This window comes from Nocardia sp. BMG111209, from assembly GCF_000381925.1.
Classification (GTDB): Bacteria; Actinomycetota; Actinomycetes; order Mycobacteriales; family Mycobacteriaceae; genus Nocardia.
In genome coordinates this window covers 57,672-288,357 of record NZ_KB907309.1, presented here as the reverse complement: position 1 = coordinate 288,357, position 230,686 = coordinate 57,672, and the positions used below count along the sequence as shown (strand labels likewise).

Genomic DNA, 230,686 nt, shown 5'->3' with positions numbered 1-230,686 from the left:
TCCACCGGCACGATGCCGAAATCCTCGACGCCGGGCATGAGCAGGGCGCGGCAGCGGCGGTACATGTCGAGCAGGACGTCGTCGGGCGCCGCGCCGAGGAAGGTGGTCTCCGGGCCCGCGACGGATTCGAGGTGGGTGCGGAAACGGCCCTCGCCCAGCACGATCAGGCGGCAGCCCGCGCGCTGGGCGGCGCGGACGGCGAGATCGGCGCGCTTGTAGGGGACCAGGCGGCCGGCGATCAGGAAGAAGTCCTCGCGGGGTACCGCCGGATCGGGGGCGAAGCGGTCGATGCGCACCGGCGGATGCACCACCGTCGAGGGCAGGCCCCACCAGTCGCGGACGCGACCGGCGACGGCCTGGGAATTGGCGACCACGTGCGCGAGCCGCGGCGCGGCGCGCAATTCGCCGTGGCGGGCGAGGCTGCCGAGTGCGGTCAGGGCCGCCCGGCCGGCCCGGCCGCCGGCCTCGCGGGCGCGGAAGGCGCGATCCCAGGCCCAGCGGGCCGGACTGTGGACATAGGCGACGACCGGTGCGTCGGTGGCGAAGACGGCCTGGGTGGCGAAGGCGTGATGGCTGACCACCACGGCGTCGAAGCGGCCGGTCAGCGGCAGCCGGCGCAGGGCGGCGGGTACGAACGGGAGCAGCGGTGCGTGCGAACGCTGTCCGCTCAGTTCGTAGGCGCGGGTCAATCGGCTGGTGTGGAAGGTGTGCGGGGATTCGCTCGCGGCCGTCCGGACCGCGTCCAGGCATTCGGCGGTGGTCAGCGGGGCGAAGACCGGCGATCCGGGCCAGGTCTTCATGAACTCCGCGACGACCGCCTCGGATCCGCCGTATTCGGTGAAGCGCTCGTGGACCAGGGCGATGCGGGGCGGGGTCATCGGCAAGCTTTCGGTCTGTGGATCGGGAAGGTCAGAGCGGCTGTCGCACCGCGGGTTCGAGGTAACGCGGTGCGGCCCGCGCGCGCAGCGCCGGGGCCACCGGGCGACCGCGCAGCAGGCCCTCGACGGTGCCCTGTTCCACTGCGCGGGAATAGATTTCGGCGGCCGGTCGGCACGCCTCGATGGTGCGGTCGATATCCGCGTCGGTATGCGCGGCGGAGGTGACGAAGGACTGGCCGAGCACGCCGCGTTCGAGGATCTCCTGCAGGAACAGCGTCCGGAACGGTTGTGCGGGAAGCCCTTCCGCATCGCGGGTGACGAAGATCAGGCAGGACGGCCGGCCGAGCACCTGGAGGTGATCGGCGATACCGAGCTCCGCGGCGATCGCGTTGACGCCGTCGGCCAACCGGCGACCGGCGGATTCCATCCGGCCGATCGGATCGGTCTCCGCGTAGGCCCGCACGACCGCGCGGAACGCCGCCAGCGAGCCGGTTTCCGGGCCGTGCGTGGTCGACAGCAGGAACACCCGGTCCCGCTGGGTGCGCAGACCACCGAGTTCCATGAGTTCCCGGCGACCGGCCAGCGCGGAGATCGGAAATCCGTTGCCCATCGCCTTACCCCAGCACGACAGGTCCGGGGTCACCCCGTACACCGCTTGTGCGCCGCCGGCCGACCAGCGGAAGCCGGTGATCATCTCGTCGAACACCAGCAGCGTCCCGTAGCGGTCGCACAGTGCCCGCACCCCGGCCAGATAGCCGGGTGCGGGTTCGGCGGTCGCCGTGGCGGCCTCCAGCACCACGCAGGCCACGTCGCGCGAATCCAGCACGGCGGCAAGCGAATCCAGATCGTTGTAGGGGAACCGCACGGTCGCCCCCGACGCCGGGATGCCGGCGGTCATCGCGGTGGTGCCGATGAACCAGTCGTCGACGGAGAAGAACGGCTGATCGCAGATCGCGACCGTCTCGCGGCCGGTGACGGCGCGGGCCAGCCGCACCGCCGCGGTGGTGGCGTCCGAGCCGTTCTTGGCGAACTTCACCATGTCCGCACCGGGCACCAGACTCAGGAAGTCCTCGGCGGCAAGCAGTTCCAGTTCGGTCGGCCGCGAGAAGTTGACCCCGTCGGCGATGGTGCGCGACACCGCCGCCACCACGGGTGCGTACCCGTGCCCCAGCGTGACCGAGCGCAGCCCCATACCGTATTCGACGTATTCGTTACCGTCGCAATCCCATACGCGACAACCGTTGCCGCGCACCAGGACCGGAGCCATGAATTCCGGATACTGATCCGCCCCACGGGCATAGGTGTGCGCACCCCCCGGAACGACCTCGTGCAGACGGTCCTGCACGGCATTGCTGCGATCGAAACGACCCATCAGACCCGCTCCCGCTCCGGCTCCGCCACCGTCAGTGCCCAGAGCGTATGGACAGCGCGCTGCCCGCCGGAGCCGCGATGATTACGCAACAGCCCCTCCGCGAGCATCCCCGCCCCGGCGGCGACCGCGGCGGATCCGGTATCGGCGGCATCGATCTCGATCGCCACCCGGTACAACCCCAGCGAGTCGACGGCATGATCCAGCACCGCGCGCAACGCAGCGGTTCGGACCCCGGCATCGACCCGCCCGGGATCGACCCAGCCGGACAGCCGCGCATTGCGATCGAACATGTCCAGATCGAACACGCGGTACTCACCCGCATATGCGCCGTCGGCCTCCAACACCAGCACCAGCCCACCGTCCGACCGCAAACCACCTCGGCTGCCCGCGAATTCCCGCCACCACGAAGCCCGCCCACCCTCGGCGAGCTGCCCACCCTGGTCGCCGGACCCGTGCGAATCATTGTGTGCGGCCGGGTCGCCGCCGGACCCGTGCGGGTCACCGGATGCCGGCGAGTCGCCGTGTGTCATCGGGTCGCCGGGCATGTACGAGTCGCTGGACACCGGCCGGTCGCCGGGCCCGGGTAGGTCGTCGGAGGTGAGTGGATCACCGTGTGTCAGTGGGTCGCCGGGCAAGTGAAGGCCGCCGGCAGTGGGCAGGTCGCCGTGCGTCAACGGGTCACCGGGCACGTTCGGGTCGCTGGACGTGAGTGGGTCACCGTGTGTCAGTGGGTCGCCGGGCATATACGGGTCGCGGTGCGTAACCGGGTCTCCGTGCGCGAGCGCCGCGGCACGACGGGCACCGTCGGCGAAAGTGCGGTTGCGCAGGACGATTCCGGGGTATCCGGGAACGCTCAACCGCACGGATCGATCACCACTCAGCAGCGACAGCGTCCGGCGAATCCGCCAGGCGGTGTGCCGCGCGGTCAGGACGCCGACGAGTGCGGCCGTGCCGAGCCGGGACCCATGAGGCGCGGCGTCCTCCGTGGGGAGCGGCACGGGCGAGCCCGCCGAACGCCCGTCCTCCATCCGCCGGAGTTGACTGCGCACCAGCCCTTCCGCCGGCAGATCGGCCCGGATCAGTGTCCACAGGTCGTGATCGGTCCGGGCCCCACCGGCGTCGAAATACCGCGCCAGCAACGCCTCCCGCACGAATCCGAGCCGCTGCGCGAACGCGATCGCCACCGTGTTGTCCGGCGCGATCGGGGCGAGGATCCGCTCCAAGCCGAGCGACCCGAAGGCATGGTCCAGAACCAGAGCCGTTGCCACACAAGAGAACCCGTGCCGGGCATACCGGGAATCGATCCAGATGCTCAGTTCCGCGACGCCGTTGCGGGTGTCGAGCCGGCACAGTTCGCACTGCCCGGCGAACCGGCCGTCGACCTCGATCACGCCCGACAGTTGCCGTCCCGCACGCACTTCCGCGCCGCCGGCGACGTACTCGTGGATCCACTGCCGCTCGGTGTGCCGATCCGCCCAGTCGAGTTCCGAACTGTGCCAATACGGTTCGATGAGCTTACGGTCACGCAGCCGCGCCGCCTGCCACGCCGCGTGGTCGGCGGGGCGCGGCGACCGGATGCGCACCGCGCTGCCGTGTAACGGCACCGGGCCCAGCAGAATCCGATCGCTCACAGCCGCGGCCGATCCTTACCCAGCGGCGCGGTGTGCACCACACCGTCGACGCCGACCGACAGCCGCCAGTAACCCCCGGCGGGATCCTTCAACACCACGCCACCCTCCGGCCGATCGGACATCCAAGCGCCGCTGGGCAATACGGCCGCGAGCGGCGCACCGCTCGGGTCCTGGATCTGGAGGATGTCGGTATCCGGCGAACCCGATTGCAGGACTGTGGTGCCGACGAACCGGGTCGCGCGGGCCCGGCCGCGGGCGACCACGAACCAGCTCTCCGGGAAGACCCGCAGGTCCAGATCGTCGTGGGAGCCGGAGATCAGATTGACGGCCGAGCCCTCCGGACATCCGGCGTGGTTGACCCGCACCTCCACGGGCACGCTGTCGCCGTCCGGATCGAACTGCACATTGGCCAGATAGGGCTGCCGGCAATGGATCAGGTCCAGGCATACCGTGCGGGCGGCGACCTTGCAGTTGACCATCCCGAACTGGGCCGGCCCGCCGCTGTCGCTGCCGATCGACAGCGCGGTGTCGGCGCCCTCGAACCACACGTTGGTCAGCCACCAGTCGTTGGCGGCGCCCTCCACGATCAGGTGCCGGTCGGTGGTCCGGGGATCCGCGTCGGAGACGAATTCCACGTTGGACAGCGCCAATCCGGCGTTGTGATCGTTACCGGTGCCCAGGACGCCGATCCGGTTGTTGGTGAATTTGCTGGAGGTGACGTAGTTCTGGATGCACGAGGTGACCAGGCCCAGCCCGAAGTTGTTGATATCGCAGTTGAGAAATGCGGTGCCACCGGTGTTCCCGTCGAGCACCACCCCGCGCTGGCCGACGAACTGGGGGAAGTTGCCGGACAGGTGATTCCCGCGCAGCACCACCGCGTCGAAGCTGCACCGGAAGGACCCGTTCAGCCACACCGCGGTCGAATTCGGCCCGGACAGATAGAAACCCATGCGCTGGAACCGGACCCGTTGCCGGCCCCGCAGCGAGATCAGGGTGCCGTCACCGTCGTAGGTGACGGTGGTGGCGTCGGCCCCGTCGCCGAGCACCGTGGCGTAGTCCGGGAGGTCCGGCCAGCGGGTGACCTTGTACGTGCCCGCGGGCAGATACAGCACCAGCGCGCGGTCACCGGCCGCGGCGGCCGCCGCGATGGCCGCGGTGTCGTCGGCCTTACCGTCGCCGACCGCGCCGAAATCCCGTACGTTACGTGCGGCCGGAGCGTCGGTGACGTGCGGGGAACGGAATCCGGGGCCGGGGTCGGGGGCCGGGGTCGAGCACGCCGCCAGCGACCCGGCGGCCGCCGCACCCAGCGTCACCGCCAGCAGCCGCCGTCGGTGTACCGACTCACTTGCCATCGGTTGCTCCGCCCGGCCGGCGCGGCAGACCGCGCCGCCGCTTGGGATGGGTGTACACGACCACGCCGCCGAGGCGCGGATCGTCGGGCCCGAACGCGGTGAGTGCGTCGGTGACCTGCGGGCTGGTGGTCCGGCCGAGCTCCACCACCCCGAGGGTGGTGTCGCAGTTGCGGGCCAGGGGGACCGCGTCGGCGGCCGTGGCGACCGGCGCGCACTCCAGCACGATGTGATCGAATTCGCTGCGCAGCTTCGCCATGATGTCGCCGAATCGCCTGGACGCCAGCAGATCCGGGGTGTTCTTGTCGATCGCGCCGACCGGCAGGACCCAGATGCCCGCCTCCTCCCAGGGCAGTACGGCATCGTCGAGCGGGGTGGCCAGCCGCAGCAGTTCGCTCAGGCCGGTCGCCGATTGCAGCGTCAGATGCACGGAACTGCCCTGTCCGGTGGTGTCGGCATCGACAAGCACGACCCGGGAGCCGGCATCGCCGAGGGTCTGCGCCAGCCCGATCGCGATCTCGGGCCGCGACTGCGGCGACAGCGGGGCGAGCAGCACACTGCGGATCCGGCGATCGTCGGTGAGCCGGGTACGCAACCGGCGCAGCTCACCCGCGGCGCTCGGCCGACCCTCCTCGATATGGGCCAGCACCGGAACCGTCAGCAGGCTCGCGACGTCGTGCGAGGTGCGCAGCCGCCGGTCCAGCCGGTGGCGGCCGATCGCGGCGAACAGGCCGAGCACCAGACCGGCGAGGATGCCGAGCACCAGGATGCGCTTGGACTGCGGGCCGCTCGGCGCGGACGGGAGCTGCGCCTGATCCACGACCGCCACCCGGGCCGCGGGCGCGGCGTCGGACTGGATGGTCTCGAGCTGATCGACCAGGGCCCGGAACTGCGAGACCACCTCGTTGGTCAGCTGCCGAGCGCCGGTGGCGGTCGGATCGCTCACCGAGATCTGCACGAGAGTGGTTGCGGGCGGCGAGGTCACGGTGATCCGGCTGCGCAGGTCGTCGGTCGAGACGTTCAGTGCGAGTTGATCCCGCACCCGCCGCGCGACGGTCTCGCTGGTGACCAGGTCCACATAGGAGCGCACCCGCTGCTGGGCGGCCAGGCCGCCCTGATAGGAGTCGTTGACCGACGTCCCGGTCGCCATCGTGACGTAGCAGGTGCTCGATGCCGTGTAGGTCACCGGCAGGGTCCGCAGGTAACCGTACGAGGCACCCACGCAGATCACGAAGATCACGGCGATGATCGGCCAGCGGCGCTTGGCCAGATGCCAGAAATCGATCAAACCCATTGTCCTGCTCTCAATTGCGACGTGACGAGGGATGCGTTGGCGCGCTCCTCCAGGAGCGTGGCGATCGCCGGTGGCTCCCGTCGCCTCCGATACTCGCCGACCAGTAGATAGATGATCCAGACCAGCGCCATGGCCTGCAGGTACTTACCGAGCGTTTCGAAGGCGCCCAGGAAACCGCGCTCGAACAACACCGGAACCTCGATCAGAGCCAGCCCGAGGACCGGCAGCGGAATGCGCGTATCGTACATCGCCCATGCCCAGACGAGCAGCACCACGAACGTGAACAGCACATCCAGGGCGACGCCGGGATATCCGCCCAGGACGTAGCCCTCGTTGATATCGCCCTCGGCCAGCGACACCTCGATCCCCGACATGTCCACCGACTGCCCGCGCACGTCGGCGGCCCATTCGGCGCCGGCCTGGAACTTCTCCGCGCCGAGCAGCTGGGTGGGCAGCAGGGTCTCCGCGGCGTGCACCATCGTCTGCTGCGGCGTCAGCCACGAGTTCGGCCCGGCATAGTAGGCGTCGGTGGCCGCCTCCAGACCGTCGAATCGGCGCAGCAGGCTCAGGAACGGGCGCACCGAGGACGGATAGCTCGAATCCGCCAGCACGGATTGTGCTTTCGCCGCGTCGTCGGCCTTGAGCGACTGCAGCGCACCGAATCCGACGATCGCGATGACCGTCATCGTCAGTACCGCAATGACTTTCCCGCGGGTCCAGTCCGTCATCGCGAACCGCACCGCGAGCGCGAGCGCGGCGCCCATGATCGGCGTCTTGGACTGCACGGCGGCGGTCCACAGCAGTTCGCCCGCGGTCAGACCGCCGATGATCACCAGCATGCCGCGCAGGGTGGCGGGACGGGAGTACACGAGCAGTCCGACCGCGCCGATCGTGCCGAGCACCGTGACCAGGTTGAGGAACGGGTTCGGGCTCTCCAATTCGCCTGCGCGACCGGCCGTTCCGGTGGCGTAGGCGGCCAGGCGGCCGAGTGTCCCGAGTACGTACAGGATGACCAGGGTCGATTTGAACTGCGGGTTGTCCGCGAGCCGCGCGAGCGCGCGGCGGCGCAGGAAGGCCTGCCGTTCCACGTGGTCGCCCGGGACCGAACTGCGGCGGCGCCGGGACCAGATCGTGTACAGCACAACCATTCCGGCGTACAGCCACGAGCCGTACACCACCGGCCGCAGCACCGCCGCGATCCCGGGGTCGTAGCCGAGGGCGGCCAGCCGCGCATCCGGCAGGTTGTCACCGTACTGCGGTTGCGGCTGCACCCACAGCAGGACGGCCGGTACCGCGACGTAGGACAGCGCCCAGTACGCGCTCTGCGCGATCAGGAACACCCGGATCGGCCCGGTCAGCAGGAATCCGCAGACCACGAAGGTCACCAGGGCCCCGGCCACGAGGAGTACCTCGGATACGGCCCCGGTCACGGCCTGGCCTCCGTCGGATACGGGCGAACGCCCGGTAGGTCAGGTGATCGCATCGATGATCTCGCGGGCGCGGTCGACGTAACGATGGCCGCCGGAGACGATACGCCGGTATCCGGCCTCGGCGACCTTCGCGGCCTGGCCGGGATGGCGGGCACACCGGTCGAGGATCTCACGCAGTTCGGCGGTATCGGAGAACAGGAAGCATTCGGTGTCCTCGGTCAGCAGCGCGGCGTGTTCGTCGGTCCGTTCACCGACGAAAAGCCCACCGGCGGCGGGTATCTCGAAGCTGCGGCAGGTGTGGGTGTCACGGTTGGCGGAGTTCAGCAGCACCAGGTTGGCGGTGATCGCGGCGACGGCGACCGAGAAGTGCTCGCCGTAGACCGCCGGGCGCACCCCGGCCCCGGTCCGCAGCAGGGCGGGTTCGCGCCGCCAGCCCGGACCGTGGACCACCAGGCCCGGCCCGTGTTCCCGGGCCAGATCGATCAGCAGTCCGGTGCGGTCGGGCCGGCGCGCGCCGATGAATCCGGCCAGGAACCGGTCCCCGCCGCGGCGCGCGCACGGCCGGTGCCAGGCCGGGTCGTAGGCGCTGGCGACGAAGGTCACCGCCCGCGCCCCGCGCTCGCGCAGCTCGGAGACGTTGTGCCGCTTGGTCGTCACGATCAGATCCCAGCCCGCCTCGTGGGCGAGGTAGGCCGGGCTGGTGTTCTCCGGATTCGACACGTCGTCCGGACTGTAGTGGATGCGCACCCGGGCCGGTACCGACAGCAGCCGTTGCTGGTCGAGATGGATGCCCTTGAAGACGAACAGCACGTCCGGCGCGAAATCGGCGGCCAGCCGGTCGATCTCGTCGTGGACCGCGGCGACGTCCCAGCCCGCGCGGCGCCGCGCCACCTTCGAATAGATCCACGGCGGCGAGAACCGTGGCGGCAGTGTGACCGAGGTCGAGTCGACGACCACGACCTCGTGCCCGGCCTCGCGGAACCCGTCGGCCAGCGACCGGGCGTTGCTGCCGATCCAGTCGTCGCCGATGTACAGAATTTTCACGACGTCTCCACCTCGTAGGCCCCGGCCGATCCGGCCGGCTGCCGTATCCGTTGCGCCGCGTCCCGCTCGCGGACGATGAACCACCGCACCCGGGCGATGTACCAGATCATCACGGTGAATTCGGCGGCCACCGTACCGTGCACCAGCGTCCACACCGAATGGGTGTGCAGCGCGATCACGAGCCCGCCGGCCGCGACGCAGGTGCCGATGAACGCGCCGATCAGCACCCCGGTCGTATCCTCGCGGACCGGCAGGATCGCGGTGGTCACGAAGGAGGTGACCGTGGTGGCCGGCAGGATGCACGCCTCGACGCGCAACAGCGGTACGGCGCGGGTGAATTCGTCGCCGAACATCACGTGGATCAGCACCGGCGCCAGCAGCCATACGCTGACCACACCCAGCACCGCGATCACCACGCAGCCCAGCAACGACCGGATCGACGTGCGCCAGAACGACTCCTGCGCGCTGCGCTGCGCCATCCGCGGCAGCAGCGCGAAACCGATGGGGTCCAGTAGTGATTGGATGGCCCGGACCAGCCGGTCGCCCGCGGAGTACAGGCCCAGCGAAACCGAGTCCAGCACCGCGGAATACACGGCCGCGCTGCCCTGTCCGTAACTGGTGACCAGTGCCCGGGAGATCAGGACCGGGGTCCCGATCCGCAGGACCTCCCGCAGCCGGTGCGGGCGGCCCGGCAGCCCGAATTTGCGCAGCGAATCCGACCAGGTGAGTACGACGGTCAGCACCGAGGATCCGAGCAGGCACAGCATGGCCGTGGTGGCGGTGGCGAAGCGCGGCAACAGCAGCAGGAGCAGGATCGGGTAGACGACGCGGCCCGCGCCCTGATACAGCGTGGACGCCCCGAACCGGCCCTGCCCGATCAGCAGCCAGTCCTCGGAGACGGACCAGAATCCCCCGGCGAACAGGCCCAGCAGGATCATGTGCAGTTTGGGCGGCGCGCCGGCCGCGAGTTCGATCAGCAGGGCCAGCCCGATCGTGCCGAGCGTGGTGAGGCGGACGGCGAGGTAGGTGCCGCGCAACTTGTCGATGTCCGGCCGCGCCTCGGGCCGGTCGTGGTCGTGCACCTTCGCGGCGAGAAAGGAGGTGATCCCCAGATCGACCACCAGCGAGCCGATGAAGTAGGCCGACATGCCGACGGCGAGCAGGCCGAGACCTTGCGGGCCGAGCAGCCGGGAGATCAGCGGCAGGGTGACGACCGTGATGAGGTACTGGCCGTACTTGCCGAAGCTGACGAAGCCGATGTCGCGCAGGACCGCGGCGGCACCGTGTCCGTTACGCCGCCGTCCGGGGGCCTCGGTCGCGGCGTCCGGGGTAGCCGTGCCGAAAACCGGGAGCTCGACCGTCGGGGGATCGACCGCCGGGAGTTCGACCGTCGGAGCCTCGGATGCCGAGGTGCCGAATTCAGCCATGCCGCAGCCACTTCCGCCGCCCAGCCACCTCGGCGAGGAACCCGGCCACTGCTCGCGCCGATTCGGTGATGTCGAACCGCCGGGCCCGGACGCGCGCGGCCGCGGCGAGCCGGTCCCGCAGCGCCGGATCGCCGAGCAGCCGATCGAGGGCCGCGGTCAGCTGTGCCTCGTCGCCGGCGTCCACCAGCAGCCCGCTGATCTCGGGCTCGACGATCTCGGTGGGTCCGCCCGGCCGGGTCGCGACGACCGCGCACCCGGCGCGCATCCCCTCGACGACGACCTGCCCGAACGGTTCCGGCAGCACCGAACAGTGCACGAGCACGTCCACGTCCCGCAGGAGGGCCTCCGGATCGTCGACATGCCCGGTGAAGGTCACCGGCAGCGCGAGTTCGGCGGCGAGCCGCTCCAGCTCCGCCCGATACGGTTCCTCGTCGAAGAACGTGCCGCCGACCAGGAGCACTTGTCGCGGAACGTATTTCGCGGCCGCGAGCGCGCGCAGGAAGACATCCTGTCCCTTCCACGGCGCCAGCCGCCCGACGACCGCGACCACCGCGTCCTCGGGTTCGCGCTGCGGCGGCCGGACGGCCTCCGGCGCGGGCTCCAACCCCGGATAGGCGACGATCGCGGGCTGCCGCCAGGTGAACAGCGTGCGCAACGTGCCGCGGCTGTTGGCGATGCAGCCCTGCGCGGCCACCCGGCCCAGCAACCGCAGCACCGGCGCCAGGGCACGGCCGAAATATTGCGCGGTGATCCGGTCGTGCACCTGCCAGACCAGCGGAATTCCGGCGCGCCGGGCCGCCACCGCACCCATCAGCAGGGTCTTGCTACTGCCTGCCACGAGGACCGTGGCCCCGAGTTCGCGAGCGGTCGCGCCGAGCGCCCAGCCCACCCGCAGCAGACCGGCGGCCCCGGCGAGCAGCCGCCGCGGATCCGCCGCACCGGCGATGGTCATCGATCGGCTGTCGAAGGCGTTGGGCAGCAATCGGGTTTCGATACCCCGCTCGCGGGTGCGGTCCACCATCGGGCCGTCGGCGGTGTACACCACGGCGGTGTCCAGATGCGGCTGTAGCGCCGAAACCAGCCGCAGCATGGCCAGTTCGGCGCCGGAGGGGGCGGCGGTGTGCGCGACGAAGACGGCCTTCATGTGCCGACCAGTTCGCGATAGAGGGCCAGATGACGGTCCGTGGCCGCGGTCCAGGAGAACTGCCGGGCATGTTCCCGGCAGCGGGCCGCGTCGGGCCGGTCGCCGTCGAGGGCGGTGGCGAGCCGGGCCGCCAGCGCCTCCCGGTCGCCGATCGGGACGATCAGCGAATCGTCCAGTCCGCGCACGGCATCCGGCAGTCCGCCGCAGTCGGTGACCACCGGCGCTCGCCCGGCGGCCAGTGCCGCGAGCGTGACCAGGCCGAAACCCTCGAGCGCCAGCGACGGCACCACCGCCACCGTGGCCCGGGTGTAGAGCTCGTCGAGCCGGTCGTCGTCGACGAATCCGGTGAACTCGATCGAGGGGAGATGCGCCGCGCGCTCGCGCAATTCGGCGGCGATCGTGCCGGTTCCGACGATGGTCAGCCGGGCCTCGGGATGCCGGTCCAGGACGGCGGGCCAGCAGTCGATGAGGACGTCGATACCCATGCGGCGTTCCAGCCGGCGCACGCACAGCACGCTCGGCGGCGAATCCGCCGGGGGCGGAGCCGGTTCGGCGGCCGTGGGCACGTCGACGCCGGGTGGCACGATCGCGATGCGATGCGACGGTATCCGGTAATCGTTGACGAGCACATCGTGAAAGTACCGGGACAACACGACGAATCGGTCGGCGCGGGTGTACCGGAGCCGTTCCAGCAGGTATTTGGCCCGCACCGCGCGCGGACCTTCGCCGGCCAACCGGCTTTCGGCGGCCCAGGGCCCGTGGAAGTGCACCACCGCCGGCTGGTTGCGCAGCCGTCCGGCGGCCACCGGTCCGTAGAGGCCGAAATGCCTGTCCAGCACGGTGTTCCGGTCCAGGTCGCGCCGATCCAGGAAGGCGGTCCGGGTGCGGTGCAGGGTGCCGCCGCCCACCGGTCCCCAGGAGCGGGCGCCCGCGGGCGCCGGGCCGAAGGCCGCGGCGGTGACCACGACATCGGGCCGGCGCGCCAGCGCACCGTACAGATCGGTGAAGTACCGATTCAGGCCACCGGGGGTGGCGGTGAACCACTCCGACCCGGTCATGTGCACCCGAATCGGTGCTGCCCCAGCGCTGCTCGTCATCAGTAGGCGCCCTCGCCGCGCAGTACCGCGCCGAGGGTCCGGGACACGAGCAGCAGATCCAGCACCATCGACCAGTTCTCCACATAGGACAGGTCCAGGTTCATCGAATCCTCCGGCGACAGGTTCGATCGGCCGCTGACCTGCCACAGCCCGGTCAGGCCCGGCTTCACCAGCAGCCGCCGCCACATGACCCCGTCGTAGGAGTCGACCTCGCGGCGGACCTGCGGCCGCGGGCCGACCACGCTCATCTCGCCGCGCAGCACGTTGAAGAACTGCGGCAGCTCGTCGAGGGAGTACTTGCGGATCACCCTGCCGACCGCGGTGACCCGTGGATCGTCCTTCATCTTGAAGAACACCGGATTACCGCCCTGGGCGGCGATGAGCGCGTCGACGGCGCGATCCGCGTCGACGTACATGCTGCGGAACTTGATCATCCCGAACGGGTGCCCGTTGCGGCCGATCCGTTCGGAGAGATAGAAGACCGGCCCGGGGCTGTTGATCTTGACCGCGATCGCGATCACCAGCAGGACCGGGGCCAGCGCCGTCACCGCGAGCAGCGCGAAGCAGATGTCGAACAGCGCCTTGCGATTCGAGCGCGCGCGGTCGTACTGCGGCTTGCCGACGTGCAGCATCGGCATGCTGGCGACCAGCTGATGGGTGAGCCGGGTGCCGGAGATGTCGACCAGGCCCGGCGTGACGATCAGCTCCACGCCGATCTGGTCCAGCTCCCAGGCCATGTGCCGGAAATCGGCCGGGCCCAGGTCGTCGGTGGCGGTGATCGCGACGGTGTCGGCCTGGGTGTAGCGCACCGCAGCCAGCACCGAACGGTCGTCGCCGACCACGGGAATCGTGCGATTGCCGACGGTCAGGCCGACCAGGCCGATATCCGGCGTGCACATCCCGACCACCTGGTATCCGGAGCCCGGGTCGCGGGAGAACGCGGCGACCATCGCGGCCGCGGCGTCGCGGCTGCCCACCACCAGCACCCGGATCCCGCAGTCCCCGACCAGCCGCCGTTTGGTCAGCCAGTGCCGCCACCACCAGCGCTGCGCGATCAGGCCCGCGAGCCCCAGCGGCAGTGCGATCGCGAGGTAGCCACGGGCGATGTCGAGGTGGAAGACCAGCGACAGGATGGCGATCAGCCCGAACAGTGTGACCGTCGCGGACAGCAGCCGGCGGTACTCCTCGGGGCTGCCGAAGATGCGCGGCGAGCGGGTGCCGGCACCGGCGAGGCAGACCACCCACACCAGCCCGAGCAGGGCCGACACCACCGTGTAGCGCACTTCCAGCGGGAGGGTCGCCGCCAGCGGGGGATTGCCGGAACCGCCGAATCGCATGACGTGCGCCACACCCACGGCTGTGACGATCACCACGAGGTCGCCGATGCGTAGCCAACGTTCGTATTCGCGTTGCCAGCGTTCACGTTCGGAACGCGGCGGTACGACGACTCGCGCATTGGCGCGAGCCCTGGGCTCGAAACGCATGAATTACAAACCTCCCCCATGGTGGAACGCGGCTCCGATCCGCGACCGGTCCACCCGACAAGGGATTCACACCACAAAGACTGACGAGTTCTGCGGCATTTTTGGTGCCGGGAGAGGAATGTACCTTCCGGCGGCGCGAAGCGCATGTCGAGATGTCACGCCGGATAACTGTTTCCGGGGTGGGGCTCCCATTGACCGAACCGACCGGCCGGGTGATCCCCTATTGATCCCCCAATCGCCCCGGAATCGGACATACCTCGGTAGGGTTTCGGGCATATGTCGGCTCTGTACCAGCGCATACGAGCCGTCGGCGCAAGTATTGTTCCCGAAATTTTATGAACTCTTGTCCGAAAAGATACATACGGTGGACGACAAGTCCCAGGATGAAGTACCCGGCGACAGTCGCGCGAAACCCGAATCGGTGTTGTACTGTGGGCCCGCAGGAACGGGCGGCATTGGTTTGTCCGACCGCTGCCGAGATGGTGAAGATCAGAGGGAAACTGCTCGTGCGTTGTCGCTTGTGCCATTCCGGTCAGCTGGCCAGTGTGCTCGATCTGGGTGCCACGCCGCCGTGTGAGAAATTCCTCACCGAGGCCGAGCTGGACGAGGCCGAGACGACCTATCCGCTGCACCTGCGCCTCTGCGAGAATTGCCTCCTGCTGCAGATCCCCGCGCTGATAACACCCGCGGACACCTTTGTCGAATACGCCTATTACTCTTCGTATTCCGACAGCTGGGTGCGGCACGCCCGGACCTTCGTCGAGCGGGCGATCGCCGAACTGGACCTCGGCCCGCGGTCGCTGCTGGTGGAGGTGGCCAGCAACGACGGCTACCTCCTGCAGCACGCGGTCGCCGCCGGCATCCCCTGCCTGGGCATCGAGCCGTCGCACAATGTCGGCGCCGCCGCCCGCGACAAGGGCGTGCCGACCGTCACCGCCTTCCTCGACGAGCAGACCGCGACCCGGATCCGCGCCGAGCACGGGCCCGCGGATCTGCTGGTGGCCAACAACGTCTACGCGCACGTACCCGATCTGCTCGGCTTCACCCGCGCGCTGCGCACCCTGCTGGCCGACGACGGCATGCTGTCGATCGAGGTGCACCACGCGCTGAATCTGGTGCGGCTGGGGCAGTTCGACACCGTCTACCACGAGCATTTCCAGTACTACACGGTCGCCTCCGCGCAGCGCGCGCTCGCCACCGCCGGGCTGACCGTGGTCGACGTCGAGTTGCTGCCGACCCACGGTGGCTCCCTGCGACTGTGGGCCCGGCCGGATCCGGTGGCGCAGCCCGGCCCGCGGGTGGCCGAGGTGCTGGCGATGGAGGCGGCGGCCGGATTGCACACCGCCGCAGGCTATTCCGATCTACAGCGGCGCGCCGAGCAGGTGCGCGCCGAACTGCTCGGCTTCCTGCTGGACTGCCGCGCCGCCGGCCGCCGGGTCGTCGGCTACGGTGCGCCGGGCAAGGGCAACACCCTGCTCAACTACTGCGGGATCCGCCCGGACCTGTTGTCCTACACCGTGGATCGCAATCCCTACAAGCACGGCCGGTTCACCCCGGGCACCCGCATCCCGATCCACCCCCCGGAACGGATCGACGCCGACCGCCCGGACGTGGTGGTGGTGCTGCCGTGGAATCTGGAGACCGAGATCACCGCCCAGTTGCGGCATGTCGGCTCCTGGGGCGGGCAGCTGGTGTATCCGCTGCCGGCCCTGCATCATGCCGATCCGGCAGAGGTCGAGTCCGGGAGTAGATCGTGAAAGTCGTGCTGTTCTGCGGTGGATTCGGCATGCGGATGCGTGGCGGCGCCGACGATCCGGTGCCCAAGCCGATGCAGCTGGTCGGACCGCGACCGCTGATCTGGCACGTCATGCGGTATTACGCGCACTTCGGGCACAAGGACTTCATCCTGTGCCTGGGTTACGGTGCCGCGCATATCAAGAACTTCTTCCTCACCTACCAGGAATCGGTTTCCAACGATTTCGTCATCCGCGACGGACAGGTTCAGCTGCTGGCCTCCGACATCAGCGACTGGACGATCACCTTCGTCGACACCGGCCTGGACTCGGCGATCGGCGAGCGGTTGCGCCGGGTCCGGCACCTGCTCGCGGGGGAGCAGTACTTCCTCGCCAACTACGCGGATGTGCTGACCGACGCACCGCTGGACGAGATGATCTCCAAATGCGTCGCCTCCGGTGCGGCCGCCTCGATGATGATCGTGCCGCCCCAATCCTCGTTCCACTGCGTGGATGTCAACGCCGCCGGTGAGGTCGAGCGGATCATCCCGGTCGCCAAGCTGCCGCTGTGGGAGAACGGCGGCTATTTCGTGCTCACCCAGGAGGTTTTCGACCTGCTGCCGCCGGGCGGGGATCTGGTGGAGGACGCCTGCGGCCGGCTCGCCGAACAGGGGCGGCTGCTGGGTTATCAGCATCTGGGCTTCTGGAAACCGGCCGACACCTTCAAGGAACGCCACGAACTCGACGCCGCCTACCACTCCGGTATGCGGCCGTGGATGGTGTGGGAGCGGAGCGACCGGTGCTGACGCTGCGGGCCGGTGGCGTGCGCGAGGTGGCCCTGCTGGCCGCGCACTGCGACGATCTCGCGATCGGCGCCGGCGGCACGCTGCTCACCCTCGCGGAATCGGTTGCGGGCCTGCGGGTCCGGGCACTGGTGCTGTGCGGCGGCGACACCCCGCGCGCCGCGGAGGAACGGGCCGCGCTGGCCGACTTCTGCCCGGGCGCCGATCTGGAGCTGACCGTGCTGTCGCTGCCGGACGGCCGCACCCCCGCGCACTGGGAGGCGGCGAAGACCGCGGTAGCGGGCCTGCGGGCCGGCGGCGATCCGGATCTGGTCCTCGCGCCGCAACCCGGTGACGCACACCAGGACCACCGGCTGCTGGCCCGTCTCACGCCCACCGAATTCCGGGATCACCTCGTGCTCGGCTACGAGATCGTCAAATGGGAGACCGATACGCCGCGGCCGACGATGTTCTGCCCGCTGTCGTCCCCGATCGCCGCGCGCAAGGCGGAACTGCTGATGAAACACTATCCCTCCCAGCATGATCGGGACTGGTTCGACGAACGGACCTTCCTGGCGCTGGCCCGGCTGCGCGGTGTGCAGTGCCGCAGCGAGTACGCCGAGGCCTTCGTGATCGACAAGGCCACCGTCACTTTCGGAGGTATCTGACCATGCGGGTACTGCTCACCGGCCACCAGGGCTATCTGGGCACCGTCATGGCGCCGGTGCTGCGCGCCGCGGGCCACGACGTGATCGGCCTGGACATCGGCTATTTCGCCGATTGCGTGCTCGGGCCGCTGCCCGGCGATCCGCCCGGGATCGTCGCCGATCTGCGCGAGGTCACCGCCGATCGGCTGGCGGGCTTCGACGCGGTGATCCATCTGGCGGCGCTGTCCAACGATCCGCTGGGCGCGCTGGCGCCGCGGATCACCCACGACATCAACCATCACGCCTCGGTACGGCTGGCCGAACTCGCGAAAGCGGCCGGGGTGCAACGCTTCCTGTACGCCTCGACCTGTTCGGTGTACGGCGCCGCCGGCGACGGGCTGGTGGGCGAGGACACCCCGCTGCACCCGCTGACCCCGTACGCCGTGAGCAAGGTACGGGTCGAGGACGAGGTGGCCGCGCTCGCCGACGACGGCTTCTGCCCCGTATTCCTGCGCAACGCCACCGCATTCGGCTTCTCACCCCGGCTGCGCGCCGACATCGTGCTCAACAACCTGGTCGGCTACGCGGTGCTGACCGGTGAGGTCCGGGTGCTCTCCGACGGCACGCCGTGGCGGCCGCTGGTGCACGCCGCCGATATCGCGACCGCGTTCGCGACCTGCCTCACCGCGCCCGCGGCCCGGATCAGCGCCCGCGCGTACAACATCGGCGACGAGAGCAACAACCTCACCGTGGCCGACATCGCCCGCGCGGTGGTCGACGCCGTCCCCGGATCGCGCCTGGTGATCGCCAACGAGACCGGCCCCGACCCGCGCTCCTATCGGGTCGACTTCACCAGGGCGCGAGCCGAACTGGGATACGGCGCGAAGTGGAGCATCGCCGACGGCGCCGCCGAGCTCTACCGGGAGTACACCGCCCGCGGGCTCACCGCCGACGATTTCGCCACCCGGTTCACCCGCCTCGCGCGGCTGCGCGAACTCACCACCGCGGGCGTGATCGACGATTCGCTGCGCCGCGTCGCGGTCGGGGCCTAGTCCGGTGACCCGCTCGCGCTCACCGCGTGTGGGGCCCGTTCAGCGTGGCACGAAGTTCGGCCCAGCTCCCCGCGGCCCGATCGCGCGCGGAGACCACCGTCACCGGCAGCGGCCAGTCGATGGCCAGCTCCGGATCGTCGTAGGCCACCGCGACATCCTCACGCGGATCGTGCGGGCGATCCATCCGATAACACACGTCGGCCGGGTCGGTGAGAGCCTGGAATCCGTGCAGGATCCCCGGCGGGATGTACAGATGACGGAAGTCGTTGTCGTCCAGGCGAAATGCCTGCTGCCGGCCGAAAGTCGGCGAGTCCGGCCGGATGTCGACCAGGACATCGTAAATCGCCCCGTGCGCGCACCGCACCAACTTGCCCTCGCCGCGCCCCGACCGGCCGTGCATCCCGCGCACCACCCCGCGGATCGACCGGGACTGCGAATCCTGCACGAACGACGCGGCGGCGCCGGGCACCTGGAGATGAGCGTCGAATTCGTCGGCGTCGAAGGTACGGGTGAACAGGCCCCGCTCGTCCCGGAACGGCTCGGGGACCAGCAGCAACACGTCGACGAGGTCGGTCTGCTCGATACGCACCCCGGCATCGTGCCATGGGTCCCGGGTGCTCGCGCGGTGGCTCGGCCCAACGGCCCGACCGAGTTCCGCGCGCCGGTGTGTCGCGGCCGTGCGGCCGGGTCCGCCACCGTGCCGCCGGGTGCCACGATGTCCGGCTGTGCGGCCGGGTCCGCCACCGTGCCGCCGGGTGCCACGATGTCCGGCCGTGCCGCGGCCCGGTCCGGCGCCGGAGCTGCCGCGTGAACCCCCGGCCCGGCGGCCCGGCCCGCACCTGTCGCGCCTGTGCGGCGACCGCCCTGGATCGAGTGCTCGATCTGGGAAAGATGTTCGCGGCGGACCACTTCCCGTTGCTCGGCGTGCCGGTCGCGGACGACACCACCCACGCGCTGGCCATGGACCTGTGCCGCACCTGCGGTCTGGCCCAGCTGGCCGACGACGATACGGTCGTCGCCGAGCCGCGCGCGGTGGAACCGCAGGCCCTGCGCGATCAGGCCGCCGCCGCGGTGTCCGCGGTCGACGCCGCCGGCCTGCTGACCGGCGACCGCGTCCGCGAGTTCGGCAGCCCGCACGGCGGCACCTGGATCCCCCTGCTGGCCGCCCGCGGCTACACCGAAACCCGCACCGAGCCCGCCGATGTCGTGATCGACAGCTTCGGCATGATGCACGAACCCGATCAGCGGGCGGCCGCCGCCGCCCGCGCCGCCGCACTGGGCCCCGGCGGCGTGCTGCTGCTGCAATTCCACGCCCTGGCTGCCATACTCGCGCAGGGGCAGTGGAATGCCCTGCGGCACGGCCACTTCGCCTACTACTCGCTCACCGCGCTCACCACCCTGCTGGGCACGGCGGGCCTGTACCCCGCGACCGCCTGGGAATTCGACCTCTACGGCGGCACGGTCCTGGTGGCGGCCCGGCGCGAACGCACCGAACCCGACGCCACCCTGCGCCGCCTGCTCGCCGCCGACACCGCGAGCACCGACCTCGCCACCGTCCGCACCCTGCAGACCGCCGCCGACCGGCAGGCAACCGAACTGCGCACCTGGCTGGAACACGAAACCGCCGGCGGCCGTGCGGTATTCGCCTACGGTGCGGCCTCCCGCGCGGTGGCGCTGTTCGCCCTCGCCGGCCTGCGCCGCGACCTGCTCCCCGCCGTCGCCGACGCCGCACCCGCCAAACAGGGCCGCCGCATGCCGGGCACCGACATCCCGATCATCACCCCCGCCGAACTGGTTGCCGCCCAACCGGACCGGGTCCTGCTGACCCTGCCCGACCTGCTCACCGAGGTGCGCACGGCACTGCCCGCCCTGCACGACCGCTGGGTGGTGGAGATACCCCGGCCGCTGTGAGCCGTCCTTCACAGCCCGGTGGGCCGCCGCAGTCCCACCGGTACCGGAATCGATGTCCGACCGTGGGAATCAGCCGCGCCGCAGCGTAATTCGGCGCGTCGCCAGATGAGGGAATTGGGAACGATGAGGGAAGACATCCGGCGCGCAGCCGTGCGCGCCGCCACCGTCACGGCCACGACCGTCGCCGCGCTCGTGCTGGGGGCCGGGATCGGCGGCGCGGCGGTGGACAGCACCAGCAGCATCGTCGATCACGACCAGCGCACCATCCAGGCCGTCGAGGCCGACACCAGGATCGACTTCGTGCCACCCCTGGACGGAAATCCACTGACCCGCGAATGGTTCCACTCCGGCCGGGCCGGATTCCGGATCACCGGCGACCATCAGGACGACTGGCACGGTCACCTGACCGTCGGCTACATGGTCGGCTACCCCGCGACCCTCGACGGCAAGCTCCGGCTCCAGTATCAGACCCCCGGCCTCGAGGTCGAGGTCGGCACCGCGACCCAGCTCGACATCTTCGATCTGATTCCCCGTCTGGGCGTGGAGATGTCGGTCGGATTCGGCCCCGGCATCCAGACCGTGGAATGCGCCGGTGGCGACATCTCCGGCGCCGAGGGCTACATCCAGATGTCCGGCTTCCACGGCACGGTCACCGGCGTGGTCGGCCGAGTCACCATCCGCCCGTTCGTGAAGGTCACGAGCAACAGCGGTGACACCGTCATCACCTACGGCTCGACCGCCACCCTCTGACCGATCAGCGCAGCAGATCCGGACGCCGGAACAGAATCGCCATGGTCCGGATCTGCAACCGCTGCAACGCCTGTCGCGCCAGCCGCAGATCACCCGCGATGACATCCGCGCGGGCGATCAGCTCCGGATACTCCCGCCCGAGCCGATGATGGAACCGGGCCAGCTCCGTCAGCTTCGACACCGTGGACGTCCGGCTGCACAGGTTGAACGACGAATTACGCCACGCCGCAGACACATCCGGCATCCCGTAGAAGGCCCCCGACTCGCACACCCGCGCGAACAGGTCCACATCCATCGGGAACACCAGATCCCCGCGGAATCCCCCGACGCGCTGGAAGTCCCGGCGCCGGAACATCGCCGCCGCCGTCGGCCCGAATTCGGCGGGCCCGTGCCGCACGATCGCCCGCATCAACGAGATCACCGACTGCGCACCCACCAGCCCCGGCAACCCCAGCCCCGAATCCTCGACCGCACCCACCTCGTCGATGACATCGAATTTCGTGGAGCTGAGCGCGATCTCGTCGTCCCGCATCAGATCCAGCTGCGCCTGCAACGTCCCCGGCATCAGGATGTCGTCGGCACAGACCACCTTCACCAGCGCACCCGAGGAGATCTCGACGGCCTTGTTCCAGTTGTCCCCGATCCGCAGAACCCGTTCGTTGCGATGCACCCGAACCCGCGGATCGGCGAACCCGGTCGCGATCTCACCGGTCCCGTCGGTACTCGCGTTGTCGAGCACCAGCAGCTCGAAGTCGGCATCCTGATCCAGGATCGACCGCATGGTGGTAGCGAGCGTCCCGGCCGCGTTGTAGGCCGGCACACAGATCGACAGAGAAATTGCTAGCCCTCCTCGACTGCCCCGCCATCCGACGACACAGCACGCCGACCCCCCGGCCACCCGCCGAATTCCCTCATCCCTGCCTCCTACGACGCCGTCAACCACCGGACCATCGTTCGGAGAAGCAGCTGTTCGCCGCAAACCTATCGCATGTGCAAGAGCAGTGCCACAGCTGAGAAGAGTCCCGAAACCCCGCGGGTTTCGGCCCCGCCACGGCTGCCCGTCCCGGGCCGCGGCCGTGGCCCGCCGCCCGGTCTCGGCGCCCCTCCCGGCCCGGGGCCGGAGTGCGGGCCGACACGGCGTTCCCGCATATCCCGTACGACGGAAATCGGCAATACCGGAAAGCTGCGTCGACCGATACGCGAAACGTGCAGGGTGGACCGATATCGGCGGTCAGCGCCGGACTTCCCGAAGTAGAAATACGGCGAACCCGAACGGCTCCGGAATCCCGCCGACCGATTCCGAGCGAACCCGCGCCGGCGTCGGAATCCTTTCGACAATCGCCGGACAGCGGGTGATCTGCTCCCGGGCCCGGCGAATCATCACCACGATCACCGGGCCCTCACAACGGTGCAACCGCCGTGAAGGGTTCCTCACCACCCAGCGGTTCGGTCCAGGTCCCGACCCCACCCACGGCGCGACCGTGCCCGTCCCAGAGCACGGAGAACGTGCCCGGAAAGCATCGAGTCGCCCCGTCGGCGCAACGCACCGGAATATTGAACCGACCGCCGGACGATTCCGACTCACCGGTGTCCATCGCCCGCCGGAAACCGTTCCAGTGTTGCGAGCGGAATTCCTCCGGAACGATCACGTCGAGCGATTCCCCGACAACATCGTGATGCCCGAACAGAGTGACCGCACCGCCACTCCAATACCGAATCGTCCCAGCGGCATCCACGACCACGACAGCAGCCGATTCGTGCGAATTCATGACCCTCATGGTGTCACGAAGGCCATCCCGCTTCGAGCGATTTACGGACCGCCGACTACACCCGGTCGCCGAAGTCCCGGACGAGTTTCGCGAACTCCGCCGGCTGCTCGATCATCACCTGATGCCCGCCGGCGATCTCCGCGTAGGCAGCGCCCGGGATGTCCGCGGCCAGCTCACGCGAATACCGCGCGGAGACCAGCAGGTCGCGAGAACACCCGATCACCAGGGCCGGCACATCGATCCGCGGCAGCAGATCCCGCACATCGAGTCGGAGGGCGAGGTCGATCTGCCGCAACCGCCCCGGCACCGGCCGATACCCCGACGCGAGCTCGGCCACCACCGCCGCCCCGGCGGATTCCAGATGCTCCCGGCTGAACGCGATCAACATGCTGTACCGCGCGAAAGCATCGGCGTCGCAGGCCAGTTGGCGCCACAGACCTAGCGCGTGCCGCAGATACTCGTCACCCCGCCCCGTCCACGCCGTGACCAATACGAGGCTGCGCACCAGCTCGGGCCGCCTCGCGGCGAGCGCCGCCACCACCGAACCACCCATGGAATGCCCCGCCACATCGGCGGCCCCCAGCCCGAGATCGGAGATCACGGCCGCAACCTGCCCGGCGAGCAGCTCGACCGTCAACTCCCCACCGTCGTCCCGCGCCGCATCACTACCCGAAAGATCAGGCAGCACAACAGTTCTGGTCTCCGCGAGCACCTCGGCCGCGGCATCCCACCCCTTCGATCCCGCACTCCCGCCGTGCACCAGCACCAGCGGCCGCCCGCTACCGAGCACCCGATACGGTATCCGCGCCGCACCCACCGTGACTTCCGGCATGATCGTCTCCCTTCCCTCTCCTCCGGCAAAACTCGAGGTGTCACGAATATTGCCCGGGTTCGATGGGGATGAGGAGCGGAGCGCATTCCCTAGGACCGGCGCTCCGGGTCTTGTCATTCGTTCGGATGCATTGTCGCCGAATACGACTGCGCAGGTTCGCCCCGGGACCAGACTGTGCTCGGGAAGTCGTCACGGCCGGTCGCAGAGCAAGGGGAACGACGATGCCGTATCCGAAGCCGACCTGGGTCGCGCCACTGTGGTGGGTGCCGCGCAACGGTGCGAGCCCGACCTCACGTCACGAACTCGTGGTGGCCTGGGTGGCGCGGGCCGAGCCGCCGAAGCCGCGGAAGAAGGAGTTCGTCGACGAGATCAAGGGCTGGTCCGGAATTCTCGGTCGATCCAAGCGATGGGTCGAGCGGAAATACGGCGCGACCACCGCGAAACTCGCCTGCTCCGATCTCGCTGTCGATTCACCGCCGACCTGGCTGACGTTGTCGCAGCTCTATGCCGAATACGTCGACACCTTGGCGCGGTTCACCGCCCAGTTCGCAATGGCCGCACATGATCAGCGACCGCGCGGTGTGCCGCACGTGCTGACCCAGTCCGTCAAGAGTTACGAGCTCGCGGTGCCACGCGCGGTGCGGGCGGTCATGGCCGGCCCGCGGATACCGCCCGGCCTGGGCGAGGTGGTCGATACCGAGCGGGCAGCCGCAGACTTCGTGGCGGATCCGGATGCGCATCATCGGCCCTACCATGCGGTGGCGATGCGCCACTACGCATCGATCCTGCGCGACAAGCTGTCCCTGGTCCGGGACCGGCCGGACGTGTACGCCGCATTCGCCGAGCGAATCGCGGTGCTAGCGGAGTACGGCGAGCCGGAACCACCGCGCCGCGCGGTGACCCCGGCGGAGGAGAGCCGGGTCGACGAGTTGCTGTCGGCCGTGGTGTCTGCCGACCCCACGCTGCGTACCGACCCGGATCTGTCGGTCGCGTATCTGCGAGCCCGCAAGATCATGCTGCGCTGGATCGGTGAGGGGCGGGAGGTGACCGATGCGATGATCGTCTACACCAAGCTCCGATCGGCGCGGCTCGACGCGGGACGGGCCCGGCGGATCGTCGATCGACACGAAATCTCGTTCGACGCAACGGCTCTGCCGCCGGATCCGGTCGCGTCCGACCCCGAACCGATGGCGATCCGGCGGGTCGCCGATGCCGATATCGTCTCTCGGGCAGAGCAATTGCTGATCGACTATCCCGCCCACGTCCCCGGTACCGCCGACGACTGCTGGGAGAAGACGATCGCCCTGCGAGTTCTGACCGATCCGTCGGCGCCGAATTCGTATGCCCGCCTTCGGGCCACCGTGGCCGAGGCCTGGAACGCATCGCGGAAGTCCGGCAAGGACCGACCCGAGCGTGCGGTCAGCGCGACTGCGGCGGCGGCTGCCGACCTGGCCGATGCCCTGTTGTTCCTGGTGATTTCGTCGTCGGCCCACGTCGGCGATCTGCCCCCGGAGAATGCGGCGGCACAGCGGCGGATGGCGGCACGACAAGCAGGATACGACGACGTGCTGCACGCTCGCGGGTATGCCGTGGACGATATCGGTGCGGGGGAATGATGATGGACATGCCGACGGACGGCCCGGGAGTTCTGGTCATCGGGGACACCGGCGCGGTGAGCTGGTGGTCCTCGCGGGTGGCGGCGGTGCCACCGGTCGATCTCGCGGCGGGGCCGGGAATCGTGGTCCGGGTGGACCCGACCCGTCCCGGTGCGCCGCTGGCCTGGGCGATGGAACCGGACGCGCGCACGGAGACCCTGGCGGTGATCTTCGGGGACACCGGGCCGGCGGCCTTTCTCGACGATCGCCGGCACCGCGGCGAGACGGTGCACAGCCTCGAATCCCCGCGCCTCACCGTGCCCTGGACACGCCGCGCGATGGTCGCGGCGGCGGTGCGCTGGACCGTGCGTCCCGTCGACAACGGAGCCCTGCTGCTCGACGAGGCGATGACGGAGCAGGCGGTCGGTCATCGGTCTGCCGCGCGGCAATTGTTCATCCATGCCGAATACGCGCTGCGGGACTTCGTCGACCGCTGCATCGAAGGCGAAATGCCGACCGGCACAGTCACATCGGTGCGGCGCGCACTGGAGGCCGCCGAGTCGGCCGGACTGGGTGGGGAAATCGCCGCGCTGCGCACTCGCCTCGCCGAGGCCGCGCCGATCACGGACGCGGAACTGCGGTCGGTCCTGACCGAATGGGCCGAAGAATCCGGCGTCGGAGGCGAGGTACTGATCGGCGATCCGGTGCCCGACCGTACCGATTCGGCACGAAATCCACTGGACCTCGCCATGATTCCGCCACGGATCCTCGCGTGGCAGGGCAGGCACTTTCCCGAACTGCTGATCGAACATCGTGCCGCCGACGAGACCTTCGTCGTCAGCGCCGCGCTCGCCGCCGGTGTCGATCCGTTCGGTAAGGAGGCCCGGGAGTTTCTGGCCTACTGCGCGGACAACCGAACCGGCACATTGGTCGCGGTGGCGCCGGCCCGAGCGACGGAAGGCACGGTGGTAGCGGAACTTCCGGACCGGGGGCGGGAATTGGGATCCGTCGTCTTCGGTCTGGCCGGCGGCGGCAGTGATCTGTCGGCGCTCCGGTGTGACCCGATCGGGCGCACACTCGCCGACATCGACCGCGGCATGGTCGAGGCCTGGAATCAGCACCGGGCCGCGATCGCGACGCTGTCCGCGGCGGCCGGCATCGACGATGCCGGCACCGCGGCGCAGGCCCGGATCCATTGCGACGAACTGTTGTTGCGTGCGCAGGAAGCGGTCGGCGAGGCACGCCGCCAACTGGCCGAATTGCTCGGCGGCCTGCCCGAGCCGGAGGAGCGGATCACCGGCGCGCTGACCGCTCGGCTGACCGCCGTCGACGAATACGCCGGGCAACTCTGGAATCCCGTGCCGGTAGCCGTCGACGAACTGTTGCTGCTCGAGTCGATCGCGCCGCGGCCCGACGAAGAGTGAACGGGCACAGCCCGATTCGCCGAACCCGGATCGTCGGTTCACTCGAGGTCGAGCACCGCGACACCCTGCTCCGTGGCGACCACGAGGGAACAGTGGTCACCGGCCGCGAGTCCGGTCACCGGAGCATCGAGATGGATCGGTGCGGACCGGTCCGGAGTCATGGGCCACAGCCACACCGTGGCGCTGCGCGCGACGACCAGTCCCAGCATCGGATGCACCAGCGCAGCGGTGATCTCGCCGTCGCCGATCACGCCGCGGCGTGGTTCCGGAGCACCGAGAAGCCGCCGCAGCGGCCGGTGCCGCAGGGCGTCGATCGGCCACTCCGCAATGTCACCGGCCGCGTCGATCACGTACAACACGTCCGTGCCGTCGACCGAACCGACGATCAAACGCGTGATCGCCGCCATGTAGAGGGTGGCACCCACCGGCCGCCCGGTCAGCAGGTCCCACATACGCACCGTGGATCCGACCCGCCCGGCGACGAAGACGATCGGCCGCCCGCGAACGACTCCGGCGGCCAGCACGACTCGCTTCGACACCCCGTCGGCTGCCAGATCGGGAATACCCGGACCGAGGGGAGTGCGGTGTTCCAGATCCGCAGCGGTGAGCCGGTTCTCGTGCGCTGTGACGACGACCACCCGATCGCCGACGACCAGCGTTGCGCTCGTGACGACTTCGCTGTCGTTCCAGTGGGGCAGCGGCTTCATGGTTTCCGCATACCAAGCTCGTACCGCCACACCGGCGCCGAGGACGACGGCCCGACCGCCCGCGGTGAGCGTCTGCAACATGTCGATCGGCAGGGGCGCGGCGATGGCGGCACCGATGCGCTGCCCGGTCCGGAGGTCGCGGCGCACGAGCTTGTTTGTACCGGAGGCGATCACGGCGACCGGTACTCCTTCGTAGTCGGCGACCGTCACCGCGGACGAGTTCACCGGTTCGGTATCTATCAGGGGGACACCGGTTCTGGTGCTCACCAACTCCACCTCGCCGCCGTCGCCCCCGACGAGGAACGCCGTATCGGCGCCGTACCGGGTGGTTGCGACCGAGGCGCCGCGGATGGTGTGTCCGTATCCGACAACTCCCGTGGGGTTCGTCTCGGCGCCGGCTTCGGTGAATGAGCGTAGCCAGACCTGATGATCGGATCCGACTGCCATGAGCGAGCATTCGGAACCGGCGTCGACCAGCTCCGCTATGCGGATGGCCGTCGGAAAGCGAAGCTCCGGTCGCATCGGCCGACGCGTTTCCAGATCGAGCACTCGGACCACACATTCGTCCGGGCCGGTTCCGGATTCGGCGACCAGCACGCAGGGGCGGGACTTCAGTATTCCCAGGCCGATGATGTGATCGTGGCGGAATTCGCCGCCATAGGCTCGATTTTCGATCGTGCCGGTGACCAGATCGATGACGGTGCAGATCTTGCGGGTGGCAGCGAGCGCTACCACTCGCTCCTGCCAGGTGAGCAGTCGAACGGCGTGGACCGTATCGCCACATTCGATCGCGGGGCCGAGCCCCGTGCCCGTGAGCGGATCCCACCCCAGCACCTTGCCGGTGGAATCGCTTGCGACCGCGAGTATTCGGTCACCGAACGCACGACAGTCCAGGCCCACGATCTGATGATCGAGCCATACATCGCCTCGGCCCGGCCGGCCGGCAGGCGGGGACAGTGTGCCGAGTCCACCATCGATGTCACCTGTCACGAGGACGATGTCGTCGCGATGAACAGCGATGGCCAACGCGGTGACCGTACGAGATGTCCGATACAGATCCGGCATACCGTCCGCGCCGGCGCGGCCGCCGGCGTCGAGATCCCACACTCGTACCGTCCTGTCCTGGCTCGCCGTGGTCCCGATGTGCCGGCCGCCGTCCCGGGCGACCGCAATCGAGGTGATCGCCTCGGTATGCCCGGTCAACGCGGCCTCGGGCAGCGCAACATCCGCCAGTTGCCACACTCTGATCGTGTAGTCCGCACCTGCGGTCACCGCCACCAGTTCCCGGCCCAACCGGCCGGTCGTCAGGGCACGAACTCGGTCGGTGTGCCCCACGTAGGCGCTGCCCAGCTGGTCACCGGTCCGGAGATCCCAGGTGATGACCCGGCGGTCCGTTCCGGTCGTGACCGCTATCGGTACACCACCGTCGTCCTCCACCCGTACGGCAGTCACCGCTTGCGAATGGCCCGCCATCGTGCCGATCATCGATCCGGAGTCCAGGTCGATGATATGGACGCTGCCGTACGCGCCACCGGCGATGATCCTCGACACCGATATCGGTACATCGGTCGCGGACTGCGCCCGCGCGGTCGGTATCACATCCATCACGCGGACATCGAACTCGTAGCTGGCGGTCAATTCGAGCCGGTGCAGGTCGAATACGCGTAATCCGTGACGGGTGTCGTGGGCGGTGACCAGCACAGGCCGCCCCGACAGTTCCCCGGCCACCATGGCCTCCGCGCCGTCGGTGAGACCCTCGAATACGGCGGGCAGGGTTGCCAGTCGTGATCCGGTGCATGGATCCCAGAACGATATGGCGTCGCGCCGCTCCGAACTCACCACCTCCAGGGAGCCTCGAATGTCGGTCAGCAGCACGCACATCACGTTGTGCATGAGATCGGTCGATTCCGTGGGTGCGCCCACGTGCGGTCCCAGCCACACACCCGCGCCGTCACCATCGTGCCGCCACACGCGAACGGTCCCGTTGCTCAGCCCGATCGCGACGTGCAGACGCCCGCCGAAGATCCCGGTCGATGCCGCGGTGATCGTCGCGAATGCCGGCTCGATCCCGAACCAGAACTGTCGTCGTTGTCCGGTCGCCGGTTCGTAAACCGCAGCATCGTAGGCGGAGACGGCGAGAATGCCCGGCCGGCCGTCGATGTCGACGATCGCGAGATGGATCTGCGCTCGGACACCGAAAACCTTCGCCGGTCGCTGCGCATTCCACCATGCCCAGCGGGAACGCCATCCGGTGGCGGGTGGCAGCCCGGCCACGATGCGGTCGACATATGCCGCAGGCACCCGGGCCTTCTGGGCGCCCAGACGCAGATATTCGCCCCGTTCGGATTCCGGCCGCAGCGGCAGGGTGCGGCCGATCTCGCGGAAGAAGAACACGGTCCGCTGGATGCCGCGTAACTGGTCCCGCCCCGCGGCAGCCCGGTCGAGGACGATGAGCATGCGGCGAATCTGACTGTCGCTCAATCGAACTTCCTCGTCGACAGCGCCGTCGCCGGGTAGCAGATGGGGCTGGACCAGGGCGACCAGGGCGTCGTTGTCGCCCCAGACGGTGGCGACGAGATACTCACCCAGCCGATCGGGTTCCAGTGGGCCCCAGACGATCCCGGGATCCGGATACAGCTCGGCCAGCCATCGGGTGACCCGGCGCCGATAGCCGAAGTCCTTGCCGCGCAGCACGGGGAGCGTGTCGACCAGATTGTCCGCCTGTTCGACGGTGCCCGCTCCGAACAGCGTCATGGCGGCCACTGTCTCCCGCAGCACCGCTGGGACGAGTTCGAGCCCGTGTACCTCGGCGGTACGCCGCCAATACCTGGACTCGTGTGCCAGCAGGATGTCCTCCGTCGAGGAGATATCCGCTGCGGGAACAGGATTCGGCCCGGACTGGAGCAGGTCCGCGAGCGCCTGCTCGTACAGGGTGAGCGCGTGCGCGTATCGGGTCCGGCCGAGCGCCTCCGGCGGCGCGATCCGCGCCGCGACCTGCCGCCAATCCGGGCCGTGGTAGCCGGGCAGCTCCGGCAGCCGGGCGGCCAACGCGCGCAACGCTTCCCGATACAGCCGAGGCCGGAGCGCGTGGGCCCGCGCCAAGTGCCCGAGCTTCATCTCGTCGAACGACAGGCCGTCGACCTGGTGCCCGAGTTCGGTCCACCAGGTGCCGGGGGAGCGGGCGACGAGCAGGACCCGCACCGGTGCGGCGTCCGCCGGACGAGCCCGGATCAGCCGCAACAGTTTCCGGACCGGATCGTCGGAAAGCTCACTGGCGGTGCGCCACGCCTCGGCGTAGTCGATCATCAGCAACAGCGGAACCACCGAGCGCCGCAGACCCCGCTCGACATCGTCGCGACCCAACGCGGCCGACATGGTGTCGAAATCGGCGCGCATCACCCCGCAGGTCCAGCCCAGCGCCTGCCGGCGGGCGAGCAGTTCCAGGGCCAGCCTGGTCTTGCCCTGGCCGCCCTGCGCATGCAGCAGCAGCACGCTGCTGCCCGTCCCGTCGCACCATTGCGTCAATCTCGCGAGTTCGTCATCGCGACCGTGGAATCCGATCACCTGCGACTCCGCGCGCAGCAACTGGGCCGGCGAGCCGGCCGTACCGGACGCCGACAGCGGCGCGAGCTGAATCAGTTCCACCGCCGCCGTCGGCATCGCACCCCACCCCAGTGCCGCCGTGAATTCCGCTTGTGCCAGCAGCGATTCGATCGGCTGGAACGCGATACGGCCGCCCGCCCAGGCCGTGAGGTCGGCCGAGACGATGCCGACCAGCAGATCACCGGACCAGACCGCCGCACCGGACATTCCCTTCCAGGCCGCACCGGATCCCATCATCGGCGGCGCGCCGTCGACGACGATATGTGACCGCCCCGTCACGGCACCGGCGCCGCACGGGATCCGTCCGGTCAACGGCTCGATCTCCCGGCGGTCCGCCTGTCGCTGCGCGAACGGGAATCCCTGTGCCTCGGCGGGTACGGTGCCGTCGCGAGTGATGAACCGGCCGAATCGAACCGGCTCCGCCCGGCGCACCCGCTCGGGCAGGTCGTGGTCGTCGAGCCGGATGAGCGCCGCGTCCGGCTCGCGGCCGGCGCCGTGGACCGACCAGATCACCGATCCGGCCCGGGGCCGGTCGTCGTCGAGGAACGAGACGGTCACCCGGTGGGCATCGCGCGGCGCCACGTGGCCCGCCGTCAGCACGATGCCCGATCCGATCAGATAGCCCGAACCACAACGACTTTCACCGGGTCGCTCGACGGTGATCGAGACGACCCGGTGCTGGGTGAGACCATGTGCCGACAGCACTGCGTCCTTCGTTTCGAGGGTGGTCGGAAGCCGGGCCCGCTCAGCCGACCGGGGTGAGGACCGCCAGTTTCCGCGCCAGCCGCCACCGCTTGGAGATGACGCGGTCGCACGAGGCCGCGATACCGAAGCGGCTCACCCATTCCGACATCCAGACCTCGATACCGGTGGTGCCGTCGTGGAGATCCTCCAGCGAGACCGACAGCACCGGATTCTCCGCACCGCGCGAACTCAGCCCGATTCCCCGGGATCGGAAATTGAGCTCACCCCGCCCCGGTACCGCCTGCCAGCCGAGCCCGCTGAAATGCCGTTCCACCGCCTCCGCGACGACGTGCGGCGACGCCGGAATCGTCATGGTGAGGTGCCGCCTGGCCAGAATGCTGAGCACCCAGCCGGCGATCACCAAGAACACGAGAAACAGGCCGATGAAGACCACACCGGTGCCGAATCCGATCGAGAATCCGATGCCCATGAAGAGCAGGCCGCCGATCACCATGGCCAAGAACAATTCCATTTGATGCTCCCGAATCGAGTTGCCGTGGGCGGGTCCCGAATTCGCCGTGTTCCACGGGAGCCGCCGAATCCGACGGTAGCCGGGGTGATTCGAACCGGATATCCTGCGAACGATCGACCCGTATCCGGCGCGGCTGTCCTCCATTCGACCGATACCGCGGGTGAATCCGCCGGACTACCTTCGACGAACGAGACTTCGCGTCGATCGGATGGCGGGCACATGGGTATTTTCGACACCGGCGGACGGCGCGGGGCCGCGGCGCCGCGCGCACAGGAGCCGAAACTTCCACTCGGTCCGATTCCGCCGGAGGACGACCCGCGGATACTCATGTACATCGGTATTCGAGACGCCGGATTGAGCGTGCTGGCCCACGGCCCCGGCGACGTCAGCCGTTGTTTCGCGGCGTTGAGCGCGGTCGCCCCGGTGACGAGAACCGCTCGGATATACGAGAATTCGATATACACGGGATGTTTTCCCGGACAGTCGGATATCCTGTGGACGGCGGTTCAGGGTCCGGACGGCTCCGCGATCGCGGTGCACTATTTCGCGGGTGCGGATCGCGATTTCCACATCTCGCAGATCGATATGCGGTTGCGAAATCTGCCCGCCCCGTGGAAATTCGCCGTCTGCACCGGCGAAACCCTGGTGCCGGCATCCTTCGCGCGGAATTTCCAGGCCGGCCGGGCCGTCCCGATCGCCGTATTACCCGGGCTCGAACATCTCCAGGCCGAACTGCCCGAGCGAAACGATCCGGAGATCGTGGATCACCTGCTCGCTGCGGGCTGGGAGAGTTTCCACGGCACTCTGCGCGCATTCGTCTCGATCGAGGACGAGGCGGACCAGGCGGTGCTGTTCCGCTCGGTGGACGACGACTATCTGTTGAGCGCTCCGATCGACGACACCGTGAACGGTGCCGTGCCCGAACGGTTGTCGGCCTCGGACCCCCGGCCGTACCGATTCGGGATCGTCGGTACGGCGGTCGTCCTGGAACAACCACTGCCACCGCCCCTCTCGTCGATCTCGGCGGAGCAGGTACAGGTGGCAGCGATCGCACTGGCCGAGCAGGCGTGTCGATATCGCGTGCCGCTGCCCGAGCCCGAAACACCACCGGGCGCCGCGTCGTCCGACGGCGAAACCTTCCTGACCCGAACGGCTCCCGCGCTGTCGGCCGTCTCCGTCGACCTCGGCTGGCGGCTGCGACCGGGGACGAGCCCGGACTTCGATCTCGACGCGAGCGCGATAGCGGTCGGATCCGGCGACCGAGTCCTGTCCGACGACTGGTTCGTGTTCTACAACAATCCGCGGACCCCCGACGGATCCATCCGGCATTCCGGTGACCGTACGACGGCCGAGTCGATCGAGGTCGATCTCGCCACGCTCCCGGAAACGGTGACAGCCGTGGTCTTTCCGCTGTCGATCTACGATGCCGAGGCGCGGGGACATTCGCTGGACGCCCTCGCCGCGGCATACGTACGGGTCGCCGATCGGCGCGACGGCGCCGAACTCGCCCGCTACGAGGTACCGGCCGGGGCGTGGCACGGAACCGCCCTGGTGGCCGGCGAATTGCGCCGCGAGCAGGACGAGTGGCTGTTCCGCGTGGTCGGCCGCGGCTGTCCGGACGGACTCGCGGAGATAGCCCGAACCTACGGCGTGCACGTCTGATGAGCGGGCCCAAGGGAATTCGATACGAGATAGCCCGTGAACAGCGGCTGGCCCAGTCGGCCGCCCGGCGCTGGCGGGCCCTCGCCGGCCGGGCCCGCGCGCAGGCGGCCCGTTGCGCCGAATGCGGTGTCGAGGCGGTGAAGGTCGCCGCGACCGATGCGCCCGATGGTGATTCGGCCGCGATCACCGCCGAATGCGAGCGGCTGGAGCGGGCCATCGACGCGGCCGGACACCGGCTCGACGCGGTGCTCGCCGAACGGCGCTCGCGGCGGGTGGCGCAGGAGCTGGGCCCCGCGCTCGCGGCCCTCGCGGCCCGGGAAGACACACCGATCGTTTCCGTGGCGCACCCGGTCGCGCCGCGATCCACCGACGTGCCCGCGCGGGTCCGCCGGATGCTGCAGTCGCTGCTCGAACCGTCGGCGGAACTCACCGGGTCCGCGAGCCGGATACTCGGCTGCGATCCGGCCCGCGCCGAGTTGCTGCTCGCGGATCTCGACGTCCGGATCCGGGCGGCCAATGCGCACACCACCGCACTGCTGGCCGATCGGACCGCACTGCACGAGCTGGAAAGTGAGCTCGTGGAGCTGATCGACCCGGCGCCGGTCGCCGCGCTCCTGCGTGCGGCGGCCGGTGCGCTCGACCACAACCGGAGCGCGGCAGCACTTCTGGACACCGCGCGCCGGACTCTCGCCGAGCGGCGCGACCGTGAGCAGCACCTGCGGGATCGGGAGTTCGTCCGGTCCGCGGTGCATGCGACCTTCGATGCGCTCGGCTACCTCGTCGCGGATGTCGAGCTGGCCACCGCGGACGATATCGTGCTGCGCCGCAACGATTCCCGTACTCATGCCGTGCGGGTGACGATCGCGGCGGACGAGATCGGCGTACGCACGGTCCGGACCGCCGCCGCGCCGGACGCCGCCGCCGACACCGCCGCGGACACCGCGTTGTGTGCCGATCTGGACGAGCTGCTCGCGGGCCTGGGTGCGCGGGGCGTGCTCCCCGGTCGCGTCCGCGGCGCGCCGCCCGGGTTGGTGGCGCCGCGTCCGGTCACCGTCCGTGCCGCGAAACCGGCTGGCCGGAAACGTCGTTCGCGAGAGAGCGAGGAACGCGGATGACCGCCGCGCAGGCGTCGCCGATCGACGATCTGCCGGCCTGGCTGCGCGAGGTCGACGTCGCGCTGGCGGCCAACCCGCAGTTGCTGCTCACCGGCAATCTGCGGGACCTCGTCCTGTGGCCGCGGCCGGACGCCGGGCACCCACCGATGATGCCGGTGGTCGACGCGCTGCTCGCGTTGCTGGAGCTGGCGGGTCATACGAACGTCGTCGTCGCCGACCCCGTGGACGGCGCGCGTGCCGCGCTCGATACCGGCGGATTCGCCGGTCGCCTCGTCACCTCGCTCCGGTCCGGCCCGGCGCCCCTGGTCGACGTTCTTCCCGAACTGCTGGCCGCGGTCGTCACCGCGGAGCAACCCTGCTGCCTGATCGTCGACGGTGCGTCCCGGCTGGTGCCCGAGAACGATTTCAGCACACCCGAATTGCACCGGGTGCTGGTGGCCGCCGAGAAACTGATGGCCACGGCGCCACGGGTGGCGGTGCCCGGACCGCACCGAACGTCGTTGTACAACACCGTGTTCTGGCTGCTGGACCGGGAAGGCGACCTGCCGCACTGGCTGATCGGGGAGTACACCCGCGTCGTGTCGATCCCGATGCCCGGATTGGCGCAACGAGCGGATGCGGTGCGCACTCTCGTCGGCTCGCTGCCGGACGCACCCCCGGCGGCGGACGAGCAGGCGCGGGCCGCGATCGTGACCCGCTACGCCGAGCAGACCAGCGGCCTCACCCTGCGTGCGATCCGGGAGATCAACCGGCTGGCGATCGATCGGCGGATCCCGGCCGCCGAGATCGCCGACGCCGTCCGGACCTTCCGGATCGGCGTGCCGGACAACCCGTGGCAGGACGCCGCGCTGAAGGATCGGATCCGCCGCGGCGTCGAACTGCTCGGTCGCGATGTCCTCGGTCAGCCGGCCGCCGTCCGCAAGACCGTCGACATCCTGATCAGATCGGCCATGGGCCTCACCGGCGCGCAGACCAGTGGAAACGGCTCCCGCCCACAAGGTTTGCTGTTCTTCGCCGGACCGACCGGGGTGGGTAAGACCGAATTGGCCAAGGCGATAGCCGAACTGGTCTTCGGCCGGAAGGACGCGTTCCTGCGCTTCGACATGAGCGAGTTCTCCGCGGAGCACACCGAGGCCCGGCTGATCGGCGCGCCACCCGGCTACACCGGGCACAACAGCGGTGGTGAACTGACCAATGCCGTACGGCAGCGCCCGTTCCAGCTCATCCTCTTCGACGAGATCGAGAAGGCGCATCCGCGCATCCTGGACAAGTTCCTGCAGATCCTGGAGGACGGCCGGCTCACCGACGGTACCGGTGCGACGGTGTTCTTCTCCGAGACACTGATCGTGTTCACCTCCAACCTCGGTGTGTACCGCACCGACGAGTCGGGCGAGCGCCGGGCGGTGATCACCCGGGGCAGCGAGTACGGTGCGGTCGAGGCCACGGTGCGCGCTGCGGTGGCCGACCATTTCACCCGCGTCATCGGCCGCCCGGAACTGCTCAATCGGATGGGCGACAACATCGTGGTGTTCGACTTCATCTCCGAGGAGACCGTCCGCGCGCTGGTGCCGAAATTCGTGTGCAATGTGGTCCAGCGGGTCCGCGACGCCACCGGCATCGTCGTGTCGGTGGCGCCACGGGTGCTCGATCAACTCGTCGAGGGCGCCCTCACCAGGCTGGAATTCGGTGGTCGCGGTGTCTCGACGACGGTGGAGACCCTGCTGGTGAACCCACTGGCCCGCTCCCTGTTCGAAACACCGCCGGCGGCGGGCCGATTGGCGGTCACCGAGCTGGTGCCGGGTTCCGAGGGCTGGTCGGTGGTGTGCAAATGACCGAGTTGTCGTTGTCTCGCCTGCACTATCCGGTGCACAATCTCGGATTCGGGCGGCGTGCCGGAATCTGGTTCCAGGGCTGCACGATTCGCTGCCCCGGCTGTATCTCGCGGGACACCTGGTCGTTCCGCGCACCCGGTGCCTGCGACACCGACGATGTGCTGGCCTGGCTGGACGGACTACCCGCAGACGAGGTCGACGGCGTGACCATCAGCGGTGGGGAGCCGACCGACCAGCCCGCAGCGCTGCGCGCACTGCTGGACGGTATCGCCCGCCGGCGAGCGGCCCGTGCCGCACCGGTGGATGTGCTGCTCTACTCCGGACGCGAGTCGCAATCGCTGCTCGGGCAGTACGAATGGCTGTCGGCGACGGTCGACCTGCTGGTCGCCGAGCCCTTCCTGGCGGACCGGGCGGGTGCGCACGCGTTGCGCGGATCCGGGAACCAGGTGGTGCACAGATTCACCGACCTGGCCCGGAAGCGTTATCCCGCAACGACGTTCGAGGCCGATTACGCGAGTCAGCGCCGCAGCGTCGGGGTGCGCGTCGAAGGACAGTCCGTCTGGATGGTGGGCATTCCGCTGCCGGGCGATCTGAACCTGTTGCGCGCCGGCCTGTCCGCACGAGGAGTCGAGGTGATCCGCACATCATGGCCGACCTGACCATCGATCCGGTGAGCTGCCCCCGGTGCGGGCGATCACTGGACCGCTCGAGCTATGTCCAATGCCCGGACGACGGTGAAGACCTGTGGGGCAGCGTTGCTCGTGCCGCGGCGACCGCACGGCCGCCGAATGCGGTGCCGCACACCATCCTCGACGCCGGGAGAAGCGCCGTGGTGATCCGGATCGCGATCTCCGGCAGCGAATTCGTCATCGATACCGGATCCGCGCTGGGCCTGGGCCGCGACGAGCAGTATCCCACCGCCGCGGCCTTCGCCGCGCACGGGAACGTCTCGCGCTACCACGCCGTCCTGCGATTCGACGGAACGGATCTGTTCGTCACCGACACCAGGTCGACGAACGGAACCTTCGTCGACGGGACCCGGCTCGCCGTCGGCGCCGAATACGAGTTGCGTCCCGGGCAGGCCCTGCGGCTGGCCGCCGACGTCGAGGTGGATGTGCGGTGGCAGCGGTGACCCGGATCCGCGTCACCGCCGTCACCCATCGCGGACTCATCCGGGCCGGCAACGAGGATTGTCTCGGCTGGAACGGATGGTCGTGCGCCGGCGGAGCGCCGGCGCCGTTCCGGCTGGACCTGGACATCACCCGGCGCACCGTGATCGTCGTCTGCGACGGTATGGGCGGCCACGCGGGTGGTGTCGAGGCGGGCCGGATGGCCTGTGAGCTGCTCACCGATCCGCTCGCCCCCGAAACCGCCGATCCCGCGGCCGACCCGGCCACGGCGATACGCGCACTGCTGCAACGGGTTTCCGACACCCTCAACGACACCGCCGCCGCCCGACCGGAACTGGCGGGGATGGGCTGCACCGTCGCCGGTCTCGCGATCGAACCCGACGGCACCGCACTGGTTTTCAACGTCGGCGATTCGCGGGCCTACCGCCGCGAGGGCCGCTACCTCGCGCAGCTGACCGTGGACCACCGCCGCCCCGGTTCGAACCGGCTCGTGCAGGCTCTCGGCGGCGGCCGGCGCCTGATCCTCACCCCGGACTTCTTCACCTGTCCGCTGCCCGCCGCCCCCGGAATCCTGTTGTGCACCGACGGACTCGACGACTACGCCGAGCCGGCCGCCGTCGAAGCCGCCGCGCTGACCGAGACCGGTGATCCGGTGCCGCGGCTGCGCGACCTCGCGCTGGCCGCCGGCGGCGGCGACAACGTCACGATCGTGGGGGTCGAAACACTCACGCCCGCAGTGGGTTCCGGCACCGCCGCGGGTGCCCGCCACGACCGGCCCACCGATTCCGGAGTATCCCGATGACAGAGCCGAATTCAGCGACCACCAGACTCGACGGGCCGCGCGCGCACGCCCCGGCCGGCCCACCGCCCACCCGCATCGACGCACCCGGCGTCGCCGCACCCGAAGCCGAATTCCGCCGGGAGAACCTGCCACCCGGCCTGGCGGCCCGGCTCAGCATGGGCGTGGAACTCGGCCGGGGCGCGGAGGCCTCCGTCTACCGATGCCGGGATGCCGAGGGAAACGAGTTCGCGGTCAAGCTGTTCCGGAACGCGCCCCGCTATGCCACCGATTTCGGCTCCGCCGAATATCGCGAGCACTTCCGGCCCGAGTACGCCGTGCAGGTCACCGAGCGCGGGGTGGATCACGAGGTGCACTACGAGGTGATGGAGTACTGCCGCTTCGGCACGCTGGACGCGCTGCTCCACCGCAACGGCGGCTTCGGCGACCACGCCGCCGCCGTCGAGGTGCTGTGGCAGGTCGCGACGGCACTGCACGGTATGCAGCGGGCCGGCAACGCGCGGGTGCTGGTGCACGGCGACGTCAAACCGAGCAATATCCTGGTCCGCGCCGAGCGGCCATTGGACCTGGTACTGAGCGATTTCGGACTCAGCGTCGATCTGGGCGATCGGTCGAAGCTGACGAACTTCGGTGCGGTGACCGCCGCCTACTGCGCTCCCGGCGCGACACAGTACGTGACGCCGGAGGCGGACTGGTGGAGCGTCGGCATGGTCATGTTCCACGTGCTGGCCGGCCGGGCCTACTTCCAACGCGACGACGAGGACGGCGGCTTCATCGACGAACGCACGGTCGAACACGAACTCACCGTCCGGGACGTCTCGCTCGCGGCACTGGATTCCGTCGAACTGGCCGGCGCGGACCGCGAGCGGTGGAAGCTGCTGCTCGCCGGCCTGCTCACCCGGGATCCGCGGCGGCGCTGGGGTATGGCCGAGGTGTCGGCCTGGCACGACGGCGGCAGCCCGCCGGTGCACCGCGCTACCGCGGACGAGGCGGCCGGCGCCGACGTGCCGCCACACCGGCACCGCGCGTCGATCCCGCACCCGCTGCCCGGTGTCGGGCAGTTCTTCCGGGCCGACGAACTCGGCGCGGCGATGGCCGCGCATCCCGAGGCCGCGGCGCGGGCGCTGGCCGGGCGGGGACTGCAACAGCTGCTGAGCTGGCTCACCCACGAGGCGGAATTCGAGGCCGCCTTCACCGATCTGCGCTCGTACGGCGCGGAGTGGGGGCCGGACGAACTCGCCAGCTATTTCGTCGCACAACTCGCCCCCGATGCGCCGGTCGGTTATCGCGGCAGGCCGGTCGGTACGCACGCCGAACTGCGGATGCTGGCCCTCGACGCCGCCGCGGCGGACGATGCCCGCGAGTTGTTCCGCACGAATCTGCTGGGCTGCCTGGCCGGGCCGGACCGGACCGAGCACAAACTGGTCGACGCGAATTGGCACGATATCGAATCGCAGGCACGGGCGATGGCCGATGCCCGCGCGATCGTGCTGGACGACGCGGCGCGGGCGCACATCATCCGTTTCGCGCTGCTGCTCGCGGCGTCGGACGACGCATTCGTCGACGACTATCTGCGCACCGTCCGGCGCGATGTCGCGGCGGCCGTGGCGGCGCACGCCGACGAGATCGAATGGTTCGCCACGCTCCGCAGGGATGTCGACGCATGACCACATCGGATGCCCGCCACGGCAATTCGCGACTGGCCGCCGTGGTGCTGCTGCACGCCGGCGCCGGCCTCGCCCGCACGGAGGTCGAGCGGCGCCACGACGATCGGGACGCGTTGCGCAACGAACGCCGCCTGGCCGAGGCCGACGTGCACCGGCAGGAGCTGGCCGACCGGGAGCAGAGCCGCCGGCGCCGGGCCGGCCCGCTCCGTGAGTCGGACAAGGCCGTCCTGACGCTGGCGATCGCGCTCGCGATCACGGTGCTGGCGCCGTACCTGATCGGCCACTTCCTGATGCGGAAGACCGGGCTCATGGCACCGGATCCCGCGGTGTACGACGGCGCGGTGCGTTCGCTCGGCGACTATTTTCCGGCCGACTATTTCGCCGGGGTCGCCGTCCTGGCCGCCCTCACCGCGATTTTCCTGTTGGTCCGGCCGTGGCACCATAGGGTGCCGTCGGTCGTGACCGGGTGGGTTCTGGTGTTCGCGCTGTTCGCATTCCTGCTGCCGAAGGCAGCCGAGAGCTGGCAGCACGGCGAACGGGTTTCCGCCGGTAAACTCGCGTCGACCGCATTTCCCTTCGGGTCCCGCTATTACCAGTGCGATTCCTACCGGTATTCGATCGACTGGAAGGAAGGCGGCCGGGAAACGTGGCAGATATATCTCACCCAGGAATCCGGTTTCGCCGGTCGCGGCTGCAACCGTGTCGCGGTGTACGCCGGATGGCATCAGGTAGGTGAGTTCACGACCACCGACGGTGACACCTTCGTGCCGAACAGCTGGGACAACACCGACATATCCCGAGGTGGTTTCAACCTGACGACCATTCGAATCTCGGTGCGGACCGCGCGGAACGGGACGCTGGGGTTCTCCCTGGAAGATGCCCGGAACAACCGATTCGCGCTGCGATATTGATGCCGCCGTGGCCGTCCTGTCGGCCGAACGGTGGATACTCCCCGGACATTCCACCGGGCTACCGTGGTTACATTCCCCTCGCACGGTGTTCTCGAAACCCGTTGCGGGCCATCGTATCTCATGAGGTGACTCCGATATGCCGGTCGATCGCGAAACCGACGAACGCCCGGCCGGGGCGCGCGTCGATCTGCGGAAGCGGGCGAAACCCGACCCGGTCCGGCCGCCGGATACCGCGACCGGTGCGCCGGGGCCGCCGGAAACCGCCACTCGGACCGAGGCGACGACGACCGTCGGGGAGCCGCTGCGGTTCCGCCCGCCGATCCGGCGCAGCACCACACCCCCACTGGGCATCGTCGCCGCGACCGTCGGTGTGGTCGCCCTGGTGCTGGTGGCGGTCGTCCTCGGCTCGCACGGCGGTGGCTCGCACGGCGGCGACTCGTACAGTGGCGGTTCGCCCGCCGCCGGTTCGGAGCAGCGGACCGGCGTGGCCGCGGCGGCCGCCGCCACCGCCTGCTCCGCCACCTCGCCCGGCGGCACGGTCACCGGCATCGTGGCCCGGGGTGACGCGCTGGACATCACGGTCGCGATCACCGCCGGATGCGCCGGCGGCGACGCACTGTCGGCGCCACGGGCGCAGCTGACCGTCTCCGTCGGCTCGCTCCCGATCGCGGCCGGCCTCGTCGATCTGCCCGCCACCTCCGGCGCACGCGCGCAGATGGTCCACGTCTTCCGCTTTCCGGCTGGAACCTATTGGCGGACACCGGATCTGATCGGGTCGCCGACTGCGCTGCGGGTCACCTTCGCACGGACGTCGGCTGCCGTGGACCGGACCGCCGCCGCCGGCGGCACCGAGCCGATCCCGGTGACACCGGCAGCCGAGACGGATGCCGAGTCGATCGCGCGCGCGGCCCTGCCCGCGATCGCCGACGCGGACCGGCCCGCGGTGGCCGGTCAGTTGGCGGATCGGTGGGTGCCGCAGCTCAGTTCGAAGGAACACGGCAGGTTCGCGGAGGGCATCACCTGGAACGACGCCGAGATCCTGCGCGAACATCTGCAACTGCGGCTGCGCTATCCGAACGTGCGGCTGGTGTGGTCGGGATCGTGGTCCACGTTCAGCGGCCAGTACTTCTGGATCACCTCCGCCGGCGTGACCTTCGCCGACGCCGGCGGTGCGCTCGACTGGTGCCGATCGAATCAGCTGGACCCCGACCACTGCTACGCCAAGGTGATCAGCACCACGCACCCCGTCGACGGCAGCACCGCGTTCCAGCCGGGCTGAGCGCCAGTACACCGCGAACCATGTGGAACCCGAAAGGCTCACCCGTGCAACCACTTCGAACCAGTGAATCGACCACCGCCGACGAGTCCACCGCGGCCGGCGCCGCCCTCCCGGTGCTGGCGCGGCGCGGCGAACTCGCCGAACGGATCGATCGGCAGCGGGTCGCCGCGGCCGCGGCACTGAGCGGCCTGCTGACCCGGATCAGCGCTCGCACCGACGAACTCATGCCGGCCACCGAGGCGACCGAGCGCCGGATCGACAAGACGCTCGAGATCTCCCGCCGATCGCTGCACGAGGCCCATGAGGCCATCCGTACGGCGATGGTCGAGAAATACCAGTTCGAATACAACTGGAACGCTTATCAGCCGAATTCGTACGAGGTCGTTGCCGGCGATGCGAGCGCCTGGCTGGCCGAGGCGGAGGCGACGCTCGGATCCATCCAGAACGCGGGTTTCCAGTTCACCAGGGTGCGGCGAATGGAGGTGCGGCACCGGCTCGTCACGCTCGCCCAGATCTCGTTCAACGAATTCCCGTCCGCGCTGAGCGGAGTCGAGGCCACTGCCGCGAATTCCATGGCCGCGCTGTACGAGTCGGCGTTCACCGACTTCCGCGGGCGGGTGAATGCCGCTGTGGCACAGAATCTCACGCACTTCACGGCGGTCGAGGCGCCCGGCGTCGCACCGGTCCTGCCGGAGGCAGGCCCGTGCTGGCAGGCCGCCGAGGCCGAGGCGATCGAACCCTCGGTATCCCGGCTGCTGTGCCCGATCGGACTGGTGCGGCCGACCCGGATCCAGCTCGACACCGCACTGGAGATCCCGGATCCGCCCGGCGGTGTGCACACCCACCGATTCGGGTTCGCCCTCGACGGGGTCCCGGAGATCCCCGCGCTGCTGGATCTCGACGAATGCGGCGGCCTGGTCACCGACGACGCCGCGGTGGTGGAGAACCTCACCCTCGATCTGCTGGCCGCCCTGCCCGCGGGCCGGCTCGTCATCGATGTCGTCGATCCGGCGCAGGTCGGCGCGTCACTGAACTTCCTGTACGGCCTGGGCGAGGCGGGCGAGAAGATCTACGGCCAGAAGGTCTGGACCGCACACAATGTCGGTGAACTGCTCGCCGAACTGGAGAACCACGTCGCATTCGTCACCCAGAAGTACCTGCAGGGCACGCACGAAACGCTCACCGACTACAACCGGGCGGCCGGTGAGGTGGCCGAACCCTACCGTCTGTTGCTGCTGTTCGATCATCCGCAGGCGTTCACCCGCGACGGAAAATCCTATGACGACGAGGCTTTCGCCCGGCTGGAGCGGCTCGCGACCGTCGGCCGCCGGGCGGGCGTGCTGATCGCGGCCACCGTGCGGGACCGCAACACCCGCGGCCTCGGCGCGCTCGCCACCGCGTTCACCCGTGGTGAGGACGGTGCCCTGGTCACCCGGCTCGGTCTGCCACGCGGCGTCGCCGCCACCCGGTTCGTCCGAGAGAGCAGCCTGGAGTGGCAGTTGCATCCGTATCCGCGCCCCACGGACCGGACCCGCGCCGCGGTGCTCGCCCACGTCGAGCGGACGCTGGCGAAAGCGGCCGACACCAGGGTCGATCCGGGGCGGGTGGCCGAACTGGCCGACGCGGCGGCACAACGTGCCGCCGCCACGAGCGGCGACGCCGTCGAGACCGTCGCCGACCCGCGGGACCCGCGAACCTGGTGGCGGGGTGCGGTGGAGGATCGCGTCGTGGCCCGCTTCGGCCGGGCGGGAGCCGCCGGGGTGGCCGAACTGCGGCTGGACTCCGTCGGCGCCTCGAGCGCGCTCATCGGCGGGCGCACCGGCTCGGGCAAATCGGTGCTGCTGCACTCGATCATCCTCGGCTTCGCATTGCAGTACGCACCACCGGATCTCGAGTTCTACCTGATCGACTTCAAGGAGGGTGTCGAGTTCAAACCCTATGCCACCGGGGCACTTCCGCATGCCAAGGTGGTCGCGGTGGAGACCAACCGCGATTTCGGCATCAGCGTCCTGGAGAGCCTGGATGCCGAAATCGCCCGTCGTGGAATGCTTTTCAAGAATGCCGCGCAGGGGCAGCTGGAGATCGGGCGCTATCGCCGCGCCACCGGCGACCGGCTGCCGCGGATCGTGCTCGTCATCGACGAGTTCCACATGCTGCTCGAACAGGACGACAGCACCTCGACGCGCGGTGCGGAACTGCTGGACCGGATCATCCGGCAGGGCCGGGCCTTCGGGGTGCACACCCTCCTCGCCTCGCAATCGGTTTCCGGCGGCGGGCAGAAGATCCGTACCGCGCTCAACCAGATTCCGATCCGGCTGGTCCTCGCCAGCTCCACGCAGGACTCCGAACTGCTTCTGGCCGAGGGTAATTCGGACGCGCAGCTGTTGTCGAAACCCGGTGAGGGCATCATCAACACGCACGGCGGACTGCGGGAGGCCAACAACCGCTTCCAGTGCGCCTACTGGTCCACCGAACTGCGCGCGGAGCTGATCGACGAGCTCAGGTCGGCCGACGAGCAGGCGGGCCGTACCGGCAAGCCGGTCGTCTTCGAGGGCGATGTCCCGGTGGCGGTCGAGGACTTCGCCCCCGAGCTGTTCACCGAATCGCAGCCGACCGGGACGCTGCGGTTGCCGATCGGCGCGCCGATGTCGCTGGCACCGCCGGTGACGGTGCAACTGGAGCGGCAACCGGGCAACAATGTGTTGGTGGTCGCGCAATCCGCGCTCGGGGTACTGGCGATCGCCGTGGCCGCGCTGCTGGCCGCCGGAGTCCGGGTCGACTACCTCGATTTCGCAGCCGTCGACGCCCGCTCCGAGGACACCTTCACCCGTCTGCGCGCGGCGGGGGCGCAGGCGAATCATCGCCGCAAGCTGGGCGATGTACTCGACGCCCTGCGTACCGAGATCACCGAGCGCACCGAGCTGGACGACTACGCCGCGCCTGCCCGCGTGCTGGTGCTCATCGGCGTGCATCGGGCGCGCGAGCTGAGTCCGGACAGTTTCGATCCCGACAGCGAGAGCGGCCGGCTCGCCGACGTGTTGCGGCGCGGTCCCGAGGTCGGCGTGCACGTCATCGCGTGGGGTGATCGGAACGCCTCGCTCGAGCGGCGTTTCGATCACGAGGGTTTCCGGCAGTTCGGGCACAAGGTGCTCGGCACCGCGAGCGAGGACGATTCGCGCACGCTCATCGACTCCGAGGTGGCTTCGTCCCTCTCGCCGAATCAGCTCGCGGTCGACGACTACGACAACGCCCGGACCACGATCGTGCGGCGATTCGACGAGCCGTCGCCGGCCTGGTTCGACCGGCTGCTCACGCCCGGGAGCGACGACCGTGGCTGATACCGCACGCAACGATCCGGAGGTCGTGCGGCGGCTCGGCCGGGCGCTGGACCGCTACGCCAAGGATGCCGGGATCGGCTGGGACACGGTGAGTTTCGCGCAGGAGCGGGTGGACCGGGAGATCGCCGCCGAGACCGACGCCCGCCGGCGCCGGGTGGATCACGCCCGGCGGGACTACGAGTACTGCATGCGAGGCGAGGCCGACTGCTCGGCCGAGAGACGCGAATTGGACCGGGCCGAAACGGAACTCGCGGCGGCCCGCCTGGCCCGGCGTCTGTTCGACACGGCCGCGCGGGAATACGGCGTCGCGGCACGCAGTTTCGCCCGGGTCGTCGATGCGGCGACCGGTGACACGAAGCGCGTACTCGGCGCGATCGCCGTGGATCTCGACCGGTATCTGCGCGCCGGCTCGGCCGCTGTGGGCGCCGCGGCGGTCTCCGCGACGGTGGTCGTCCGCGACACCGGCCCGGTCGCTCCCGGCGCCGCGGGACCCGATGTGGCGCCCGTGACGATCGAGCGCCCGCCCGGATTCCCGGACGGTTTCGGCATGGTCCCGCTCGCATTGATCGACACGACCGGCAGCGCGGTACACGGCCCGGCCGATTTCCCGGCGGATGTGAGCCCGGCCGACCTCGAATGGGGTCTGGACGCGTTCTTCCGGATCATCGTGCCGGCGTTGGCGCTCGGCCGGGATCTCGACTATTTCCGGAACCGGGATACCATCGAAAAACGTGTCGGCGCACGCAGTTACGCCGATACCTACACCGGCTTCCTGGGCCGCGACAACGCACCCCGGCTGGTCCGCCGCACCGACGGCCGGTACGGCGTCGAGAACGGCTACCACCGGATCTGGGTCGCGCAACGGATGGGATTGGCGACGATACCCGGAGAGGTGATCGAACCGTGAGCAGGCTGTATGCGGGCATCTCGATCTTCGAGGCGAACTCCCGCGCCCGGGTCCAGGCCGAACGAGAGGCCGGGCAGATCTGGCGGGACACCGTCCTGCGCAGGCTCACCGAGCGGAATCTGGAACCGCTCGCGGATGCGGAACGCCGATTCCTGACCGCATTGGCGGATTTCGACCGGTCGATCGCCGGCGCCCTGCGCGAACTCGGCAAACAGTGAACCGTCGGCAGAAGGAGGACTCATGGGCAACGTACAGGCGAATCCGGACTCGCTGCGCCAGTTGAAGAACGATATCGACCGGTCGCAGCGCGAGATCAACGCCGCCGTCACTCGGCTGCGATCCTCGTTGAAACGAGCGGAGTGGCGCGACAGTGTGAAGGACAAATTCGAGCGCGATCTGGAACAGATCCTGCGCACGGTGTCGGCGTTCGACAACAACGCCAACCAGTTGAAGTCGTATCTGGACAAGAAGATTCAACTTCTGCAGACGTATCAGGGCAGGTGAGCTCCTCCTGTACGGGCCGAACCGCCGTGGTCGGGGGGCCACCGGCGAAGGGCGCGGATCGTGACCGGCGCGACGATCTGTTCGGTAACGGTGGCCGCCGAGGCTTTCGGAGATCTCGTCCTCGCGGTGCACGCGGCGGCCGAGCAACGTGGTATTCCGCCGGCGCAACGCTGGCGGTACGACAACGTGATCGGCCTCGGCACGCCGCGCCTGCGCGATCTTCCGCTCGGGAACATCCCCGCCGCCGCGGGCACGGCCCGGCCGATCGTGGCGCTGACCGCGATCGCCCATCATCGGATCTCGGTCGACGTCGTCTTCGAACTCGACGCCTGCGGCGCGGTCGCGCGATTCCGCTGTGCCACAGCGACTTCGGAAATCAGCGCGGCGCAACGGTCGTGGGCGGAATTCCTCGCGGTCACCACCTCGGCGCTGCTGACCGCGGGTGATGTCGGGGCACGGCTGCACTGCGGGTGCGGCGGTGCCGACGAATGATGCTGTGATACTGCGTGATTCGCTGATTCACAGTTGATCGATGCGGATCAGCCCGTCCTGCAGGGCTCTGGCCACGAGGGCGGCCTTGGTCGGCGCCGGTCGCCCGACGGCGCTGTACTTGTCCCGGATCCGGGACAGATGCGTGTTGACCGTGCCCAGCGAAATGTACAGTCGGCGACCGACTTCCAGCTTCGAGTCACACGCGAACCAAGCCAGCAGGACAGCAACCTCGCGGCGGCTCAACGACGGGCGCTCGCGGTGGATCGTCTCGTCCGAATGATCAGCGGCGACAGGCATGATGTCCGTCCTCCCTGTGCGACAACTACTTAACCATGAAATCGCCGACGAGCCGTTCAGGTCACTCCGCGAGCGGGACCGATCGGGCTCGGCTGAGACTGGATAGTCTCGCCTGGGTGGTAACGGCCGGACCCCCGGACCGGATCACATGATGACAAGGCCGGAAGCACACAACGCCGCGGCCGGAATCACCAGGGGGAGGAGCAGGCGATTTCCACCGATGATCGTGTCGTCCGAGATCTCGTTCAGACCGGTTTGCAGTTGATCGTCGAACAACCGGGCCGGTTGCTCGACGGCGGTCTGCGCAGTGAGGACGTCATCAACTCCGCGAATTCCTCGCACGCCACCTTCTATCGGAAGTTCACGGCGAAGCCGCGATATCTGGCCGCGGTGCTCGATCGGCTGGCCGACACCGCGACGTTGCTACCCGCCGACGTCCGGGGCGAGGCCCACGCGGTGCTGGCGGCCGCCGGCGGTGATCGGCGGCAGGCCCTGCGCGCGCTCATCCAGACTCATTTCGACGCCTTGTTCGAGGAGGCGGTGGGCACTCGGCGACTGCTCGCGTCGATGCTCGGCACCACGGAACCGAGTGCGGCCCGGACCATCCGGGCCGGCTATCAGCACGGTGATCAACTCATCATGCAGATCTTCGAGGTCTTCTTCGCGCACAGCGGCGTGACCCTGCGCAAGCCGTTCACCATGCGCAGCTTCTGTCTGGTGATCACCGCACTGCTGGAGGGCTTCCTGGTCCGCAGCCGCAGCGAACCACAGTCGGTGACACCGGAATTGGTGGCCGACGCGATTCTCGCGGTGCTGGGCATCGCCGTCGACAGCAGGCAACAGCACGGGCACATCGACGACGTGCTCACCTCCATCGCGGCGCCGCGCGGCCTGTCCGTACGCCTGCCCAGCGAGCCGCGGGTGGCCTTGTTGAAGGCGGCCCGCAACGAATTCACCAAACGCGGGTATTTCATGGCGACCGTCGAGGCCATGGCCGAGGAGGCGGGGGTGCCGCTCGACGCCGCACTCCGAATTTTCCCGACGAAACTGCATGTCATCGTCGGCGCCCTGAAATCGCACTACGACAAGCTGGCCGAGGCCATCGCCGACGACGTCGCCCTGGGGCGCGGTGTCGTCACCGTCGTGGAACGCCATTTCCTGCGCTGTGCGCGCCTGGTCGAATCGGAGCGGCCGTTCATGGATGCGCTCCTGGCGGCCGTCGCGCACGACACCTACGCCGAACCGGACGGGCTGCTGTCGATCAAACGCGAACTGAACTTTCCCGGACTCCTGTTGCCCCTGCTGGAGCAGGGGCAACAGGAGCGGATTCTCGTCACCGATCAGTCCGCTGCGGATCTTGCTGCGCTGCTGACCAATACGCTGCTCCTACGCTGCTTCACCCGTCGTAACGCGAGTCCGGAACAGAACGCGGCGTTCGTCTCGCGGCTCGTACTCGACGGATTGCGCGGGAGGTGAGCCGATCATCGCAGGGTGGTCCGCAGCCACTCGATCGAGGCGGTCAGCCATTGCCCGAAATGTTCCATCGCACAATGGTCGTCGTTCGAGTAGAGCCACAGCACGGCATGCCGTGCCCGGGTGGCGAGCCACACCGAGTCCCGCACGTCGGTGACGGTGTCCGCGGCCCCGTTCACCACCAGCAGCGGTATCTCGATGCGCATGCCGGACCGCTTCAGCGACAGTGCGCGCAGTTTCGTGCCCATCGCCGCGGCGCCGCCGGCGCCGAGCGCCCGAATCATGGCCCGCAGCAGCACTTCCGGGACACCGACCACACCGGTGGCGCCGAAGCTGCGATGCACCGGCGGGCCGGCGGCCACCGCGCAGCGCAGGCGTGGATCGGTGGCGGCCATCCGCGCCGACCAGTAACCGCCGAAACTGAGGCCGAACATGCCGATTCGACTGCCGTCGACCCGCGGATGTGCGACCAGCCGATCCAGGACGGCGGCGTAGTCGCGGACCGGGTCGGTGGACGGTCGGCCCACCGCGTACGCGCCGGGCATCTCCATCACCGCGAAGCCGATTCCGGTGTGCCGGTAGCGCAGCAGCGACAGCACCAACTCCTGTGCCGTGCCGTCCAGCCCGTTGGTGACCAGCACTGTCGGACAACGGCTTTCGCCCGACGGGAAGATCGTCCAGATGCGGACCGGCCCGTCGGTACTCGGGATGTCCACCGTCTCCACCGCACACCCCAGACCCGGTGCCGACGCGGTCAGCAGGGCGAGCAGTAACCGCTGCGACCGCAGGTGCGCGGCCATCCGGGCGGGGGTGTGGCCGGGCCAGGCCGCGATCAGGTCGTAGCCGATCGCGGTCAGCAGGGCGTCCGCGGCGCGGGCGGCCCAGATCGCATGTTCGTCGATCGCCGCACCGGCCGTCGCCGAGCGGGCGAAGCGTTCCGTTCGCCGCGGTATCCGCTCGGCGCCGCGATCGGCGACGAATCCGGCCGCGGGGGCCAGCAGCCGCCCGAGGTCCGCGACGGCCGCGGTGTGGTCCGGCGCCAGCAGGGCGGCCACCGTCGGCGCCGCAGTGCCCGTGGCCGTGGCCAACTCGGCGAGCAGACCGTCGGCGGTGGCCATGTGCCGCTCCGCGATCCGGCTCCAGTGCCCGCTCCATCCGGCATCGGTGAACGAGCGGACGCGGTCGAGCTGCCCGGCGAACCGATCCGGTGTGGTGCCGGCCCAGCCCGCGAAGCGCCGGACCGAGACGTCCGGCACCAGCGGCCGGGTGCCGCACCGCCGGGCCACCCACTCGGTCGTGCCGGTGAGCGTGCACAACGTGACGAGTGCGCGTGTTCCTGTGCTCATCGCCGTACCCCCTGCGCGCGCCGGGCCGGTTGCACTACGTTGTGCGCATGACCGAGAGTGCGTCCGGAGTCCGGGAACTTCTCGACCGCGCCGAGCTCACCGAGCTGGTGACGCGGATCGGCCGGTGCCTGGACACCCAGGATTTCGACGGTTTGGCGCGCGTGTACGCGCCCGACGCGGAGTTCACGATGCCGGGTGCGGTGTGCACCGGCGTCGCCGACATCGTGGATGTGGCGCGGCGTGGCCATGAAATGTTCAGTGCGACTCAGCATTTCGTTACTCCTGCGGCGATCGAGCCGGACGCCGACCGGGCCGCGGTGCTCGCGAACGTGCTCATGGCCGGTGTTCCGGCCGACGGCTCGCAGACCCGGATGTTCGGCAGCCGTTACGAATTGACCGCGGTGCGCGGTGCGGACGGCTGGCGGTTCGTGACCCATGTCATCACCCCTGTGTGGGATCGTCGGTCGCCATAGCGGCGAGGAAGTCGGCGCGGTCCAGCTCGTTCCACCGCGTTGCGGTATCGGCGGCCGCTCCCAGCAGTGCTCGGTCCAGATCGACCCGGAACCGACCGGACGGCAACGGATCTCCGCACACGATCAGCCGGGCGGCGTAGGCGGCGGTCGCCCCGGCAACGGTGGCGGCGGTGCCCAGCTGCGGCCAGGACCGCAGCGAGGCGCCCACCTCCGTCAGCGAGAACCGGGTTCGCGGTGTGATGTCGGCACCGACGATGCGCGCGGCCGTCGCGGCGCGCCGGCGTGGATCGGTGCTCGCCTCCGGCGCCGGATCGGGCACGGCCTCCGCCGCCCCGTGCAGCAACGGGTAGGCACGATCCAGGTCGAACCGTTCCACGTCGAGAATCACGTTGTCCCCGTTGTCGGTTGCCATCACCACCGGGATTCCGGCGGCGCGCGCCCGGCGGCGGACGTCGATCTTCGCCGCGGCGTCGTCCATCTCCTCCACCAGCACCGCGAGCGGTTCACCGCCGGGGTTCAGGCCGAGGAACTCGTCCACGGTGTCCGCGGTGATGCCCTCGTCGAAGACGGAAACCTCTGCGTAAGGGTCGAGTTCGAGAACGCGGCGGTACGCGAGCGTCGTCTTGCGCATCCCGATGTCACAGACCGAGGCGGGCAGCCGGTTCAGGTTGGTCAGGCCGAGCCGGTCCGGGTCCGCGATCCGGAACCGGCGCGCACCGGTCAGCGCGCAGACCGACAATGCCGACGCGCCGACGCTCAATCCGGCGACGCCGATCGGCGCGGCGGCCCAGCGGGCCTGTTCCAGGTCGTCGATCAGGTGCCGGTTGCGGGTCGTGCACAGCCGGTAGTGGGTCACCGCGTTCGTCATCTTCACCACGAGGCGGCGGTACTCGTACACCACGTAGCGCACGTCGATCGGACCGGCCGCCGGATCGAGTGCCCGATATTCCTCGACGGCCGGCGTCCAGGCGTCGACGAGCCGATAGCCGGGCCGGGCGAGCACCGCGGCGATGCGGTCGCCGTCACGGGCGGGATCGAGAATCTCCATCATGCGTCGCCTCCGACGTACTTGAATTTGGTGTGGTACCGGAACCGCTTGCCGCCGAAGGGCACCAGGGTGACGATCGGCTCCGCGGCCGAGCCGAGTTCGGCGTGCAGCCGGCGGTATTCGCTGTTGGTCCGATCCAGTTCGGCCACCACGCGTTCCCGGAGCAGGTCGCTGAAAGTGACTGTGGCTTCGACGTTTTCGCACAGCTCGACCTGCAGGTCGAGGGTCTGCGCGAAGTTGCCGTCGGTGCGCGTGGCGAGCGCGAACTTGCCGGTCACCGTGGTGAGTACGCCGGGATCCTGCATCGCGGTCACAATGCTGTCGGGATAGATCTTGACCGCGTAGTAACTCGCCGCGACGTCCGATCGGCCACGCAGCGCCAGGAATGCCGCGTTGCGCGTCGACGTCCGGATCGGGAGCCGATGGCCGCAACGGTGTGCGATATCGGCGACCCGGCCGGGGGTCAGGATGGCGCCCTCGTCACTGATCCGGTACCGGATCAGGGGCATCGCCGAATCGACGGTGAACAGGAACCGGCCGTCCGCGTCCACCTCGGTGTAGCGGCGCTGCGGATCGTATTCGACGAAGGTGGGCAGCAACGGGTCCGAGCCGAACAACGCCGCGGCGAAGGCCGGATCACGGTGTGCCAGTCGGCGGATCGCGATGGTGGCCGGGGTCTCGTGACCCATGACACCCGCGTCCGCGGTGCCGTAGATGAGGCAGATCCGATGCGGCTCTTCGGTTTTGCCGATGCGGTCGAGGATGTGATCGCGCCATTCCTCGGTGATGCGCTCACCGGCGAGCAGAATCGCCAGGTCCAGCTTCAGGACCCGGTGGTCGGCCCGGTCCAGGGCATCCTTGATGAACGGCGGGTACCCGGCGAGCACGACCTGCTCGTAGTCGGGGCCCAGGTCGGAGATGCTGGTCAGGAAGGCCTCGAGGTCGATGCCCGGCGTGACGACCGACAGTTTGTGGCCACGCCGCCGTAGTTCCGGCACAGCCTGCAGGGTGTAGGTGCCGCCGATCCAGTTGCCCATGGCGAAACCGACGACCAGGAGCGTCTCGCGCAGGTGCGAGCCGAAGTTCTGCCGGAAGATCCGGTCGTAGCAGTCGGCACTGTCCTCCAGCGAGAGGTGTTCGCGGGGCCAGTAGGTCGGTGTGCCGGAGGATCCCGAACTCGCGGACCAGGTGCCCGCGGCGACCGGGTCGCCGCCCCACAGGAGCGCGGCGCGGGGATACCGGCGCAGATAGTTGGTCTTGGTGACCGCGGGAATCCGGGCGAAGTGTTCGGCAGTGGTGATCGACTGCGCGTCGATTCCGTTCTCCGCCAAGAACTCCTGATAGGCGGGGACGTCGCGGGCCGCGCGCCGGAAGGTGGCGAGGGCGTGGCCGGTGCCGGGCGGATCGCCGGCGGCCACCGGCAGATGCTCTGTCATCGGGGTGAAACTCCTTCTGTGGGGCGAGGATCCGTCGTCCTCTGCCCGGAACACCGATCCCCCCGGTGGTCGCTGTCGCCTGTTCGTCGGATAGTCGGCGGGCATATCGCTGCCTACGCTGAATCCGTCGGGATTCCACGAATCAGGAGGAACTGTGGCTGATTTCAAGAAAGCGGCCGAGGATTCGATCGTCAAAGCCGCCGGTGCGATGCACATCGCGGAGGCCGCGGCCCGGCAGGCCGGACTCACCGACAAAAAGGGAAAGGTCTCGAAAATTCGCGCGGTGCGCGCCGCGTTCCGGCCGACATCCACAGCGCGGGATCTGCTTTCCGGCGCCGCCGCCGAAATTCAGCGGCAGCGCACACAGGACGAGCCCACCGAGGGGTGATTCGGCTGCGGCATTGCGCCGCAGCCGAATCCGGCAGGCCTGTTTCAGATTTCGTCGAGCGCGATGAGGCCGTCCTGAACGGCTCGTGCGAGCAGTGCCGCCTTCGTGGTGGCGGGGCGGCCCACATCGGCGTACTTGCGTCGAATTCTGGTCAGATGCGTATTTATCGTGCCCAGGGTGACGTAGAGGTCACGGCACGCTTCGGCTTTCGAGTCGGAGAAGATCCAGGCGACGAGCACTTCGCGCTCGCGCTGGGAGAGACAGGGTCGCCGATCGGGACCGACGGTCATGGTAGCCACCAGCTTCGTTTCACGGTATCCGGCGGGGATCCGCCCGCACTCATATTAGCGTCGACTCCAACTTGGATACAAATAAATTTCGGCTTCGGGGGGCCGTGTAGTGTCGAGACCCATGAACGCCCCGCACGACGCCCGCAAGCGCAGCGCGGAGACCAAGCGGCTGCGCACCCGCGCCGCGCTGGTCGCCGCGGCGCGGGCGCATTTCGCGGCCCGGGGCTGGCAGGCGACCCGAGTGGAGGACATCGCGCACGAGGCGGGAGTCAGCGTGGCGACAGCGTTCAACCACTTCAGCAAACAGACGCTGCTCGGCCACGTGTATGCCCCCTTGTTCGAGCCGATGCTCACGGCGGCGCGGTCCGACATCGATACCGGGACCGATCCGGTCGAGGCGCTCGAACGGCACATCCGGGCATTGACCGCGGTGTGCCGCCGGCATCAGACGCTCACGGTCGCACTGCTCGCGGCCGTACAGGAGCAGACCATTGCCGCCGCCGGTGCGGCCGCCGAGGCCGACGACGGCGATGTGCGCAACATCGTGCCGTTCCCGCGGCCGCTGGCGGAACTGATCGATTACGGGCAGCGAGCGGGCCGATTCCGGCCCGAGCCCGCGAGTGCGGATGTGGCCGTTTACCACATCAATGCGCTGATGCTGCGCATCATGACCCGGCCCGGCGAATCGGCCGATGCCACAGCGGAACTCGTGCTGGGCCAGCTGCTGCCGCCGTTGCTGATCGCATCCGGCTGACCGCGCCGTACTCAATCCCGCACGCGGGCAGGCGCGATCGAATGAGTCAGTGCCGCCCACACCAGCGGCGTGTGGGCGATATCGCCGCTCGCCCGCCAGCGGTGCAGTTCCGTGCGCTGCCAGCGGGTCAGCGTGCCCAGCGGATCCGCACCCTCCTGTGCGGTGTCGACCCGCAGTGCCAGCGCGCTGGTCGGGCCGCCGTCGAAATCCGTTCGCGCCGAACGGAACGTCCAATCGGCGGGCAGGGTCCAGCGGGTGGTGGTCACCAGCGATGCGCCGGCGTTCACCATCGCGACCACCAGCCCGAAGGTTTCCGCGGCACGGTAGTCCGCCCCGCCCTCACAGCCGATCACCGCGACCCGCTGCGGCATCGGCCACAGCTCCGGCCCGGTCCGTGCCTCGCCGAACCCGTACCGGCGCCAGATCGCGGGATCCGTCGCGGGGCCGGTGCCCAGCATCATGTCCAGTGCGGCGAACGGACGATGACCGCGCACCGGCGCCGCCAGGCCCCATTCCGCGGCCGTGTCGTTGAGATGTATTGCCGCGGAACCCGGTTCGGCGGCCGACGCGGTGACGTGGCCGAAATAGAAGAACCTGGACCGCGGTAGGCGCAATGCGGCGCTCAACTCGACACGATCCATCCCGGAATGAATGGCGTTGTCGCCGTCCGGTGTGCTCAGCCGTCCCGCCGAGAGGTAGGCATCGATCCGCTCGTCGAAGGGATACGTGTCCACGTCGTCGAGCACCTGACGAAGTTCACCGGCCGAGGTGGGCAGCTGCGGATCGATGACGAGCAACGGCGGCCGGTCGCGGACCGCGTCCCAGGACTCGGCAGGCAGCACCGCACGATCGGCGTGCACCGCGGCCGGCGGCTCCAGCACCACATCCGCCAGTTCGAGCAACCGGACGTCACCGTCGACCGTGAGCAGCTCCCACGGCACACGGGCCAGGCGCGGACTCGGGGTCAACCGCATCCGGATCCGCAGGCCGGCCGCGGACCTCTGCCGGATCTGATCCCGAAGTCGTTCGGGCAGCACGGCTTCGGCGAGCGACCGGGCCAGTTCACGCTCCCGGGCGACATCGGCGAACGCACCCTCGGTCAAGGCCCGCCGGGCCGCCCGATCGCCGCGCTCACCCGGCCGCGGCGAGACCAGCGCGGCATCGAGCGCGGCCAGCGCGGGAGCGGCGACATCCGCCCGCAGCACCTCGAACAGCGGCCGGCGCACATCGTCGAGCCAGCGCCAGGACAGATACGTATCGCCCGCGTCGGCCGCCCGGACCAGCACATCGACCGAATCGCTCATCCGCCCGGCTCCGGCGGTATCAGGTCGGTGAGCAGCGGTGTCCCGCTACCGGTTTCGATGGTGTCGGCATACCGTCCGATCGCCTCCTGCCGCGCCCGCAGCAGAGTCGTGAGCACCTCGGCCGTCCCGTCGTCCGCGGTGAGCGACCGGGCTTCCCGCTCCAGGCGCTTGCGGGCGGCCGCGACGAGGGTCCGGGCGGCCCGCTGCCGGGATCGCCGCTCGGCCGCCACGGTACGCAGGTCGGATTCGGCAGCGTCGGGCGAGACGGCATATGCCGTGGCCGTTGCCGCGCGCTGGTGGGCCCAGGCCTCGATCATCATGCGATCCACCGCCATCAGGCAGCGGCCGACCGAATCGGTCCGCAGCGCCGCCACATCCGTGTCCGCGTCCAGCACGCCGAACGTGAGTTCCTCCGGCGTGCGGTCGTTCGCGGGCAGGCGCGCGATCAGGACCGAACCGTCCAGCCGCATCGGTGCGACCGCCACCAAGGTTCCGTCGGCCCGATCGGCGGCATAGGCCAGGAGCCTGCCGACCTCCCGGCAGTACGGATCGACGCCGGCGGCAACCGGTGCGTCGAGAACGAGGACACCGTCGTCCCGTTCGTGTCGGATCCGCAGTTCGGGCCGGTTGGCGCCGCCCCATGCGATGATCCGCGACGGTACCGCCAGCGGATCCAGGAAGTCGGAATCCTCGGTCGGTTCACCGGTTTCGCCGAGCGTGCCCGCCAGACCGGTGACCGCCGCAGCGTGCCGCCGCCACTCGGCGAGCGTGCTTCGGATCATCGAGTCGTCCAGCACCGCAACATCTTCCAGCTCCGCCGCACTGGCGGCCCAGGTACCCCGGGCGCCGGCCCGCTGTGCGGCACGGATCGCGGCGCGTACGAGATCGACCACCGCCGAGGGCAATTCACCTTCCACGCAGCGCCGGATCAGATCGGGTAAAGCGTCCTCGGCGTAGATGAACAGCGTCGCCGCCTCGGCCATCAGGCCCACCTCGGCCGCGGCGACCGCACGATCGATCAGCAGGCCGGCGTGGTGCACCGGCCGCATCGTCCAGCGCCGCACCGAGGCGACCTCGGCGAATCGGGCCCAGGCGGCAGCGGGCTGTGGACCCGGCACGACCCGCTCGCCGGGCCCGGCGATTCGAGCCTCGGCGACCACCGCGGCCAGCCCCGGATCGCCCACGGGTACCACCAGCGCCGGAATGTCGGCGGTCGCCGACAGTTGCCACGCCAGGATCTCGCCGGGAAACGCGGGATCGAGGTCGACGACGATGCCATGTCCCACTTCGACCCGGACCGCCGCGATCGCCGCGACCCGGCCGGACCGCCAGTCGACCGTGCCGTCCGCGCCGACGAAAAGCAGACCGAGCCGGAGCAATTCGGCGTTCATCCGTCCGGCTCCGACATCCGCTGTTCGCGTGCGGCCGTCACCCGGGCCCGGATCCGGTCGAGACGACGCGCGTACCGCTCGGTACCGCTGCCCGCGGATCGATCCGCACTCGACACCACCATCGACAGCAGGATCTGGATGTAGCGCGCGGCCGTCTCGACGTCCGCGGCATATGCCTGGGCCGGCCGGTCGTCCCCCTCGGCCAAGGTGTCCGCCCATGCTGCCCGCACCAGGTCGGCGAGCGAATCGTAGGCATCGATGACCACCGCGTTGCCCTGTGCCAGCAGTCGCAGTGCGAGCGATTTCTCCCAGCTGTCGGCGGCGGTCGGCGCACCGGGTTCGGCATGCGCGGCCAAGGTCGCGTGCGCACGGGCGAACAGCGCATCGATGTCCATACGCTGTTCTACCCCGGCGAGCGCGTCGACGGCCGCCTCGGGAAATCGATCGGGAGAAAGGCTTTCGCGCGCGTCGAGCAGCGCCTGCTTGCGTAGCGCGTCCATCCGGGCCCAGCGCAGCGCGGCGAAGATGATGCCGGCGTCCAGGTCCTCGCGCCCCTGCACCGTCCAGCGCAGCAAGGTGTCCGCTGCCCGGCGATACGCCTCGGTGAAATAGCGATGATTCGTCAGCGTCGGCTGTTGTTCGAGCACCGCCGCGAGCAATTCGTGTACCCGCTGTTTCTCGTCGCCGGTGGGCTTGCGCAGTGGTTGCTCCGGATCGCCGTGTTTCGCGGCGTGGGCGGCGATCGTCCGTTCCAGGACGCGCATCGTCGTGTCGTCCGGACTGTCCGCATCGCGCAACTGCTCCAGGCGATCCAGCAGGACCGAGAGATATCCGCGCCGGGCGATGCGCTCGTAATCCGGCCGATGTGCGGCGCGTGCGGCGATGAACCGATCGGCGGATGCCGAGGAATCGGCCACTCCGCCCAGCGGTCCGTCGGTCGCGCCCGCCATCACCGTACGGACGATCGGCGGCACCCGGTTCTTGAGCGGTCCCACCCAGCCGTCGTTCGGCAGGCCGCGGGGTCGCATATCGTGTACCACCGCGGCGAATTCGGCACTGAATCGAGCCAGCGGGTCGACATAGCCGGAATACAGCCGGCTCACCGTATTCCAATTGTCGGGCTCATCGATCTCCCGATTCCGCAGCCCCGCCCCGCGGGCCAATTCCGCGGGGCGGGCGCGGAACTCCGCCTGCACCCAGGTCCGGCGGCCGAGCACTCCGGACCACCCGGCCAATTCCGGCACGCACGCGTTCACCGGCGGTTTCGGCGCCGACATCCTCGCGTACCAGCGTCTGATCAGCTGATTACCGGATACGCCGGTGTGGTCGGGGTCGGTCGCCCACCAGAGCGGCACGGCCCATTCGGGCAGGTCGAGCACAGGCACGGCAGTCGCTCCGCGTTATTTCCAGTGCTTACCGTGGGTCGGGCACACCAACCCGCTGTCGCAACTGCCGCAATTCGTCGGGCCCAGCAAGCCACTGCCACCGCCCTTTCCGTTGCAACCCTGGCAATCGACCAGCGGCCGGTGGCATTTACGGCATTTCAAATCAGGCATGAGAACCCCTGCAGGAATCGGAAACTATTGCGCTGGAAGCATATCCGTGTGCTGTGCGCGGGTCTGTCCGACGATCGGCCGACAGCTGCCGGTTCCTTCTCGTGGTCGGCGAAACTCACCACACGCGCAATGGTGGTCCGGATACGTCGATCGGGGCGTATCTGTCGGAAATTCGATCCAGATGCGGAAACAGCGCCTCCCGTAGATCGGGCATGATCAGTCGTGGTGGCGCCGCCATCGGGAGAACCGCCCCGGGAATCAAGCGAATCGCTCCGGCCGGTCGAACACCCGCGGGCGACTTCCCGCTGTGCGGTGATTGCGGGTCCGGTGGCATATCGGCCGTCGTCGTGCGGTCGTACCGGATGATGCCTGCCGATATGTCGGAGACCGGCGAGGTGGTGTGGATCCCCGAGTTGATCGCCGTCTCGACGAGATCCGCGATCAGTTCCGGATCGTCCAGCGCGGCCGCCATCAGGAACAAGCGCGCCAGCGAATCCTGTGCCGACTCACCCCAGGCCACCCGCTCCGCCGCCTGATCGAACTGAAATCGGGTGGCATCCACGAATACCGTCGCGGGAATCATCAGTTCCGTCGCCGCGGCGATCAGCTTCCGGCGTTCCGGCGCATCGCCGGGCAGGGCACGGCCCCGGAAGAACATCGTCGATGCCCGGCCGGCGTCGCATCGGGCCGCCAGTTCCGGCAGGCCCAACCGGATGTACAGCTCCGCTGCGCGCGTGAACTGCTCCTCCGCGGCCTCGTAGCGGCCCGCCGGAGTGTGGACGAAACCCAGGTTCGCGATACACGCGGCGACCCGATGTTCGACTCCCAGTTGCTCGTACAGTCGAAGTGCTTGCCGGACAACCTGTTCCGCCTCGTCGAACCGCCCCAGCGCCATATAGGCCTGACCCAGGTTGGCGCAGCTGTCGGCGATCCCCTCCGGTAACCCCAGCCGCTCCCACTGCTCGCGAGCGGCGAGCAGGACCGACAAGGCGAGTTCGAACTGTTCGGTCGCCGCGTGCACATTGCCGAGATTGGCATCGCACGAGGCGACACCTTTCGACAGGCCGAGTTCCGCGTACAGTCGCCGGGCCTCGAGGTAGCAGATCTCCGCTTCCGGGTATCTGCCCGCGGTCAGATGAACGGTCCCGAGCCCGAGTGTGCAGACTGCCACCTGTTTTCGGACACCGAACTCGCTGAACACGTCCCGCGCACTCGACAACGACTGCTCGGCGTCGTCGTAGCGACCCTGAAGCAGATACACATTTCCGAGACTCGCTGCGGCATAGGCGAATTCCTCCCGCAGAGCGAGGCCCTGATACGCCCGCTGCGCGCTGATCAGCGCCTGCTCGGCAAGTCGTATCCGCCCGGTCGAGCGATAGACCTCCCCCAGTTGGCTCGAACAGTCGGCCAGACCGCGATCCGAGCGTCGTTCGATGTGGAAGTCCACCAGTTCGCGCAGAGCGCTCTCCGCGCTGTCGTAACGACCTTGGTGGCCATGAACATTCGCCAGATTCTGGGTGCAGGTCGCGGCCGCATCGACCTGACCGTGCGCGCGGAAGAACTCCCGGGCCGCCAGGTACTCCTGCTCGGCCTCGGCGAACCGCTCCGTATCGGCGTAGAGGGCTCCCAACCCCATCCGCCCGGTCGCGACTCGCTCGTCCAGTCCCAGCCGCTCGAACGCCGCGATCGACTCCAGCAGCACCGCCTCGGCCTCGGTGAATCGTGCGGTGTGCCGCAACGCCAGGCCCAGGCTCGCAGTGCATTCGTCGGCCTGAACCTGCATCCCCAACTGCCGGAACGAATCCCGAGCCTGTCGATACGCCTGCTCGGCCTCGGAATATCGACCCATCCGCAACATCGCGTTGCCGATCTCGCCCGTACAGCCGGCCACCGCCGCCGAAGCCGACCCCAACTGCTCGAATATGGTTCGCGCCAGCGCGAATTCGGTGGCTGCCGCGTCGTATCGGCCTGCCTCCATATGCGCGACCGCCGCGCGCGCATGCCGCGCCGCCGCGTTCCGATCGGGTCGCTCGCTCACCGCCGCCCTCCCGCTGTCATCGGCCGCCGCCCTCGCGGTGGCGAACTGCGCATGTCCGGCACCAGCCTGCGCTCACCTCCGCCCCCGACGGAATCCGCCGTTCGATCGACATCGTTCGCCGTGGTGGGAACGTCGCCGCCGGTCCGTCCGCCACCGGGCGAGAAGTGGTCGATGGCAGCACGATCACACTATGGTCGAAGCCATGAGTGTCTATGAATACAGCGTGACCACCGCGGACGGCCAGACCAAGTCGCTCGGCGACTACAAGGACCGGGTGGTGTTGATCGTCAACGTCGCCAGCAAGTGCGGCTTCACCCCCCAATATGCCGGGCTCGAGGCGCTGCACCAGGCGACCGAGGACCGTGGCCTGGACATCCTCGGCTTCCCCTGCAACCAGTTCGGCGACCAGGAGCCCGGCACGAACGCCGAGATCCAGGACTTCTGCTCCACCGAATACGGCGTGACCTTCCCGGTCTTCGCGAAGCTCGACGTCAACGGCGCGAACGCCGACCCGCTCTACACCTACCTGCGCGCCGAGGCCCCCGGCGACTTCGGCCCCGACGCCGGCATGCTCTACGAGCACATCGCCAAGAACCGCCCCGAGACGATCGGCACCGACGAGGTGAAGTGGAACTTCACCAAGTTCCTCGTCGGCCGCGACGGCGAGGTCATCCGCCGCTACGAGTCCACCGCGACCCCCGAGGAGATCGGCGCCGATATCGCGCTGCTGCTCGACTGAGCGTCCCTGTGTAACCACCGATACACAACGAACGTCGCCGCGCGAACAGACCTTTCACCCCCGAATCCGAAGAATTGTGTTCACCGACAACGGCAATCACTTCGGAGGACATCATGTCGCGCATCACCACACTGATCAGCACCGCGGCCGCCGCGATCGCTACGGCCGGGGTGCTGGCCCTGTCCGCCGCCCCCGCCGCCACCGCGGACCCGGTGCCGCCGGCCGCCACCGCCCCGGCCCCCGCACTCGCGAAAACCCAAGGCTGGCTGAACATCTACAACGGCCAGGCCCCGCAGGGCACCAACAACGTCGAACTCCGCGTGGTCATCGATCCCACGGTCGGCATGCGAGTCACCGACCGCGACGGCCGCTCGCTGTACCGCTTCGACAAGGACACCGCCAAGCCCTCGGTTTCGAACTGCAACGGTGACTGCGCCACCACCTGGCCCCCGCTGCTGGTCAGCCGCGGCCAGAACCTCTACGTCGACGGCCTCGACCCGCAGCTGACCGGTTTCATCGAGCGCGCGGACGGCTCCTGCCAGATCACCATCGGCGGCTGGCCGGTCTACTACTTCTCCAAGGACCAGAAGCCCGGCGACCTCCTCGGCCAGGGCGTCGGCGGCACCTGGTTCGCGGTCGCCCCCAACGGCGGCAAGGCGCTGGCCAAGTAACCGCCGATTGCCGCCCGAATTAAGTTAATCTCGCTACTCTGTGACGTAGAGCACAAGTCCGCAGTGCCCGGCTGTCCGGGCCGCGCACAGGACAGGAGCGAGAATGACCGCCACCACGGAGTCTGCCAACGAATCGATCACCGAGCCGCTGCACTCGCGACGTAACCACTGGAACAACCAGGTACACCGCCATTCGCTGATGACCCCCGACCGAACGGCCATCCGATACCTGGACGAGTCGACCACCTGGCGCGAACTCGACGACCGATCCCGCGCCTTCGCCGCCGCCCTGCACCGCCGCGGCGTGCGATTCGGCGACCGCATCCTGATGGCCCTCCTGAACCGCACCGAATACCTCGAGGCCGTACTCGGCGCCACCCTGATCGGCGCGATCCCGGTCCCGGTCAACATCCGAATGAGCCCCGCCGAGGTCTCATACCTGGTCACCGACAGCGGCGCCGAGGTAGTAGTCACCGAAAAACTCCTCGCCCCCCTGATGGACGCGGTACGAGCGTCCACCGGCACGATCGAAACCCTGATCGTGGTCGACAACGGAGACGACCCGGCCCACCTCGACTACGAAACCCTCCTCACCGAGGACCCCTCCGACCTGCCCGAGACAGACGTCCCCGAGGACACCGTCGCCCTCATCATGTACACCTCGGGCACCACCGGAAAACCCAAGGGCGCCATGCTCACCCACACCAACCTGCAAGCGCAGGCGGTGATCACCATCAACTCGGTCCAGGGCGGTTCGGACGACGACGTAACCTCCGTGGTACCCCCCATCTTCCACATCGCCGGCCTCGCGGCCTTCGCCCCCGTCCTCTACCGCGGCATCCGCGCGGTGATCCACCCCCTGGGCGCCTTCGACCCCGACGCCATGCTCGACACCATGGAACGCGAAGGCACCACCTCGGTCTTCATGGTCCCCGCCCAATGGCAAGCCGTCTGCGCCGCCCAGAAAGCCAGACCCCGCACCCTCGCCCTCCGCACCATCAGCTGGGGCGCCGCCCCCGCCTCCGACACGGTCCTCACCGCCATGAACGAGACCTTCCCTCGAGCTCTCAACATGACAGCCTTCGGCCAAACCGAAATGTCCCCCGTCACATGCGTTCTCGAAGGCAAGGACGCCCTCCGCAAACTCGGCTCGGTAGGCAAGGTCGTCCCCGCGGTCACCGCCCGCATAGTCGACCCCATGATGAACGACGTAAAGCCCGGCGAGGTAGGCGAAATCGTCTACCGAGGCCCGAATCTCATGAAGGGCTACTGGCGCAACCCCCAAGGCACCGCAGATGCATTCCGCGGCGGCTGGTTCCACTCCGGCGACCTGGTCCGCGAAGACGAAGACGGCTTCCTCTACGTAGTCGACCGAGCCAAAGACATGATCATCTCCGGCGGCGAGAACATCTACTGCGCCGAGGTCGAAAACGCCTTGTACTCCCACCCTTCCATCTCCGAGGCCGCGGTGATCGGCCGCGCCGACGAGAAATGGGGCGAGGTCCCGGTAGCCGTGATCGTCCTCGCCCCCGGCATCGACAACCTGTCGCTGCCCGACCTCGAACCCCACCTCAACGAGAACCTCGCCCGCTTCAAACATCCGAAGGATCTGGTGATCGTCGATGAACTCCCGCGCAACGCCAGCGGAAAGGTCGTGAAGCCGGAACTGCGGAAGGCTTACGGGAGTAAGGATGTGGGGCTGGCCGACTGAGCGCCGCCACCGAGCCGCACCCGCCGCATCGGGTTGTCACACCACGGCGGCGATGCGGCCGGTATGAGTCTCACGGCTCGTCGACGTTGAGCCCAGCCAGAACACGCGACGGGTCGCCGAGGTAGGTGTAATCCTCCGGCGGCGTCGGGAACATCGCCAACAGCGCCGCCACGCTGTCACGCTCGGCCGCCGTCATCGGGATGCGGTCGACAACGAAACTGGCACACAGGTTGTCGATCAACTCACCCCATTCGCCCACATCGCTGAAGGTTCGGTAAGTCGCGAGAGTGTCCGCGGGCAGCCGGTCGGCGAAACGCTCCAGCAGCGCGCGGGAGTCGTTGTGCAGCTTGACCAGGTCCACCGACCTCCTCGATTCCGCTATTTCGGATTACCGTGCTCGTCATTGTGGATCACACCCTGTCCGCCGGTGGGATACCCGGTCCAGACGCGGCCGCCGGGCAGAACCACGACCTCGATGTCGACGCCGTTCCGGCGGCCTTTGACCAGCCACCTGCCGTTCTTCTGCAACTCGGGCGGATGATCCGGATTCCGTGCCACATCCACGATCCGGTCGATGATCTCGTCGTCTTCCCAATCGTCCGGGAACTCGGTCTTGTTCGGCATACCTGTCCCCGGAGCATGACCGCCGTTGATGCCATCGCCATGACCGTCCAGGATATGGATCCGGTCACGCTGGGTGATCGTGATATTCGGCGGGCCACCCGGGACGACACCCCACAGCGTTCCCCCGGTCGAATTCGGGCCACCGGTGGTCGGAGTATCGGCTTGCTCGGTGTCCGGGGTTGCGGTGGTCGGCGGTGCCGCCGAGGCTGTCGGAGCGGTCGAGGATCCGGGGACCGGAGGCGCCGGTGTGCCACCGTCGTTCGCGACAGGGTCGATCAGGTCGACCCCGGTGATGGTGATCGCGGCACCGTCCAGCGTGGTCTCGGCCTGTCCACCACGAGAGATCGAGGCGTCGAATGCCGCCTCGCTCGGATCGACTCCCGAGGATCTGCGTACCACCACCCCGACATAGGTGCCGTCGGCCCGACGTGCCAGAGCATCGAATTCCCGTTGCCCGCCGCCGGTGAGCGCCGCCACCTCCTGTTCGGACATGTGGCTCAGCGTGTCCGCCGTCAGCCGAGAGGTAACCGGTCGTTCGACGAGCTGAATACTCTTGTCCTGCGCATACTTTCGCAACGCAGCGGCCTGCTGCTGTCGGCTGGCCGCATTACCGGAGACCGGGACCGGCGATGTGTCGACACCGGTCGGCGCCTGCCGCTGTGCTTGATTCCCCGGCTGCGGCGCCGTCGGCCGCGGCCGGCTCGCGCGCTGCGCTTCGGCCTCGACGCGTGCCAGCTCCGCGTCGATGGCATCGGCCTCCTGCGACAGCTCCTGTTGCAGGGCGCGCAGAGCGGCAGTTTCGTCGTTGTATCGGCCGACGTCCGCTCGATGATTGTCGACATCGGTGTTGTAGGCGCTGACCTTGCCGTTGAACGCATCGATCTGCGTGTTGAAAGCAGCGATCGCCCCGCTCGATGCGTACGGCGACGGCCGACGCGCCTCGAGCGCATTGCCCTCGGCATCGAGTGCGGCCTTCCGGCCCTGCAGAGCCGATTCCTCGGTCCGAAGCCGAGCTTCCCAGTTACGCAGCGCCTCGGCCCGGCCCAGGAAACCGTTGGCTTTGGCGTCGAAGACCGCGATCCGCTGACTCAACTCGGCGGGATTGCGATTGTTCGGCGCGATCCGGGCGACATCCGATGGCGTCGGCTGCGGAATCGCCGGAGGCTGCGCAGAAACCGATGAGCTGAGCAACAGAACAGCGGCGAGGACCGCGAACAAGACGCGAGCGGTGAGCCGGATCATGATCGCGCCCTTACAGTTTGGCGGCAACTTTATCGGCGATCGCTGTCGCCGCAGGCTGACCGTTGCCCGATTGACAGAGCGCGACCTGCAGCAGCACGGCCTGCTTCAATCGCGCTTCGCGATAACAGCGCCAACCGGTGGCGTCGAGTTGCTCGGCGTTCCACCACACCGTGTCGGCACTCGACGTGTCGATATGGTTGCGCCACTTGGAATCCACGGCACCGGCGCCGCGCAGAACCGCAATCTCCTTGTCCCCACATGTCATCAGAGCCTGAGTCAGCTTCGTGAACGCATCCCGAGCCCGGTCCGCATTCTCGTAACGACCCACCGCCTGCGTGAGGCTGTGATCCCAGGTGTTCGCGTTCTCCTGAAAAGTGCTCAGCCGGAAATCGGTCCAGGAGTTCCCGAATACCAGATCCGATGCCGGGGTTGCCGCCGCCTGACATTCGGCCGGCGTAACCGTTTGCGCCGCACCGGGTTTACCGGCATCGGTCCGAAACCACAGCGCGGCGCCGATCCGCCCACCGGCATCGTGGGTGTTCATCAAGGCCGCATCGATACTGCCGGCCGGGTAGTCCGGAGCAGCGGAACCACCGACCGCCGAACAACCTGTGACGCCGATCAGTACAGCCGACACCACCCCGACCGCGAATCCATTCGGCCGCCAGCCCATTTCCGACCTCCCCCGATCGCGTCCGGTCGTGCCCCCGTGCAACGACAACCGGCTCCCGCTATGGTCCCGCGGCACAGCCGAATCTGTCCAGTGCGAGCATCATCACCCAGGTTGGTCGACGGAGCACCCTGCGGTCATTGCTGCCCGGCGGCCGAGCGCTGGCGACGGCGGAACTCGATCTTGCGCATCGGCATCCGAGTCCCTTACTGTCCCAACAACAACGGTGCGCAATGAGGGATCTGCGCACCGTTCGGGAGGGAGCAGGACATGTCTGCGTGCATCGCTGTGCGCTCAGCCCCATCGAGCCCGCGCACGGTAGCGGTACGGCCCGCGATCCGGCAGGTGTAGACCCCAATCGCACCACCTCCAGCCCACCCGCAGCACCGCAGCCGGCATCGCCGATCCTGAACCGCTACGGGCCGGGCATCATCCCATCGCGTTCGACGCGAGATCCCACGTCCGAAAGAAGCACGCCCCCATGCAATTCCAGAAAATCGTGATGACAGCTGTGCTCACCACCGCTCTCACCGGCATCGCCGAAGGACTCGCCCATGCCGAACCGCAGGTAGCGCCGGAGACAGCTCCGACCGCGCTGCGAGGCGTCGATCACGGTGTGGCCTTCACCATTTCGCACCCCGTCGCGGCGAAGAACGTCACCGTCACCCTCGACCAGGGCCGCTTCACCCCGACCGACACCGGCATTGTCGTCACCGATGCCACCGGCACACGCATCGGCGAAATCCCCTTCACCGTCGCCACCACGCACGGCACCGTAGCCCTGTCCGCCGCCGTGGATCCGAGCGGTACCCGGCTGACCGCCGAACCGATCGACGGCTGGATCTCCCAACGAGACCTCAACGGCGAGATCGGAGCCGGCGTCGGCGGCCTGATCGGCTTCACCGCAGGTGCCGCCCTCGGCTTCCTCGGCCTGATCGGCATGGGCGTGCTCGCAATCATCACCGTTCCCGCCGCCCTACGTGTCAGCCTGAGGTGAGTCCGCTGGTTCACAGCAACTCGGCGTTGTAGGGCGAGAGATGGATCGATTACCACGATGACTACCACCAGCACGACGCGCCGGCGGTCCGGCGAGAATGTCGGGATGGGTAGCAGTGACCCCGCCGCGGGCGGGCGACGGCGGCGGGCGTTCAGCCCGGCGGAGAAGCTGGCGCATCTGGCCGCGTACGAGACCGCGTGCGGGCAGCCCGGCGGCGGCGCAGCCTATCTGCGGGAGCAGGGCCTGTATTCGTCATTGATCACCGAGTGGCGCCGCCAGCGCGATGCTGGTGTGCTGGCGGGTAAGGCGCCGGGTGAGAAGGTCGGCCGCCTGTCGCCGGAGCAGGCCGAGATCGCCCGGTTGAAAGCGGAGCTGGCGAAAGCACAGAAGAAGCAGGCGATGACCGACGCCGCGCTCGAGATCATGGGAAAAGCGCACGCGCTCTTGGCTTGACTCTGTCGGTGATCTTGTGAATTACAAGATCAGCTGCTGACCGCCCGCCAGGACCGTAGCCGGGGAATTCCGTTGTGGTCCAGGTGTTTTTGGAAGGCTGTCGGTGGCCGGGCCGGGGGTGGCTGGTCTGGTGGCAGTCCTGCACTGAGGCGTTCGACGTTCACGGCGATGGCGGTGAGGACGTGCTGGACGTGGGCTTTGGCCTGGCCGTGGTAGCGGCATTGCCGCATGCCGTGCCCGTGCGCGAATTCGCAGACGGTGCCCTCGATTCCCGAACGCACGGCATACCTCTGCTGCCAAGCAGGGCTCTGCTGCTCGGCTCGGGCCCGCACTTGCAGGTCGAGGAGTTCTCGCGGGGGAAAGCCCACGTTGCGGGCGCTCTCACGGGAGGTGGTGCACTTGCTGCGGACCGGACACGGCTGGCACTGGGCTTTGGTGAACCGGGCCACGATCAGCGGGGCCGCGGTGGGTGATGATGTCGGGTAGGGGCCGTGCCATCCCTTGCTGACCTGGCCCTGCGGACAGATCACCTGTCGGCGATCGAAGTCGATGTGGAAGTCGTCTCTGCCGTAGCCCGCGTTCTCGCGGTACTGACGGGTGGGGTTGCCCGGTAGCGGCCCGCTGACCGTGACCTGGTGTTCGCGGGCCGCCTGTGCGACGTGGACCAGGGAGGTGTAGCCGCCGTCGACCAGGTGCTCGGCGGGAAGCAGACCGCGACGCTGGAGACGGGTGTGGATCCCGGGAAGGGCCTGGGCGTCGTTGGTGGTGGCCGGGGTGGTGGCCACGTCGGTGATCACATTGGTGCCCTCGGTCGCGCAGGTCTCGGTCAGGTGGACCAGGAACCCCTTCCACCTGGTGACCTGTCCCCGGCGCGCGTAGCGGGCCTGGACGTCATAGGGAGAAACGATCGTCACCGATGAGGGCGGCAGACCGCCCTCATCGTCGGTACGCCAGCGCAGGCGGCCCTTGTCGTCACGGTAGTAGTTCTGCAAGACGATCTGCCGCAGGGCCTGGATCTGGGGGCCGCGCAGGCGGTCCGGCCCGTGCTGCCACAGATGCTCCAGCAGTCGGCAAGCGTCTTCGCCGGCGGTGAGGATCCTGGTCTTGGGCCGGGTCGGGTTCTTGCCCAGCCTCACCTGGCGGCCATAGCGGCGCCCCCACTCCTCGTCGACCAGACCGGCCAGCGTGTCCGGGGCGGTGCGGGTAAGTTCCTCGAGCGCGGCGCGGACAGCCTCGGTGACCAGCTCGAGCCGGGTCAGGTCGCGCACCGCGGCCAATACATGGGTGGAGTCGGTGCGCTGAGTAGTACGCTCACGCACCAGTCCGGCGTCGGTGAGCCGGGCCAGAGCAAGATCGAGCAAGCGGTCGGCACGGTCGCCTTCTGCGAGCCGGTCACGGAAATCGCTCAACACGCTGTGATGGAAGCCGGGATCGTCCAACTCCAGGCACAGCGCGTACTTGAAATCGATACGACAGCGCACGGCCTCGGCCGCCTGCCGATCGGACAGGTCCAGCACGTACTGCAGCACGCACACGGTGGCCAGCTGCGCCGGGGACAGACCCGGCCGCCCATCGCGCGGATACCAGTCGGCGAAATCCTCGTTGCTCCATAGACTTTCGAGCCGATCACGTATCCACATCGCCGTGGTACCGCGAGGATTACTGGCGCGGGCCACCCGCGCCGTCAGCGGCGGGACCGTCGTGGCCGGTCCGGGTCCGAGTGACATTCACCTGTTCCTTCAAGGGACGCAGTAGTATTCGCGCCCCGCAGTGTGACAGCCCGCCAGCCGCAACATGCCGAATTCCAAGATCACCGACAGAGTCAAGCTTGGAAAGTCTGTCCGAGAGCGCGGGCTCCGACGAGCCGAAGCCGAAGAAGCGCTGATCGTAGCGTGGGAATCGTTGTGCGGCACCGGGATCGGTCAGCGGCGGGCGAGCGCGTTGACCGGGCTGGCGCGGGCGAGGATGAACCGTCGCCCCGCGGTGCGGGCCGCGCCGGTGGTGCGGGCGGCGCCGGGTAACAAACTCACCGTTTCGGAGCGGCGGCGGGTGCTGGCCACGCTCAACAGCGACGAGTTCGTGGACTGCGCGCCGCTCGAGATCTACGCGCGTCTGCTCGATCGCGGTGAATACCTGTGTTCGGTGTCGACGATGTACCGGATCCTGGCGGAGAACTCCCAGGTCAAGGACCGGCGCCGTCAAGCCCGGCACGGCAAGAAGGTGTGCCCGGAACTGGTCGCGACCGGGCCCCGGCAGGTGTATTCGTGGGACATCACCAAGCTCGCCGGCCCGGTCAAGGGCCAGTATTTCGACGCCTACGTGATGCTGGACATCTTCTCCCGCTACATCGTCGGTGTCGTGGTCCATAACAGCGAATCCGGGCAGCTCGCGGTCGAGATGATGCGCACGGTGTTCGGTGTCCACGGCATCCCGGAGGTGGTGCACGCCGACCGCGGCACGTCGATGACCAGCAAGACCGTCGCCGCCCTGCTCGACGAGCTGGGCGTGACCCGATCCCACTCCAGACCGCGGGTGTCCAATGACAACCCGTTCAGCGAATCACTGTTCAAGACAGTGAAATACGGTCCAGAGTTCCCCGAACGGTTCGGATCACTCACCGAGGCAAGACAATTCATGGATTCGTTTACCCAGTGGTACAACCATGAACACCGCCACACCGGCCTGGGGCTGCACACACCGGCCGATGTCCACTACGGCCTCGCCACCGGCAAGGCCGCCGACCGGCGCGCGGTCCTGGACGCCGCCCGCGCCGCACATCCAGGCCGATTCGGCACCGCCACCGTCCCGAAGATCCTGACACTTCCCCAGACCGTCTGGATCAACCAGCCGAAACCAGACAGCGAGGAACAGCAGACAGCAGCCTAAACACACCCAGCGGTCTCATTCAGGTTGACAAATTCCGCCGGGATGCTCGTAGGAGCCCTCGTCGGTGCAGGCCTCGGCAACGCTTTCGGCAGGTCACTGCCCGCTTCCGACGAGCGCAACGTGTACGAATATCACTGCTACTGCTGATCTGCAGCGAGACGGGTTCCCGGACCCGATCCTTGTCGGGCCACCTGCATATTTCGAGCTTGGCGGCTACCGGGCTGTGCGGGGATTCCCGCACCGTCCGCGGCAGAGGCCGCTAAATGGAGGGGATTGACAGGGGCCACGTCCCGCTTGTGCTACGAGAGACGGAGTCTTCCCCGGCGCGGCCGAGCAGTGGCGTCGACTTGTGCTGGCGCGGAACTTGGTTCATGGGGAAGACTTCGGGACTGATCGGTGAGTGCCACCATGGTGAGTCCCAGGACGTGGGCGTGCAGGTCGGTGGCAGACAGTCCGAGGTCATCGGTAATGGCCGAAGGCCGCTGTCCGTCTTCGCGGAGTGCCGCGAAGACCTTGGTGAGCAGCATCGATGTCTCGCGAGGCACTCCATCGGGCTCAGCTCGGCGATAGCCCATCTGCGACAACTGAACACACAGTGACCGGTATCGCCAATCGGTCAGCAAGTCGAGGTCGAAAAGCCGGCGGGTGAGCGCCATCGCCGAGACATTCCAATGACGCTTCGCTTCGAGGACGTGATCGATGGTGGCTTCCCGTAATCGCTGGCTGAGGATTGCTGCGCGCGGCATGAGGAAGGCCGCGGCGAAGCGGTCTGCTTCGGCTTCGGCTCCCGGTTCGTTCGGGATGCGATCACCACTGTGCAGAACCAGGTGGCCGCATTCGTGCGCACAATCGAATCGCGCTCTCTCGCTGGACTTTCCAGTGTTCAAGAAGACATACGGCTGTTTGCGCCAGTGCAGTGCGTAGGCATCCAGTTCTGCGCTCTCCCCGGTCAGGGAGAACACCCGCACTCCATTGGCTTCCAGCAGGTGCACCATGTTCTTGATCGGTGTCTGCCCGACTCCCCAATGCGCTCGGACCATCTCGGCCGCGATTTCCGGATCGGTCCCGGTCAGACTCGGCACGTTGGGCGCGGGAACGGTGAACCTGGCCTCGATCCACTCGTTCAGCTCGATGGCGATCCGGCCTGCTGCCAAGGCTCGATCACGTTGCCGTGCGGTGATCTTGCTCATCGCACGGAAACTGACCGCCTCGGGTGGGATCTCATCGAGATCGGGGCCGGTGAGGAACTTCGGCGCTACGTGCAAAGCGGCGGCCAGGCACGCGAGTGTGTGCTGGGTCGGCTGCTGCTTGCCGTTTTCGTAAGCCGACAAACTACGTCGGCTGAGCTCCGTTTCCCGGGCGAGGTCGGTCAAGGTCAATCCCTGTCGCTTGCGCGCGATCCGCAGTCGGGAAGGCGCCAGCATCACGGAGTTGTCCTTTCATCCCTCTTTGCGCTCGACCTCGACGGTGTAGGCATCGGTATCGCCGCCATCGTCACGCGACGGACCCACCCTACCGATGTGGTCGGGACCGAGGTCGATCGCAGGCAGGATGATCCGTTCGAGCCAGTGACCGATCCGGTCACCTTCGATCTTGTCGGGCAGCGACAGCTCCGCCTGCACCACTCCGTCGATGATCTGATAGAGCAGCACCCACATCGGCGTCTTGCTCAGGCCGGGCAGATCTTCCGCGGTGAACAGCGCGAACTGTCCGTTGTCGTCGACGGCTCGCCTCGTGGCTTCGCCGATGGGGTTCCTGTTCGCCGGCCACAGCCCCGGCATGTCGAACCCGGTTACCTCGTCTCCCGACTTCACCACGATCGCGAGCAGTTTCCGGGGATGAATTGTGCGCGGCTGGTTGGCCGGGTTGTCGTAAGTCCACCCGTCGCTCTCGAGCTCTTCGCGCAGGAACCGCACGATTCGAGCCCAGCGGGTGAAGCCGGGCATTGTCGGTGGGTCGTGTTTCGTGCACATCCGCACATCGGCCTCTGCGCGCTCGAACACCGTCTCCAGCATTTCGACGCTCAACCCCAGCTCGGCCAATCGCCTTGCGGCACGCGGCCCTTCGTAGGTCGGAGGCTGCACCATCGTTGATCCCTCCCTGCGCACGTGACGCTGCCAACTTCTCGAAACGTTACCTCAAATGAGGTGACGAAACGAGAAGTCACATCCGATCATTCCCCCGGGCAGGGTGGAGGTGGCCTGCCGAACCACGACAACGACTCTGCACGTGATCAGGCACCGTTGGCCGTGTGCTCGCAGCGACAGTGCTATGTGGCTCGTCCGGCGAAAGGGATGGCAGACGGCCCATGGCCCGGGTTCGACGAGCTAATGTTTTCCAGGAGGTCGATCGGAATCGGCGAATCGCCCGATTTGCTGGGCACCGCGACAGCTACGGCGGCATCCGGGGCGGACTGTGGGGCAGGGCAAGTCGAACACAGCGAACAACGAGAACAGGACTGCGCGCGTATGGACGAGGGTCGGTGGACAACGGTCACCGAGTCGAACTTCGAGCACGAGCGCCGGGGGCTGGAAGCGATCCGGGCGCAACTGCCGAACGTCGATCCGTGGTACGCGTGGTCCAACTTCACCTTCACCGCCAACACCGGCCATATCCGTGAGGTGGACCTGCTGGTGATCGCCCCGAACGGGGTGTATCTGATCGAGCTCAAGGACTGGAGCGGCCGCCTGACCGCCGAGGGCGGCGACTGGGTGCAGACCCCGGTCCGCGGCAACCGCAGGTATCACAAGAATCCGCTGCATCTGGCGAACCAGAAGAGCAAGGAGCTGGCGGGGCTGCTCGCCGACAACGGTGCCCGGGTGTTCGTCGGCTCGGCGGTCTGCCTGACCAATCCCGGACTGCGCTTCGACGTCTCGACAGGCGACCGGGCGAGCACGCACACGATCAAGGAACTGCTCGCCCGGCTCGACGCACCGGTCCGGGACGTCGGGCACACCATCAGTGTCCAGCGCGCCAAAGCCGTCAAGAAGGCACTGGAACAGATCGGCATCCGGCGCAGCGATGCCGACTTCACCGTCGGCCCGTACCGCTTGGAGCGCAAACCCTTCGACGCCGGACCGACCTGGCAGGACTATCTCGCCTCCCACACCGAGCTGCGCGAACCGGTACGCATCCGGATCTATCTGCGCGAACGCGGCGCGGACGAGGAGATCCGCAAATCGGTGGACGCGGCGGCCCGGCGAGAAGCCGTGGTACTGCGCAGGTTCCGGCATCCCGGTGCCGTGCAGCTGGACCAGTTCGACCCGTCCGGCCATTCGGCGGGTCCCGCCCTGATCTTCCGCTACCACCCCGACACCCTGCACCTGGACGACTACCTCACCCAGCACGGTGACCTGCTGGACCTCGGCGACCGGGTCGAACTGGTCCGGCAGCTGACGGAGACCTTGAAGTCGGCGCATTCGATGCGGCTGTATCACCGGGCGCTGTCTGCTCGCTCGATTCACGTGGTGCCCCGCCGCGGTGACAGTGAGGCGGAGCGGTGGAGCAAGCCACTGTTGCAGATCTCCGATTGGCATGTGGCGACCCAGCAGTCGCCCGGCTCGGCGCACACCATGACCCGCCATGCCCCGACCACCCTGTCGGCGCAGCATCTGCCCACCGCCTCGAATCCCTATCTCGCCCCCGAACTGGGCGCGCTCGCCCCGGACCCGATCGCGCTGGATGTCTACGGGCTGGGATTGCTCACCTACCTGGTGGTGACGGGTAAGGCACCGGCCACCAGCGCGGCGGAGTTACTGGCGCGCTTGGAATCCGGTGCGGAGCTGCGGCCCGGTGCATTGGTCGACAATGTGCCCTTGGAACTGGATCTGCTGGTGGCGCTGGCCACCGATTATCAACCGTCTCAACGGCCTACCTCCATGGGCGAATTCCTCGAGCTGCTCGAAAATGTCGAGGAGAAACTCACCGCGCCCGAGGAGCCTCCCGCCGAACCGGAAAAGGATCCGCTGGAAGCGGTTCCGGAGGATGTGCTGGACGGCCGCTGGTTGGTGCGCCGCCGTCTCGGCACTGGTTCGACGAGCCGTGCGCTGCTGGTACGCGATCTGCAAGCGGAGGAGAAGCGCGGCGCCAAGGCATATGTGGTGCTGAAGGTAGCGCTGTCGGACGACCGCGGTGAGGTGCTCACCCGCGAGGCTGCCGTGCTGCGCACGCTGCGGCATCACTCCGGCGTGATCAACCTGGTCGAGCCCGATGTGCTGACGCTGGGCGGCCGCAGCGCTCTGGTGCTCGAATATGTCGGCGACGAACAGGGATTGGAATCGGGGCCGGGACACCGCACCGAGGAGACCGTCGCGCGCGAACTGCGCGACAACGGCCGATTGCAGGTGGGCCGGCTCGAGACCTACAGCGACTATCTGTTCGCCGCCGTCGATTTCCTCGAGGGCGAGGGCGTCTGGCACCGCGACCTGAAACCGGACAACATCGCGATTCGAGTGCGCCCCAACCGAACTCGCGAGCTGGTGCTCATCGATTTCTCGCTCGCGGGCTACCCGGTGAAGCACACCGAGGCCGGCACCGACGGCTATCTGGATCCGTTCATCGGTACCCTGATCCGCTCGGTGTACGACGCGCACGCCGAGCGCTACGCCCTCGCGGTGACGCTGCACGAGATGGCGTCGGGGGAGCTGCCGCGATGGGGCGACGGCAGCGTGCTGCCCCGTCAGCTGTCCGCCGCGGAATTCCCGTATCCGGAGGTCGCCGCCGACGCATTCGACCCGTCGGTGCGCGACGGCCTGGTGGCGTTCTTCCGCAAGGCCCTGCATCGCGATGTGGCGCAACGATTCTCGGATCTGAAGCCGATGCGCGATGCGTGGCGCAAGGTCTTCCTGGACATGACCCGGTCGGTGCCGTCGCGTCCGCTGAGTGCGCATCCGGCGCCACCGGCCGACGTGGATGTGGTGTCGCCGGAGGATCAGCGGCGGCTGATCGCCGACCAGGCGACCCGCGATACCCACCTGTCGCAGGCCGGGCTGACGGCGGCCACCGAGCAGTTCCTGTACGGGCTCGAGGTCAATACCGTCGGTGAATTCCTGGACTACGGCCGCAACAAGTTGATCAACGCTCCGGGCCTGGGGGCGCGCGCCCGCCGCGAGATCCAGGATCGGCTGCGGGAGTGGGGTCGCCGCCTCGGCAACGCCGAACCCGCTCCCCTCACCCCGGCGTCCCGAAAAGAGGCGCGGGAGGAAATCACCGCTGCCCAAACCGATCTGGGCGCGGGCCTGCTGCGCACGCTGAGCCTGGACACCCTGGCCGCCCGCTTCGTGCCGGAACGCAACAACAACAGCACCAACGCCAGCAAGGTGGACGTGGTCGCGCGACTGCTGCGGATTCCCGGCGCGGGAGATCTTCCGGAGCTGGATGCCTGGCCGACCCAGGCGGCCGTTGCGGACACTCTCGGCCTGACCGGCGGTCGCGTCGCCCAGTTGCTGAAAGCCCAACGGCAGCAATGGAAGAAGGATCCGGCGGTACAGGAGCTGCGCGCGCAGGTGCTGGAGCTGCTGGCCGGTATGGGCCGCATCGCGGCGGCGACCGAACTGGCCGACGCGCTGGTCGCCCGGCGCGGCACCCGCCTGGACGACCGCGCCGACCGCCGCGCCCTGGGTTTGGCGGCGGTGCGGGTCGTGGTGGAAGTGGAACAGCTCGCCCCGGACGAGGCGGAACTGTATGTCGCCCAGAAGCGCGATACTGGCGCCAATCCGGTAGTGCTACTGGCACTCGAAGCCCGCGAGGACGCCGATCCCGGTACCCCGGCCGCCACGGCATTGACGAGTTATGCACTGCGCCTGGGCAAGACGGCCGATGCCCTGGCCGCGCAGGAAACTTTGCCGACGGCGGCGACCGTGCTGGACCGGCTCGGCGCCATCGACCGGCCACTGGGCAACCTCACCTGGGATGACCGCCGGCTGGTGCAGGTTGCCGTCGGCGCGTCCCGGAATGCGGCCGTGACGCCGCGACTCGAGATCTATCCGCGGGATCTGCCGCTGGTGCGGGCGATCCGGCTGACCCAGGCCGGCCTGCTCACCCCGGCCGCGGGCGTGCCGCTCGCCCAGCAACCGGGTTTGCGCGCAGAGCAGGTGTTCGACCGGATCCTGGCGCGGTTCCCGGAGCTGACCATCGCAGGCAGTGACCGGGACCAACCCACGCCGGAGCTGACGAAAGCGTTGCACGAGGCCGGTTTCGCGCTGGTGGTGGCGACGCATCCGCAGACCCGCGTGCAGCGCTACATCCCGGAGCACTCCGATCGGCAGTCCAGCTTCACCGTGCACGCCCGGCGCTGGTCCACGGCTGTCACCTTGCGCGCGGCGAGCACATACTCCGACGACCCCGATCTGGCCCGGGCGGCGCGTGCGGAAGAACTGCTGCTCGGCGCCGCACCGCGCGACGGATTCCGGGTGCTGACATCCCCGGCCTCGGCCGGCATTCGCCCCGTTGTCGAACTGCGTGAGCGTTTTTCGGCGAGGCCGCTGTCGGCGACAGCACTGTTCCTGTCGGTCCTGCACGATCTGGTTCCGCCCGGGAGCAAGCCCACGTGGGACACCATCCTGCGCGCGGACGTCGCCGAGCCGGGTTCCCGTTCCGCGCTGAAGTTCTCGGAATACGTGCGCACGGCCTGGGGACGCATCGAGCCGGAGATCGCCGACAACATCGGCGGCGACGGCCCGCTGCTGCTCACCGAAACCCTGGTGTTCGCTCGTTACGACGCCATGGGGGTACTGGGCCGCCTGGCCGAGCAGGCTCGCCGTGGCCGCGGCGGTCTGTGGCTGTTGTGCCCGCAGGCGGACCCGCTGCGCCAGCCGCATCTGAGCGCGGCGGCGGTGCCGTACCAGTCCGCGCTCAACGAATGGATCTCCTTGCCGGAGTCCTGGATTCGCAACGTCCACCGCGCCGCCCCCTCGACCGATACGGGAGTCACCGCATGATCGTCACTGGTCAGGTTGGGGTGTAACTGCCGGTCGGCTCCTCAGGATGATTTTGCGGCGCTGATAGTGGATTCTGTTGTGGTGCAGACTGATCCGTGTCCATTGCTTTGGCCATCAGCCGACCGAGTGGTCCGGTTTGCGGCCCGATCGAATGTGGTACAGGCCGAGTATCGGGTGATGGCCAGTACCGACTGGCCGAGTGCCATGGTTTGTTCCCCGCACCGCGTGGCCAGTTACGTATGATCCACAGCGCCGCACTGCTTTCGGACCTGAAGAAGCGGGTCGATGCGATCGAGATAGATCTAAACCAGCAACTGCAAAGACTGCCGGAGGTGCGGGCGCGGCTGGGCCAGGAGTGGACCCAGGCGCGCGGACTCAGGCGCACCGCCGCCACCGTGAGCGCTTGGCTGGACGAGCGCATCACCCAGGTCGCGGTGGCATGGGTGCTAGGCACAATACCAGTGACTTAAGTGTTTTCGGTTGGTAGGGTCGGTGTCCGGGAGGTGTTGGGATGCCGCGGCCTGGGCAGGTCAAGCTGGAGACGGATGAGCGGTTGTCGGATCGGATCGCGATCGGGTTGTTGACGCGGACGTTTCCGCCGGAGTTGGTGGATCGTGTGGTGGACGAGTGTGGCCGGTCCGGGCAGCGGATCCGGTTGCTGCCGCCGCGGGTGGTGGTGTATTTCGTGCTGGCGATGTGCTTGTTCTCCGGTCAGGGTTACGAAGAAGTCGCGCGGTTGCTGACGCAGGGTTTGGTGTGGGCGAAACGCTGGTCGGGGTCGTGGCAGGTGCCGACCACGGCGGCTATCTCGCGGGCGCGGGTGAAGTTGGGGCCGGCGCCGTTGAAGGCGTTGTTCGCCGAGGTCGCGCGGCCGATGGCGACGGAGTTGACCGCTGGTGGCTGGTATTGGGACTGGCGTGTGGTCGCGGTGGACGGGACGACCTTCGATGTTCCCGACAGTGCCGGGAATGCCGGGTATTTCGGGCGCCCGAAGACCCATCGCACCCAGCGGTGCGCGTATCCGCAGGTGCGGATGGTGGCGCTGGCCGAGTGCGGCACTCATGCGATCACCGCTGCCGCGTTGGGGCCGTTCACGGTCTCTGAATCGGTGCTGGCCCGCCAGCTTTTCGGGCATCTGGGTGCGGGCGATCTGCTGCTGGCCGACCGGGGGTTCGCCGGTGTCGGGTTGTGGCGGGCTGCCTGTGCCGGCGGTGCGGATCTGTTGTGGCGCATTCGTTCTCACCTGATCCTTCCGGTGATCGAGGAGCTGGGCGACGGTTCGTATCTGTCGGAGATCGTCGAGGCGAAGGATCACCGCACACGCGCCGACCCGACCATCGTCCGGGTCGTCGAATACACCCTCGAGGGTCCCGGTTTCCCGGCCCAGCAAGCCCCGTACCGGCTGATCACCACCATCCTCGATCCCGACGCCGCGCCGGCGGCGGAGCTGGCGGCCCTGTATCACGAAAGGTGGGAGATCGAGACCACACTCGATGAGCTCAAGACCCATCAGCGCGGCCCGGCGCAGGTGCTGCGGTCGCGTTCCCCCGAGGGTGTCGAGCAGGAAATCTGGGGTCACCTGCTGGTCCACTACGCCATCCGCACCCTGATGCACGACACCGCCGATCACGCCCGCGTCGACGCCGACCGGTTATCGTTCACCCGCAGCATCCGCCTCGCGCGCCGGCAGGTGACCGCGCAGGCGGGCTTTTCCCCCTGACCACCTCGCACACGCGCTGGCCGAAGGCGTGCGTGAGATCGCCCGCCACCTGCTACCCACCCGCCGCGGGCGCACCAACCCCCGCGTCGTCAAACGCAAGATGTCCAGCTTCAAGGTCAAACGCGACGAGCACCGCAAACCCGTTCCACGACAACCAGAACCACTCGACGCGGTCACCATCGCCCCGCACTGGCGCACCACCTCGACCACCGCAACGGCCAAGAACGCTACTCGCAGACCAAAACCTTAAATCACTGGTATTGGTGCTAGGCACGGTGTTCGTGCGATTTTGCGAGGACAACCAGCTGATCGCCGAACCGTATCTGACCGGTCCCACCGACGACCGTCGAGAACTCGCCCAGGTGCGGTATGACTCCTACGTGGAATCCGATCCGGATCCCACCTATCGCGGGTGGCTCGAACAGGCGTTTGCGGAACTCGGTGCAGGACAAGCGGGAAAGCTATTATTCGATCCTGCACACAATGCACTGTATCAGATTCCGGTATCGCACGATGGGGCTCGCGAGCTCATCGAGTTCTGGCGAGGGCGGAACGAAAACGGCGTCCTTGTACACGATTTCACCGATCCGTTGGGTGACGACGACGTAACTGGCTGGGACACACGCTTTCTCGGTGACCTCTATCAGGATCTGTCCGAGAACATTAGGAAGAACTACGCTTTGCTGCAGACTCCGGAGTTCGTTGAGGAGTTCATCCTCGACCGCACCCTCAAGCCTGCTATCGGAGAATTCGGCTACGAGCAGATCGAACTCATCGATCCCGCTTGCGGCTCAGGTCATTTCGTACTGGGCGCATTTCGCCGATTGGCCCGCTGTTGGGCCGACGAGCAGCCGACCAGAGACCGACACGAGCGTGTTCGGGCAGCGCTGAACTCGGTGCACGGTGTCGACATGAACCCCTTTGCCATCGCGATTGCCCGCTTCAGGATGCTGATGGCCGCCATGGCCGCCGCGGATGTCCGCACCCTCGCCGAGGCTGCCCGATATGAGTGGCCGATCAAGCTGGCCATCGGCGACTCGCTCATCAGAGCGCGGCAGCTGGAGCTCGCTTTTGACGGGGGGAAAGGGGATCCGCTGGCCGAATTTTCTTATGCCACAGAGGATGTGCATGAGTACCCGCGGATTCTAGAGCCGGAGAGGTACCACGTGGTGGTGGGAAATCCGCCGTATATAAGGGTGAAGGACAAGAACCTCGACGAGCTGTATCGGAAGCTATACAAGGCATGCTCCGGCAAGTATGCACTGTCCGTTCCGTTCGCACAGCGGTTCTTCGAACTCGCGAAGCTTGGCGATCCAGATGGGCGCGGCTTCGGGCGGGTCGGTCAGATCACGGCGAATTCCTTCATGAAGCGTGAATTCGGAACAAGGCTGATCGAGGAATTCTTTGCCCACACGGTGGAACTTACCGAGGTAATCGATACTTCCGGTGCGTTCATTCCAGGGCACGGCACACCAACTGTAATCCTCATCGGCACTCGGCGTTCCGGTAAAAGCCGCAGTTCGACTATCCGTACTGTGCGAGGTGTGCAGGGTGAGCCGAGGGCGCCTAAGGAGCCCGAGAAAGGGTTGGTATGGCGAGCGATAGTCGATCGGATTGATGATGCACCGGGCCCCGGAAAATGGGTTTCTGTTGACAATCTTGAACGCCACCGATACTTCGCTAAGCAGCCGTGGATCATGCTAGATAATGGTTTGGAGATGGTGCAGCAAATTAGCGCGCGAGGAACAGGTAGGCTACGCTCTGTGCTGGCACGCGATATCGGGTTCGCCAGCTTTCCGGGTCAAGATGATGCCTTTATCAGTACGCCCGACGCGCTTCATCGTCAGTGTATCACTGCACCAATTTCTCGCTGGCTGATCATTGGAGAGGTTGTTCGAGATTGGCACTTGCACTGCAGTGAGCAGGCGGTAGTGCCATACGATGCGGAATTCAAGCCACTCCCCTACGACGAAGAAAGCTCATGGGGGAGGAGGCTCTGGAAAGTGCGGAGCCGACTTCGCTCGACAACTGATGTCGGAGGCAAGACGCAAGAAGATTTAGGCAAACCTTGGTGGGCATGGTATCGCTGGGTGCCCGATAGATACGCAACTCCGTTGTCGATCACGTTTGCGGAAGTGGCTACGCACAATCATTTCGTGCTGGACCGGGGTGGAAAAGTGTTCAAACAGACTGCGCCGGTCATCAAACTGCCGGAAGGGGCAGGCGAAGAAGATCACCTAGGCCTGCTCGGTCTACTCAATAGCTCGACCGCGTGCTTTTGGCTGAAAATGTCGTGCCAAGATAAACCTAGTAATGGTATAGGTCGCGGGCTGGAATCCGAGAAATGGACAGTAAGGTATCAATTCAATTCATCCAATGTTGAGGAATTTCCTATCATTGGGAATTTTCCATTGCCATATGTAGGTTTGCTCGACGGCCTGGCCGATAAACTCGAATCCGCTAGCGCTCGGAAGGTGGCGGAACGCTCGCCATTCGATTTGTCGGGAAGTTGTGCGCAGTGGGAATCAATCCGTCGACGGATGATTGCACTGCAGGAGGAATTAGATTGGTACATCTATTCGCTGTATGATCTCTGTGGCAATCTTACTGTGCCGGAACTGGATGTGCCTGACATTAATCTCGGTGAGCGAGCATTCGAGATTGTAATGGCTCGGAAAGTTGAATCCGGCCAACTGGATACCGAATGGTTCCGGCGGCATGGATCTACCCCTGTAACCGAAATCCCCGGACATTGGCCAGAATATTACCGTGAAATAGTCCGGCGGCGCATTGATGCGATTGAATCCAGCCGTGCTGTCAATATGATCGAGCGCCCCGAATATAAACGAAGGTGGTTGACTGATGGCTGGAAAGTCCTACAGGAGAGAGCCCTTCGCTCCTGGCTCCTGGACCGTATGGAATCCCGCGACCTCTGGTTCAACGACAACGACCAGCCCCAGATCGTCACCCTCTCCAGGCTCGCCGATCGCCTGGCGTCAGACGAGGATTTCCTCTCGGTCTCCGTCCTCTATGCCCCCCGTACCGAACTGACGCAGATAGTGGCCGACCTGATCACTGATCAGCACGTCCCATTCTTGGCGGCTTTGCGCTACAGGTCTTCCGGGCTGAAGAAGCGCAAGGACTGGGAGCATGTTTGGGATATGCAGCGCCAAGAGGACGCCATGCCGGACGGGCACGACAAGAACAAGTTCCGCGCTTCTATTCCTAAGCTGCTCGACTACACCTCCGCTGACTTCATGCGCCACTCTTATTGGCAGGCACGAGGCAAGCTGGATGTCCCGAAGGAGCGCTTGATCTCCTACGGATCGACGAACGTCGCCACCCCCGACCTGTACGGCTGGGCAGGCTGGGATCATCGCGAACAAGCCATGGCCATCGCCGTCCATCTTGCAGAGCACAGCTTGTCCACCGAGGAGATCACTCCATTCCTGGCTGGTCTGCTGGAACTGCAACCGTGGCTGGATCAGTGGCACCACGAGGAAGATCCGGATTTCGGCATCTCGCCTGCCGCTTTTCTGTCCGGTGATCGCCGCACCATGCAGGGTGAGCACCACCTGACCGACGACGATCTACGAAATTGGCGGCCGCAGCCTGCAACTCGGGGCGGCCGCCGTGCTGCCCTGCGGAAGAAAAAGCCCGACACTACCGATGCCGGAGGAGATGACTGATGGCTAAGCCTGAATCCACTGACGGGGGTTTCGTGCTGGTCCGCGCGCCTGCGGCGCGCGGACCAGCGGGTTTCGGGCGTGGGGTAGCCGCTGGCCTGGCCAGCTTTTCCACGTGAGTCCTCGGTTCGGGCCCGTCGGGCGGGGATGGTCAGATGCTGTCGGGTTGTGGTGGTGTGTAACCGATTGTGTTGTGCCACAACGTGAGCCATGCGTCCGCCCAGGGCCAGCAGCGGGGCAGGTGCAGGATGGGACGCCGTTGAGGGCGAGCGAGCCGGGCGGGGATGGTGATGATTTTGCGGCGCAGGGTCGATCCGCGGGCCCGGCCGAGTCGGCCACCGGCCAGTATTCCGGCGGTGCGCAGCAGGTTGTGGGCGATCGCGGCGCACAGGACCCAGGCGAAGTTGGCGCCGAATTTCCCGGACGGAATGTGAGCCAGTGGCCCGTCGATCAGGTCGGCGAACACGGTTTCGATGATGGCGTGTTTGCGGTGGGTGATGTCGGCATCGGCGACGGGCTCGGTGGAGTTGGTGAAGAACGGGTGATACCGCCAGACCGGGAACAGGGCATCGGGGTATCGGGCGTCTTTCACCCGGCGCACGATCAGCCTCGCGGTGGTCCGGTCTTTCGTGGAAGCGAAAGCGGTATAAGAGATTTCGGCGACCTCGGCGTCGGAGATCCACTCACCGGTATCGGGATCACGCACGGCACCGGGATACCGCACCGGAGTCCATTGGTCTTCGCCGATCGCGGTGATCGCGGCGTTGACCGCCGAATTCTTGGTCAGTACCAGCGAGAACTGTGCCCCGGCGCGCAACGCGGCGCACACGACTTTGCGGGTGCCGTATGCGGAGTCCCCACGCACCAGCACGATGCCGGTGGCGCGGGCGGCACGAGCGGTGCCGATCGCGGCGGTAACCATCGATGCGGCACCTTTGCCCGAGCCGGTCTTACCTGCGCGTAGCCGTATCCCGGCGATCACCGGTGCCGCCAGGTCGGTGCTGATCGTGGTTGCCAGGGGTGAAAGTCCTTTGCGGAGAACCTTTTTCCCAGCAATCTTCGTGTGCCCGTACGACGCGCCCTGCTTCTGGTGGCCATAGACCGGGCGCAGCAGCGAATCGATATCGACGAAGGTCCGCACAGCCGCACCGGGCAACAGATCCGCGCGCGCGGTCAAGGCCAGCAGATGCTCGCGCATCACCGACTCCAACTGCTTGGCGTGACCGAATGTGAACTCCCGCAACAGAGTCCCGACCGTCGAGGGCGCATACACGCCACTGAACAGCGTCTTGCACCCGCCGCTGCGCAGCAGACCGATATCGTCGATGCTGTCCGCACCCGCACACATCCCGGCGATCAACGTGGCCAGTTTCGGTGCCGGGTTCACCGACCCGGACTTGACTCGTGGCGCGTCGATGGCAATTTTCTCGGTCAACAGCCTGGTCAGACCCGTCTGCTCGGCCAGGGTCATCACCGGAACCAACCCCGCCACCGACACGAGGCCATCATCATCGAACCTCGCCGAGGACTCGGCGAACCTGTGGAACAATCGCACTGAAAGTGTCTTTCGGAACTTGTCTTGGTTGTTGTGTGGTAACTCCAATCATCCCAGGTCAGAAGGCACTTTCTTCATTTCGACACACCCAAATACACCGAATTCATCGGTGGATTCAGGCTAAGCCTCCGCTGCTGCGCGACCTCATCGAGATCAAGGGACACGTCGCGGGCCCCGACTACGTGCTCACCCTCGCCGACGCGGTCACCGAGGAGGGTTCATCCAAGGCCGTCGAGGACTATGTCCTCACCGACCGCCTGCTCGGCAACTTGGATAAGGCGCTCGCACTGATCAAGTCGGCGCTCGACGGCAACACCTCGAAACCGGCCTTCCTGCACGGCTCGTTCGGTGCCGGTAAATCGCACTTCATGGCGGTGCTGTACGCGCTGCTGTCCGGCAATCCGGTGGCCCGCGCGCGCACCGATTTCGATCCGGTGGTCACCAAGCACGAGTGGTTGCTGACCGAAGGTAAGAAGTTCCTCATGGTGCCATATCACATGATCGACGCCAAGGCGATGGAGCAGCGGGTGCTCGGCGGCTACGTCGACTTCGTGCGCCGCAAGCATCCCGACGCGACAATCCCGCCGGTGTATCGCACCGATGCACTGTTCACCGATCTGCGGCAACTGCGGGAAACTATGGGGGAGGACCAATTCCTCGCCGCGCTGAACCGCAATTACGCCACCGACGAGGACGACGACTGGGGCGAGTCGGCGGTGTTCTGGACCACGCAGCGCATCGACACCGCGCTCACCGCGGCAGAGGCCCAGGACGCCAGCGGCTTGGATCTGGTGAACCCGACTATGCCGCGGGAGTTGCGCGCCAAACTGGTGCACGACGCCGGCACCACCCTGCTGCCCGGCTTCGCGCAACGCGCCGCCGAGGACGAGAGTGGCTTCATCTCGCTGGATGCCGGGCTCAGTGTCATTGCCGCGCATGCGAAATCGCTCGGCTACGACGGCATCATCCTGTTCCTGGACGAGCTGATCCTCTGGCTGGCCAGCCTCATCCACGACGAGAAGCGGGTGGCGCGGGAGGCCAGCAAGATCACCAACTTCCGGGAGGGCGGCGATGCCCGCCGTGCGATCCCGATCATCTCGTTCATCGCCCGCCAGCGCGATCTGCGCGAGCTGGTCGGTGAAGAGCTCGCGGGCGCAGCGGAATCCGCGATCCAGGACGCCCTCAACCATGCCTCCGGTCGCTTCGACCTGATCAGCCTCGAGGATCGCAACCTGCCGCAGATCGCGCAGGCCCGACTGCTGAAGCCGCGCGACCCGGCGGCGGCCGCGCAGATCGACACCGCATTCGAGAAGACCAAGCGGCTCGGCCCGCGGGTGTGGGACACGCTGCTCGGCTCGGACGAGAGCACCACCGGCGCCGACGAGGCGTCGTTCCGGTTGAGCTACCCCTTCTCTCCGGCCTTTCTCGACACCCTGGTACATATCTCGGCGGCGCTGCAGCGTTCGCGCACCGGCCTGAAACTGATGGGTCAGCTGCTGGCCGATCATCGCAACGAACTGCGCCTCGGTGATCTGGTTCCGCTTGGCGACCTCTACGAACAGCTCACCCGCGGCGGCGACCGGCCGTTCGTCGCCGACAAGAAGGTGCTGTTCGACGCCGCCGACAAGCTGTACAAGACACGACTGCGTCCCTATCTGCTCAGCACGTGCGAGGTCACCGAGGACGATGTCGAGGCCTACCGGAATCGGCGCGACACCATCACCGATGCGAAACTTGCCGGCAGCTGCAAGAAGTTCCTCGGTCAGAACCGACTGGTCTGCACGGTGCTGCTGGCGGCGCTGGCACCCAGCGTCCCGGCCCTGCGCGATCTGACCATCCGCCGCCTCGCGGCGCTCAACCACGGCTCGATCACGACCATGATTGCCGGCCGGGAAGAGGGCGTGATCAAGGACCTGATCGCCGAGTGGGGATCCCGGTTCCCGGAGATCAAGCCCACCGGCACCGATGCGAATCCCGGTGTGCGCCTGGAACTTTCCGGTGTGGATGTGGAAGCGGTGCTGGCCAATGCGCAGGCCAACGACAACCCCTCCAACCGTGCGGCCCTCGCCCGCGACCTGCTCTGCGAGGAACTGGGACTCGATCGCGCCAACGGCCGCTACGACGCCGACGAGCTACGGTTCGTCTGGCGGGGCTCGAACCGGGTCGTCGAGGTGGTGTTCGGCAATGTCCGCGACGAGGAGGCGCTGCCCAGCCACGATCTGCAACCCGTTATCGAAGGCCGCTGGCGCATTGTCGTCGACCTGCCCTATGACGAGGGCGCCCACCACAACCCCGTCGAGGACCTCGAACGGATCCGGCGCCTGCGTGAACAGCAGGGCGACCACCATCCCCGTACCGTCGCCTGGCTGCCCACGCATATGACCAAGCCGCGGTGGGAGGATTTCCGCCGCCTGCTCGTCGTCACCAAGGCGCTCGCCGACCCGTACCGGTTCGAGACCCAGTACGCCCTGAACCTGAATCCCGACAACCGGGCCAGCGCCAAACAGATGCTCGAATCCCAGCGCGAGACGCTGCGCAAACAGGTGCTCACCACGTTCAAACAGGCCTACGGGCTGGCCGAGCGCAAGCCGAACGACGTGACCGACGAGCTCGACCGGCACTTCTATCCGCTGCCGGAGATCGATGGGCTGACCGTGTCGATCGGCCAGTTGCTGCACGACGCCATCCGTACCGTCGCGGGCAAGCTGCTCGCCCACCAGTTCCCCGACCACCCGAATCTGGACCCGGACAACACCGGGACGGCCGTTAAGACGGCCGATGCGAGAACCGTGTACACCCATGTGCGGGCTGCTGCGGAGGCACGCGACGGCCGGGTGGAGGTGCCGCAGAAGGATCGCGCCCTGATGCGCCGCATCGCCGAACCGCTCGGTCTGGGTCACCAGAAGGAAGCCTATTTCGAGTTGTCGCGGCGCTGGGCCGATCACTTCCGCAGAACCGCGCAGACCGAGGGCGTCACCGGCGACCTGTCGGTGATCTCCCTGGGCGACTGGACCGATCTGCCGCAGCCGAGGGGTCTGGAACCGCACATCACGAACCTGGTGATCGCGGCCTTCGCGGAAATGGACGATCGGGTGTGGGTGCGCGGCAGCGTCCCCATGGATCCTCCGGAACTCACCAAGATCCAGCACGGTGACGGACTGCGCACCCAGCCGCTGCCCAGCGAATCGGATTGGGACACAGCACGACACCGCTTCGAGGTCGTTTTCGGCGAGAAGACGCCCACCCTGCGCCGAGGTGGGCTGGTCCAGCAGTTCGCTCGCCAGATCACCACCACCGCAATCAAATACCAGGATCCGGCGGTGCGGCTGGTGGAACAGCTGGAGAAGCACACCGAGTTCCTCGGCCTCGACGACACCGAACCCGGCGGTCGGCTCGCCCTCGCGCGTCGCGCGGTCGATCTGCTGACCACGCTCGCCACGGCGGGTGGCGGCTCGGCGGGTGCGAAGCGGACCGTCGAAGCGCTCGCGCATTTCGATCTGGCCGACACCAATCCGGACCGCTACGCCACCTCGATCAAATCGGCGGACACGGTGATCACGGCGCTCACCCATGCCGCCTGGGCCACGCTCGAACAGGCCCGCTACCTCGGGCCCGAAGGCGCTGCGCTGCTGGATTCGCTGCGCTCGGTCGCGCGGGCCGATCAGCGCTCCGCCGATCTGGCCGCGGCGTTGCGCCGTACGGATGCCGAAATCACCGCCATCCTCACGCGCAGGCTGCGCGAGGAGGAGGAGGCCCGACGACGACAGCAGGTGACCGAGAAGCCAGCCACCGCAACGGATCACGTGGCCACGGCTCGGGCCGACCAGGTCGATCTGACAACGGCCACGAGTACCCCGCAGATTTCGGACAGGCCGGCGGCGGGTGTTGCCACGCGTACGGTCCGTCGCTCGGGGGAGTCCAGGATCACCGCCCGGGACGCGGTTGCGTCCTTCTCTGCCGAACTCGCGGAACTGGCCGCGCTGGAGCCGGAGGCAACGATCGAAATCTCGTGGCGGGTCGTGGAATGACCGCAACCGTTGGGTCGAGCGCCCTGCGTCTGTCGAGAACCACAGTCGCCCAATATCTTTCGTCGCACAAGCGGCTGGCCGGTGCTCTCGGTACGGCCGGTTCGCCAGAGACGCTGCTGTTGCGCGGGGAACCGGTGTGGGAGGGCGACCCCGTGGTGGCGCTCGCCGACGGCAGCCACGCACGGGTGGTGGCCGCTGCGTCACCGCTGGCTGTACACGAGACGGTGCTCGCACATACTCGCGAGACCGAGCCCGGCCCAAGGGTTCTCGTGATCCTCACCGGCGTCGAGGAGCACGACCTCGATCCGGCGATCCTCGCCCGCACCCACCGCGCCCGTATTCACACCGTCGACCGCTGGGACATCGTGCGGGAGAGCTTCGGCGCCACCGTGGTCGACGAGCGACTCAAACGCGAAACCTGGGCCTGCGAGGCACTCCTCGACGCCGCGGGTGCCCACGGCTGGCCGGCCGAGCTGGCCGGCGGAGTGCTGTCGCGCACCCCGGCGCTGGCCGCGCTGGCCGCCCGCCGACTGGACCTCGGTCCGGTCGGCGACCGCATCGATCCCAACACTCTGCTCGACTGGTCCCAGCACCCCGCGGGCCCCCAGCTGCTCGTCGACCTGCGGGCGCCCGAACGTGCGGGTCTCATCGAATTTCTCAGCGAGAGCGAACAAGCCGGTATGACCGGTCGCATGGTGACGGCGCTGGTGTCGACGGGGCACGCCGCCGAGGCCATCGCCTACGGGCTGGTGTGCGCGGCTCTGTGGCAGCATGCGACCCCGAGTAACACCGTGTATCAGGCGCGCGGACGGGTGGAACGCTGGCTCGGTGACCCACCGCCGGCCGTCGGCGAGGCACTGGACCGGCTGCTCACCGCATTCGGCGGCACCTGCGAGGAATTCGTCCGGGACCTGCTGCACAAAGCGCGTACCGTCACCGATCCGCACGACGAAGCCGATGAGCCGGTGCGCCGGGCCCGTCGGATCGCCGATACCGTTCTGGCCCAAGCGGATCTGCTGGTTCGCCAGTTCGGCGCCGACGAGGCGGCCGCGAGCAGCCCGATTCTCGCCGCGGGTTTGGCGGCACGCTTCACCGCCGCCGGTCACGCCCTCGGTCGTGGTCAGGCCGGTGAGATCGACACGGCGGTCGACCGGCTGCGCGCCCACGATCTCGCCCCCGACCATCAGGTCCGGCTCAGCCGGGTTCGCATGGCGCAGCGCCTCACCCGATGGTTGCGGACCGAACCCGATCCGACCACCGACACCGTCGCGGCGGCGTTGACCCGGCAGATGCGCGACATCGCCTGGGTCGACCGTGCGCTCGACTACGTCGACGCGGGCGGCGATGAGGATGCCGCACTGAAGATCGCGTATCGGGTCCTGGTCTCGCGGACCCGCGAACTGCGCCGGGAATTCGACCGGGAGTTCGCGACAACCCTTGCCGTCTGGACCAATTCGGGCTCGGATCCGGGAGAGATGCTCACCGTCGAGACATTCCTCCGGCGCGTGGTACGCCCCCTGGCCGGCACCCACCGGGTGATGCTGATCGTGCTGGACGGGATGAGTGCCGCCATCGCTACCGAACTGGCCGGCGAATTACGCAGAACCTTTGCGGAATACGACCCGTTGCCGGGGAAAGAACCACGCTGTCGGCGCGCGATGGCGGCGGCCCTGCCCAGCCTGACCGCGGTATCGCGCACGTCGTTGTTCGCCGGCACCCTGATGAAGGGTGACCAGGACACCGAGCGGCGGCTGTTCCCTGCGCACAAGTTCTGGGGCGCGAAGCGTGCCGAGGTCTTCCACAAGAACCATTTGCGCAGTGAGCCCGGCGACCGGTTCGGCAAGGATCTGGACGCGGCCATCGCCGACCCCGACTGTCATGTCGCCATGGTGCTCAACACCATCGACGATCGGCTGGGCAAAGAAGTCAAACTCGACGACTCTGCTTGGGAGACAAGGGAGATCGGTGACTTGCGCGCGCTCGTCGGCGCCGCCGCCGGGCAGGGCATGGCCGTGCTGATCACCAGCGACCACGGCCACGTCATCGATCGGCACGGTGTCGCGGTCGAGGGGGTCGGCGTCGCCTCGGCGCGCCACCGAGTGCCTGCCCCCGCGTACGACCGCCTTGCCGAGACCGAGATCGCGCTACGGGGTCCCCGTGTGGTGTGGCCCGAGTCCGGCGCATCGATCGTCGCGCTCTGGGACAGCGACTCTCGCTATTCCGCGCAGAAGGCCGGGTACCACGGCGGGGCTTCCCTCGCCGAGATCACCATCCCGGTGCTGGCCTTCCTGCCCGCCTATGCCGATCCGCCGGACGGCTGGCAGGAGCTGGGCGAGACACGACCGAAGTGGTGGGCCGGCGAGTCCGAAGCGGACCAGGCCGTCGCCGTGGCGACGCCGACGGTCGCCGAGCGGATCGTCACCCGCAAGGCTCTGGAGAAACTCACCGACCAGATCACCTTGGACATCCCCATCCCTGCCGAGCCCGCTCTCACGCCGCACCTCGGCGACACCGATGATCTTGTCACGCGGCTGCTGGCGTCCGATGTCTTCGGGATCCAACTCGAACAGCTGGCCCGGAAGCCTGCGAAGACCAAGCTGGAGAAGGCAATTCGCGCGCTGCTCGAAGGACCGCAACCCGCCACCGCCCTCGCACAGCGGGTAGGTGACCCGCCCAGCCGCGCACGCGGTTTCGCCTCGATCCTCGGTCAGTTGCTCAATGTGGACGGCGTCCAGGTGCTCGAAACTCTCGGTGACGGCCGCACATTACGGTTGAATCCGGGCCTGCTACGAGATCAATTCGCTCTACGGTGACCGAATGCGTGATTCCTTCGCGTCAGATGGCGGGGTGCGGAAGGGGCCACGGTCCGGACTCGGCGAGGCCGAAGGGTACCCACCGCCGCCGCTGGTGTGCAGACCCCGTGCGGAGACGGCTGTCGACTACCGGCGACGTGCGAGACTGGGCCAATGAGTAGCGTGCAACCGATGTCCACCAGTGCGGCCCGGCGTCGCCTGGTGATCGACGCGCTGCGCCGCGGTGCTGTTCCAGACGCGGGTCTGGACCTGCTCGCCACCGGCCTCGACCGCTTCGAAACTGCCCTGGATGCCGAATTGGATACCATCGCTTCCGGTGGCGCGGTCTTCAAAGCGGTCCGTGGTGAGTACGGCTCGGGCAAGACATTCTTCTCCCGATGGCTGGGCGAAAGAGCCAAGCGCCACAACTTCGCCGTGGCCGAGGTGCAGATCTCCGAAACCGAGACGCCACTGCACAAACTGGAGACGGTCTATCGGCGGCTCACCGAGCGGCTGACCACGTCCAGCTTTCCGCCCAGCGCCCTGCGGCCGGTAGTGGACGCATGGTTCTACGCTCTGGAAGAGGATGCGGTTGCCGGCGGCGCGACGGAGGAGGAGTTGCCTGCGGCCGTCGACAATCTGATGACTGCCCGGCTCGCCGAGGTCTCCCGGCATGCACCTGCTTTCGCGGCGGCTCTGCGTGGATACCGGGTTGCAATGCTGGACAACGACGAGACCACGGCGTCGGCCATCCTAGCCTGGCTCGGTGGGCAGCCGAATGTTGCTGCCGCCGCACGCCGGGCCGCCGGCGTGCGGGGTGAACTCGATCATTTCGGTGCCTTCGGATTCCTGCAGGGTCTGTTGACCGTGCTGCGGGATTCCGGTCATCGCGGGCTCCTGGTCGTGCTCGACGAGGTCGAGACTCTGCAGCGGGTCCGGTCGGATGCGCGTGACAAGGCGCTCAATGCGCTGCGTCAGCTCATCGACGAGGTGTACTCGGGCCGCTTCCCAGGTTTGTACCTGCTGATCACCGGTACCCCGGCATTCTTCGACGGGCAGCAGGGTGTCCAGCGGCTTCCGCCCCTGGCGCAGCGGCTGGCCACCGACTTCACCACCGACCCTCGGTTCGACAACCCGCGCGCGGTTCAGGTCCGTCTGCCCGGGTTCAGCCTCGATTCGCTCACCATGGTCGGCATCACGATCCGCGACCTATACGCCATCGGTGCCGACGCAGGGGACCGCGTGCTTGCCCTTGCCGACGACGATTACGTCGCCGATCTGGCGAAGGCGGTCACCGGATCACTCGGCGGGAAGGTCGGCGTCGCACCACGACTGTTTCTCAAGAAGCTGGTGGGTGATGTACTCGACCGTATTGATCAGTTTCCCGACTTCGACCCGCGGCAGCACTATCGGCTCACCGTCGCTTCGACCGAATTGTCCGACACCGAGCGCAATCTGATCAGCGCCGACGATGTCGACCTGGACCTGTGAGCGGGTCCGAGGCGCCCATCGCCGCGATGGATCGGCTCGATCCGGTGGTGGTCCATCACATCGTGAATACGCTCGGCTGGCCCGATCTGCGTCCGCTGCAGAAGGCGGCGATCGCGCCACTGCTACGCGGTGACGATGCGGTCCTGCTGGCTCCCACGGCCGGTGGGAAAACCGAGGCAGCGTGTTTTCCGCTGCTGACCGCGATGACTCGTGACGACTGGCGCGGGGTGTCGGTGTTGTACCTGTGTCCGCTCAAGGCATTGCTGAACAATCTGGTGACGCGTATCGACGGTTATGCCCAGTGGGTGGGGCGCCGAGCGGCGCTCTGGCACGGTGACACCGCCGACTCTCGGCGTAACCGGATCCGCCGTGAACCCCCCGACATTCTGTTGACCACCCCGGAATCGTTGGAAGCCATGCTGATCGGGGTGAAAACCGAGCACGAGAATCTACTCGGCGGTATCCGAGCGGTCGTCGTCGACGAAGTACATGCGTTTGCGGGCGACGATCGCGGCTGGCATCTGCTGGCTGTCCTGGAGCGGCTGCAACGAGTGACCGGACGCCCGATTCAGCGGGTGGGCTTGTCCGCGACCGTCGGTAATCCCGCGGAACTGTTGACGTGGTTGCAGGGGGCCGGTGCCGGTCACCGGCCTTGCTCGGTCGTCGCGCCGGATCTGGCGGTGTCCGATGGTGGAGTCCGTAGGTCCTCCGATTCGACAGCGGCGCAAGGTCTTCCGGGCCAGGGCGGAGCCTCGCCGCCACCCGGTACGGTCGAACTGGACTATGTCGGCTCACTCGACAACGCTGCCAAGGTCATCGCAGCCCTGCATCGTGGCGAGAAGCGGCTGGTCTTCTGTGATTCCCGGCGGCAGGTCGAGCAGTTGGGCGCAGCGCTGCGAGAGCGCGAGATCACGGTGTTCCTGTCGCATGCTTCTTTGTCCGCGGACGAGCGCGCTCGTGCCGAGCAAGCCTTCGCCGAGGCTCGCGACTGTGTGATCGTCTCGACGTCCACGCTCGAGCTGGGCATCGACGTCGGTGATCTGGATCGCGTCATACAGATCGACTCACCTGCAACCGTCGCCTCGTTTCTGCAGCGCATCGGCCGTACCGGCCGCCGGCCGGGCAGCATCCGCAACTGCCTGTTTCTGGCCACCAGCACGGATGCCCTGATCCAAGCTGCCGGGCTGCTGCTGCTGTGGAGTCGCGGCTGGGTCGAGCCGGTGATCGCTCCGCCGCAGCCGCGGCATCTTGTCGCACAACAACTTCTGGCCGTCACTCTGCAGAACGGAACGCTGGGTGACCGCATCTGGTCACAGGAATGGAACGGTCTCCCGCCTTTCGACCGGTCTGCCGAGCCGATCCTGAAGCACCTGCTCGCGGCGGGCTATCTCGATTCGGATCAGGGTCTCATGTTCGTCGGTGCGGAGGCCGAGAAGCGATTCGGCAGAAGGAACTTCCTGGAGCTGACGGCCTCGTTCACCGCGCCGCCGCAGTTCACGGTGCTTGCCGGGCGGCAGGAAATCGGCCGGACCGATCCCTCGATCCTCACCGACGATCGGCCGGGCCCTCGACTGTTGCTGCTCGCCGGCCGCAGTTGGCGGGTCACCTACGTGGACTGGAAACGGCGGCGGCTCTTCGTCGAACCGGCCGACAGCGGTGGAGTTGCGAAATGGTCGACTGTCGGCGTTCGTGGATTGTCCGAGAAGCTGACCCGAGCGATGCGCGCCGTGTTGCTGGGCGATGATCCGGAAGTCTCGCTGACCCGGCGAGCTCGGGCGGCACTTACCGAAGAGCGGGAGCTGCGGGCCGGCACGGTCGCAACCGATGCGACGCTGATCATTCGTGACGGCGGTACTGCTCGATGGTGGACCTGGGCGGGTTATCGCGCGAACGCGACCCTCGCTGCGACCCTCCATGCTGTTGCCGATCGGGACCAGCGACCGACCGACTTCGCCATCCGACTCCGCGCAGACGTGACACTCGAGGCGTGGCAGTCGGCGATCCGAGCCGTCGACCGAGATCTGCTCACCTTGCCCGACGTCGATCAGCGTGCTGTGGCCGGACTGAAATTCTCGGCACTGCTGCCGGAAGCGCTGGCGACGGCCACGGTCGCGGCGCGGCTGGCCGATGTGTCTGCCGCTCGCACTGTGCTGTCCGAATCATCGCGGTGGCACATGTCATCGTGAGCGCCTCGAATAGGGCTGTCGTCCACGGATCGTCCGTTACGTCTGCATCCCCGAGAGAACCGACCGGTTTCGGATGCGAATGGTGTAGCAGAGCCAAATCGGTTGTGATATCGAGTATTACGCACCGCACGTGATTCGATCGACAACAGGGGGACCGAGCGTGGCACTCGACAGCCCGAAACTTCAGGAAGTCCTGAGGCAGATCAGAGCGGGAGCCATGCAGCTCCCGGACTTCCAGCGCGACTGGAAGTGGGACGACCAGCGCATTCGGGAGCTGATCGCCACCATCACCCTGGACTATCCGCTGGGTGTGGTGATGACCCTCGAAACCGGCGGCCGATCCCCGTTTCGTGCTCGTCCGCTCACCGGGGCCGAGACCGAACAGCCGGCGGAACCCGACCTGCTGCTTCTCGACGGGCAGCAGCGCCTGACGTCGCTGTTCCAAGCCTTGTTCATGGATGCTCCCGTGCGTACCACCGACGCTCGCGGCAACGAGCTCTACCGCTGGTACTACATCGATATCGAGAAGGCTGTGATTGCCCCGGCGGACCGCGATGATGCCATCGTCTCGGTCCCGGCCGACAAGCAGGTCCACGCCCGGTCCTCCCGAACTGTCGAGCTCGACCTTTCCGACACCGAATCGGAATGTCGCGCAAAGCTTTTCCCGCTCAACATCGTCTTCGACACCGGTCGGGTGCATGCCTGGATGCGCGAGTTCGTGCAGCTCGACGATGCCCATTGGACGCTGTGGTCGAATTTCGACCAGGCTGTCCTGCAGCACGTGCAGTCCTTCCTCATCCCGATGATTCGACTCGAGGCCGCCACCACGCCCGACGCCGTGTGCTCGGTGTTCGAGCGGGTCAACACCAACGGTGTACCGCTCAACGTGTTCGAACTACTCACCGCCACCTACGCCGGCAACCGGGACTACGAACGGGAGCACTCCGACTACTACCGGTTGCCCGAGGTCTGGCAGGACATCAAGAAAGAGCTCGCCACCGCCTATCCGGTGCTCGGACAGCCGGAGATCAACCTCGAGAACGGACTCAGTAGCGCCGACTTCCTGCAAGCGATTGCGCTGGTCTGCACCTGGGAGCGTAAGCGTGAGGGCCGCACTGCGTCGGTGTCGTGCAAGAGGCGCGATCTGCTCAATCTCCCGCTGCCGGATTTCGACCGACTCGCCCCTCAGCTGCGAGATGCCTTCGCGTGGGTCGGTGACTTCCTCACCCGGCAGTACATCGTCAATCCCACCGACCTGCCTTATCGGACACAACTTGTTCCATTGGCGGCCGTCCGAGCGATCCTCGGGGACCGCACAGACGAACCCGGGATGCTCGAACGGATCACCCGCTGGTATTGGTGCGGCGTTCTCGGCGAAATGTACAGTGGCTCAACGGAGAGCCGGTTTCCGCGCGATGTCGAGCAGCTGATCGATTGGACTCGACCGGACGGCACCGTGCCCGATACGGTCGCCGAGGCCGCTTTCCTCGAAGATCGGCTCGACACCCTGGCCACCCGAAACAGTGCCGCCTACAAGGGGATTTACGCACTGCTGGCCAAGCAGGGTGCAGTGGATTGGTATTACAACCACGAGCCATTGAATCCCGGTACGATGCTGCAGAACTCCGTCGATATTCGGCAGGTATTTCCCAAGAACTGGTGCGCTCGTCATCGTATTCCCACTGCGAAGGCCAACTCGATCGTCAACAAGACGATGCTCTCGCACCGGGCCGGACGCAGTCTGGTCGGTGCTCCCAGTTCCTATCTGCCCGTGTTGGCGAACGAATCGGGTACCCGCGATGAGTGGTTCGACGATATCGTCGCAACGCATGTCATCGATCCGGCCACATTGCGCGCCGATGACTTCGACGCTTTCTACGCCGATCGTTCCAGGCAACTGCTGGAGCTGGTGAGAACTGCCATGGGCAAGGGTACTCTCGTGCGCGAACTGACAGCGGGGTGACAGTGCCCGAGATGCCGACCATCGAGCATATATACGCGCTGAAGGGCCGTGATCTGACGGTTTCGAAGTTGCTGGCCTTTTTTGGCTTCCGCTATCGCAACTTCGAATCTGTTCCGACCATCGATGCGGCGCTGGAGAATGCGGGACTGACTACTGAGCCGTCCTTCGCAACCTGCAAGCTCAACATGACCGTCAAGGTCGTCGACCTCAATCAAGCCACTGAGGACCCGGTGGACGAGGCCGAGGACCCTCAGCTGGATTCATTGCCGACCCGGCCGTTCCTCGTCAGCGACCTCCCGTCTGCCACCGCCGGCCTGACGTCGATCACGTTTGCCGACGGACTGCCGTACGCCCTGCACCTCATGCAAACCGAGGGGTATTCGCAGATACCCGTTATCGACGGTACGTCCAGCCTCAAGGGCATCGTCACTTGGAGATCCGTGGCCGCGGTATTCCTTCGGGCCGGGGTAGCCCACACGCTTTCCAACGCGATGGAGAAGGCGGAAACCGTCGAACTTCATCTGGATCTGTTCCGGGAACTTTCCCGCCTGTGTGAGCACGGCTACCTGCTGGTCCGGAACAATGATGGTGAGCTTACCGGCATCATCACGCCGACGGATATCACCAATCAGTTCCACGACACTGCTCTGCCGTTCTTCTTGGTCGGCGAGATCGAGTTTCGACTGCGTGCCTGCCTGCGCGATCGAATCGGCCCGGATTCGATCCGGGAAGTCCAGCGCTACAAAAAGACCGGCGATATCGATGATCTCGTATTCGGAGACTATCTCAGCCTGCTCCGTACCGACCAGCAGAAAGTGTCGCTGAACGCATCTGCCGAGGCGAACTGGCAGAACCTCGGATGGCACGGTGTGGACCGTAACATGTTTATTGACCACCTCATCCAGGTGAAAAATATACGTAACAGTATTGCGCATTTCGACGCGAAGCCGACAAGTCTGGAGGATATCACCGTTCTCCGGAAGTTTTCGGCACTACTCAAGGCGTTGGGCTGACTCCGGCTCCGGGGACCGATGAGGCCGATCACTTCGATTGCGGCCGCCGAAGGCCGAATGCGCAGCCAGGAGGCCGAATACGGCGTCATGGCGGATTTCTCGGGTCTTTTCGAGCTGCTCCCGCAGCAGCTGCTCAGTGGAATCCAGTTGTTTTGCTACAGCGGCGATCGCTCGCTGGGTGTCCAGATTGGGCAGGACGAGCGGCAGGTCGCCGATTGTGTTGAGCGAGATCGTCTTCATGTTCATGCTTCCCGTGGAGCGGGACTCCAGCCAATCGCGCGCGCTGGGGCTCCGGAGATACGCGGCCATATAGTCGGAATTCACCTTGTCTGTGGCGCGGAGCAGGAAGCAGCCGGTACCGCACACCCAGCCGTCCTGTTCTGGACCGACGACAGCGCATCGCCCCATCTCGCCGCGGCGGGCCAGGACGATGTCGTCACGGCGCAGGCGGAAGCGCTCCAGCTTCGCGGCATGGCCTGCGGCAATGTATCTGATGTTTGCCGTGTTGAATCCGGCGTCGGTCAGATCCTTGGGCATGACCACCGGGATGCCCTCAGTGTCCACGTACTCTTCGGCGCGGACAAGGCTTCCGGATGGTCCTGCGAGGAGCTGTTTCGCCTTGGGGTTCCAGATCTCGGAAAGCGGCACACGCGAATTCTCGAGACTCGCGGGCTTCAGCTGATCGAAATCGTCGAAGGTATCGCGTAGGTCTAAGATGGACTGCGATAGCGTGCGGTCTCGGCTGCCGAGATCATCCAGTATTCGGCTGAAATCTTGCGCCTCGGGAGTCATGCCCTGCACATCGCGAACATAGCGTCTGGGATCGAGGTTTCCGCCGTTCTCGAGAATCTCCTTGTGTGTGATCGAACGAGAAAAATTGGGCTTGCCCGCGTTCGTCCGAGGCGACTGCAGCCACTGTCGGAAATGGCTGCTGATGCGTTCGGTCTCCGCCACCGCCAGTATTCGGGGCTGCCGCGGGAGTTGCGTGCCGAACTCACCGGCGTCGATGAACAGAATTCGATCCCGGTCTTCGGCAGGCAGATGACGAGCCTTGTCCTTGGCCAGAATCCATACGTGCACCGGGATGGAGGTCTGGTGAAAAAGATTGGGCGGCAGGGCGATGATCGCGAGCACCGCACCATGGGTGACCATTCTGCGGCGGATCGCCTCTTCTGCTGCGGAAGAGGACCATGCTGCCGCCGACGGCATGATGATCGTAGCGATCCCGTTCTCGCTAAGCCGGTTCCAGGCGAGCTGAAGCCAGGCGAAGCGCGCGCTCGACTCAGGGGGCGGGCCGAAGGACCAGGCTCCGAGGTCGGTACGCCCGAGGCGCTGATTGAACGGTGGGTTGCTCAACACCCGGTCGAAAAGAGCAGAGCTCGGGCGTTGAAACATCGCTGCCAGGTCGGTGGGAACGACTGACGGTAGATCTACACCGTGTAGCGCGAGATTCAACGTTGCCAACTGAATGTTGCTGCGGTCCGCGGCGTGGGCCTCGAAGGATTCACCGCCCATGCGGCCGGGCACCGCGATTTGCCGCGCTGCGGCGGCGAGTATGCCGCCGGTTCCGCAGGCCGGATCAAGGATCCGGTCGTCTCTCTGCAGCGCGGCCATATCGACGACCAAGCGCACCACCTCCCGTGGTGTGTAGTACTCGCCTGCCGTACTGGGACTTTCCCGGAAGTAGCGCTCGATGAGTAGGGCAGCGACCTCGGCCAGGACAGCCTCGTCCACCGCCGGGTCCACGGCCAGCGCGGTGAGGAAAGGGGCCAGCCATGGAGAATCATCGAAACCACGCGAATTGAGGCGGTCTTTGTCGTGCCTGGCGAACGGACCGGTATCCGCGAGGCCCACAGGCAGATCTGCGATCCGCATCGCGGCCTGTAGGTCTGCCAGCGGCGACGCACCTCGGCGTGCCTCTGCGACCGCTCGCGCCCACCTATTGCGGGACTCGTCCTGCGGTCCGCCGGCCTGCGTCTGGACGAATCGCGCGAGCACCATGACCGCGAACATGCTCACGAGATCGTCGCGAGTGTCCCGACCTTGCTGGAAAGGTGCGTATGCACGCCAGATTCGTTCGGCGACGTCGGATGCGGTGTAGCGAGTATCGATGTTTCCCACTCCTGAACCTCTCTGCCTCGGAGGGTGACCTACGCCAAATGCACGATGACGTAGGCCGCTGCCGCGACCAAGATCAACAAGCTGAGTCGCAGCGTCATGTCTGCGCTCTGCATCGCCTTGCCCAGCAACTCGACGAACCTCTTCACTCCGACACTCCCAGCTGTCCTCTGCGCAGCAATGCTGCGCATTTGGGTTGGATGATGATGCTCTTGTGAAAACATGCCCGCCCGGCAAAGGTGTTCGAGTGAGAGGGCGCTGTCGTTCGAGAAGATAGCACCCGGCTGGAGAGTGGGACGGCAGCGATATTAGGCCACCGTTCCGCGCGGGATCCATGCGCAGTATGTCTGCGCAAAAAGTAAAGCACTTCCTGTGCTGGTAGCGATGGTGGTCGATAGGTGCCACGCGTAGGGAGGGCCGAAGGGCGGTGATGTAAATCACAACTGAGCGGTGTGTGCGCTCGTGCATCGTCGACGCCCCTGGGCGAACGCTGCTACAGCGACTACGACGCTGTTGGGTATCGGTCAAATCGGAAAGTTCGCGGCTCTGGGCACTTTCGGCCTGAAGCTTCTGCTCCGGGTGGGCCGTCCCTGGCGAATGAGACCAGGTGGTCCCGTCAACGAGGGCTGCCCACGAGCCTCGCGACCTGCGGTCTCCGCCCTGGACCCGCCGGAAATTCGCGGAACGCTAGCAAGTAGTCGGTGACCTCTGGGGGTGAGCTACGAGTCGACCGGGCAAACGCGGTGGTGGCGGTCCCACCAGACGACATGAAAGACCGGGCCAATCATGTAGCCCCACGATCGATTCAGATTGCCGTGTCGGAGGCGGAAGACTTCTGATACCGCAATTTCCAGTTCTTCCAGCCGTTTTTGCGCAGCAGGGCAGATGGTTTCGATCGACTGGCTGTGATGGAGTCGGCGAGTCTTGTTCTTCGAATTGAAAGTCTGTGCCTTGACTTCGCGCCAGGAAAGCCCGGACATTTGCGCAAGCAGATCGAGGATGTCCTTTGCCTCTTTCGGTGCGAGGTGCCAATCCCACTCGCCCGCGTATTCATGATCGATGGACTGCGCCGACCATCGAAAGCGCTCATCATCGATGGGAATCGGCCGCGCCTCCGGCAAACTTTTGCCTCGACCTGCGGGAGCTTCCACGCGACCCAGTCGCTTGCGCTTGTTGTTTTCTCCCATCTGACAGATCAGACGGCCTCGGCCTCGGTCAGACCCCCGAAGAATTCTTGCATAAGATCCATCGAGATCTCACGAGAGGATCCAGCGCCATCCGCCAGACCATCCCGAGTCTCAACCCACGGCCTCTCGCCATGTGTCTTATCGCTAAGTTGCTGGCCGGTCAGCTTTCCATACGACGCGAGGACTGCATCGACCGTCTCCCGCTGGTCTTCTGTCAGCCGATCAGGATTACCGGAGGGCCACTCCGAGACCTGGAAACGGCCGCGATGAGTATCGAACAATTCGTAGCAGACTGGCCCGTTGGCCCATGCGCGGAACGTTTCGGGGAACAGCGGCAGACCATCCCAGGCAAGTGACCATCCCTGGCTGTAGTAGCAGAGCTTCTGCAGCTTCATCGTGGTCATCGGCGCAGATTGGCGAAGAATGTATGCGGCTACATCGTGCACGCTGGTCATTGCTGCCACCCTCCCCTCGCTTGGTCACCTGCCAGTATAGGCGGTCGGTATGACGGTCCGGCCCTGGCAGGGCACGGCGTGATTAACCGTATTTGACCCGTACTCCGGTGCCCCCGGCAGGATTCGAACCTGCGGCCTACCCTTTAGGAGAGGGTCGCTCTATCCCCTGAGCTACGGAGGCGGACCCGGTCAGACTACCGGGTGGTGATCGTGGGGGGCTACAGCGGCTGGTCGGCGGGGGATGCCGCGGGGTAGGTGTCGTAGGCGGTGGGGTCGAAGTGGCGGGTTTTGCGGTGGAAGAGGAGGGTGGCGCCGGGCCAGTTGTTGGTGATGCGGCCGGAGGCGTTGCGGTACCAGCTGGAGCAGAGGTTCCAGGGAGTTCGGGCGAGGCGGGGTTGGAGCCAGTCGTCCCAGGACTGTTCGGCGGTGGGGCGGGCGGCTATCGCTGTGCCGGGGTGGGTGGAGAGGTGTTGCACTGCTTGGCGGATGTAGCGGGCCTGGCATTCCAGCATGTAGATGATGGAGCCGGAGCCTACGTTGGTGTTGGGGCCGTACATGAGGAACATGTTCGGGAAGGCGGGGACCGATATGCCGAGGTAGGCGCGGGCGCCTTCGGGGGACCAGACGTCGGTGAGTTTGCGGCCGCCTGCGCCGGAGACAGTCATGGGGGCCAGGAATTCGGTGCCCTTGAAGCCGGTGCCGTAGATGATCACGTCGGCCTCGTGGTGTACGCCGTCGGTGGTGCGTAGGCCGGTGGGGGTGATCGCTTCTATCGTCGTCGTTTCTACCGTGACGTTGGGCTGGGTCAGGGCGGGGAGGTAGTCGTTGGAGAACAGGGCGCGTTTGCAGCCGGGGGCGTAGTCGGGGGTCAGTGTGGCGCGTAGTTCGGGATTCGGAACCTGATGGGCGCGATAGCGATTCGCGATCGCCACGGCCGGGCCCCGGAGCCACTGCGCATCCGTGAGGGCCAGGGCCATCACTTCGAAGAACAGCCAGATCGCGAAGCGTTCGGCCAGTTGGGTGATGGGGAAGCGGCGGAACATCTTGTGGTGCCGCGGGGTGTATTCGGTGTCGAATTTCGGGAGGATCCAGGCGGCGGAGCGCTGGAAGAGGGTGAGGTGGCCCACCTGGGGCTGGATCTGCGGAATGTATTGGATCGCACTGGCTCCCGTGCCGATGCAGGCCACTCGTTTGCCGGTGAGGTCGATCTCGTGGTTCCACTGCGCCGAGTGGAAGGCGGGGCCCGAGAAGGTGCCTACGCCAGGGATATCGGGGAGTGCGGGGCGGGAGAGCTGGCCGACTGCGGGGATCAGGATGTCGGCGGTGAGGGGGTCGCCGGTGGTGGTGCGGATCTTCCAGATTCCCTGCGCCTCATCGAATTCCGCGTCCGTTACCTCGGTGCCGAAGCGGATCCGCGAGATCAGGTCGTATTCCGTTGCCACGCTTCGGATGTAGTCGTGGATGTCGCGTTGTTCCGAAAACCGCCGGGGCCAATCGGTTTTCGGGGCGAAGGACCATGAGTACAGGGGGGAGGGGACGTCGCAGGCGGCGCCGGGATAGGTGTTCTCGCGCCACACCCCGCCGAGGTCCGCGGCGCGCTCGACGATCGTGAAGGTGTCGATGCCCGCTCGCCGCAGTTCCAGGGCCATGCCGAGGCCGGCGAAGCCGGCGCCGATGATCAGGATGGAGGGGGTGGTGCTCATGTCTCGAGGGTAGGCCCGTGACCCGGGCTTCCGAAGAGATCCGGGGCCACCGATCGATATTTCCGGCCAGTCGCCTTTCCGGCCGGAGCTTCGACTATTCTCGCCGGATGTGACCGGTTTCACTCGATGTGGGGCCGGGCCGAAGGAGGACTGACACGCATGTTGAGCACGATGCAGGACGAGCAGCTGTCGCTGGCGACCCTGTTGCGGTACGCCGCCACGTTCCAGGGGGACTCCACGGTCTCCACCTGGACCGGGGACGGGGTACGCACCCAGACCTATCGCGAGCTGGGTGCTCTGGGTGCGCAGCTGGCGCACGCGCTGCGGGGCCTGGACATCGGCATCGGGGACCGGGTCGGCACATTCATGTGGAACAACAACGAACACATGGCCGTGTACGCGGCGGTGCCCGCGATGGGTGCCGTGCTGCACGCGCTCAACATCCGGCTGTTCCCGGAGCAGCTGGTCTACGTCGCGAACCATGCCGAGGATCGGGTGGTCATCGTGGACGGGTCGCTGGTTCCGATGTTCAACCAGTACCTGCCGTCGCTGCGGACGGTGCGGCACGTGATCGTCGTCAACGGGGACGCGGGGACCGTGCAGGCGCCGGCGGGGGTGACGGTGCACGCGTGGGCCGAGCTGCTGGATGGGCAGCCGACGGAGTACGACTATCCGGTGCTCGACGAGAAGTCGGCGGCCGGGATGTGCTACACCTCCGGGACCACCGGGGATCCCAAGGGTGTCGTCTACTCGCATCGGTCCAACTGGCTGCATGCCATGCAGGTGATCTCGCCGAACGGGATGGGGTTCACCGCGTCGGACAATGTGCTGGCGATCGTGCCGCTGTTCCACGCCAATGCCTGGGGGCTGCCGTACGCGGCGATGATGTCCGGCGCCAATCTGCTGATGCCCGACCGGTTCCTGCAGCCGGGGCCGCTGTTGCAGATGATGGCCGCGCAGCGGCCCACCTTCGCGGCCGCGGTGCCGACTATCTGGGGTGGCGTGCTGGCCCAGCTGGATGCCGCGCCCCAGGACATCGCGCATCTGCGCACGGTCGTGGTCGGCGGGTCGGCGCTGCCGCCGGCGATGATGCACGCCTTCCAGGAGAAGTACGGTGTGCGGCTGCTGCACGCCTGGGGGATGACCGAGACCTCCCCGCTGGGCAGCGTCTCGCATGCGCCGACCGGTACCTCGGGCGAGGAGGAGTGGGAGTACCGCTACAGCCAGGGGCTGTTCCCGGCCTCGGTGCGGGCCCGGCTGGTCGGCGACGACGGTGCGGTGCTGCCCAACGACGGTAAGGCCGTCGGCGAGCTGGAGGTGCGCGGGCCGTGGATCACGGCGTCGTACTACTCGCCGGACGGTTCCCCGGTCGATCCGGACAAGTTCGACGACGGCTGGCTGCGGACCGGTGACGTCGGCAAGATCACCCCGAACGGCTATCTCACGCTGGTCGACCGGTCGAAGGACGTGATCAAGTCCGGCGGTGAGTGGATCTCCTCGGTCGATCTGGAGAACGCCATCATCGGGCATCCGGCCGTCGCGGAGGCGTCGGTGATCGGCATTCCCGACGCGAAATGGGACGAGCGGCCGCTGGTCGCGGTCGTGCTCAAGGAGGGCGCCACCGCGGCGCCGGCGGAACTGCGCGACTTCCTCGCCGACAAGTTCGCGAAATGGCAGCTGCCGGAATACTGGACGTTCATCGACGAGGTGCCCAAGACCAGTGTCGGCAAATTCGACAAGAAGCGGCTGCGGGCCCGGTACGCCGACGGGGAGCTGGAGGTCGTGAAGCTCTGACGGTCGCGGGCGGGACGGGCCGGGGACGGATACCCTGGGCCCCGTCCCGCCGTCGGCGGCGTGGGGGAAGGAGTACCGGCTCGTGGATCTGCTGCGCGCTCTGGGCAGACGGGCCTGGACGGAAGCCGAATATCTGCGGTGGTGCGCGGCCGCGGGGCTGGTCGGCCCGCGTTCGGCCGGTGCCGTTCCGGCGGCGGCCGGCGCGCTGTTTCGATACGGCAGTCTCGTTGCGGCGCTGAGCTTTTCGGCGCAGCGCTGTGGTGGCCGGGCGGCGCTGATCGACGAGTCGGGGGCATTGAGCTACACCGAGGTCGACGATCGGTCCACCCGGCTGGCCAACGAATGGCGCAAGCGCGGGCTGCGCGCGGGGGAGACCGTGGCGCTGCTGGTCCGCAATCATCGCGGACTGTTCGACGCTCTGTTCGCCGCGGCCAAGTGCGGAACGCGAATCCTGTTGCTGAATCCCGATTTCACGGGTCCGCGGCTGTCCGAGGTCGCGGTGCGCGAGCGGGTGGATCTGCTGGTCTACGACCAGGAGTTCGAGTCGGCGCTCGGTACGTTGAGTCCGCGCCGCGGCGCGTATCGGGCCTGGACCGAGTCCCCGCAGTTGCGCAGCCTCGAAACCCTCATCGCCGCAGGGTCTTCCGAGCCGCTGCCGGTGCCGGCCGAACTGGCGCGAGTGGTGTTGCCCGACGGCAGTATCGCGGCCGGGGCGCAGGCGTGGTCGCTGCAACCGGTGGGGGCGTTGCTGAGCCGGGTGCCGTTGCGCGCCCGGGAGGTCACGGAATGTCCGGTGCCGCTGTTCCATTCGCTGGGTTTCGCGATGGCGCTGCTGTCCGTCGGCCTGGGATCGACGCTGGTGATCCGGCGGCGCTTCGAACCGCGCCGGGTGCTGGAGAGTATGGCGCGCAATCGGGCCACCGCGCTGATCGTGGCGCCGGTGATGCTGTCGCGGCTCACCGATCTGGATCCGCTGTCGTTCGCCGAGCGCGATCTGTCCGCCCTGCGGGTGGCGCTGGTGGGCGGCTCGCGGCTCGGCGGTGAGCTGTGCCGCCGCACCGCGCATCGGCTCGGTCCGGTGCTGTATCACGTCTACGGATCCACCGCGGCCGGTTGCGTCGCGGTCGCCACGCCCGCCGATCTCGCGGCCGAACCGCGTTGTGCCGGAAGGCCGCTGGCCGGCACGGTGGTGCGGATCGCCGACGAGTCCGGCGCCGCGCTGCCGGTCGGCGAAACCGGCCGCATCCTGGCCGGCAACACCGTGCCGGCCGGTGCGGACCGGTTGGTGCCCACCGGCGATCTCGGCCGTTTCGATGCCGCCGGACGGCTGTTCGTGGCGGGCCGGGCCGGCGGGCCGACCGGCTCGGGCAATACCGTCGTCTCGGAGGATTCGCGCAGGTAGACTTCGCCGCCGAACGGCTCGGCAGCCGGAATCCGGCACTTCGTATCCGATCCGCCGAATCCGTTTCCGGACGCGGCGGCACCGAATATTCTGTTCCAGACCTGCGGCGAAGAGGAAAGCGATGTCGGACAGCCGAACCGGGGCCGACTCCCGGATGTCGACCACGATCGACGTCACGGTGCCGCATCCGGCCCGGGTCTACGACTATCTGCTGGGCGGCCGCGACCACTACCCGCCGGATCGCACGCTCGGCGCCGCGATCATCGCCGATGTGCCCGACGTCCAGGTCGCCGCGCGGGCGAATCGCGCATTCCTGGGACGCGCGGTGCGTTGTCTGGTGAGCGAATGGGGGATCACGCAATTCCTCGACATCGGCACCGGAATTCCGACCGCGGGTAATACGCACGAGGTGGCGCAGGCGCTGGATCCGGCGGCCCGGGTGGTCTACGTCGACCACGACCCGATCGTGATGGTGCACGCGCGGGCACTGCTCAAGGGCACGCCGCAGGGGCGGACCGCGTTCATCCATGCGGATCTGCGCGATCCGGAGTCGATCCTGACCGATCCGGCCTTCACCGCGAATCTGGATCCCGCACGGCCGGTGGCGATCATGCTGGTCGCCATCATGATGTACATCCTCGACACGGACGGCCCGCAGGCGATCGTCGCGCGCCTGCTGGACGCGGTGCCGGCCGGAAGTTGTGTGGTGATAACCCATTTGACCGGGGATGCGAATCTGCGCGGCGTGCTGCGCATCGTCGAACTGGGCCGGCGCAGCGGCCTGGAACAGTGCGCGCGCAATCGCGCCGAATTCGAGAGTCTGTTCGCCGGTACCGAATTGGTGGCGCCGGGCATCGCCCCGGTGTCGGCCTGGCGGTCGGATCTGGCCGGTACCACCGAGGTCGATCGCGCGGGTGCGGCCGACTCCGCACTGCTCTGGGCGGGGGTCGGCCGCAAGTGCTGACCCCGGCGCGCGGGCCTCGCCGGGACGGGGCCCGCTACCGGGTGGTCAGCAGTTGCGCAGCTCCGGGCTCTGGTTCAGCAGCTGGGCCCGGGTGGAGATGAAGGTGGAGTAGGTGTCGCCGCCGACGGAGGTCAGTGGGAAGGCCGCCACCCGGTGACAGTTCTGGAAGGCGAGTTTCACGCCGAAGTGCCGCTCCAGGCCGCCGCGGATGGCGTCGGAGGCCAGGGCCCGCAGCAGCTGGCCGCGGGCCACCTCGTCGGGCGGGGCGACCAGGTTGTCCGCGTATTCGTCCGTGCCCGTACGCAATTCGGACACCACGCGGCTGACCACTTCGTAGGCGTAGGGCAGTGAGTTCCGGACGCAGTCGACGAATTCGTCGTCCGAGACCTCACCGCGTTCGGCACGTTCGAGCAGCGCGGATGGAACGTCCAGTGACATAACGCTCTCCTTGTGGGATGGCGGATGATGTCACTCGATTCTAAACGAAAAACGTTGTCAACAAGACTGGAACCTCTGTGAAAGTGCCGCTTCCAGAGCATCTTTCGTTTCGCGCGCAAGCCGGGTGACCAACTCGGCGGCGGGCGTGTCGGTGCTGAGCGGATGGGTCTGTCCGGACCACATATTGATGTTTTCGGCATCACCAGCAGCCCGTGCGGCCTGCCGCAGCGGACCGGTGGCGTAATGGATCTCGGGATATGCCGACGGCGCGTCGGGGTGTCCGACGATGAATTCGTTGCGCAGGCCGCGCGCCCGGCGGCCGGTGAATGCGCGCGTGAGCATCGTCGGGGTGTCGAGGACCAGCGCCTCGCGGTGCGCCGGCACCGTCCCGGCCTCGGGGCAGCGCAGGAATGCGGTGCCCAGTTGGGCGGCGGCGGCCCCGGCCGCGAGTACCGCGGCGATCGCGGCGCCGGTGGCGATCCCGCCGGCGGCGACGACCGGCGCCTCGACCGCGGCCGTGAGCAGTTGCAGCAACGCCAGGGTGGACAGCGGATCGCATTCGTCGTCGGCCGGTGCATCGGTGAAACCCGCACGGTGCCCGCCGGCCTCGGCGCCCTGGGCCACCAGCACATCGGCCCCGGCCCCGAGCGCGAACCGGGCCTCCGCGACCGCGGTGACGGTCACCCACACCTCGATGCCGGCCGCGTGCAGCCGCGCGATCTCGGCCGCCGCCGGGCAGCCGAAGGCGAACGACGCCACCGGAACCGGTTCGGCGATCAGCGCGTCGAGTTTGGCGTCCCAGTCGTCGGTCGCGAATCGCGCCTCGCCGAGCGGGAATTCGCGGCCGAGCCGGTCGAGGTATCCGGCGTACCGATCCGGCGGCGTGGGCGTGCCCGGCACGAACAGGTTGACGCCGAACGGCGCCCGGGTTGCTGCCCGGATGCGGGCGATCCGCCGGGACATCTCGGTGGCGTCGAGGTAGCCCGCGGCGAGGAAGCCGAGCCCGCCCGCGTCGGAGACCGCCACGGCCAGCTCCGGAGTGGACGGGCCGCCCGCCATCGGGGACAGCACGATCGGAATCCGCACATCATCGAGGATCATGCCCACAGTGTTACTCCCGGGATTGCCTGTTCCGGGACCGCCACGGGTGCTGATTCCGCTCCTACCTGCCGTTATTTCAGAAGGTTGCGAAATGGTCACGACAGAGTACAGTTTCTGTCACAGCGGATGCCGAATCGTTATCGAATCCTGAGTTTGGATCGCTGATCCCCCTGAGGGATTCGAGATTCGGCAGCACACCGAAGTTTGACCGACGCTAGGACGAGCCTTGCCGCAGCACCGTGTTACCGCGAGTTCCGTATCCGTGAAGGAATTGTTGGAGGACCTGCGTGCCGAGGGTGGAGCGGGTCGGGCTCCGCGTCGCCGTCCCGAGCCGCGTACTGGCGATCGCATGCGGATGGCCGCCGGCGCCGCGGTGGCGGCGGGTGCGCTGATCGGCACCGCCGCGCAGATCGCGCAGGCCGCACCGCTTTCCGGCTACGACACCGATACGGTGGAGCCGGCCGCCGCGGCCGCCGCGCCGCAGGCAGCCGAGATCGCCGCCCCGCAGGCGAGCGAGATCGCCGATGCCACAACCGATGTCGCCACCGAGACGTCCCCCTTCGGGCTGCAGAATCTGCCGCCCGAGGTCGCGGGCCCGCTGGCGCAGGCCGAGCAGGTCATCAAAAACCTGCAGCAGCAAGCGGTTCCGGCCGCCACCGTGCGGCCGGTCGCCGGTGACATGACCTCCGGATACGGCGCCCGGTGGGGCGCCTTCCACTACGGTGTCGACTTCGCCGATTCGATCGGCACTCCTATTCATTCCGTCGAGAGCGGCACGGTGATCGACGCCGGGCCCGCCTCCGGATTCGGATTGTGGGTCCGCGTGCAGCACGACGACGGGACCACCGCCGTCTACGGGCACGTCAACGAAATACTGGTCCAGGTCGGGCAGCGGGTGAACGCGGGCGATGTGATCGCCACCGTCGGCAACCGCGGCGATTCCACCGGACCGCATCTGCATCTCGAGATCTGGGATCCCGACGGTTCCCGGATCGATCCGCAGCCGTACCTCGCGGCCAGGGGGGTTGTTCTCTCGCAACAGCAATGGGGTCCCGGACAGGAATAAAGACAATGGTGGGAATCGGAGTAGCCGTCCGTCAGCAGCACAGCCTGGTGACGACCAACGGCTCGATGAGTTTGACGAGTTTTCAGCAGCTGTTCGAGCATGATTCCCCGCACGGGCGCACCTATGCGGCGCTGGTGGCACATCCGCGTTCCACGCTCGCGGAATTGGCGGCCCATCTGGACCGCCCCGCCAACGCCGTCGCCGCCTCGCTCGAGGCATTGTGCGAGATGCAGGCCGCGGTGCGCATCGACACCAACGGCGTCGCCGTCTGGGATGCGCACGCTCCGGAAGTGTTGTCGGAGGCCGAATCCCGGCGCCGGCAACAGGAGATCGCGCGGATGCACGCGGCCGCGGCCCGGCTCGGCGAGACCTTCCGCTCGGTGCGGCGTTCGTCGCGCGGTGCGGGTTCGACCGCCCCGATCTACGAGATCCGGGACATGGTGGGCGAATTCGAGGAATTACAGCAGTCCGCGCGCAGCGGCGTGCGGCTGGTGGAACGCGGCCCGTTCCTCTGCGAGGGCGAGCGCGCGGAGCGACTGTTCGAGCTGAAGTCGGCGCGTATCGGTGCCGGCGTCCGCTATCAGACGCTCTATCAGGACAACATCTATCAGGACGCGGACCGGCTGCGGTTCGCGTTGTCCACCAATTCGGCCGGGGCGCAGGCGCGTACCCTGCCCGATCCGCCGCTGAAGGTGATCATCGCCGACGGCGAGCGGGCGGCGCTGATGCTGCATCACGACGAGCGCCGCGGCGATCCGATCGGCCTCCGGATCGGTGCTTCGCCGATGCTGGATCTGCTGATCCACACCTTCGACGTGCTCTGGGCGATGGCCGCGCCGATCTCGGTCAATCCGAACGAGCCACTGGAGGAACGCGACCGCGCCATCCTCACACTGATGGGTCTGGGCGCCACCGACGACACCATCGCGCGCCGGTTGGGTATGTCGCGGCGGACCGTGGTGCGGCGCACCGCGGCTCTGCTGGAGCGACTGGGCGCCAGTACCCGCTTCCAGGCCGGCGTCCAGGCGATGCGACGGGGCTGGCTGTAGGCGGAATGCCGGACTGTACACCAGCGGGAACGTGGTGTGAAATACATTCGTGCGAGATGGGGGTCCGTCCGGTCCGCCCGTGGCGGGCCCGGCGATTCGCGGGGCGGCGGGCGGTACCACACTGTCGCGTCGCCTCTACGAACTCGCCGACGGGGATCCCGGTCGGCCCGCGGTACTCGCGGCCGACGGTGTGCTGGACTACGCCGAACTGGCCGCGCGCGCATCGCGGCTGGCCCGCCTGCTGATCGATCGTGGCGCCGGCCCGGGTGCCGGTGTCGCGGTCCGGCTGGATCGGGGGCCCGATCCGGTGCCGGTGATCTGGGCGGTATTGGTGGCTGGGGCGGCGGTGCTGCCGATGTGCTCGGCGGCGGTGATGCCGGTATGTCCGGCCGGACCACCCGGGCCGTTCGCCCGCGCCGGGGTGACCGCGGGCGCGGCCGTGCGGCCGGACTGGCTGGTACTCGACGATCCGATCGTGGTCGGCGGCCTCGCGGGCCGCTCGCCGCGGCCGGTCACCCATGCCGCCCGCATCCGGCCGCTGTGCGGTGCGGATCCGGCGGTCGTCGCGGACGGGATCTGCTGGAGTTTCGACGAGCTGGCCGTCCGGGCCGACCGGGTGGCCGCCACGGCGGGGACGGCGATCACGCCGGGGATCCTCGCGGCGGGGCCGGAGTGCGAATTGCGCTGGGCAGAGCGCGACATCGCCGGTAGAGCGGTCGCGGTCGCCGAGATCGTGGCCGCGGCGAGTGTCGGCGCGACCCTCGTCGTGATGTAGATCACGGTGTCGTACGGTACTCGCGGTAACGCGTTGCGGTGCCGCCGACGATGGATGATTCGAATGTCGCGACAGGTCGGACACCGGCATGTGACAGTGGTTGAGCGGGCATGTACTGTCCGGACAGTCCGCTGGACGCATCGCGGCTTGTGGCGTGGCGAGCAGATGCGAGGCGCCGAATCGTGCGCAGCCCGTAACCCTGCTCGGCGCCCGCATGCCGATGTCCATGTGTCGGGCAGGGACTGGTTGGCTACTCACGATATCGGAGCACTTGTGGACTGACGTATGGACTTCGGGGGTCGTCGGGAACTGCGTACGTTGGTTGTAACCCGAACGGTCGGCCGGGAAACCGGTGCCGGCGGACAACGCCGCGGCGATCGTTCGATCAGGTCGAGAGGTGAAGCACACGGATGGAAACTGCCGGTCGTTCTGCTCGCGGAAGTCGTCGTCGCCGGTCGAGCATTCCGCTGTTCGGGCAGCTGCTCACCGCCGCGGTCGAGTCCGCGGCCGACTCGGTGGCCGTTCGCTACGCGGATGCCGGGAAGCCGGAATCCGTCCGTGAGCTGACCTATCGAGAGCTCGACGAGGCCTCGTCGCGGCTGGCCCGGGAGCTGATCGACCGCGGTGTCGGCGCCGGAGATGTGGTGGCCATCGGCATCGCCCGCTCGCCGGAATCCGTGCTGGCGATCTGGTCCGTCGCCAAGACCGGCGCCGCCTACGTCCCGGTGGATCCCGCCTATCCCGCCGACCGGATCGCGCACATCGTCTCCGATTCCGGTGCGGTACTGGGCCTCACCACCGCGGCCCATCGGCCCGCGCTCGGCGCGGGCGTGCCGTGGCTGGTGCTCGACGACGGGGTGGCGAGCGTGTCGATCGCGGCCCGACCGGCGCATCCGATCTCCTACGCGGACCGGACCCGCCCGGTGACCGAGCAGCATCCGGCCTATGTCATCTACACCTCGGGTTCGACCGGGCGGCCGAAGGGCGTGGTGGTCACCCACACCGGTCTGGGCGGGCTGGTCGCCGCGGAGCGCGAGCATTACCGCGTCGACGCGAATTCCCGTGTGCTGCACGTCTGTTCGCCGAACTTCGACGTCTCGGTGCTGGAGCTGCTGCTGACCTTCTCGGCCGGCGCGACGCTGGTGGTGTCGCCGCCGTCGGTGTTCGGCGGTTTCGAACTCGCGGATCTGCTCCGGCGCGAACGGGTGTCGCACATGCTGATCACCCCCGGCGCGCTGGAGTCGGTGGATCCGGCCGGGCTGCCCGATCTGCGTGTGGTGGTGGTCGCCGGTGACCGCTTCGGCCCCGAACTGGTGGCCCGCTGGGCCCGCGACGGGCGGCTGTTCCACAACGGCTACGGCCCCACCGAGGCGACCATCCTGGCCACCTCCACCGCACCGCTGGCCGGGGATACGCCGATCACCATCGGCACCGCGGTGCCCGGCGTCGGCGCCTTCGTCCTGGACGGCCGGCTGCGGCCGGTGCCGGCGGGTGTGGTCGGCGAGTTGTACCTGGCGGGACCGGCACTGGCACAGGGCTATCTGAATCGGCCGGGGTTGACCGCCGAGCGGTTCGTCGCCGACCCGTTCGAGGCCGGTGCGCGGCTGTATCGCACCGGTGATCTGGTGCGCCGCAACGAATCCGACGGCACCATCGAATATCTGGGCCGGTCGGACTTCCAGGTCAAGATCCGGGGCTTCCGGATCGAGCTGGGCGAGATCGACAATGCCCTCACCGCTCATCCCGACGTCGACTACGCGGTGACGATCGGCCGCCAATTGCCTTCCGGCGCCACGGCTCTGGTGTCCTATATGCTGCCGCGCACCGATGCGGTGATCGATGTGGCAGCGCTGACCGACTTCCTCGCGGAGACGTTGCCCGCGTACATGATCCCGGCATCGATCATGCTGCTGGACGAGATCCCGCTGACCCCGGTCGGCAAACTGGATCGGGCCCGGCTGCCGCAGCCGCGGTTCGCGGTGCGGGAGTTCCGCGCGCCGTCGACGCCGGTGGAGGAGATCGTCGCGGACGTGTTCGCGGCGCTGTTGCTCGGCGACGACGAGGCGCGGGTGGGCGCCGACGACGACTTCTTCGAACTGGGCGGTAATTCGCTGCTGGCGGCGCAGGCCGCCGCCCGGATCGGCGCCGCGCTGGGTGCGCGGGTTCCGGTGCAGACGCTGTTCGAGACCCCCACGGTGGCCGCGCTGGCCGAGCGGGTGGAGCGGCACGCCGGCGCCGGGGCCGGGCAGCAGTTGCGGCCGATGCCGCGCCCGGAACGGATCCCGCTGTCCTACGCGCAGCAGCGGATGTGGTTCCTGAACCGCTTCGATCCCGCGGGCGGGGTCAACAACATCCCGATCGCGGTGCGGCTGACCGGACGGCTGGACGTGCCCGCGCTGCGGGCGGCGGTCCGCGATCTGGTGCAGCGGCACGAGGTGCTGCGCACGGTGTACCCGGATCTCGACGGCGACGGCTACCAGCTGGTGCTGCCGCTGTCGGATCCGCGTGCGGTACCGGAACTTCCGGTGCTCGAGGGCGCCGACGCCGAACTGCCCGCCCTGATCGCGGCCGCGGTCACCGAGGGGTTCGACGTGACCACGGCCCCGCCGCTGCGGCTGCGCGCGATCCGGCTCGCCGAGGCCGATCACGTGCTGGTGTGCGTGGTGCACCACATCGCGGGCGACGGATTCTCGATGGCCCCGCTGACCCGGGACCTGATGACCGCCTACCTGGATCGGCTGCGCGGCGGTGCGCCGGAGTGGGCCCCGCCCGCGGTGCAGTACGCCGACTACGCGCTGTGGCAGCGCGAGACCCTGGGCGCCGAGGACGATCCGGAATCGCTGCTGGGACAGCAGATCGCCTTCTGGCAGCGCGAATTGGCGGCCCTGCCCGAGCAATTGGATCTGCCGACCGACCGGGTCCGCCCGGCGGTGGCCTCCAACCGCGGCGCGACCGTCGACTTCGAGATTCCGGCCGAGGTGCATTCCGGCCTGAACGAGCTTGCGCACCAGAACAATTCGACGCTGTTCATGGTGCTGCACGCGGCGCTGGCGGTGCTGCTGGCGCGGCTGTCGGGTACCCGCGACATCGCGGTCGGTACCCCGGTCGCCGGGCGCGGCGACGCGGCGCTGGACAACCTGATCGGCATGTTCGTCAACACCCTGGTGCTGCGGACCGCGGTCGAGCCGGGAACCAGTTTCGAGGAGCTGCTGACCCGGGTGCGCCGCGGCGACGTGGAGGCGTTCGGGCATGCGGACGTGCCGTTCGAGCGGCTGGTGGAACTGCTGGATCCGGCGCGGTCGGCGGCCCGGCATCCGTTGTTCCAGGTGATGCTGACCTTCCAGAACCTCACCGCGCCCCGGCTGGAACTGCCCGGCCTGGCCGTCTCGGCGGTGGATCTGGCGGTGCCGCTGGCCAAATTCGACCTGCAGCTGGCGGTGGCCGAGCGCACCGACGACCGCGGCGGCGCGCGCGGGCTGGCGGCGGCGTTCACCTACGCCACCGACCTGTTCGACGGCGCCACGGTGGCCGACTTCGCCGAACGGTTCGGCCGCCTGCTGGCCGCGGTGGTCACCAAACCCGGTATGGCCGTAGGCGATATCGACCTGCTGGCCCCCGGTGAGCGGGAACTCGTTCTGCACGAATGGAATTCGCCCGGCGTGAAGGTGCCGCCGGTGACGCTGGTCGACCTGATCGGCACCCAGGCCCGGCGCCGCCCGGCCGCGGCGGCGGTCCGCTACGGCGACACCACCCTCACCTTCGGGGAGCTGGCCGAACGCGCCGACCGCATCGCGCGGGCGCTGATCGCGCGCGGCGTGGGACCGGAATCGCTGGTGGCCGTGGCCGTTCCGCGCACCGAGCAGTTGCCGGCGGCGCTGCTCGGCGTACTGGTCGCGGGCGCGGGCTATCTGCCGATCGACACCACCTATCCGGCGCAGCGGCTCGAGTTCATGCTCGCCGACGCGGTGCCGGCCTGCGTGCTGACCACCGCCGAGGGCCGGGACTCGTTGCCCGCCACCGACATTCCGGTGGTGCTGCTCGAGGAGCTCGGCGACGGGCCCGGCGGGCCGGTGACCGACGCCGACCGGATCGCGCCGCTGCGACCGGAGAATCTGGCCTACGTCATCTACACCTCCGGCTCCACCGGTGTGCCCAAGGGCGTCGGGGTCAGCCACGGCAACGTGCTGGAGCTGTTCGCGAACACCCAGCTGCGCTTCGACTTCGACGAGACCGACGTGTGGACGTTGTTCCACTCCTTCGCCTTCGACTTCTCGGTGTGGGAACTGTGGTGCGCGCTGGCCAACGGTGGCGCGGTGGTGGTGGTCGACTATCTGACCTCGCGGTCGCCAGAACTGTTCCGGGAGTTGCTGGTTCGCGAACAGGTCACCGTGCTCAACCAGACGCCGTCGGCGTTCTACCAGCTCGCCGAGGTCGATCGCGCGGCCTCGTCGGCCGGTGAGGGCGTGGCCGGCGTCGGCAAGTTCGCGCTGCGGTACGTGATCTTCGGTGGCGAGGCGCTGGATCTGCGTCAGCTGCAACGCTGGTACGAGCGGCACGGCGTGGACGCGCCGCAGCTGGTCAACATGTACGGCATCACCGAGACCACGGTGCACGTGTCGTTCCTGGCCCTGGACGAGCTGCTGGCCGAACATCCGGCCAGCGTGATCGGCCGCGCGCTGCCCGGCCTCGACACCTATGTCCTCGACGACCGCACCCATCCCGCGCCGGTCGGCGTGGCCGGTGAGCTGTACGTGGCGGGTGCGCAGCTGTCCCGCGGCTATCTGGGCCGGCCGGGCCTGACCGCGGCGCGGTTCGTGGCGAATCCGTTCGGTGAGCCCGGTTCCCGGATGTATCGCTCCGGCGATGTCGGCCGCTGGGCCGGTTTCGGTGGCGAGGCGACCCTGGAGTACGCCGGGCGCAGCGATCAGCAGGTGCAGTTGCGGGGCTTCCGGATCGAACTCGGCGAGGTCGAGGCCGCGCTGCTGGCCTGCCCCGGCATCAGCCAGGCGGTGGCCGTGGTCCGCGCCGACGAGCACGCGGGCGATCGGCTGGTGGGCTACGTCGTCGGCGAGGCGAACGCCTCGCCGGATCAGGCGGTGACTGCCCCGGACCCGGCCGCGATCCGCGCGGCGGCCGGCGAATTCCTCACCGGCTACATGGTTCCCGACGCGATCGTGGTGCTGGACGCGCTGCCGCTGACCCCGAACGGGAAGTTGGACCGCAAAGCGCTGCCCGCACCGGAATTCGCCGGTTCGGCGGGTTACCGGGCGCCGGGCACCCCGATCGAGCAGGCCGTGGCCGAGGTCTTCGCGGGGTTGCTGCGCGGCGCCGACACCGGGCCCGGGGTCGGGCTCGACGACGACTTCTTCGCCCTCGGCGGCAATTCGTTGCTGGCCACCCGCGCGGTGGCCCGGATCAACGAGGCCCTGGATACCCGACTGGCGGTGCGCGAGCTGTTCGAGGCGTCGACGGTCGCGGCGCTGGCGGCGCGGATCGTGCCGGGCGCGGCGGCCGGTGCGGTACGGCCGAAGCTCACCGCGGTGCGCCGCCCGGCCCAGACCGCCGAACGGTCCCGGATCCCGTTGTCGCTGGCGCAGCAGCGGATGTGGGTGATCAACCAGCTCGATCCGCAGTCGCCCGCCTACAACATCCCGCTGGCGATCCGGCTGACCGGGACGCTCGACGTGCCGGCGCTGCGGGCCGCGGTCGCGGATGTGGTGGAACGGCACGAGGTGCTGCGCACCCGATACCCGGCCGACGGTACGGGCGGGCTGCCGTATCAGGAGATCCTGCCCGCGGCCGAGGCGCTGTCCGGCGGGCTGCCGGTGCGGACCGCGGCCGATCCGGTCGCCCGGATCGCCGAGTCGATGGGCACCGGATTCGACGTCACCACCACGGTTCCGGTGCGCGCCACCCTGATCCGGCTCGACGAGGCCGGCGCCGATCACGTGCTGGCGCTGGTGGTGCACCACATCGCCGGGGACGGCGCGTCGATGGCGCCGCTGGCCCGGGATCTGGTGACCGCCTACGTCGCTCGCGCGCAGGGTGGCGAACCCGGTTGGGCGCCACTGGAAGTGCAGTACGCCGACTACGCGGTGTGGCAGCGCACCGTGATGGGCCGCGAGGACGACGAGAACTCGCTCGCGGCAGCGCAATTGCGATTCTGGCGGGACACCCTCACCGGACTGTCGAGCAGCCCGGTGCTGCGGCCGGACCGGCCGCGGCCGGCGGTGCCGTCGATGTGTGGCGCGTCGGTCGGTTCGGTGGTGCCCGCGGCGGTGCACGAGGGCCTGATCCGCATTGCCCGCGACCACAATTCGTCGCTGTTCATGGTGGTGCACGCCGCGCTGGCGGCACTGCTGGCGCGGCAGTCGAACACTGCCGACATCGCGATCGGCACCCCGATCGCCGGTCGTGGCGAGCGGGTGCTCGACGATCTGGTCGGCATGTTCGTCAACACGCTGACCCTGCGGACCGCCGTCCGGACCGCCGACACCTTCGACGCACTGGTCGAGACGGCAAGGGAGACCGACCTTTCCGCCTTCGCCCACGCCGACCTGCCGTTCGAGCGGGTGGCCGAGGTGGTCGGCGGCGGCGCTCGCACGGCCACGGACAGTCCGCTGTTCCAGGTGGTGCTGTCGTTCCAGAACACCGAGCAGCCCAGCCTGGAGCTGCCCGGATTGACCGTCGCCGCAGTCGATTCCGATGCGGTGGCGGCGAAGTTCGATCTCCAGGTCACCGTGGAGCCGCGGCACACCGCCGACGGCGGCGCGGACGAGCTGATCACCGTGTTCACCTATGCCACCGACCTTTTCGAGGAGTCCACGGTCCGCGCGCTGGTGCGGCGGTTCGAACGGATCCTGACCGCGGTCGCGGCCGATCCGCAGATCGCGGTCGGCGCGATCGAACTGCGCGAAGACGACGAGGCCGGTCCGGTCGCGGCCGAGCGGCCCGACAGCGTCACCACGCTCGGCACCGCGCTGACCCAGGCGCTGACGGCGGCGGTCGAGGACGATCCGGAGGCCCCGGCGATCGCCGACGGCGAGGACGCGGTCGTCACCTATCAGCAGCTGGACGCGCGGTCGTCGCGGCTGGCCCGGGTGCTCATCGGCCGCGGCGTCGGACCGGGTACCGGTGTCGCGCTGCGGCTGGACCGCGGCGCCGAGGCCGCCGTGGCGGTGTGGGCGGTGCTGAAGGCCGGCGCCGCCGTGGTGTCCGCGGATACCACGGATCCGGAGATCCGGGCGGGCCTGACGGTGTCGGCGGTGCCGAGGGTGCACACAGCGGCGGCCCGGCCGGTCGGCGCCGGTATCGCCTGGCTGGCGCTCGACGATCCGGCGGTGGCCGCCGAGATCGCCGGGGAGTCGGCGCGGCCGGTCACCTATGCCAACCGCCTGCGCGCGCTGCGCGGCGCCGATCCGGCCTACGCCGGCGGCGGCCTGGTGCTCGGCTACGACGATCTGGCCGCCGCGGTGGATCGGCTGCGGGCCCGCACCGAACTGACCTACGAATCCCGCACCTTCCGGTCCGGGCCCGCCGAATCACCGGCCGGTTTGCTGGAACTGGTGGCGGCGGGCACCGCGGGCGCGGCGGTGGTGGTCGGCCCGGCCGAGCCCACCGGCGCCGCGCTGGCCGACGAGTGGGTGACCCATCTGATCGCCGATGCCGCCGGACTGGCCCGGATCGACCCGGAACCGATGGCGGATCTGCTGGCGGTCGTCGTCGAACAGGGTGCGGCGCCGGACGGATTCGGCGCCGCCGAGACCGTCCTGACGCTCGCCGAACTGCTGCCCGGGGCGGTAGCCGAACGTTGACGGACCGGAATTGACGGCCCATGGGGTGACCAGCCGGGCTCCGTATCGGAGAATGGTCGCCAGTACCGGATCGGGGCCACCCGATCCGGGCAGGTCAGCGCGGCGGTAACGCGAGTTGCCGGCGCGTGCGATGGATGCAGGTAGCGCTGCGAGGCGCAGGTACCGACGACAGGCAGGGTGAGACAGAGGTGGTTCGCGCGGTCGCACGGCGTTTCGTGGTTCGGGAAGTGGTGCCGGAATGACCCGCTCGACCCGTGTCCGGCCGACACGTACCCGCAGAGCGCGGGTGACCACCCTGCCGCAGCTCATGGCGACGGCGGTCGAGGCCGACCCGACCGGTCTCGCGGTCGTCCACGCCGACGCCGCCGCGACGCTCGCGGAACTCACGTATGCCGAACTCGACGAGCGATCGACCCGGCTGGCACGTTTGCTGATAGATCGCGGGATCGGTCCGGAAGATCTGGTCGCGCTCGGTATCCCGCGGTCGCTGGCTTCGGTGGTCGCGGTCTGGGCCGTGGCGAAGACCGGCGCCGGCTTCGTGCCGGTGGATCCGAACTATCCGGCGGACCGGGTCGCGCACATGGTCACCGATTCCGGTGCGGTGCTCGGCCTCACCGTCGAGGCCGTGCACGCCGACCTGCCCGCCGAGGTGCCGTGGCTGAGTATCGACGCCGCCGAGGTGGCCGCGCTGCTGGGCCGCTACCCGGCCGATCCGGTCACCTACGCCGACCGGCTGCGACCGCTGCGCGCCGAACATCCCGCCTACGTGATCTACACCTCGGGATCCACCGGCCGCCCGAAGGGCGTCGTGGTGACCCAGGCCGGATTGTCGAGCTTCTGCGACGAGCAGCGCGAGCGGTACCGCGTCGACGTCGACTCGCGGACGCTGCATTTCGCGTCGCCGTCGTTCGACGCCTCGGTGCTGGAACTGCTGCTGGCCGTCGGCGCGGGCGCCACCATGGTGGTCGCGTCGCCGTCGGTGTACGGCGGTGACGAGTTGGCCGCGCTGCTGCTGCGGGAAGGCGTCACGCACGCGTTCGTGACCCCGGCGGCGCTGGCCTCGGTGGATCCGGCCGGGCTGGACGAACTGCGCGTGGTAGTGGCCGGCGGCGAGGCGTGCCCGCCGGAACTGGTGCGGCGCTGGGTGATTCCGATCGACCCGAACGGAACCGGGATCGGTCCGGACAGTCCGGTCCGGGAATTCTTCAACGGCTACGGGCCCACCGAGACCACGATCATGACCAACATCAGCGATCCGCTGGTGCCGGGCGAGACCGTGACCATCGGGCGGCCGATCCGCAACATCACCGAATACGTACTGGACGAACGGCTCTCGCCGGTGCCGACCGGCGCGGTGGGGGAGCTGTACATCACCGGCGCGCAGCTCGCGCGCGGTTACCACCGCCGCCCGGGGCTGACCGCGGTCCGGTTCGTGGCCGATCCGTCCGGTGGCGGCGAACGGCTCTACCGCACCGGCGATCTGGTCCGGGAGACCGCCGACGGCAGCCTGGAGTACCTGGGCCGCAACGACTTCCAGGTGAAGATCCGTGGTTTCCGGATCGAGCTGGGTGAGATCGACGCGGTGCTGGCCGCGCACGGGACAGTGGATTTCGCCGTCACGCTGGGGCACACCCTCGACAACGACGCCACCATCCTGGTCTCCTACGTGCACGCCGCACCCGGTGCGGTGGTCGACACCGCCGAGCTGAGCGCGTTCGCCGAGCGCAGCCTGCCCGTGCACATGGTGCCGACGGTGCTGATGGAGCTGGCCGAGATCCCGCTCACCCCGGTCGGCAAGCTGGACCGGGCCGCGCTGCCCGCGCCGGTGTTGCAGACCCGCGAGTTCCGCGCCCCCAGCGGGCGACTGGAAACCGTGGTCGCCGAGGTGTTCAGCGAACTGCTCGGTCCCGCAACGACATTGGGCGCCGACGACGACTTCTTCGAACTGGGCGGCAATTCGCTGATCGCCACCCGGGCCGCCGCCCGGCTGGCCGCGCGGATCGGGGCCCGGGTCCCGGCCCGGCTGCTGTTCGAGGCCCCGACCGTGGCGGCGCTGGCGCAGCAGCTCGCGCCGCTCGAGGGCGCGGGCGCGCGACTGCCGCTGACCGCCGGGCCGCGGCCGGATCACATTCCGCTGTCGCCGGCGCAGCAGCGGATGTGGTTCCTCAATCAGTTCGAGCTGGGCGGGGATGCGCGCGGGGCGGGCGACAACATCCCGTTCGCGCTGCGGCTGTCCGGCCGCTTGGACGTGACGGCGCTGCAGAATGCGTTCGTCGACGTCATCGAGCGGCACGAGACGCTGCGCACGGTCTATCCGTCCGTCGACGGCATCGGCCATCAGGTGATTCTGCCGGTGGAGCAGGCGATTCCGGATCTGGAGCCGGCGCCGCTCGCGGAATCCGGGATCACCGACTGGTTGTCGCTGTACGCGCTCACCGGATTCGACGTCTCGGCCGAGATCCCGCTGCGGGTCGGTATCGCGCAGCTCGGCCCGGCGGAACATCTGGTCGTCGTGGTGGCGCACCACATCGCCGCGGACGGCGCCTCGATCGCGCCGTTCCTGCGGGATCTGCTGGTGGCCTTCCTGGCCCGCCGCAATCACGCGATCCCGTCCTGGACGCCGCTGCCGGTGCAGTACGCGGACTACACGCTGTGGCAGCGCGCGGTGCTCGGCGCGGAATCCGAGCCGGATTCGCTCGCCGCGCGCCAGGTCGAGTACTGGCGGACGGCGCTCACGGGCCTGCCGGACCGGCTGGACCTGCCGTCGGATCGGCCCCGGCCCGGGGTGCTGTCCGGGCGCGGCGCCGAATACGGCTTCACCGTCGACGCGGAACTGCACGGGCTGCTGGAGGAGCTGGCCCAGCGCAGCGGGACCACACTGTTCATGGTGGTGCACGCGGCCTTCGCGGTGCTGCTGGGCCGGATGTCGAACACCACCGATATCGCGATCGGCACGCCGGTCGCCGGCCGTGGCGAGGAGGGGCTGGACAACCTCGTCGGCATGTTCGTCAACACCCTGGTACTGCGCACCGAGGTGGATCCGCGGCGGCCCTTCGCCGATCTGCTCGCGACGGTGAAACAGACCGACCTGAGCGCGTTCTCGCATGCCGACCTGCCCTTCGAGCGGCTGGTCGAGGTGCTCGATCCGGTGCGTTCGCAGGCGCATCACCCGCTGTTCCAGGTGGCGCTGTTCTTCCAGAACCTGGACCGGCCCCGGCTGGCGCTGCCCGGCCTGACCGTGACGCCGATCGACTTCGACGGCGCCGCGGCGAAATTCGATCTCCAGCTGACCGTGGTGCCCGGCGAGCCCGGTTCCGGACTGTCGGCCGCGTTCACCTACGCCACCGATCTGTTCGACGAGCCGACCGTCGCGGCGCTGGCCGACCGGCTGGTGCGGGTCCTGGAGGCCGTCGTCGCCGACACCGCGCGGCCGATCGGCGACATCGATCTGCTGCAACCGGCCGAGCGGGTCCGAATCCTCTACGACTGGAACGACACTCGGTATCCGGTGGAGCCGGAACTGTTGCTGGACGGGTACCGGCGCACGGTCGCGGCGTTCCCGGACGCGATCGCGGTCGTGTACGAGGGCGAGGAGCTGACCTACACCGAATTCGACGCCCGGGTGAATCAGCTGGCCCGGCTGTTGATCTCGCGCGGGGTCGGGCCGGAGACGCTGGTGGGCCTCGCGATCCGCCGTTCGGTGGATCTGGTGGTCGGCCTGTACGCGATCGTCGCGGCCGGTGGCGCCTATGTGCCGCTGGATCCGGACCATCCGCGCGAGCGCATCGCGCACATCCTCGACACCGCGCGCCCGGTGTGCGTGGTGACCACCGTGACCGACAGCGCCGCGATCCCGGACGGCACCGCGCTGCTGCGGGTGGACACGATGGATCTGGGCCGCTTCGATCCCAGCCCGATCCGGCCGGCGGAGCTGCTGCGGCCGCTGCGGCGCGACAACCCGGCGTACGTGATCTTCACCTCCGGCTCCACCGGCCGCCCCAAGGGCGTCGCGGTCAGCCACGCCGCCATCCACAATCAGGTCACCTGGATGCTTGCGGCCTATCCGCTGGGCACCGGCGACGTGTACCTGCAGAAGACCGCCACCACCTTCGACGTGTCGCTGTGGGGCTGGTTCCTGCCGCTGGCCGCCGGCGCGAAACTCGTGGTGGCCACCCACGACGGGCACCGGGATCCGGTGTACGTATCGGAAACCATTGCGGCGCAAGAGGTCACGGTCACCGACTTCGTGCCGTCGATGCTCACCGTCTTCGCCGCGCACGCCGAACCCGGCGCGGTCGGCTCGCTGCAGGACGTCTTCGTCATCGGCGAGGCGCTGCCGCCGGAGACCGTCACGGCGGTCGCCGAACTGACCGACGCCCGGGTGCACAATCTCTACGGCCCCACCGAGGCCGCGGTGTCGGTGACCTACTGGCCCGCCAGCGGCGAGGACCGGCCGACCGTGCCGATCGGGCTGCCGCAGTGGAACACTCAGGTCTACGTGCTCGACGCCCGGCTGCGGCCGGTGCCCGCCGGGGTGCCCGGCGAACTGTATCTCGCCGGTGACCAGCTGGCCCGCGGTTATCTGCGGCGGCCCGATCTGACCTCGGATCGGTTCGTGGCCAACCCCTTCGGCGACGGCGACCGGATGTACCGCACCGGCGACCTGGTGATCTGGCGCGACGGCGCCGGTGATCTGCCGCCGCGGCTGGATTACATCGGGCGCACCGACTTCCAGGTGAAGTTCCGCGGGCAGCGCATCGAACTGGGGGAGATCGAGACCGCGCTGCTGGCCCAGCCGGGTGTGAGCCAGGCCGTCGCGGTGGTGGCCGCGGGGCCGCTGGGCGATCAGCTGGTCGGCTACGTGGTGCCGGTGCCGGGGCAGCAGGCCGATCCGGACCGGCTGCGCGAGGGCATCGCGAAAACCCTTCCCGTCTACATGGTTCCGGCCGCGATCGTGGCGCTGCCGGAATTCCCGCTGAACACCAGCGGCAAGCTGGACCGCCGGGAGCTGCCGCAGCCGCAGTTCGCCGGTCGCGAATTCCGTGCTCCCGCAACGGCTTCGGAGCGGCTGGTGGCGGAGGTCTTCGCCACGGTGCTGGGATCGGATCCGGCCGAATCCGAGGCCCGCATCGGCCTCGACGACGACTTCTTCGCCCTCGGCGGCAATTCGCTGATCGCCACCCAGGTGGTGGCGCGGCTCGGCGCGGCGCTGGACGCCCGGGTGCCGGTGCGCGCCCTGTTCGAGACGCCGACGGTGGCCGGGCTGGCCGCCGCGGTCGCGGCGCTGCCCAAGGATCGGGCGATGCTGCTGCGGCGCGGCCCCGAACTGGGTTCGATCGAACGGCCGCAACGGTTGCCGCTGTCGCTGGCGCAGCAGCGGATGTGGTTCCTCAACCGGTTCGAGCAGGCCGACGGCCGCGCCACGGTCGGGCTGGCCGCCTACAACCTGCCGTTCGCGCTGCGCCTGACCGGCAGCCTCGATGTCGAGGCGCTGGCGGCGGCGCTGGACGACGTGCTGGAACGGCACGAGGTGCTGCGCACCGTCTATCCCGACACCCCGGACGGGCCGGTGCAGCACATCCTGCCCGCCTCGGCCGCGCGCATCGCGCTGAAACCCGAACGGGTGCCCGGCGCCGAGGTGCCCGCCGCGGTGATGCAGCTGGCCGCGACCCCGTTCGATGTCACCGCCGACACCCCGGTGCGGGTGCGGCTGCTGGAGATCGCCGATCTCGCACCCGGCTCGCGCCGCGAATTCGTGCTCGCGGTCGTGGTGCACCACATCGCCGGGGACGCCTCCTCGATGGCGCCGCTGGTGCGCGACGTGATGACCGCCTACGTCGCCCGGACCTCCGGCGCGGCCCCGCAGTGGCAGCCGCTGGCGGTGCAGTACGCCGACTACGCGCTGTGGCAGCGGTCCGTCCTCGGCGACGAGAGCGACCCGAATTCGCTTGCGGCGCAGCAGATCGACTACTGGCGCACGGAACTCGACGGGCTGCCGGATCTGCTCGAACTGCCCACCGACCGGCCCCGGCCCCCGGTGGCCTCGCTGGCCGGCGCGCGGGTCGGCGTCTCGGTGTTCCCGGCCACCCACACCGCGCTGGCCGAACTGGCCCGCGCACAGGGCACGACGCTGTTCATGGTGGTGCACACCGCCTTCGCGGTCCTGCTCGCCCGCCTGTCCGGCAGCGACGACATCGCCATCGGCACTCCGGTGGCGGGCCGCGGCGAGCGCGAACTCGACGATCTGATCGGCATGTTCGTGAACACCGTGGTGTTCCGGACCCGGGTCGATCGCGGCGAATCCTTCACCGAACTGCTTCGGCGGCAACGGGAATCGGATCTGCAGGCGTTCGCGTACGCCGATGTGCCGTTCGAGCGGCTGGTCGAGGTGCTCAACCCGCCGCGCTCGACCGCGCGGCATCCGCTGTTCCAGGTCGGCCTGTCCTTCCAGAACATCGCGCGCGCCGCGCTGGAACTGCCCGGCCTGAGCGTCGCGAGCGTCGACGCGCTGCTGGACGTGTCGCAGTTCGATCTGCACCTGATCGTCGCGGACCAGTACGGCGAGGGCGGCGAACCGGACGGTATCGGCGGCTTCCTCACCTACGCCACCGATCTGTTCGACGAGGCCACCGCCGCGGGTATCGCGGCGCGGCTGATCCTGCTGCTCGGCGCGGTGGCCGCGGATCCGGATACGCCGGTCGGCGATCTCGACATCCTCACCCCCGAGGAGCGGGAGCAGCTGCTGCGCACCCGCAACGAGACCACCCGTGAACTGCCCACCCCCGCCCGGCGCCGCGGCGACAACACGCCGCGCCCCGGCACCGGCCGGGACCTGGCCTGGCTGCTCGACCGGGCCACCGCCGCCGCGCCGCAAGCCGTTGCGCTGGTGGCGGATTCGGCCGACGGTACCGAGGAACTCAGTTACGCGGAACTGGACACCCGGGTCAGCCGGCTGGCCCGGCACCTGATCGGACTCGGCGTCGGGCCGGAGTCCCGGGTGGCGCTCGCGATGCGGCGCTCGGTGGATCTCGTGGTCGCGATGTACGCGGTGGTGCGGGCCGGTGGCGCCTATGTGCCGATCGATCCGGACCAGCCCGCCGAGCGCATCGGCTACATCCTCGACACCGCGGATCCGGTGTGCCTGCTGACCAATTCGGATACCGCCTTCGGCGGCGAGAACGAGCCCGGCCTGCAACTGGCGCCGAAGCGTCAGGGCGAACCCGCCCCGGCGGGCCGGCAGCGCCGCCGCCCCCGGTCCCGGGTCGTGGTCGTGGACGAACTCGACCTGTCCCGGCAGTCCGCGCTCCCGATCACCGACGCCGATCGCCGCGCGCCGCTGCGGCCGGAGAACACGGCCTACGTGATCTTCACCTCCGGCTCCACCGGCCGGCCCAAGGGCGTGGCCGTGCCGCACAGTGCGGTGATCAACCAATTGCTGTGGAAGAAGGCCGAATTCGGGCTGGACGCGGACGACGCGGTACTGCTGAAGACCGCCGCCACCTTCGACCTGTCGGTCTGGGAGTTCTGGTCGGGGATCGTATGCGGCGGCCGGCTGGTCATCGCCACGCACGACGGCCATCGCGATCCCGGTTACCTCAACGATCTGATCACCCGCGCCGGGGTGACCACGCTGCACGCGGTCCCCTCGATGCTGGACGCGCTGCTCACCGATGCCGCGAACCGCCCGGTGGCGGCGCCGGAGCCCGGGGCGGCGGTGCCGGCCGGTCCGGCGGCGCCTGCGGTACCGGTGTTCCCCGATCTCTCCATCCCGCACGATCTGGCCGACGCGCCGACCATCACCGTGCCGCTGGACATGATCTTCGGCGCGGTGCGGGTCGACCAGGAGCCGGCGCCGCGGGGCCGGCCCGGACCCCGGCGGGGCCCGGCCGGCGACGGGGACCGCTCGTCGTGGTCGCTGGAGCGCAATTCCGCTGCGGCCGCGCGTCGTTCGGCCGAGGCCCGGCAGGGGTCCCGCGCCGGGGCCGGATTCGCCGGGCTGCGGCGGGTGCTGGCGATCGGTGAGGCCCTGCCCGGGGCGCTGGCCCAGCGGTGGCTCACCGCCTATCCCGGCACCCCGCTGTTCAACCTGTACGGCCCGACCGAGGCGGCGGTGTCGATCACCAGCCACCGGGTCACCGCGGCGGACCGGCCGGCGGTGCCCATCGGTGTGCCGGAATGGAATTCGCGGGTGTACGTGCTGGACACCCGGCTGCGGCCGGTGCCGTCCGGGGTCTCCGGTGAGTTGTACCTCGCCGGTGCGCAGCTGGCGCGCGGCTACTTCGGCCGACCGGATCTGAGCGCGGACCGGTTCGTGGCCGATCCGTTCGGCCCGGTGGGCGCGCGGATGTACCGCACCGGCGACCTGGTGGCGTGGAACGCCGCCGCGGAGCTGGAATACCGGGGCCGCACCGACTTCCAGGTGAAGATCCGCGGTTTCCGGATCGAGCTCGGCGAGATCGAGGCCGCGCTGCTCGCGCTGCCCGAGGTGGCGCAGGCCGTGGTGCTGGCCCGCACCGATCGGCGCAGCGGTGACCGCCTGGTCGCCTATCTGGTCCCGGCGCAGCCGGAACTCGATGTGGCGGAGGTGAAGTCGGAGCTGGCCGAGGCCGTGCCGTCCTATATGGTCCCGGCCGCGTTCGTCGTGCTGGACGCGTTGCCGCTCAACGCGAACGGCAAGCTCGACCGGAAGGCGTTGCCGGAACCGGAGTTCGAGACCGTCGCCTTCCGCGCCCCCGCCACCCCGATCGAGGAGATCGTCGCGGGCGCCTTCGCCGAGGTCCTCGACGGGGGCCGCACGAGCGGGCGGCGCATCGGCCTGGACGACGACTTCTTCGCCCTCGGCGGCAATTCGCTGCTGGCCACCCAGGTGGTCGCCCGCATCGGCGCCGCGCTCGGGGCTCGGGTGCCGGTGCGCGCCCTGTTCGAGGCCGCGACGGTCGGCGCGCTGGCCGGCGCGGTGGAACGCGGCGCCGGCCTGCACCCCCGGGTGCCGCTGACCGCCGGGCCACGGCCGGAGCGCGTCCCGCTGTCGTTCGCGCAGCAGCGGATGTGGTTCCTCAACCAGTTCGATCCGGCCGCGGCGGTCTACAACATCCCCGCCGCGATCCGGCTCTCCGGCGCGCTGGACGTGCCGGCGTTGCAGCAGGCCGTGACGGATCTGGTTGCGCGCCACGAGATCCTGCGCACCCGCTATCCCGAGATCGAGGCGGCCGGTGCGGTACAGCAGGTGCTGTCCCCGGCGGACGTGCCGCTGGATCTGACCCCGGAGCGCCTCGGCGAGGAGCGGGTGGCCCACGAGGTCACCCGGCTGGTCTCCACCGGATTCGACGTCACCACCGACATCCCGTTCCGGATCCGGCTGTTCCAGCTCACCACGACGGAATACGTGCTGGTGTTCGTCGCGCATCACATCGCCGCCGACGGCTGGTCGATGGGCCCGCTCACCCGGGATCTGATGGCCGCCTACGTGGCCCGCTCCGCCGGCGCCCCGCCGACCTGGGCGCCGCTGGCGGTGCAGTACGCGGACTACGCGCTGTGGCAGCGCACCGTACTCGGCGCCGAGAACGATCCCGAATCCCTGGTCAGTGCCCAATTGGCGTACTGGACCAAGGAATTGGCGGAACTGCCGGACGAGCTGAACCTGCCCGCGGACCGCCCGCGCCCGCCCGCGCAGTCCAACCGCGGCGGCCGTACCGATCTGGTGGTGCCCGCGCCGGTGCACGCCGCGCTCACCGAACTGGCCCGCCGGCACAACGCGACCCTGTTCATGGTGGTGCACACCGCGCTCGCGGTGCTGCTGGCCCGGCTGTCCGGGACCGAGGACATCGCGATCGGCACCCCGATCGCGGGTCGTGGCGAGCGCGAACTCGACGATCTGATCGGCATGTTCGTCAACACGCTGGTGTTGCGCAGCCGGGTGGCGCCGGGCCGCAGTTTCGCGGATCTGCTGGCCGCCAACCGGGAAACGGATCTGCGCGCCTTCGCGCACGCCGACATCCCGTTCGAGCGGCTGGTGGAGGCGCTGGATCCGGAGCGGTCCGCCGCGCGGCATCCGCTGTTCCAGGTGGCGCTGTCGTTCGAGAATCTGGCCGCCACCGGATTCGAACTGCCCGGACTGAGTTTCACCGCACTGGATCCGGCGGCCGACACCGCGAAATTCGATCTGCTGCTGACGATCCGGGAACAGCGCACCGCCGACGGCGCCGAGGCCGGGCTGGCCGCCGAATTCACCTTCGCCCGTGACCTTTTCGACGAGGCCACGGTGGTGTCGATCGGCACCCGGTTCCAGCGGGTGCTGGCGGCGGTGGCCGCCGACGCGGCCGTCGCGGTCGGCGATCTGGACATCCTCGACGCCGCCGAGCACGCCGATCTGGTGTATCGGACCGGCGCGCCCGCGGTGCCGCCGCGCACCCTGCCCGACCTGATGGCCGCCGCGGTCGCGGCCAATCCGAACGGCGCCGCGGTGGTGGCCGGCAACCGCAGCTTCACCTACGGTCAGCTCGACACCGCGTCCTCGAAGCTGGCCCGGCAGCTCGTCGCCTACGGCGCCGGGCCGGATGTGCTGGTGGCCGTGGCGATTCCGCGCTCGGTCGAGGCGATGGTGGCGCTGTGGGCGGTGGCCAAGACCGGTGCGGCGTTCGTGCCCGTCGACCCCACCTATCCGCCGGACCGGATCGCGCACATGGTGTCGGATTCCCGTGCGCCACTGGGTGTCACGGTGCGGTCGGTGCTGTCCGCGCTGCCCGCCCTGGAGGGTGGCTGGATCGCGCTGGACGACCGCGCCTTCGCCGCCGCCGTCGACGAGTGGTCCGGCGAACCGCTGACCCCCGCCGAGCGGCACGGTGAACCGCGGGCGGCCAACGCCGCGTACGTGATCTACACCTCCGGTTCGACCGGGCTGCCCAAGGGCGTCGTGGTCACCCACGCCGGTCTGGCGAACTTCGCCACCGAACAGGTGCAGCGCTACGGGCTGAGCCGGACGTCGCGGGCGCTGGCGTTCGCGTCGCCGTCCTTCGACGCCTCGATCCTGGAACTGCTGCTGGCGCTGGGTGCGGGCGGCGCGCTGGTGCTGGTGCCGCCGCGCACCTTCGGCGGCGAGGAACTGGCCGAGCTGATCCGGCACAGCCGGGTCACCCACGCCTTCCTCACCCCGTCGGTGCTGGCGTCGCTGGATTCGGCGGCGCTGGGCGGTATGCAGGCGATCGTCGCCGGCGGCGAGGCCGTCCCGGCGGATCTGGTCGCGAAGTGGGGCGGCCGGGACACCGGCCGCGCGTTCCACAACGGCTACGGTCCGACCGAGACCACCATCATGACCAACATCAGCGAGCCGCTGGCGCCGGGTGATCCGGTCACCCTGGGCGGCCCGATCCGCGGCATGCGGTCGCTGGTGCTCGACGCCCGGCTGCGGCCGGTGCCGGACGGGGTCGCCGGGGAGCTGTACCTCGGCGGCATCCAGCTGGCGCGCGGCTATCACGACCGGCCCGGCCTCACCGCCGCCCGCTTCGTCGCCGATCCGTACGGCGCGCCGGGTTCGCGGCTGTACCGCACCGGCGACGTCGTGCGCTGGCGCCGGGGCGCCGCGCGGCCGGAGGTGGAATACCTGGGCCGCAACGATTTCCAGGTCAAGGTCCGCGGCTTCCGGATCGAGCTCGGCGAGATCGACGCCGCCCTGGCCGCTCAGCCCGGGGTCGGTTTCGCGGTCACGCTCGGTCGCGAAACCGCCACCGGCGCAACGATTCTGGTGTCCTATGTGCGGCCCGTGCCGGGTGCGGTGCTCGACACCGCGGCGCTCACCGCGGAACTGGGCCGCGGCCTGCCGGACTACATGGTGCCCACGGCGATCGTGGTGCTGGACGAGATTCCGCTCACCCCGGTCGGCAAACTCGACCGGCGCGCACTGCCGGAGCCGGTACTCGAGACCCGCGCCTACCGCGCGCCGGCCACGCCGGCCGAGCGGGTCGTCGCCGAGGTGCTCGGCGAGGTACTGGGTGTCGACCGGGTCGGCCTGGACGACGACTTCTTCGCCCTGGGCGGCGACAGCATCATGTCGATCCAGGTGGTCTCGCGGGCCCGCGCGCGCGGCGTGCACTTCCTGCCGCGCGACGTGTTCACCGCGCGCACGGTGGCGGCGCTCGCGAGCGTCGCCGACGCCGCCGCAGAATCCGTTGTGCCGCAATCGGGTCCGCTGCCGCTGCTGCCGCGCGCGGTGCGGCTGCTGGCCCAGGATCCGGCCGCCCGGGAGACCCGGGCGATCACCCTGGACGTCCCCGCCGACTGTGCGGCGGAACGGATCTGCGCGGTCGCGCAGGCGCTGCTGGACCGGCATCCGATGCTGTCGGCGCGCCTGGACCACGGCGGCGACGGGGCGCGGCTGGTGCTGCCCGAAGGGGCCGGTGAGGTGGTGCTGCGCGGTTTCGCGCCCGGACCGGACGGCGGTGAGGCGGCGGTCCGCACCCTGGCCGCCGATCTGGACGCGGCCACCGGCCGCAACGTCGGATTCGGGCTGATCTCCCCCGCCGAGGACGGAACCGGTTCCGGCGCACAGGTTCTCGTGGTCGTCGCGAACTGCCTGGTGGTCGACGACACCGCCTGGCGGATCATCGTGGACGAGCTCTGCCTCGCCTGGTCCGGCGGTCACGCCGCACCCGCGGCGGCCGAGACCGGGCCCGCGGGCCCGACCCGGGCATTGGTCGCGCGGGCGAGCGCGCCCGCGACGGTCGTCGAAGTGTCCTGGTGGCAGCGATCTCTGGCCGGACATCCGGCGGAACTGCCACTGCCGGGCGTGGATCCGGCCCGGCGCGGCCGAGTCTCGCTGGTGATCACCGCGGAAGGCGCGACGGCGATCGAGAAGGTCGCCGCCGCTTATCACACCGTGGCCGAGGACGCACTGCTCACGGCGCTGGCCCTGGTGCTGCGACCGGAACTGCGCGGCCCCGCGGGCGAGTCCGTCGGCACGGTCGTGCAGCTGCTCGCCGACGGCCGGACCGTCGCCGGCGGCGAACCCGGCGACACCGTGGGCGGATTCACCGCCGCCTATCCGCTGGTGCCGAACCTCGCCGGCATCGACGTGGACGAGGCGCTGGCGGGCGGTCCCGCCGCCGGGCACGCCCTGGTCCGGGTCAAGGAGTCGCGCCGGGCGGTACCCGCGGGCGGTGTGAACTACGGTCTGCTGCGCTACCTCAACCCGGAGACCGCACCCGAACTCGCGGCACTGGCCCAGGGCCGCATCGCCTTCCGCTACCGGGATCTGCTGCCGGCGCGCGTGTACCCGGAGCCCGCGGCGCCGGATGTGTTGCTGGACATCACCGTCGACGCCACCGAGGACGGGCTCCTGGCCCGCTTCGATCACGCCGACGATGTACTCGACGTCGAGGCGGTCAAGGAACTGGCCGGGCAGTGGGTGCGCGCGCTCGGCGGCCTCGCCGAACACGGAATGCGGCCGGACGCGGGCGGTTTCACGCCGTCGGACTTCCCGCTGCTGGCGCTGACCCAGCCCGATCTGGACCGCCTGCGCGACGACTATCCGGCACTGGCCGACGCCTGGCCGGTCACCCCGTTGCAGTCCGGCATGCTGTTCCACGCGCTGCTGGCCGACGCCTCGGTCGACGTCTACACCGTGCAGTTCACCGTCGATCTCGGCGGCAACCTGGACGTGCGGCGGCTGCAGGAGGCCGCACAGGGCGTCCTGGACCGGCACGACAACCTGCGGGTCGCGTTCGCGGCCGACGCCGAGGGCAATCCGGTCCAGGTGGTGCTCGACCACGTCGAGGCGCCGTGGCGGCTGATCGACCTGAGCCGGCTGGATCCGGCGGCGGTCGAGACCGAACTGGTCCGCATCCAGGAGACCGACTACGCCACCCGGTTCGACATGCGCACCGCGCCGCTGCTGCGGTTCGCGCTGATCCGCCGGGCGCCGGGCTCGTTCCGGCTGCTGGTCACGAGCCACCACATCCTGCTCGACGGCTGGTCGATGCCGCTGCTGATGCTGGATCTGCTCACCCTGTACGCCGTGGGCCCGCGCTCGCGGCGGCTGCCGAAGGTCCACTCCTACGGCGAATACCTCACCTGGCTCGTGGCCCAGGACATGGACGCCGCGCGCGCGGCCTGGCGGTCGGCGCTGTCCGGGCTCACCGAGCCGACGCCGCTCGCGCCGGTCGATCCGGGCCGGGAGATCTCCGCGGGTGTGGGGGAGACCGGTTTCGAACTGTCGGTGGCCGACACCACCGAACTGTCCCGGCTGGCCGCCCGGCTCGGCGTCACCGTCAACACGGTGGTGCAGGCGGCCTGGGGTCTGCTGGTGGGCCGTAGCACCGACCGCGACGATGTGGTGTTCGGCGCCACCGTCTCCGGCCGGCCGCCGCAGCTGCCCGGCGTGGAGACCATGGTCGGGTTGTTCCTCAACGCCATTCCGGTGCGGGTGCAGCTGACCCTCACCGACACGCTGGCGGGTCTGCTGCGCCGGCTGCAGTCCGAACAGGCGGCCCTGCTCGACTACCACTACCTGGGGTTGCGCGATATCCAGGACGCCGCCGGGGTGGACGGGCTGTTCGACACGCTGGTCGTATTCGAATCCTTCCCGGTCGACCGCGACGGCCTGGACAAGGCCGGTTCGATCGACGGCATGACCGTCACCGGCGTCGGCTCGGTCAACGGCACGCACTATCCGGTGACGGTGATGGTGGTGCTCGACACCCAGCTGCGGATCTCGCTGAAGTATCTGCGCGACGTGTTCGACGAGGCCGCGGCGAACGCACTCGCACAACGCCTTTCCGGGTTGATCGGCCGGTTCGTGCGCACCCCGCAGGCGCGGGTGGCCCAGGTGGACGCGCTGCTGCCGGCCGAGCACGCGGATCTGGTGGCGCGCAACACCACCACGGTGCCCGATCTGCTCGGCGACGTCACCCTGCTCGACCTGTTCGACGCGCAGGTGGCCCGCACGCCGCAGGCGCCGGCGATCCGGTTCGGTACGACGACGCTCGGCTACGCCGAATTGGACGCTCGCGCACGGGCTCTGGCGCTGGTGCTGGCCGAGCGCGGGGTCGGCCCGGAGTCGCGGGTGGCCGTGGCGATGCGGCGGTCGATCGAGCTGGTGGTGGCGATCTACGCGGTGCTGCGCACCGGCGGCGCCTACGTACCGGTCGATCCGGACCATCCGGCCGACCGCAACGAGTTCGTGCTCGCGAACGCGGCGCCGGTGTGCGTGCTGACGCACAGCGCGCACGGCTTCGAGACCGCCTCCGCCGTACCGGTTTTCGCGGTCGACACGCTGTGGCTCGACAATAGTGGTGCGCGCCACCGGTTCCCGGCCGTGCATCCGGACAACGTCGCCTACGTGATGCACACCTCCGGTTCCACCGGCCGGCCCAAGGGCGTCACGATCACGCACCGGCAGATGGCCAACCAGTTCCGGTGGGCGCAGCTGACCTATCCGCACGGCCCGGGTGACGTGGTGCTGCACAAGACCCCGATCACCTTCGACATCTCCACATGGGAGTTGTTCTGGCCCTTGCAGACCGGCGCGGCGGTGGTCATCGCCGAACCGGACGGTCATCGCGACCCGGCCTACCTGTCCCGGGTGATCGCCGAGAACTCGGTCACCACGGTGCATTTCGTACCGTCGATGCTGGACGCCTTCCTCGATCCGGAGGCGAATCCCGCACTGCGCGAATCCCGTTCGCCGCTGCGCTGGATCTTCGCCGCCGGCGAGGCGCTGTCCGGTGACACCGCCGCGACCGTCGCGCGCCGGTTGCCCGGCGCCGAACTGGTGAACTGGTACGGCCCGGCCGAGGCCACCGTCGTCACCGCGTATCCGGTGTCCGGGCCGATGGGGGTGTCGGTGCCGATCGGCGTCCCGGTGGCCAATACCCGGGTGCACGTACTGGATCGGCAGCTGCGCCCGGTGCCGCCGGGCGCACCCGGCGAGCTGTACATCGCCGGCGTCCAGCTGGCCCGCGGCTATCTCGGCGCCCCCGCGCTCACCGCGGAGCGGTTCGTGGCCGATCCGTCCGGCGCGGCCGGCGAGCGGCTCTACCGCACCGGTGACGTGGTGCGCTGGCACCACGGTGCGCTGGAGTACCTGGGCCGCAGCGACTTCCAGATCAAGCTGCGTGGTCAGCGGGTCGAGCTCGGCGAGATCGAGGCCGTACTCGCCGCGCACGTCGCGGTCCGGCACGCGGTGGTCGCCCTGGTCCGCACGGGCGGTGAGCGTCTGGTCGCGTACGTGGTCCCGGCCCCCGGCGCGGTGCTGACCGCCGCCTCGGTCCTCGCGCACGCCCGGAGGTCGTTGCCCGGCTACATGGTTCCGTCCGCGGTGGTACTGCTGGGGCAGCTGCCGCTGAACGCCAGCGGCAAACTCGACCGCCGGGCGCTGCCCGCGCCGCCGCCCGCGACCAAGCCCTACCGGGCCCCGTCGACGCCGCTGGAGCAGGCCGTGGCCGGGGTGTTCGAGGAGGTACTCGGCGCGGATCGAGTCGGCCTGGACGACGATTTCTTCGCGCTCGGCGGCAATTCGCTGATCGCGACGCGCGCGGTCGGCCTGCTGCGGTCGGTCACCGGCGCCGATGTCCGGGTGCAGTGGTTCTTCACCGGATCGACGGTGTCCGAACTGACCGAGCGGGTGCTCGCGGCGCTGGCCGGGGAGCACGATTTCGACCTCGGCTCGGACGCGGCGCTCGAGGTGCTGCTGCCGATCCGGGCCACCGGCACCGGCGATCCGCTGTTCTGCATCCACCCGATGTACGGATTGTCCTGGAGCTACGCCGGTCTGGCCCGGTACGTGCCGGACCGGCCGATCCTGGGCCTCCAGTCGCCGGCGCTGTCCGAGGACGGCTACCTGCCGGTGTCGCTGCGGGATATGGCCGCCCGCTACGTCGCCGAGATCCGCCTGGTGCAGATGCGCGGCCCGTACCGGCTGCTGGGCTGGTCGCTCGGCGGTGTGCTGGCCCACGCCGTCGCGGCCGAATTGCAGGCCGACGGTGAGGAGGTCGCGCTGCTGGCGATGCTCGACAGCCATCCCGACATCGACGTCACCGACTTCCGGTCGGCGATCCGGGAGGCCCTGGCCGAGATCGGGATCGGCGCCGAATCACTGGTGGGCGACGACATCCACGAACTCAGCGACGAGGCCGTCGCCGCGCTGCACGCGACCATCCCGACGGATATGGCGGTGCTGACCCCGGACCGGGTGCGCCGCATCTACCGCAGCGCGGTCCGGTCCGCGGAGCTGATCGCCGACCACCGGCCGTCCGTATTCCGCGGGCGCCTGGACTATTTCAGCGCGTCAGGGCATACGACCGCCGCTACGGGGTGGCGGGAGTACGTCCACGGTGACATCATTGACCACCCGATCGGTGTCGGTCACGATCAGATGACGTCGCCGGCCGCGCTGGCGGAGATCGGTCCCCGACTGACCGATCTGCTCGCAGTACCCGGCTCGGAACACGCCGGGGGTGACAACGATTCGGACACGGCACGTCGGGCATGATGGGCCGAACGCCGAGCGATGCGAGCATGTGCGTTGAATGACAGCGAGCATGTGTCGGGACCCGGAAACGCAGGCTGACAGTGAAGGTGTGAAAAATTGATTCGTCGACACGTCCGGCGCAGCGGTCTACGGGCCGCCGCCCTTTTCGCGGCAACAGGGATTCTCGCGGGAGTCATGACGGGCATCGGCGCGACCAACGCCTCGGCGACCGACCCGATCATCGCGTCCAAGAGCCTGCTCTCCGACCCGAGGTCCGCGGACGGTTCGTACATCAGTAAGGCCACCTACAAGGACGATCGCAGTATCCGGCTCTACGTCTACTCGGCGGCGATGGACCAGACCTTCGCGGTCGACGTGCAGCGGCCCGCGGACGCCTCGGTGCCGCGCCCGACGCTGTACCTGCTCAACGGCGCCGGCGGTGGCGAGGACGACGCCTCCTGGCAGAAGCGCACCGATATCGTCAACGGCTTCCTGTCCGACAAGGACGTCAACGTCGTCCAGCCCATCGGTGGCAAGTGGAGCTACTACACCGACTGGATCAACGACGATCCGGTGCTGGGCCGCAACAAGTGGAAGACCTTCTTCACCGAGGAACTGCCCCCGCTGATCGATTCCTCGCTGGGTACAAACGGCATCAACGCGATCGCCGGTCTGTCCACCTCCGGCACCGCGGTGCTGAACCTGCCGATCGCCAAGCCGGGGCTGTACAAGGCGGTCGCCGCGTACTCCGGCTGTGCGCAGACCGCCGATCCCGTGGGCCAGACCTATGTGAAGCTGGCCGTCAACACCTGGGGCGGTGGCGACACCGTGAACATGTACGGCCCGGACAACTCGCCCGAGTGGGCGGCGAACGATCCGTACATCCACGCGGACGAGCTGCGCGATCTGGATCTGTATCTGTCGACCGGCAACGGGCTGCCCGGCGTCTACGACACGCTCGACGGCCCCTACGCGCTGGCCGGTTCCTACGGCCTGGCCAACCAGATCCTGGTCGGCGGCATCATCGAGAGCGCCGTCAACCAGTGCACCCACAACATGAAGGCGCGGCTGGATTCGCTGGGTATCCCGGCGACCTACAACTTCCGCAACAGTGGCACCCACTCCTGGGGCTACTGGCGGGACGACTTCAAGGATTCCTGGCCGGTGCTCGCGCACGGTCTGGGTCTGGAACAGGACTGATCCCGCCCATTCCGGCGATTCGGACGCCCCGGCCACGTCTGTGGCCGGGGCGTCCGGCTTTTCCGGGGGTTTGCTCCGCAGAAATTTCGGATACCCGTAAAATATTTTCATGAGCACCGTAGTTGTCGCGTCGCGCTCTCGGTGGCGACGGGCCCGCACGGCATCGGCCCTGCTGGGGCCCGCGTTCGTGGCCGCCGTCGCCTATGTCGATCCCGGCAACGTGGCATCCAATGTCAGCGCCGGCGCCCGCTACGGATATCTGCTGGTGTGGGTGGTGGTGCTGGCCAATGTGATGGCCGCGCTGGTGCAGTACCTGTCGGCGAAACTCGGCCTGGTCACCGGCCGCTCGCTACCCGAGATGGTTCGTGAGCGGGCCAATCGGCCGGTGCGGCTGGCCTATTGGGCCCAGGCCGAACTGGCCGCGATGGCCACCGATCTGGCCGAGGTGGTCGGCGGCGCGATCGCGCTGCAACTGCTGTTCGGGTTGCCGCCGTTGCTCGGCGGGCTCATCACCGCCGCCGTGTCCATGGTGTTGCTGGTCGTGCAGAACCGGCGCGGGCAGCAGCCGTTCGAGCGGATGATCATCGGCCTGCTGGCGGTGATCTCGGTGGGATTCGTGGCGAGCGTGGTGCTCTCGCCGCCCTCGCTGTCGCAGACCGTGCACGGGCTGCTGCCGCGTTTCGAGGGGACGCCCAGTGTGCTGCTGGCCGCGGCGATCATCGGCGCCACGGTCATGCCGCACGTGATCTACCTGCACTCCGGGCTGACCCGGGACCGGCACGGGCATGCGGAGCCCGGCCCGCGGCGGGTGGTCCTGCTGCGGGCCACCCGCTGGGACGTCGGCGTGGCCATGCTGATCGCCGGGATCGTCAATCTGGCGATGCTGCTGCTGGCTGCGCACACCTTCGGCGGCCGCGACGTCACCACCATCCCGGGCGCCTACGACGCCGTGCGCGACGCGCTCGGACCCGGTGCGGCCCTGCTGCTGGCGGTCGGGCTGCTGGCCTCCGGGCTCGCCTCCACCTCGGTGGGCGCCTCGGCCGGGGCGATGATCATGGCCGGCCTGCTGCGCCGCCGGGTGCCGCTGCTGGTGCGGCGGATCGTCACCCTGCTGCCGGCGCTGGCCGTACTGGTCGCGGGGGTCGACACCACGCAGGCGCTGATCGTCTCGCAGGTGGTGCTGTCGTTCGCGATCCCGCTCGCGCTGATCCCGCTGGTCCGGTTCACCGGTGATCGCGCCCTGATGGGCGGCGACGTCAACCACCGGCTCACCACCGCCGCCGCCTGGGTGATCACGACGGTGATCAGCGGACTGAACCTGTTGCTGATCTACCTGACCTTCACCGGCCGGACCTGATCCGGTTCACCCGTGCCGTAACCGGAAGATGGCCTTGGCCACCCGCAGATGCCGCGGATGCCGGTCGAAGGTGGACAGGTTCACGGGGGCCCGGTAACGGCGCTGCGCGATGGCGAGGGTACGGCTGAACTCCCGCAGCCCGGCCTCGCCGTGGGTGTGGCCGCGGCCGTACTCGCCGACGCCGCCGAACGGCATCGCCGGGATGCCGGCGTAGGCCATCGACGAATTGAGTGTCACCACACCGGTTCTGATGCGCTCGGCCAGTTCCGCGCCGAATGTGGTGTCGCGAGTGAAGATCGAGACGGTGAGGCCGTGATCGACGGCGTTGATCCGCGCCACCGCCTCGTCCATGGTCGGGACCGCGTTGATCACCAGCACCGGGCCCACCGATTCGGCGGTGATGGCGAGGCCGTCCTCGGGCACGTCGGTGAGCACGATCGGCTCCACGTACGGCTCGCGGATCGACTCCAGTCCGCCGACGACCGCGCGGCCGCCGCGGGCGATGGCATCCTTCACCTGCCGCCGCACCTCCTCGGCCTGGGTCTCCCGGACCATCGGGCCGTAGGAGGCCCGCCGGTCGCCGCCGGGGCGCAGGCGTCGCGCCAGCTCCTCCACCTTGTCCAGCATCGGTTCGTACACCGACTCCGCGACGTACACCCGCTGGATTCCTGACGGGCTCTGGCCCGCGTTGGACATCGCGCCGAAGATCGCGGACTCGGCCGCGGCGTCGAGTTCGGCGTCCACGTCCACCACCATCGCCCCCTTACCGCCGCGTTCCACCACGACCGGGGTCATGGTGCGCGCGCACAGGGTGATCACGTTGCGGGCGCCGGCTTCCGAACCGGCATAGGCGATCTTGTCCACGCCCGCTTGACAGAGCGCGGTGCCGGTCGAGTCGTCGCCGGTGATCGCTTGCAGCACAGGTTGATTCGGCACGATCCGGCGCCAGCTGTCGGCCAGCCACATGCCGACGCCGGGGGTGAGCTCGCTGGGTTTGAACACCACCGCGTTGCCGGCGGCCATCGCGGTGGCGATCGAACCCATCGGTGTGAACACCGGATTGGTCCACGGGCCGAGCACGCCCACCACGCCCAGCGGCAGATAGCCGACGGACGCACGTTGATTGCGCGACAGCCAATTCGAGCCGAGCCGGCGCCGGCCCAGCGAGCGTTCGGCCTGCCGGGCCACCCAGTCCAGATTCTCCACCGCCAGCATCACCTCGATGGCGGCGTCGGCCTCCGGTTTACCGGTCTCCGCGCAGATGAGTTCCACCAACTCGCCGATCCGGCGCGCGACGGCGCTCTTCCAATCCAGCAACCAGCGCTTACGGTCGGCGAAACGCAATGCACCCCACCAGTTCCCGGCCCCCCGCGCGGCACGGACCGCGGCCGTGACGGCGTCCGGACCGGCGATGGGGTAGCTGCCGACGGATTCGCCGGTGCGCGGATCGTAGGACGTGAGTGCCGGGACTCGGCCCGGACCGTGCGCCGCCGTATGCGGCTGCGCAGACTCCACCATGGGGGTCACCTCTCGCTGGCGATGATTCCGATAACCGGTCGCCTCGCGTGCCGACCGTGGGGGCCCGGCGCGACGGCGCCGCGGGTGTGGCCTCCCCGCCGCCAGATTATGGGCGGTGTTGGTCAAGCGACAAGAAACCCGAATTCACGCAGACCGATCGGTTCGGGCCGGGACCAGCGGCAATTTCCTGGATGACCGTCCGGTACGGAAAATTGTGACGAAAGCCACATTTCGCGAACGAAGCCCGCTGCGACCGAGCGCCGGGCGCCACGCCGGTGCGGTTCCGGTGTCCGGGCCAGTAACATCGCGCGAGGTGGATGGGATCACCAAACCGGGACGCGTACGCGACCCGGATCGTCCGGTCGCCGTCCCGACGGATTGTGGAGAGTGGATGCCGAGCCTCGAGAAAACCGGCGCAGTGGATTCCGGCGCACTGGATTCCGGACCCGCGCGGGCCGCCGAACCGGCGGTGCGGGTCGTCGATGTGCGCAAGTCCTTCGGGGAGGTGCGGGCGTTGCAGGGCGTCAGCTTCACCGCCGCCCGTGCCGGTGTCCTCGGCATCCTCGGCCCGAACGGGGCCGGCAAGACCACCACCGTGAAGATCCTCTCCACGCTGCTGCGACCGGATTCCGGTACCGCGGTCGTCGCCGGGCACGATGTGGTCCGCGACGCCGCCGGGGTACGCCGCTCGATCATGATGACCGGGCAGTACGCCGCGCTGGACGAGAACCTCTCCGGCCGCGAGAACATCGAATTGTTCGGCCGCCTCATGGGTCTGAGCCGCCGCGCCGCGCGCAACCGCGCCGACACGCTGCTCGAGGAATTCGATCTGGTCGGCGCGGGCCGGCGCGCGGTGCGGCACTACTCCGGCGGTATGCGCCGGCGCATCGATATCGCGTGCGGGCTGGTCGTGCGGCCGGAGGTGGTATTCCTCGACGAGCCGACCACCGGCCTGGATCCGCGCAGCCGCCAGGGCGTCTGGGACCTGGTGACCTCGCTCAAGCGGCAGGGCATCACGGTGCTGCTGACCACGCAGTACCTCGAAGAGGCGGACGTGCTCAGCGACAACATCATCGTCATCGACAAGGGCACGGTGATCGCCGAGGGCACCGCCGACGAGCTGAAGGAACGCACCGGCGGCAGCTACTGCGAGGTGGTGCCGCTGGATCCCACCCGGCTCGGCGCCGCGCTGACCGCCCTCGGGGATCTGGTACCCGAGGCGGTGCGCAACGACGCCGCGAGCCACGGCGACGCGCAGACCGACCGGGTGTCCATCCCGGCCCCCGACGGCGCGAGCACCCTCGCCGAGGCGCTGCGCCGGCTGGACGCGGCCGGGGTCGAACTCGCCGATATCGGCCTGCGCCGCCCGTCGCTGGACGACGTGTTCCTGTCCATCACCGGACATTCGGGCGGCAGTCGGTGACCGTCTCGACCGCTCCCGCGGACGGGCTGTTCGACGCGTTGCCGCCGGCCCGGCCGTCCTCCTTCGCCCAGTGGCGGGCCCTGACCGGGCGCATCGTGCGAACCATGGCACTGCGTGGCGAACTGGTCTTCGCGGTGATCACGCCGCTGGTGTTCACCCTCGGCTTCTATCTGCCGCTGCGCTATGTGATGCGGTTCCGCGGTATCGACTACGCGCAGTTCGTCATGCCGATCATCGTGTTGCAGACCATGTCGTTCACCATGATGTCCAACGCGCAGCTGGCCGCCTTCGAATCGCTGACCGGACTGCACAGCCGGTTGCAGACCATGCCGATCGGCAGCCTGGTGCCGCTGGGCTCGCGGCTGTCCGCGGGCCTGGTGCGCTCGGTGACCTCGCTGGCCGCCGCCATCGGCTTCGGCTATCTGATCGGTTTCCGGTTCGTCGCCGGACCCGGGCAGGCCGTGCTGTTCTGCGTGTTCTCGCTGGCGGTGGGCACGGTCCTGGCGATCGGGGCCGACGCGCTCGGCTCGCTGACCAAGAGCCCGGAGGCGCTGAGTCAGGCGCTGACCCTGCCGACGCTGATCTTCGGCATGCTGTCCTGCGGATTCGTACCCGAGAGCGGCTTCCCGCAGTGGATCCGGCCGTTCGTGCGCAATCAGCCGATCTCGCAGTTCTCGTTCGCGCTGCGGGATATGGCCGCCCACGGGGTGACCTGGCAGGTGGCCTGGGTGCCGCTGGTGTGGCTGGGCGGGCTCGCGGTGTTCTTCGTGCCGTCGGCGATCTGGGCGAGTGTGAGGCGATCGTGAGCATCGTGCAGGAAACTCCTTCGGCGGCACCCGAATTCGTGCTGTCCACGCGATCGGCGCTGCCGGTGGTGCCGGCGCGCTCCGAGCGCGCGCTGTCGACCTGGGCGCGGCACAGCGCGATCCAGTGCGGCCGGCTGCTGCGGGTGTGGAGCCGCGACACCATGACCACGGTGCAGACCCTGATCTTCCCGGCGTTCACCCTGCTGATGTTCCGGATCGTGCTGGGTGATTCGATCACCTCCGCCACCGGCATGCCCAGCGTGTACGGCACGGTCCCGATGATCACCCTGGTGGCCGCGATGGCCGGCGCGGTCGTCAGCGCGCTCGGCTTCAAGGTGGAGAAGGCCGCCGGACTGCTCGGCCGATTCCAGACCATGCCGATCCACCGGGCCGCGGGCCTCACCGGACGGTTGCTCGCCGAGGCGGTCCGGGTGCTGGTCACCACGCTGTTCGTACTCGTCGTCGGGATCGCGATCGGCTTCCGGTTCTGGAACGGGTTCTGGGCCTCGCTGGCGATGATCGGCATCCCGGTACTGTTCGGCGCCGGTTTCGCGGTCCTGGTCACCGCGCTGGCCACCATCTCCGAGGGCGTCGTGCTGATCAACATCCTCGGCACCGTCAACACCCTGCTGATGTTCTTCAACTCCGGCTTCGTCCCCGTCTTCGCCTATCCGCGCTGGTTGCAGACCGTCGTGGAGAACCAGCCGATGAGCACCGCGATCGACGCCATGCGCGGCCTGGCCTGGGACGGCCCGGTCACCGCCCCCCTGCTCAAAACCCTGGCCTGGACCGTAGGCGCAATACTGATCTTCGCCTACCCCGCAATCCGCGGCTACCGCAAAGCCGCAGAAAGCAATTGACCCCCGCAAACAGCCACCCCCTCCCGAAGCCCACCCCACCCCACACACCCCACACGCCCACCCCGGTCGCCCCCCGGCCTCACCCCGGGCCGGTCACCAATCCGCAGGCGTAACGCTCCTGTTCGCGGCCCGGCCCGATCCTGGACTGACGGAGCGGGGGAGCGAAGCGGAGGAGCGGAGGAGGGAAGGATCGGGCCCAGAGGGCCGCGAACCCGCCGGAGCGAAGCGGAGGCCAAAAACACAGCCTGTCACCACCAAGCAGGCCCAACATTCAACCCGCCCAGCTCCCGCCCAGACGCCCCCGAACAACTACAACAACGCCGCCGTCATCAACGCCTGAACCCGCCCCAAACTGGCAGGCCGACTGTCATAACGGATACTGCGCCCCACATCGATAACCTGCGCGATAGCCGCGTGCACCCGAAACCGCGCCTCGACCGGATCACCGTCGAGTAGATGTGCCCATTCCAGCACGTTCTGGCGTTGAATCGCCCGCAGCTTCTGCTGTTCCGCCGGAGGCAGGTTGGAGAATTCGGCGAAGTAGACCGGCAGTATCTCCGGCATGGCGAAAGTGAGGCGAGCGAACCGACCGGCCATCCGAATCGCGGCATCGGAGCGACTGGAAGCTTCCGCCAAAGCCTCGGCATTGGCAATGGCCAGCCGCTCGCCGGTCCGATGGAAAGCAGCCGCCAGCAGGTCCGATTTGCTGGGGAAGTAGCGGTAGACGCTGGAGGCGTTGATCCCGACCGCCGCGCCGATCTCCTCGATGCCGGCCTCGTGATAGCCCTGGCGGCCGAAGATGCGGATCGCCTCGACCAGCAGCTGTTCCCGTTTGGAGCTCGGGGGCAGGCCGCGGACCTCGGTGGTCGGGGCGGGTTCGGCGGGTGCGGGGGGCAGTTCGGTGCGGGCGATCGACCAGCCGATATCGGTGAGCAGATCGGTGAGCCGGGCGGCGGCCAGCGCGGTGTGATGTGCGGTGATGCTGCCGATCGCGCCGAGTACGGCCGTGCCGAGCAACTGGATGTCGGCGGGGACGCAGTCCGGGCGGTTCGCCGCGATGGCGGCTTCGAAGACGCGGTGCAGCGTCTCGTAGCGCACCCGGACCCGCGCGCGGTCGGCCGGTTCCAGGTAGCGGCCCTCCCAGCGATACAGGCCACCGCCGCGGCGTACCTCGATGGTGTGCGTCGTGGCCGCGCGGATCAGGGTGGTGAGCCGGGTTTCGGGGTCGGCGGCCGGGTCGTCGGCGGCCTGGACGGCGTCGAGCAGCGTCTGCGCGCCGAGTTCGGCGGCGGCGACCAGCAGCGCGTACTTGTTCGCGAAGTGCCGGTACAGCGCCGGACCGGATATGCCCACTTCGGCCGCGATCTCGTCGACACCGACCGGGTGGTAGCCACGCTCGCTGAAGGCCCGAGCGGCGACACCGACGATTTGTGCCTTCCGGTTCTTCGGCCGCCGGCGCGCCGGTGAACTGCCCGGTCGCGGGGTAGCGAGCGCGGACTCACTGCGATCCGCGACCATGCACCTCTCCTCCAGTTCGTCGGGGCCGCTGCCGGGACCGTTGACAGCCCCGGGCGGTACCCTTTAAGTTAACCACAATTCGCTAATGTCCACGATTTCGCGCCGATGCGGGCGCGACGACGCCGCCCGGGGGCAGCCATGAGTACTGTCGACAATCGGACCACTCCGGTCGGGTTCTCCGCTATCCGGGACGACCGGGTGCTGCGGGTCACGCTGACCAATCCGTCGCGGAAGAACGCCATCAACTACGACACCATGGTCGCGCTCGGCGAGCTGTTCGCCGCCGTTGGCGAGGATCGCGCCGTGCGGGCGATCGTACTCACCGGCGACGGCGGCGATTTCTGCACCGGTGCCGATCTGGCCGGCGCGGCCGCCGACACCGCGCGTGGCATCACCCCCGAACTCACCATGGATGCCGCGAACCGCATGGTCCGGGCCGTCGTCGACGCACCCGTACCGGTGGTCACCCGGATTCGCGGCGCGGCCGCGGGGATCGGCGCCGCGCTGGCGCTGGCCGGCGATCTCAGCTACGCCGCCACGGATTCCTATCTGCTGCTGGCCTTCATCAACGTGGGCCTCATGCCCGACGGCGGCGCGGCCGCGATGGTGGCGGCCGCGGCGGGCCGCGCGCGGGCCGCGGAGCTGGCGTTGCTGGGACAGCGGCTACCCGCCGCCGAGGCCGCCGCCGCGGGCCTGATCACTCGTGCGGTCCCGGACGAGGAACTCGACGCGACGGTGGAAGCCGCGGTCACCAAACTCGCCAACGGCCCGCGCCGCGCCCTGGAACTCACCAAGCGCGCCCTCAACGAGGCGACGCTGTCCGCCCTGGACGCCGCGCTGGCCGCGGAGAAGGACGGTCAGTCGGAGCTGTTGCGCTCGCCCGATTTCGCCGAGGGTGCGACCGCGATGCTGACCAAGCGCAAGCCGGTCTTCGGCGACTAGGCGGGCGACCGCCGCGGGTGGCCGTCGAATTCCCTCGGGCCCCGCGGTAGGCCGGTGCGACCCGACGTGGTGAATTCTGCGCAACCCTGCCGCGAACTCGCTCCGAGGCCGGGGGATAGTCTTGCGCCATGGCTTACCTGGTCACCGGGGCCTCCGGTTGCCTCGGAAGGTATTTCGTCACCGAATTGCTCAGGCGTAGCGGTGATGTACATGTGCTGGTGCGACCGGGCGCCGATTCCGCGCACCGGTTCGATCGGTGTGCGCGCGCCTGGGACGCCGGTGGGCGGGTGCGGGCGGTGTCGGGCGATCCGGCCGCGCCGGGACTCGGTATCGACCCGGAATGGCTTGCCGCACAGCGTGGTTCGATAGACCACCTCTTCCACCTGGACACCGGCCGCGATGCCGTGCAGCCCGGCGGCACCGGCCGCGTGGTCGAGGTGGCCAATCGGCTCTCCGCCGGTGCGCTGCACCATGTTTCGAGTGTCGCGGTGGCCGGCGCGGTGACCGGACTGTTCACCGAGGACATGTTCGATGTGGGCCAGGTGCTGCCGACGCCGTACCAGCGCGCGATGTTCGAGGCCGAGCGCACGGTGCGCGACCGGTGCGAGGTGCCGTGGCGCAGTTATCGGCCCTCGATCGTGATCGGCCACTCCCGCACCGGCGAGATCGACCGGATCTCCGGCCCCTACCACTTCTTCCGGTTGCTGCGGAAGGCCGCACAACTGCCGCGCCTGCTGCCGCTGCTGGTGCCGAAGCTCGGCGAGACCAATATGGTGCCGGTCGATTTCGTCGCGCGGGCCCTGGACCATCTCGCGCACCGGCACGCGCCGTCGGGCACCACCTACCATCTGGTCGACCCGCGCCGGCAGGGCGCGGCCGAGGTGCTGAACCTGTTCGCCGACGAGGCGGGCGCGCCGCGGCTGATCGAGATGATGCCGAAGCGATCGCTGGAGTCGATGCTGCGGACCCCCGGCCTCGGCTGGGCGCTGGGCCACCTCGGGGTACCGCCGGAGGTGTTGCAGCACAGCGAGTTCGACTGCTGGTTCGATTTCCGCAACACCGCCGCCGCGCTGGCCGGGACCGATATCCGGGTGCCTCCGTTAGCGGCCTACGCCCCGATCGTCTGGAAGTACTGGATCGAGAACCGGTTGTGAACCGGGCCCGGCGGCCGGATGCGCGGCGTAGTAGCCCGCCCAGCGCCGGCGATTGGTCCAGCCCACCAGGTCGTAGCGCCAGCGGAACGGCCAGGTGCGCGCCACCGTCAGGAACAGCGCCGCACCCAGCGCCGCGTAGTCGTCGTGGGCGGACAGCAGCGCGCGCTGCTGGCGCGGCGTGGCGGTGAAGAAGGCCTCGAACATGGCGATCGCCTGTTCGGCGGTGAGCCGGCCCATCCCGTGCAGGCCGCGGGTGCGCATCCAGTACACCAGCCGGGCCTGCCACGGCCACAGCGCCGCCACCGGATCGCGGCCCGCGCGCAGGGCGCCGACGGCCGTGTCCACCAGCGCGAGCGACGCGGCCACGCTGTAGCCGGTGCACGGATGCATCAGGCCGCCGCGCGAACCGAACGGGACCGCGGCGGCGGATCGCGCGCCGGACACCGCGGTCGGCGGCGGCTGGTCCAGCGGATAGTGCGCGGTCTCGGCGGATTCGTCGCCGCGCAGCCGAATACCGTGTGCCGCAAGGCGATTCAGTGTGCGGCGGCGCAACTCGCGTTGCGGCACACCGCCGCCGAGGCCGAGGCTGGTCTCCTCGAAGACCACCGTTCCGTCGCCGACCGGCACCGCGTAGAGGAACGACGGCGGTTCGTCCGGCCCGGCGCCGTTGTCCGGCCGCCAGTCCACCAGCAGGCCGGATCCGCCGTCGACCATCGGCGTGGCGCGTTCGGCGTCGACGAAGATGCCGTGCGCGGCGGCGGTGGGCCGCGGCCCCGGCGCCGGCAGGCCCCGGGCGTCGACGACCGCGGCGGCCGCGATCGTCGATCCGTCGGCCAGTTCCACCCGGTGACCGTCCACGGTTGCGGCCCGCCCGGCCAGCACGGTCGCGCCGTCGAGCGGAAGCGCCTCGCGCAGGCCCGGTTTGGAGAGCACCCCGTAGGGCCGGTCGATCCGCAGCGGACGGGTGGTCCACACCGTCGGCGCGGCGACGCGCGACGCGATGATCCGATCGGGCAGCCAGCCCGGCAATTCGTCCACCCAGCAGCCGTAGGTCGGGCCCCAGATCCGGTCCGGGCGCGGATCCACCGCCACGACCGAGAGCCCGGCCGTCACGGCCCGGTGTGCCAGGGCGCGCCCGGTGGGCCCGAGCCCCACCACACACAGGTCCGCGTCCCGGACATGCTGAGCAGTCATGTGTTTCATTCAATCAGCCTCGATCGGGCATTCCGGGAATTCGGTCACCGCCACGATGTGCGCGGCCTGATCGCTCGAGATTAACCAATGATCTCCCGTTTGCCTTGCGCGTGTCCGGGAAACCGCAGGAGGTGAGACATCTACTGTGGCCAAACGTGTCTCCCAGGCGACTGTCGATCGGGTTTGCGGTGGCGTGCGCGTTGATTGCTGCCCTGGCGGTGATGCCCCGGGGTGCGGCGGAGCCGGTCCTCGGGCCGGCGCCGGACCCCACGGACGGTCCGGCCGGTGCCAACGACTGGTCCTGCCGGCCGTCGGCGGCCGAGCCGGATCCGGTCGTCCTCGTCCACGGCGCGGGCACCGACGCGACCCAGAGTTTCGCGCAGCTGGCCCCCTTGTTGCAGCGCGCGGGCTATTGCGCGTACACGGCGAATTTCGGCCGCCCCCGGCTGGTCTCGGGCCCGGCCGCCGGGCCGGATCGCCTGGACTGGCCCGGTACGGGCCCGATGGCCGCGGCGCTGAGCGGACGCGTCGTCTACGGCGTCGCCGATATCGCCGCGACCTCCGCGGAACTCGCCGAATTCGTCGGCCGGGTGCGCGCGGCGACCGGTGCGAAGCAGGTCGCGCTGGTCGGGCATTCGACCGGCGGCACGGTGATCCGGCAGTTCCTGCACGGTCATCCCGGTGCGGCGTCCACGGTCGTCACCCTCGCCACCCCGTATCGCGGTTCCACCTATTCCGGGTTGCCCGCGCACTATCCCGACCTCGCCGCGCTGGGTCTGGACGGTCCGCAGATCGCCGCGCAGGTGTACGGCACCGCCGGCGCCGAGCAGGCCGTCGGCTCGCCGGTGCTGGCCCGGCTCGACGCCGAGGGCGAGACCACCCCCGGGGTGCGCTGGACCGCGATCGCCAGCCGCGCCGACGAGGTGATCACGCCACCGGAGTCCGCTCTGCTCGCCGCGCCGAAGGCGACCGATCGCAACCTCTGGGTGCAGGACACCTGCCCGGGTGATCCGGTCGCGCACGCCGCCCTGCTCACCGATCCGCACGCGCTCGATCTCGTGGTGTCCGCGCTCGCCGACGCGCCGCCCGACCACTGCTGACCGACCGCCGTCCGAGTGCGGGCCGCATCACTTCGGCGTGATCCAGATGGTGATGTCGGCGTGGACGACCTCCGCGCCGGACCGATCGTGGACCTCGACCGGCACGATCAGTTCCCGGCCCTCGGTCAGCGTCGCGAAATCGGGCACCTCCGGCAGCGCCGCGGTGGCGCGCAGCCCGGATTCCGCCTTCGCCAGATATTCCACGCTCATCCCCTTGGGGATCCAGCGGTGCGTGGTCGGGATCGTGGCCTCGCTGAGCATGCCCATCGCCACCTCGGCCAGATTGCAGGCGGCGATGGCGTGGAAGGTGCCGAGGTGGTTGTGGATGCCGAACCATTTGGGCGCGACCACCTCGCAGTAGCCCGGTTCCAGCCGGATCACCGTGGGCAGCACGGTCCCGAAGTACGGCACCCGGGCGATCATGCCCAGGGAGAACAGGGCGTGCCCGAGCCGGTTGTCGGGCAGTTTCTTCCAGCCGCGATAGGTCGCGGTCTCCTTCGTCATACCGCTATCTTACTTTCGGGTAAGTTTGGTGGCGATACCCATTTCCGAACGGATCGGCGCTGGTGGCGGCCGTGACGCCGGACACGGGGACCCCAATTTGGAGTCCACGCCGGGGCTCGGGCATACTGTTCGGGTTGCCTGCGTCGGGTGGGGTATGTCTTCGGGCATATCCGATCCCTGATCGCGGGCGAGTAGTACCCACTCGTGTACACCGTCGAGTCCGGCGGGTACCTCCGGGACGGCGTTCCGAGGCCTACAGGAGTTTCCTCCGAGGCCGAAGAATGAGCGAGAAGGCGACACGCCCGACCGCGTGGACCGGAAGAACCATGACAGATGAACAGCGGCGAAGCGGATCGGGCATGTCCCGGTCGAGGTCTGAACGGATGCGTCTGCTGTTTTTCTTCGGGTTCGGGCATGCACAGAGGGTGGTCTGGAGGAACTTTCGGACCACCGTCACACCGGAGCAACAAGCGGAGAAAAGGACACTCAGCGTGGCGGGACAAAAGATCCGCATCAGGCTCAAGGCCTACGACCATGAGGCGATCGATGCGTCGGCGCGCAAGATCGTCGAGACCGTGACCCGTACGGGCGCGCGTGTCGTCGGCCCGGTGCCGTTGCCGACCGAGAAGAACGTGTACTGCGTCATCCGCTCGCCGCACAAGTACAAGGACTCGCGCGAGCACTTCGAGATGCGCACGCACAAGCGGCTGATCGACATCCTCGACCCGACGCCGAAGACGGTCGACGCGCTCATGCGCATCGACCTGCCGGCCAGCGTCGACGTCAACATTCAGTGACAGTGACGGGGACAGCACACATGACTGACAACAAGAGTCGTCCGGCCGCCGGCATCCTGGGCACCAAGCTCGGCATGACCCAGGTCTTCGACGAGAAGAACCGCGTCGTTCCCGTGACCGTCGTCAAGGCCGGTCCGAACGTCGTCACCCAGATCCGCACCGTGGAGCGCGACGGCTACTCCGCCGTTCAGCTGGCCTACGGCGCGATCGACCCGCGAAAGGTGAACAAGCCCGTCTCCGGGCAGTTCGCCAAGGCCGGCGTCACCCCCCGCCGCCACGTGGCCGAGATCCGGGTCGCCGACACCTCGCAGTTCGAGGTCGGCCAGGAACTCAACGCCGAGGTCTTCGAGGCCGGCACCTACGTCGACGTCACCGGCACCAGCAAGGGCAAGGGCTTCGCCGGCACCATGAAGCGCCACGGCTTCAAGGGCCAGGGCGCCTCGCACGGCGCGCAGGCCGTGCACCGCCGCCCGGGCTCGATCGGTGGCTGCTCCACCCCGGGCCGCGTGTTCAAGGGCATGCGGATGTCCGGCCGGATGGGTAACGACCGGGTCACCACGCAGAACCTCTCGGTCCACAAGGTGGACACCGAGAACGGCCTGCTGCTGATCAAGGGCGCCATCCCGGGCCGCAACGGCGGCCTCGTGATCGTCAAGAGCGCAGTGAAGGGTGGTGCCCACGCGTGAGCACTGAGGCAGCAAACACAGCGACCAAGGCAGCAACGCTGACCCTGCCGGTCAAAGAGGCGGGTGGCAAGACCAACGGCACCGTCGACCTCCCCGCGGAGATCTTCGACGTGACCGCCAACATCGCGCTGATGCACCAGGTCGTCATCGCCCAGCAGGCCGCGGCCCGCCAGGGCACGCACGCCACCAAGACCCGGGGCCGCGTCTCCGGTGGTGGCAAGAAGCCGTACCGGCAGAAGGGCACCGGCCGCGCCCGTCAGGGCTCGACCCGCGCGCCGCAGTTCACCGGTGGTGGCGTCGTGCACGGCCCGCAGCCGCGCGACTACACCCAGCGCCTGCCCAAGAAGATGAAGGCCGCCGCCCTGCGTGGCGCGCTGTCGGACCGCGCCCGCAACGAGCGCATCCACATCGTGACCGAACTAGTCGCCGGGCAGACCCCGTCCACGAAGTCCGCCAAGGGCTTCCTGGCCGAACTGTCGGAGCGGAAGAAGTTCCTGGTCGTCGTCGGCCGTGAGGACCTCACCGCGTGGAAGAGCGTGGCGAACCTGCAGCATGTGCGCGCCATCGCACCGGACCAGCTGAACACCTACGACGTGCTCTACAGCGACGAGGTCGTCTTCAGCGTCGAGGCCCTGAACACCTTCGTGCACGGCCCCGCCGAAGCTGCACAGGAGGAGAGCAAGTGACCACCATCGCCGATCCGCGCGACATCCTGCTGGCGCCGGTCATCTCCGAGAAGTCCTACGGGCTGATCGAAGAGGGCACGTACACCTTCGTGGTGCACCCGGACGCGAACAAGACGCAGATCAAGATCGCCGTCGAGAAGGTGTTCGGCGTCAAGGTGACCAGCGTCAACACCGCCAACCGTCAGGGCAAGCGCAAGCGGACCCGCTTCGGTTACGGCAAGCGCAAGAACACCAAGCGCGCGCTCGTGACCCTCTCGGCCGACAGCAAGCCCATCGAGATCTTCGGAGGCCCGGTCGCGTAAGCGGCAGGGGCTCCAGAAAGCAGAGAAGAACTCATGGCAATCCGTAAGTACAAGCCGACGACCCCGGGTCGCCGCGGTGCCTCGGTCTCGGACTTCGCCGAGATCACCCGCGCGACCCCCGAGAAGTCGCTGCTGCGCCCGCTGACCAAGTCCGGCGGTCGTAACGCGCACGGTCGCATCACCACCCGGCACAAGGGTGGCGGTCACAAGCGCGCCTACCGTCTGATCGACTTCCGTCGGCTGGACAAGGACGGCATCCCGGCCAAGGTCGCGCACATCGAGTACGACCCCAACCGCACCGCGAACATCGCGCTGCTGCACTTCGCCGACGGCGAGAAGCGCTACATCATCGCGCCGAAGGGCATCACGCAGGGCACCCGCATCGAGTCGGGTCCGGGCGCGGACATCAAGCCGGGCAACAACCTGCCGCTGCGCTCGATCCCGACCGGTACCACCATCCATGCCGTGGAGCTGCGGCCCGGTGGCGGCGCCAAGATGGCTCGCGCGGCCGGTATGAGCATCCAGCTGCTGGGTAAGGAAGGCGCCTACGCCGTCCTGCGTATGCCCTCCGGCGAGATCCGCCGCGTCGACGTGCGCTGCCGCGCCACCGTCGGCGAGGTCGGCAACGCCGAGCAGTCGAACATCAACTGGGGCAAGGCCGGCCGTATGCGGTGGAAGGGCGTCCGCCCGACCGTCCGTGGTGTGGTCATGAACCCGGTCGATCACCCGCACGGTGGTGGTGAGGGTAAGACCTCCGGCGGCCGCCATCCCGTATCCCCGTGGGGCCAGCCGGAAGGCCGGACCCGTAAGCCCAATCGCCCGAGCGACAAGCTCATCGTCCGCCGCCGCGGCAAGAAGCGTTGAGGAGGAGGTTAGACATGCCACGCAGCCTGAAGAAGGGCCCGTTCGTCGACGAACACCTCCTCAAGAAGGTGGACGTCCAGAACGAGAAGGGCACGAAGCAGGTCATCAAGACCTGGTCGCGTCGCTCGACCATCATTCCCGATTTCATCGGCCACACGTTCTCGGTGCACGACGGCCGCAAGCACGTGCCGGTGTTCGTGTCGGAGAACATGGTCGGGCACAAGCTCGGTGAATTCGCGCCGACCCGGACGTTCAAGAGCCACGTCAAGGAAGATCGGAAGAGCAAGCGGCGATGAGCGAAGCGAAAAGCGAAGCGGCTCAGCTGACTGAGCCCCAGAATCCGACCGCCCGCGCGACCGCGAAGCACGTTCGCGTCACCCCGATGAAGGCTCGCCGGGTCGTCGACATGGTCCGCGGCCGCCGGGTCGAGGACGCGCTGAACATCCTGCGGTTCGCGCCGCAGGCCGCCAGCGAGCCGGTCGCCAAGGTCGTCGCCTCGGCGGCGGCCAACGCGGAGAACAACCTCGGCCTGAACCCGGCGACGCTGGTCATCTCGACCGCGTACGTCGACGAGGGCGCGACCTTGAAGCGGTTCCAGCCGCGTGCCCAGGGCCGGGCTTTCCGGATCCGCAAGCGGACCAGCCACATCACCATCGAGGTCGAGAGCGTCGCCAGCGCCGCCCCGGCTCGCAATCGCCGGAAGGGAGGGGCGAAGTAAATGGGACAGAAGATCAATCCCCACGGCTTCCGCCTCGGCATCACCACCGACTGGAAGTCGCGCTGGTACGCCGACAAGCAGTACGCGGACTACGTGAAGGAAGACGTCGCGATCCGCAAGCTGCTGGCCACCGGCATGGAGCGGGCCGGCATCTCGAAGGTCGAGATCGAGCGCACCCGGGATCGTGTGCGGGTGGACATCCACACCGCGCGTCCGGGCATCGTGATCGGCCGTCGTGGCGCCGAGGCCGACCGCATCCGCGCCGAGTTGGAGAAGCTCACCGGCAAGCAGGTGCAGCTGAACATCCTCGAGGTCAAGAACCCCGAGTCGGATGCGCAGCTCGTCGCCCAGGGTGTCGCGGAGCAGCTGTCCAACCGCGTGGCGTTCCGGCGCGCGATGCGTAAGGCCATCCAGTCGGCCATGCGCTCGCCGCAGGTCAAGGGCATCCGGGTGCAGTGCTCGGGCCGCCTCGGCGGCGCCGAAATGTCGCGCTCGGAGTTCTACCGCGAGGGTCGGGTGCCGCTGCACACGCTGCGCGCCGACATCGACTACGGCCTGTACGAGGCCCGCACCACCTTCGGCCGCATCGGCGTGAAGGTGTGGATCTACAAGGGCGACATCGTCGGCGGCAAGCGTGAGGTCACTGCGGCCGCGGCTCCGTCGGGCAACGATCGTCGCGAGCGCCGGGAGCGGCCGAGCCGTCCGCGGCGGTCCGGTTCGTCCGGCACCACCGCGACCAGCACCGAGGCCGGTCGGGCCGCCACCGCGGTGGCCGAGGCGCCGGCAGAGAAACAGGAGGGCTGACCAATGCTGATGCCCCGCAGGGTCAAGCACCGCAAGCAGCATCACCCCGGTCGTTCCGGTATGGCCAAGGGCGGCACCTCGGTGGCGTTCGGCGAGTTCGGCATCCAGGCGCTGGAGCCGGGCTACATCACCAACCGGCAGATCGAGTCGGCGCGTATCGCGATGACCCGCCACATCAAGCGTGGCGGCAAGATCTGGATCAACATCTACCCGGATCGCCCGCTGACCAAGAAGCCCGCCGAGACCCGCATGGGTTCCGGTAAGGGTTCGCCGGAGTGGTGGATCGCGAACGTCAAGCCGGGCCGCGTGATGTTCGAGATGTCCTACCCGAACGAGGAGACCGCCCGCGAGGCCCTGCGCCGCGCGATGCACAAGCTCCCAGTGAAGTGCAGGATCGTGACCAGGGAGGAGCAGTTCTGATGGCTACCGGAACTCCGGCCGCAGACCTGCGCGAGCTCACCGAGGACGAGCTCGTCGCCCGCCTGCGTGAATCGAAGGAAGAGCTGTTCAACCTGCGCTTCCAGATGGCGACCGGCCAGTTGCAGAACAACCGTCGCCTGCGCGTCGTTCGTCACGAGATCGCGCGCATCTACACGGTCATGCGCGAGCGTGAGCTCGGCCTGGCCTCTGGTCCTGCGGACAAGGGAGATGCGGCATGAGTGACGCGAAGGGCTCGGCCAAGACGCCGGCCAAGGAGACCGAACGTGGCAGCCGCAAGGTGCGGGTCGGCTACGTGGTCTCGGACAAGATGAACAAGACGATCGTCGTCGAGCTCGAGGATCGCCATCGGCATCCGCTGTACGGCAAGATCATTCGCACCACCTCCAAGGTGAAGGCGCACGACGAGAACGAGATCGCCGGCATCGGCGACCGCGTGCAGGTCATGGAGACCCGCCCGCTGTCGGCCACCAAGCGCTGGCGGCTGATGGAGGTTCTGGAGCGGGCCAAGTAGGCCGCCGGACCCCCGTATGTCGAATACGAAGGCCCGCTTCCCTTTCCGGGAGGCGGGCCTTCGCCGTCACCCGGGTTGTGAGGTATGCGATTGCGGCGCCGCGCAATTGGCGCAGTGGTCGCTTGATCGGCTAACTTTGACGGGCTATGAGGAATGCTGCGACGACTTCCGGGGCCTGGCGGACGATCGACGGAGAGGCGGTGTCGTTCCGCGACGCCGCGGTGGCGTGGGCGCTGGCCGCGCACGAGGCGCTCGTCGAAACCGCCACCGGTTACGGACATTTCGTGACGATCGAGGAACTGGCCGAACGGGTGCAGGAGATGTCGGGGGTGCGGACCACCGCCCCGACCCGGACCTGGATGGACGCGATCCTGCGCAAGGTGGCCCGGCGCTGCCACGGCGCGGGCGAGCCGCCGCTGACCGCGCTGTGCGTGCGCGCGAACCACACGGTCACCGACAGCTACAAGTACGTGCTCGAACTGGCGGCGCTGCCGATTCCGGACGATCTGGAAGTGCATGCCGCGTATGCGCGCTGGCAGTGCTACGCCACGCACGGCACCGACATCCCGGCCGGAATTCCGCCGCTGACCCCGAAGGTCGCCGCCCGGCGCGCGGGCAGAACCGCGAAGGCGCGGGTGGAGGTTCCGGTGGTCGCACAATCGCGAATGCAGTTGTGCGAGGAGTGTTTCATCCAGCTGCCCGCCAGCGGGGTGTGCGGGTTCTGCCATCCGCAGCGATAACCGGAAACCGGATAATTCGGTCCAGCACTAGCGGTACTCGGACAGGTGGAATACGCTTCGGCGCGGAGAAATACCGCCTGATGGAGGATTGGTGACCACCCCGAGTACGCAGCGCGGCGCCGGGGGAACCGGCGGCCGGCGAACGGTGCCCCTGACGCAGTTGATTCATTTGATGTCCTCGTACGAGAACCTGGGCGAACATCGGCAGACCTATCTGCGCGCCCCGGCCAGCGGGGATCCGGTCGTGCGCGGCTGTGGGCTGGTGGCCGGCGGGCTGGTGGCGGTGAGCGTGCTGTGTATCGTCGCCGGGGCGCCGGCGGCCGCGGTGGTGGTGATCCTGTGCGCGTTGATTCCGGCCGGATTCGCCGCGCTGCGCGGCCGCCGCAACCGGCGCAGCCGGGGCGCCCGGCTGGACCTGTTCGACCGCGGCCTCACCGTGTACCACTCCGGTGAGGAGATCGCCGGATTTCATTGGACGACGGTCGAAGTGCGGCAGCAATCGATTCCGCTGCACCAATCCGCCGCGGCGGCAACCGATTACGCATTCGTGCTGACCGGCCCCGGCGGGCATCGGGCGGAGTTCGACGAGGCCGAGTTCGCCAATGCCCGGGAATGGGGTCCGCTGATCCAATCCTCGGTCACCGCGGCCCAATTGCCGGGCATCGTCGCCGCCATCGACGGCGAGCAGACCGTCCATTTCGGCGATCTCGCGGTATCCCTCCTGGAACTGGTGCACGACGGCGCCCGGTATCCCTGGGAACGGATCCAGACCATCGATCCGCGCGGCGGAATCGTGCGGATCAAGGTGGACGGGAACTGGATTTCCCTCGGCCGGGTCGGCGCCATTCCGAATTTCTACATCTTCAACGAGGTGATCGAGCGGCTGCGGGTGGCGGCGGTCGAATTCCCGGATCCGTACGGGCCGCGGGCGGCGGCGGGGGAGGTCGCGCCGGAGACTTCCGCGGGGCCGGATGTGGCTGTCGGCCGAAATGATCCTGAGACGGCCGCTGAGCCCGGTTCCGAAGCGGGCGACCAGTCTGCCCCGCCCGGCGATGCCGAAGGCGGCAGCGAGGCTTCTGGCGGCCCTGTCGTGGGGGTTGTCGGAGAGTCCGGCACCGAGATCACGGACGAGCCGAGCCCGGAGCCGGTCGTCGCGCCGGGAGCCGAGGACCGAATCATCGAGCGGCAGCACGAGATCGTGGTTACCGCGGGCGGTCGGGCCCAGGGCTGATCGAGTCGGTGGCGCGCGGATCGCGAGATTCCGCTGTCGGGTTGGCGTATACGGCAGCGAGTTCGGTTATCGGCCCGGCGTGTACGGCCGTCAGTTCTATGCCGACACCAGGAGTTCTGTGCCGCCATCAGGCCGGCGGCCGATCGAGTGGATCGAATCGGCCGCCGCCGGGTTTACGGTCCGGCGATGTGGGCATTGCGACGGCATACCGTCCGGCAGCGGTGAATTCGAGGCAGCGTATGGAATTCGACTCGGCGTGGCCGACACTCGTGCCCGTACGGCGACATCGCCGTACCCGCTCGGTCCGGCCTGCGACCGGAGTTGGTGGAACGCGCGGTTTCGTCGAGCGAGCGACTACCCGGTGATGGCGTAGTGCGGTCCGAGTTTGCGAGCCGATTCCAGCACCCGGACGACCGCCGCACGCGACAGCCCGGTTTCGGTGCTGATACTGGTCGGCGAGGCGGATTGATCCGCGAGCGTGAGGATTTCGGCCAGCTGCTCGACCGGCAGGGTCGACATGCCGCGATCGGAGATCGCACGGGCGGCCGTCCACCACTGCACGTCCTCGCCCTCGGGGATCGAATCCTCGAAGTCGTCGGCCGTATCGTCCACGGCGGCGAGCACCCGGGTGTCCGCGTCCGCGGCGGTGCCGGAACCGCGAACCGGACCGGCGGGGCGGGGTTTGCGTCGGGCGGCAGCCGGTGCGGGCAGCGCGTTCTCGGTGATCGCGGCCCGGTCCGGCTCGAAATCGAGTTCGGCGAACAGATCCGGTTCCGGCGGGAAGATCCGGTCGGCCCGCACGGTCGTGGTCGCCACCGGTACCGCGGTGGGCTGCTCCTCCAACTCGGTGATGCCCTCGATCAGCATCGCGTAGCGCGCGGAGACCCAGGCGTGTAGCCAGATCACCACACCGACCATGATCGGCGCGACGGCCGCTTCGGCGGCATGGGCGATCCGCCCGGCGGCGATGTGCGGCCCGGCGTTCAACGCGATGGTCACGCCGAGCAGGCCCGCCTCGAGCAGCACCACGCGCCCGCGATTGACGTCCCGGCCCCAGCGCGCGGCCGTGGTGGTGACCATCATGATCGTGATGATCGGGATCGAGATCATGGCCTCGAACCCGTAACTGAGCCAGTACAGCGGGTCGGTCATATCCCCGCTCGGCACCAGGTTGTGCTGGACGTTCACCCCTGCCCAGACCATGCCGATGACGACCACGCCGATCAGCGCGCGCGACGACCATTCGGCGCGCCGGAACAGTTGCGCGAGACGGGCATCCGGACTGGAGACCCGGCGCCGCGCAGCCAGTGCGCGGCGATGCCAGCGATCATCCGCCTCGTCGGCGCGCCGGATCGAGTCCGCCACCCGCCGGTCCCGCCGCTCCGCAGAAATCTCCGCCTTCAACGAGTCCCGGCGCTGCCGGCGCCGCTTCTCTCGCGTCCACTCGGCCAGCTCGCGTTCCGCGGCGAACTCGTCGTCCGACAACACATCGAAGAGTGCGGCGTTCTGCTGCAACGGCAACTTCCCGCGTGCTGTCTTGACCTGCTGAGCCAGAGCAGCGATCTCTTCTTTGCCGGTCGGTTGGTCTTCGCGCATCGCTGGCCTTCCTGAGGCATCCGGCACCGGACCTCCCGGCCGTCGGATACCAGTGAGCTGTGGAGCATCGTGCGGGTGTTTGTCGAGCTACCCGGGGTCCTATGCTGCCCTCGAGCGGGCAGCATCGCAATCGTTGACGGACCAATGACCCTGTTGCGCCTGTTCACTCCTGTTTCCAGAGGTGCGATCGTCAGCCCAGAATCGGCGGCAGCCCCCCGGCGGTCCGCCCCGCGGCGGATTCGATGAACACCACCGGATCCGGCACCGCGGCCAACACCTCGACGGTCCGCCGCAACCCACCCGCCGGCACCGGCGGCCCACCGACCGCCGCGATCAGGTCCAGCAGATGCACAGTCGCCTCGACGATCGAAACCTCGACGAGCGCACCGAAACTGACGCTCCCCACCTGCGGATACCCCAACCCCGCCGCCGAATCGGCCTCCCGCAGTACAGCAATCGCCTCGGGCCCGCCGACAGTGAAGTACCGCAACAACCGTGCCACCCCCACCCCACCGGCTTCCCGTGCCGCCGAAGCGATCTCACCCGCCCGCTCCCGAACCACCCCGTCCGCCGCATGAACAACCCGCAACAACTCGGCCCCACCGGTGACCGCGGGCCCCACCACCCGCGCCCCCCGAAAGAAGTCCAGCACCTTCGGATCCGGCGCGACATGCGCGAACAGATCCAACACCGTCCACCCGTCCAGCCGCGTCGCCCGCCCCCACTCCTCCCCGCTCAGCCCGGCACCCCGCTCGGCCCACGACCCCCAGACCCGCTCCAGCACATCGACATCCATCGCTACCCCCACGCCTTCGGATCCCGGCCACCGGACCGGCACCGTTCATGCCACCACGGTGCCCGACGCAGCGCAACGAATATCCCCCTGCATGTCGGCGGAATCCGCGGCCGGTTGCAGTGTGGACCCTGTTCCCCGGATTACCGTCGCCGCCGCGCTCCCGACAGGTGCTAACCGCTGTAGGCGGCGGCGCGAAGTCGGCGGGCCGCCTCCAGAATTCGCAGAACCGCAGAACCGGACATGCCGACCTCCGCGCCGATCGCGGCCGGGGTCCACGACTGGTCGGCGAAGGTGAGGATCTCGACGAGCTGTTCGACCGGCAGCCGGGACATTCCGCGCTGCGAGATGTCCCGGGCTACCGCCCAGATCTCCACCTCGGCGATGTCGGTGTCGAAATCGTCGCTGTCGGCGTAGAGCGTGTCGGCGGGAATCGGAAGTGGTTGTGTGACCGGCCGACTCGCCTCGGCCGTGCGTCGGCGAGCGGCCGGCTCGGAGGTGCCGCGGGCAGCCGGAGCCTCGTCGGCGGCGGGGCGATCGTTGCGTTCCCGGCGCGAGGTGCGCTCGGATTCGGCCGCCGGACGTACGTCGGCCTTCTTGCGTGCGGGCCGTTCGTCCCGCGCCGGCATCTCGAGGCCGGGAAGTGCGGCCGGTTCCGGTTGCCTGGGCGCACGTGCAGCGGACCGGGACGTGGCGGCCGGGGCAGCAGCGGTGACCAACTGTGCTCCTGCGGTGACCGGAACCTCGGGCCGCGCCGGTACGGCAACGAATTCCGGAGCAGCGGGGACGTCCACGATGGGCCCGTCCGAATCGGCCACGGAGTACTCCGCCTGCGGATAGGTGTGCCCGTTGGTCTTTCGCTCCGGGGCGGGCTCGGTCACGGCACGGCTGTCCGCGGCGAGGCCGGTGTCGGCCGATCCACCGTGAGTATCGTTGCCGCCGTTGATCACTCGGCCGTTGCGGTCGCCGTACCCCTCCCGACCGTTCCGATCGGATTCGCTGCTGCGGTTGCCATCGCGATGCGCGGACTCGCCGGTGCCGCTACCGCTGACGTCGCGGTGGTCGCCGTCGCCGGGAAGCTCGTCGTTCGCCCGAATACCGTTGCGGCCGCCGAGAATGTCGAATCCGTTGTGATCGCCGCGGCCTTCGCCCCCGTTGTGGCCAGCACCGGCGTCATGAAGGTCGTAGCCGTTGTGGCCGAGTTCGTTTCGGTGACCGTTGTGGGTGACCGGCCCGTCTGCCTGGCCGTACCCGTTGCGGCTGTCACCGGCATCAGCGAGGTCGTGCCCGTTGTGGCCGGGATCGTATCGCCGGCCGTTGTGGACGATCGACCCCTCGGTGTGGTCGTATCCGTTGCTGCTGCCGCCGACGCCGTGGATATCGTGTCCGTTGTGGCCGAGATCCTTCCGGTGGCCGTTGTTGGCGACCGGCCCGTCCGCGTGGTCGTACCCGTTCCGGGCAGCCGGTGTCCCGTTGACGCCGAGGACATTCAGCCCGTCGTGCCCGTTCCGACCGGTGCCGGTGTCGTGACCGTTCCGGACGGGGTGACCGTTGCGGGTGTCGAAGCCGTTGTAGGTGTGCCCGTTGCTGCCGCTGTGCCCGTTGCGGCTCTCGGCACTGTTGCGACCGTTCCTGCCGTTGTGTGACGGCGAACCGACCGGATCGCCCACCGGCACACGCAGTTCCGTCATCGGGATCGAATCGGTTCGCCCGGAACCGTTCCGCCGTTCGATCGGAAGATGTTCGGCGGGAGCGTGTTCGGCAGCGGAGGGCGAGGAACCGGGGTGGCCGGCGGTGGCGGCCCGAGTGGGGCCGTGATCGTCCGCTGTCACCGGGGAGTGGGAGATGTGGTGCGCGGAGAGGTCCGGTTGTTCCGGGGAAACCGTCACGGGCCAGGGCTGGGTACTCACCGGCCCGGTGTGTGCGTCGACGACCGGAGCGCCGTCGATGAGAGTGGCGTACCGTGCCGCGACCCAGGCGTGCAGCCAGATGATGACGCCGACCATGATCGGGGCGACCGCCGCCTCGGCGGCGTGGGCCATGCGGCCCGCGGCGATGTGCGGGCCGGCGTTGAGGGCGATGGTGACGCTGAGGAGGCCGATCTCCAGGAGGACGACCTTGCCGCGCGCCACGTCGCGGCCCCAGCGGGCGGCGGTGGTGGTGACGACCATGATCGTGATGATGGGGATGGAGATCATGGCCTCGAAGCCGTAGCTCAGCCAGTACAGCGGGTCGGCCATGTTGCCACTGGGGACGAGGTTGTGCTGGACGTTGACGCCGGCCCAGATCATGCCGAGGACGACGACCGCGATGAGGGCGCGTGACGACCATTCGGCGCGCCGGAACAGTTGCGCCAGACGGGCGTCGGGGCTGGAGACCCGGCGGCGGGCGGCGAGGGCGCGCCGATGCCAGTGCGCGTCGGCCTCGTCGGAGCGGCGGATCGAATCGGCGACCTTGCGATCACGCTGCTCGGAGGCGAGTTCGTTGCTGACCGCGCGCCTGCGCTGCTGCCGCCGCTGGGCCCGGATCCATTCCGCGAGTTCGCGTTCGGCCGCTATTTCGGAATCCGACATGGCTTCCAGCAGGGCCGGATCGGTTTGCAACGGCAGTTTGCCCCGGGCCGTGGCCACCCGCTGCCGTAGCTCGGCGATCTCAGAACTGCCGGCACTTCCGGACGACTGGTCGTCCACCATGGCGGGGGCCTTCCCGGAGCAGGTACAGTATCAATTATCGAAAATGTGTTCGTTCGAACATATGTGTGATCGGCAGTGAGAGTAATCCGTTACCTGTCGGTGGTCAATGCTTCCGGTGTTTCCGCAGCGTCCGAAGTACTTGTGGCGCGCCGTAATCGGCGCGGATGAGCGATTCGCGATATCGGAATTCGGGCGCGTCGTCAGCGCACGGCGACATGCCACGCCAGCGCGGCGGCGAGAGCGCCTGCGCCGTTCAGCGACCAATGCAGTGCGATCGGCGCGAGAAGGCTGCCGCTGCGCCGCCGCAGCCAGGTGAAGACGAATCCGGCGGCGCCGGTCGCCAGTACGGCGAGGGCGATGCCGGAGAGTTGCCCGGCGATTCCGCCGCCGAGAATCGCGCTCAGCCCGCGGTTGCCGGAGGTGAGCCCGACCGACGATGCGACATGCCACAGCCCGAACAGCAGGGAGCCGGCCGCGAAGACGCCGCGTGCCCCGTACGCGCGGTCGAGCGCGCCGTGCAGCACCCCGCGGAACGCGAATTCCTCGGGTATCACCGTCTGCAGCGGGATCAGCACCAGCGAGGCGAGCAGGGCGCCGGAGACGGTGGCGTACCGGTTGTTCAGGAAGAACGGCCGGGTGAACGGCAGCAGGAGGCCGAGTCCGACCCCGGCCAGTACGATTCCGGCCGCTACCAGGGCGTATTTGGTACCGCGCCGCCAGTGCCGGCGACCCAGGCCGAGCTCCGCCCAGCCGATACCCCGCAGTCGCATCAGCGCCACCAGCGCCGCCACCGCGATCGGAACGGTGATCATCCCGGCCACCGCGCCGGCGCAGTGCGCGATCAGTTCGGTGCAGGTCAGCACGACCACGACGACGATCACGTCGAGGTGGGCGCGCAAGCGGCCCGGCCGCGGCCGGGCGTCGTGACTGCTCCGAGACATCGAGCCCAGTGTACGGACGGTTGCCCGAAATCTGCCAGATCGGCCGCAAGGGGTGCGATCAGCGCATTTCGGAAATACGCACCGGATGCAGGGAAATTGCTGACTCTATACGTATATGTATACGTAGAGTGGCGGTGGGCGGGGTAGCCCGCGTCACATGTTCTGGAGAGGAAACCGCACATGTTCGCACGGCTGGGCGCTCTGGTCGTCCGAAGGCCATGGCTGACGATCGGGATCTGGGTAGTGATCGTGATCGCCGTCGCGCTGTCGGCCCCCAAGTTGACCGCCACCACCGATCAATCCGCTTTCCTGCCTTCGCATTACGAATCCATTCAGGCATTGAAGTTGCAGGAGAAGGCATTTCCGAATACCGAGGCGCCCGCGGCGATCGTCGTGTTCGAGCGGACCGACGGCGCGCCGTTGACCGATGCCGACGCCGCCTCGGTCGCCGCCGTCGCCAATCGCCTCGGCGATGCGCACATCAAGGACGTCACCGGGATCCAGGCCGTACCGCCGTCGGGCAATCGGCTGATCCAGATCGCCTCGGTGCAGATGACCAAGATCACCAGCCAGGCCGACACCCGGCAGACCGACGCGGTGAAGTCGCTGCGCACGGAACTGCAGGCCGGGATGTCCGGCACCGATCTGAAGGCGGGGATCACCGGTCAGGCCGCCCAGAGCCTGGACGCGCAGCAGTCCTCCACCAAGGGCCTGGCCATCATCGGCATCGCGACGGTCGTGCTGATCCTGGTGCTGCTGCTGATCATCTTCCGCAGTCCGGTCATCGCGCTGCTGCCGATCATCGTGATCGGCGCGGTATCCAGCGTGGCCGACGGCCTGATCGCCATGGTGAGCAAGGTGTTCGACCTCAAGATCGACAATTCGATCAGCTCGATCCTGGTGGTGGTGCTGTTCGGTGTCGGCACCGACTACATCCTGTTCCTGATGTTCCGGTTCCGAGAACGGCTGCGTGCCGGCGAGGATCCCAAGACGGCGATGATCAACGCCGTGGCCAGGGTCGGCGAGGCCATCATGTCGGCGGCGGGCGCGGTGATCATCGCGTTCATGGCGCTCACGCTGTCCACCCTGGGGCTGTTCCGGGCGATGGGCCCGGCGCTGGCCATCGCGGTGGCGGTGGCACTGGTCGCCGGCCTGACCCTGGTACCGGCGATCGTCTCGCTGCTGGGCACCAAGATCTTCTGGCCCTCGAAGGCCTGGCAGCGCCAGCCCCAGGGTTCGCGGTTCGCGGCGGTGGGCGGTGCGCTGGGCCGCAGGCCGGCGCTGTTCGCGGTGGTATCGGGCGGTCTGCTGATCGTGTTGGGCCTCTTCGCATTCGGCTTCAATCCGACCTTCGACCTGACCTCCGGATCGACCTCCAACGCCTCGGAATCCGTGGTCTACAACAAGGAGCTGCTGAAGGGCATGCCCGCCGGGGTGACCCAGCCCTCGGATGTGCTGCTCCAGGGTTCCGCACCGCTGGATCCGGCCGCGCTGCAGACCTACCGTGCGGCGCTGAGCGGGGTGCACGGCGTGGGTCAGGTGGCGGAACCGCTGCTGTCCCAGGACAAGACGGTCGCCGACTTCCGCGTCACGCTCGACTCGGCGCCGGAGTCCGATGCCGCGCTGGCCACCGTCCGCGGCCCGCTGCGCGACGCCGTGCACGCCGCGGCGCCACCGGGCACGACCGCCGTGGTGGGCGGCCTGACCTCGATCTTCGTCGATTTCCAGGCCGCGATGAACCGCGACTACTCGATCGTGTTCCCGGTGGCCGCGATCCTGATCATGATCGTGCTGGCGCTGCTGCTGCGCAGCCTCGTCGCGCCGTGGTACCTGATGGCCTCGGTGTTCCTGGGCTTCGCCGCGACCCTCGGCGCCTCGGTGCTGGTGTTCCAGCGGTTGCAGCACGAGACCGGGCTGATCTTCACGCTCCCGGTGATCATGTACCTGTTCGTGGTAGCGCTCGGTACCGACTACAACATCCTCATGGTGGCGCGGCTGCGCGAGGAGGCCCGCGACGGTAACGAGCCGAAACAGGCTGCGGCACTGGCGGTCCGGCACACCGGCCCGACGATCGCCGCGGCCGGCGTCATCCTGGCGGGCACCTTCGCCTCGATGATGCTGGCGGGTAACACCGTGCTGTCGCAGATGGGTTTCGCCATCTCGGTCGGTATCGCGATCGCGGCCTTCGTGATGGCGATGTTCTTCACGCCGGCGCTCACCGCGCTGATCGGGCACCGCGCCTGGTGGCCGGGACACGGTGACGCCCGGCGTGATCCGGAACCGGAACCGGCCGTCGTCGGCCGGCAGTGATCGGGAGCCGGGCCGCCCACCGGGCGGCCCGGCCTCCGAACAGGTGTGCATCCTGGCCGTCAGTGCGGCGCGGAGTCGCCGGATCCGGCCCACCGCAACGGATCCGCCCACGCCGCCAGCGTCCGGGTGGTCTCGAACCGCCGCGGCTCCCGCGTCACCGGATCGCTGAATTCCAGTGTCGCGGCGAGTAATTGGAGTGGACGGGTGAAATCGCCGACGGGTTTGTCGGTGAGTTCGGGATAGAAATCGTCACCCAGGATCGGGATACCGAGCGAATTCATGTGCAGCCGAAGCTGATGCGTCCGGCCGGTATGCGGAATCAGCCGGTAGAGCCCGAGCCCGTCGCGCTCCGCGAGCAATTCCACCCGTGTTTCGGCATTCGGCTCACCCTCGGTTTCGAAGGCGCGAATGATATTGCGTTCCTTGATGATCCGGCTGCGGATCGTCACCGGCAGGGACAGCCCCGGCTCGACCGGCGCCACCGCCAGATACTCCTTGTGCACCCGCCGTCGCTGGAACAGCGTCTGATACGCGCCGCGGCGCGCGGGATCGACCACGAACAGCACCAGCCCCGCGGTGGCCCGGTCCAGCCGATGGGCCGGCACCAGATCGGGCAGCTCCAGGTCGCGGCGCAACCGCACCAGCGCGGTCTCCAGGATGTGCTGACCACGCGGAATGGTCGACAGGAAATGCGGCTTGTCGATCACCAGCAGATCCGCGTCGCGGTGCACGATCGTGATCTCGAACGGCACCGCCGTCTCCTGCGGCAGGTCCCGGTGGAACCAGACGGCGCCACCCGGCAGATAGGCCGCGTCCGGCGCGATCGGCCCCTCGAGGCCGACGATGGACCCGGCGGCCAGCATCTCGTCGATCCGCCCGGCCGGCACCCGGGGCAACCGCTCGACCAGGTGGTCGCGGATGGTCGCCCACGAGCCGTCCTCGGGCAACCGCAAGCGCGCCGGGTCGAGACCGTGGCGCTTGGGGAGCGGGGGGACCTGCCTGCGTCGCATCACCTCGACGGTAGTCGCGGACCGGCCCCGGCGAGCAGCCGGTCGGCTACTTCCAGTAGCCGCGGGCCTTGATCGCCGTCTTCGGCAGCCCGTGCACGGTCTGCAGGCACTTCGAGATCGAACGGGTGGTGGCGGAGTCGCACGCGATCCAGGCGAACGCGTTCGCGGGGCAGTCGAGCTGCTCGACGTGCTCGCGCAGCAGGCGGCCGTCGTCGAGCCGCTGCACCCAGGTCACAAGGTGGTGAGGCTTGGCCCGCACCGGCAGGGAGCTGTCGGACTCGTACTGCCACTCCAGGCAGACGCGGGCGGGGACATCGCCGATCGCGTCGAGCAGCGAGTTGATCGCCGGCAGCGACGCGGTGTCGCCGAAGATCAGAAATTCGGCCGGCAGCGGCTCCGGCAGCACGAAATCCGAACCCATGACGGTGCATTCGATCTCGTCGCCGGCCGAGGCGCCGCGGGCCCAGTGCGTGGCCGGGCCGTCGTGCAGCGCGAACTCGATCCAGAACCGGTCGGATTCGGGATCCTGATCGATGATGGTGTACCCGCGATGGTGCAGAGTCTCGCTGCCCGCCTCGGGAATCCACATCCGGATGAACTGGGTGGGATGTGTCGAATGGTCCTTCAGCAGGCCGCCGCCGGCGAAGCCGATCCGCACGTACTCGTCGGTCAAGGCCTCGGTGCTCTCGACCGTGAGCCGATAGTCCTTGGCCCGCATCATCTTCAGGACGAAGCCGTTGTATCCCTTACCCATGCGGATTAGGTTAGCCTAAACAAATGAACGAGTCACTGGGCAATCGGGGTGAAATCGGCAGTGCCCGTGGGGGCGGGCCCCGGACGTCGGGCGGTGTCCGGGGCCCGGGTGATCACAGATTGCAGGGCAGGACCGCGATGCTCGCGATCGTGCACTCGGCCTCGCGGGTCAGCTTCCAGGCGCCGTCGACCTGCACCCAGGAGAGCTGGAAGTTCCACGGGTCGTAACCGTCGATGGCGGTCTGGAGTCCGGCGGTGAGCCGGTCGCCGTCGACGCCGACCGGGCCCTGGACGGACCAGCGGAAGCTCGGCGGTGCGGCGGCCATCACGGTGCCCACCTGGTCGACCAACGGGAGTCCGGCTTCGCCGGCCTCCAGTTCGGCGGCGCGAGCGCTGCGCGAGCCTCCCGGGTTGAGGACCACCTGCAGTTTGGACTGCAGTTCACCGACGCCGGGTGCGGCGGTGTGGACGAGGGGAGCTGCGCCGGCGGGGGTGGCGGCGACGGCCGCGCCGAGGATTGCGGCGCAGGTCAGAGCCGGCGCCAGAGCGCGGCGGAACGAGTCGATCATGGGCACTTCCAATCGTTTTCGGGTCGGTCGGTACCAACGGCCCGGGCTGGCACCTTCGAACAATATAAGGTAAGCCTATGCAAATAAGGTAAGCCTATGCAAAATCGGATTCCTGCCCCGAGAGGAGAACGTGTGAACACCCTGCTGGTGGTCGGCGGCGGTCCCAAGGCGATGGCCGTAGCGGCGAAGGCGCACGTGCTGCGCCGGCTCGGGCTGCCCGCGCCGCGGGTCGTGGTCGTGGAATCCCATGCGGTGGGCGGGAATTGGCTGGCCCCCGGCGGCTGGACCGACGGCCGGCACCGGCTCGGTACCAGTCCGGAGAAGGATGTCGGCTTCCCCTACCGGTCCACCTGGTCTCGCGGGCACAACCGGGCCATCGACGAGGCGATGGTCACGTTCGGCTGGCAGGCGTTCCTGATCGAGCAGGGCAGCTATGCCGAATGGATCGATCGCGGCCGGCCCAGCCCGCAACATCACCTGTGGGCCAGGTACTTACAGTGGGTCGCCGCGAAATCCGAGGTCGATCTCGTGCTCGGCACGGTCCGGCAGATCCGCCCGGCGGCCGACGGCTGGCTGGTGTCGGTCGACGGAACCGATGGCGCCACCAGCGAACTCGACGCCGACGCGGTGATGATCACCGGTCCGGGCCGCAGCCGCAGCACCCTCGCCGATCATCCGAAACTGCTGAGTATCGCGGAGTTCTGGGAGCTGGCCGGTAAGCGGCAGCTGCCGGTGTCGTCGCGGGCCGCGGTGATCGGCGGCGGCGAGACGGCGGGTTCGGCGATGGACGAGCTGATCCATCACGAGGTGCTGACCGTCTCGGTGATCTCACCGAACGCCACCCTCTACACCCGGGGCGAAAGTTATTTCGAGAACACGCTTTTCAGCGATCCCGCGCCGTGGGCCCAACTGAGTGAGGAACAGCGGCGGGATCTCATCCGCCGCACCGATCGCGGCGTGTTCTCGGTCCGGGTGCAGGAGAGTCTGCTGGCCGACAACCGGGTCCACCATCTGCGCGGCCGCGTGCTGCGCGTGGGCAACCACGGGGATGCGGTGGCGCTGGTGCTGCGCACCGGCCCACGTCCGGATCAGGTGCAGACGCACACGTTCGATCTGGTGATCGACGCCACCGGCGGTCAGCCGCTGTGGTTCCTGGAGCTGCTGGATTCCGATGCCACCGATTTGCTGGAACTCGCCGCCGGCGGCCCGCTCACCCAGGCGCGCCTGGAATCCGTGATCGACTACGACCTGTCCGTCACCGGGCTCGGCGCCAGGCTCTACCTGCCGAATCTCGCCGGAATGGCGCAGGGGCCCGGCTTTCCGAACCTCAGCTGCCTCGGCGAACTCTCGGACCGAGTGCTGCGCACGGCGTCGCGGCCGATTTCGGGCGTGACCGCGGCCGCGGTTCACCTTCGCCATGATTTAGGCTAGGCTTGCCTTAGTTAACTGGAGGTTGCAATTGCGTATCGTGTCGTTCGGCTACCAGACCTGGGGCCGCAAGACCCTGCAGGCCTTGATCGATTCCGGCCACGAGGTCGTGCTCGCGGTCACCCATCCGGCCAGCACCCAGTCGTACAAGGCCATCTGGAACGATTCGGTGGAGGAACTGGCGCGCGAACGCGGCATACCGCTGCACCTCACCGAGCGGGCCGATGCCGAGACGATCGACCTGGTCAAGCGGGCCGAACCCGATCTGATCGTGGTGAACAGCTGGTACACCTGGATGCCCGCGGAGCTGTACGCCATGCCCCCGCACGGCACCCTCAACCTGCACGATTCGCTGCTGCCGAAGTTCACCGGATTCTCGCCGGTGCTGTGGGCGATGATCAGCGGGGAGACCGAGATCGGGCTGACCGTGCATCGGATGGACGAGGAGCTCGACACCGGCGACATCCTTGTGCAGCACCGGATTCCGGTGCCACCGGGGGCGACCGGCACCGAAATGGTGCTCGCCGGAATGGAATTGATCCCGGGTGCGGTGCACGAGGCGCTGGGTCTGCTCGAGTCCGGCGCCGCCGTGTGGCGGCCGCAGGACAAGACCGAGCGCACCTACTTCCACAAGCGGTCCGACCGCGACAGTCGCATCGACTGGTCCTGGCCCGCAGTCGATCTGGAACGTTTCGTGCGCGCGCTGTCGGATCCGTATCCGCGCGCGTTCACCTGGTATCGCGGCCGGCGGATCGAGGTGCTGGCCACCACGGTGTCGACGGCCCGCTACGGCGGCACGCCGGGCCGGGTCATCGTCCAGGAGGGCGGCGGCGCGGTGGTCTGCGGGCCGGACGCCTACCGCGGCGGCAACCCGGCGCTGGTGATCACCGGCGTCCGCACCGACGACGGCGCGACCCACGCGGGGGCCGAATTCTTCGCGCGCGGGGGATATCTCACCGATTCACCGGAGTAGTTCTCCGCTTCGCAGTTTCAGGAGTTTCGCAGCAATGCCAGCACCGCTCGGATGGGTCCGGCAGTTCCACAAGCCACAATCGGCCGACCTGCCACCCTTGTTGATCTGCCCGCACGCCGGTACCGGCGCCTCCGCCTACCGGGCCTTCGCCAAAGTGTTCAGCGAACATTTCGACGTCGTCATCTTCCAATATCCCGGCCGTCAGGACCGGGCCAAGGAACCGGCTCTGCCCACAGTGCCCGCGCTCGCGCTCGGCGCCTTCGCGGATTTCGCTGCCTCGCAGCATCATCGGGGCCGTCCACTGACCGTGTTCGGGCACAGCATGGGCGCGATGGTGGGATTCGAGGTGGTGCGCGCGGCCGAGGCGGCCGGTGTGCCGGTGCGGCTGCTGGCCGCCTCGGCCGCGGTCTCGCCGGGCCGATCCGCCGAATTGCCACCGCATCCGAGCGAGGACGAGCAGATCCTCGATCATCTGGCGAGTCTCGAGGGCACCGGCGCCGAGGTGCTGGCCAGCCGCGAGATCATGCGGATGGCGCTGCCGGTGGTGAAGGCCGACTACCGGGCCTTCGACGCCTACACCTGCGCGCCGGATGTTCGGGTGCGGGCGAGGATCCATGCGTTCGGCGGCGCCGAGGATCCGTACGTGACGCCGCGCGATCTGTACGGCTGGGCCGCGCACAGCACGCAGGACACCGAGGTCACCGTCTTCGACGGCGGGCACTTCTACCTGCACGACAATGCCGCGGGCATCGCCGAACTCCTTGCCCCGCAACGGAGTGCGGCATGAGCGGTCAGGGGCCGGAGGCGGCAGCGGAGCGTCACCACGCAGGCCCCCCGCGCATGCCGAATGGTGACAGCATGACAGGGGGTGACCACGATCCCATCGTGATCGTGGGGACGGCGGTGGAGGCTCCCGGCGGCGTCGAGACTCTCGAGGATTTCTGGACGGCGCTGGCCGGTGGGCAGGAACTGATCGGCCCCTTCCCGCGCGATCGGGAATGGCCGCTGGCGCAACTGCTCTCGCTGCACGAGACCGAGGGCTGGCGCCGCGTCCGCGATGCGGGCGGATTCCTCGACGGCGCAACGGAATTCGACGCGCAGTTCTTCGGCATCACCCCGCGCGAGGCGGCGGCGATGGATCCGCAGCAGCGGGTCGGCATGCGGGTGGCCTGGCGGGCACTGGAGAACGCCGGGCTCAACCCCGGCGATCTCGACGGCGCCGAGGCCGGCTGCTACATGGGTGCGTCGTTCACCGAATACGGCCCGCCGAGCGCCGCGGTCAACGAGCACAGCGGATATCGGGCCACCGGCACCGCCCTCGGCGCGGTGGCCGGCCGGATCTCGCACGGGCTCGGCCTGATCGGGCCGTCGCTGACGGTCGATACCGCCTGCGCCTCCTCGCTGTCGGCGCTGCATCTGGCTGTCGGCGCGGTCCGCGGCGGCGAATGCGACTGGGCCCTCGCCGGTGGGGTCTGCGTGATGGGTTCGCCCGCAGCCTTCTTCGAGTTCGCGAAGAACAACGCGCTGGCCGCCGACGGGCACTGCCGGGCATATGCCGGGGACGCGACCGGCACCCTCTGGGGTGAGGGTGCCGCCGTGGTGGTGCTGGAACGGGAATCCCGGGCCCGCGCGCTCGGCCACCTGATCCACGGCCGGGTGCTGGCCACCGGCATCAACCACAACGGCAAGGGTGCGCCGCTGGCGGTGCCGAGTGCGGCCGCGCAGCAGCGGCTGATCGAGCGAACCGTTGCGGCCGCGGGCATTCCGGTCGACGCGATCGAGCTGATCGAGGGCCACGGAACCGGCACCCCGGTCGGTGACCCGCTGGAACTGACCGCGCTCGCCACGGTGTACGGGGCCCCGGGCCGCAGCCGCGGGCCGCTGCTGGGTTCGGTGAAATCCAATATCGGTCACGCACAGGCCGCTTCGGGCATGCTCGGCCTGATCAAGGTCCTGCTCTGTGGTCAGCACGGGCAGATCGCCCCCAGCCTGCACGCCGGCACCCCGACCGACGCGGTGCGGTGGTCGGACACCAGCCTGCGGCTGGCCACCGAACTCACCGACTGGCAGCCGGTCGACGGCCTCCGCTACGCGGCGGTGTCGTCCTTCGGCGTGGCCGGTACCAACGCCCACGCCATCGTCGCCATGCCGACCGGCGTCGGCCGGGAGCAGGAGGAAGCGCATGTCTGAGTATCGGCTGCCGGACGGCACCGTCCCGGTGCTGCTGTCGTCGGACACCGCCGAGGGCCTGCGCACCGAGGCCACCCGATTGGCCGCGTATCTGGCCGGGCATCCCGAGGTGTCCCCGGATGCCATGGCCGACATGCTGTTCCGCACGAGGGTCGCCCGCCGGCACCGCGCGCTCGCGATGGCCGGGAGCCGGGACGAGCTGGCCGGTGCGCTGGCCGCCGTCGCGGCGGGGGCCGAACATCCCACGGTGGTCACCGGAGTCGCCGCCGCGCGGCGCATCGCATTCGTCTTCCCCGGCCAGGGCAGTCAGCGGCCGGGGATGGGAAGGCCGTATTACGACCTGTCCGAGGCCTATCGGGCCGAGGTCGACCACTGCGCCGAGATCCATCTGGACCGGTACGGGCACGCGCAGCCGCTGCACTACCTGCTCGGCGCGGACGGCAGGTATCAGGACACCGTCTGGGAAGTCCAGCCCGCCTTGATGTTCCACATGTCCGGTCTGGCCGCGATGTGGCAGGCCGCCGGGGTGCGGCCCGCCGCGGCCGTCGGCCACAGCCAGGGTGAACTGGCCGCCGCCTCGATCGCCGGCGTGGTGACCCGCCGTGACGCCGTGCTGGCCGTGACCCATCGGGCCCGGCTGGTGGAACGCATCTCGCCGCGCGGCTATTCGATGGCGGTGCTGGGGATGGACCGCGAGGACTGTGAGGCGTTGCTGGCCCGGAATTCCGGCTGGGCCGAGCTGTCGGTGGTGAATTCGCCCAGCATCCTGGCGATCTCGGGGGACCGGGACACGATCCTCGAGATGGTGGCGGCGGCCGGCGCCGCCGGCCGGTTCGCGCGCGAGATCCGGGTCGCCTATCCGGCGCACACCTCGATCGTCGCCGAACTGCGGCCCGACTTCGAGGCGTTCCTCGGCGACGAGATGAGCAGCCGCCACTTCTACGACGGTGAAATCCCTTGCTACGGCGCCACTCTGGGCGAGGCCATCACCACCGGACTGGAGCAGGAGCGGTACTGGTACTGGAACCTGCGCAACCGGGTGCGCTTCGACCGCGCGGTCGTCGCGGCGGCCGTCGGCGGCGCCGATACCTTCATCGAGGTCGCCGAGCATCCGACGCTGCAACTGGCGGTGCAGGAGAACCTCACGCTGGTGCCGCAGGATCCGGCCCTGCCGCCGCGCGACTTCCGGGTCTTCGGCACCTCGCTGCGGACCGCCGAGAGCCTGGGCGACTTCACCCGCAACCTGGCGGCGGTGGCCGTGCACGACAGCGGATATCGCTGGCAAGCGCTGCGCACCGGCGGTTCGGTCCGGTTGCCGCTGCGGGACTTCCCGAATACGGTGATGAACCCGCAGCGCCTCTGGGCCGCGGCGGGAACGACTGCGGCCGAACCGGTTACGCGCGCAGCGCGGCCGTGGCCGCTGCGCCTGGCCGAGCAGTGGGTCCGGCTGGAACGGCGCAGCCTGGTCGCGCCGCGGGCACTGCTGGTGGTCGACCACACCGGCACCCACGCGGCGCTGGCCGATGCGCTCTGCGCGGCGGCCGACAGATACGGCGCCGGCGCACAACAGGTTTCGGACGCCACTGCGGCGGGCGACTACGACACCGTCCTGGTGCTCGCGCCGGAACTGCCCGACCTGGACGGCCCGGACGCGATCGAGGCGGTCGCGGACTTCTTCGGAGCCGACTGGCTGCCGGACCTCACCGGCGTCCGCGACTGCTGGCTGGTCACGGTCGGCGGCGAGACCGTCGAGGACACCGATCCGGCCCCGCACCAGGTGCACGGCGCCCTGCCGGCGGGCTTCCGCTGCATCGGCATGGAACATCTCAGCATCGCCTTCCGGCATCTGGATCTGGCTGCCGGGCAAGCGGATCCGGCCGCCGCGATCGTGCGCGCCGTCCACGTGAAGGACGAGCCGGAACTCGCTCTGCGCGGGTCGGGGATCTATGCCAAGCGGTTGGTGCCGGATCGGGCCGAGACCGCCGGGCTCGGTGAAACCGGCACGGCTGTGGCCGGTGAGCCCAGCCCCGACGAGGCTGCGAGCGGCGCTGCGTCGGAAACCGCCGATGGGACGACCGTATCCGCGGGCCGCGAAACCGGCTCGGTGGGGCCGGAATCGGCTGCGGCGAGCGGCGCGACCGACCTCGACCACGTCGTGATCGTCGGCGGCACGGGCACTCTCGGGATGGTCTTCACCGAGCACTACGCGCAGGCGGGGGCCGGTCGCATCACATTGCTGAGCCGGTCCGGGGAGACCCCGCAGATCACCCGGCGGCTGCGCGGCGTGCGGCGATCCGGCACCGAGATCGTGGTGGCGGCCTGCGATGTCACCGATCGGGCCGCGGTGGCCGAACTCGCGGTCGCGCTCGCGGATCGGCCCGCGAGCCTGATCGTGCACTCGGCGGTCAACTACGTGCGCGCCGAACTGGCCGACGTGACCGCCGAGAAGGCCAGGGAGATGGCCGGTTCCAAGATCTACGGCACCGATGCGGTGCTGCGGCACGTGCCCCGCACCGCGGATTGCCGGATCGTGTTGTGCTCCTCGGCCGCCGCCACATTCGGCGGCCGCGGTCAGGTGCTCTACGCGACGGTCAACCGGATGCTGGACGTACTCGCCCAGCGGCTGCGGGCCGACGGTGTCGACGCGGTGGCGGTGCAATGGGGTCTCTGGGATCTGGAGGGCCCGCTGCACGCGGTCGGTGTAGCCCCGGTGGAGGCCGCCGGTGTGGTCGCGATGGCGCCGGAGCAGGCGCTGGCGGTCGGACTGACCACCCACGCCGATCGGCCCGGCGCCGGCAATCGCCTGGTGGCCGCGGCGAATTGGGCCGAGGTGCGCGCGGTGATCTCCGCGATCGGCGCGGGTCCGCTGCTCGAGCTGATCCCGGCGGAGCCGGTGGCCGAACCCGAACCGGAACCCGTGGCGGCCGAGCCCGAACCGGCGGCGGCCCCCGCACCCGAGGCGGAACAGCCGCCCGCGACGCGGTTGTCGGATCAGCTGCGCCGGGAACTCGGCGCGGTCATGGGCACCGGCGGCGACACCCTGGACTCGTCGCTGCCGCTGGTGGCGCTCGGCCTGGATTCGTTGCAGGCGTTGGATTTCCGCAAGCGCGTACAGGCCCGGCTGCATCGTGATCTGCCGGTGGCGGCCATTCTCGGCGGCGCCTCACTGGACGATGTGCTGCGCCTGCTGGCGAGCGCCTCGTGACCGGACCCGATACCGCACAGACGTTCCGGCCCGCCCGGCTGGAGGAGGGAAGACCCCAGGTGATGTCCCACGATGGCACCGAAGCGACGGACCGGGCGGCGCTGCGCAGGGAGTTGCTGCGCCGCCGGATGGCCGAGAGTGGCCTCGCCGCGGCCGATTCCGCGACATCGGCGCCGCGGCGCCGGCACACCGGCGACCGGCTGCCGCTGTCGGCCGGGCAGCGCCGGCTGTGGTTCCTGCAGACCCGCGATCCGGACGACACCACGCTGAACATCTGTGTCGCCTACCGGCTCACCGGCCCCGTCGAGGCCGACCGGCTGCGCGCCGCGATCGATACGGTGGTCGACCGGCACGAGATCCTGCGCACCACCTACGGTCTCGGGGACGACGGCACGCCGTACCAGATCGTGCGCGACCGGCTGCCGGTCGACTGGTCCACCCACGACCTGTCCGGGCTGGCCGATACGAGCCGGGACCGCCGCCTGGAGGTGCTGACCCGGCGCGAGTTCGGGCGGCCGTTCGACCTCGCCGCGCAGTCACCACTGCGGATCGCGTTGATCGACATGGGTGTTCGGGAGTCCGGCGGGCAACGGGAATTCGCGCTGGTCCTCGTGGTGCACCACATCTGCTGGGACGACGACTCCTGGGCGGTGTTCTTCGCCGAGCTGAACGCCGCCTACCGCGGCGACGAGATCCTCGCGCCGGGAACGCAGTTCGCCGATATCGAGACCGCCGAGCCGGAGGCCGCCGGTCTCGACTACTGGCGCCGCACCCTGCGGCCGCTGCCGGAGGCGCTGGAACTGCCCGGCCGCCCCGCGGCCGAGGCGCGCCAGGCCGACCGCCGCCGGATCGCGCTGCCCGCCGCGCTGACCGGCCGGGTGCAGACCTTCGCCCGCGATCACGCCGCGACGCCGTTCATGGTGCTGCTGGCCGCATTCCAGGCCGTGGTCAACCGCTACACCGCCACCGCCGACTTCCTGATCTCGGTCCCGGTGACGGTGCGCCGCACCGCCGCGGCCGAGGCCCTGATCGGATACTTCGGCAACACCCTGCTGGTGCGCGCGGACGTGGCCGCGGAGGCGAGTTTCACCACGCTCGTCGACCGGGTCCGGGAGACCTCCCTCGGCGCGTTCGCCCACCAGGACGTGGGTATCGATCATGTGGTGCGCGAGGCGAATCCGGATCGGCACAGTGGCCGTGACGGCCTGCAGCAGCTGGTCCGGCTGGGCTTCAGCGTGCGCAAGAGCGCCGTCGGATTCGACCTACCGGATGTGACCGCCGCGCAACTGGAATTCGGCAGCCCGGTCGCGCAGGTCTCGCTGGGCCTGATGGTGGTCCTCGACGACGCCGGGGCCACTGTCGAGGCCGAATACCTGGTCGGCGAACTGGATTCCGCCGTCGTGGACCAGCTGCTGGGGCACTACGTCCGATTCCTGGACAGCGCGCTGACCGAACCCACGGTCCGGCTGCGCGATCTCGACATGCTCGGCGCCGACGACCGCGCCACCATCCTCGCCCGCGCACAGGGTCCGGTCGTGGCGGCGCCCGACACCACCCTGGTGGCGCTGTTCGAGAATCGGGTTGCGGCGGAACCGGATTCGCTCGCCGTGGTCGCGCCCCGGCCGGACGGCCCCGATCTGCACCTGACCTACCGCGACCTGGATCGCCGCGCGAACCGGCTGGCGCACCGGCTGATCCGCGGCGGAATCGGTACCGAGGACATCGTCGGGCTGCGCCTGTCGAATTCGGTGGAGTTCGTGGTCGGCCTGCTCGCGGTGCTGAAGTCCGGCGCCGGTTATCTGCCCATCGATCCCGCCTATCCGGCGGACCGCATCGACTATCTGGTCGCCGACGCGCATCCGGCGCTCGTGCTGGACGGCGGCGAATTCGCTGCGGCGGAGGCGGCATCCGCCGGGCTGCCGGACACCGCTCCCACCGACGCCGATCGGCTGCGACCGCTGCGGCCGGGCAACCTCGCGTACGTGATCTACACCTCGGGCTCCACCGGGCGTCCGAAGGGCGTGCCGGTGCCGCATCACGCGATCGCCGAACATCTGGAGGGGTTCACCGCCGAATGGGGGATGACCGCCGCCGACCGATTGCTGCAGTCGTCGTCGGTGAGTTTCGACGCGTCGCTGCTGGACATCTACGTCACCTTCACCGTCGGTGCCTGCCTGGTGATCCCGAAACCCGATGCGTTCCGGGACATTCCGTACGTGGCCGAGGTGATCACCCGGTGCGGCGTCACGGTGCTGCACATGGTGCCGTCCATGCTCAGCACCTTCCTGCTGCTGCCGGAGGTGAGCACCTGGCGCGCGCTGCGGCACGTGCCGGTCGGCGGCGAGGCCCTGCCGGGCGAGGTGGCCGACCGCTTCGCCGGCATCTTCGACGCCGAACTGCGTAATCACTACGGCCCCACCGAGGCGGTCGTCTGCGCCACCCATATGCCGGTCGAGGGGCCGCAGGGCACCGGCATCGTGCCGATCGGCGTCCCCAACCGCAACGTCTTCGCCTGTCTGCTGGATGCCGCGCTGCATCCGGTCCCGGACGGCGTGGTCGGCGAGATCTACCTGGGCGGCGAGCAATTGGCGCGCGGCTACCTGAATCGGCCGGGACTGTCGGCCGAACGGTTCGTCGCCGACCCGTTCCACGCCGGCGCGCGGCTGTATCGCACCGGCGACCTCGCGCGGCGAAACGCCACGGGGGCCATCGAATTCGTCGGCCGCGCCGACGAACAGGTGAAGGTGCGCGGATTCCGGATCGAACTGGGTGAGGTGGAGGCCGCGATCGGCAGCCATCCCGCCGTGGGCCACTGCGTGGTGATCGCCGTCGCCGACGCGGCGGTGGGTGCCATGCTGGCGGCGTACGTGGTACCGGCGGCCGGCTGGGTGCCCGATATCGGCGAGGTGCGCGCGCACGCGGCCGCGACCCTGCCGGACTACATGGTGCCCGCGGCCTTCGCGGTGATCGACGAGATCCCGTTGACCGTGCACGGCAAACTCGACCGGCGCGCACTGCCACAGCCGCAGCGCGCCGACACCCGGCGCTACCGGGAACCGGCCTCCGCCACGGAGATCCGGCTCGCGGCGCTCTACGGTGAGATCTTCGGCCGCGAGCGGATCGGCGCCGACGACTCGTTCTTCGAGCTGGGCGGCCACTCGCTGCTGGCGACCCGGCTGATCGTGTTGATCCGTAACGAGTTCGGCGTGCAACTGGATGTGCGGGCCCCGTTCGACCATCCGACGGTGGCCGGACTGGCCGCCGTGCTGGAGACCGCGCCCGCCGCCACCGCCCCGGCCCGGCCGGCGCTGGTGAAACGCGCTCACCCCGACCGCATTCCACTGACCTCCTCGCAGCTGGCGCTCTGGTTCGAGCGAAAGCTGGAGGGGCCCAGCGCGATCGGCAACATCGCCTTCGCGGTGCGGCTGGACGGCGCGCTGGATCTCGGCCTGCTCACCGCCGCGCTCGGCGACGTGGTGGCGCGACACGACGCGCTGCGCACCGTCTTCGGCGAGGCCGACGGCGTGCCGTATCAGACGGCGCTACCCGCCGGGCCGATCCCGCTGCCGGTCACCGCACTCGACGATCCGCAGCGGCTGCGCGCCGAACTGGCCGCCGCCGGACAGCATTGCTTCGAGCTGTCCGGTACGCCGCTGCTGCGGCCGCGGATCTTCCGGCTGGACACCGAAACACATGTGCTGTCCCTGCTGGTGCACCACCTGATCGCCGATCACGCCTCGTTCCGGACCATCCTGACCGATCTGGCCGCCGCCTACCGGGCACGGGCCGCCGGACAGGCGCCGGACTGGTCCCCGTTGCCGGTGGACTACGCGGATTACGCACTGTGGCAACGGGATACCGCCGCCGACAGCGGAGCCGACCTGGACTACTGGCGTACCCGGCTGGCCGGACTGCCGGCGGAACTCACCGCCGGCGCCGACCATCCGCGACCCGCGGTACTCGGCAAGAACGGCCACGTGGTGCCGTTCACCGTGCCCGCCGCGCTACGGCAGCGGCTGCGGACCCTGGCGGAGACCGCGGGTGCGTCGGAATTCATGCTCTACCAAGCCGCCGTTGTGGCCCTCCTGCACGGACTCGGTGCGGGCGTGGACATTCCGCTGGGTACACCGGTCGCGGGTCGCGACGATCCGGCGGCGGCGGATCTGGTCGGCCTGCTGGCGAACATGGTGGTGCTGCGCAACGACCTGTCCGGGGATCCGACGCTGCGGACGGTCCTGGACCGTGCCCGCTCGGCCGCGCTGACCGCCTACGGTCATCAGCACGTACCGCTCGAGCGGGTGGTCGAGGCGGTGAACCCGCCGCGCTCGCGGTCCCGGAACCCGCTGTTCCAGGCCATGATGCACTTCCGTGAGGAGGATTGGACCAGCGCCGGAATCGGTTTCGGGTCCGCCGCGGCGACCGTACTGCCGCTGGACTTCGACGTCTCGCTGCTGGACCTCAGCATCAACTTCTTCGCCGGTGCCGGCGGCGGATTCGACGCGAGCGTCATCGTCAACACCGACCTGTACCTGCCGATCACCGGTGAACTGCTGGCCCAGCGGATGCTGGGCGTGCTGCGCGACTTCGCCGAGGACCTCGACCGGCCGCTGCACGAACTCGAGGTGTTCACGCCGGGCGAGCGGGAGCGGCTGACCGGCGAATGGGCCGACGGCGTCCGCCTCGCCGATCACCCGGATCCGGCCGAGATCCTGCGTGGTGCAAGCGATCTGCCGCCGGAGCGGATTGCCGTGCGCTGTGGGGACGAAACCCTGACCTACGCTGCCCTTTTCGCAGCCCCAGCCGCAGCCGATGTCGCAGCGGCAGCCCCAGCCGATGTCGCAGCCGCAGCGGATGTCGCAGCCGAGGTCGAGATCGCGGCCGAGATCGGTGAGGTTGCGACGGCTGCCGGGATTGCCGCCCTGCTCGCCGCGCTGAATCGCACGGCCGATGACGGACGTCCGTTGATGCTCACCGGCGATACCGCCGAATCGATGTCCTACGACCGGAATGCGCTCGCCGCCGCGGTGGCGGATCGGCGTGCGGTCGCGGCCGAGCGCAGCCCGGCCGCCGAATTCCGCGGCATCGCAGACGATGTCCGGTTGATCGCCGCCCCGTGGCCCAGTGCCGAGATCGCGGTGGAACTGCTCGCCGCCGTCGCCGACGGCGCCACCCTCGTGGTCGCCACCGAGGCGGAACGCGAGGATCCCGCCGCCCTGGTGGAACTGATCGGCACGCTCGGGGTCACCCATGTGGTCGCCGATACGGCGATCCCGGCCCGATTCGTGCACACCGGCATCTCGGTGCTGCCATCGGTGCTGCGCTGGGACCTGCACGGAACCTCATGGCCCGCAGCGCTTCCCGACCTGCTCCCGGCCCTGTCCGCCGACTCGATCGCCACCTTCGGCTACCTGGTACCCGGCTACGCGGGTCCGGTGGCCCGGGGCCCGCTCGCCGATCTCCGGTGCGCGCGGCCGACTTCCGGTGCGCGCGTGGTCATCCTGGACGACCGGCTCCGCCCGGTCCCCGTCGGTGTGCCGGGCGATATCCACATCGGCGGATCCGCACTGGCAGCCGACGATTCGCCGGCCTTGTCCGGCCGCCTGATCGCCGACCCGTTCCGCGCCGACGGTCTGCTGCTGCGCACCGGCGACCGCGGTCGCCGAACCGCGGACGGTGCGCTGGTGCCGGGCACGGAGGCCACCGCGGAAACCGTTGCGGCCGTGCGCCGGGAGCCCGGCGACGACACGGGCACCGAGGCCCGCCTGAGCGCGCTCCTCGCGGAACTGCTGGAACTCGACGACGACACCGTCACCACCGACGACAACTTCTTCGCCCTCGGCGGGGACAGCGTGATCTCGCTGCAATGGTCGGTGCGGGCCGCGGAGGCCGGACTGCCGCTGACCCCGCAGATGGTGTTCGAGTACATGACAATCGGCGAACTGGCGGTCGCCGTGGACGAGGCGCTCGCGGCAGGGGAACAACCCGACCTCACAAACCTCGCCGACCCGGCCGCCGATCCGGCCCCGGCCGCGGAACCGGCGCCGGAGCACTCCCCGATGAGCCTGTCCGGCCTCGACGCGGGTGCGCTGAGCGCATTGGGCGCCGCCTGGAAGGCGTCGCGTTGAGCCGCCCGACGACCTGTCACCCAACGGTGCGCGACGGAAAAGGAAGCCGCGGATGACCGCCGACCACAATGCCGCCCCGGAGGCTGCCGCACCTCCGGAGATCGAGGATGTCCTCGCGCTGAGCCCGCTCCAGCAGGGCCTGTTCTCGCTGGCGCGGCTCGCCACCGACGGAATCGACCTGTACACCATGCAGTTCGTCGTCGACATCGGCGGACCACTGGATACGGCGTTGCTGCGGCGCAGCGTCGAGGCGCTGCTGCAACGGCACGCGAGCCTGCGTGCCGCCTTCTGGGACCGTGATCTGCCCTCACCGGTACAGATCATCCCCACCCGGGCCGAGCTACCGTGGTCCGAGATCATCTGTGACGCCGCCGAATTCGATGACCTGGCGGCCGCCGACCGGCGGAACAACTTCGACCTCGAACGCGGCCCCGCACTGCGGGTCACGCTGGTGACCCTGCCGAACCGGCAACGGATGATCCTCACCGCCCACCACATCCTCATGGACGGCTGGGCGGTCGCAGTGTTCTTCCGCGAACTGATCGCCGTATACGACGCGGGCGGCAGCACCGCCGCACTACCCCCGACCCGCCCCTACCGGGACTACATCGGCTGGCTCGCGGCCCGCGACGCCACCACCGCTACCGCCGCCTGGACCGAACACCTGCGGCCACTGTCGGGCCCGCTGATGCTGGCCGAGGCGAATTCGGCAGTGGGCGAAGCGGTTCCGCGACGCAATCGATTCGCTCTCACCGGCCCCGAGACCGATCGGTTGTCCCGCTGGTCGCGCGGTCACGGCCTCACCCTGGGCACGGCCGTCCAATTCGCATGGGCGATCGTGCTTTCCCGGCTCACCGACCGCCGCGACCTGGTCTTCGGCACCACCATCTCCGGCCGCCCCGACGGACTGCCCGGCGTGGAGACGATGATCGGCCTGTTCATCAACACCGTTCCGGTGCGAATTGTGCTGGACGACACCGAAACCGTGGTGGAGCACTGCCTGCGCGCGCAACGCGAACAGGCCGCGATGCGCGACCACGGCTATCTGAGCCTGTCGGCGATCCAGCGCGCCGCCGGCCACGGCGCACTGTTCGATGTCCTGTTCGTCTTCGAGAACGCCCCCATCGGTGCCGCCACCGACCCGATAGTGACGACCTCCGGCACCCGCTTCCTCCCCGTGGCGATGGAATCGCTGGTGCACTACCCCCTCTCGGTCGTGGCGTACCCGGAATCCGATGTCCTCGCGGTGATGCTGGAAGCGGTCGCGGAAGCATTCCCGCACTTCCCGATTGCCGACATCGGCCACCGCATCCTGTCCGTCCTGCGCCAACTCCCCGACGCCGGCGACCGCAGCCCCGACACCCTGGACGTGCTGCTGCCCACCGAGCGACTCGCGCCTCCCACCGACATCGTGCCGGACGCAGGCTCGCCGTCACATCCCGCGCCGGTCGGAGTGAATCCGGTTGCGAGTCAATCCGGTTCGATCGCGTCGGCCGTGATCAGCTCAGCGTCTCCGGCCGGTGTGGTGCCGGACGTGGGTTCGCCGTGGCACCCTGCGCGGGTCGGCGTGGATGCGGTTGCGGGTGAAGCCGGTTCGATCGCGTCGGCCGTGGCCGACTCAGCGTCTTCCCCCGTCGTCGTGTCGGACGTGAGCTCGCCGTCGGACCCTGCGCAGGTCGGAGTGGACGTGGTTGCGAGTGATGCCGGTTCGATCGCCGCTGCCGCGGCCGACTCGGCGCCTCCGGCCGGTGGTACGGCGGACGCTGCGTGGATGACGGAGTCGAGTGAGCTGGGCCGAGAGTCCGGCCGAGACATCGAGCGACCGGTGTCGGCGCGGGCATCAGTGCCGGAAGGGGCACGCGGCCGGACGACGGATCCGTGGGAGTCGGGCAATGTCGTGCAACTGTTCGTGCGGCAGGCCGAGCGGACGCCGGATGCCCCGGCACTCAGTACGGGGACCGAACAGTTCACCTACGCGGAGCTGGCCGACGCCTCCGGGCGGCTGGCCGCCGAACTGATCGCGTGCGGCATCGGCCCGGAATCGGTGGTGGCCCTGGCCCTGCCGCGCTCGGCTCGTGCGATCGTCGCGATCCTGGCGGTACTACGGGCGGGCGGTGCCTATGCGCCGGTGGACATCTCCGCTCCGGCGACCCGGATCGCCTCGATCCTGCGGCAATCCGCACCGGACCTGGCGCTGACCGTCGAGGACCACCTGCCGCTGCTGGCGGATGCCGCTGCGGGCGAGCCGGTTTCGCGACTGGTGCTCGACGACCCCGCGACGGAACAACGAATCGCCGCGCACACACCCGCGAATGTGCGCGCGGTGCACGAACTCTCGCGCGCCTATCTCATCTTCACCTCCGGCTCCACCGGAGAACCCAAGGGCGTCATGGGCACTCACGCCGCCCTGGCCAGCTACTTCGCCGATCATCGGGACCGCGTGTACCGGCCCGCTCGTGCACGGCTGGGCCGGGCGTTGCGCATCGCCCATGCCTGGTCGCTGAGCTTCGACGCCTCCTGGCAGCCGCTCGTCGGTCTCTTCGACGGCCACGAACTGCGGCTGTTCGACGAGACCGAGATGCGGGACGCGCACGGCCTGGTCGCGGGCATCGAGGCGCACCGGATCGACATGATCGACACCACTCCTTCGATGTTCACGCAACTGTCCGCCGCCGGCCTGGTCGACGGCGACCACCTGACCGTGCTCGCGCTCGGCGGCGAGGCGATCGGCCCGGCGATGTGGCAGCAGTTGCGGTCGCTGCCGGACACCGCCGTGTACAACTGCTACGGCCCCACCGAAACCACCGTCGAAGCCGTGGTGGCCACCGTGAACAGTTGTGCGGGACAAGCCATTACGAGCGTTCAGCCGGTCATCGGCCGCGCGGTCGACCGGATGACCGGCTACGTCCTGGATTCCAGACTCCGCCTCGCCCCGGTCGGCGCGGTGGGCGAGCTGTACCTCTCCGGAGCCCAGGTCGCGCGCGGCTACGCCGGCCGCGCCGCGCACACCGCGGATCGCTTCGTGGCGGACCCCTTCGGTTCCGGCGCACGGATGTACCGAACCGGAGATCTGGTGCGCCGCACCCCTTCCGGCGACTTCGCCTACCTCGGCCGGGCCGACGACCAGGTCAAGATCCGTGGCTATCGCATCGAGATCGGCGAGATCGAGTCCGCCCTGCTCGGCCTGCCGGAGGTCCGCGAGGCCGCCGTCGTAGTGGTCACCCGCAGCGGCACCCCGGCCCTGGTGGGCTTCGTCGTGGACTCCGCATCGACCGAAGCCGACGAGAACTCTACGAGCATCCCGGTGCGGCCTGCCGCCGACACCGTGGCCAGCGCCCCTGTCGATATCGCGGCCGATGCCCAAGCGGATGGCGTGGCTGGTGTCCCTGCCGATGTCTCGGCCAGCGCTCGAGCTGATGGCGTGGCCGGTGCCCTTACCGATATCTCGGCTGGCGCCGGGGCTTTTGTCCCTGCCGATATCGCAGCCGATGCCCAGGCCGGTGCGCCTGTCGACAGCTCGGTTGGCGTTCGAGCCGATGTCGTGGCCAGCGCCCCTGTCGATATCGCGGCCGATGCCATAGCCGGTGTCCCCGCCGATAGTTCGGTGGGAGCCCAGGCCGGTGTCATGCCTGGTGCTCGTGCAGATGCCGTGGCCGGGGCCGGTATCGGCACCGATCGAAATACCGACGCCGAAGACAGTTCGGTTGCCGACACCCCGATTTCAGCCGACCGTTCGGCGTTGCGTGCGCGACTCGCGGATCGCTTGCCCGCGTACATGATTCCCGCGCGCATCCTGAGCGTGCCCGCCCTGCCGGTCACCGGGAACGGCAAACTCGATGTCCGTGCGCTCACCGAGATCGCCTCGAGCGCACCGGCGACCGGTTCCGGCACCGCTCCGCGCACCGAGACCGAACGCGCGCTGTGTGCCGCCTTCACCGAGGCGCTCGGCGGCCGGGAGCTGGGTATCGATGACGAATTCCTGGCGCTCGGCGTCGACAGTATCGTCGCGATCGGCCTGGTCAACAAGGCTCGTCAGGCCGGTGTGACGGTGAGTCCGGCGCTGGTGTTGCAGACCGGGACGGTGCGTGAACTTGCCGCAGCCGTGGACACCGCCGCGGACCGGCGACAGCGGTCGGTGGGCGTGGCCGAGTACGGTGCGGTCCCGCCGACCCCGATCATGGCCTGGGCGGCCGAATTCGGCGGCTTCCGCCGTCTCACGTTGTCGACGCTGGTCACCCTGCCGCCGGAACTACCGGCGACCGCGCTCGCCACGATCCTGCAGGCCGTCCTCGACGGTCACGACATGATGCGGGCCCGTATCGACGCGGACGGGCAGGTCATCACGCGGGAACCGGGCAGTGTCCGGGCTGCCGACCTGATCACCGACATCACGGTGACCGGGGATTTCGGCGCGGTGCTGGCGGCGCAATCCCGGGCCGCGATCGACACGATCGATCCGGCCTGTGGAAATCTGGTGCGCGCGGCGCGATTCCGCCGCGAGGCCGGCGACATCCTGTTGCTGTCGGTGCATCACCTGGCCATCGACCCGGTGTCCTGGCAGATCGTGCTGGGAGATCTCGCCGAGGCCTGGCGGCAACTGGAAACGGCTGCGGCCCAGCCGGATCCGATCCCGGTACTGCCGCCGGAGGACACCACGTACCGGCAGTGGGCCCGGCTGCTGGCCGACCGCGCCGCCGCCCCGGAGGTGCAGGCGCAGCGCGAATTCTGGGCCGCGCAGCTCGCGGGCGAGGACCCGCCGCTGGGCCGTCGGCTCCCGGATCCGCGCCGCGACACCTGGGCGTCGTACCGGATCATCCCCGCCTTCACCTCGGCCGCCGACACCCGCCGCCTGCTCGACGGACTGCGCGACGCCGGAACCGACCTGCCCGGATTCCTGCTGGCCGCACTGACACTGACCGTCGCGACCTGGAAAGCCGAACGCGGACAGCCGGATTCGGACGGCATCTTGGTGGCCCTGGAAGGGCACGGCCGGGAGGACGCGCTGGTCGGCGCGGATACCGCGCGCACTGTCGGCTGGTTCACCAGCGTGTACCCGCTGCGCCTGGGCGCGGCGCGGATTTGCGCGCCGGACGCCGGACCCGGTGCCGCCGCGCGATTGCTGGAAACGGTTGCCGCGCAATTGCGCAGCGTGCCGAACAAGGGCCTGGACTACGGGCTGCTGCGGTACGGCGCCGGCGGCGCGCGGCAGGCGGCGGATCCGCAAGTGTTGTTCGACCACCTGGGCCGGCTCGATCTCGCCGCCGGATCGGACGTCCTGCCGCCCTGGTCGCCGGTGCCGGATCTGGCGCTGCACGAACGGTTGCCGATCGCGCCGGAGCCGGACATGCCGCTGCGCTACGCCCTCGATCTGATCACCGCGGTACATCCCGGACCGGACGGATCGCAGCTCGTGGCCCTGTGGCGGTGGAGCGACACGCTGTTCGACCCCGCGGATCTCGATCGGCTGCTGGTGATCTGGCAGCAAGCCGTCGCGACCCTGACCGAGGTGGTGGCTCCCGTCCGGGCCTAGCCGGATGTCCGGAAATTAGGTTAGCCTGACCAAAAATCGAAAGGCAGGGGTTGTGACAACTGGAGGGAGTGACCGGTGACGGGAACCCGATCCACCGACGCGGCGATCGTGGTCGAGTCCGTGGAGAAGACATTCGGCGAGGTGAAAGCCCTGCGCGGCATCAGTTTCAGCGCGCAGGCGGGCAGCGTGCTGGGGGTGCTGGGTCCCAACGGCGCCGGGAAGACCACCACGGTCTCGGTGCTGTCCACGCTGCTGCGGCCGGACGCCGGTCACGCCACGGTGGCCGGATTCGACGTGGTCCGGCAGGCGTCGCAGGTGCGCGCGTCGATCATGCTGACCGGTCAGTACGCGGCGCTGGACGAGGTGCTGACCGGCCGGGAGAATCTGGTCCTGTTCGGCCGCCTGCTGGGCCTGCGGTCCAAGCAGGCCCGGCAGCGGGCCGACGAATTGCTGGCGCAGTTCGAACTCACCGAGGCCGCCGATCGCCGGGTGGGGCAGTACTCCGGCGGTATGCGCCGGCGCATCGACATCGCTTGTGGCCTGGTGCGATTGCCGAAGGTGGTGTTCCTGGACGAGCCCACCACCGGCCTGGATCCGGTGAGCCGCCAAGGCGTCTGGTCGCTGGTGCGCGATCTGCGCGAACAGGGCGTCACCATCCTGCTCACCACCCAGTATCTGGAGGAGGCGGATGCGCTCAGCGACAACATCATCGTGGTCGACAAGGGCACGGTGATCGCGGAGGGCACCGCCGACCAGCTGAAGGCCCGCTCCGGCGCGAGCTACTGCGAGGTGGTCCCGGTCTCGGCCGCGGATGTGCCCGCGGTGGTCGAAGCGCTGGCGGGTCTCGGCGAGACGACGGTGGCCGAGGCGAAGGACCGGGTGTCGCTGCCCGCCCCCGACGGCGCCGCGACGCTCACCGAGGTCCTGCGCCGCATCACCGACGCGCGGATCGAGCTGATCGACATCGCGTTGCGGCGGCCGTCCCTGGACGAGGTCTTCATCCAGCTCACCCGTCCCGAGTCGAATGTCACCGAACCGGTCGGAGTGTCCTCGTGACCGAGACCACCCTGGCCGCGACCCCGCTGCGGGTGCCGGCCGCGTTGCAGTGGTCGGCGCTGTCGGGCCGCACGCTGCGCGCGGCGCTGCGCGAGGGCGATCTGCCGTTCGGTTTCCTCGCGCCGATGATCTTCTTCGTGTGTTTCTATGTGCCGCTGCGGCATTCGATGGAGATGAGCGGCGGCAAATACGCCCAGTACCTGCTGCCGGTGATCCTGCTGCAGGGCATGTTCTTCACCGGGATGTCCGCCGGCGACCGCTCGGCCCGGGATGTGCACAGCGGCATGGGAACCCGGCTGCGGTCGATGCCCGTACAGGCCTGGCTGCCGCTGGCGGCGCGGATGTCGGCGAATCTGGCGCGCGCGGTCGCCGCGGTCGCCGGGGGACTGGTGATCGGCTCGATCTTCGGATTCCGCTTCCACGACGCTGGCGCGGCCGTCGTATTCGTCCTGCTGACACTGGCTTTCGGGGTGGCGATCGTGATCGGCGCCGACACCCTGGGGGTGGTGACCGGCAAGCCGGAGATCGGAGCGTCGGCCCTGCTGACCCCGCAGTTGCTGCTGATCATGATGTCGACGGGTTTCGTTCCGGCGCAGCTGTTCCCGGGCTGGATCCAGCCGTTCGTGCGCAATCAGCCGGTGTCGCAGGCCGCGTCGGCGCTGCGGGACCTGGCGGCCGGCGAATTCACCGCGGCCCTGGGCATCACGGTGGCGTGGATCGCCGGACTGATCGTGGTGTTCACCGCACTGGCGGTGCGGGTGGAGAGGCGGCGGCCGTGAGAACCCTGGTGGATCAGAGTCTGGTCGAGGCCGGCCGGTTGATGCGGCGCTGGCCGCGCGAGCAGGAGGTGCTGACCTCCACGATCATCCTGCCGGTCCTGTTGTTGCTCATGTATCAGCTGGTGCTGAACCGAGCGCTCACATTCTCCTCGGGCACCGACGCCATCTACGGCTTCGTGCCGATGATCGCGGTCACCGGCGCCATGTACGGCGCGATGGGCACCGGCCTGTCGCTGCACGCCGAGGCGGAAAGCGGTCTGCTGCGGCGGTTCTGGGTGCTGCCGGTGCATCGCAGCGTCGGACTGATCGGCCGCCTGGTGGCCGAATGCGGCCGCACCCTGGTGTCCACCCTGATCGTGGTGGTCCTCGGTGTCGCACTGGGCCTGCGGTTCCACGAGGGCTGGTGGGGCGCACTGGGTCTGCTGCTGGTGCCGGTGCTGCTGATCCCCGGCTTCGCCACGATGGTGATCAGCGTCGGCGTCGGCAAGGCCGGGGCGAAGGTGGTCCAGCTGTTCGCCGCGGTGACGCTGCTGGGCATGTTCTTCAACTCGGGTTTCGTTCCGGTGGACAACTATCCGGGCTGGTTGCAGCCGGTCGTCCGGGCCCAGCCGATGAGCTGCGCCATCGAGGCGATGCGGCACTTCCTGCTCGGTGGTCCGCTGCTGGTGCCGGTGTTGCAGACGCTGGCCTGGTCGGCCGGTCTGGCGCTGGTGTTCGGCGCGCTCGCGGTGCGCGGTTACCGCCGGGCCGCGGCCGGCTAGGTCACGGCCCGGCGGCCGGAATCACTTGGCCGCGTTGGGAAGTGCCGGAGCGATCCGGTCCAGCAGGTAGGGCAGGGACAGCGCGGTCGGCTGATTGATCGCGCTGATCTCCTGCACCGTCAGGAAGACCACGGCGTTCTTGTGCACCGCGGGCAGCTCCGCGAAACCCGGGAGTTTGCGGTAGGTCTCGTCCTGACCCGGTGAATATCCGGCCAGCAGCAGATCGGTATTCAGTTGATCGAGGCGCTCGGTGGACAACTGGGCCCGGCCCTGGTGGGCGGGCAGTTGCTGCAACCCCTGCGGAATCTGCAGGCCCAGTTGGCCGAATACCTGGGCCGAGCCGTCGTTCGGATCGGTGAGCACCATCAGCTGCGCGGGACTCGCCAGCCAGGTGGAGGCGAAGGTCTTACCCTTCAGGCCCGGATTCTTCGCCGCCAGATCGGAGAGCCGGCCGTCGAGGCCCGCGATCACCTTGTCGGCGGAATCCTTGCGGTGCAGCACCTTTCCGAGCGTGGCGACCTCGTCCCGCCAGGACTGCACCGTCGCCGCGGTGAGTCCCGGTACGGTCGGCGCGATCTTGGTCATGGTGTCGTAGGTCTTCTGATCCGCGAGGAAGCCGTCCACCAGGATCAGATCGGGATTCAGCGCCGCGACCTGCTCGTCCAGTTTGCCCTGGGACGACAGTTTCTTCGCGTCGCCGAGCGCCGGCAGCCACGGCGACGCCGCACCGGCGAGTCCGGCGACGTTGTCGATGTAGCCGACCGGGGTCACGCCGAGCGCGACGGTGGCGTCCAGCCACTGACTGCCCAGCGTGACAACACGTTTCGGGGTACCGGTGACGGTGGTGCGACCCCGGGCGTGGTCGACCACGACGCTGTCGCCGCCGGAACTGGATTGCCCGTCGTCGGTGCTCGATCCGCAGCCGGCCACGGCTACGGTCAGGACGCCGGCCAGGGCGAGGAGTGTGAGGCGCACTCCGCGGCGGCGGGGTGTCCGGGCGGGTTTCATCGTCGAGCTCTCCGTCCATCGAAAACGGCGGCGTGGTGCGGCCGCAATGTAGGCCAGCCTAGCCTAAGTTAAAACGCGCCAATTTTTGATCTTCCGAAAATGGCTCGGAGCAGGCATAATTAGCACTCGTTGCAATAGAGTGCTAACGGTTGTGTTTCCTCAGTGAGGAGGATCATGAGCCCCCAGTTCTCTGCTTCACGATTGAATCGGCAGTCCACGGCGGTTCCATCGCCGCTCTCGCCGTTCGACAAACCGGCGGTCGGCGAGATTCTCGCCGATGCCCGGGCGCCATTGCACATCGCGATGGTGGTACCTCCCTATTTCGACGTCCCACCCAAGGCCTACGGCGGAGTGGAAGCCGTCGTGGCCGATCTGGTCGACGCGCTCGTCGACCGTGGCCATCGGGTGACCCTGCTCGGCGCCGGTGAACCCGGCACCCGGGCCACCCGTTTCATCTCGGTCTGGGACGAGATCCAGGCCGAGCGGCTCGGGGATCCGTTCCCGGAGGTCCTGCACGCCCTCAAGATCCGCCGCGTCCTGGAGGACATCGCCGCGCGTGACCGGATCGACATCGTGCACGACCACACCTTCGCCGGGCCGATGAACGCGGCCTTCTACCGGGACCTGAACGTGCCCACGGTGATCACCGTGCACGGTCCCGTCGACGGCGACTGCCACACCTATTACAGTGAGCTCCGCGATGACGTGGCCATGATCGCGATCAGCGATCGGCAACGGGAGATCGCGCCCGATCTGAGCTGGGTCGGTCGCGTGCACAATGCGCTCCGGGTCGACGATTGGCCCTTCCAGCCGCAGAAAAAGGACTACGCTCTCTTCCTGGGTCGCTACAACCAGTGCAAGGCGCCGCATCTGGCGTTGCAGGCCGCGCACGCGGTCGGTATGCCACTGGTGCTCGCCGGCAAGTGTTCCGAGCCGCCCGAGAAGGCGTACTTCGAGCAAGTGGTACGGCCACTGCTCACGGAGGTCGACCTCGTGTTCGGCATGGCCGACGCGAACGACAAACGAAAACTGTTGTCCGAAGCCAGATGTCTGTTGTTCCCGGTGCAGTGGGAGGAACCGTTCGGCATGGTGATGATCGAGGCGATGGTCTGCGGGACGCCGGTGGTGGCGTTGCGCGGCGGTGCCGTATCCGAGGTGATCGTGGACGGCGTCACCGGGCGCATCTGCGACGATCCGGCCGAATTACCGGCCGCGATCGAGGAGGTGCAGTCCTACGACCCGCAGGCGTGCCGGGACCACGTCGTCGCCAACTTCGGCGCCGACACCCTCGGCCTCGGTTACGAACAGTGCTACCGCAGAGTGCTACGGCAGCAGCGGGTTCCGCAGGTCAGCCGCGATTTCGCGGCGTTCACCCCCTGGCCGGTCGGTATCGTCCGGCCCGGCTCTCCCGTCGTTCCCGGCGCGCCTGCCCTCACGGGCGGAATGGCGGGTGATTCGGCGTGACCGATGCCCCCGCCGCGCTCAATGCCGGTGAACCGGCGGGCCTCGGTGGCTGGGTCGGCCCGGTCACATTGGTCGAGGGAAGTACGTTCTGCCTTTCGGATCGCATCGGTGATGTCGAACCGGGCACCTCGCACGGGTTGTTCTTCCGTGACGCGCGCGTGGTGTCCCGGTGGGAGTTGCGGATGGACGGGCAACGGCCCGAACCGTTGTCCGTGCTGAGTCCCGAGGCGTTCACCGCTCGGTTCGTGCTGCGCCGGCCCCCACGGGCCGGCGCGGCCGACAGCACGCTGCTGGTGTTGCGTGAGCGCCTGGTCGCCGACGGGCTGCGCGAGACCATCGTGCTGGAGAATCTCGGCCGCGAACCCACCGCGGTCGCGCTCGATCTGTACGTCGACGCCGATTTCGTCGACCTGTTCGCCGTCAAGGAGGGCCGCACCGGGCACGGCCGTGCCGAGGTACTGGTCACCGACAACGAGCTGCTGCTCAACGACCGCGCCGATCGCACTCGCGGACTGTCGATCTCGTCGTCGGAGGTGCCGACGATCCTGCCGGGCTCGCTGTCCTGGCGGGTGGTGGTCCGGCCCGGCGAGCGCTGGCAGACCGAGGTGCTGGCCCAGCCGACGCTGGCCAATCAGCTTGCGCACGTTCAACTCCGGCCCGGTGAGCATTACGAATCCACCGAACCCGGCCGCAAGATCGAGGCGTGGCGCGACACCGCCACCACCATGACCGCCGGCAATCCGCTGCTGTCGACGGTGTTGCAGCGCACCGAGAGTGACCTCGGCGCGCTGCGCATCCACGACGACACCCGCGAGGGTCGCACCTTCGTCGCCGCCGGCGCGCCGTGGTTCATGACCCTGTTCGGCCGCGACAGCCTGCTCACCGCGTGGATGGCGCTGCCGCTGGACATGAGCCTGGCGCTGGGCACCATGCAGCAGCTGGCCGAACTGCAAGGGCAGCACCTGGATCCGCTGACCGAGGAGGAACCCGGCCGGATCATGCACGAGATCCGCCGCGGCCCCGCCAGCGGCGCCGTACTCGGCGGCGAGACCTATTACGGGACAGTCGATGCCACGCCGATCTTCGTGATGCTGCTGGCCGAGGCCTGGCGCTGGGGCGCGGATCCGGAGGTGATCCAGCCGCTGCTGCCCGCCGCCGACGCTGCCCTGCAATGGATGTCCCAGTACGGCGACCGCGACGGCGACGGATTCCTCGAATATCAGCGCGCCACCGACCGCGGCCTGGTCAACCAGGGCTGGAAGGACAGCTTCGACGGTATCAACGACGCGGCCGGGCAGATCGCGCACAGCCCGATCGCGCTGTGCGAGGTCCAGGGTTACGCGTACGCGGCCCTGCTGGCCCGCGCCGAACTCGCCGACGAATTCGACGATCCGGACATGGCCGAGGGCCTGCGCGATCAGGCCGCGGTACTGCGGACCAAATTCGCCGAGGCGTTCTGGATACCCGAAAAGGGCTGGTACGCCGTCGCATTGGACGGCAACAAGCATCGGATGGACGCGCTCACCAGCAATGTCGGCCACTGCCTGTGGACCGGTATCGTCCCCGACGAACACGCCAACCTGCTGGTGCGGTGGCTGTCCAGCGCCGAGATGAACTCCGGATTCGGTGTGCGCACACTGTCGTCCAATATGGGCGCCTACAACCCGATGAGTTACCACAACGGTTCGGTGTGGCCGCACGACACCGCGATCGTGGTCGCCGGTCTGCTGCGCTACCGGCACATCCCCGGCGCGATCGAACTGGCCACGCGGCTCGCCGACGGCCTGCTCGACGCCGCCGCCGCCTTCGGCGGCCGCCTGCCCGAATTGTTCTGCGGTTTCCCGCGTTCCCGCTTCTCCGCCCCCGTCCCCTATCCCACCTCCTGCTCACCCCAGGCCTGGGCCAGTGCCGCCCCGCTACTGCTGGTCCGCTCCTTCCTGGGCCTCGCACCCGACGCCCCGCACCGCACCCTCACCGTGCTGCCCCACCTCCCCGCCCGCTGGGGCCGCATCGCCCTCACCGACCTCCGCCTCGGCAACGCGGTCATCGACCTGGCGGTCGAGGGCAACAAGGTCACCACCGCCAACCTCCCCGACGACTGGCACCTCATCACCCAGTGAGCCTGCGGCTCGGGATCGTCCTGAGCCTTCGGCCGGGAGTCACCGTGAGCCTGCGGCTCGGATCGTCGTGAGCCCTCGGCTCGGAGTCATCGTGAGCCCTCGGCTCAGCGTCATCGTGAGCCTTCGGCTCAGAGGCACCCGTGAGTCTTCGGCTCAGAGGGTTACGCGCTGGTCCGGGGGGAGGTACATGCGGTCGGGTTCGTGGACGTCGAAGGCGGTGTAGAACTCGGGCAGGTTGCGGACGACCTGGTTGCAGCGGAATTCGCCGGGGGAGTGCGGGTCGGTGGCGATGCGGTGTTCCAGGGCCTGCGGGGTTTGTTGTTCGCGCCAGTTGCGGGCCCAGGCGCGGAACAGGGCGGGGTGGTCGGGGGTGTGGCCGGCCCGCTCGGCGGCGCGACCGTAGGCGGCCACGGCGATCGTGAGGCCGCGCAGGTCGGCCAGGTTCTCGCCGACGGTGAGGGCGCCGGAGACGTGCAGGTCGGGGGCGAGGCCGGTGGGGATCAGCGCGTCGTACTGGGCGATCAGCTGTGCGGTCCTCGCCTCGAAGGCCGCGCGGTCCGCCGGGGTCCACCAGTCCCGGCGGTTGCCGTCGGCGTCGTATTTGCTGCCCTGATCGTCGAATCCGTGGCCGATCTCGTGGCCGATCACCGCGCCGGCGCCGCCGTAGTTCGCCGCTGGGGCCGCGTCGTGGTCGAAGAACGGTGGTTGCAGGAATGCCGCGGGGAAGGTGATCTGATTGGCCGTGGCGGTGTAGAACGCGTTGACCGTCTGGGGTGCGACCGACCATTCCGATCGATCCACGGCGCCACCCAATTTCGCGAATCCACGCTGCGCCTCGAAAACTTCGACCGCGCGCAGTGATTCGACGAGTTTTCCGCGGGTGACGCGCAGCGACGAATAGTCGATCCAGGTGTCCGGATAGCCGAGCCGGGCGTCGATCCGCTCCAGTTTGGCCGTCGCGGCCGCGCGCGTTTCCGGTGACATCCAGGTCGAATCCCGGAAACTGTCCCGATAGGCGGCCACGATATCGGTGACCAGTTCCTGCGCGCGTTGTTTCGCCGCCGGCGGGAAATGCCGGGCCACATACAATTTGCCGAGCTGCTGGCCGATCGTCTCGTTGACCGTGCCGATCGCCGACCGCCAATGTTCCGGGCGCTCGCGCATTCCGCCCATCGCGGTGCCGAAGAAGGCGAAATTGGCGTCGGAGATCGCCTTCGGCAGATATCGGGCATAGGCGCGGATCAGGCTCAGTTTCAGATAGTCCCGCCAGGAGGTGAGGTCGGCCTCCGACCACAGACCGCCGGCCGCGCTGACGAAGGACGGTTCGCCCACCACGACCGTCCCGAACAGCCCGGCGGGCCGGTCCGTGCAGCCCGCCAGCCAGGCATCCCAATCGAAACCCGGTGCGGTGCCGGTCAATTCGTTCCAGGACATCCGGTTGTAGGTGGCGTCGTAGTCGCGGGTGCGCACGTTGTCCCAGGAATTCGCCGCGATCTGCCGCTCCAGCCCGAACACCCGCTGCGCCACCGCGTCGGGATCCGGCAGCCCGGCCCCGGCAGCCAGCTGCCCCAGCAGCGTCCGATAGTCCGAGAGTTGTTGCGCGAATTCGGGTTTGCGATAGTACTGCTCACCCAGGCCGAGCCCGGACTGGCCGATCACCGGCAGGTGACCCGCGGAATCGCGGCGGTCCACCGAGATTCGGAGCCGGATCAGCCCGTCGATCGGCAACCGGCCCATCACGTGCGCCAGCTCCGGCCGGGTGGCCGCGGCGTCGATCGTGTCGAAAAGGTCGGCCAGCGGCGACATTCCGAGCCGCTCGATCGTGTCGAGATCCAGGCGGGCGTCGTAGATGTCGCGGATCTGCTGTTCGGCGCTGCCCGCTCGCGGATCGCGGATGCCCTCGACGATGTCGTGCAACTGCCGCTGCACCAGATCGGCCACCTCGCCGAAGGTGCCGTAACTCGCCTTGTCCGGCGGCAGCCGATAATCGGCGAGCCACCGGCCGTTGACGTGCCGGAACAGGTCGTCCTGCGGCCGGATCGCCGCATCCACCGGGGCTCCGGTGCGGTCGGCCGCAGGTGCGGAACACGACAGCAATCCGGCGGCCGTGCTCGCGCCCAGCGCGACGAGGAACGAACGGCGATTCGGCTGAACCGGATGACCGGACAACGGTGTTCCTCTCCCGAACGGCGGATTCCCGACTGCGCGACCCGTCGTAGAGGCTACTGCCATGCGCCCCCGGCATGCGGCGGCTACACTCGCGAATCTTGGTGAAAATCGCTGATGGGAAGCCTGAATGGAAACTTCGCGGGACTGGGGAAACGAATTTCAAGAAACCTTGAAATGGCTCCTCATCACCTTCGCGATCACGGCCGTCGTCTTCGTGGTGATCCTCGCGGTGCTGTTCACGACGACCCGCTGGGGGCGTCAGTTCTGGCATCTGAGCCGCGGGTTCTTCACCGGGACGGGGGCCTGGAAGAACATCGGATTCGTCGCTCTGCTGTTGCTGTCGGCCGCCGGCGCGGTCCGGGTCAACGTGCTGATCTCCTACCAGAGCAACGACATGTTCTCCGCGTTGCAGTTCGGCGCGGAGGCGATCGCCAAGAAGGACGGCGACGCGTTGCAGGCCGCCGAGCACGCCTTCTGGCAGTCGATGCTGGTCTTCGCGATCATCGCCGCCATCCACGTGGTGCGTTCGCTGCTCGACTACTACATCGGCGCGGCCTTCGAGGTGCGCTGGCGGGTGTGGCTGACCGACAAGGTCGGCACCGACTGGCTCTCGGAACACGCGGACTACCGCGGCCGGTTCATCGATGACACCATCGACAACCCGGACCAGCGTGTCCAGGAGGACATCACCACCTACGTGCAGCAGAGCCGGGCGTTGTCCATCGGCGCTGTCACCGCGGTCATCACGGTGGTGTCGTTCACCAAGATCCTGTGGGACCTGTCCGGTTCCCTCACCGTGTTCGGCGTCGAGATCCCGCGCGCGATGATGTTCCTGGTCCTGATGTACGTGCTGCTCGCGACGGTGATCGCGTTCTGGATCGGCCGTCCGCTGATCCGCATCAACTTCCTCTACCAGCGCGCCACCGCGAGTTTCCGATACGCCCTGGTGCGGGTCCGCGACAACGCCGAGAGCATCGCCTTCTATCGCGGTGAGGGCGTCGAGCAGCGCAGTCTGGTCGGCTGGTTCGCCCAGGTCATCAGGGCGTACTGGCGACTGATCTACCGGACCCTCGGATTCAGTGGCTGGAACCTCTCGGTCAACCAGACCGCGGTCGTGTTCCCGTGGATGATCCAGGCGCCGCGTTTCTTCGCGGGCAAGGTCACGCTCGGCGGCATCCAGCAGACCGCCTCGGCCTTCGGCAACATCCACGATTCGCTGTCGTTCTTCCGGGAGAACTACGACAGCTTCGCCGCCTACCGCGCGGCCCTCATCCGGCTGGACGGCCTGCAAGTGGCCAACCGGCAGTCGCGGGAGCTGCCCACCATCGCGACCGCCGACCTCGAGGACGCGGTCGAGCTGGTCGGCATCGAGGTGCGCCGCCCCGACGGCGAGCTGCTGATCGAGGGGCTCGATCTGCGCCTGGTCCCCGGCGACGCACTGGTCGTGAAGGGTGCCTCCGGCAGCGGTAAGACCACCCTGCTGCGCACCCTGGCCGAGCTGTGGCCGTACGGCGCCGGCGAGTTCCGGCGACCGTCGGGCAACGAGACGCTGTTCCTGTCCCAGATCCCGTACCTGCCGCTCGGCGACCTGCGCACCGTGATCAGCTATCCGGCCGCACCCGGCGACTTCTCCGACGAGACGCTGCGCGAGGTCCTGAACAAGGTGCATCTCGGGCACATCGCCGACCGCCTGGACGAGGAAGCGGACTGGTCCAAGATCCTGTCCCCCGGCGAGCAGCAGCGCATCGCGTTCGCCCGCATCCTGCTGATCCGCCCGAAGGCCGCGTTCCTGGACGAGGCCACCTCCGCGGTGGACGAGGGCCTGGAACACTCCCTCTACACCCTGATCCGCACCGAAACCCCGGACACGATCCTGGTCAGCGTCGCCCACCGCAGCACGGTCGACCGCTTCCACACCCGCCGCCTCGACCTGGCCGGCGGCGGCCCGTGGACGACCGGCGACGTAGAAGTCCCGGCATAGTTCGCCGAAAATCCAACCCGATTTTGGGCGCACCTGCGGCTTCGCTACACTGATGCGGTTGCCTGCGGGACACGTGTGCCCGCACTCCGCCCGCGAACCCGCAGCGTTCCCCGCCTCGAGCTGGGATTTCTCGCGCTGACAGGCGCGCGTTTGGAGCGGCGACTGACCATGCCCGTCGGGTCGGCAATCCGGCGTGTATATCGTCCAGGTCTAGGAGGAGCTGAAGTGATTCAGCAGGAGTCGCGGCTGCGCGTCGCCGACAACACGGGTGCCAAGGAGATCTTGTGCATCCGCGTGCTCGGCGGTTCGTCGCGCCGCTATGCCGGTATCGGCGACATCATCGTCGCCACTGTGAAGGACGCGATCCCCGGCGGCAACGTCAAGAAGGGTGAGGTCGTCAAGGCGGTCATCGTGCGCACCACCAAGGAGCGCCGGCGTCCGGACGGTTCCTACATCCGGTTCGACGAGAACGCGGCGGTGCTGATCAAGGCGGACAACGATCCGCGCGGCACCCGCATCTTCGGCCCCGTCGGCCGCGAGCTGCGCGACAAGCGCTTCATGAAGATCGTCTCGCTGGCCCCGGAGGTGGTCTGACCGTGAAGGTGCACAAGGGCGACACCGTGATCGTCATCTCGGGTAAGGACAAGGGCGCCAAGGGCAAGGTCATCCAGGCCTTCCCGGAGCGGAGCCGGATCCTGGTCGAGGGCGTGAACCGGATCAAGAAGCACGTCGCGAACTCCGCCAACCAGCGTGGCGCCAGCTCCGGTGGCATCGTGACCCAGGAGGCGCCCATCCACGTCTCGAACGTGATGGTTGTCGACTCCGACGGCAAGCCGACCCGGGTGGGCTACCGCACCGACGAGAACGGCAAGCGGGTGCGCATCTCCCGTCGCAACGGGAAGGACATCTGAGCATGACCACCACCGAGAACAAGGTCCAGCCCCGTCTGAAGCTCCGCTACCGCGCGGAGATCCGCGACGCGCTGAACAGCGAATTCAACTACGCCAACGTGATGCAGATCCCCGGCGTGGTGAAGGTCGTCGTGAACATGGGTGTCGGCGACGCCGCCCGGGACGCGAAGCTGATCAACGGCGCGGTCGCCGACCTGACCCTGATCACGGGCCAGAAGCCGGAGATCCGCAAGGCCACCAAGTCCATCGCGCAGTTCAAGCTCCGCGAGGGCATGCCGATCGGCGCGAAGGTCACCCTCCGCGGCGACCGCATGTGGGAGTTCCTGGATCGCCTGATCTCCATCGCGCTGCCCCGTATCCGCGACTTCCGCGGCCTGTCCCCGAAGCAGTTCGACGGCCACGGCAACTACACTTTCGGTCTCTCGGAGCAGTCGATGTTCCACGAGATCGACGTCGACCGGATCGACCGTCCCCGCGGTATGGACATCACCGTGGTGACCACCGCGACCAACAACGAAGAAGGCCGCGCCCTGCTCAAGCACCTCGGCTTCCCGTTCAAGGAGAACTGAGCACATGGCTAAGAAAGCTCTGATCAACAAGGCCAACGCCAAGCCGAAGTTCGCTGTCCGCGGCTACACCCGCTGCCAGCGCTGCGGCCGCCCCCACGCCGTCTACCGCAAGTTCGGCCTGTGCCGCGTCTGCCTGCGTGAGATGGCCCACCGCGGCGAACTCCCGGGCGTCCACAAGGCCTCCTGGTAAGAACCCCCCGTCCGGCCCGTCGGCCACCCATCCGGGTGCCCGGCGGGCCGTTCGCGTTCCTGGACGCTTAGACCGCGACCAGTGTCAGCAGTCGATCCAGGCCCTTGAAGTCGTCGGCGTTCCGGGTGAACAGTGGCAGGTCGTTCACCGAAGCGATCGCGGCGATCATCAGATCCAGCTTGCGGGGCTTGGGATTACGCCCCGCAGCGACAACCAGTTTCGTCATCGAGGTGAACCTGCGGGCCGCTTCGGAGGTGAACGGAAGCGCCTCGAAGAGATGCTCGATCTCGAGCAGGCGTTCGGTGCGCAATGCCAGATCTTCCGGAATGCGAGTGACCGCGGTCCCGAGTCCCAGCTCGGCGAGGGTGATCGTGCTGATGTGGGCTCTGATCGGCAGTCGCGCGTCATCGATGTGCGCGATATCAATGAGAACGCGGGTATCCAGCAGGCCGGCGGGAACACGATGATCAGTCATCGAGCCGGTCCTCACCGAAGACCGCATCGACCTCTGCTCGCTCGCGGGCGCTGTCCGCGCCGCCGAATCGGGACAGGCGCCGCTTGAGTTCGGTGGTGGTGACCTCGTGGCGGTGAGTGATCGGCCGTAGTTCTCCTACCGGCCGTCCGTTGCGCGTGATGACGAAGTCCTCACCGGCCTCCAGCGCGTCCATCACGCCCGCGCTGCCGTTGCGCAACTCGGCTTGAGTGATTCTCGTGGTCATATGCCGATGATATAGCAACCAATGCTATGACTTGCTATGCATCGGTAGTCGCGGCGCCGTATCCATCCCGATTCAGCGCTACCGGAGTGCTTCGGAGGATATGGCAGCCACTGGCGACGGATCCGGAAGCCGTGGATCGGTGCCGCACGGCCGGGTGGCTCGCCGCCGATGGTTACTTGTTTCGTACGGTCTGGAGTGAGCCGCTGCCGTCGTCCAGCATCCAGAAGGACCACCCGTTGCGTGCGCCGCTCACGCGAGGATTCAGATCCCCGACGACCGCTCGGGCCGCTGCGCTCGGGGTCTTGAAGGTTTGCCCGGTCAGGTTTCCGGACGTGATGGTGATCTGGCTCGTGGCGGTGTCGAACCGCCCCTCGACGCGATGTCCCTCGTAGACCGCGTGCACAGGTAGGCCGGTCCCGGTCTCATTCGAGATGGCCGGGCTCGGTGCACTGGCGTATGCATCGGCGACCAGCTTCTCGACCACTCGTCCCGGTGACGAGTCTGCCATCTTGGCGGCGAACGCGACTCGCTCGTAGGTTTCTTTGCTCACTTCGATCTGATAGCTCATGTGTTCCCTTCCCTGATGCGCTCAATGTAGTAGAAAATCAGAGTTGGAGCAAGTGTGGAAGCAAATCAGAGTTAGATAGAGAACCGTCGCGCTGTGCGGGTCCCCGGCATCGGTCCATGAGCTGGGTCCGAGCTCGGGCCGGTGCTCGGCCGCGGGTGCACGAGCGTCGGTCGGCCGCGCCGGTCGGTGCGGCGCATCCGAATTCGAAATCAGTGTTACACCAGATGTTTACGATGTGGTTCCCGTTGTTCGATCGGGGGTGGGGTACCTTGTCGGTGCCCGGCAACGGACCGAATGGTCCTGGATCCGGCTGCACTTCCGCATCGCCGCGAGGTCGTCTCGGCCACGCCGCGCAGTCGATCGATACCTTCAGGGAGTTTGCATGACCAACTTCGACGTCGATGTCGTGAAGGCCTTCTTCGCGGCGTGTGATCGCAACGACATCGACGCTGCCGTGGGCTGTTTCACCGACGACGGCCTCTGGGTCACGGCCGAGGGCGCCGAGCCGGGTACCACCTTCCGCAAGGCGGACATCGGTAAGCTGCTGACCGCCATGTTCGCGGCCCGGGATGTGTTGGCCGACAAGAAGATCAGCTGGACCTTCGCGGAGCCGGTCGCGATGGAGTCCGGTGCGGTGGTGCGGTTCGAGATGGCCGACGAGCAGGGCCGGATCGTCGAGAAGGGTGTCGACGTGTTCTACACCGGCGACGGCGGGATCCATCTCAAGGAGAGCTACCGCAAGAGCGCGGACTCCACCTTCTCGGAGATGGTGAAGCAGGATCTCATCCGCCAGGCCACCGTCGCGGGCTGACCGGTCACAGATTGTGTCGTACGGCGGCGGATTTCGTTCATCCGACGAGATCCGCTCCGCCGCAAATTATTTCGCGTCACGGCGTCGTGGTTCGATGAGGTAGGAGAACCGATGGATCCAGCACAGGATCATCCGTGCGCATAGACGGCCGACTCCGGATCGGGGCGGCGACCGTCGCTCTGCCCGACGGGCGCCGGGATGTGAGCCGCGCGATCGCCGAGCGCGGCAGCACACCCGACTGGGCCCGTTCCACGACGACCACCACCCTTCCGGTCGCGGGCGTCGGACAGACCGCCGAATCGCTCGCGCTCGTGGCCGGCGCCGAGGCGCTCGACCACGCGGGCGTGCCAGCGGCGGAACTCGGAATGCTCACGCATTCCTGGATTTTCGATCCGAGCCCGGCCGACTGCACGATCGCGCCCCGCCTGGCTCGCCTACTCGGCGCCAAAAGTGCTGTCGCACTGAGCATGCGGCAGATGAGCAACGGCGGCGCCATCGCCATCCAGGTCACCGCCGCACAGATGCTGGCCGAACCGCGGATCGCGCACGGCCTGGTACTGACCGCGGACGTGCACGGCACCGACGCCGACTGGCGTTGGAATCCCGAGGCCGGCGCCGCCCTCGGCGACGGGGCGACCGCGGTACTGCTGACCCGGGACATCGGCGACCTGTCGATTCGCGCGATGGTGTCGAACTCGGTGACCGAAGGCGAACGTTGGTGGTCCGAGCGCGAGCCGGGGGCGCCGGTGATCGCCGGCCCGGCGGTGTTCGCGTTGCGCAAATGCGTTCGCGTCGCCACCCGTGCGGTCCTCGCCGACGCGGGACTCGAGCCCGAGGATCCACGCCTGGCCGTCATCATGCTGCCGCGGCTGCCGGCGTCGACCATCGAGGCGATGTTCCTCGGCCTGCTGCCACCGGCCGAACTGCTCGACCTGTCCGGCGACACCGGACATCTGTTCTCCGGTGACCTCGCCGCGAACCTCGAACACCTTCGCAGCGAACGTCCTTTGGCCCCAGGGGAATACGCGCTGCTGATCAATATGGGCGTGGGGCACACCGTGACCATGGTGGTGGTCCGCGGCGAACCGCGGGCCGTCACCGTCCGAGAGGAGCCGGCATGACCAGCGCCGTGGAGAACGACGACGCCACCACCCGAATCAGTTTCCCGGACACCGCGGATCAGCGGGAATTCGAGGCGTTCTGCCACGGGCTGCGCGACCGCGCGCCGGTGGTGTGTGTGGAGTTGCCCGACGGTCTGACCGCGTGGGTGATCACCCGTTACGCCGAGGGCAAGCGTGCGATGACCGATCCGCGGCTGATCAAGGACCTGCGCCGGATGACCGATCCCGCGCACGGTCTGGGGGGCGGCAGGTACGCGGAGGATCCCTTCGTGGTCGAGGGCCGGCACATGCTCAACAGCGACGGTGCGGAGCACGTGCGGCTGCGCAAGGTCGTCGCCGCCGAGCTGACCCCCGCCGCCGTCAACCGCCGCCGGCCGGAGATCGAACAGGTGTGTCGCGCGCTGGTGGCGCAGTTCCGGGGGCTGGAGACCACCGACCTGATGGCGTCCTACGCGCGCCCGGTGCCGGAGCTGGTGATGGCGCGCCTGCTCGGGATTCCGGACGACACGCTGCGCGCCGCCGCGGTGCACAGCCGGCGCCTCGGCGAACGCGAGAGTCCGTCGACGCCGGGCATGCGCAATGCGTACAACGAACTGCTCGACCTGATCATCGACGTCGCGCGCGACCCCGCCGCCGCACCCGCGGGCAGTGTGCTCGAGGCGCTACATCGGGCCCGCGCCGAGAAGGCGATCAACAAGCGCGAGCTGCTGTCGACGGTGATGATGCTGCTCGGCGCGGGGATCTCCTCCACCGCGATCGGTATCGGCTACGGCGCGCTCACCGTACTGCGCACCGCCGAGACGATGCGCGAACTGCTGGCCGACGGACCGGCGGCCAAGGCGTTCGTCGAGGAGCTGCTGCGGTACCACCCGCCATTTCCCTTCTCGCCGTGGCGATTCGCGCGCGAGGAGGTCCCGATGGCGGGGGTGACGATTCCGGCCGGTGCGGTCGTGTTCATCCTGCTGGCGGCGGTCAACCACGATCCGGTGCTCGGGGCCGACGCCGGCGAGCTGCTGCCGCAGCAGGGCGGCCGGCCTGCGCATCTGACCTTCGGCTACGGCTCGCACTTCTGCATCGGAGCGCATCTCGCCCGCACCGAGATCGAGGTCGCGCTGCAGGTGCTGTTCGAGGAGCTGCCGCAACTGCGACTGGTGCGCGAGGATGCCGAACCCGCTTGGCGTGGACTGCTTTTCGATCGGACGCCGGACGAGCTGCCGGTACGTCCGGGAGCGAGCGCCCGATGACCTCGTCGGTACTGCAGAGCTCGTTCATGCAGGAATCGACCCGCATGGCGCCCGAACACGGACCGGTGTTCACCCGCGAGTTCTTCAATCTGAAATTCACCTTCGTCACCGGTGCGGAACTCGTCGCCGAACTCGCCGACGACCGGCGGTTCGGAAAGCATATGAAGCCGGTGCTCGAATCCTTCCGGCCGATGTTCGGCGACGGCCTGCTCACCGCCGACGATCACGAACCCGCGTGGCGCACGGCGCACGATCTGCTGGTGCCGGCGTTCTCGCAGTCCGCAATGCGCGGCTATCACGCGCTGATGCTGGACGTCTGCCGGCAACTGCTCGACAGCTGGGACGCGGCTGCGGACCGGGCCGTCGACGTCAGGGACGCCATGGGGAAGGTCACGCTCGAGGTGATCGGGCGGGCCGGTTTCGGCTACTCGTTCGATTCCTTCGAGCGCTCGACCTCGCATCCGTTCGCAACGGCGCTCGAGGATGCGATCAGCCACGGCCAGCGGCTGGTGACCCGGCCGCCGATGGCGGGTGGATATCTCGGCCGCCGCGCGGCCGAACGTCACGACACCGATATCGCCTACCTGCGCGAGGTGGTGGACGAGGTGATCGCGCGCCGCGCCGGTCGTGCGCACGGCGGCGATCTGCTGGGCCTGATGCTGGATTCCGATGTGCTGGATCCGGTGAACATCCGCGACCAGGTCCTGACCTTCCTCGCCGCGGGGCACGAGACCACCTCCGCGGCAATGTCTTTCACGCTCTACTTTCTGGCCGCCGAGCCGGGGATCGCCGAGCGTGCGCGGGCGGAGGTGACGGCGCTGGCCGGGACGGCCGAACCGGAGTTCGACCAGGTCGCCAAATTCCGATATCTGCGCCGGGTCGTGGACGAGTCGCTACGCCTGTGGCCGGTCGCGCCCGGATATTCGCGGACCGCGAAGCAGGACACCGTACTCGGCGGCCGTTATCCGATGCGCGTCGGTGAGCCGTATTTCGTGCTGGTGCCGGCGCTGCACCGGGAAGCGTCGTGGGGCCCGGATCCGGAACGATTCGATCCGGATCGTTTTCTGCCCGAACGGGTCCGGGCCCGGCCACCGCATTCGTACAAACCGTTCGGCAGCGGCCTGCGCGCCTGTATCGGCCGCCAGTTCGCGCTGCATCAGATCGTGCTGGTGATGGCACGCGTGCTGCAACGCTACGATCTGACCCTGCCGCCGGACTATCGGCTGCGCGCCTCGGAGGGAATCGCCTTCAGTCCCATCGGACTGACCCTGTATCCGGCAGCGCGTTGAGTTGTCCGCCACCACATCCGTGCTGAGAGAACATGTTTCGATCGCCACCGCGGCCGGTCGAGCCGACGGCAATTCAGTACCGGTCGATATGTTTTGCGACACCATCACGACACCGTGTGTTCGTGAACCGGACACAACTCGCCGGAAACATAATGCGTGCCCGGTCGGCCGGGTTGGACGCGGGACATGCCGTTGGCTGTGGCCCACCGGGTATGTGCAGAGTACGAGGCTGGTTATGCGAGTAAACGGACTTCTGCACATTGCGGCGGCCTCGGTCGCGTTGGCCGGTGGACGTCAGGCGTTCGACCATGCGATCGCCGGCGGAAACGCCGTGAACGCAACATCATTGCCGAAGACGGACACGATGTTGCCGGTGGCGGGGGCGGGGGAGGATGCGACCACGCTCGCGCTCGCCGCGGCCGCCGATGCGCTCGCGACCGGGCAGGTCGCGGCGGCGGACATCGGGCTGCTGACCCACTCGTGGATCTTCGACCCGAGTGCCGCCGACTGTACGATCGCGCCCCGGCTGGCCCGCCTGCTCGGCGCGAAACAGGCTGTGGCGCTGGGTGTTCGGCAGATGAGCAACGGCGGTGCGATGGGCTTGCACTGCGCGGTCGCGCACATGCTCGGGGAGCCGCGGATCGAGCACAGCCTGGTGCTGACCTCCGACGCGCACGGCGAGGAGGCCGTCTGGCGGTGGCAGCAGAGCGTCGGCACGGCCCTGGGTGACGCCGCGACCGCTGTGCTGCTCTCTCGTGCGAGCGGTCCGATGTCGGTGCAGGCGATGGTGTCGAATTCGATGACACAGGAGGAACTCTGGTGGGCCGCGCGCCTGCCGGACGGCGCTGTCACCGTGCCGCCCAATGTTTTCCGGGCCCGTCGCTGTGTCCGGACCTCGGTGGAACAGGTCTTCGCCGACGCGGGAATGGAACTCGATGATCCCCGCGTGGTGGTCACCATGCTGCCCCGGCTCGACAGGGATTTCGTCGGCGGAATCTTCTACGAACTGCTACCCCCCGCCGAGGTTCTCAACCTGACCGAGGACACGGGACATCTGTTCTCCGGCGACCTCGCCGCGAACCTCAATCATCTGTACACCGAAAGACCACTGTCACCAGGGGAATACGGTCTGATCATCAATATCGGGGTGGGATTGACCGTGACCATGCTCATGGTGCGCGGGGAACGAGAGGAACGACGTTGACCGCCGGACCACAGACCCTCATCGAATTGCTGGAAGCCCTGCGTCGCAGTGATCGCACCGTCACCTTCGCGGATTCGAAAGTCACACTGGCCCATCGTGAACTGGCCGGCCTCGCCGGACCTGTCGGGCGGCGACTGCGGACCGCGGGCGCCGGTCCCGGCGAGCTGATCGGCGTGCTGATGCCCGCCACCCCGGAGTGGTTCGCCGGTTTCTTCGGTGCGGTCACCACCGGTGCGGCGGTGACCGTGCTGCCGCTGCCGCCGTTGGTGCTGGATCCCGGTGCGGTCGCGGAGCACCTCGTGCCGATCGTGCGCGCCGGTGGGATCCGGTTACTGGTCACCGCGAACAAGGGCCGCAAGGTGGCGCGGGAGCTCGCCGCGCGGGTGCCCGGCCTGCAGGTGCTGGAGCTGGAGCAGCTCGAACGCGACGACGAGATCGACTGGCAGCCGGTCGATCCGGACGCCCCGGTAGTGGTGCAGTTCAGTTCCGGCAGCACCGCGCGGCCGAAGGGCGTGCGCCTGACCCACGCCCAGTTCCTCAGTGGGGTGGCGGCCATCAACTCGCACATCTCGACGACCTCGGATGACGTTCTGGTGCAGTGGGTTCCGCTGTTCCACGACATGGGCCTGGTCTCGCTGATGTGTTCGCTGCTGACCCCGAACGACGCGCACCTGTTCAGTGCGCTCACCTTCGTCAAGAATCCCGGTGCGGTGCTGCGGCACACCGCCGAGGTCGGCGGCACCATCACCAACGGGCCGAATTTCTCCTTCGACAAACTCGTCGAGGCCGCCGCCGAGGTGTTCGACGGTGAGCCCGGCGATCGGCCGCTGCGACGGTGGCGACTGGCGCTCAACGGCGCCGAACCGGTCCGGGCCCACACCGTGCGCGAATTCGCGCGCACCTTCGCGCCGCTCGGCGTGCCGGCGTCGACGATGTACCCGTGCTACGGCATGGCCGAGGCGACCCTCGCGGTGACCCTGCCCGTCCCCGGCACCGCACCGCGGTTGATCACCGTCGACCGGGACGAACTGGTGCCCGGCCGCCCGGCCCGGCCCGTGCCGCCCGGTTCGCCGAACACCCGGGAACTGGTGAGCGTGGGCGTCCCGATTCCCGGAATCGCTGTGCGGATAACCGGATTCGACGGCACGGCGCTGCCGGACGGCTACGTCGGCGAGATCCGCATCCAGGGCCCCGCGGTGACCTCCGGGTACCACGGCGACGACGAGCTCACCCGGGCCGCCCTCGACGACGGCTGGTTGCGCACCGGCGATCTCGGCCTGCTGGACGGTGGCGAACTGGTCATCGTCGGCCGGGTCAAGGAGATGATCATCGTCCAGGGGCGCAACTTCTACCCCGACGATGTGGAGGAGGCCGTCCGGGTGGTGTCCGGTGTCCACAAGGGACACTGCGTCGCGGTCGCCGACACCGAGGGCGAGCGCATGATCGTGGTCGCCGAGAGCGAGCACGAATCCGGTACGGCGGCAGGCGATGCCGTGATCGCCGACATCGCGGGCGCGGTATCGAAGGCGCTGACCCTGTCCGCGGTCGTGGTGCTGTTGGTGCCCGCCAAGGCCCTGCCCCGCACCACCAGCGGCAAGTGGCAGCGTTCGCTGGTCGCGGAGCTCGCCCGCGCACACGTTTCGAGCATGGAATCCATTGATCAGAAAGTGAGTTCGTGATGACTCTGTCCGTGAACCGGAAGGTCGACGAGATCACCACCGTGCTGCGAGCGGAGCTCGCGGAACTGCTCGAATGTCAGGCCGAGCAGGTCGATCTCGGTGCCCGGCTCACCGAACTGCCCGGCATCGACTCGATGCGCCTGGTGCAGGCGGTGGTGAAGTGCGAAAAGCATTGGGGTATCACACTGGACGAGGACGAGTTGGTGGAGGTGCGGACCGGCGACGATCTCGTCGACCTGATCCTGTACACGCTCGGCGACGAGTCGGCATGATCGGGGCCGGTGTCCGCACGCCGGCCGAGCTGCCGGTCCGGCCGGGAACGGGTATCCGGTAACGTCCATGCTGAGCACCTCGTTCATGCAGGAGTCGACCCGCCTGGCCCGCGAGCTCGGCCCGGTGTACAAGCGTGAATTCTTCAACCTGGAGTTCACCTTCGTCACCGGCGCCGACCTGGTCGCCGAGCTCTCCGACGACCGGCGCTTCGAGAAGCACGTCCTCCCGGCGCTCGAGGTGATCCGGCCGATGATCGGCGACGGCCTGCTCACCGCCTACAACCACGAGCCGAATTGGCGTGCGGCACACGACCTGCTGATGCCCGCCTTCTCCCAGACGGCGATGCGCGGCTACCACCCGCTGATGCTGGCGGTGTGCGGGCAACTGCACGACCACTGGGCCGGCGCCGACGCGGCGGTGGACGTCACCGCCGCGATGGCGAAGGTGACCCTGGAGATCATCGGCCGCGCCGGCTTCGGCTACTCCTTCGGTTCCTTCGAACGCACCACCGCGCACCCGTTCGTGACGGCCCTGAAGGACGTCCTCAACCACGGCCAGCGCCTGGTCACCCGCCCCCCGATCGCCGGCGGCTTCCTCGGCAAGCGCGCCGGCGAACGCAACGACGCGGACATCGCCTACCTCAAGGGCGTGGTCGACGAGGTGATCGCGCAGCGCACCGGCGGCGACCGCGGCGCCGACCTGCTGGGCCTGATGCTCGACGCGGACACGCTCGACCCGGCCGCAATCCGCAACCAGGTCCTGACCTTTCTCGCCGCCGGCCACGAAACCACCTCCGCCGCAATGTCGTTCACCCTGTACTACCTCGCCGCGCACCCGGAGATCGCGGCCCGCGCACGCACCGAGGTGGATACGGTGATCGGTTCCGCCGAACCGGAATTCGAGCAGGTCGCGAAGCTGCGCTACCTCCGCCGGGTGGTCGACGAATCGCTGCGCCTCTGGCCGACCGCCCCCGGCTACTCCCGAGTGGCCAAGCAGGACACCGTCCTCGGCGGCTGCTACCCCATGCCCGCCGGCGAACCCTTCTTCGTCCTGGCCCCCGCCCTGCATCGCGACCCGGTCTGGGGCGACGACCCCGAAGCCTTCGACCCGGATCGCTTTCTCCCCGAACGCAACCGGTCCCGCCCCGCCCACGCCTACAAACCCTTCGGCACCGGCATCCGCGCCTGCATCGGCCGCCAATTCGCCCTGCACCAGATCGTTTTGGTGGTGGCGACGGTCCTCCAACGCTACGAACCGGAACTGCCCGCCGGGTACGAACTCCGCGCCTCCGAGGGCCTGACCTTCAACCCGATCGGGCTGCGGATGCACCTGACGCCGCGCTGAGGATCGCGCCGACTCGCCGCACGGAGCACTGTGCGGTCACGGACCCAGCAGTGCCGCGGGTATTACGGCGATTCCGTCCGGTCGCCGATATGCATACCGTCCGGTCGTTATTACAGCGCTATCGGCGAGCAACCCGCCGACCTTGTCCGCCAGCCAGCGCAGGTCACGGCGCTAATCTACCCCGTCCCCGGACTTCTATCATCCCATCGGCAGACTGTGAACCATCCGAATAGCAGGTATCGAACCATCCGATCAGCAGGTATCGAGGCAGTCGATCAGCAGGACTCGAACCATCCCGTCGGCCGGCGGCCCCGGAGTTCCCACCCCCGATTTTGATGCCGCACGGCTATTGCCTACACTTGACCGGTTGCTCGGGCACCGTCATGTCTGCGCGCGGATGCGTGCGGCCATATTGGCTGGTCCGGGTGGCTGTGCAGCATCCGGTCGGGCAGTCCCGGCCGGACCGACCGAATTGTCGTAGGCCCACGACCGCCGTTCTTCGACGGTGTTGTATGGGAACCGCGGCGAGAAAGGTAACGGTCAATCCATGACCATGACAGATCCGATCGCAGACTTCCTGACCCGTCTGCGCAACGCCAACTCGGCGTACCACGATCAGGTCAAGGCTCCGCACTCGAAGCTCAAGGCGAACATCGCCGAGATTCTGAAGCGTGAGGGCTACATCGCCGACTACCGCGTCGAGGACGCGCAGGTGGGCAAGACGCTGATCGTCGACCTGAAGTACGGGCCCAGCCGCGAGCGCTCGCTCGCCGGTGTGCGCCGGGTGTCCAAGCCCGGTCTGCGGGTGTACGCGAAATCCACCAACCTGCCCAAGGTGCTGGGTGGCCTCGGCGTGGCGATCATCTCCACGTCACAGGGCCTGCTCACGGACCGTCAGGCAAAACAGCACGGTGTGGGCGGGGAAGTCCTCGCCTACGTCTGGTAAGGGAGGTAGGAACAATGTCGCGTATCGGTAAGAAGTCGATCCCGGTTCCCGCCGGTGTCGAGGTGACCATCAACGGTTCGACCGTGTCGGTGAAGGGTCCCAAGGGCGCCCTCTCGCACGAGGTCGCGGCCCCGATCACCGTCGGCAAGGCGGACAACGGCGAACTCGAGGTCGCCCGGCCGAACGACGAGCGGCTCAACCGCTCGCTGCACGGGCTGACCCGGACCCTGATCAACAACATGATCATCGGCGTCACCCAGGGCTACGAGAAGAAGATGGAGATCTTCGGCGTCGGTTACCGCGTGCAGCAGAAGGGCTCGAACCTGGAGTTCGCCCTCGGCTACAGCCACCCGGTTCCCGTCGAGGCCCCCGAGGGCATCACCTTCGCGGTGGAGGCTCCGACCAAGTTCTCGGTGTCCGGCATCGACAAGCAGAAGGTCGGCCAGATCGCCGCGGTGATCCACGGCCTGCGCAAGCCCGACCCGTACAAGGGCAAGGGCATCCGCTACGCCGGCGAGATCGTTCGCCGCAAGGTCGGAAAGACGGGTAAGTAAGCCATGTCGAAGAAGGTTCAGACCGAAGCTCAGCAGGCCGCGCGCAAGCCGCTCGGCAAGGACGCGTCCACCCGTCGCCGGATTGCCAAGGGCAACCGGCACTTCCGGCTGCGCAAGAAGGTCGAAGGCACCACCGCGCGTCCCCGCCTGATCGTGTTCCGCTCCGCGCGGCACCTGCACGTTCAGCTGGTCGACGACTCCGTCGGCAAGACCATCGCCGCGGCGTCCTCCATCGAGGCCGACGTGCGGGCCCTCGAGGGCGACAAGAGTGCCAAGGGCGCCAAGGTCGGCGAGCTGATCGCCGCCCGCGCGAAGGCCGCCGGCGTGGAGGCCGTGGTGTTCGACCGCGGTGGCCACGACTACCACGGCCGCATCGCCGCCCTGGCCGATGCCGCCCGCGAAGGTGGGTTGAAGTTCTGATGACCGAAATGAAGCGCAACGGAAGGAACGTCTGATGCCGGGACGTCAACGGCGTGACGGCGGAAACGGACCCGCCGGACAGAACAGTGGCAGTGGTGGCGAAGGCGGTCGCGGTGAGCGCCGCGGCCGTCGCGACGATCGTCGCGACCAGCCCGCCCAGGAGAAGAATCAACTCGAGCGCGTGGTCGCGATCAACCGCGTGTCCAAGGTCGTCAAGGGTGGTCGGCGCTTCAGCTTCACCGCCCTGGTGATCGTGGGCGACGGCAACGGCCTGGTCGGTGTCGGGTACGGCAAGGCCAAGGAAGTTCCGGCGGCGATCCAGAAGGGCGTCGAGGAGGCTCGCAAGGGCTTCTTCCGCGTTCCGATGATCGGCTCGACCATCGTCCACCCGGTGCAGGGTGAGGCGGCGGCCGGTGTGGTCATGCTGCGTCCGGCCTCGCCCGGTACCGGTGTGATCGCCGGTGGCGCGGCGCGTGCCGTGCTGGAATGCGCCGGTATCCACGACATCCTGGCCAAGTCGCTCGGTAGCGACAACGCCATCAACGTCGTGCACGCCACCGTGGCGGCCCTGAAGCAGTTGCAGCGTCCGGAGGAGGTGGCCGCTCGTCGCGGTCTGCCGATCGAGGACGTCGCTCCGGCGGGCATGCTGCGTGCGCGCGCGGGACAGGGAGCCTGATATGGCCCAGCTGAAAGTGACCCAGGTCAAATCCACGATCGGCGCCAAGCGGAATCAGCGCGAGTCCATCCGCACCCTCGGTCTGAAGGGCATCCACAAGACCGTCGTGCGTGAGGACACCCCGCAGACCCGCGGGCTGATCAACGTCGTGCGCCACCTCGTTTCCGTTGAGGAGGTTCAAGCATGACCGTCATCAAACTCCATCACCTGCGTCCGGCGCCGGGCGCCAAGACCGAGAAGATCCGCGTCGGTCGCGGTGAGGGCTCGAAGGGTAAGACCGCGGGCCGCGGTACCAAGGGTACGAAGGCCCGTAAGAATGTCTCGCCCGCATTCGAGGGCGGTCAGATGCCGATTCATATGCGGCTGCCCAAGTTGAAGGGCTTCACCAACCCGTTCCGCACCGAGTACCAGGTGGTGAACGTCGGCGATATCGCCGAGCGTTTCCCCGCCGGCGGCGCCATCGGCAAGTCCGAACTGGTCGCCGCGGGCCTGGTCCGCAAGAACGAGCTCGTGAAGGTTCTCGGCGAGGGTGAGATCGGGGTGGCCGTCCAGGTCAGCGCCGACAAATTCTCCGGCTCCGCCAAGGAGAAGATCACCGCGGCCGGCGGCACCGCCACCGAACTGGCCTGACAGGTAACTCGACGTCGGACGGGTGAGAGCCCGTCCGGCGTCGCTGTTAGAGTGCAAGTATCGCTTGCCGTCTTTCCCCCCATGTCGTTTGCCAGGAGGATCTGTGCTTTCCGCCTTCGCGTCGGCCTTCCGGACACCGGACTTACGGCGGAAGATTCTCTTCACGCTGGGCCTGATCGCGCTGTATCGCATCGGCGCGTCCCTGCCCTCGCCAGGGGTGAACTACAAGGCGGTGCGCACCTGTATCGACATCGTCTCCGGCGGTGATTCGGCGGGTATCTATCAGCTGATCAACATGTTCTCCGGCGGTGCGCTGTTGCAGCTGTCGGTATTCGCGATCGGCATCATGCCGTACATCACGGCGAGCATCATCATTCAGCTGCTGACGGTGGTCATCCCGCGCTTCGAGGAGTTGCGCAAGGAGGGCCAGGCCGGTCAGAACAAGATGACCCAGTACACGCGCTACCTGGCCGTCGCGCTGGCGGTGCTGCAGGCCACCGGCCTGGTGGCGCTCGCCGCCCGCGGCCAGCTGCTGCGCGGCTGCCCGCAGGACATCCTGGCCGACACCAGCGTTTTCGGCATGATCATCATCGTGCTGGTGATGACCTCCGGCGCGGCGCTGGTCATGTGGTTCGGCGAGCAGATCACCGAACGTGGTGTGGGCAACGGCATGTCGCTGCTGATCTTCGCCGGTATCGCGGCGCGCATCCCCGGTGAGGGCAAGTCGATCCTGGACAGCCGCGGCGGCCTGATCTTCGGTCTGGTCTGCGCGGCGGCGTTCGTGGTGATCGTCGGCGTCATCTTCATCGAGATGGGCCAGCGCCGGGTGCCGGTGCAATACGCCAGACAGATCGTGGGACGCAAGCAGTACGGCGGCAGTTCGACCTATCTGCCGCTGAAGGTCAACCAGGCCGGCGTGATCCCGGTCATCTTCGCGTCCTCACTGCTGTACCTGCCGAACCTGGTCGCCCAGTTGACCCAGAAGGGGTCGACGAAGCCCAGCTGGTGGCAGGAGATCATCCAGAAGTACCTGGTGAACCCGGGGAACCCCGTCTACGTCGCGATCTACTTCATCCTGATCGTCTTCTTCACCTACTTCTATGTGGAGATCACGTTCAATCCGCGGGAGCGTGCCGACGAGATGAAGAAGTTCGGCGGCTTCATCCCGGGCTACCGCCCCGGTGACAAGACCGCCGATTACCTGAGCAAGGTACTCAGCCGCCTGCTGCTGCCCGGCTCGATCTACCTGGGCGCGGTGGCGGTGCTGCCGAACCTGTTGCTGCACATCGGCGCCGGCGGTGGCGCGTCGAACCTGCCGTTCGGCGGTACCGCGGTCCTCATCGTCGTGAGCGTGGGCCTCGATACTGTCAAACAGATCGAGAGCCAACTGATGAACAGAAATTACGAAGGGTTCCTCAAGTGAGACTCGTACTGCTCGGGCCACCGGGTGCCGGCAAGGGCACACAGGCCGAATTGCTGTCGGACCAGCTGGGTGTGCCGCACATCTCCACCGGGAACCTGTTCCGCGCGAACATCTCCCAGGAGACCGCGCTGGGCCTGGAGGCGAAGAAGTTTCTCGACGCCGGCGATCTGGTCCCCAGCGAGGTGACCAACCGCATGGTCGAGGCGCGCATCGCCGAGCCCGACGCCGTCAACGGTTTCGTGCTGGACGGCTACCCGCGCACCGTCGATCAGGCGGAGGCACTGGAGAAGATGCTGAAGGAGTCCGGGCACGAGCTCGACGCCGTGATCAGCTTCGAGGTCGCCGACGACGTGGTGGTGCAGCGCATGCTCGGCCGTGGCCGCGCCGACGACACCGAGGCCGTCATCCGCAACCGGATGCGGGTGTACCGCGAGGAGACCGAGCCCCTGCTGCAGCACTACGACGGGGCGATCGTGGCCGTCGAGGGTGTCGGCGAGGTCGACGAGGTCAACGCCCGAGTGCTGCGCGCCCTGGGTCGCTGACGCGAATGGTCTTCGGCCGCAAGCAGAAGAAGGTGGTGCCGTTCCGCACCGCCGGTGAACTGGACGCGATGGCCGCCGCCGGCGCCGTCGTGGGCCGGGCGCTGGTGGCGGTGCGGGCGGCCGCGAAGCCGGGCGTCTCCCTGCTCGAGCTGGACGAGGTCGCGGAGCAGATCATCCGCGACGCGCACGCGGTGCCCTCCTTCAAGGGCTACCACGGTTTCCCGGCCTCGATCTGCGCCTCGGTGAATCAGGTTGTGGTGCACGGGATTCCGACCGCGGATCAGGTGCTGGCCGAGGGTGACCTGCTGTCGATCGACTGCGGCGCCATTCTCGAGGGCTGGCACGGCGATTCGGCCTGGACCTTCGGCATCGGCGAGATCATCGACGCCGACCAGCTGCTCAGCGACGCGACCCGATTGTCGATGGAGGCGGGTATCGAGGCGATGGTGCCCGGTAACCGCCTCTACGACGTCTCGCACGCGATCGAGCTGGGCACCCGCGCGGCCGAGCGGACGCACGGCCGCGCCTACGGCATCGTCGAGGGCTACGGCGGTCACGCCATCGGCCGCGAGATGCACATGGATCCGTATCTGCCCAACGAGGGCACACCGGGTAAGGGCCCGCTGCTGCGGGTGGGTTCGGTGCTGGCGATCGAGCCGATGCTGACCCTCGGCACCACCCAGACCCGGGAACTCGACGACGGCTGGACCGTCGTGACCGTCGACAACAGCCGTGCGGCGCACTGGGAACATACGGTCGCCGTCACCGAGGACGGTCCGCGCATTCTGACGCCGCGACCCGAATAGCGCGCCGGATCGGCTGTCACCGACGACGGCCGCGCATCCGGACACCGTGCTCGGCGTGGATCAGGCCCGTCCTCGGGTGTGGCGGGTCATGGTCGTCAAGGGGACCGTACCGGACCATCCGCACGGACGATCACAGTCGGCGACCACGGTGCCGGGACTACTGGGTGTGGCGGATGCCCGTGCGGGGTAACCACATTCCGGGCACTTGCCGAAGAAGTCGAGAATCTCCGTGGACGGGGGAGCTGTGACGGGCTCGGTAAGCTTGCGCATGTTCGTTCTTCCTGGCCGCGCCGGGGCGGCGGGCATCGTGTTCGAGTACTGAGTGCCCTGCCCAGTATTCCCGTGGTTTTCCGGCGACACGCCGAGCGGCTCCGGGCCCCTGGATATTTCACAACGGGCCGGTAAATCCGCTGGGTATTCACGATTCCAGCAGTAGGGTGACCGGTCCGTCGTTGACCAGGGTCACGGCCATATGGGCGCCGAAGCGGCCGGTGGCGACCGGCGCGCCGAGGTCGCGCAACGTCGCGGCGAACAGATCGACCAGCGGCTCGGCGATCGGGCCCGGCGCGGCCGCCGACCAGGACGGCCGGCGGCCCTTCGCGGTATCGGCGTAGAGCGTGAATTGGCTCACGACCAGAATGGGTGCGCCCAGATCGGCCGCGGACCGTTCGCCGGCCAGGATGCGCAGCCGGAACACCTTGTCCGCCAGCGCCTTCACGATCGCCGCGGTATCGGTGTGGGTGATGCCGACCAGGGTGACCAGGCCGTGTGGCGCACCGGCGGCGGCCGGATCGATCCGGCCGACGACCTCGCCGTCGACGACCACCTGCGCCGAACTCGCTCGTTGCACCAGCACTCGCACGACGCGATATCATCGCAGCCCGGTGAACGCCGGACCAATTCCCGGTCGGCGTGGCGGCTCGGGTCGCACAGACGCCATGAAGTGAATTATCGTTTTGATTGATTGTCACGACGCTGCTGAAGACCTGCCGTACGGCTCGACTTGCTTGGAGGACCCGTGACTTCGGTCGTCTACGGGTGTGAGTCGTGAGTATCGACCTACCCCCCGCCCTACAGCCGGTCTCCTATCTGGCGGGTTCGGCGTGGCCGAAGGGCGACGAGGACAAGATGTTCGCCCTCGCCGAGGTCTGGCGCGAAGCGGCCAAGGCGATCTCGGGCGGGAAGTCGGATCTGGTGTCCCAGGTCGTGACGATCGAGAAGGCGATCGAGGGCGCGTATGTGTCCGGCCCGGGCCGGGACACGATGCTGTCGACGCTGAAGGGTATCACCGACGACTCCAGCAAGCAGTCGCTGCAGGCCGTCGCGAAATCGCTGAACGATATGGCGGATTCGGTCGACCAGGTCGGTTGTGCGATCCAGTCCAACAAGATTCAGATCATCGTCGGACTGGCGATCCTGCTGATCGATCTGTCCTGGGCGTTCCTGGCCGGGCCGGCCGCACCGGCGGTGGAGGCCGCGGACATCGCGGCGACCCGTGCGGCACTGATGATCGCGCGCCGGATCGCGATGGAGATCATCAAAGCGGCGGCGATCGGCGCGGTCACCCAGGCGGTCACCGACGCGTTGATCCAGCTGATCCAGATCGCGCAACATCATCGGAAGTCGTTCGACTGGAACGAATTCGGCATGGCCACCACCGCGGGTGCGCTGGGCGGCGCCTTCGGCTACGGCGTCGGCAAGGTGCTGAGCAAGACCTTCAGCCGGACCCTCGGCAACGCGATGGAGAACCAGTTCGGCGGCCGGGCCCGTGCGATCACCGAGAACGTGGTCTTCGGCCTCGGCGGCGGTGTCGGTGGCATGCTCGGTGGCTCGGTCGGCGCGATGCCGTTCAACGGCGGGCAATTCCAGCTGAATACCGTCGGCATTCTCGGCGGTGTGGCCGGTGCGATGTCCGGCGGTGTCCGCGGATACCGGATGACCGCCGGGAATGTGCATGTGCCGCAGGTCGAGATGCCGAAGATCGCGGTCGAGCACGAGCCGATCGTGGGCGCGGGCAGTCCGCGGCCCGAATCCCTCACGGTGACAGCGCCGGAGAAACCGGTGGTCGGCGGAGCGAGCGGGTCGGGCGGGTCTTCCGGCCCGGGTGGATCGAACAGCACGAACGGGACCGGCGGCTCGAACGGACTCGGCGGCCAGAACGGCGATACGCTCGGCGGCAATCGCGGCACCGGTGGCAACGGTGTCGGCGGTAACGGCGTCGTCGTCGCCACCAACGGTAATCGCTCCGGCACCAGCGCTTCCGTGGTGGACGATCCGGCGCTCACCGGCGGTTCCAGCCGGGTCGAGACCGGAAGTCGTTCCGGAGCATCCGAGTACCAGTCGCCGACCGACCCGGTCGTCGAGACGAACGGTGGGGCGATCACCGGAAATCGTTCCGGTACCGATGCGCTCGGCGGCACCGGGGGCCGGTCGGGAACCGTTGGGGGACAGAACGAGCCGGTGCGCGAGCAGTCGCCCGCGTCGGTGACGAGCAACGATTCCGTCACGCAGGCGCCGGCTGCGTCCCGCAACGATCTCGGCGGCCAGAATGGTGTCCGCTCGCAGGACAGCGTTCCCGGGCAGACGAACCAGTCTCGGTCGACCACCACGTCCCCGGAGTCGCCGCCGGCACAACAGGAGCGGACGGGGCTCGGTGCGTCCGGGCCGAATCGTGCGGCCTCATCGTCGAATTCGACCGAGGCGAGTCCGGCGGTCAGCGCCCGCCGCGCCGAGAGTACGAGCACACCCGGCACCACGCGGCGCGAGACCGATACCGAGCAATCGGTGCCGGTCAAGCAGACCGGTGACGATGTGGTGACGCAGAACCGCTCCGACCGGCGCGGAAATCCGCTGCGCCCCAACGACGACGAACGTGGTAATCCGCTGCGCTCCGACGACGAGCGTGGTAATCCGCTGCGGTCCAACGACGACCAGCGTGGTAACCAACTGCGGTCCGACGACCAGCGCGGTAATCAATCGCGGTCCAACGACGATTCGCGCCTGCGGGATCGCGACGATCCGGCCCGGACCGTCGACCGGACGCCGGGCAAACCGACCCCTCCGCCGGAGGCGCCCCGGAATCTCGGGAAGCGCGACGAACCCGAGTCCTCGACCGGCAGCCGGTCGCTGCGGTCGAGCGTCGATGACCAGCGACCGAGTGTGGCCACGAGAACCGGCCTCGAGGACGATCATTCGACCACCGGCGGCAAGGGAACCGGCGACGAACGCGCCTCGATCGCCTCCGGTCATTCCGAGCCTCCGGTCACGGGCCGGCCGTGGTCCGAGGTCACGCTGGGTGGCGAGCGGCCGACGGTCGAGCGCAACCCCGCCGAATTCGTCCGTGAGCTACCGGAATTCGAGGGCACCGCGCTGCTCGGTGATACCGGGCACCACCGGCTGACCGCCCGGATCGACGAGCATCGGGTGCAGGTCTTCGACCACGACGGCAATCCCGTGCAGAGCTTCGGCAAGTCGAATCCCAGCGGTCTCGCGGGCCTGGCGATCCTGCTGGACGACCACGGCATCACCACCGTGCGGACCCTGGCCGACGAACATCGTTCGGTCACCTCGGAACCGATCAGACCCGCCGGCGGGCATTCGAGTCGGTCCGGAGATCGGAAGTCCGGCGCCGACCCGTCGCGCGAGGAGCATCGGCCGCCGTCGGAAGTCAACCGGCCCCGGAAGCCGTCCTGGAAGGACAGTGCCGGGCCGGAGCGCAGCCAGAAGACGCACAGCACCGACGCTTCGGGCGACATCCACCGCAGCACCGGTTCGGTGGCGAAGGAGATGCTGCTCCGCATTCCCGGGGTGGGACGGCTGTTGCGTTGGCTGTCCCAGGCTTTCGACCGGAACCACGGGAACCGCGAGGTGCATTTCGACAAGACCGAGGAGATCGTGCCGCCGCGGCACGAGGAGACCGCGCACGAGGGCGAGAGCCCGCAGCCGTTGCGCAATCGTCCGGACGGCAAGCCCGGCACGGGATTCCCGGAACCGCTGTTCCTGAACGAACGGGAGGCCGAGCAGTTCCGGGTCGTCGTGCACGACGGCAAGCTGTACAGCGCGAGCACCGGCAAGCTGGTGCACACCTCGGACTCCCCGGCCACCCGCTGGCCGACCCGCACCCGGCAGCACATGCTGATCCGGGACATGAACGACAACATGTACCTGGCACCGGATCTGGGCTGGGTACGGACCCACCAGGCGTTCGAGAAGTTGGGCGTGCACACCGCCGCGACCGCCGAGGTCCACCACGGTGTGCTGCAGTCGGTCACCGACCACTCCGGCGCGTACGTCCCGGACCGCGGCCGGGTGAAGGACCTGGTGAACAACACCCTGGGCGGTGTCGAAAAGGCCGACAGCTTCGAGCATTACGACTACAACGGCAAGCGGGTCACCGAGGCCGCGAGCGACGAGAAGTCCCCGCATTCGACTCCGGGCGGGCACGACGAGTCGAGCCCGCACGACGAATCCGAACCGACAGCGCCGCCACGGGATTTCATGGCCGAGGCCCAGCAGGTGCTGGACAACCACGCCAAGCACGGCTGGAAGGATCTGTCCCAGGAGGAGTTCTACCCGGCCGTCAAGAACGCCCTCGAGCACGGCAATGAGCACGAGTCGATGGCGGCCGCGGTCGAGGTGATCCGCCGCGAGACCGGTAAAACCCTGCGCGCGACACAGGTCATGGCCACACTCGCTATGCAGCACGGACCGATCGATATGGCCGCGGGTGAGGGTAAGACCCTGGTGTTCCTCGCCGACTCGATGATGAAGTCGTCGAAGTTGCGGGTGGTGCAGGTGTTCACCACCCGTGACAGCCTCGCCCGGGAAGCCTTCGATCTGTACAAGAAGACCCTGGAGCCCCTCGGTTTCGACATCATCCGGATGAATCCGGACAAGGCGTACGACAAACCGGCCGAGGGCAAATCGACGATCTACATCGGCACCCAGAACGATGCCGGATTCGGCCACCTGCGCGGGAATATCGTGCCGGGCCGCCGCGCCGCGATCGATGAGATCGACGAGGCGCTGGTTCACGCGGACACGACCTACATCCTGTCGGACGGCCCGGCGGAGCCCGCGGACGCGGCGACGATCGCGGCGGTGCACGAAGCGCGCACCTTCCTGAAGACGAACCTCGACTCCGGAAAGTTCACCCCCGCCGACTTCGGCCGGACCGAGGGGCAGATCGGCGGCCGCGCCGTGCTGACCGAGAGCGGGCGGGCGAAACTCGCGGAGTTGTGGGACGGCGAGGTGACCCCCGAGGTCGAGCGGCGGGTCAACATGGCCGCCTCGGCCGATATGGAGTTCGTGGAGAACGACCACTACATCGTGCACGAGGGCCGGGTCCTGATCATCGATCAGAGCACCCACAAGGTGATGTTCGATCCCGAGACCTCCACCGAGAGCCGCTGGAACGGTGGTCTGGCGCAGGCGGTCGAGGCGAAGCACAACCTGACGATCCGCTCGGACTCCAAGAGCTCCAAGGAGCTGTCGGCCTCGGAGATGTTCTCCGAGAAGCACTACGACGAAAAGACCGGCGCGTCGGGTACCGCCAAGGGCGTCGCGGAGGAGCTGAAGCAGAACTTCAACATGCCGGACGTCGTGGAGATCCCGCGTAACAAGGAACTCCAGCTGAACGTCGAGGCGGATCGAGTAGCCGAGAACCTCACCGAGAAGCACAAGATGATCGCCGACGACGTCGTCGAGAAACAGGCGGCCACCCGGCAGCCGCAGTTGATCATCGCGAACCGCAACAGCGAGGTCATGCAGCTGTCGAAGCTGCTGGACGAGCGGGGGGTCGACCACATCGCCGTCGACGCGTCCTGGTTCGCGAAGCACGGGGCCGCCGCCGAGGACGACTTGCAGAAGATCTTCCACGAGGCGGGTGCGCTCGGGAAGGTGCTGGTCATCAACCGGCAGGGTGGCCGTGGTGTCGACATCCCGATCACCGACGAGGTGAGCGAGGGGCACGGCGGTCTGCACGTCATCATGACCAGCCGGTCCGCCGAGTCGCGGGACTTCGACATCCAGGCCGAGAACCGCGCCGCTCGCGGTGGCCAGAAGGGTAGTGCCCGTTACTATCTCGCGGCCGACGACGATCTGTACGCGAAGACGGACCAGAGTCACGTCAAGACCGCGATCATCCGATACACGAATGCGGTCGAGGCGCACAAGGCGGCGCCGACGGAGACCACCGAGCAGACGCTGCGCGAGTCGGAAGACAAACTGCGGGAATTGGTTCCGCAGCTCCAGCATTCCGGTAAGGTCCGCCCGCAGCCGATCCAGCCGTTGGTGGTGCCCACAGCGCAGGACGACACTCAGCGCGACCCGCCGCCGAGGGAGTCGCAACTGCTGGGACCGGAGTCGGAACCGCCCGTGCCGGAGCGCGAAGCGCCGGTGCCGACGCGGCCCGGCGCCCCCGCCGTGGGATCGGTGGTGTCGCCGACATCTCCGGTGGTATCGCCGCCGGCTGCCACGACACCGCCCCTGTCGCACCTGTCGGTGGTGTCACCGCCAGAATCGCCGATCCAGCGGCCGGCCGATCTCGGGAATCAGACGCATCCGGCTCCGATGCAGCCGAATTCGCCGTGGGCAACCGCTGTTTCACCCCGGTCGCTGGATGGGCGGTCGGATCGGTCCGATTCCCCGGAGGCGGTGGCCGTCAACTTTGCGCTGTCGGAATCACCGGGTTTTCCCGTGCGGCATCCATCGGAGGCGCCGATATTCCACCCGATGCAGCCCACGACGCTGAATCAGCCCGGATCGCCGGCGGCGCAGTCGGTGGACAACACGTCGCTGCGATCGCCGCAGTCGCCGATCATCCAGCCGTCGGAATCCACGGTATTGCGGCCCGGCGAGGCCGCGGAAACCGAACCGGTTCAGCCGCACGGTACTTCGATGTCGCAGCCGACCGAAACCGCGCCGGTCCAGCCGCACGGGACTCCGGCGTTGCAGCCGACGGACTCGCTCGGTGATGCCATGCCGACGGCTACGCGGGTGGAGCCGTCCGAGACGGGCCGGGTCGACGAATCGCCGATGGTCGCTCAGGCGATCGGTGATCACCCGGTGGTCGTGGCCGACGAGCAGCACCCGAGCCCCGGACTGGTGAACTTCCTGGCCGACGGGGTGCGAGACGAGCAGCTGGCCGAGGCGATCGGGTTGAACAATCGTTTCAGCAGCGCGATCACCGGCCGGTTCCAGCCCATGCAGGCGCGGCTGCGTGCGCTGGAGAATCTGAGCGCCGCACTGTCCGGTCCGATGCGCGGCGACGAGAGCGCGCAGGTTCAGGAGCTGAAAACCGTTCGGCGGCTTGCAGATCTGCTGCGGTCCGAGGGTATCGTGCGTGGTTCGACGGCACCGACCGTCGCACACGTCGATGAGCTTCTGACGCGGTGGGGCGTGAGCCGCGGGGTGACCCCGATGCACCGGGTGTTGCTGCTCGACGTGCTGGACAAACTGAAGGTGACGGGCCACCGGATCACGGTGAAGCAGGCCCGCAATGCCTATCAGCAGTTCCTCGTTCGCCGGATCGGGGTCGATGACGGTACCGAGACGCTGTCGATCGGTTACCTGTCCCGCCGGTTCGAGGGGCTGACCGCCGAGGGCGCTGTCGTGCCGGCCCGGTTGCTCATCGCCGGTGTCGAACGGGACAGCCTGCGTCGGCTACACGACCTGATGGCCGCGGAGCTGCTGCCGAAACTGCGCGCCGGGAACGCGAACTCGGTGCAGGATGTGCCCCGGGTGATGAACTTCACGGTCTTCGGCGGTGAACTCTCCCCGGTCGCGCTGGCCAACATCAAGTCGTGGATCAGATCAGCGGGTGATTCCGACTGGACGTTCGCGCTGTGGACCGGTACCGCCAACAACGCGCTGCGCGACCAGCTCGCGAACGACCCGGAAATCGCGGCCGTCGCAGACAAGTTCGTCCTGCACGACAACCTGCACGAAGTTGTCACCGCCGCGGGCGGCCGGGAATTGGCCGCCGTCTACGAGGCGAGCCTGCAGACGGGAAACACCGAGTTGGCCGAGCAGATCGGCCGTTACGCTGTGCTGCTGTCCCGCGGCGGCGTATTCGCCGACCTCGGCCTGGCCCCCGGCGCGGTGCGATTGGCCGACCTCCAGCCGATGCCGATGCACGAGGCCGACGTTCCCGTGTTCGCGCCCCTGATCCGCGACAGCGCGACCCGGCTGCGCACCGATCCGGCGCGCACTGCGGCCGAGCAATTGCGGAGCGAGGTCGACAAGCAGTATCAGCGCGGCGAGATGAACGATCGTTTCGTCGTCGCGCCACAGAATTCGCGATATCTGGCCTACCTGCTCGGAGAGATCGCGAAGAATCGCGATACCGCCGGCGGCCGGGCCGATTCCGGCGACCACATCGCGGGCACTGTCCGCGCCTACGCCGAAGAAACGTTCGGGGTGACCGAACTGGCGGCGAAAGACTATGCCGCTGTGCTGGATCCGGCGGTCCTCGCCGCGTTCAAACCGCTGGCCTGGCTCACCGATAAGCAGAACGTACCGTTCGCCGAATCGGCGCCGGCCGCCGCGATGGCGGCTGCTGCGACCTCGACGACACCGGGGGAGTCGGCTTCCGCGGCCGCGGTCCGGACGAGTCCCGCGGCCGCGGAATCAAGCTCCGCGGCTGTGGTGGAATCGAGTCCCGAGGCTGCGGCGAAATCCAGCCCCGCGGCCGCGGTGAAATCGAGCGACGCGGCTGCGGTGCCGACCAATGCACGGATCCTCACGGGCACGTCCGATGAACTGCGCGCCGTCGCCCGGTCGTTGTTCGACGGCGAGTTCTCCGCAACCCTGGACCAGGCCCGGCTACAGGGGCGCAGCGGCCTCGCCACACTCCGGGACACGTTGTCCCAGTCCACGATTCCCGAGACCCGGACGGCCGGCCAGGTACTCGCTCAGGTAGTGGACGCGGCAGACCCGGACGCGGCGCTGGCCGAATTGCGCACCTACCGCTTGGCCCCGGCCGAGGCGCAGATGGCGACGCTGCAGGCAGCGGGACTCACGCTGACCACGGTCGCGGCGACCGGCAACTGCCTGTTCGAGTCGTTCGCCGTCGCCTCGGGAAGTACGAAGCACCACTTGACGATTCGAGACGAGGCGCTGAATTTCATCGCGGCGAATCGCGCGGACTTCCTCGCCCTCTATCATCCGAGGGGCGTCGCGGAGCAGCATCGCGAGGGCAGTTTCGACTACGAACTGGACCAGTTGCGTACCGCCGGTGTCTACAACAACGATCTGGCCGACCTGCTGCCGCGGGCGATCGCGGGATCGCAGGGGAAGACGATCGCGATCGTCGAAGAGCGGTGGCCGGCGTCTATCGATGAACTCACCGCCGCGGATGCCGTATTGGTGCGCATCGACTACGGCGGAGGTCACTATCATGCGGCGGTCCCGGCCACACCCGCCGCTGCGGTCGTCGAAACCGCCGAGGTCACCCCGCAACCCGCGCCGGTTACCCAGCGATCGAGCGCGGTCACCCAGCGACCGGGGCCTACGGCCTGGGAGCCGGTCGGTCGGTCCGCAGATTCGATCTTCGCCACCTTGGCACGAGCGTTGGACATCGAATCTGCACAGGAGATGCGGACGCTGCTCGCCACCGAACTGCAGGACAACCTGGACCACTACCGGCGGACGATGACGTCCGAGCGTTCCGACGCGCAGTGGGCGGCCGAACGCGTTCGGCGGCAGGATTACGACGCCAGGGCCGCCACCGATCCGACCTTCGAGCTCGCGAACCGGGACCGGGAGTCGCAGATACGGGCCTCGTTCAACCGGAAGTACTGGAACGACACGGATGCCCGGCTACAACTGGCAATCACGCAGCTGCAGGATCCCTCTCACGATTTCGAGGGTCATCCGGTTCGTGACAATGACCTCACCCAGCGCGAACTGCTGACCCTGGCCGCCCGCGGCTTCCACACCAATATCGCGCTGGCAGATTCCTCGCAGCCGCCGATCGAGGTCGAGGAAGCCTATTCGCGCGGAGTCATCCATCTGCGCCGTACCGCTGCCGGGCAGTACGAGATCGGCATCAATGCGGACGGTTCGCTGTACGCGCCGGTTCGCCCGATCGAACCGGCTGCGGCGCCGGTGCCGGGAGCGATTCCGCGCGAACAGATTCCGCCACCGTTCGATCGCGTGCTGGCCTCACAGCGAATTCCGCTCCTCGACGGCTCGGTCCTCGGGCACGGCTATGCCGGCGAGACCCGTCCGATCCGGGTGCTCACGGATCTGCAACTCGGCATGACGGAGGAGGAATGGGCCGCGCGGGCCGCGACCCTGAAGCCCGTGCTGTTCCGGGGCAAACCGTCGACTCATTACATGACCGCGGAGGAGCGCGAGCAACACCGGATCTTCATCGGCCCGGACGGCCGGTTGTATCAGGCGCGGGACGGCGCACCGTTCGACACCTCGGGCTCGAAATTCGTCATGGACGAGTTCGGCAACCTGTATTCCGGCAGCACCTCGATGGTGACCTTCCACTCGTCGTTCCTCGCCGGCCGGACGGTCACCTCGGCTGGGTATCTCATCGTGAAGGACGGCTTGCTGACGGTCATGACCGACCACAGCGGTCACTATCAGCCTACGCACGTTATGAACGACTACGGCCTGGACCTGCTGCGCCGGCGAGGACTGCGGCTGGCGCCCGATTTCCGGCGCCGGGACTACGATCTGACGACCGGCACCGGTCTGTTCGGGCCGGAGCGTGAGCGCGTCGGCGAGTTGCAGCGGCAGCGAGCGGAAGTCGACCGCAGGCTAGAGGCGCTGCGAGTGAAGGATTTCGTGCTCAACCGGCGCGAGCGGGTCGAGGCGACACCCGAGGTCCAGCAGCAACTCACGATGATGCGGCAGACTCTCGTCGCCGAGCAGACCGATCTCGACGACTGGGCAGCCAGGCTGGCACAGGATCTGGTGCGTCCTTCGGCCGAGCTGGAGCTGTATGTGCATCCCGCGCCGGTGTCGGTGCGGGATCGTATTGTGCCGCCGGAATTCCCGGCTCCGGCCACCGCTCGCGCGACCGCGGTCACCCGCACCGGTGTATTGGCACAGTGGTGGCGCGAGCACGGCCGGGACTGGTGGAACGCGCTGCAGTTCACCGACCTCGACTCGGAGTATCAGCGCCGCCTGGCGGTCGACTTCCCGGAACTGCGCAACGCCGACGGCATTCCCGCGACAGTGCGTGATGCGATCAACCGCGCCTATGTCGACACCGAGTCGCGCCGGCTGTCCGGCGTGATCGAGCGTTCGGCCGAGGAACAGCAGCGGGTGCTGCATCTGGAGGCCGTCAAGTACGCCTTGTCCGAAGCCGAGCTGGAGACCCGGCTGAATGCCGGCCGGGCGGGTGTGCAGGCGCCGGTGCACCTGCTGAAACTGGATATGGCCGCGTTCGACGGCCGCGGGGCGATGGTGCTGGGCATCGGGGATGTCGATGCGGCGACTTCCGTGGTGTGGCGCGCTGTCGACGGCGGCGTCGCATTGGATTCGATGTCCGGCGAATTGACCCTCGGTGTGGCGCATTTCGTCGATGCGAAGCGCGCGGATCCCACCACCGAGGTGGCCGCGGTGGTGTGGGTCGACCACCGGAATGCCGACTCGTCGCGGAGTAACGCCTTGCGGGCGTGGGTCGCGGCCCGGACTTCGCGGGGC

163 protein-coding genes, 1 tRNA gene and 1 pseudogene (2 of these 165 only partly in view) are annotated in these 230,686 nt (G+C 68.5%); 108 read left to right on the top strand and 57 right to left on the bottom strand.

Annotation, left to right across the window (positions count from 1 at the left end):
• The 11 genes in view from G361_RS0132430 to G361_RS0132380 are tightly spaced (at most 39 nt apart) and all read right to left on the bottom strand, a layout consistent with a single transcriptional unit that may run on beyond the window.
• Window positions 1-878, bottom strand: the 5' portion of a protein-coding gene (locus G361_RS0132430) for a glycosyltransferase (RefSeq protein ID WP_019931304.1). 256 nt of this gene lie to the left of the window's left edge; only the first 878 of its 1,134 coding nucleotides appear in the window; its start codon is at window positions 876-878; its stop codon lies beyond the left edge, outside the window.
• Window positions 879-909: 31 nt separating this feature from the next.
• Window positions 910-2,250 (bottom strand): glutamate-1-semialdehyde 2,1-aminomutase, encoded by a 1,341-nt coding sequence (locus G361_RS0132425; RefSeq protein ID WP_019931303.1) that lies wholly within the window; start codon window positions 2,248-2,250, stop codon window positions 910-912.
• Window positions 2,250-3,881 (bottom strand): GNAT family N-acetyltransferase, encoded by a 1,632-nt coding sequence (locus G361_RS47510; RefSeq protein ID WP_019931302.1) that lies wholly within the window; start codon window positions 3,879-3,881, stop codon window positions 2,250-2,252. The genes G361_RS0132425 and G361_RS47510 overlap by 1 nt, the downstream gene beginning before the upstream one ends.
• On the bottom strand, window positions 3,878-5,233 hold the full coding sequence (locus G361_RS0132415; protein ID WP_026343768.1) for a glycosyl hydrolase family 28-related protein: 1,356 nt from the start codon (window positions 5,231-5,233) through the stop codon (window positions 3,878-3,880). Before G361_RS0132415 ends, G361_RS47510 begins: the two co-directional genes overlap by 4 nt.
• The gene (locus tag G361_RS0132410; protein ID WP_019931300.1) at window positions 5,223-6,524 is read right to left on the bottom strand and encodes a polysaccharide biosynthesis tyrosine autokinase; all 1,302 of its coding nucleotides are present in this window, start codon (window positions 6,522-6,524) and stop codon (window positions 5,223-5,225) included. The genes G361_RS0132415 and G361_RS0132410 overlap by 11 nt, the downstream gene beginning before the upstream one ends.
• Window positions 6,515-7,954: a hypothetical protein gene (locus tag G361_RS0132405; RefSeq protein WP_019931299.1), complete on the bottom strand. Its 1,440-nt coding sequence runs from the start codon at window positions 7,952-7,954 to the stop codon at window positions 6,515-6,517. The genes G361_RS0132410 and G361_RS0132405 overlap by 10 nt, the downstream gene beginning before the upstream one ends.
• A gap of 39 nt (window positions 7,955-7,993) precedes the next feature.
• Window positions 7,994-8,998 (bottom strand): glycosyltransferase, encoded by a 1,005-nt coding sequence (locus tag G361_RS0132400; protein WP_019931298.1) that lies wholly within the window; start codon window positions 8,996-8,998, stop codon window positions 7,994-7,996.
• A complete protein-coding gene (locus G361_RS45705; protein WP_019931297.1) occupies window positions 8,995-10,425 on the bottom strand; it encodes a lipopolysaccharide biosynthesis protein in 1,431 nt (476 codons plus the stop codon). The genes G361_RS0132400 and G361_RS45705 overlap by 4 nt, the downstream gene beginning before the upstream one ends.
• A complete protein-coding gene (locus G361_RS0132390; RefSeq protein ID WP_019931296.1) occupies window positions 10,418-11,569 on the bottom strand; it encodes a glycosyltransferase family 4 protein in 1,152 nt (383 codons plus the stop codon). Before G361_RS0132390 ends, G361_RS45705 begins: the two co-directional genes overlap by 8 nt.
• Entirely contained in the window at window positions 11,566-12,627 is a 1,062-nt protein-coding gene (locus tag G361_RS0132385; protein WP_019931295.1) for a glycosyltransferase family 4 protein, read from the bottom strand. The genes G361_RS0132390 and G361_RS0132385 overlap by 4 nt, the downstream gene beginning before the upstream one ends.
• Window positions 12,628-12,665: 38 nt before the next feature.
• A complete protein-coding gene (locus G361_RS0132380) occupies window positions 12,666-14,150 on the bottom strand; it encodes a sugar transferase (protein ID WP_019931294.1) in 1,485 nt (494 codons plus the stop codon).
• A gap of 506 nt (window positions 14,151-14,656) precedes the next feature.
• Between G361_RS0132380 and G361_RS45700 the strand changes: the two genes are divergently transcribed.
• From G361_RS45700 to G361_RS0132360, 4 genes are read left to right on the top strand one after another with little or no spacing between them, the layout of a single operon-like run.
• On the top strand, window positions 14,657-15,907 hold the full coding sequence (locus tag G361_RS45700) for a class I SAM-dependent methyltransferase (protein ID WP_036496271.1): 1,251 nt from the start codon (window positions 14,657-14,659) through the stop codon (window positions 15,905-15,907).
• A complete protein-coding gene (locus tag G361_RS0132370) occupies window positions 15,904-16,689 on the top strand; it encodes a glucose-1-phosphate cytidylyltransferase (protein ID WP_019931292.1) in 786 nt (261 codons plus the stop codon). The genes G361_RS45700 and G361_RS0132370 overlap by 4 nt, the downstream gene beginning before the upstream one ends.
• A complete protein-coding gene (locus G361_RS0132365) occupies window positions 16,683-17,333 on the top strand; it encodes a PIG-L deacetylase family protein (RefSeq protein ID WP_026343767.1) in 651 nt (216 codons plus the stop codon). Before G361_RS0132370 ends, G361_RS0132365 begins: the two co-directional genes overlap by 7 nt.
• Before the next feature lie 2 nt (window positions 17,334-17,335).
• Window positions 17,336-18,364, top strand: coding sequence for an NAD(P)-dependent oxidoreductase (locus G361_RS0132360; RefSeq protein WP_019931290.1), 1,029 nt, complete (start codon window positions 17,336-17,338; stop codon window positions 18,362-18,364).
• 19 nt (window positions 18,365-18,383) lie between these two features.
• On the opposite strand, the gene rfbC is transcribed toward G361_RS0132360, so the two are convergent.
• A complete protein-coding gene (gene rfbC / locus G361_RS0132355) occupies window positions 18,384-18,953 on the bottom strand; it encodes a dTDP-4-dehydrorhamnose 3,5-epimerase (RefSeq protein ID WP_019931289.1) in 570 nt (189 codons plus the stop codon).
• A gap of 218 nt (window positions 18,954-19,171) precedes the next feature.
• Here rfbC and G361_RS0132345 point away from each other — a divergent pair, with 218 nt between their 5' ends.
• Together G361_RS0132345 and G361_RS0132340 are read left to right on the top strand one after the other, a co-directional pair.
• Window positions 19,172-20,275: a methyltransferase domain-containing protein gene (locus tag G361_RS0132345; protein ID WP_019931287.1), complete on the top strand. Its 1,104-nt coding sequence runs from the start codon at window positions 19,172-19,174 to the stop codon at window positions 20,273-20,275.
• Window positions 20,276-20,398: 123 nt separating this feature from the next.
• Window positions 20,399-21,025: an MspA family porin gene (locus tag G361_RS0132340; protein WP_026343766.1), complete on the top strand. Its 627-nt coding sequence runs from the start codon at window positions 20,399-20,401 to the stop codon at window positions 21,023-21,025.
• Between the two features lie 4 nt (window positions 21,026-21,029).
• Here G361_RS0132340 and G361_RS0132335 read toward each other — a convergent pair whose 3' ends face one another.
• From G361_RS0132335 to G361_RS0132320, 3 genes are all read right to left on the bottom strand, one after another.
• Complete coding sequence (locus tag G361_RS0132335) at window positions 21,030-21,845, bottom strand: glycosyltransferase family 2 protein (protein WP_019931285.1); 816 nt, start codon at window positions 21,843-21,845, stop codon at window positions 21,030-21,032.
• Between the two features lie 580 nt (window positions 21,846-22,425).
• Window positions 22,426-22,794 (bottom strand): PAS domain S-box protein, encoded by a 369-nt coding sequence (locus G361_RS51960; RefSeq protein ID WP_019931283.1) that lies wholly within the window; start codon window positions 22,792-22,794, stop codon window positions 22,426-22,428.
• A gap of 55 nt (window positions 22,795-22,849) precedes the next feature.
• Window positions 22,850-23,626: an alpha/beta fold hydrolase gene (locus G361_RS0132320; protein ID WP_019931282.1), complete on the bottom strand. Its 777-nt coding sequence runs from the start codon at window positions 23,624-23,626 to the stop codon at window positions 22,850-22,852.
• A 221-nt stretch (window positions 23,627-23,847) separates the two neighbouring features.
• On the opposite strand from G361_RS0132320, the gene G361_RS0132315 reads away from it, so the two are divergent.
• The gene (locus G361_RS0132315; RefSeq protein ID WP_019931281.1) at window positions 23,848-25,242 is read left to right on the top strand and encodes a hypothetical protein; all 1,395 of its coding nucleotides are present in this window, start codon (window positions 23,848-23,850) and stop codon (window positions 25,240-25,242) included.
• Window positions 25,243-25,250: 8 nt separating this feature from the next.
• A complete protein-coding gene (locus G361_RS0132310; RefSeq protein ID WP_155981929.1) occupies window positions 25,251-26,645 on the top strand; it encodes a hypothetical protein in 1,395 nt (464 codons plus the stop codon).
• A gap of 38 nt (window positions 26,646-26,683) precedes the next feature.
• Here G361_RS0132310 and G361_RS0132305 read toward each other — a convergent pair whose 3' ends face one another.
• Both G361_RS0132305 and G361_RS47500 read right to left on the bottom strand, forming a co-directional pair.
• On the bottom strand, window positions 26,684-31,660 hold the full coding sequence (locus tag G361_RS0132305) for a hypothetical protein (protein WP_019931279.1): 4,977 nt from the start codon (window positions 31,658-31,660) through the stop codon (window positions 26,684-26,686).
• Window positions 31,661-31,700: 40 nt separating this feature from the next.
• A complete protein-coding gene (locus G361_RS47500) occupies window positions 31,701-32,171 on the bottom strand; it encodes a hypothetical protein (RefSeq protein ID WP_155981928.1) in 471 nt (156 codons plus the stop codon).
• Between the two features lie 1,086 nt (window positions 32,172-33,257).
• On the opposite strand from G361_RS47500, the gene G361_RS51255 reads away from it, so the two are divergent.
• The 14 genes from G361_RS51255 to G361_RS0132230 all read left to right on the top strand — a co-directional run bounded on the left by G361_RS51255 (window position 33,258) and on the right by G361_RS0132230 (window position 47,807).
• Entirely contained in the window at window positions 33,258-33,833 is a 576-nt protein-coding gene (locus G361_RS51255) for a TerD family protein (RefSeq protein ID WP_369798031.1), read from the top strand.
• Entirely contained in the window at window positions 33,833-34,948 is a 1,116-nt protein-coding gene (locus G361_RS49880) for a hypothetical protein (RefSeq protein WP_019931276.1), read from the top strand. The genes G361_RS51255 and G361_RS49880 overlap by 1 nt, the downstream gene beginning before the upstream one ends.
• Entirely contained in the window at window positions 34,945-36,780 is a 1,836-nt protein-coding gene (locus G361_RS0132285) for an AAA family ATPase (RefSeq protein WP_019931275.1), read from the top strand. Before G361_RS49880 ends, G361_RS0132285 begins: the two co-directional genes overlap by 4 nt.
• Window positions 36,777-37,439: a radical SAM protein gene (locus G361_RS0132280; RefSeq protein ID WP_019931274.1), complete on the top strand. Its 663-nt coding sequence runs from the start codon at window positions 36,777-36,779 to the stop codon at window positions 37,437-37,439. The genes G361_RS0132285 and G361_RS0132280 overlap by 4 nt, the downstream gene beginning before the upstream one ends.
• Entirely contained in the window at window positions 37,427-37,912 is a 486-nt protein-coding gene (locus G361_RS0132275) for an FHA domain-containing protein (RefSeq protein ID WP_019931273.1), read from the top strand. The genes G361_RS0132280 and G361_RS0132275 overlap by 13 nt, the downstream gene beginning before the upstream one ends.
• Entirely contained in the window at window positions 37,900-38,712 is an 813-nt protein-coding gene (locus G361_RS0132270; protein WP_019931272.1) for a PP2C family serine/threonine-protein phosphatase, read from the top strand. Before G361_RS0132275 ends, G361_RS0132270 begins: the two co-directional genes overlap by 13 nt.
• Window positions 38,709-40,376 (top strand): protein kinase domain-containing protein, encoded by a 1,668-nt coding sequence (locus tag G361_RS0132265; protein WP_019931271.1) that lies wholly within the window; start codon window positions 38,709-38,711, stop codon window positions 40,374-40,376. The genes G361_RS0132270 and G361_RS0132265 overlap by 4 nt, the downstream gene beginning before the upstream one ends.
• On the top strand, window positions 40,373-41,287 hold the full coding sequence (locus G361_RS0132260; protein ID WP_019931270.1) for a hypothetical protein: 915 nt from the start codon (window positions 40,373-40,375) through the stop codon (window positions 41,285-41,287). The genes G361_RS0132265 and G361_RS0132260 overlap by 4 nt, the downstream gene beginning before the upstream one ends.
• 136 nt (window positions 41,288-41,423) lie before the next feature.
• Window positions 41,424-42,566 (top strand): hypothetical protein, encoded by a 1,143-nt coding sequence (locus G361_RS47495; RefSeq protein WP_019931269.1) that lies wholly within the window; start codon window positions 41,424-41,426, stop codon window positions 42,564-42,566.
• A 44-nt stretch (window positions 42,567-42,610) separates the two neighbouring features.
• Window positions 42,611-45,904, top strand: a complete 3,294-nt coding sequence (locus G361_RS0132250) for an FtsK/SpoIIIE domain-containing protein (protein WP_019931268.1) — start codon at window positions 42,611-42,613, stop codon at window positions 45,902-45,904.
• Window positions 45,897-46,811 carry a hypothetical protein gene (locus G361_RS0132245; RefSeq protein WP_019931267.1) on the top strand — a complete coding sequence of 305 codons (915 nt, stop codon included), beginning with the start codon at window positions 45,897-45,899 and terminating at the stop codon, window positions 46,809-46,811. Before G361_RS0132250 ends, G361_RS0132245 begins: the two co-directional genes overlap by 8 nt.
• Complete coding sequence (locus G361_RS0132240; RefSeq protein ID WP_019931266.1) at window positions 46,808-47,029, top strand: hypothetical protein; 222 nt, start codon at window positions 46,808-46,810, stop codon at window positions 47,027-47,029. The genes G361_RS0132245 and G361_RS0132240 overlap by 4 nt, the downstream gene beginning before the upstream one ends.
• A gap of 22 nt (window positions 47,030-47,051) precedes the next feature.
• Complete coding sequence (locus tag G361_RS0132235; RefSeq protein ID WP_019931265.1) at window positions 47,052-47,315, top strand: hypothetical protein; 264 nt, start codon at window positions 47,052-47,054, stop codon at window positions 47,313-47,315.
• Window positions 47,316-47,375: 60 nt separating this feature from the next.
• Window positions 47,376-47,807, top strand: a complete 432-nt coding sequence (locus G361_RS0132230) for a hypothetical protein (protein ID WP_019931264.1) — start codon at window positions 47,376-47,378, stop codon at window positions 47,805-47,807.
• Between the two features lie 27 nt (window positions 47,808-47,834).
• Here G361_RS0132230 and G361_RS0132225 read toward each other — a convergent pair whose 3' ends face one another.
• Window positions 47,835-48,104 (bottom strand): LuxR C-terminal-related transcriptional regulator, encoded by a 270-nt coding sequence (locus tag G361_RS0132225; RefSeq protein ID WP_019931263.1) that lies wholly within the window; start codon window positions 48,102-48,104, stop codon window positions 47,835-47,837.
• 261 nt (window positions 48,105-48,365) lie between these two features.
• Here G361_RS0132225 and G361_RS0132215 point away from each other — a divergent pair, with 261 nt between their 5' ends.
• A complete protein-coding gene (locus tag G361_RS0132215) occupies window positions 48,366-49,580 on the top strand; it encodes a TetR/AcrR family transcriptional regulator (protein WP_231387172.1) in 1,215 nt (404 codons plus the stop codon).
• Window positions 49,581-49,585: 5 nt separating this feature from the next.
• Here G361_RS0132215 and G361_RS0132210 read toward each other — a convergent pair whose 3' ends face one another.
• On the bottom strand, window positions 49,586-50,923 hold the full coding sequence (locus G361_RS0132210; RefSeq protein ID WP_019931260.1) for a S9 family peptidase: 1,338 nt from the start codon (window positions 50,921-50,923) through the stop codon (window positions 49,586-49,588).
• Between the two features lie 47 nt (window positions 50,924-50,970).
• Between G361_RS0132210 and G361_RS0132205 the strand changes: the two genes are divergently transcribed.
• The gene (locus G361_RS0132205) at window positions 50,971-51,396 is read left to right on the top strand and encodes a nuclear transport factor 2 family protein (RefSeq protein ID WP_019931259.1); all 426 of its coding nucleotides are present in this window, start codon (window positions 50,971-50,973) and stop codon (window positions 51,394-51,396) included.
• Here the strand turns inward: G361_RS0132205 and G361_RS0132200 are convergent.
• Both G361_RS0132200 and G361_RS0132195 read right to left on the bottom strand, forming a co-directional pair.
• Window positions 51,365-52,447: a ThiF family adenylyltransferase gene (locus G361_RS0132200; RefSeq protein ID WP_026343762.1), complete on the bottom strand. Its 1,083-nt coding sequence runs from the start codon at window positions 52,445-52,447 to the stop codon at window positions 51,365-51,367. The genes G361_RS0132205 and G361_RS0132200 overlap by 32 nt on opposite strands.
• Entirely contained in the window at window positions 52,444-53,880 is a 1,437-nt protein-coding gene (locus G361_RS0132195) for a phenylacetate--CoA ligase family protein (protein ID WP_019931257.1), read from the bottom strand. Before G361_RS0132195 ends, G361_RS0132200 begins: the two co-directional genes overlap by 4 nt.
• Window positions 53,881-54,034: 154 nt before the next feature.
• Here G361_RS0132195 and G361_RS0132190 point away from each other — a divergent pair, with 154 nt between their 5' ends.
• Complete coding sequence (locus G361_RS0132190; protein ID WP_019931256.1) at window positions 54,035-54,268, top strand: hypothetical protein; 234 nt, start codon at window positions 54,035-54,037, stop codon at window positions 54,266-54,268.
• A gap of 44 nt (window positions 54,269-54,312) precedes the next feature.
• Here G361_RS0132190 and G361_RS0132185 read toward each other — a convergent pair whose 3' ends face one another.
• Window positions 54,313-54,558, bottom strand: a complete 246-nt coding sequence (locus G361_RS0132185) for a helix-turn-helix transcriptional regulator (protein WP_019931255.1) — start codon at window positions 54,556-54,558, stop codon at window positions 54,313-54,315.
• A gap of 121 nt (window positions 54,559-54,679) precedes the next feature.
• Here G361_RS0132185 and G361_RS47490 point away from each other — a divergent pair, with 121 nt between their 5' ends.
• Window positions 54,680-55,312 (top strand): TetR/AcrR family transcriptional regulator, encoded by a 633-nt coding sequence (locus G361_RS47490; protein WP_019931254.1) that lies wholly within the window; start codon window positions 54,680-54,682, stop codon window positions 55,310-55,312.
• 11 nt (window positions 55,313-55,323) lie between these two features.
• Here the strand turns inward: G361_RS47490 and G361_RS0132175 are convergent, their stop codons facing one another.
• The 4 genes from G361_RS0132175 to G361_RS0132160 all read right to left on the bottom strand — a co-directional run bounded on the left by G361_RS0132175 (window position 55,324) and on the right by G361_RS0132160 (window position 61,601).
• A complete protein-coding gene (locus tag G361_RS0132175) occupies window positions 55,324-56,616 on the bottom strand; it encodes a hypothetical protein (RefSeq protein WP_019931253.1) in 1,293 nt (430 codons plus the stop codon).
• On the bottom strand, window positions 56,613-58,007 hold the full coding sequence (locus G361_RS0132170) for a hypothetical protein (protein ID WP_019931252.1): 1,395 nt from the start codon (window positions 58,005-58,007) through the stop codon (window positions 56,613-56,615). Before G361_RS0132170 ends, G361_RS0132175 begins: the two co-directional genes overlap by 4 nt.
• Window positions 58,004-59,392, bottom strand: a complete 1,389-nt coding sequence (locus G361_RS0132165; protein WP_155981926.1) for a hypothetical protein — start codon at window positions 59,390-59,392, stop codon at window positions 58,004-58,006. Before G361_RS0132165 ends, G361_RS0132170 begins: the two co-directional genes overlap by 4 nt.
• 286 nt (window positions 59,393-59,678) lie before the next feature.
• Entirely contained in the window at window positions 59,679-61,601 is a 1,923-nt protein-coding gene (locus tag G361_RS0132160) for a tetratricopeptide repeat protein (RefSeq protein ID WP_019931250.1), read from the bottom strand.
• A gap of 202 nt (window positions 61,602-61,803) precedes the next feature.
• Here G361_RS0132160 and G361_RS0132155 point away from each other — a divergent pair, with 202 nt between their 5' ends.
• The 3 genes from G361_RS0132155 (at window position 61,804) to fadD5 (ending at window position 64,722) form a co-directional block, all read left to right on the top strand.
• Window positions 61,804-62,340 carry a glutathione peroxidase gene (locus G361_RS0132155; protein ID WP_026343761.1) on the top strand — a complete coding sequence of 179 codons (537 nt, stop codon included), beginning with the start codon at window positions 61,804-61,806 and terminating at the stop codon, window positions 62,338-62,340.
• A gap of 113 nt (window positions 62,341-62,453) precedes the next feature.
• On the top strand, window positions 62,454-63,011 hold the full coding sequence (locus G361_RS0132150) for a hypothetical protein (RefSeq protein WP_019931248.1): 558 nt from the start codon (window positions 62,454-62,456) through the stop codon (window positions 63,009-63,011).
• A gap of 103 nt (window positions 63,012-63,114) precedes the next feature.
• Complete coding sequence (fadD5, locus tag G361_RS0132145) at window positions 63,115-64,722, top strand: fatty-acid--CoA ligase FadD5 (protein ID WP_019931247.1); 1,608 nt, start codon at window positions 63,115-63,117, stop codon at window positions 64,720-64,722.
• Between the two features lie 70 nt (window positions 64,723-64,792).
• Here the strand turns inward: fadD5 and G361_RS48730 are convergent, their stop codons facing one another.
• From G361_RS48730 to G361_RS0132130, 3 genes are read right to left on the bottom strand one after another with little or no spacing between them, the layout of a single operon-like run.
• Window positions 64,793-65,083, bottom strand: coding sequence for a hypothetical protein (locus G361_RS48730; RefSeq protein WP_019931246.1), 291 nt, complete (start codon window positions 65,081-65,083; stop codon window positions 64,793-64,795).
• 17 nt (window positions 65,084-65,100) lie between these two features.
• The gene (locus G361_RS48725; protein WP_019931245.1) at window positions 65,101-66,588 is read right to left on the bottom strand and encodes an EndoU domain-containing protein; all 1,488 of its coding nucleotides are present in this window, start codon (window positions 66,586-66,588) and stop codon (window positions 65,101-65,103) included.
• A 10-nt stretch (window positions 66,589-66,598) separates the two neighbouring features.
• Window positions 66,599-67,261: a sensor domain-containing protein gene (locus G361_RS0132130; protein WP_019931244.1), complete on the bottom strand. Its 663-nt coding sequence runs from the start codon at window positions 67,259-67,261 to the stop codon at window positions 66,599-66,601.
• A gap of 499 nt (window positions 67,262-67,760) precedes the next feature.
• Here G361_RS0132130 and G361_RS0132125 point away from each other — a divergent pair, with 499 nt between their 5' ends.
• Window positions 67,761-68,255, top strand: coding sequence for a hypothetical protein (locus G361_RS0132125; RefSeq protein WP_196814704.1), 495 nt, complete (start codon window positions 67,761-67,763; stop codon window positions 68,253-68,255).
• 105 nt (window positions 68,256-68,360) lie between these two features.
• Window positions 68,361-68,708, top strand: coding sequence for a transposase (locus tag G361_RS0132120; protein WP_026343760.1), 348 nt, complete (start codon window positions 68,361-68,363; stop codon window positions 68,706-68,708).
• A 29-nt stretch (window positions 68,709-68,737) separates the two neighbouring features.
• On the opposite strand, the gene G361_RS0132115 is transcribed toward G361_RS0132120, so the two are convergent.
• Window positions 68,738-70,435: an IS1182 family transposase gene (locus tag G361_RS0132115; protein WP_036496147.1), complete on the bottom strand. Its 1,698-nt coding sequence runs from the start codon at window positions 70,433-70,435 to the stop codon at window positions 68,738-68,740.
• Window positions 70,436-70,547: 112 nt separating this feature from the next.
• Between G361_RS0132115 and G361_RS0132110 the strand changes: the two are divergent.
• Window positions 70,548-71,594 (top strand): annotated as a pseudogene (locus G361_RS0132110) (transposase); the annotation flags it as partial.
• A 24-nt stretch (window positions 71,595-71,618) separates the two neighbouring features.
• A complete protein-coding gene (locus tag G361_RS51955; RefSeq protein ID WP_369797975.1) occupies window positions 71,619-71,741 on the top strand; it encodes a glycine zipper domain-containing protein in 123 nt (40 codons plus the stop codon).
• A gap of 152 nt (window positions 71,742-71,893) precedes the next feature.
• On the opposite strand, the gene G361_RS45675 is transcribed toward G361_RS51955, so the two are convergent.
• Window positions 71,894-73,018: an ImmA/IrrE family metallo-endopeptidase gene (locus G361_RS45675; RefSeq protein ID WP_019931239.1), complete on the bottom strand. Its 1,125-nt coding sequence runs from the start codon at window positions 73,016-73,018 to the stop codon at window positions 71,894-71,896.
• 15 nt (window positions 73,019-73,033) lie between these two features.
• The gene (locus tag G361_RS45670; protein ID WP_155981925.1) at window positions 73,034-73,681 is read right to left on the bottom strand and encodes a hypothetical protein; all 648 of its coding nucleotides are present in this window, start codon (window positions 73,679-73,681) and stop codon (window positions 73,034-73,036) included.
• Between the two features lie 381 nt (window positions 73,682-74,062).
• Here G361_RS45670 and pglW point away from each other — a divergent pair, with 381 nt between their 5' ends.
• The 4 genes from pglW (at window position 74,063) to pglX (ending at window position 83,941) form a co-directional block, all read left to right on the top strand.
• The gene (pglW, locus tag G361_RS0132095; protein ID WP_019931237.1) at window positions 74,063-78,532 is read left to right on the top strand and encodes a BREX system serine/threonine kinase PglW; all 4,470 of its coding nucleotides are present in this window, start codon (window positions 74,063-74,065) and stop codon (window positions 78,530-78,532) included.
• A gap of 239 nt (window positions 78,533-78,771) precedes the next feature.
• Window positions 78,772-79,002 carry a hypothetical protein gene (locus G361_RS50560; protein ID WP_026343758.1) on the top strand — a complete coding sequence of 77 codons (231 nt, stop codon included), beginning with the start codon at window positions 78,772-78,774 and terminating at the stop codon, window positions 79,000-79,002.
• 41 nt (window positions 79,003-79,043) lie between these two features.
• Entirely contained in the window at window positions 79,044-80,252 is a 1,209-nt protein-coding gene (locus tag G361_RS0132085; RefSeq protein ID WP_019931236.1) for an IS4 family transposase, read from the top strand.
• A gap of 263 nt (window positions 80,253-80,515) precedes the next feature.
• Window positions 80,516-83,941, top strand: coding sequence for a BREX-2 system adenine-specific DNA-methyltransferase PglX (pglX, locus tag G361_RS45665; protein WP_231387171.1), 3,426 nt, complete (start codon window positions 80,516-80,518; stop codon window positions 83,939-83,941).
• A gap of 148 nt (window positions 83,942-84,089) precedes the next feature.
• On the opposite strand, the gene G361_RS0132070 is transcribed toward pglX, so the two are convergent.
• Window positions 84,090-85,493, bottom strand: coding sequence for an IS1380 family transposase (locus tag G361_RS0132070; protein ID WP_019925568.1), 1,404 nt, complete (start codon window positions 85,491-85,493; stop codon window positions 84,090-84,092).
• Between the two features lie 182 nt (window positions 85,494-85,675).
• On the opposite strand from G361_RS0132070, the gene G361_RS0132065 reads away from it, so the two are divergent.
• The 6 genes from G361_RS0132065 (at window position 85,676) to G361_RS0132040 (ending at window position 98,966) form a co-directional block, all read left to right on the top strand.
• Window positions 85,676-89,521 (top strand): hypothetical protein, encoded by a 3,846-nt coding sequence (locus G361_RS0132065; protein ID WP_019931234.1) that lies wholly within the window; start codon window positions 85,676-85,678, stop codon window positions 89,519-89,521.
• A complete protein-coding gene (pglZ, locus tag G361_RS0132060; protein WP_019931233.1) occupies window positions 89,518-92,334 on the top strand; it encodes a BREX-2 system phosphatase PglZ in 2,817 nt (938 codons plus the stop codon). Before G361_RS0132065 ends, pglZ begins: the two co-directional genes overlap by 4 nt.
• Window positions 92,335-92,505: 171 nt before the next feature.
• The gene (gene brxD / locus G361_RS0132055; RefSeq protein WP_196814701.1) at window positions 92,506-93,804 is read left to right on the top strand and encodes a BREX system ATP-binding protein BrxD; all 1,299 of its coding nucleotides are present in this window, start codon (window positions 92,506-92,508) and stop codon (window positions 93,802-93,804) included.
• A gap of 26 nt (window positions 93,805-93,830) precedes the next feature.
• Window positions 93,831-95,990 carry a DEAD/DEAH box helicase gene (locus G361_RS0132050; RefSeq protein ID WP_052172965.1) on the top strand — a complete coding sequence of 720 codons (2,160 nt, stop codon included), beginning with the start codon at window positions 93,831-93,833 and terminating at the stop codon, window positions 95,988-95,990.
• 160 nt (window positions 95,991-96,150) lie between these two features.
• Window positions 96,151-97,953, top strand: a complete 1,803-nt coding sequence (locus G361_RS0132045) for a DUF262 domain-containing protein (protein WP_019931230.1) — start codon at window positions 96,151-96,153, stop codon at window positions 97,951-97,953.
• Window positions 97,954-97,964: 11 nt separating this feature from the next.
• Window positions 97,965-98,966: a CBS domain-containing protein gene (locus G361_RS0132040; protein WP_026343754.1), complete on the top strand. Its 1,002-nt coding sequence runs from the start codon at window positions 97,965-97,967 to the stop codon at window positions 98,964-98,966.
• Here G361_RS0132040 and G361_RS45660 read toward each other — a convergent pair.
• The 5 genes from G361_RS45660 to G361_RS0132015 form a co-directional block, all read right to left on the bottom strand.
• Window positions 98,946-101,087 (bottom strand): type I restriction-modification system subunit M/S, encoded by a 2,142-nt coding sequence (locus G361_RS45660; protein ID WP_196814700.1) that lies wholly within the window; start codon window positions 101,085-101,087, stop codon window positions 98,946-98,948. The two genes, G361_RS0132040 and G361_RS45660, sit on opposite strands and share 21 nt — an antisense overlap.
• A gap of 716 nt (window positions 101,088-101,803) precedes the next feature.
• A complete protein-coding gene (locus G361_RS49870) occupies window positions 101,804-102,271 on the bottom strand; it encodes a hypothetical protein (protein ID WP_155981923.1) in 468 nt (155 codons plus the stop codon).
• Between the two features lie 8 nt (window positions 102,272-102,279).
• Entirely contained in the window at window positions 102,280-102,726 is a 447-nt protein-coding gene (locus G361_RS0132025; RefSeq protein ID WP_026343753.1) for a Panacea domain-containing protein, read from the bottom strand.
• 108 nt (window positions 102,727-102,834) lie between these two features.
• Window positions 102,835-102,907: transfer RNA gene (locus tag G361_RS0132020), tRNA-Arg, on the bottom strand.
• Window positions 102,908-102,944: 37 nt separating this feature from the next.
• Window positions 102,945-104,429 (bottom strand): NAD(P)/FAD-dependent oxidoreductase, encoded by a 1,485-nt coding sequence (locus tag G361_RS0132015; RefSeq protein WP_019931225.1) that lies wholly within the window; start codon window positions 104,427-104,429, stop codon window positions 102,945-102,947.
• A 159-nt stretch (window positions 104,430-104,588) separates the two neighbouring features.
• On the opposite strand from G361_RS0132015, the gene G361_RS0132010 reads away from it, so the two are divergent.
• From G361_RS0132010 to G361_RS0132000, 3 genes are all read left to right on the top strand, one after another.
• On the top strand, window positions 104,589-106,223 hold the full coding sequence (locus G361_RS0132010; protein WP_019931224.1) for a long-chain fatty acid--CoA ligase: 1,635 nt from the start codon (window positions 104,589-104,591) through the stop codon (window positions 106,221-106,223).
• Window positions 106,224-106,305: 82 nt separating this feature from the next.
• Complete coding sequence (locus G361_RS45655; protein ID WP_019931223.1) at window positions 106,306-107,625, top strand: AMP-binding protein; 1,320 nt, start codon at window positions 106,306-106,308, stop codon at window positions 107,623-107,625.
• Window positions 107,626-107,746: 121 nt separating this feature from the next.
• The gene (locus G361_RS0132000) at window positions 107,747-108,589 is read left to right on the top strand and encodes an SAM-dependent methyltransferase (protein ID WP_036496145.1); all 843 of its coding nucleotides are present in this window, start codon (window positions 107,747-107,749) and stop codon (window positions 108,587-108,589) included.
• A gap of 45 nt (window positions 108,590-108,634) precedes the next feature.
• Here the strand turns inward: G361_RS0132000 and G361_RS0131995 are convergent, their stop codons facing one another.
• Together G361_RS0131995 and G361_RS0131990 are read right to left on the bottom strand one after the other, a co-directional pair.
• Entirely contained in the window at window positions 108,635-109,027 is a 393-nt protein-coding gene (locus G361_RS0131995) for an SCO5389 family protein (protein WP_019931221.1), read from the bottom strand.
• 57 nt (window positions 109,028-109,084) lie between these two features.
• A complete protein-coding gene (locus G361_RS0131990; protein ID WP_019931220.1) occupies window positions 109,085-110,128 on the bottom strand; it encodes a nitronate monooxygenase in 1,044 nt (347 codons plus the stop codon).
• A gap of 355 nt (window positions 110,129-110,483) precedes the next feature.
• On the opposite strand from G361_RS0131990, the gene G361_RS0131985 reads away from it, so the two are divergent.
• The 7 genes from G361_RS0131985 to G361_RS0131955 all read left to right on the top strand — a co-directional run bounded on the left by G361_RS0131985 (window position 110,484) and on the right by G361_RS0131955 (window position 140,850).
• Window positions 110,484-111,194, top strand: coding sequence for a M23 family metallopeptidase (locus tag G361_RS0131985; protein ID WP_019931219.1), 711 nt, complete (start codon window positions 110,484-110,486; stop codon window positions 111,192-111,194).
• A gap of 5 nt (window positions 111,195-111,199) precedes the next feature.
• On the top strand, window positions 111,200-112,243 hold the full coding sequence (locus tag G361_RS0131980) for a DNA-binding response regulator (protein ID WP_231387170.1): 1,044 nt from the start codon (window positions 111,200-111,202) through the stop codon (window positions 112,241-112,243).
• Window positions 112,244-112,322: 79 nt separating this feature from the next.
• Complete coding sequence (locus G361_RS0131975; protein WP_019931217.1) at window positions 112,323-113,018, top strand: AMP-binding protein; 696 nt, start codon at window positions 112,323-112,325, stop codon at window positions 113,016-113,018.
• A 410-nt stretch (window positions 113,019-113,428) separates the two neighbouring features.
• A complete protein-coding gene (locus G361_RS0131970) occupies window positions 113,429-120,832 on the top strand; it encodes a non-ribosomal peptide synthetase (protein ID WP_019931216.1) in 7,404 nt (2,467 codons plus the stop codon).
• Window positions 120,833-121,118: 286 nt separating this feature from the next.
• Window positions 121,119-138,314, top strand: coding sequence for a non-ribosomal peptide synthetase (locus G361_RS0131965; protein WP_019931215.1), 17,196 nt, complete (start codon window positions 121,119-121,121; stop codon window positions 138,312-138,314).
• Window positions 138,315-138,488: 174 nt separating this feature from the next.
• Complete coding sequence (locus G361_RS0131960; RefSeq protein ID WP_019931214.1) at window positions 138,489-139,493, top strand: alpha/beta hydrolase family protein; 1,005 nt, start codon at window positions 138,489-138,491, stop codon at window positions 139,491-139,493.
• 109 nt (window positions 139,494-139,602) lie between these two features.
• Window positions 139,603-140,850 carry an Nramp family divalent metal transporter gene (locus G361_RS0131955; RefSeq protein ID WP_026343751.1) on the top strand — a complete coding sequence of 416 codons (1,248 nt, stop codon included), beginning with the start codon at window positions 139,603-139,605 and terminating at the stop codon, window positions 140,848-140,850.
• Window positions 140,851-140,856: 6 nt separating this feature from the next.
• Here the strand turns inward: G361_RS0131955 and G361_RS0131950 are convergent, their stop codons facing one another.
• Complete coding sequence (locus tag G361_RS0131950; protein WP_019931212.1) at window positions 140,857-142,368, bottom strand: aldehyde dehydrogenase family protein; 1,512 nt, start codon at window positions 142,366-142,368, stop codon at window positions 140,857-140,859.
• Between the two features lie 391 nt (window positions 142,369-142,759).
• Here G361_RS0131950 and G361_RS0131945 point away from each other — a divergent pair, with 391 nt between their 5' ends.
• Genes G361_RS0131945 through G361_RS0131935 form a run of 3 tightly spaced genes read left to right on the top strand, consistent with a single transcriptional unit; the run spans window position 142,760 to window position 145,457 of the window.
• Window positions 142,760-143,791, top strand: coding sequence for a daunorubicin/doxorubicin resistance ABC transporter ATP-binding protein DrrA (locus G361_RS0131945; protein ID WP_019931211.1), 1,032 nt, complete (start codon window positions 142,760-142,762; stop codon window positions 143,789-143,791).
• Window positions 143,788-144,597 (top strand): ABC transporter permease, encoded by an 810-nt coding sequence (locus G361_RS0131940; protein WP_019931210.1) that lies wholly within the window; start codon window positions 143,788-143,790, stop codon window positions 144,595-144,597. The genes G361_RS0131945 and G361_RS0131940 overlap by 4 nt, the downstream gene beginning before the upstream one ends.
• Window positions 144,594-145,457 carry an ABC transporter permease gene (locus tag G361_RS0131935; RefSeq protein WP_019931209.1) on the top strand — a complete coding sequence of 288 codons (864 nt, stop codon included), beginning with the start codon at window positions 144,594-144,596 and terminating at the stop codon, window positions 145,455-145,457. The genes G361_RS0131940 and G361_RS0131935 overlap by 4 nt, the downstream gene beginning before the upstream one ends.
• A 309-nt stretch (window positions 145,458-145,766) precedes the next feature.
• Here the strand turns inward: G361_RS0131935 and G361_RS0131930 are convergent, their stop codons facing one another.
• Window positions 145,767-146,975, bottom strand: a complete 1,209-nt coding sequence (locus G361_RS0131930) for a TetR/AcrR family transcriptional regulator (protein WP_019931208.1) — start codon at window positions 146,973-146,975, stop codon at window positions 145,767-145,769.
• Window positions 146,976-147,113: 138 nt separating this feature from the next.
• On the opposite strand from G361_RS0131930, the gene G361_RS0131925 reads away from it, so the two are divergent.
• Both G361_RS0131925 and G361_RS0131920 read left to right on the top strand, forming a co-directional pair.
• Window positions 147,114-147,917, top strand: coding sequence for an enoyl-CoA hydratase-related protein (locus G361_RS0131925; protein ID WP_019931207.1), 804 nt, complete (start codon window positions 147,114-147,116; stop codon window positions 147,915-147,917).
• Window positions 147,918-148,045: 128 nt separating this feature from the next.
• Window positions 148,046-149,071 carry an SDR family oxidoreductase gene (locus tag G361_RS0131920; protein WP_026343749.1) on the top strand — a complete coding sequence of 342 codons (1,026 nt, stop codon included), beginning with the start codon at window positions 148,046-148,048 and terminating at the stop codon, window positions 149,069-149,071.
• Here the strand turns inward: G361_RS0131920 and G361_RS45650 are convergent.
• Complete coding sequence (locus tag G361_RS45650; protein ID WP_019931205.1) at window positions 149,018-150,274, bottom strand: lycopene cyclase family protein; 1,257 nt, start codon at window positions 150,272-150,274, stop codon at window positions 149,018-149,020. The genes G361_RS0131920 and G361_RS45650 overlap by 54 nt on opposite strands.
• A 146-nt stretch (window positions 150,275-150,420) precedes the next feature.
• Between G361_RS45650 and G361_RS0131910 the strand changes: the two genes are divergently transcribed.
• The gene (locus tag G361_RS0131910) at window positions 150,421-151,365 is read left to right on the top strand and encodes a triacylglycerol lipase (protein WP_036496144.1); all 945 of its coding nucleotides are present in this window, start codon (window positions 150,421-150,423) and stop codon (window positions 151,363-151,365) included.
• A gap of 27 nt (window positions 151,366-151,392) precedes the next feature.
• Here G361_RS0131910 and G361_RS0131905 read toward each other — a convergent pair whose 3' ends face one another.
• The gene (locus G361_RS0131905; RefSeq protein ID WP_019931203.1) at window positions 151,393-151,869 is read right to left on the bottom strand and encodes a hotdog fold domain-containing protein; all 477 of its coding nucleotides are present in this window, start codon (window positions 151,867-151,869) and stop codon (window positions 151,393-151,395) included.
• 491 nt (window positions 151,870-152,360) lie between these two features.
• On the opposite strand from G361_RS0131905, the gene rpsJ reads away from it, so the two are divergent.
• The 13 genes from rpsJ to G361_RS45645 all read left to right on the top strand — a co-directional run bounded on the left by rpsJ (window position 152,361) and on the right by G361_RS45645 (window position 159,649).
• On the top strand, window positions 152,361-152,666 hold the full coding sequence (rpsJ, locus tag G361_RS0131900) for a 30S ribosomal protein S10 (protein ID WP_003938093.1): 306 nt from the start codon (window positions 152,361-152,363) through the stop codon (window positions 152,664-152,666).
• Window positions 152,667-152,686: 20 nt separating this feature from the next.
• On the top strand, window positions 152,687-153,352 hold the full coding sequence (rplC, locus tag G361_RS0131895) for a 50S ribosomal protein L3 (protein WP_019931202.1): 666 nt from the start codon (window positions 152,687-152,689) through the stop codon (window positions 153,350-153,352).
• The gene (gene rplD, locus G361_RS0131890) at window positions 153,349-154,038 is read left to right on the top strand and encodes a 50S ribosomal protein L4 (protein ID WP_019931201.1); all 690 of its coding nucleotides are present in this window, start codon (window positions 153,349-153,351) and stop codon (window positions 154,036-154,038) included. Before rplC ends, rplD begins: the two co-directional genes overlap by 4 nt.
• Window positions 154,035-154,340, top strand: coding sequence for a 50S ribosomal protein L23 (gene rplW / locus G361_RS0131885; RefSeq protein WP_019931200.1), 306 nt, complete (start codon window positions 154,035-154,037; stop codon window positions 154,338-154,340). Before rplD ends, rplW begins: the two co-directional genes overlap by 4 nt.
• A gap of 33 nt (window positions 154,341-154,373) precedes the next feature.
• Window positions 154,374-155,204, top strand: a complete 831-nt coding sequence (gene rplB, locus G361_RS0131880; RefSeq protein ID WP_019931199.1) for a 50S ribosomal protein L2 — start codon at window positions 154,374-154,376, stop codon at window positions 155,202-155,204.
• Between the two features lie 14 nt (window positions 155,205-155,218).
• Window positions 155,219-155,500: a 30S ribosomal protein S19 gene (gene rpsS / locus G361_RS0131875; RefSeq protein ID WP_019931198.1), complete on the top strand. Its 282-nt coding sequence runs from the start codon at window positions 155,219-155,221 to the stop codon at window positions 155,498-155,500.
• The gene (gene rplV, locus G361_RS0131870; RefSeq protein WP_019931197.1) at window positions 155,497-155,922 is read left to right on the top strand and encodes a 50S ribosomal protein L22; all 426 of its coding nucleotides are present in this window, start codon (window positions 155,497-155,499) and stop codon (window positions 155,920-155,922) included. Before rpsS ends, rplV begins: the two co-directional genes overlap by 4 nt.
• Window positions 155,923-156,726, top strand: coding sequence for a 30S ribosomal protein S3 (gene rpsC / locus G361_RS0131865; RefSeq protein ID WP_019931196.1), 804 nt, complete (start codon window positions 155,923-155,925; stop codon window positions 156,724-156,726). It begins immediately after the preceding gene.
• A gap of 3 nt (window positions 156,727-156,729) precedes the next feature.
• Complete coding sequence (gene rplP, locus G361_RS0131860; protein ID WP_019931195.1) at window positions 156,730-157,146, top strand: 50S ribosomal protein L16; 417 nt, start codon at window positions 156,730-156,732, stop codon at window positions 157,144-157,146.
• Window positions 157,146-157,385 (top strand): 50S ribosomal protein L29, encoded by a 240-nt coding sequence (gene rpmC, locus G361_RS0131855; protein WP_019931194.1) that lies wholly within the window; start codon window positions 157,146-157,148, stop codon window positions 157,383-157,385. The genes rplP and rpmC overlap by 1 nt, the downstream gene beginning before the upstream one ends.
• Window positions 157,382-157,678: a 30S ribosomal protein S17 gene (rpsQ, locus tag G361_RS0131850; protein WP_019931193.1), complete on the top strand. Its 297-nt coding sequence runs from the start codon at window positions 157,382-157,384 to the stop codon at window positions 157,676-157,678. The genes rpmC and rpsQ overlap by 4 nt, the downstream gene beginning before the upstream one ends.
• 200 nt (window positions 157,679-157,878) lie before the next feature.
• Window positions 157,879-158,418 carry a hypothetical protein gene (locus G361_RS0131845; protein ID WP_019931192.1) on the top strand — a complete coding sequence of 180 codons (540 nt, stop codon included), beginning with the start codon at window positions 157,879-157,881 and terminating at the stop codon, window positions 158,416-158,418.
• Between the two features lie 91 nt (window positions 158,419-158,509).
• Complete coding sequence (locus G361_RS45645; RefSeq protein ID WP_019931191.1) at window positions 158,510-159,649, top strand: DUF6585 family protein; 1,140 nt, start codon at window positions 158,510-158,512, stop codon at window positions 159,647-159,649.
• A gap of 354 nt (window positions 159,650-160,003) precedes the next feature.
• On the opposite strand, the gene G361_RS47480 is transcribed toward G361_RS45645, so the two are convergent.
• The 4 genes from G361_RS47480 to G361_RS0131820 all read right to left on the bottom strand — a co-directional run bounded on the left by G361_RS47480 (window position 160,004) and on the right by G361_RS0131820 (window position 165,672).
• A complete protein-coding gene (locus G361_RS47480; protein WP_019931190.1) occupies window positions 160,004-161,245 on the bottom strand; it encodes a hypothetical protein in 1,242 nt (413 codons plus the stop codon).
• Between the two features lie 190 nt (window positions 161,246-161,435).
• Complete coding sequence (locus tag G361_RS0131830) at window positions 161,436-162,041, bottom strand: maleylpyruvate isomerase N-terminal domain-containing protein (protein ID WP_019931189.1); 606 nt, start codon at window positions 162,039-162,041, stop codon at window positions 161,436-161,438.
• A 170-nt stretch (window positions 162,042-162,211) separates the two neighbouring features.
• Window positions 162,212-164,731, bottom strand: coding sequence for a hypothetical protein (locus tag G361_RS47475; protein ID WP_052172938.1), 2,520 nt, complete (start codon window positions 164,729-164,731; stop codon window positions 162,212-162,214).
• A 200-nt stretch (window positions 164,732-164,931) separates the two neighbouring features.
• Window positions 164,932-165,672, bottom strand: a complete 741-nt coding sequence (locus G361_RS0131820) for a CPBP family intramembrane glutamic endopeptidase (protein WP_026343746.1) — start codon at window positions 165,670-165,672, stop codon at window positions 164,932-164,934.
• Between the two features lie 180 nt (window positions 165,673-165,852).
• Between G361_RS0131820 and G361_RS45630 the strand changes: the two genes are divergently transcribed.
• Entirely contained in the window at window positions 165,853-167,982 is a 2,130-nt protein-coding gene (locus tag G361_RS45630; protein ID WP_052172937.1) for an MMPL family transporter, read from the top strand.
• A 59-nt stretch (window positions 167,983-168,041) separates the two neighbouring features.
• Here G361_RS45630 and G361_RS0131810 read toward each other — a convergent pair whose 3' ends face one another.
• The 3 genes from G361_RS0131810 to G361_RS0131800 form a co-directional block, all read right to left on the bottom strand.
• On the bottom strand, window positions 168,042-168,992 hold the full coding sequence (locus G361_RS0131810; RefSeq protein ID WP_026343745.1) for an RluA family pseudouridine synthase: 951 nt from the start codon (window positions 168,990-168,992) through the stop codon (window positions 168,042-168,044).
• A 46-nt stretch (window positions 168,993-169,038) separates the two neighbouring features.
• Window positions 169,039-169,746, bottom strand: coding sequence for a siderophore-interacting protein (locus tag G361_RS0131805; protein WP_019931185.1), 708 nt, complete (start codon window positions 169,744-169,746; stop codon window positions 169,039-169,041).
• Between the two features lie 112 nt (window positions 169,747-169,858).
• Window positions 169,859-170,314, bottom strand: coding sequence for a hypothetical protein (locus G361_RS0131800; protein ID WP_019931184.1), 456 nt, complete (start codon window positions 170,312-170,314; stop codon window positions 169,859-169,861).
• A gap of 132 nt (window positions 170,315-170,446) precedes the next feature.
• Between G361_RS0131800 and G361_RS0131795 the strand changes: the two genes are divergently transcribed.
• From G361_RS0131795 to G361_RS0131750, 10 genes are all read left to right on the top strand, one after another.
• Window positions 170,447-171,745: a SidA/IucD/PvdA family monooxygenase gene (locus tag G361_RS0131795; protein WP_019931183.1), complete on the top strand. Its 1,299-nt coding sequence runs from the start codon at window positions 170,447-170,449 to the stop codon at window positions 171,743-171,745.
• Between the two features lie 28 nt (window positions 171,746-171,773).
• Window positions 171,774-172,715, top strand: a complete 942-nt coding sequence (locus tag G361_RS0131790; protein ID WP_026343744.1) for a methionyl-tRNA formyltransferase — start codon at window positions 171,774-171,776, stop codon at window positions 172,713-172,715.
• 34 nt (window positions 172,716-172,749) lie between these two features.
• The gene (locus tag G361_RS0131785) at window positions 172,750-173,502 is read left to right on the top strand and encodes a thioesterase II family protein (protein WP_019931181.1); all 753 of its coding nucleotides are present in this window, start codon (window positions 172,750-172,752) and stop codon (window positions 173,500-173,502) included.
• A 71-nt stretch (window positions 173,503-173,573) separates the two neighbouring features.
• Window positions 173,574-174,905 carry a polyketide synthase gene (locus tag G361_RS0131780; protein WP_019931180.1) on the top strand — a complete coding sequence of 444 codons (1,332 nt, stop codon included), beginning with the start codon at window positions 173,574-173,576 and terminating at the stop codon, window positions 174,903-174,905.
• Window positions 174,898-178,110, top strand: a complete 3,213-nt coding sequence (gene nbtC, locus G361_RS0131775) for a nocobactin polyketide synthase NbtC (RefSeq protein ID WP_019931179.1) — start codon at window positions 174,898-174,900, stop codon at window positions 178,108-178,110. The genes G361_RS0131780 and nbtC overlap by 8 nt, the downstream gene beginning before the upstream one ends.
• A 62-nt stretch (window positions 178,111-178,172) precedes the next feature.
• On the top strand, window positions 178,173-184,235 hold the full coding sequence (locus G361_RS45625) for an amino acid adenylation domain-containing protein (RefSeq protein ID WP_369798029.1): 6,063 nt from the start codon (window positions 178,173-178,175) through the stop codon (window positions 184,233-184,235).
• A gap of 52 nt (window positions 184,236-184,287) precedes the next feature.
• Entirely contained in the window at window positions 184,288-189,765 is a 5,478-nt protein-coding gene (locus G361_RS51250) for a non-ribosomal peptide synthetase (RefSeq protein WP_019931177.1), read from the top strand.
• Window positions 189,766-189,840: 75 nt separating this feature from the next.
• Window positions 189,841-190,821 carry a daunorubicin resistance protein DrrA family ABC transporter ATP-binding protein gene (locus tag G361_RS0131760; protein ID WP_019931176.1) on the top strand — a complete coding sequence of 327 codons (981 nt, stop codon included), beginning with the start codon at window positions 189,841-189,843 and terminating at the stop codon, window positions 190,819-190,821.
• On the top strand, window positions 190,818-191,600 hold the full coding sequence (locus G361_RS0131755) for an ABC transporter permease (RefSeq protein WP_019931175.1): 783 nt from the start codon (window positions 190,818-190,820) through the stop codon (window positions 191,598-191,600). Before G361_RS0131760 ends, G361_RS0131755 begins: the two co-directional genes overlap by 4 nt.
• Window positions 191,597-192,361, top strand: a complete 765-nt coding sequence (locus G361_RS0131750; RefSeq protein WP_019931174.1) for an ABC transporter permease — start codon at window positions 191,597-191,599, stop codon at window positions 192,359-192,361. Before G361_RS0131755 ends, G361_RS0131750 begins: the two co-directional genes overlap by 4 nt.
• Before the next feature lie 21 nt (window positions 192,362-192,382).
• On the opposite strand, the gene G361_RS0131745 is transcribed toward G361_RS0131750, so the two are convergent.
• Window positions 192,383-193,369, bottom strand: coding sequence for an ABC transporter substrate-binding protein (locus G361_RS0131745; protein ID WP_019931173.1), 987 nt, complete (start codon window positions 193,367-193,369; stop codon window positions 192,383-192,385).
• Window positions 193,370-193,672: 303 nt separating this feature from the next.
• On the opposite strand from G361_RS0131745, the gene G361_RS45610 reads away from it, so the two are divergent.
• Entirely contained in the window at window positions 193,673-194,833 is a 1,161-nt protein-coding gene (locus tag G361_RS45610) for a glycosyltransferase family 4 protein (RefSeq protein WP_155981990.1), read from the top strand.
• On the top strand, window positions 194,830-196,953 hold the full coding sequence (locus G361_RS0131735) for a glycogen debranching N-terminal domain-containing protein (RefSeq protein ID WP_019931171.1): 2,124 nt from the start codon (window positions 194,830-194,832) through the stop codon (window positions 196,951-196,953). The genes G361_RS45610 and G361_RS0131735 overlap by 4 nt, the downstream gene beginning before the upstream one ends.
• 153 nt (window positions 196,954-197,106) lie before the next feature.
• Here the strand turns inward: G361_RS0131735 and G361_RS0131730 are convergent, their stop codons facing one another.
• Entirely contained in the window at window positions 197,107-199,122 is a 2,016-nt protein-coding gene (locus G361_RS0131730; RefSeq protein WP_019931170.1) for a M13 family metallopeptidase, read from the bottom strand.
• Window positions 199,123-199,249: 127 nt separating this feature from the next.
• On the opposite strand from G361_RS0131730, the gene G361_RS0131725 reads away from it, so the two are divergent.
• From G361_RS0131725 to G361_RS0131705, 5 genes are all read left to right on the top strand, one after another.
• On the top strand, window positions 199,250-201,103 hold the full coding sequence (locus G361_RS0131725; RefSeq protein ID WP_026343742.1) for an ABC transporter ATP-binding protein/permease: 1,854 nt from the start codon (window positions 199,250-199,252) through the stop codon (window positions 201,101-201,103).
• 225 nt (window positions 201,104-201,328) lie between these two features.
• Window positions 201,329-201,697: a 50S ribosomal protein L14 gene (gene rplN / locus G361_RS0131720; protein WP_019931168.1), complete on the top strand. Its 369-nt coding sequence runs from the start codon at window positions 201,329-201,331 to the stop codon at window positions 201,695-201,697.
• Between the two features lie 2 nt (window positions 201,698-201,699).
• Window positions 201,700-202,014 (top strand): 50S ribosomal protein L24, encoded by a 315-nt coding sequence (rplX, locus tag G361_RS0131715; RefSeq protein WP_019931167.1) that lies wholly within the window; start codon window positions 201,700-201,702, stop codon window positions 202,012-202,014.
• Between the two features lie 2 nt (window positions 202,015-202,016).
• Window positions 202,017-202,583 (top strand): 50S ribosomal protein L5, encoded by a 567-nt coding sequence (gene rplE, locus G361_RS0131710; RefSeq protein ID WP_019931166.1) that lies wholly within the window; start codon window positions 202,017-202,019, stop codon window positions 202,581-202,583.
• A 4-nt stretch (window positions 202,584-202,587) separates the two neighbouring features.
• Entirely contained in the window at window positions 202,588-202,773 is a 186-nt protein-coding gene (locus tag G361_RS0131705; protein ID WP_019931165.1) for a type Z 30S ribosomal protein S14, read from the top strand.
• Window positions 202,774-202,840: 67 nt separating this feature from the next.
• Here G361_RS0131705 and G361_RS0131700 read toward each other — a convergent pair whose 3' ends face one another.
• The 3 genes from G361_RS0131700 to G361_RS0131690 all read right to left on the bottom strand — a co-directional run bounded on the left by G361_RS0131700 (window position 202,841) and on the right by G361_RS0131690 (window position 204,060).
• Window positions 202,841-203,248 (bottom strand): type II toxin-antitoxin system VapC family toxin, encoded by a 408-nt coding sequence (locus G361_RS0131700; protein WP_019931164.1) that lies wholly within the window; start codon window positions 203,246-203,248, stop codon window positions 202,841-202,843.
• Window positions 203,241-203,492, bottom strand: coding sequence for a type II toxin-antitoxin system Phd/YefM family antitoxin (locus tag G361_RS0131695; protein WP_019931163.1), 252 nt, complete (start codon window positions 203,490-203,492; stop codon window positions 203,241-203,243). Before G361_RS0131695 ends, G361_RS0131700 begins: the two co-directional genes overlap by 8 nt.
• A gap of 172 nt (window positions 203,493-203,664) precedes the next feature.
• Window positions 203,665-204,060, bottom strand: coding sequence for a DUF4357 domain-containing protein (locus G361_RS0131690; protein ID WP_019931162.1), 396 nt, complete (start codon window positions 204,058-204,060; stop codon window positions 203,665-203,667).
• A gap of 382 nt (window positions 204,061-204,442) precedes the next feature.
• Between G361_RS0131690 and G361_RS0131685 the strand changes: the two genes are divergently transcribed.
• The 17 genes from G361_RS0131685 (at window position 204,443) to map (ending at window position 219,022) form a co-directional block, all read left to right on the top strand.
• Window positions 204,443-204,871: a nuclear transport factor 2 family protein gene (locus G361_RS0131685; protein WP_019931161.1), complete on the top strand. Its 429-nt coding sequence runs from the start codon at window positions 204,443-204,445 to the stop codon at window positions 204,869-204,871.
• 134 nt (window positions 204,872-205,005) lie between these two features.
• On the top strand, window positions 205,006-205,992 hold the full coding sequence (locus G361_RS0131680) for a hypothetical protein (RefSeq protein ID WP_019931160.1): 987 nt from the start codon (window positions 205,006-205,008) through the stop codon (window positions 205,990-205,992).
• Window positions 205,989-207,236, top strand: coding sequence for a cytochrome P450 (locus tag G361_RS0131675; protein WP_019931159.1), 1,248 nt, complete (start codon window positions 205,989-205,991; stop codon window positions 207,234-207,236). Before G361_RS0131680 ends, G361_RS0131675 begins: the two co-directional genes overlap by 4 nt.
• Window positions 207,233-208,525, top strand: coding sequence for a cytochrome P450 (locus G361_RS0131670; RefSeq protein ID WP_019931158.1), 1,293 nt, complete (start codon window positions 207,233-207,235; stop codon window positions 208,523-208,525). The genes G361_RS0131675 and G361_RS0131670 overlap by 4 nt, the downstream gene beginning before the upstream one ends.
• Window positions 208,526-208,856: 331 nt before the next feature.
• Window positions 208,857-209,729, top strand: a complete 873-nt coding sequence (locus G361_RS0131665; protein ID WP_231387169.1) for a hypothetical protein — start codon at window positions 208,857-208,859, stop codon at window positions 209,727-209,729.
• Complete coding sequence (locus G361_RS45605; RefSeq protein ID WP_019931156.1) at window positions 209,726-211,408, top strand: AMP-binding protein; 1,683 nt, start codon at window positions 209,726-209,728, stop codon at window positions 211,406-211,408. Before G361_RS0131665 ends, G361_RS45605 begins: the two co-directional genes overlap by 4 nt.
• Window positions 211,408-211,680 carry an acyl carrier protein gene (locus tag G361_RS0131655; protein ID WP_019931155.1) on the top strand — a complete coding sequence of 91 codons (273 nt, stop codon included), beginning with the start codon at window positions 211,408-211,410 and terminating at the stop codon, window positions 211,678-211,680. Before G361_RS45605 ends, G361_RS0131655 begins: the two co-directional genes overlap by 1 nt.
• A 67-nt stretch (window positions 211,681-211,747) precedes the next feature.
• On the top strand, window positions 211,748-213,025 hold the full coding sequence (locus G361_RS0131650) for a cytochrome P450 (RefSeq protein ID WP_019931154.1): 1,278 nt from the start codon (window positions 211,748-211,750) through the stop codon (window positions 213,023-213,025).
• A gap of 547 nt (window positions 213,026-213,572) precedes the next feature.
• Window positions 213,573-213,971 carry a 30S ribosomal protein S8 gene (gene rpsH, locus G361_RS0131645; RefSeq protein ID WP_019931153.1) on the top strand — a complete coding sequence of 133 codons (399 nt, stop codon included), beginning with the start codon at window positions 213,573-213,575 and terminating at the stop codon, window positions 213,969-213,971.
• Between the two features lie 14 nt (window positions 213,972-213,985).
• The gene (rplF, locus tag G361_RS0131640; RefSeq protein ID WP_019931152.1) at window positions 213,986-214,525 is read left to right on the top strand and encodes a 50S ribosomal protein L6; all 540 of its coding nucleotides are present in this window, start codon (window positions 213,986-213,988) and stop codon (window positions 214,523-214,525) included.
• 3 nt (window positions 214,526-214,528) lie between these two features.
• Complete coding sequence (gene rplR / locus G361_RS0131635) at window positions 214,529-214,945, top strand: 50S ribosomal protein L18 (protein WP_019931151.1); 417 nt, start codon at window positions 214,529-214,531, stop codon at window positions 214,943-214,945.
• Between the two features lie 34 nt (window positions 214,946-214,979).
• Window positions 214,980-215,621 (top strand): 30S ribosomal protein S5, encoded by a 642-nt coding sequence (rpsE, locus tag G361_RS0131630; protein ID WP_019931150.1) that lies wholly within the window; start codon window positions 214,980-214,982, stop codon window positions 215,619-215,621.
• A 1-nt stretch (window position 215,622) separates the two neighbouring features.
• A complete protein-coding gene (rpmD, locus tag G361_RS0131625) occupies window positions 215,623-215,808 on the top strand; it encodes a 50S ribosomal protein L30 (protein WP_026343741.1) in 186 nt (61 codons plus the stop codon).
• The gene (rplO, locus tag G361_RS0131620; protein ID WP_019931148.1) at window positions 215,805-216,251 is read left to right on the top strand and encodes a 50S ribosomal protein L15; all 447 of its coding nucleotides are present in this window, start codon (window positions 215,805-215,807) and stop codon (window positions 216,249-216,251) included. Before rpmD ends, rplO begins: the two co-directional genes overlap by 4 nt.
• Window positions 216,252-216,354: 103 nt before the next feature.
• Window positions 216,355-217,674: a preprotein translocase subunit SecY gene (secY, locus tag G361_RS0131615; RefSeq protein WP_019931147.1), complete on the top strand. Its 1,320-nt coding sequence runs from the start codon at window positions 216,355-216,357 to the stop codon at window positions 217,672-217,674.
• On the top strand, window positions 217,671-218,216 hold the full coding sequence (locus G361_RS0131610; protein ID WP_019931146.1) for an adenylate kinase: 546 nt from the start codon (window positions 217,671-217,673) through the stop codon (window positions 218,214-218,216). Before secY ends, G361_RS0131610 begins: the two co-directional genes overlap by 4 nt.
• A 5-nt stretch (window positions 218,217-218,221) precedes the next feature.
• A complete protein-coding gene (gene map, locus G361_RS0131605; protein WP_019931145.1) occupies window positions 218,222-219,022 on the top strand; it encodes a type I methionyl aminopeptidase in 801 nt (266 codons plus the stop codon).
• Window positions 219,023-219,440: 418 nt separating this feature from the next.
• On the opposite strand, the gene dtd is transcribed toward map, so the two are convergent.
• On the bottom strand, window positions 219,441-219,884 hold the full coding sequence (gene dtd, locus G361_RS0131600; RefSeq protein ID WP_026343740.1) for a D-aminoacyl-tRNA deacylase: 444 nt from the start codon (window positions 219,882-219,884) through the stop codon (window positions 219,441-219,443).
• Window positions 219,885-220,069: 185 nt separating this feature from the next.
• On the opposite strand from dtd, the gene G361_RS0131595 reads away from it, so the two are divergent.
• A protein-coding gene (locus G361_RS0131595) for a C2 family cysteine protease (protein ID WP_020647650.1) crosses the window boundary here: on the top strand, window positions 220,070-230,686 show its 5' portion. The gene runs 30,696 nt beyond the window's last position; the window shows 10,617 of its 41,313 coding nt (coding positions 1-10,617); the start codon lies at window positions 220,070-220,072; the stop codon falls past the right edge of the window.

Excerpts from the sequence above, each read along its gene's own strand:
- rpsH (WP_019931153.1), top strand. The coding sequence starts at position 213,573 with ATGACCATGACAGATCCGATCGCAGACTTCCTGACCCGTCTGCGCAAC.
- G361_RS0132260 (WP_019931270.1), top strand. The coding sequence starts at position 40,373 with ATGACCACATCGGATGCCCGCCACGGCAATTCGCGACTGGCCGCCGTG.
- G361_RS0131805 (WP_019931185.1), bottom strand. The coding sequence starts at position 169,746 with ATGGGTAAGGGATACAACGGCTTCGTCCTGAAGATGATGCGGGCCAAG.
- G361_RS49870 (WP_155981923.1), bottom strand. The coding sequence starts at position 102,271 with ATGGGAGAAAACAACAAGCGCAAGCGACTGGGTCGCGTGGAAGCTCCC.
- G361_RS0132155 (WP_026343761.1), top strand. The coding sequence starts at position 61,804 with ATGAGTGTCTATGAATACAGCGTGACCACCGCGGACGGCCAGACCAAG.
- rpsS (WP_019931198.1), top strand. The coding sequence starts at position 155,219 with ATGCCACGCAGCCTGAAGAAGGGCCCGTTCGTCGACGAACACCTCCTC.
- G361_RS0131800 (WP_019931184.1), bottom strand. The coding sequence starts at position 170,314 with ATGATCGACTCGTTCCGCCGCGCTCTGGCGCCGGCTCTGACCTGCGCC.
- brxD (WP_196814701.1), top strand. The coding sequence starts at position 92,506 with ATGTCCACCAGTGCGGCCCGGCGTCGCCTGGTGATCGACGCGCTGCGC.
- rpsQ (WP_019931193.1), top strand. The coding sequence starts at position 157,382 with ATGAGTGACGCGAAGGGCTCGGCCAAGACGCCGGCCAAGGAGACCGAA.
- rpmC (WP_019931194.1), top strand. The coding sequence starts at position 157,146 with ATGGCTACCGGAACTCCGGCCGCAGACCTGCGCGAGCTCACCGAGGAC.
- G361_RS0132010 (WP_019931224.1), top strand. The coding sequence starts at position 104,589 with ATGTTGAGCACGATGCAGGACGAGCAGCTGTCGCTGGCGACCCTGTTG.
- G361_RS47490 (WP_019931254.1), top strand. The coding sequence starts at position 54,680 with ATGAACGCCCCGCACGACGCCCGCAAGCGCAGCGCGGAGACCAAGCGG.
- G361_RS0132385 (WP_019931295.1), bottom strand. The coding sequence starts at position 12,627 with ATGACCGGGTCGGAGTGGTTCACCGCCACCCCCGGTGGCCTGAATCGG.
- rplE (WP_019931166.1), top strand. The coding sequence starts at position 202,017 with ATGACCACCACCGAGAACAAGGTCCAGCCCCGTCTGAAGCTCCGCTAC.
- G361_RS47500 (WP_155981928.1), bottom strand. The coding sequence starts at position 32,171 with ATGGAATTGTTCTTGGCCATGGTGATCGGCGGCCTGCTCTTCATGGGC.
- G361_RS0131650 (WP_019931154.1), top strand. The coding sequence starts at position 211,748 with ATGCTGAGCACCTCGTTCATGCAGGAGTCGACCCGCCTGGCCCGCGAG.
- G361_RS0131810 (WP_026343745.1), bottom strand. The coding sequence starts at position 168,992 with ATGCGACGCAGGCAGGTCCCCCCGCTCCCCAAGCGCCACGGTCTCGAC.
- G361_RS0131700 (WP_019931164.1), bottom strand. The coding sequence starts at position 203,248 with ATGACTGATCATCGTGTTCCCGCCGGCCTGCTGGATACCCGCGTTCTC.
- G361_RS0131995 (WP_019931221.1), bottom strand. The coding sequence starts at position 109,027 with ATGTCACTGGACGTTCCATCCGCGCTGCTCGAACGTGCCGAACGCGGT.
- G361_RS0131745 (WP_019931173.1), bottom strand. The coding sequence starts at position 193,369 with ATGAAACCCGCCCGGACACCCCGCCGCCGCGGAGTGCGCCTCACACTC.
- G361_RS0132175 (WP_019931253.1), bottom strand. The coding sequence starts at position 56,616 with ATGAGCGATTCGGTCGATGTGCTGGTCCGGGCGGCCGACGCGGGCGAT.
- G361_RS47495 (WP_019931269.1), top strand. The coding sequence starts at position 41,424 with ATGCCGGTCGATCGCGAAACCGACGAACGCCCGGCCGGGGCGCGCGTC.
- G361_RS0131925 (WP_019931207.1), top strand. The coding sequence starts at position 147,114 with ATGAGTACTGTCGACAATCGGACCACTCCGGTCGGGTTCTCCGCTATC.
- G361_RS0131905 (WP_019931203.1), bottom strand. The coding sequence starts at position 151,869 with ATGACGAAGGAGACCGCGACCTATCGCGGCTGGAAGAAACTGCCCGAC.
- G361_RS0131820 (WP_026343746.1), bottom strand. The coding sequence starts at position 165,672 with ATGTCTCGGAGCAGTCACGACGCCCGGCCGCGGCCGGGCCGCTTGCGC.
- G361_RS0131785 (WP_019931181.1), top strand. The coding sequence starts at position 172,750 with ATGCCAGCACCGCTCGGATGGGTCCGGCAGTTCCACAAGCCACAATCG.
- G361_RS0131985 (WP_019931219.1), top strand. The coding sequence starts at position 110,484 with ATGGCCGCCGGCGCCGCGGTGGCGGCGGGTGCGCTGATCGGCACCGCC.
- G361_RS0131830 (WP_019931189.1), bottom strand. The coding sequence starts at position 162,041 with ATGGATGTCGATGTGCTGGAGCGGGTCTGGGGGTCGTGGGCCGAGCGG.
- nbtC (WP_019931179.1), top strand. The coding sequence starts at position 174,898 with ATGTCTGAGTATCGGCTGCCGGACGGCACCGTCCCGGTGCTGCTGTCG.
- G361_RS0132360 (WP_019931290.1), top strand. The coding sequence starts at position 17,336 with ATGCGGGTACTGCTCACCGGCCACCAGGGCTATCTGGGCACCGTCATG.
- G361_RS0131950 (WP_019931212.1), bottom strand. The coding sequence starts at position 142,368 with ATGGTGGAGTCTGCGCAGCCGCATACGGCGGCGCACGGTCCGGGCCGA.
- G361_RS0132390 (WP_019931296.1), bottom strand. The coding sequence starts at position 11,569 with ATGAAGGCCGTCTTCGTCGCGCACACCGCCGCCCCCTCCGGCGCCGAA.
- G361_RS0132000 (WP_036496145.1), top strand. The coding sequence starts at position 107,747 with ATGTCGGACAGCCGAACCGGGGCCGACTCCCGGATGTCGACCACGATC.
- rpmD (WP_026343741.1), top strand. The coding sequence starts at position 215,623 with ATGGCCCAGCTGAAAGTGACCCAGGTCAAATCCACGATCGGCGCCAAG.
- rplF (WP_019931152.1), top strand. The coding sequence starts at position 213,986 with ATGTCGCGTATCGGTAAGAAGTCGATCCCGGTTCCCGCCGGTGTCGAG.
- G361_RS45625 (WP_369798029.1), top strand. The coding sequence starts at position 178,173 with ATGTCCCACGATGGCACCGAAGCGACGGACCGGGCGGCGCTGCGCAGG.
- G361_RS0132410 (WP_019931300.1), bottom strand. The coding sequence starts at position 6,524 with ATGGGTTTGATCGATTTCTGGCATCTGGCCAAGCGCCGCTGGCCGATC.
- pglZ (WP_019931233.1), top strand. The coding sequence starts at position 89,518 with ATGACCGCAACCGTTGGGTCGAGCGCCCTGCGTCTGTCGAGAACCACA.
- G361_RS0132320 (WP_019931282.1), bottom strand. The coding sequence starts at position 23,626 with ATGCCGGAAGTCACGGTGGGTGCGGCGCGGATACCGTATCGGGTGCTC.
- G361_RS0132185 (WP_019931255.1), bottom strand. The coding sequence starts at position 54,558 with ATGACCGTCGGTCCCGATCGGCGACCCTGTCTCTCCCAGCGCGAGCGC.
- G361_RS0131670 (WP_019931158.1), top strand. The coding sequence starts at position 207,233 with ATGACCTCGTCGGTACTGCAGAGCTCGTTCATGCAGGAATCGACCCGC.
- G361_RS0131930 (WP_019931208.1), bottom strand. The coding sequence starts at position 146,975 with ATGGTCGCGGATCGCAGTGAGTCCGCGCTCGCTACCCCGCGACCGGGC.
- G361_RS48725 (WP_019931245.1), bottom strand. The coding sequence starts at position 66,588 with ATGATCCGGCTCACCGCTCGCGTCTTGTTCGCGGTCCTCGCCGCTGTT.
- G361_RS47475 (WP_052172938.1), bottom strand. The coding sequence starts at position 164,731 with ATGGTGGACGACCAGTCGTCCGGAAGTGCCGGCAGTTCTGAGATCGCC.
- G361_RS0132310 (WP_155981929.1), top strand. The coding sequence starts at position 25,251 with ATGCCGACGGACGGCCCGGGAGTTCTGGTCATCGGGGACACCGGCGCG.
- G361_RS0132085 (WP_019931236.1), top strand. The coding sequence starts at position 79,044 with ATGCCGCGGCCTGGGCAGGTCAAGCTGGAGACGGATGAGCGGTTGTCG.
- pglW (WP_019931237.1), top strand. The coding sequence starts at position 74,063 with ATGGACGAGGGTCGGTGGACAACGGTCACCGAGTCGAACTTCGAGCAC.
- G361_RS0132125 (WP_196814704.1), top strand. The coding sequence starts at position 67,761 with ATGACAGCTGTGCTCACCACCGCTCTCACCGGCATCGCCGAAGGACTC.
- G361_RS0131945 (WP_019931211.1), top strand. The coding sequence starts at position 142,760 with ATGCCGAGCCTCGAGAAAACCGGCGCAGTGGATTCCGGCGCACTGGAT.
- G361_RS0132205 (WP_019931259.1), top strand. The coding sequence starts at position 50,971 with ATGACCGAGAGTGCGTCCGGAGTCCGGGAACTTCTCGACCGCGCCGAG.
- G361_RS50560 (WP_026343758.1), top strand. The coding sequence starts at position 78,772 with ATGATCCACAGCGCCGCACTGCTTTCGGACCTGAAGAAGCGGGTCGAT.
- rplV (WP_019931197.1), top strand. The coding sequence starts at position 155,497 with ATGAGCGAAGCGAAAAGCGAAGCGGCTCAGCTGACTGAGCCCCAGAAT.
- G361_RS0131780 (WP_019931180.1), top strand. The coding sequence starts at position 173,574 with ATGACAGGGGGTGACCACGATCCCATCGTGATCGTGGGGACGGCGGTG.
- G361_RS0132200 (WP_026343762.1), bottom strand. The coding sequence starts at position 52,447 with ATGATGGAGATTCTCGATCCCGCCCGTGACGGCGACCGCATCGCCGCG.
- G361_RS0132050 (WP_052172965.1), top strand. The coding sequence starts at position 93,831 with ATGGATCGGCTCGATCCGGTGGTGGTCCATCACATCGTGAATACGCTC.
- G361_RS0132415 (WP_026343768.1), bottom strand. The coding sequence starts at position 5,233 with ATGGCAAGTGAGTCGGTACACCGACGGCGGCTGCTGGCGGTGACGCTG.
- G361_RS45650 (WP_019931205.1), bottom strand. The coding sequence starts at position 150,274 with ATGAAACACATGACTGCTCAGCATGTCCGGGACGCGGACCTGTGTGTG.
- G361_RS0131690 (WP_019931162.1), bottom strand. The coding sequence starts at position 204,060 with ATGAGCTATCAGATCGAAGTGAGCAAAGAAACCTACGAGCGAGTCGCG.
- G361_RS49880 (WP_019931276.1), top strand. The coding sequence starts at position 33,833 with ATGAGCGGGCCCAAGGGAATTCGATACGAGATAGCCCGTGAACAGCGG.
- G361_RS0132150 (WP_019931248.1), top strand. The coding sequence starts at position 62,454 with ATGTCGCGCATCACCACACTGATCAGCACCGCGGCCGCCGCGATCGCT.
- G361_RS51250 (WP_019931177.1), top strand. The coding sequence starts at position 184,288 with ATGACCGCCGACCACAATGCCGCCCCGGAGGCTGCCGCACCTCCGGAG.
- rpsE (WP_019931150.1), top strand. The coding sequence starts at position 214,980 with ATGCCGGGACGTCAACGGCGTGACGGCGGAAACGGACCCGCCGGACAG.
- G361_RS0131695 (WP_019931163.1), bottom strand. The coding sequence starts at position 203,492 with ATGACCACGAGAATCACTCAAGCCGAGTTGCGCAACGGCAGCGCGGGC.
- G361_RS45675 (WP_019931239.1), bottom strand. The coding sequence starts at position 73,018 with ATGCTGGCGCCTTCCCGACTGCGGATCGCGCGCAAGCGACAGGGATTG.
- rpsC (WP_019931196.1), top strand. The coding sequence starts at position 155,923 with ATGGGACAGAAGATCAATCCCCACGGCTTCCGCCTCGGCATCACCACC.
- G361_RS0132380 (WP_019931294.1), bottom strand. The coding sequence starts at position 14,150 with ATGCGTTTCGAGCCCAGGGCTCGCGCCAATGCGCGAGTCGTCGTACCG.
- G361_RS0132025 (WP_026343753.1), bottom strand. The coding sequence starts at position 102,726 with ATGACCAGCGTGCACGATGTAGCCGCATACATTCTTCGCCAATCTGCG.
- G361_RS0132315 (WP_019931281.1), top strand. The coding sequence starts at position 23,848 with ATGCCGTATCCGAAGCCGACCTGGGTCGCGCCACTGTGGTGGGTGCCG.
- rplP (WP_019931195.1), top strand. The coding sequence starts at position 156,730 with ATGCTGATGCCCCGCAGGGTCAAGCACCGCAAGCAGCATCACCCCGGT.
- G361_RS0131685 (WP_019931161.1), top strand. The coding sequence starts at position 204,443 with ATGACCAACTTCGACGTCGATGTCGTGAAGGCCTTCTTCGCGGCGTGT.
- G361_RS0132115 (WP_036496147.1), bottom strand. The coding sequence starts at position 70,435 with ATGTCACTCGGACCCGGACCGGCCACGACGGTCCCGCCGCTGACGGCG.
- rplB (WP_019931199.1), top strand. The coding sequence starts at position 154,374 with ATGGCAATCCGTAAGTACAAGCCGACGACCCCGGGTCGCCGCGGTGCC.
- G361_RS0132425 (WP_019931303.1), bottom strand. The coding sequence starts at position 2,250 with ATGGGTCGTTTCGATCGCAGCAATGCCGTGCAGGACCGTCTGCACGAG.
- map (WP_019931145.1), top strand. The coding sequence starts at position 218,222 with ATGGTCTTCGGCCGCAAGCAGAAGAAGGTGGTGCCGTTCCGCACCGCC.
- rplC (WP_019931202.1), top strand. The coding sequence starts at position 152,687 with ATGACTGACAACAAGAGTCGTCCGGCCGCCGGCATCCTGGGCACCAAG.
- G361_RS0132275 (WP_019931273.1), top strand. The coding sequence starts at position 37,427 with ATGGCCGACCTGACCATCGATCCGGTGAGCTGCCCCCGGTGCGGGCGA.
- G361_RS0132170 (WP_019931252.1), bottom strand. The coding sequence starts at position 58,007 with ATGAACGCCGAATTGCTCCGGCTCGGTCTGCTTTTCGTCGGCGCGGAC.
- G361_RS0132130 (WP_019931244.1), bottom strand. The coding sequence starts at position 67,261 with ATGGGCTGGCGGCCGAATGGATTCGCGGTCGGGGTGGTGTCGGCTGTA.
- G361_RS0131675 (WP_019931159.1), top strand. The coding sequence starts at position 205,989 with ATGACCAGCGCCGTGGAGAACGACGACGCCACCACCCGAATCAGTTTC.
- G361_RS0132040 (WP_026343754.1), top strand. The coding sequence starts at position 97,965 with ATGCCGACCATCGAGCATATATACGCGCTGAAGGGCCGTGATCTGACG.
- G361_RS0132285 (WP_019931275.1), top strand. The coding sequence starts at position 34,945 with ATGACCGCCGCGCAGGCGTCGCCGATCGACGATCTGCCGGCCTGGCTG.
- G361_RS0132235 (WP_019931265.1), top strand. The coding sequence starts at position 47,052 with ATGGGCAACGTACAGGCGAATCCGGACTCGCTGCGCCAGTTGAAGAAC.
- G361_RS0131920 (WP_026343749.1), top strand. The coding sequence starts at position 148,046 with ATGGCTTACCTGGTCACCGGGGCCTCCGGTTGCCTCGGAAGGTATTTC.
- G361_RS51960 (WP_019931283.1), bottom strand. The coding sequence starts at position 22,794 with ATGAATTCGCACGAATCGGCTGCTGTCGTGGTCGTGGATGCCGCTGGG.
- G361_RS45630 (WP_052172937.1), top strand. The coding sequence starts at position 165,853 with ATGTTCGCACGGCTGGGCGCTCTGGTCGTCCGAAGGCCATGGCTGACG.
- G361_RS0132340 (WP_026343766.1), top strand. The coding sequence starts at position 20,399 with ATGAGGGAAGACATCCGGCGCGCAGCCGTGCGCGCCGCCACCGTCACG.
- G361_RS0132280 (WP_019931274.1), top strand. The coding sequence starts at position 36,777 with ATGACCGAGTTGTCGTTGTCTCGCCTGCACTATCCGGTGCACAATCTC.
- G361_RS0131955 (WP_026343751.1), top strand. The coding sequence starts at position 139,603 with ATGAGCACCGTAGTTGTCGCGTCGCGCTCTCGGTGGCGACGGGCCCGC.
- G361_RS45670 (WP_155981925.1), bottom strand. The coding sequence starts at position 73,681 with ATGGTGCAGCCTCCGACCTACGAAGGGCCGCGTGCCGCAAGGCGATTG.
- G361_RS0132120 (WP_026343760.1), top strand. The coding sequence starts at position 68,361 with ATGGGTAGCAGTGACCCCGCCGCGGGCGGGCGACGGCGGCGGGCGTTC.
- G361_RS0132195 (WP_019931257.1), bottom strand. The coding sequence starts at position 53,880 with ATGACAGAGCATCTGCCGGTGGCCGCCGGCGATCCGCCCGGCACCGGC.
- G361_RS0131960 (WP_019931214.1), top strand. The coding sequence starts at position 138,489 with ATGACGGGCATCGGCGCGACCAACGCCTCGGCGACCGACCCGATCATC.
- G361_RS47480 (WP_019931190.1), bottom strand. The coding sequence starts at position 161,245 with ATGCGCGAAGACCAACCGACCGGCAAAGAAGAGATCGCTGCTCTGGCT.
- G361_RS0132210 (WP_019931260.1), bottom strand. The coding sequence starts at position 50,923 with ATGAGCACAGGAACACGCGCACTCGTCACGTTGTGCACGCTCACCGGC.
- G361_RS45610 (WP_155981990.1), top strand. The coding sequence starts at position 193,673 with ATGGTGGTACCTCCCTATTTCGACGTCCCACCCAAGGCCTACGGCGGA.
- G361_RS0131980 (WP_231387170.1), top strand. The coding sequence starts at position 111,200 with ATGGTGGGAATCGGAGTAGCCGTCCGTCAGCAGCACAGCCTGGTGACG.
- G361_RS0131655 (WP_019931155.1), top strand. The coding sequence starts at position 211,408 with ATGACTCTGTCCGTGAACCGGAAGGTCGACGAGATCACCACCGTGCTG.
- rplR (WP_019931151.1), top strand. The coding sequence starts at position 214,529 with ATGTCGAAGAAGGTTCAGACCGAAGCTCAGCAGGCCGCGCGCAAGCCG.
- G361_RS45705 (WP_019931297.1), bottom strand. The coding sequence starts at position 10,425 with ATGGCTGAATTCGGCACCTCGGCATCCGAGGCTCCGACGGTCGAACTC.
- G361_RS0131705 (WP_019931165.1), top strand. The coding sequence starts at position 202,588 with ATGGCTAAGAAAGCTCTGATCAACAAGGCCAACGCCAAGCCGAAGTTC.
- rplO (WP_019931148.1), top strand. The coding sequence starts at position 215,805 with ATGACCGTCATCAAACTCCATCACCTGCGTCCGGCGCCGGGCGCCAAG.
- G361_RS0132265 (WP_019931271.1), top strand. The coding sequence starts at position 38,709 with ATGACAGAGCCGAATTCAGCGACCACCAGACTCGACGGGCCGCGCGCG.
- fadD5 (WP_019931247.1), top strand. The coding sequence starts at position 63,115 with ATGACCGCCACCACGGAGTCTGCCAACGAATCGATCACCGAGCCGCTG.
- G361_RS0132225 (WP_019931263.1), bottom strand. The coding sequence starts at position 48,104 with ATGCCTGTCGCCGCTGATCATTCGGACGAGACGATCCACCGCGAGCGC.
- G361_RS0131990 (WP_019931220.1), bottom strand. The coding sequence starts at position 110,128 with ATGATCCTCGATGATGTGCGGATTCCGATCGTGCTGTCCCCGATGGCG.
- G361_RS0131970 (WP_019931216.1), top strand. The coding sequence starts at position 113,429 with ATGGAAACTGCCGGTCGTTCTGCTCGCGGAAGTCGTCGTCGCCGGTCG.
- G361_RS0131725 (WP_026343742.1), top strand. The coding sequence starts at position 199,250 with ATGGAAACTTCGCGGGACTGGGGAAACGAATTTCAAGAAACCTTGAAA.
- G361_RS0132015 (WP_019931225.1), bottom strand. The coding sequence starts at position 104,429 with ATGAGCACCACCCCCTCCATCCTGATCATCGGCGCCGGCTTCGCCGGC.